Source organism: Vibrio tubiashii (assembly GCF_028551255.1).
Lineage (GTDB): Bacteria > Pseudomonadota > Gammaproteobacteria > Enterobacterales > Vibrionaceae > Vibrio > Vibrio tubiashii_B.
Map to the genome: position 1 here is coordinate 1,960,832 of NZ_CP117029.1, position 230,686 is coordinate 2,191,517.

General features: G+C 45.2%; 205 protein-coding genes, 1 other RNA gene and 1 riboswitch (2 of these 207 cut by a window edge). Of the genes, 79 read left to right on the top strand and 127 right to left on the bottom strand.

Going from position 1 to position 230,686, the window contains the following annotated elements; translation table 11 throughout:
• The 7 genes from trhO to LYZ37_RS08940 form a co-directional block, all read left to right on the top strand.
• A protein-coding gene (gene trhO / locus LYZ37_RS08910; protein ID WP_272785226.1) for an oxygen-dependent tRNA uridine(34) hydroxylase TrhO crosses the window boundary here: on the top strand, window positions 1–421 show its 3' end. The gene continues 557 nt to the left of window position 1, outside the view; only the last 421 of its 978 coding nucleotides appear in the window; its start codon lies beyond the left edge, outside the window; its stop codon occupies window positions 419–421.
• A gap of 105 nt (window positions 422–526) precedes the next feature.
• On the top strand, window positions 527–1,372 hold the full coding sequence (locus LYZ37_RS08915; protein ID WP_272787159.1) for a DMT family transporter: 846 nt from the start codon (window positions 527–529) through the stop codon (window positions 1,370–1,372).
• Window positions 1,373–1,438: 66 nt separating this feature from the next.
• Window positions 1,439–1,987 carry a DinB family protein gene (locus LYZ37_RS08920; protein WP_272785227.1) on the top strand — a complete coding sequence of 183 codons (549 nt, stop codon included), beginning with the start codon at window positions 1,439–1,441 and terminating at the stop codon, window positions 1,985–1,987.
• Window positions 1,988–2,034: 47 nt separating this feature from the next.
• A complete protein-coding gene (locus tag LYZ37_RS08925; protein ID WP_272785228.1) occupies window positions 2,035–2,631 on the top strand; it encodes a LysE/ArgO family amino acid transporter in 597 nt (198 codons plus the stop codon).
• Between the two features lie 11 nt (window positions 2,632–2,642).
• Window positions 2,643–2,942: a DUF2834 domain-containing protein gene (locus LYZ37_RS08930; protein WP_272785229.1), complete on the top strand. Its 300-nt coding sequence runs from the start codon at window positions 2,643–2,645 to the stop codon at window positions 2,940–2,942.
• Window positions 2,943–3,020: 78 nt separating this feature from the next.
• On the top strand, window positions 3,021–3,392 hold the full coding sequence (locus LYZ37_RS08935) for a hypothetical protein (protein ID WP_171321273.1): 372 nt from the start codon (window positions 3,021–3,023) through the stop codon (window positions 3,390–3,392).
• An 89-nt stretch (window positions 3,393–3,481) separates the two neighbouring features.
• Window positions 3,482–4,081: a thiol:disulfide interchange protein DsbA/DsbL gene (locus tag LYZ37_RS08940; protein ID WP_272785230.1), complete on the top strand. Its 600-nt coding sequence runs from the start codon at window positions 3,482–3,484 to the stop codon at window positions 4,079–4,081.
• 69 nt (window positions 4,082–4,150) lie between these two features.
• On the opposite strand, the gene LYZ37_RS08945 is transcribed toward LYZ37_RS08940, so the two are convergent.
• From LYZ37_RS08945 to LYZ37_RS08955, 3 genes are all read right to left on the bottom strand, one after another.
• Entirely contained in the window at window positions 4,151–4,849 is a 699-nt protein-coding gene (locus LYZ37_RS08945) for a substrate-binding periplasmic protein (RefSeq protein WP_272785231.1), read from the bottom strand.
• Window positions 4,850–5,041: 192 nt separating this feature from the next.
• Entirely contained in the window at window positions 5,042–6,022 is a 981-nt protein-coding gene (locus tag LYZ37_RS08950; protein WP_272785232.1) for a Gfo/Idh/MocA family protein, read from the bottom strand.
• On the bottom strand, window positions 6,019–6,318 hold the full coding sequence (locus LYZ37_RS08955; RefSeq protein WP_272785233.1) for a putative quinol monooxygenase: 300 nt from the start codon (window positions 6,316–6,318) through the stop codon (window positions 6,019–6,021). The genes LYZ37_RS08950 and LYZ37_RS08955 overlap by 4 nt, the downstream gene beginning before the upstream one ends.
• A gap of 105 nt (window positions 6,319–6,423) precedes the next feature.
• Between LYZ37_RS08955 and LYZ37_RS08960 the strand changes: the two genes are divergently transcribed.
• Both LYZ37_RS08960 and LYZ37_RS08965 read left to right on the top strand, forming a co-directional pair.
• Window positions 6,424–7,290, top strand: coding sequence for a LysR family transcriptional regulator (locus LYZ37_RS08960; RefSeq protein ID WP_272785234.1), 867 nt, complete (start codon window positions 6,424–6,426; stop codon window positions 7,288–7,290).
• A gap of 97 nt (window positions 7,291–7,387) precedes the next feature.
• Window positions 7,388–8,074 (top strand): DNA-3-methyladenine glycosylase I, encoded by a 687-nt coding sequence (locus tag LYZ37_RS08965; protein WP_272787160.1) that lies wholly within the window; start codon window positions 7,388–7,390, stop codon window positions 8,072–8,074.
• 11 nt (window positions 8,075–8,085) lie between these two features.
• On the opposite strand, the gene LYZ37_RS08970 is transcribed toward LYZ37_RS08965, so the two are convergent.
• On the bottom strand, window positions 8,086–8,652 hold the full coding sequence (locus LYZ37_RS08970; RefSeq protein WP_272785236.1) for a GNAT family N-acetyltransferase: 567 nt from the start codon (window positions 8,650–8,652) through the stop codon (window positions 8,086–8,088).
• 82 nt (window positions 8,653–8,734) lie between these two features.
• On the opposite strand from LYZ37_RS08970, the gene LYZ37_RS08975 reads away from it, so the two are divergent.
• The gene (locus LYZ37_RS08975) at window positions 8,735–9,154 is read left to right on the top strand and encodes a BLUF domain-containing protein (protein WP_272785237.1); all 420 of its coding nucleotides are present in this window, start codon (window positions 8,735–8,737) and stop codon (window positions 9,152–9,154) included.
• Here the strand turns inward: LYZ37_RS08975 and LYZ37_RS08980 are convergent.
• The gene (locus LYZ37_RS08980; protein WP_272785238.1) at window positions 9,151–9,633 is read right to left on the bottom strand and encodes a MarR family winged helix-turn-helix transcriptional regulator; all 483 of its coding nucleotides are present in this window, start codon (window positions 9,631–9,633) and stop codon (window positions 9,151–9,153) included. The two genes, LYZ37_RS08975 and LYZ37_RS08980, sit on opposite strands and share 4 nt — an antisense overlap.
• A 111-nt stretch (window positions 9,634–9,744) precedes the next feature.
• Here LYZ37_RS08980 and LYZ37_RS08985 point away from each other — a divergent pair, with 111 nt between their 5' ends.
• Window positions 9,745–10,167, top strand: a complete 423-nt coding sequence (locus tag LYZ37_RS08985) for an organic hydroperoxide resistance protein (protein ID WP_272785239.1) — start codon at window positions 9,745–9,747, stop codon at window positions 10,165–10,167.
• 70 nt (window positions 10,168–10,237) lie between these two features.
• Here LYZ37_RS08985 and metE read toward each other — a convergent pair whose 3' ends face one another.
• Window positions 10,238–12,523 carry a 5-methyltetrahydropteroyltriglutamate--homocysteine S-methyltransferase gene (gene metE, locus LYZ37_RS08990; RefSeq protein WP_272785240.1) on the bottom strand — a complete coding sequence of 762 codons (2,286 nt, stop codon included), beginning with the start codon at window positions 12,521–12,523 and terminating at the stop codon, window positions 10,238–10,240.
• A gap of 279 nt (window positions 12,524–12,802) precedes the next feature.
• Between metE and metR the strand changes: the two genes are divergently transcribed.
• Window positions 12,803–13,714: an HTH-type transcriptional regulator MetR gene (gene metR, locus LYZ37_RS08995; protein ID WP_272785241.1), complete on the top strand. Its 912-nt coding sequence runs from the start codon at window positions 12,803–12,805 to the stop codon at window positions 13,712–13,714.
• A 34-nt stretch (window positions 13,715–13,748) separates the two neighbouring features.
• On the opposite strand, the gene LYZ37_RS09000 is transcribed toward metR, so the two are convergent.
• The 4 genes from LYZ37_RS09000 to LYZ37_RS09015 form a co-directional block, all read right to left on the bottom strand.
• On the bottom strand, window positions 13,749–13,949 hold the full coding sequence (locus tag LYZ37_RS09000) for a DUF4250 domain-containing protein (protein ID WP_272785242.1): 201 nt from the start codon (window positions 13,947–13,949) through the stop codon (window positions 13,749–13,751).
• A gap of 87 nt (window positions 13,950–14,036) precedes the next feature.
• Complete coding sequence (locus LYZ37_RS09005) at window positions 14,037–14,717, bottom strand: hypothetical protein (RefSeq protein WP_272785243.1); 681 nt, start codon at window positions 14,715–14,717, stop codon at window positions 14,037–14,039.
• Window positions 14,718–14,772: 55 nt separating this feature from the next.
• Window positions 14,773–17,247 (bottom strand): EAL domain-containing protein, encoded by a 2,475-nt coding sequence (locus tag LYZ37_RS09010; RefSeq protein WP_272785244.1) that lies wholly within the window; start codon window positions 17,245–17,247, stop codon window positions 14,773–14,775.
• A gap of 53 nt (window positions 17,248–17,300) precedes the next feature.
• Window positions 17,301–19,766: a bifunctional diguanylate cyclase/phosphodiesterase gene (locus tag LYZ37_RS09015; protein WP_272785246.1), complete on the bottom strand. Its 2,466-nt coding sequence runs from the start codon at window positions 19,764–19,766 to the stop codon at window positions 17,301–17,303.
• Window positions 19,767–19,970: 204 nt separating this feature from the next.
• Between LYZ37_RS09015 and LYZ37_RS09020 the strand changes: the two genes are divergently transcribed.
• Window positions 19,971–22,265 (top strand): YgiQ family radical SAM protein, encoded by a 2,295-nt coding sequence (locus LYZ37_RS09020; RefSeq protein WP_272785247.1) that lies wholly within the window; start codon window positions 19,971–19,973, stop codon window positions 22,263–22,265.
• A 27-nt stretch (window positions 22,266–22,292) separates the two neighbouring features.
• On the opposite strand, the gene LYZ37_RS09025 is transcribed toward LYZ37_RS09020, so the two are convergent.
• From LYZ37_RS09025 to LYZ37_RS09080, 12 genes are all read right to left on the bottom strand, one after another.
• Window positions 22,293–23,927: a GGDEF domain-containing phosphodiesterase gene (locus LYZ37_RS09025; RefSeq protein ID WP_272785248.1), complete on the bottom strand. Its 1,635-nt coding sequence runs from the start codon at window positions 23,925–23,927 to the stop codon at window positions 22,293–22,295.
• Window positions 23,924–24,997, bottom strand: a complete 1,074-nt coding sequence (locus tag LYZ37_RS09030; protein ID WP_272785249.1) for a protein-glutamate methylesterase/protein-glutamine glutaminase — start codon at window positions 24,995–24,997, stop codon at window positions 23,924–23,926. The genes LYZ37_RS09025 and LYZ37_RS09030 overlap by 4 nt, the downstream gene beginning before the upstream one ends.
• Window positions 24,994–25,797, bottom strand: coding sequence for a CheR family methyltransferase (locus LYZ37_RS09035; protein ID WP_272785250.1), 804 nt, complete (start codon window positions 25,795–25,797; stop codon window positions 24,994–24,996). The genes LYZ37_RS09030 and LYZ37_RS09035 overlap by 4 nt, the downstream gene beginning before the upstream one ends.
• A 1-nt stretch (window position 25,798) precedes the next feature.
• Complete coding sequence (locus LYZ37_RS09040; protein ID WP_272785251.1) at window positions 25,799–26,320, bottom strand: chemotaxis protein CheW; 522 nt, start codon at window positions 26,318–26,320, stop codon at window positions 25,799–25,801.
• Window positions 26,313–26,795, bottom strand: coding sequence for a chemotaxis protein CheW (locus LYZ37_RS09045; protein WP_272785252.1), 483 nt, complete (start codon window positions 26,793–26,795; stop codon window positions 26,313–26,315). The genes LYZ37_RS09040 and LYZ37_RS09045 overlap by 8 nt, the downstream gene beginning before the upstream one ends.
• Before the next feature lie 12 nt (window positions 26,796–26,807).
• Window positions 26,808–28,787, bottom strand: a complete 1,980-nt coding sequence (locus tag LYZ37_RS09050) for a methyl-accepting chemotaxis protein (protein ID WP_272785253.1) — start codon at window positions 28,785–28,787, stop codon at window positions 26,808–26,810.
• A 59-nt stretch (window positions 28,788–28,846) separates the two neighbouring features.
• Window positions 28,847–30,937, bottom strand: coding sequence for a chemotaxis protein CheA (locus LYZ37_RS09055; RefSeq protein ID WP_272785254.1), 2,091 nt, complete (start codon window positions 30,935–30,937; stop codon window positions 28,847–28,849).
• Window positions 30,930–31,214, bottom strand: a complete 285-nt coding sequence (locus LYZ37_RS09060; protein ID WP_272785255.1) for an STAS domain-containing protein — start codon at window positions 31,212–31,214, stop codon at window positions 30,930–30,932. The genes LYZ37_RS09055 and LYZ37_RS09060 overlap by 8 nt, the downstream gene beginning before the upstream one ends.
• Before the next feature lie 8 nt (window positions 31,215–31,222).
• On the bottom strand, window positions 31,223–31,588 hold the full coding sequence (locus LYZ37_RS09065) for a response regulator (RefSeq protein ID WP_069666663.1): 366 nt from the start codon (window positions 31,586–31,588) through the stop codon (window positions 31,223–31,225).
• Window positions 31,589–31,597: 9 nt separating this feature from the next.
• Window positions 31,598–32,161 (bottom strand): hypothetical protein, encoded by a 564-nt coding sequence (locus LYZ37_RS09070; protein WP_272785256.1) that lies wholly within the window; start codon window positions 32,159–32,161, stop codon window positions 31,598–31,600.
• 122 nt (window positions 32,162–32,283) lie between these two features.
• A complete protein-coding gene (gene serC / locus LYZ37_RS09075; protein ID WP_272785257.1) occupies window positions 32,284–33,366 on the bottom strand; it encodes a 3-phosphoserine/phosphohydroxythreonine transaminase in 1,083 nt (360 codons plus the stop codon).
• Window positions 33,367–33,489: 123 nt separating this feature from the next.
• On the bottom strand, window positions 33,490–34,755 hold the full coding sequence (locus LYZ37_RS09080) for a DUF945 family protein (RefSeq protein WP_272785258.1): 1,266 nt from the start codon (window positions 34,753–34,755) through the stop codon (window positions 33,490–33,492).
• Between the two features lie 173 nt (window positions 34,756–34,928).
• Here LYZ37_RS09080 and LYZ37_RS09085 point away from each other — a divergent pair, with 173 nt between their 5' ends.
• From LYZ37_RS09085 to LYZ37_RS09095, 3 genes are all read left to right on the top strand, one after another.
• Window positions 34,929–36,878, top strand: a complete 1,950-nt coding sequence (locus LYZ37_RS09085; protein WP_272785259.1) for an ATP-binding protein — start codon at window positions 34,929–34,931, stop codon at window positions 36,876–36,878.
• Window positions 36,879–37,376 (top strand): response regulator, encoded by a 498-nt coding sequence (locus LYZ37_RS09090; protein WP_004749037.1) that lies wholly within the window; start codon window positions 36,879–36,881, stop codon window positions 37,374–37,376.
• Window positions 37,377–37,542: 166 nt separating this feature from the next.
• Window positions 37,543–38,109 (top strand): hypothetical protein, encoded by a 567-nt coding sequence (locus tag LYZ37_RS09095; RefSeq protein WP_272785260.1) that lies wholly within the window; start codon window positions 37,543–37,545, stop codon window positions 38,107–38,109.
• A 107-nt stretch (window positions 38,110–38,216) separates the two neighbouring features.
• On the opposite strand, the gene LYZ37_RS09100 is transcribed toward LYZ37_RS09095, so the two are convergent.
• Window positions 38,217–38,804 (bottom strand): TfoX/Sxy family DNA transformation protein, encoded by a 588-nt coding sequence (locus tag LYZ37_RS09100; protein ID WP_239825523.1) that lies wholly within the window; start codon window positions 38,802–38,804, stop codon window positions 38,217–38,219.
• 355 nt (window positions 38,805–39,159) lie between these two features.
• Between LYZ37_RS09100 and LYZ37_RS09105 the strand changes: the two genes are divergently transcribed.
• From LYZ37_RS09105 to LYZ37_RS09125, 5 genes are all read left to right on the top strand, one after another.
• Window positions 39,160–40,080, top strand: a complete 921-nt coding sequence (locus LYZ37_RS09105) for an HDOD domain-containing protein (RefSeq protein ID WP_272785261.1) — start codon at window positions 39,160–39,162, stop codon at window positions 40,078–40,080.
• A 38-nt stretch (window positions 40,081–40,118) separates the two neighbouring features.
• Window positions 40,119–41,024 carry a lysine exporter LysO family protein gene (locus tag LYZ37_RS09110; RefSeq protein WP_272785262.1) on the top strand — a complete coding sequence of 302 codons (906 nt, stop codon included), beginning with the start codon at window positions 40,119–40,121 and terminating at the stop codon, window positions 41,022–41,024.
• A 116-nt stretch (window positions 41,025–41,140) separates the two neighbouring features.
• Window positions 41,141–41,653: a hypothetical protein gene (locus LYZ37_RS09115; RefSeq protein ID WP_171801820.1), complete on the top strand. Its 513-nt coding sequence runs from the start codon at window positions 41,141–41,143 to the stop codon at window positions 41,651–41,653.
• 142 nt (window positions 41,654–41,795) lie between these two features.
• Window positions 41,796–43,442 (top strand): pyridoxal-dependent aspartate 1-decarboxylase PanP, encoded by a 1,647-nt coding sequence (gene panP, locus LYZ37_RS09120; RefSeq protein ID WP_272785264.1) that lies wholly within the window; start codon window positions 41,796–41,798, stop codon window positions 43,440–43,442.
• A 294-nt stretch (window positions 43,443–43,736) separates the two neighbouring features.
• Window positions 43,737–44,591 (top strand): MurR/RpiR family transcriptional regulator, encoded by an 855-nt coding sequence (locus LYZ37_RS09125; RefSeq protein WP_004749005.1) that lies wholly within the window; start codon window positions 43,737–43,739, stop codon window positions 44,589–44,591.
• A gap of 57 nt (window positions 44,592–44,648) precedes the next feature.
• Here LYZ37_RS09125 and LYZ37_RS09130 read toward each other — a convergent pair whose 3' ends face one another.
• Window positions 44,649–45,899, bottom strand: a complete 1,251-nt coding sequence (locus LYZ37_RS09130; RefSeq protein WP_272787161.1) for an iron-containing alcohol dehydrogenase — start codon at window positions 45,897–45,899, stop codon at window positions 44,649–44,651.
• Between the two features lie 267 nt (window positions 45,900–46,166).
• Here LYZ37_RS09130 and LYZ37_RS09135 point away from each other — a divergent pair, with 267 nt between their 5' ends.
• Window positions 46,167–46,433, top strand: coding sequence for a GrxA family glutaredoxin (locus tag LYZ37_RS09135; RefSeq protein WP_171321219.1), 267 nt, complete (start codon window positions 46,167–46,169; stop codon window positions 46,431–46,433).
• A gap of 189 nt (window positions 46,434–46,622) precedes the next feature.
• Window positions 46,623–48,305 carry an aspartate:alanine antiporter gene (locus tag LYZ37_RS09140; protein ID WP_004749305.1) on the top strand — a complete coding sequence of 561 codons (1,683 nt, stop codon included), beginning with the start codon at window positions 46,623–46,625 and terminating at the stop codon, window positions 48,303–48,305.
• A 71-nt stretch (window positions 48,306–48,376) separates the two neighbouring features.
• Here LYZ37_RS09140 and LYZ37_RS09145 read toward each other — a convergent pair whose 3' ends face one another.
• The 4 genes from LYZ37_RS09145 to LYZ37_RS09160 all read right to left on the bottom strand — a co-directional run bounded on the left by LYZ37_RS09145 (window position 48,377) and on the right by LYZ37_RS09160 (window position 51,496).
• Window positions 48,377–49,054 (bottom strand): ABC transporter permease, encoded by a 678-nt coding sequence (locus LYZ37_RS09145; protein WP_272785265.1) that lies wholly within the window; start codon window positions 49,052–49,054, stop codon window positions 48,377–48,379.
• 3 nt (window positions 49,055–49,057) lie between these two features.
• Window positions 49,058–49,798, bottom strand: a complete 741-nt coding sequence (locus tag LYZ37_RS09150) for an ABC transporter permease (protein WP_272785266.1) — start codon at window positions 49,796–49,798, stop codon at window positions 49,058–49,060.
• A gap of 85 nt (window positions 49,799–49,883) precedes the next feature.
• Window positions 49,884–50,654, bottom strand: coding sequence for an ABC transporter substrate-binding protein (locus LYZ37_RS09155; protein WP_272785267.1), 771 nt, complete (start codon window positions 50,652–50,654; stop codon window positions 49,884–49,886).
• Window positions 50,655–50,725: 71 nt separating this feature from the next.
• Window positions 50,726–51,496, bottom strand: coding sequence for an ABC transporter ATP-binding protein (locus LYZ37_RS09160; RefSeq protein WP_272785268.1), 771 nt, complete (start codon window positions 51,494–51,496; stop codon window positions 50,726–50,728).
• Between the two features lie 669 nt (window positions 51,497–52,165).
• Between LYZ37_RS09160 and LYZ37_RS09165 the strand changes: the two genes are divergently transcribed.
• The 3 genes from LYZ37_RS09165 (at window position 52,166) to LYZ37_RS09175 (ending at window position 57,504) form a co-directional block, all read left to right on the top strand.
• A complete protein-coding gene (locus tag LYZ37_RS09165; protein ID WP_004748998.1) occupies window positions 52,166–53,713 on the top strand; it encodes a DUF3360 family protein in 1,548 nt (515 codons plus the stop codon).
• A 324-nt stretch (window positions 53,714–54,037) separates the two neighbouring features.
• Entirely contained in the window at window positions 54,038–56,314 is a 2,277-nt protein-coding gene (gene pflB, locus LYZ37_RS09170; RefSeq protein ID WP_272785269.1) for a formate C-acetyltransferase, read from the top strand.
• Between the two features lie 182 nt (window positions 56,315–56,496).
• The gene (locus tag LYZ37_RS09175) at window positions 56,497–57,504 is read left to right on the top strand and encodes a lipid A deacylase LpxR family protein (RefSeq protein ID WP_272785270.1); all 1,008 of its coding nucleotides are present in this window, start codon (window positions 56,497–56,499) and stop codon (window positions 57,502–57,504) included.
• A 4-nt stretch (window positions 57,505–57,508) separates the two neighbouring features.
• Here LYZ37_RS09175 and LYZ37_RS09180 read toward each other — a convergent pair whose 3' ends face one another.
• Window positions 57,509–59,389, bottom strand: a complete 1,881-nt coding sequence (locus LYZ37_RS09180) for a methyl-accepting chemotaxis protein (protein WP_272785271.1) — start codon at window positions 59,387–59,389, stop codon at window positions 57,509–57,511.
• Window positions 59,390–59,617: 228 nt separating this feature from the next.
• Between LYZ37_RS09180 and pflA the strand changes: the two genes are divergently transcribed.
• From pflA to LYZ37_RS09195, 3 genes are all read left to right on the top strand, one after another.
• On the top strand, window positions 59,618–60,358 hold the full coding sequence (pflA, locus tag LYZ37_RS09185) for a pyruvate formate lyase 1-activating protein (RefSeq protein WP_004743858.1): 741 nt from the start codon (window positions 59,618–59,620) through the stop codon (window positions 60,356–60,358).
• A gap of 71 nt (window positions 60,359–60,429) precedes the next feature.
• The gene (locus LYZ37_RS09190; RefSeq protein ID WP_272785272.1) at window positions 60,430–61,092 is read left to right on the top strand and encodes an energy-coupling factor ABC transporter permease; all 663 of its coding nucleotides are present in this window, start codon (window positions 60,430–60,432) and stop codon (window positions 61,090–61,092) included.
• Window positions 61,093–61,220: 128 nt separating this feature from the next.
• A complete protein-coding gene (locus tag LYZ37_RS09195; RefSeq protein WP_004743860.1) occupies window positions 61,221–61,721 on the top strand; it encodes a YfbU family protein in 501 nt (166 codons plus the stop codon).
• Between the two features lie 54 nt (window positions 61,722–61,775).
• Here LYZ37_RS09195 and LYZ37_RS09200 read toward each other — a convergent pair whose 3' ends face one another.
• Entirely contained in the window at window positions 61,776–62,588 is an 813-nt protein-coding gene (locus LYZ37_RS09200) for a MipA/OmpV family protein (protein WP_420794617.1), read from the bottom strand.
• A gap of 316 nt (window positions 62,589–62,904) precedes the next feature.
• Here LYZ37_RS09200 and LYZ37_RS09205 point away from each other — a divergent pair, with 316 nt between their 5' ends.
• The 3 genes from LYZ37_RS09205 (at window position 62,905) to LYZ37_RS09215 (ending at window position 67,775) form a co-directional block, all read left to right on the top strand.
• Window positions 62,905–64,839 (top strand): PrkA family serine protein kinase, encoded by a 1,935-nt coding sequence (locus LYZ37_RS09205; RefSeq protein WP_272785274.1) that lies wholly within the window; start codon window positions 62,905–62,907, stop codon window positions 64,837–64,839.
• Window positions 64,840–64,955: 116 nt separating this feature from the next.
• On the top strand, window positions 64,956–66,227 hold the full coding sequence (locus LYZ37_RS09210) for a YeaH/YhbH family protein (protein WP_004747028.1): 1,272 nt from the start codon (window positions 64,956–64,958) through the stop codon (window positions 66,225–66,227).
• Between the two features lie 9 nt (window positions 66,228–66,236).
• The gene (locus LYZ37_RS09215; protein ID WP_004747026.1) at window positions 66,237–67,775 is read left to right on the top strand and encodes a SpoVR family protein; all 1,539 of its coding nucleotides are present in this window, start codon (window positions 66,237–66,239) and stop codon (window positions 67,773–67,775) included.
• Window positions 67,776–67,824: 49 nt separating this feature from the next.
• Here the strand turns inward: LYZ37_RS09215 and kdsB are convergent, their stop codons facing one another.
• The 5 genes from kdsB to LYZ37_RS09240 form a co-directional block, all read right to left on the bottom strand.
• Entirely contained in the window at window positions 67,825–68,580 is a 756-nt protein-coding gene (gene kdsB, locus LYZ37_RS09220) for a 3-deoxy-manno-octulosonate cytidylyltransferase (protein ID WP_272785275.1), read from the bottom strand.
• Entirely contained in the window at window positions 68,580–68,759 is a 180-nt protein-coding gene (locus LYZ37_RS09225; RefSeq protein ID WP_004747022.1) for a Trm112 family protein, read from the bottom strand. The genes kdsB and LYZ37_RS09225 overlap by 1 nt, the downstream gene beginning before the upstream one ends.
• A complete protein-coding gene (gene lpxK, locus LYZ37_RS09230; RefSeq protein WP_272785276.1) occupies window positions 68,740–69,750 on the bottom strand; it encodes a tetraacyldisaccharide 4'-kinase in 1,011 nt (336 codons plus the stop codon). Before lpxK ends, LYZ37_RS09225 begins: the two co-directional genes overlap by 20 nt.
• A gap of 270 nt (window positions 69,751–70,020) precedes the next feature.
• Window positions 70,021–71,769 carry a lipid A ABC transporter ATP-binding protein/permease MsbA gene (gene msbA, locus LYZ37_RS09235; RefSeq protein ID WP_239825509.1) on the bottom strand — a complete coding sequence of 583 codons (1,749 nt, stop codon included), beginning with the start codon at window positions 71,767–71,769 and terminating at the stop codon, window positions 70,021–70,023.
• Between the two features lie 33 nt (window positions 71,770–71,802).
• Window positions 71,803–73,968 carry a DNA internalization-related competence protein ComEC/Rec2 gene (locus tag LYZ37_RS09240; RefSeq protein WP_272785277.1) on the bottom strand — a complete coding sequence of 722 codons (2,166 nt, stop codon included), beginning with the start codon at window positions 73,966–73,968 and terminating at the stop codon, window positions 71,803–71,805.
• Window positions 73,969–74,049: 81 nt separating this feature from the next.
• Between LYZ37_RS09240 and LYZ37_RS09245 the strand changes: the two genes are divergently transcribed.
• On the top strand, window positions 74,050–74,580 hold the full coding sequence (locus LYZ37_RS09245; protein ID WP_004747017.1) for a DUF2062 domain-containing protein: 531 nt from the start codon (window positions 74,050–74,052) through the stop codon (window positions 74,578–74,580).
• Window positions 74,581–74,726: 146 nt separating this feature from the next.
• On the opposite strand, the gene LYZ37_RS09250 is transcribed toward LYZ37_RS09245, so the two are convergent.
• The 6 genes from LYZ37_RS09250 to lolC form a co-directional block, all read right to left on the bottom strand.
• Window positions 74,727–75,224 (bottom strand): GDYXXLXY domain-containing protein, encoded by a 498-nt coding sequence (locus LYZ37_RS09250; RefSeq protein ID WP_272785278.1) that lies wholly within the window; start codon window positions 75,222–75,224, stop codon window positions 74,727–74,729.
• Between the two features lie 4 nt (window positions 75,225–75,228).
• Entirely contained in the window at window positions 75,229–76,272 is a 1,044-nt protein-coding gene (locus LYZ37_RS09255; protein ID WP_272785279.1) for a DUF4401 domain-containing protein, read from the bottom strand.
• The gene (locus LYZ37_RS09260) at window positions 76,265–77,233 is read right to left on the bottom strand and encodes a DUF2157 domain-containing protein (protein WP_272785280.1); all 969 of its coding nucleotides are present in this window, start codon (window positions 77,231–77,233) and stop codon (window positions 76,265–76,267) included. The genes LYZ37_RS09255 and LYZ37_RS09260 overlap by 8 nt, the downstream gene beginning before the upstream one ends.
• A gap of 108 nt (window positions 77,234–77,341) precedes the next feature.
• Window positions 77,342–78,586 (bottom strand): lipoprotein-releasing ABC transporter permease subunit LolE, encoded by a 1,245-nt coding sequence (gene lolE, locus LYZ37_RS09265; RefSeq protein WP_239825504.1) that lies wholly within the window; start codon window positions 78,584–78,586, stop codon window positions 77,342–77,344.
• Complete coding sequence (lolD, locus tag LYZ37_RS09270; protein ID WP_004747008.1) at window positions 78,587–79,273, bottom strand: lipoprotein-releasing ABC transporter ATP-binding protein LolD; 687 nt, start codon at window positions 79,271–79,273, stop codon at window positions 78,587–78,589.
• Window positions 79,266–80,474 (bottom strand): lipoprotein-releasing ABC transporter permease subunit LolC, encoded by a 1,209-nt coding sequence (lolC, locus tag LYZ37_RS09275; RefSeq protein ID WP_272785281.1) that lies wholly within the window; start codon window positions 80,472–80,474, stop codon window positions 79,266–79,268. Before lolC ends, lolD begins: the two co-directional genes overlap by 8 nt.
• A gap of 197 nt (window positions 80,475–80,671) precedes the next feature.
• Between lolC and LYZ37_RS09280 the strand changes: the two genes are divergently transcribed.
• Genes LYZ37_RS09280 through LYZ37_RS09295 form a run of 4 tightly spaced genes read left to right on the top strand, consistent with a single transcriptional unit; the run spans window position 80,672 to window position 86,098 of the window.
• Window positions 80,672–81,238 (top strand): PilZ domain-containing protein, encoded by a 567-nt coding sequence (locus LYZ37_RS09280; RefSeq protein ID WP_239854986.1) that lies wholly within the window; start codon window positions 80,672–80,674, stop codon window positions 81,236–81,238.
• A gap of 8 nt (window positions 81,239–81,246) precedes the next feature.
• Entirely contained in the window at window positions 81,247–84,708 is a 3,462-nt protein-coding gene (mfd, locus tag LYZ37_RS09285; RefSeq protein WP_272785283.1) for a transcription-repair coupling factor, read from the top strand.
• Window positions 84,709–84,754: 46 nt separating this feature from the next.
• Window positions 84,755–85,525 carry a peptidoglycan binding protein CsiV gene (locus tag LYZ37_RS09290; RefSeq protein WP_272785284.1) on the top strand — a complete coding sequence of 257 codons (771 nt, stop codon included), beginning with the start codon at window positions 84,755–84,757 and terminating at the stop codon, window positions 85,523–85,525.
• Window positions 85,526–85,558: 33 nt separating this feature from the next.
• Window positions 85,559–86,098: a GNAT family N-acetyltransferase gene (locus LYZ37_RS09295; RefSeq protein WP_272785285.1), complete on the top strand. Its 540-nt coding sequence runs from the start codon at window positions 85,559–85,561 to the stop codon at window positions 86,096–86,098.
• Between the two features lie 57 nt (window positions 86,099–86,155).
• On the opposite strand, the gene LYZ37_RS09300 is transcribed toward LYZ37_RS09295, so the two are convergent.
• The 7 genes from LYZ37_RS09300 to hinT form a co-directional block, all read right to left on the bottom strand.
• Window positions 86,156–87,445: an NAD(P)/FAD-dependent oxidoreductase gene (locus LYZ37_RS09300; protein ID WP_171321194.1), complete on the bottom strand. Its 1,290-nt coding sequence runs from the start codon at window positions 87,443–87,445 to the stop codon at window positions 86,156–86,158.
• Window positions 87,446–87,842: 397 nt separating this feature from the next.
• Window positions 87,843–88,385, bottom strand: a complete 543-nt coding sequence (gene ycfP, locus LYZ37_RS09305; protein ID WP_272785286.1) for an alpha/beta hydrolase YcfP — start codon at window positions 88,383–88,385, stop codon at window positions 87,843–87,845.
• Between the two features lie 100 nt (window positions 88,386–88,485).
• Window positions 88,486–89,340: a phosphotransferase gene (locus LYZ37_RS09310; protein WP_272785287.1), complete on the bottom strand. Its 855-nt coding sequence runs from the start codon at window positions 89,338–89,340 to the stop codon at window positions 88,486–88,488.
• Window positions 89,341–89,371: 31 nt separating this feature from the next.
• Window positions 89,372–89,962, bottom strand: coding sequence for a penicillin-binding protein activator LpoB (lpoB, locus tag LYZ37_RS09315; RefSeq protein WP_272785288.1), 591 nt, complete (start codon window positions 89,960–89,962; stop codon window positions 89,372–89,374).
• Window positions 89,963–90,001: 39 nt separating this feature from the next.
• Window positions 90,002–90,397, bottom strand: coding sequence for a YcfL family protein (locus LYZ37_RS09320; RefSeq protein WP_272785289.1), 396 nt, complete (start codon window positions 90,395–90,397; stop codon window positions 90,002–90,004).
• Window positions 90,394–91,791, bottom strand: a complete 1,398-nt coding sequence (locus tag LYZ37_RS09325) for a COG3014 family protein (protein WP_420794618.1) — start codon at window positions 91,789–91,791, stop codon at window positions 90,394–90,396. The genes LYZ37_RS09320 and LYZ37_RS09325 overlap by 4 nt, the downstream gene beginning before the upstream one ends.
• A 109-nt stretch (window positions 91,792–91,900) precedes the next feature.
• Window positions 91,901–92,251: a purine nucleoside phosphoramidase gene (gene hinT, locus LYZ37_RS09330; RefSeq protein WP_004746983.1), complete on the bottom strand. Its 351-nt coding sequence runs from the start codon at window positions 92,249–92,251 to the stop codon at window positions 91,901–91,903.
• Window positions 92,252–92,475: 224 nt separating this feature from the next.
• Between hinT and LYZ37_RS09335 the strand changes: the two genes are divergently transcribed.
• Both LYZ37_RS09335 and LYZ37_RS09340 read left to right on the top strand, forming a co-directional pair.
• A complete protein-coding gene (locus tag LYZ37_RS09335; RefSeq protein ID WP_272785290.1) occupies window positions 92,476–94,467 on the top strand; it encodes a methyl-accepting chemotaxis protein in 1,992 nt (663 codons plus the stop codon).
• Window positions 94,468–94,610: 143 nt separating this feature from the next.
• On the top strand, window positions 94,611–95,783 hold the full coding sequence (locus tag LYZ37_RS09340) for a DUF1887 family protein (RefSeq protein WP_272785291.1): 1,173 nt from the start codon (window positions 94,611–94,613) through the stop codon (window positions 95,781–95,783).
• Between the two features lie 68 nt (window positions 95,784–95,851).
• On the opposite strand, the gene fadR is transcribed toward LYZ37_RS09340, so the two are convergent.
• Window positions 95,852–96,691 carry a fatty acid metabolism transcriptional regulator FadR gene (gene fadR, locus LYZ37_RS09345; RefSeq protein WP_171321188.1) on the bottom strand — a complete coding sequence of 280 codons (840 nt, stop codon included), beginning with the start codon at window positions 96,689–96,691 and terminating at the stop codon, window positions 95,852–95,854.
• A 675-nt stretch (window positions 96,692–97,366) separates the two neighbouring features.
• Here fadR and nhaB point away from each other — a divergent pair.
• Complete coding sequence (gene nhaB, locus LYZ37_RS09350; protein ID WP_272785293.1) at window positions 97,367–98,956, top strand: Na(+)/H(+) antiporter NhaB; 1,590 nt, start codon at window positions 97,367–97,369, stop codon at window positions 98,954–98,956.
• Window positions 98,957–99,048: 92 nt separating this feature from the next.
• Window positions 99,049–99,567, top strand: a complete 519-nt coding sequence (dsbB, locus tag LYZ37_RS09355) for a disulfide bond formation protein DsbB (RefSeq protein ID WP_272785295.1) — start codon at window positions 99,049–99,051, stop codon at window positions 99,565–99,567.
• A 413-nt stretch (window positions 99,568–99,980) separates the two neighbouring features.
• On the opposite strand, the gene LYZ37_RS09360 is transcribed toward dsbB, so the two are convergent.
• Both LYZ37_RS09360 and lrp read right to left on the bottom strand, forming a co-directional pair.
• The gene (locus LYZ37_RS09360; RefSeq protein WP_272785296.1) at window positions 99,981–102,926 is read right to left on the bottom strand and encodes a DNA translocase FtsK; all 2,946 of its coding nucleotides are present in this window, start codon (window positions 102,924–102,926) and stop codon (window positions 99,981–99,983) included.
• Window positions 102,927–103,109: 183 nt separating this feature from the next.
• The gene (gene lrp / locus LYZ37_RS09365; RefSeq protein WP_004414493.1) at window positions 103,110–103,604 is read right to left on the bottom strand and encodes a leucine-responsive transcriptional regulator Lrp; all 495 of its coding nucleotides are present in this window, start codon (window positions 103,602–103,604) and stop codon (window positions 103,110–103,112) included.
• Between the two features lie 174 nt (window positions 103,605–103,778).
• On the opposite strand from lrp, the gene ald reads away from it, so the two are divergent.
• Complete coding sequence (gene ald / locus LYZ37_RS09370; RefSeq protein ID WP_004747491.1) at window positions 103,779–104,903, top strand: alanine dehydrogenase; 1,125 nt, start codon at window positions 103,779–103,781, stop codon at window positions 104,901–104,903.
• 277 nt (window positions 104,904–105,180) lie between these two features.
• On the opposite strand, the gene yfbV is transcribed toward ald, so the two are convergent.
• Window positions 105,181–105,633: a terminus macrodomain insulation protein YfbV gene (yfbV, locus tag LYZ37_RS09375; protein ID WP_171321185.1), complete on the bottom strand. Its 453-nt coding sequence runs from the start codon at window positions 105,631–105,633 to the stop codon at window positions 105,181–105,183.
• 346 nt (window positions 105,634–105,979) lie between these two features.
• Between yfbV and LYZ37_RS09380 the strand changes: the two genes are divergently transcribed.
• The 3 genes from LYZ37_RS09380 (at window position 105,980) to LYZ37_RS09390 (ending at window position 110,638) form a co-directional block, all read left to right on the top strand.
• The gene (locus LYZ37_RS09380) at window positions 105,980–107,176 is read left to right on the top strand and encodes an acetate kinase (protein WP_171321184.1); all 1,197 of its coding nucleotides are present in this window, start codon (window positions 105,980–105,982) and stop codon (window positions 107,174–107,176) included.
• Window positions 107,177–107,295: 119 nt separating this feature from the next.
• The gene (gene pta / locus LYZ37_RS09385; RefSeq protein ID WP_272785298.1) at window positions 107,296–109,461 is read left to right on the top strand and encodes a phosphate acetyltransferase; all 2,166 of its coding nucleotides are present in this window, start codon (window positions 107,296–107,298) and stop codon (window positions 109,459–109,461) included.
• 139 nt (window positions 109,462–109,600) lie between these two features.
• The gene (locus LYZ37_RS09390; RefSeq protein ID WP_272785300.1) at window positions 109,601–110,638 is read left to right on the top strand and encodes a GGDEF domain-containing protein; all 1,038 of its coding nucleotides are present in this window, start codon (window positions 109,601–109,603) and stop codon (window positions 110,636–110,638) included.
• Here the strand turns inward: LYZ37_RS09390 and LYZ37_RS09395 are convergent.
• The 6 genes from LYZ37_RS09395 to LYZ37_RS09420 form a co-directional block, all read right to left on the bottom strand.
• Window positions 110,603–111,556 carry a glutathione S-transferase family protein gene (locus LYZ37_RS09395; protein ID WP_272785301.1) on the bottom strand — a complete coding sequence of 318 codons (954 nt, stop codon included), beginning with the start codon at window positions 111,554–111,556 and terminating at the stop codon, window positions 110,603–110,605. The genes LYZ37_RS09390 and LYZ37_RS09395 overlap by 36 nt on opposite strands.
• Before the next feature lie 174 nt (window positions 111,557–111,730).
• Window positions 111,731–112,723 (bottom strand): murein tripeptide/oligopeptide ABC transporter ATP binding protein OppF, encoded by a 993-nt coding sequence (oppF, locus tag LYZ37_RS09400; protein WP_004747474.1) that lies wholly within the window; start codon window positions 112,721–112,723, stop codon window positions 111,731–111,733.
• Window positions 112,720–113,691: an ABC transporter ATP-binding protein gene (locus tag LYZ37_RS09405; protein WP_272785302.1), complete on the bottom strand. Its 972-nt coding sequence runs from the start codon at window positions 113,689–113,691 to the stop codon at window positions 112,720–112,722. The genes oppF and LYZ37_RS09405 overlap by 4 nt, the downstream gene beginning before the upstream one ends.
• A 50-nt stretch (window positions 113,692–113,741) precedes the next feature.
• A complete protein-coding gene (oppC, locus tag LYZ37_RS09410; RefSeq protein WP_272785303.1) occupies window positions 113,742–114,644 on the bottom strand; it encodes an oligopeptide ABC transporter permease OppC in 903 nt (300 codons plus the stop codon).
• 15 nt (window positions 114,645–114,659) lie between these two features.
• Entirely contained in the window at window positions 114,660–115,580 is a 921-nt protein-coding gene (oppB, locus tag LYZ37_RS09415; protein WP_171321180.1) for an oligopeptide ABC transporter permease OppB, read from the bottom strand.
• Window positions 115,581–115,715: 135 nt separating this feature from the next.
• The gene (locus LYZ37_RS09420; protein WP_004747466.1) at window positions 115,716–117,386 is read right to left on the bottom strand and encodes an ABC transporter substrate-binding protein; all 1,671 of its coding nucleotides are present in this window, start codon (window positions 117,384–117,386) and stop codon (window positions 115,716–115,718) included.
• Window positions 117,387–118,004: 618 nt separating this feature from the next.
• Between LYZ37_RS09420 and LYZ37_RS09425 the strand changes: the two genes are divergently transcribed.
• The 4 genes from LYZ37_RS09425 to LYZ37_RS09440 all read left to right on the top strand — a co-directional run bounded on the left by LYZ37_RS09425 (window position 118,005) and on the right by LYZ37_RS09440 (window position 123,886).
• The gene (locus tag LYZ37_RS09425; protein ID WP_272785305.1) at window positions 118,005–120,209 is read left to right on the top strand and encodes a lipase; all 2,205 of its coding nucleotides are present in this window, start codon (window positions 118,005–118,007) and stop codon (window positions 120,207–120,209) included.
• A gap of 12 nt (window positions 120,210–120,221) precedes the next feature.
• Window positions 120,222–121,430 carry an outer membrane protein transport protein gene (locus LYZ37_RS09430; RefSeq protein WP_420794629.1) on the top strand — a complete coding sequence of 403 codons (1,209 nt, stop codon included), beginning with the start codon at window positions 120,222–120,224 and terminating at the stop codon, window positions 121,428–121,430.
• Between the two features lie 172 nt (window positions 121,431–121,602).
• Entirely contained in the window at window positions 121,603–123,645 is a 2,043-nt protein-coding gene (locus LYZ37_RS09435; protein ID WP_272785307.1) for an NHL repeat-containing protein, read from the top strand.
• 10 nt (window positions 123,646–123,655) lie between these two features.
• Complete coding sequence (locus LYZ37_RS09440; protein ID WP_272785308.1) at window positions 123,656–123,886, top strand: hypothetical protein; 231 nt, start codon at window positions 123,656–123,658, stop codon at window positions 123,884–123,886.
• 26 nt (window positions 123,887–123,912) lie between these two features.
• On the opposite strand, the gene LYZ37_RS09445 is transcribed toward LYZ37_RS09440, so the two are convergent.
• The 10 genes from LYZ37_RS09445 to LYZ37_RS09490 all read right to left on the bottom strand — a co-directional run bounded on the left by LYZ37_RS09445 (window position 123,913) and on the right by LYZ37_RS09490 (window position 137,022).
• The gene (locus LYZ37_RS09445) at window positions 123,913–124,617 is read right to left on the bottom strand and encodes an ABC transporter ATP-binding protein (protein ID WP_272787163.1); all 705 of its coding nucleotides are present in this window, start codon (window positions 124,615–124,617) and stop codon (window positions 123,913–123,915) included.
• Between the two features lie 19 nt (window positions 124,618–124,636).
• Complete coding sequence (locus LYZ37_RS09450; protein WP_272787164.1) at window positions 124,637–125,920, bottom strand: ABC transporter permease; 1,284 nt, start codon at window positions 125,918–125,920, stop codon at window positions 124,637–124,639.
• A 2-nt stretch (window positions 125,921–125,922) separates the two neighbouring features.
• Complete coding sequence (locus LYZ37_RS09455) at window positions 125,923–127,137, bottom strand: ABC transporter permease (protein ID WP_272785309.1); 1,215 nt, start codon at window positions 127,135–127,137, stop codon at window positions 125,923–125,925.
• Complete coding sequence (locus tag LYZ37_RS09460; protein WP_272785310.1) at window positions 127,134–128,405, bottom strand: TolC family protein; 1,272 nt, start codon at window positions 128,403–128,405, stop codon at window positions 127,134–127,136. Before LYZ37_RS09460 ends, LYZ37_RS09455 begins: the two co-directional genes overlap by 4 nt.
• Entirely contained in the window at window positions 128,398–129,531 is a 1,134-nt protein-coding gene (locus LYZ37_RS09465) for an efflux RND transporter periplasmic adaptor subunit (protein ID WP_272785312.1), read from the bottom strand. The genes LYZ37_RS09460 and LYZ37_RS09465 overlap by 8 nt, the downstream gene beginning before the upstream one ends.
• 180 nt (window positions 129,532–129,711) lie before the next feature.
• Window positions 129,712–130,248, bottom strand: coding sequence for a copper-resistant cuproprotein CopI (gene copI / locus LYZ37_RS09470; protein WP_272785313.1), 537 nt, complete (start codon window positions 130,246–130,248; stop codon window positions 129,712–129,714).
• Between the two features lie 62 nt (window positions 130,249–130,310).
• Complete coding sequence (locus LYZ37_RS09475) at window positions 130,311–133,481, bottom strand: efflux RND transporter permease subunit (RefSeq protein ID WP_272785314.1); 3,171 nt, start codon at window positions 133,479–133,481, stop codon at window positions 130,311–130,313.
• Window positions 133,478–135,190 (bottom strand): efflux RND transporter periplasmic adaptor subunit, encoded by a 1,713-nt coding sequence (locus LYZ37_RS09480; RefSeq protein ID WP_272785315.1) that lies wholly within the window; start codon window positions 135,188–135,190, stop codon window positions 133,478–133,480. Before LYZ37_RS09480 ends, LYZ37_RS09475 begins: the two co-directional genes overlap by 4 nt.
• A 17-nt stretch (window positions 135,191–135,207) precedes the next feature.
• Window positions 135,208–136,557 carry a TolC family protein gene (locus LYZ37_RS09485; protein WP_420794619.1) on the bottom strand — a complete coding sequence of 450 codons (1,350 nt, stop codon included), beginning with the start codon at window positions 136,555–136,557 and terminating at the stop codon, window positions 135,208–135,210.
• Between the two features lie 87 nt (window positions 136,558–136,644).
• Entirely contained in the window at window positions 136,645–137,022 is a 378-nt protein-coding gene (locus LYZ37_RS09490) for a hypothetical protein (RefSeq protein ID WP_272785316.1), read from the bottom strand.
• Window positions 137,023–137,242: 220 nt separating this feature from the next.
• Here LYZ37_RS09490 and LYZ37_RS09495 point away from each other — a divergent pair, with 220 nt between their 5' ends.
• Both LYZ37_RS09495 and LYZ37_RS09500 read left to right on the top strand, forming a co-directional pair.
• Window positions 137,243–138,016, top strand: coding sequence for a substrate-binding periplasmic protein (locus LYZ37_RS09495; RefSeq protein WP_272785317.1), 774 nt, complete (start codon window positions 137,243–137,245; stop codon window positions 138,014–138,016).
• A 72-nt stretch (window positions 138,017–138,088) separates the two neighbouring features.
• Window positions 138,089–139,066 (top strand): DUF6929 family protein, encoded by a 978-nt coding sequence (locus LYZ37_RS09500; RefSeq protein WP_272785318.1) that lies wholly within the window; start codon window positions 138,089–138,091, stop codon window positions 139,064–139,066.
• Window positions 139,067–139,117: 51 nt separating this feature from the next.
• On the opposite strand, the gene LYZ37_RS09505 is transcribed toward LYZ37_RS09500, so the two are convergent.
• The 5 genes from LYZ37_RS09505 to LYZ37_RS09525 form a co-directional block, all read right to left on the bottom strand.
• Entirely contained in the window at window positions 139,118–140,491 is a 1,374-nt protein-coding gene (locus tag LYZ37_RS09505) for a serine hydrolase domain-containing protein (RefSeq protein ID WP_272785319.1), read from the bottom strand.
• Window positions 140,492–140,549: 58 nt separating this feature from the next.
• Window positions 140,550–141,440, bottom strand: a complete 891-nt coding sequence (locus tag LYZ37_RS09510; RefSeq protein ID WP_272785320.1) for a LysR family transcriptional regulator — start codon at window positions 141,438–141,440, stop codon at window positions 140,550–140,552.
• Between the two features lie 181 nt (window positions 141,441–141,621).
• An RNA gene (gene ffs, locus LYZ37_RS09515) (signal recognition particle sRNA small type) lies at window positions 141,622–141,718 on the bottom strand.
• Between the two features lie 127 nt (window positions 141,719–141,845).
• Window positions 141,846–143,855 carry a GGDEF domain-containing protein gene (locus LYZ37_RS09520; RefSeq protein WP_272785321.1) on the bottom strand — a complete coding sequence of 670 codons (2,010 nt, stop codon included), beginning with the start codon at window positions 143,853–143,855 and terminating at the stop codon, window positions 141,846–141,848.
• A gap of 157 nt (window positions 143,856–144,012) precedes the next feature.
• Window positions 144,013–144,753, bottom strand: coding sequence for a hypothetical protein (locus tag LYZ37_RS09525; protein ID WP_272785322.1), 741 nt, complete (start codon window positions 144,751–144,753; stop codon window positions 144,013–144,015).
• A gap of 49 nt (window positions 144,754–144,802) precedes the next feature.
• On the opposite strand from LYZ37_RS09525, the gene LYZ37_RS09530 reads away from it, so the two are divergent.
• Complete coding sequence (locus LYZ37_RS09530) at window positions 144,803–145,105, top strand: DNA base-flipping protein (protein WP_272785323.1); 303 nt, start codon at window positions 144,803–144,805, stop codon at window positions 145,103–145,105.
• A 35-nt stretch (window positions 145,106–145,140) separates the two neighbouring features.
• Here LYZ37_RS09530 and LYZ37_RS09535 read toward each other — a convergent pair whose 3' ends face one another.
• A complete protein-coding gene (locus tag LYZ37_RS09535) occupies window positions 145,141–145,569 on the bottom strand; it encodes a YbaY family lipoprotein (protein WP_272785325.1) in 429 nt (142 codons plus the stop codon).
• A gap of 194 nt (window positions 145,570–145,763) precedes the next feature.
• Here LYZ37_RS09535 and tesB point away from each other — a divergent pair, with 194 nt between their 5' ends.
• Window positions 145,764–146,624, top strand: a complete 861-nt coding sequence (gene tesB / locus LYZ37_RS09540; protein ID WP_004748249.1) for an acyl-CoA thioesterase II — start codon at window positions 145,764–145,766, stop codon at window positions 146,622–146,624.
• 38 nt (window positions 146,625–146,662) lie between these two features.
• On the opposite strand, the gene LYZ37_RS09545 is transcribed toward tesB, so the two are convergent.
• Complete coding sequence (locus tag LYZ37_RS09545; RefSeq protein WP_272785326.1) at window positions 146,663–147,694, bottom strand: YHYH protein; 1,032 nt, start codon at window positions 147,692–147,694, stop codon at window positions 146,663–146,665.
• A gap of 97 nt (window positions 147,695–147,791) precedes the next feature.
• Window positions 147,792–148,259, bottom strand: a complete 468-nt coding sequence (locus LYZ37_RS09550; protein WP_272785327.1) for an Lrp/AsnC family transcriptional regulator — start codon at window positions 148,257–148,259, stop codon at window positions 147,792–147,794.
• A 123-nt stretch (window positions 148,260–148,382) separates the two neighbouring features.
• Here LYZ37_RS09550 and LYZ37_RS09555 point away from each other — a divergent pair, with 123 nt between their 5' ends.
• Entirely contained in the window at window positions 148,383–149,450 is a 1,068-nt protein-coding gene (locus tag LYZ37_RS09555; protein ID WP_272785328.1) for a PLP-dependent cysteine synthase family protein, read from the top strand.
• Window positions 149,451–149,545: 95 nt separating this feature from the next.
• Here the strand turns inward: LYZ37_RS09555 and LYZ37_RS09560 are convergent, their stop codons facing one another.
• Both LYZ37_RS09560 and LYZ37_RS09565 read right to left on the bottom strand, forming a co-directional pair.
• Window positions 149,546–149,866, bottom strand: coding sequence for a DUF1244 domain-containing protein (locus tag LYZ37_RS09560; RefSeq protein ID WP_004748255.1), 321 nt, complete (start codon window positions 149,864–149,866; stop codon window positions 149,546–149,548).
• A 124-nt stretch (window positions 149,867–149,990) separates the two neighbouring features.
• Window positions 149,991–150,875 (bottom strand): Tim44 domain-containing protein, encoded by an 885-nt coding sequence (locus LYZ37_RS09565; RefSeq protein WP_004749324.1) that lies wholly within the window; start codon window positions 150,873–150,875, stop codon window positions 149,991–149,993.
• Window positions 150,876–151,068: 193 nt separating this feature from the next.
• Between LYZ37_RS09565 and LYZ37_RS09570 the strand changes: the two genes are divergently transcribed.
• The 3 genes from LYZ37_RS09570 to LYZ37_RS09580 all read left to right on the top strand — a co-directional run bounded on the left by LYZ37_RS09570 (window position 151,069) and on the right by LYZ37_RS09580 (window position 154,595).
• Window positions 151,069–151,659: a TetR/AcrR family transcriptional regulator gene (locus LYZ37_RS09570; protein ID WP_004748257.1), complete on the top strand. Its 591-nt coding sequence runs from the start codon at window positions 151,069–151,071 to the stop codon at window positions 151,657–151,659.
• Window positions 151,660–151,666: 7 nt separating this feature from the next.
• Window positions 151,667–153,538: an MFS transporter gene (locus LYZ37_RS09575; protein ID WP_272785330.1), complete on the top strand. Its 1,872-nt coding sequence runs from the start codon at window positions 151,667–151,669 to the stop codon at window positions 153,536–153,538.
• A gap of 133 nt (window positions 153,539–153,671) precedes the next feature.
• Window positions 153,672–154,595: a YeiH family protein gene (locus tag LYZ37_RS09580; RefSeq protein ID WP_272785331.1), complete on the top strand. Its 924-nt coding sequence runs from the start codon at window positions 153,672–153,674 to the stop codon at window positions 154,593–154,595.
• On the opposite strand, the gene LYZ37_RS09585 is transcribed toward LYZ37_RS09580, so the two are convergent.
• Together LYZ37_RS09585 and LYZ37_RS09590 are read right to left on the bottom strand one after the other, a co-directional pair.
• Window positions 154,587–154,763, bottom strand: coding sequence for a hypothetical protein (locus LYZ37_RS09585; RefSeq protein ID WP_171321150.1), 177 nt, complete (start codon window positions 154,761–154,763; stop codon window positions 154,587–154,589). The two genes, LYZ37_RS09580 and LYZ37_RS09585, sit on opposite strands and share 9 nt — an antisense overlap.
• 113 nt (window positions 154,764–154,876) lie before the next feature.
• A complete protein-coding gene (locus LYZ37_RS09590) occupies window positions 154,877–155,755 on the bottom strand; it encodes a LysR substrate-binding domain-containing protein (protein ID WP_272785332.1) in 879 nt (292 codons plus the stop codon).
• A 172-nt stretch (window positions 155,756–155,927) separates the two neighbouring features.
• Between LYZ37_RS09590 and nagE the strand changes: the two genes are divergently transcribed.
• Window positions 155,928–157,382 (top strand): N-acetylglucosamine-specific PTS transporter subunit IIBC, encoded by a 1,455-nt coding sequence (nagE, locus tag LYZ37_RS09595; protein WP_272785333.1) that lies wholly within the window; start codon window positions 155,928–155,930, stop codon window positions 157,380–157,382.
• Window positions 157,383–157,491: 109 nt separating this feature from the next.
• Here nagE and menE read toward each other — a convergent pair whose 3' ends face one another.
• From menE to LYZ37_RS09625, 6 genes are all read right to left on the bottom strand, one after another.
• The gene (gene menE, locus LYZ37_RS09600) at window positions 157,492–158,862 is read right to left on the bottom strand and encodes an o-succinylbenzoate--CoA ligase (protein ID WP_272785334.1); all 1,371 of its coding nucleotides are present in this window, start codon (window positions 158,860–158,862) and stop codon (window positions 157,492–157,494) included.
• Window positions 158,862–159,848: an o-succinylbenzoate synthase gene (gene menC / locus LYZ37_RS09605; RefSeq protein WP_171321147.1), complete on the bottom strand. Its 987-nt coding sequence runs from the start codon at window positions 159,846–159,848 to the stop codon at window positions 158,862–158,864. Before menC ends, menE begins: the two co-directional genes overlap by 1 nt.
• 156 nt (window positions 159,849–160,004) lie before the next feature.
• Window positions 160,005–160,871 (bottom strand): 1,4-dihydroxy-2-naphthoyl-CoA synthase, encoded by an 867-nt coding sequence (gene menB, locus LYZ37_RS09610; RefSeq protein WP_004746667.1) that lies wholly within the window; start codon window positions 160,869–160,871, stop codon window positions 160,005–160,007.
• Window positions 160,872–160,908: 37 nt separating this feature from the next.
• Complete coding sequence (gene menH, locus LYZ37_RS09615; protein ID WP_272785335.1) at window positions 160,909–161,688, bottom strand: 2-succinyl-6-hydroxy-2,4-cyclohexadiene-1-carboxylate synthase; 780 nt, start codon at window positions 161,686–161,688, stop codon at window positions 160,909–160,911.
• Entirely contained in the window at window positions 161,678–163,408 is a 1,731-nt protein-coding gene (menD, locus tag LYZ37_RS09620; protein ID WP_272785337.1) for a 2-succinyl-5-enolpyruvyl-6-hydroxy-3-cyclohexene-1-carboxylic-acid synthase, read from the bottom strand. Before menD ends, menH begins: the two co-directional genes overlap by 11 nt.
• Window positions 163,409–164,716, bottom strand: a complete 1,308-nt coding sequence (locus LYZ37_RS09625; protein ID WP_171321143.1) for an isochorismate synthase — start codon at window positions 164,714–164,716, stop codon at window positions 163,409–163,411.
• A 220-nt stretch (window positions 164,717–164,936) separates the two neighbouring features.
• Between LYZ37_RS09625 and LYZ37_RS09630 the strand changes: the two genes are divergently transcribed.
• Window positions 164,937–166,151, top strand: a complete 1,215-nt coding sequence (locus LYZ37_RS09630; protein WP_272785338.1) for a pyridoxal phosphate-dependent aminotransferase — start codon at window positions 164,937–164,939, stop codon at window positions 166,149–166,151.
• Between the two features lie 71 nt (window positions 166,152–166,222).
• On the top strand, window positions 166,223–166,822 hold the full coding sequence (gene yfbR / locus LYZ37_RS09635; RefSeq protein ID WP_272785339.1) for a 5'-deoxynucleotidase: 600 nt from the start codon (window positions 166,223–166,225) through the stop codon (window positions 166,820–166,822).
• Here the strand turns inward: yfbR and LYZ37_RS09640 are convergent.
• Window positions 166,815–167,723: a LysR family transcriptional regulator gene (locus tag LYZ37_RS09640; RefSeq protein WP_272785340.1), complete on the bottom strand. Its 909-nt coding sequence runs from the start codon at window positions 167,721–167,723 to the stop codon at window positions 166,815–166,817. The two genes, yfbR and LYZ37_RS09640, sit on opposite strands and share 8 nt — an antisense overlap.
• 122 nt (window positions 167,724–167,845) lie before the next feature.
• On the opposite strand from LYZ37_RS09640, the gene LYZ37_RS09645 reads away from it, so the two are divergent.
• From LYZ37_RS09645 to LYZ37_RS09655, 3 genes are read left to right on the top strand one after another with little or no spacing between them, the layout of a single operon-like run.
• Window positions 167,846–168,904: an HlyD family secretion protein gene (locus LYZ37_RS09645; RefSeq protein WP_272785341.1), complete on the top strand. Its 1,059-nt coding sequence runs from the start codon at window positions 167,846–167,848 to the stop codon at window positions 168,902–168,904.
• Window positions 168,905–168,906: 2 nt separating this feature from the next.
• Window positions 168,907–170,454: a DHA2 family efflux MFS transporter permease subunit gene (locus LYZ37_RS09650; protein ID WP_272785342.1), complete on the top strand. Its 1,548-nt coding sequence runs from the start codon at window positions 168,907–168,909 to the stop codon at window positions 170,452–170,454.
• A 56-nt stretch (window positions 170,455–170,510) separates the two neighbouring features.
• Window positions 170,511–171,827 (top strand): anti-phage deoxyguanosine triphosphatase, encoded by a 1,317-nt coding sequence (locus tag LYZ37_RS09655; RefSeq protein WP_272785343.1) that lies wholly within the window; start codon window positions 170,511–170,513, stop codon window positions 171,825–171,827.
• Between the two features lie 47 nt (window positions 171,828–171,874).
• Here LYZ37_RS09655 and LYZ37_RS09660 read toward each other — a convergent pair whose 3' ends face one another.
• Both LYZ37_RS09660 and LYZ37_RS09665 read right to left on the bottom strand, forming a co-directional pair.
• The gene (locus LYZ37_RS09660) at window positions 171,875–172,888 is read right to left on the bottom strand and encodes an adenosine deaminase (protein WP_272785344.1); all 1,014 of its coding nucleotides are present in this window, start codon (window positions 172,886–172,888) and stop codon (window positions 171,875–171,877) included.
• 74 nt (window positions 172,889–172,962) lie between these two features.
• A riboswitch (purine riboswitch) is annotated at window positions 172,963–173,062 on the bottom strand.
• A 109-nt stretch (window positions 173,063–173,171) separates the two neighbouring features.
• Window positions 173,172–173,783 carry a tRNA-uridine aminocarboxypropyltransferase gene (locus LYZ37_RS09665; RefSeq protein ID WP_272785345.1) on the bottom strand — a complete coding sequence of 204 codons (612 nt, stop codon included), beginning with the start codon at window positions 173,781–173,783 and terminating at the stop codon, window positions 173,172–173,174.
• A gap of 3 nt (window positions 173,784–173,786) precedes the next feature.
• Here LYZ37_RS09665 and rrtA point away from each other — a divergent pair, with 3 nt between their 5' ends.
• Together rrtA and LYZ37_RS09675 are read left to right on the top strand one after the other, a co-directional pair.
• Window positions 173,787–174,353 carry a rhombosortase gene (gene rrtA / locus LYZ37_RS09670; RefSeq protein ID WP_272785346.1) on the top strand — a complete coding sequence of 189 codons (567 nt, stop codon included), beginning with the start codon at window positions 173,787–173,789 and terminating at the stop codon, window positions 174,351–174,353.
• 106 nt (window positions 174,354–174,459) lie between these two features.
• A complete protein-coding gene (locus LYZ37_RS09675; RefSeq protein WP_272785347.1) occupies window positions 174,460–175,884 on the top strand; it encodes a DEAD/DEAH box helicase in 1,425 nt (474 codons plus the stop codon).
• Between the two features lie 76 nt (window positions 175,885–175,960).
• On the opposite strand, the gene LYZ37_RS09680 is transcribed toward LYZ37_RS09675, so the two are convergent.
• The gene (locus tag LYZ37_RS09680; protein WP_272785348.1) at window positions 175,961–176,905 is read right to left on the bottom strand and encodes an NAD(P)H-dependent oxidoreductase; all 945 of its coding nucleotides are present in this window, start codon (window positions 176,903–176,905) and stop codon (window positions 175,961–175,963) included.
• Between the two features lie 131 nt (window positions 176,906–177,036).
• Here LYZ37_RS09680 and LYZ37_RS09685 point away from each other — a divergent pair, with 131 nt between their 5' ends.
• On the top strand, window positions 177,037–177,933 hold the full coding sequence (locus LYZ37_RS09685) for a LysR family transcriptional regulator (protein ID WP_272785349.1): 897 nt from the start codon (window positions 177,037–177,039) through the stop codon (window positions 177,931–177,933).
• A gap of 70 nt (window positions 177,934–178,003) precedes the next feature.
• On the opposite strand, the gene LYZ37_RS09690 is transcribed toward LYZ37_RS09685, so the two are convergent.
• The 5 genes from LYZ37_RS09690 to LYZ37_RS09710 all read right to left on the bottom strand — a co-directional run bounded on the left by LYZ37_RS09690 (window position 178,004) and on the right by LYZ37_RS09710 (window position 181,379).
• Window positions 178,004–178,645: a transmembrane anchor protein gene (locus LYZ37_RS09690; protein ID WP_272785350.1), complete on the bottom strand. Its 642-nt coding sequence runs from the start codon at window positions 178,643–178,645 to the stop codon at window positions 178,004–178,006.
• Window positions 178,646–178,660: 15 nt separating this feature from the next.
• Window positions 178,661–179,404 (bottom strand): HupE/UreJ family protein, encoded by a 744-nt coding sequence (locus LYZ37_RS09695; RefSeq protein ID WP_272785351.1) that lies wholly within the window; start codon window positions 179,402–179,404, stop codon window positions 178,661–178,663.
• Between the two features lie 52 nt (window positions 179,405–179,456).
• Complete coding sequence (locus tag LYZ37_RS09700; protein WP_272785352.1) at window positions 179,457–179,813, bottom strand: hypothetical protein; 357 nt, start codon at window positions 179,811–179,813, stop codon at window positions 179,457–179,459.
• An 86-nt stretch (window positions 179,814–179,899) separates the two neighbouring features.
• Window positions 179,900–180,250: a DUF3147 family protein gene (locus LYZ37_RS09705; protein ID WP_272785353.1), complete on the bottom strand. Its 351-nt coding sequence runs from the start codon at window positions 180,248–180,250 to the stop codon at window positions 179,900–179,902.
• Window positions 180,251–180,302: 52 nt separating this feature from the next.
• Window positions 180,303–181,379, bottom strand: coding sequence for a nickel/cobalt efflux protein RcnA (locus LYZ37_RS09710; RefSeq protein WP_272785354.1), 1,077 nt, complete (start codon window positions 181,377–181,379; stop codon window positions 180,303–180,305).
• 134 nt (window positions 181,380–181,513) lie between these two features.
• On the opposite strand from LYZ37_RS09710, the gene rcnR reads away from it, so the two are divergent.
• Window positions 181,514–181,786 carry a Ni(II)/Co(II)-binding transcriptional repressor RcnR gene (gene rcnR, locus LYZ37_RS09715; protein ID WP_069666778.1) on the top strand — a complete coding sequence of 91 codons (273 nt, stop codon included), beginning with the start codon at window positions 181,514–181,516 and terminating at the stop codon, window positions 181,784–181,786.
• 71 nt (window positions 181,787–181,857) lie between these two features.
• Here the strand turns inward: rcnR and sohB are convergent, their stop codons facing one another.
• The gene (gene sohB, locus LYZ37_RS09720; RefSeq protein WP_272785355.1) at window positions 181,858–182,919 is read right to left on the bottom strand and encodes a protease SohB; all 1,062 of its coding nucleotides are present in this window, start codon (window positions 182,917–182,919) and stop codon (window positions 181,858–181,860) included.
• Window positions 182,920–183,008: 89 nt separating this feature from the next.
• Here sohB and LYZ37_RS09725 point away from each other — a divergent pair, with 89 nt between their 5' ends.
• On the top strand, window positions 183,009–183,752 hold the full coding sequence (locus LYZ37_RS09725; protein WP_272785356.1) for a YciK family oxidoreductase: 744 nt from the start codon (window positions 183,009–183,011) through the stop codon (window positions 183,750–183,752).
• Window positions 183,753–183,858: 106 nt separating this feature from the next.
• On the opposite strand, the gene LYZ37_RS09730 is transcribed toward LYZ37_RS09725, so the two are convergent.
• Together LYZ37_RS09730 and vapB are read right to left on the bottom strand one after the other, a co-directional pair.
• Entirely contained in the window at window positions 183,859–184,281 is a 423-nt protein-coding gene (locus LYZ37_RS09730; protein WP_272785357.1) for a type II toxin-antitoxin system VapC family toxin, read from the bottom strand.
• Window positions 184,274–184,507, bottom strand: coding sequence for a type II toxin-antitoxin system VapB family antitoxin (gene vapB / locus LYZ37_RS09735; protein WP_272785358.1), 234 nt, complete (start codon window positions 184,505–184,507; stop codon window positions 184,274–184,276). The genes LYZ37_RS09730 and vapB overlap by 8 nt, the downstream gene beginning before the upstream one ends.
• Window positions 184,508–184,717: 210 nt before the next feature.
• On the opposite strand from vapB, the gene imuA reads away from it, so the two are divergent.
• From imuA to LYZ37_RS09750, 3 genes are read left to right on the top strand one after another with little or no spacing between them, the layout of a single operon-like run.
• Window positions 184,718–185,395: a translesion DNA synthesis-associated protein ImuA gene (gene imuA, locus LYZ37_RS09740; protein WP_239825416.1), complete on the top strand. Its 678-nt coding sequence runs from the start codon at window positions 184,718–184,720 to the stop codon at window positions 185,393–185,395.
• Window positions 185,396–185,397: 2 nt separating this feature from the next.
• Entirely contained in the window at window positions 185,398–186,798 is a 1,401-nt protein-coding gene (locus tag LYZ37_RS09745) for a Y-family DNA polymerase (RefSeq protein ID WP_272785359.1), read from the top strand.
• 15 nt (window positions 186,799–186,813) lie between these two features.
• Complete coding sequence (locus LYZ37_RS09750) at window positions 186,814–189,885, top strand: error-prone DNA polymerase (protein WP_272785360.1); 3,072 nt, start codon at window positions 186,814–186,816, stop codon at window positions 189,883–189,885.
• Between the two features lie 281 nt (window positions 189,886–190,166).
• Here LYZ37_RS09750 and LYZ37_RS09755 read toward each other — a convergent pair whose 3' ends face one another.
• Both LYZ37_RS09755 and mlc read right to left on the bottom strand, forming a co-directional pair.
• Window positions 190,167–191,114, bottom strand: a complete 948-nt coding sequence (locus LYZ37_RS09755; RefSeq protein ID WP_272785361.1) for a chemotaxis protein CheV — start codon at window positions 191,112–191,114, stop codon at window positions 190,167–190,169.
• A gap of 132 nt (window positions 191,115–191,246) precedes the next feature.
• Window positions 191,247–192,464 carry a sugar metabolism global transcriptional regulator Mlc gene (mlc, locus tag LYZ37_RS09760; RefSeq protein WP_272785362.1) on the bottom strand — a complete coding sequence of 406 codons (1,218 nt, stop codon included), beginning with the start codon at window positions 192,462–192,464 and terminating at the stop codon, window positions 191,247–191,249.
• 339 nt (window positions 192,465–192,803) lie between these two features.
• Here mlc and pyk point away from each other — a divergent pair, with 339 nt between their 5' ends.
• A complete protein-coding gene (pyk, locus tag LYZ37_RS09765) occupies window positions 192,804–194,246 on the top strand; it encodes a pyruvate kinase (protein WP_069666785.1) in 1,443 nt (480 codons plus the stop codon).
• Window positions 194,247–194,303: 57 nt separating this feature from the next.
• Here pyk and LYZ37_RS09770 read toward each other — a convergent pair whose 3' ends face one another.
• Window positions 194,304–195,452 (bottom strand): patatin-like phospholipase family protein, encoded by a 1,149-nt coding sequence (locus LYZ37_RS09770; RefSeq protein WP_272785363.1) that lies wholly within the window; start codon window positions 195,450–195,452, stop codon window positions 194,304–194,306.
• Between the two features lie 7 nt (window positions 195,453–195,459).
• Window positions 195,460–195,552 (bottom strand): cytochrome bd-I oxidase subunit CydH, encoded by a 93-nt coding sequence (cydH, locus tag LYZ37_RS09775; protein WP_004746619.1) that lies wholly within the window; start codon window positions 195,550–195,552, stop codon window positions 195,460–195,462.
• Between the two features lie 133 nt (window positions 195,553–195,685).
• On the opposite strand from cydH, the gene LYZ37_RS09780 reads away from it, so the two are divergent.
• On the top strand, window positions 195,686–196,279 hold the full coding sequence (locus LYZ37_RS09780; protein ID WP_272785364.1) for an outer membrane beta-barrel protein: 594 nt from the start codon (window positions 195,686–195,688) through the stop codon (window positions 196,277–196,279).
• 43 nt (window positions 196,280–196,322) lie between these two features.
• Here LYZ37_RS09780 and LYZ37_RS09785 read toward each other — a convergent pair whose 3' ends face one another.
• The 15 genes from LYZ37_RS09785 to yceD form a co-directional block, all read right to left on the bottom strand.
• On the bottom strand, window positions 196,323–196,745 hold the full coding sequence (locus LYZ37_RS09785; RefSeq protein ID WP_272785365.1) for a hypothetical protein: 423 nt from the start codon (window positions 196,743–196,745) through the stop codon (window positions 196,323–196,325).
• Between the two features lie 363 nt (window positions 196,746–197,108).
• Complete coding sequence (gene ptsG, locus LYZ37_RS09790) at window positions 197,109–198,539, bottom strand: PTS glucose transporter subunit IIBC (RefSeq protein ID WP_272785366.1); 1,431 nt, start codon at window positions 198,537–198,539, stop codon at window positions 197,109–197,111.
• Window positions 198,540–198,983: 444 nt separating this feature from the next.
• Window positions 198,984–199,751 (bottom strand): TatD family hydrolase, encoded by a 768-nt coding sequence (locus tag LYZ37_RS09795; RefSeq protein ID WP_272785367.1) that lies wholly within the window; start codon window positions 199,749–199,751, stop codon window positions 198,984–198,986.
• Window positions 199,742–200,704: a DNA polymerase III subunit delta' gene (holB, locus tag LYZ37_RS09800; protein ID WP_272785368.1), complete on the bottom strand. Its 963-nt coding sequence runs from the start codon at window positions 200,702–200,704 to the stop codon at window positions 199,742–199,744. Before holB ends, LYZ37_RS09795 begins: the two co-directional genes overlap by 10 nt.
• Before the next feature lies 1 nt (window position 200,705).
• A complete protein-coding gene (gene tmk / locus LYZ37_RS09805; protein ID WP_004746558.1) occupies window positions 200,706–201,335 on the bottom strand; it encodes a dTMP kinase in 630 nt (209 codons plus the stop codon).
• On the bottom strand, window positions 201,332–202,348 hold the full coding sequence (gene mltG / locus LYZ37_RS09810) for an endolytic transglycosylase MltG (RefSeq protein WP_272785369.1): 1,017 nt from the start codon (window positions 202,346–202,348) through the stop codon (window positions 201,332–201,334). The genes tmk and mltG overlap by 4 nt, the downstream gene beginning before the upstream one ends.
• Complete coding sequence (gene pabC / locus LYZ37_RS09815; RefSeq protein ID WP_272785370.1) at window positions 202,345–203,148, bottom strand: aminodeoxychorismate lyase; 804 nt, start codon at window positions 203,146–203,148, stop codon at window positions 202,345–202,347. The genes mltG and pabC overlap by 4 nt, the downstream gene beginning before the upstream one ends.
• Before the next feature lie 116 nt (window positions 203,149–203,264).
• A complete protein-coding gene (gene fabF, locus LYZ37_RS09820) occupies window positions 203,265–204,506 on the bottom strand; it encodes a beta-ketoacyl-ACP synthase II (protein WP_171321111.1) in 1,242 nt (413 codons plus the stop codon).
• A gap of 90 nt (window positions 204,507–204,596) precedes the next feature.
• Complete coding sequence (acpP, locus tag LYZ37_RS09825) at window positions 204,597–204,830, bottom strand: acyl carrier protein (RefSeq protein WP_004406112.1); 234 nt, start codon at window positions 204,828–204,830, stop codon at window positions 204,597–204,599.
• A gap of 306 nt (window positions 204,831–205,136) precedes the next feature.
• Window positions 205,137–205,871 carry a 3-oxoacyl-ACP reductase FabG gene (gene fabG, locus LYZ37_RS09830; protein WP_004746550.1) on the bottom strand — a complete coding sequence of 245 codons (735 nt, stop codon included), beginning with the start codon at window positions 205,869–205,871 and terminating at the stop codon, window positions 205,137–205,139.
• A 27-nt stretch (window positions 205,872–205,898) separates the two neighbouring features.
• A complete protein-coding gene (fabD, locus tag LYZ37_RS09835; RefSeq protein WP_171321110.1) occupies window positions 205,899–206,822 on the bottom strand; it encodes an ACP S-malonyltransferase in 924 nt (307 codons plus the stop codon).
• A gap of 84 nt (window positions 206,823–206,906) precedes the next feature.
• Window positions 206,907–207,887 carry a beta-ketoacyl-ACP synthase III gene (locus LYZ37_RS09840; protein ID WP_004746547.1) on the bottom strand — a complete coding sequence of 327 codons (981 nt, stop codon included), beginning with the start codon at window positions 207,885–207,887 and terminating at the stop codon, window positions 206,907–206,909.
• Window positions 207,888–207,892: 5 nt separating this feature from the next.
• Complete coding sequence (gene plsX / locus LYZ37_RS09845; RefSeq protein WP_272785371.1) at window positions 207,893–208,918, bottom strand: phosphate acyltransferase PlsX; 1,026 nt, start codon at window positions 208,916–208,918, stop codon at window positions 207,893–207,895.
• A 9-nt stretch (window positions 208,919–208,927) separates the two neighbouring features.
• A complete protein-coding gene (gene rpmF, locus LYZ37_RS09850; protein ID WP_004414666.1) occupies window positions 208,928–209,098 on the bottom strand; it encodes a 50S ribosomal protein L32 in 171 nt (56 codons plus the stop codon).
• 30 nt (window positions 209,099–209,128) lie between these two features.
• The gene (gene yceD / locus LYZ37_RS09855; RefSeq protein WP_004746543.1) at window positions 209,129–209,659 is read right to left on the bottom strand and encodes a 23S rRNA accumulation protein YceD; all 531 of its coding nucleotides are present in this window, start codon (window positions 209,657–209,659) and stop codon (window positions 209,129–209,131) included.
• Between the two features lie 148 nt (window positions 209,660–209,807).
• Here yceD and LYZ37_RS09860 point away from each other — a divergent pair, with 148 nt between their 5' ends.
• Window positions 209,808–210,389, top strand: coding sequence for a Maf family protein (locus tag LYZ37_RS09860; protein ID WP_272785372.1), 582 nt, complete (start codon window positions 209,808–209,810; stop codon window positions 210,387–210,389).
• A gap of 349 nt (window positions 210,390–210,738) precedes the next feature.
• Here the strand turns inward: LYZ37_RS09860 and rluC are convergent, their stop codons facing one another.
• On the bottom strand, window positions 210,739–211,683 hold the full coding sequence (gene rluC / locus LYZ37_RS09865) for a 23S rRNA pseudouridine(955/2504/2580) synthase RluC (protein WP_272785373.1): 945 nt from the start codon (window positions 211,681–211,683) through the stop codon (window positions 210,739–210,741).
• A 570-nt stretch (window positions 211,684–212,253) separates the two neighbouring features.
• On the opposite strand from rluC, the gene rne reads away from it, so the two are divergent.
• On the top strand, window positions 212,254–215,205 hold the full coding sequence (gene rne / locus LYZ37_RS09870; RefSeq protein ID WP_272785374.1) for a ribonuclease E: 2,952 nt from the start codon (window positions 212,254–212,256) through the stop codon (window positions 215,203–215,205).
• Window positions 215,206–215,667: 462 nt separating this feature from the next.
• Window positions 215,668–217,227, top strand: coding sequence for a SulP family inorganic anion transporter (locus tag LYZ37_RS09875; protein ID WP_004746536.1), 1,560 nt, complete (start codon window positions 215,668–215,670; stop codon window positions 217,225–217,227).
• A gap of 51 nt (window positions 217,228–217,278) precedes the next feature.
• Here the strand turns inward: LYZ37_RS09875 and rnd are convergent, their stop codons facing one another.
• The 8 genes from rnd to LYZ37_RS09915 form a co-directional block, all read right to left on the bottom strand.
• The gene (gene rnd / locus LYZ37_RS09880; RefSeq protein ID WP_272787166.1) at window positions 217,279–218,394 is read right to left on the bottom strand and encodes a ribonuclease D; all 1,116 of its coding nucleotides are present in this window, start codon (window positions 218,392–218,394) and stop codon (window positions 217,279–217,281) included.
• Between the two features lie 103 nt (window positions 218,395–218,497).
• The gene (fadD, locus tag LYZ37_RS09885; RefSeq protein ID WP_171321103.1) at window positions 218,498–220,186 is read right to left on the bottom strand and encodes a long-chain-fatty-acid--CoA ligase FadD; all 1,689 of its coding nucleotides are present in this window, start codon (window positions 220,184–220,186) and stop codon (window positions 218,498–218,500) included.
• Between the two features lie 112 nt (window positions 220,187–220,298).
• The gene (locus tag LYZ37_RS09890; protein WP_272785375.1) at window positions 220,299–221,153 is read right to left on the bottom strand and encodes an alpha/beta fold hydrolase; all 855 of its coding nucleotides are present in this window, start codon (window positions 221,151–221,153) and stop codon (window positions 220,299–220,301) included.
• A complete protein-coding gene (locus tag LYZ37_RS09895; protein ID WP_272785376.1) occupies window positions 221,153–221,707 on the bottom strand; it encodes a Slp family lipoprotein in 555 nt (184 codons plus the stop codon). The genes LYZ37_RS09890 and LYZ37_RS09895 overlap by 1 nt, the downstream gene beginning before the upstream one ends.
• Before the next feature lie 21 nt (window positions 221,708–221,728).
• Window positions 221,729–222,031 (bottom strand): hypothetical protein, encoded by a 303-nt coding sequence (locus LYZ37_RS09900; RefSeq protein ID WP_004746527.1) that lies wholly within the window; start codon window positions 222,029–222,031, stop codon window positions 221,729–221,731.
• 34 nt (window positions 222,032–222,065) lie between these two features.
• Complete coding sequence (gene tsaB, locus LYZ37_RS09905; protein WP_272785378.1) at window positions 222,066–222,767, bottom strand: tRNA (adenosine(37)-N6)-threonylcarbamoyltransferase complex dimerization subunit type 1 TsaB; 702 nt, start codon at window positions 222,765–222,767, stop codon at window positions 222,066–222,068.
• A gap of 84 nt (window positions 222,768–222,851) precedes the next feature.
• On the bottom strand, window positions 222,852–224,765 hold the full coding sequence (locus LYZ37_RS09910) for an ATP-dependent DNA helicase (RefSeq protein WP_272785379.1): 1,914 nt from the start codon (window positions 224,763–224,765) through the stop codon (window positions 222,852–222,854).
• 91 nt (window positions 224,766–224,856) lie between these two features.
• Window positions 224,857–225,060: a hypothetical protein gene (locus LYZ37_RS09915; protein ID WP_004746521.1), complete on the bottom strand. Its 204-nt coding sequence runs from the start codon at window positions 225,058–225,060 to the stop codon at window positions 224,857–224,859.
• A gap of 197 nt (window positions 225,061–225,257) precedes the next feature.
• Here LYZ37_RS09915 and purU point away from each other — a divergent pair, with 197 nt between their 5' ends.
• Window positions 225,258–226,091, top strand: coding sequence for a formyltetrahydrofolate deformylase (gene purU / locus LYZ37_RS09920; protein WP_171321097.1), 834 nt, complete (start codon window positions 225,258–225,260; stop codon window positions 226,089–226,091).
• A 65-nt stretch (window positions 226,092–226,156) separates the two neighbouring features.
• Here the strand turns inward: purU and LYZ37_RS09925 are convergent, their stop codons facing one another.
• Entirely contained in the window at window positions 226,157–228,169 is a 2,013-nt protein-coding gene (locus LYZ37_RS09925; RefSeq protein WP_272785380.1) for an NADPH-dependent 2,4-dienoyl-CoA reductase, read from the bottom strand.
• A gap of 200 nt (window positions 228,170–228,369) precedes the next feature.
• Here LYZ37_RS09925 and sppA point away from each other — a divergent pair, with 200 nt between their 5' ends.
• Window positions 228,370–230,220 carry a signal peptide peptidase SppA gene (gene sppA / locus LYZ37_RS09930; RefSeq protein ID WP_272785381.1) on the top strand — a complete coding sequence of 617 codons (1,851 nt, stop codon included), beginning with the start codon at window positions 228,370–228,372 and terminating at the stop codon, window positions 230,218–230,220.
• A gap of 156 nt (window positions 230,221–230,376) precedes the next feature.
• Window positions 230,377–230,686, top strand: the start of a protein-coding gene (gene ansA / locus LYZ37_RS09935; protein WP_272785382.1) for an asparaginase. 707 nt of this gene lie beyond the right edge of the window; only the first 310 of its 1,017 coding nucleotides appear in the window; its start codon is at window positions 230,377–230,379; the stop codon falls past the right edge of the window.

Consider the following 230,686-nt stretch of genomic DNA (forward strand, 5'->3'; position numbering starts at 1 on the left):
CACCGCTTATATGAAACAGCAAGGCTTTGATGATGTTTATCACCTTGAGGGTGGTATTCTCAAATATCTAGAGGAAGTGCCAGAAGAAGAGAGCTTATGGCAAGGCGACTGCTACGTGTTTGACAATCGCGTTGCGGTTAATCATCAGCTTGAAAAAAGCGGTTATGAAATGTGTAAAGCTTGCCGCTTACCTATCACAGAAGAAGACATCAATTCAGCGCAATATGAAGAAGGTGTTAGTTGTCCAAAGTGTGCAGACAAGCATACGGATGAGCAAAAGTCACGCTTCCGTGAACGCGAAAAGCAAGTTAAATTAGCCATAGAACGCGGTGAAGTACATGTCGGTGGTGATGCAAAACAGACCATTGCTCAACGTCGACAGGAGAAACTTGATCGCAAAGCAGCGCAAAGAAAAGGTTAAACTTCCGTTTCTATGAGATTGAAGGGAGCTTTTGCTCCCTTTTTGATATCGACTTTTTGCTTCAGGAGGAAGCGTATACTGTTGAGTTTTAGCGCAATCACATGGATGTTTGGCACTATCGTTTCATTTTGCTTGATGGCCATTGGAGCGAGAGAACTTAGTCAGCAGCTAGACACCTTTCAAATCCTCTTTTTTCGCACTGTCATTGCACTGATAATCGTCAGTGTTGTTATTTTGGGAGTTAAGAGGCGCAGTCTATTACGTACCGAGCGCTTAAAGCTGCATTTGGGCCGAAATCTGTTTCACTTTGCAGGGCAATACGGCTGGTTTCTAGGTATTGGCTTGTTGCCACTTGCCGAAGTGTTCGCTTTAGAGTTTACCGTCCCTTTGTGGACTCTGTTGATCGCTTGTCTCTTTTTAGGTGAGCGTCTTACCCGCAACAAACTTTGTGCTGCGTTACTGGGCTTTTGTGGCGTATTGGTTATCGTAAAACCTGGCTTTGATATTGTTTCGCCCGCAGCTTTCATCGTACTTGCAGCGGCATTTTGCTACGCCGTTGCTCATGCCTCAACCAAGTCTTTAGCAAGTAGCGAACACCCGCTTACCATTCTGTTCTTTATGTGTGCAATCCAACTGCCTATTGGTTTTTCCTTCAGTATTGTTAATTGGCACACCCCTCAGGGCATTGAATGGCTGTGGCTGTTGGTGATTGGATTTACCTCCTTGTCTGCCCATTATTGCATGACCAAAGCAATGCAGTGTGCTGAAGTCTCATTTGTTGTCACTATGGACTTTTTGCGCTTGCCAATGATCGCCTTAGTCGGCGTTTTACTTTACTCTGAACCCTTCAAGATTAGTCTGGTGCTTGGCGCAGCCTTGATGTTGTTGGGCAATTTGATCGGTATTTCATCCCCCAAACCGTTACTAAAGAGCCGCAATCAGGCCCAATAAAAAAACAAAAATAGTAAACCCAAGGATTAGGTTTAATGTACTGGATTTGAGCAAGGAAAGAGACAAATGGATTTATCTGCAAATTTTAGAATGCTGGCGCTCTACAACCAGCGTATGAACCAACAGTTACTTGGCATTTGTGAGCAGCTTAGCCCACAGCAGCTTAACCAAGAGACTCACTCCTTTTTTCCATCCGTGATGGCACATTGGAACCATATTTTATTTGGTGACTTAATCATGCTGCAACGTTTGGTCACCAATCAAATCCATCGATTGACTCCAGAGCAAGTTAACGCGCTGCCCATTGCGAAAGCCGTAGACGATACCTTTGTAACAAGCATCGAAGAATTGAAGGCGCTTCGCTCGCTCGTTGACCAGATTTACATCGACATGACGAAGGGTTTTACTGCCGAGACTTGTGCAAAAACGGTGGTTTATATCACCACCGAAGGGGGAGAAATGAGGCGCAATGTCGGTGAGTTTTGCCAACATATCTTCAATCACCAAACGCACCATCGCGGTCAGCTTACCGCGATATTGTCACAACTTGGCTGTGACTTTGGCTGTACCGACTTACCTGTCATAGTGCCAGAAGGCTCCGGCGCATTAGCCTAACGCACAATGTCATAATTTTTCTTCGCTAAAGGACGAACAGAACGAAAATGTCTACTTATCTCGCAGGCTTCTCTCTAGGTTTATCACTTATCTTAGCCATTGGCTCGCAAAACGCTTTTGTGTTGAAACAAGGGCTTAGAAATCAGCACGTATTTGTCATATGTGCAGTATGTGCGATTTCAGATGCTATCTTAATCAGTTTTGGGGTTGCGGGATTTGGCGCGATTGTTAAGCAGTACCCGCAGATAGAGAGTGTCACCCGTTTGGGAGGGGCGATTTTTCTTGCCGTTTACGCTTTTCTTAGCTTTAAATCAGCATTTACCTCTCACCATGGCATGAGCGCAAGTAACGGTAACGACATCTCGCTAATCAAAGCCGTTTCAATCTGTTTGGCCTTCACTTGGCTAAACCCACATGTCTACCTAGATACGGTTGTTCTACTCGGTTCGATATCAACTCAATATCAACCTAATCAGAGTTTATTTGCTTATGGCGCAATCACAGCATCGTTTGTCTTTTTCTTTTCCTTGGGCTTTGGCGCTCGATTCTTAGCCCCACTATTCAAAAAACCAAAAGCTTGGAAAGTACTTGAGTTCTTGGTTGGAGTCATCATGTCAGCGATAGCTCTGTCATTGATTTTATAGGAAGGTTCACAATGTCTCGATTTTATCTTGTACTCACTGTATTGGGGATTGCCGCTCCATACGCAGCGTTTCTACCTTGGCTTTTCACTAATGGCTTAAACCTGCCACTTTTGTTTGAACAGGCGATAGCCAATCCAATTAGCGTCATGGCATGGCTTGACGTGGTTGTTGCAGCGGTGGCCTTGATCGGCTTTATTCTTGTCGATGGAAAACAAAACCAAGTGAAAGGACGCTTTGTGGCGATTGTCGGAACCTTGACTGCCGGTGTTTCATTTGGCTTACCGCTCTATCTCTATTTAAAGCACAAATAAAGGTTAGCTATAAGAATCTCGCAGTGATAACAAAACATTTATCTCAATGATAAATTCCGTTAAGCTGTGGTTACTTCAATGCTATGGATTGCTCAGTTGTTATTTAGTCGTTCGATACTTTCTGTATTTGCCGTAACCTGCCTGCTGCTTATCAGTAGTGCAGCGTTGAGCGTGCAAGCCAGTGAGCAAATTTTCGAGCCGATCTCACCGCAACGACTAAGTAGCGAGAATCAATACCAACTAAGCCCAATTGAATGCCCGAAGTTACAAGACTACAGTGAAGCATCTGCCCATCACTGCTGTGGCTCAAGTTGTCTACTGAAACTGACCAACAGCCAATCCATCTCTACTGAACAAATCTCCCTACCTATCCTCGCGCCATTAGGTTTAGAAGCGATTGGTAAAGCCATCACCCGCTCTCGTACTCTGTTTCGTCCTCCTATTGCTTAATTCCTAACTCTAATTACACCTCTCATTGTGTTGCTCACATTGGGATTGTTAACGCTATTTGATAATCGGAATTTATATAGGAATAAGCGATGAAAAAGCTATTTACTCTTTTCTCTTCTTTGATTTTTGCCTTGTCGGTACAGGCTGCGCAGTTTGAAGAAGGAACACACTACAAGGTATTAGACACAGATAAATCGGCAACACCGAAGGTGACTGAGTTTTTCTCATTTTACTGCCCTCACTGCTACAAGTTTGAACCTGTGGTTGAGAACCTAAAAGCCTCTTTGCCTGACAATGCCAAGCTGGAAAAAGTTCACGTTGCTTTTATGGGCGCAAACATGGCAGTGCCGATGGCAAAGTCTTACGCCACCATGGTTGCTTTAGATGCAGAAGAAACAATGGTTCCAGCTATGTTCAAACAAATCCACGAACTACGTAATGCACCTAAAGATGAGCAAGCGTTACGCCAAATCTTTATTGATAATGGCATTGATGCCGAGAAGTTTGACGCGACTTACAACAGCTTTGTGGTCAACTCTATGCAACGTGGATTCGACAAACAATTCGCAAACAGCACACTTACTGGTGTTCCGGGGGTTGTCGTGAACAACAAGTACATCGTCAAAGCGGATCAAATTCGTTCTTATGAAGAGTACAATCAGTTGGTGAACTACCTTCTGACTCTTTAAGCGTTATCTCTAGATAAGTAAAAGCCAGAGCACCTTGCTCTGGCTTTTTGGTATTCTCCCAACAACTTATCACCGCTTAGTTTGACTAGCTTGTATGGCTTTATTGAGCTTTTCCATGAACTGTGGATGACGGTTAAGAAATGACTTGGAGATGTAAACACCAAACTCTTTCTCTTCCTGTAAGATAACTTTGTATCTGGGGTTGTTTTTGAACCTGTGATTGTAGACTTCTTCCGCCACCAATACGGCGTTCACTTCTTGCTTATCTAACATACTAATTAACGATGTAATACTCTCGGCCGGATGTGCTAAGGTGAAACCCGTTTTCGTTAGCCAACGATTGGTATTGGTGTTTAGTAAGCTAGCGACTGTATACCCTGACTTGGGTTGAGAGGAAAACTCTCCTTGATGAGTGGTCAATACAATCCAGACCCAACGATTGGTCATCACTGACTCAGAGAAAACCGCATATTTGTCGCGCTCATCGTTCTGAGATGCCATAAAGAAACCATCTGAGCGTCCAGTTTTTAACTCAGCCAATGCTCGCCCGTGATTAGAGTTAATTTCAATGGTGTAGTCTACGCCGACTGAGTCCAGTATCGACTTCATTTTATCAAGCCCAGTCCCAGTATGACTGCCTGAGCTGTCAACCGTGGTATAGGGTGGAAAGTCTGGACAGAAGAAGTGCATTTTATACTGCGCGTGTACGTAGCTACTGCCAAAACACAGCCAAGCGAATATCCAAGCGTATAAAGTCCTACTAATCATCAAACCAAGTTATTAAGAATCCATATCTTTAATATAGGCTCATCCGATTGTGTTAACCAATCTAGCAATATGACCTCACTAGCAACTTTTGCTATTGCGGTTGGTCGCTACCAATGAGTAGGCACCGTGATATAGAGACAGAAAAGCCAGAGCAAGTTGCTCTGGCTTTCATGGTTAGCGCACGGGTGCCGATCATTGCTCAGACGCTGCTCGCTCCCAATCGGTCAGCAGTTTCATTATCTGCATCGAGTCATCTGGTGTAGCACTCGGTCTATCGAGTGATTTGCGACCCAATTCCACCGCCTGTCTAATGTTTCTTACCTGATAATAGAACCCATCCCCTTTAGCCGGTACAGTAACTGTCTGCTGCGAGGTTTCATAAACTTCGACACAGTATTGGTTTTCTTCAGTAGGTAGCCAAGGGTTGGTTGTAAGATTGATTGCGCCTTTTGAACCAAGAATGGTGAAGCCATGCTTTAATCCGTGATCTTCTGCTGTGTGCATTTGAGCTGTCACATTTTGACCAAATTTGAAAATGGCACTTGATTCGCAGATGTTGCCATCTTGCTCTTTACGCCCAACGGCTTGAATCTCTGTATTTTCGAAGATACTGTCGCCAAATTGATGTTGCAGGACAAGATGCATCAGTGACACAGGATAACAGCCTAAGTTATACAATGCTCCCTTACTTTCAGGGTTAACAAACTGGCTAATAGCGGCAATGTAAGAGCCTTGGATGCTGCGCACTTCCCCAATTGTGCCCTGCTTTAGCGTCTCTACAATGGATTCAATCAACGGATGATTCAGATACATTAACCCTTCGGCAAAAAACACATCGTGCTCACGAACCGCATCTAATGCGGCATGAGTTTTTTCCATATCGATAGATAGGGATTTCTCGCACAGTATCGCTTTGCCTTTCTGCGCTGCTTTGATGACATAGTCATGGTGAAGATGGTTGGGTAATGCAATGTAAACCACCTCAACGTTACTATCTTCTATCAACTCGTCCATTGAAAGGTACGTTTTGGCAACAGAGTGCTTGCTGGCAAACTCTTCAAGCGTCTGTGGGTTTCGGCCTGCAACCGCATAAAGCTCGCTTTCACTGTCTCCTGCAATCGCTGTTGCCATCACATCAGAGATAAAGCTCGTTCCTAGAATGCCCCACTTCATTGTGCTTCTCCCGCTTTATGGCTGTTAGTTGCACTGACCAACTCTGTCATACCCAGAGCGATAAACGCTTGTGTATGCGGCATAACAAAATGCGCCTCAATCGCTGACTGGTCGTCGTATCGCTCCCACAATATGACACGTCTTGGATCCTTGATATCATACGTTGCTGTCGCCTGTTGGCAGCCTGACTCCGACTCCATATCCGAGCAAAACTGTTCAATTGCTTTCCTTGCCACGGTTAGGTCAACATCAGAGTTTACTCTTAGCTCCGCAGTGACAAAAATTGTTGAATCCATTATTCAGTAAACCTTATTTTCTTCACGTTAAGCTAACCATGTTATTACAGCGCTCAGATTGTTAAACTAGGACAAAGTTTTTTATTTAACAACTCAGAGTGTTTAATGGATAAGCTCATCAGTATGAAGGTTTTTTGCCATGTCGCCGAACAAGGCAACTTTCGCCTTACCGCGGACTATTTTTCTATGTCAGCAACCATGGTCGGCAGACACATAAAACATCTTGAAGGTTTACTTAATACGCCGCTGATTCATCGCACGACAAGAAAGCAAACCTTAACCGACTCAGGAAGAATTTACCTTAAAGAGTGCCAGAGAATACTGGAAGATATCAGCAATACTGAAAGCCTAATCTACGATTTGCAAAACAAACCTAAAGGCACGGTAAAAATCAACGCACCAGTCACCTTTGGGACTCAAGCGCTCGCTCCGATCTTGTCTGACTTTATCATTCAATACCCAGATATCAGTGTTGATTTGGAGCTAGACAACAGTGTTATCGACCCATACAAAAGTGAAGCTGACTTTATTATCAGAATTGGTCAGCTAAAAGACTCCAGTTTGGTAGCAAGATACCTAGGAGAGTATGAGCTTATCTATTGCGCTTCACCCGATTACCTCGCTAGGCATACCAAGATTATTCAGCCTGACGACCTGACTCATCACTCTTGCCTTGGTTTCCGCTATCACGATATTTCAGAGACTCCGAGTACGAAATCGGATACACGGCAACATATCAAGTTGATGGCGAACAACGGAGAGGTACTTCGCCAAGCCGCTTTGAAAGGTGTTGGGGTTGTTATGCAACCTCGCATTTTGCTTGAGCAAGATCTTAAGTCAGGCGCACTTGAGCAAGTACTAGAGAGCTTTCCTCTGCCAACAAAACCGATTCATCTTGTCTATAAAGACAAACAGTTATCGCTAAAAGACCGGACCTTTGCCAACTATCTGCTAAGCGCTTTAAGGCCTTGAAAATGCGCTCTCCAATCCGTTTTTACTACAGACAAATAATAGCTAGAAAGTTAGTATGTTTGCCAAAGTGGTTAAAGATATTATGGAGAGCCTCACTGTGGCACTAGAAAAGTTCGACGACATTTACCAACGCGCAGCAGAGCGCAAAGGTGGGGAAGCAAACCTAGAGTCATTACTATCTAAGCCATTGCCAGTGGATCAGCTGAGTCAGATTTCCAATGATCGCTGGCTATCCGCATTCAGTATGAAGGTGTTTCAAAGTGGCATTTCTTGGAAGGTAGTGAGGAACAAATGGCCTAACTTTGAAGAGGTGTTCTTTGCTTTTAAGATTGAACCACTCTTGATGCTTTCTGACGAACAATGGGACAACAAAGCGTCCGATACTCGAATTATTCGCCATCACGCCAAAGTGAAATCCATTCAAGCCAATGCTCAGATGCTGCACGAAGCTTCTCTACAACATGGTTCATTTTCCAACATGGTTGCCAATTGGCCAACTGAAGACATTACAGGGCTTTGGAGTTATCTCAAGAAGCATGGTAACCGCCTTGGTGGTAATACAGGCCCATACAGTTTGCGCCAAATGGGTGTCGATACCTTTATCCTTTCCGGTGACGTTGAAAGCTATCTACGTAACTACAAAATCATCGAAGGGGGCAAAGACACCAAGCGCTCTCTTGCAGCAGCCAACAGCGCTTTTACTCACTGGCAACAAGAAAGCGGACGTTCACTGACAGAAATCAGCCAAACTATCGCTTTTAGCACAGGTGATAACCGCGTATAGGCCCTTAACAGCTATTGAACTGATTGCCACTGCTCGCGAGTGATTTTAAATAAGCAGTGGCGCTCTAACTCGTGACCTTTCGCTAACTTGGGATGGTCAAAATCTTGCCCTGTATTGCTCATACCAATTTTTTCCATCACCCTTTGTGAAGGTAGGTTTGGCAAAGCAGTAAATGAGTAGACCTGCTCTAGCTTCAATTCCGTGAAAGCAAACTCCAAGGCAGCTTGAGCCGCTTCTGGCGCGTAGCCCTTGCCCCAATGTTTAGAATCTAGTCGCCAACCAATTTCAACAAATGGCGCATTAGGTAAACCACTTTCTTCACTTTGCGCCAGCAGACCAACAAAGCCAATAAACTCTTGGGTACTTTTTAGCTCAGCTGCCCAAAAGCCATAACCATTTTTGTCAATGTAGCTGCGTGCACGGCCTACTTGAGCAATGGTTTCTTCCTTTGTCATAACAGAGGGGAAATAACGCATCACCTGCTCGTTAGCATTTATCAGACAATAAGGTTCAATATCTGAATCTTTCCATTGTCTTAGCCGAAGTCTTTTCGTTTCTAGCACTGTTACTCCTTCCATTAGCGTTGCCTCTACCTAAATATGCACTATGTTTAGTATTGTGTTTGGTAATTTAAATTCATTCAGATAGAAAGGACTCTCTATGTTTTTAACACGACTAATCTATGCGAGTAAGATCTCAGATGGCTTTAATCTAGATACTGTGGAAACTATTGTGCAATCCGCGAGAGAAAATAATCAACCACTCAACGTGACTGGGTTGCTTTGCTTCGATCGCCATTTCTTTCTGCAATGCTTAGAAGGCTCACGGACTAATGTGAACCATATTTACCAACGAATATTAAACGATAAACGTCATTCCGATATCATCATGCTAGATTACCGTGAGATAAGCGCGCGTGAGTTTAGTAGCTGGTCTATGGGATATATACCATCTACTAGCCTTACCGCTCCGATTAACTTGAGATACTCAGGTGATAGCGAGTTCAATCCCTATGAGATGTCCGGTGAAAGTGCCTATCGTTTAATGTTGGAACTGAAAGAAACATTACCATCAGTTTAGCTGGATCGGGTCTGAATTTCGTTTCCCAAAGTTAGAATGACTTTTTCGCATAACTTCTTGAGCATGATTAACTCATCAAGATCAAGCTGAATCTTACATTTCATCTCAGCGGGGATGGCAAGGGCTTTCGCTTTAAGCGCTCTGCCCTCTTCGCTGAGTTTTAGCACCCTCACCCTTTCATCTAGTTCGCTTCTTCCTCTCACGACAAAGCCTTTTGCTTCAAGCCGCTTCAATAAAGGGGTTAAAGTGCCTGAATCGAGGTGTAATCGTGCACCGATATCCTTAACGCTAATCCCATCACTTTCCCACAGCACCATCATGACAAGGTACTGGGAGTATGTGAGGTCTAGGGCATCTAATAACGGGCGATAGGTTCGAATCACCGCATTGGAGGCGCTGTAGAGCGGAAAACAAACCTGATTCTCTAACAATAAACTCTCTTCTTCAGTTAGCTGTTTGTCGCTATCGCAGTAACTCATTCCACCACCCTCTTAAATTAAATTGCGCACAATATACTTGCATTCAAACTTTGTTTCGATCTAATATTGCAAACAATTAAATTGCGCACAATCAAAAATAAGGATGCAAACATGACAACACTGTACAAAACTCAAGCAACAGCACTAGCAGGCAGAAATGGTTTGGTTAAAACAGACGATGGCTTACTTGAACTAGAGCTCGCTTATCCAAAAGAAATGGGTGGTACTGGCGCTGCTACCAACCCAGAGCAACTGTTTGCCGCAGGTTACTCAGCCTGTTTTTCAAATGCTATTTTGCATGTCGCCCGCGAAGGTAAAGTGGCTTTAAAAGCAGCACCTGTGACAGCAGAGGTTGGGATTGGTCCGAACGAACAAGGCGGTTTTGCTCTAACGGTGAGTCTAGCTGCACCAATCGAGCTACCTCAAGAACAAGCGCTTGAGCTCGTTCGCGTTGCGCACCAAGTGTGCCCTTACTCAAACGCAGTACGCGGTAACATCGACGTAGAAGTCACGGTAAATGGCCAAGCAATCTGATTGGTGTTGATTGGTATAGACGAAAATGCCGACTCAAGAGGGTCGGCATTTGTTGTTTTACAGCTCTAGATTACGCTTGGTAGCTTTTACGCAGTTCTTTAGCGGCTAACACCATATTGGCTAATGACGCTTCCGTTTCTGCCCAGTTGCGTGTTTTCAGTCCACAATCTGGGTTTACCCATAAGCGCTGCGCCGGGATCTTCTCTGCCGCTTTATTGAGTAGGCCTTCAATCCATTCTTTAGTTGGAATGTTTGGTGAGTGAATGTCATAGACACCTGGGCCAATCTCATTTGGATAGTTGAAGTCTTCAAATGCCTTGAGCAGTTCCATGTTTGAACGCGATGTTTCGATGGTAATCACGTCTGCATCTAGTGCGGCGACAGATTCAATGATTTCATTAAACTCTGAGTAACACATGTGAGTGTGGATTTGAGTTTCTGGTTTGGCACTTGCCGCTGAAATCTTAAACGCGTCCACTGCCCATTCTAAGTACTCTTTATGGTCGCGCTTCTTAAGTGGCAAACCTTCACGAATCGCTGGCTCATCAATTTGGATGATGTTAATGCCCGCATCTTGTAAGTCTGATACTTCATCACGCAGTGCGAGTGCAAGTTGATCCGCGATTTGCTTGCGAGTGATGTCCTCACGTGGGAATGTCCAACAAAGAATCGTCACTGGCCCCGTTAGCATGCCTTTCATCTGTTTCGAGGTTAAAGACTGCGCATAGGTAGACCACTCCACCGTCATCGGTTTTTCTCGTTCAATATCTGCAACCACAATAGCAGGCTTAACGCAGCGTGAACCATAGCTCTGTACCCAACCAAATTTGGTGGTTTGGAAACCCGCTAAGTTTTCTGCAAAGTATTCCACCATATCGTTACGTTCAGCTTCACCGTGAACTAAGACATCCAGATCTAACGCTTCTTGGCGTTTAACTGCATCTGCAATATGGCCTTTTAACGCTTGATCGTATTCAGCTTGTGACAATTTACCTGTGCGATAAGCGCTGCGCTGAACACGAATCTCGCTCGTTTGTGGGAAAGAGCCAATGGTCGTGGTTGGAAACAGTGGCAGCCCCAATACTTCACTTTGGTGTGCTGCACGCTCTGCATAGGGAGCACTACGCTCTGCCAAAGACTTAGTAATACTATTTAAACGCGCTTGAACTTGTGGCTTATTAACATGAGTGGCGGTTTTACGTGCTTGGATCGGTGCACTGTAGGTATCGCAAGCAAGAATGGCTTCTTGGCTACCATCTAGCGCCTTACCCAGTAGCGCCACTTCCGTTACTTTCTGCTTAGCAAAAGCAAACCAACTGCGCACTTCTTCCGTCAAAGCAGGTTCTAACTCTAGATCCACCGGACTGTGCAATAGTGAACACGAGCTCGCTACCCATAGCTTGTCACCGAGCTTGTCTTTAAGTGGTTGCAGTAACGCCAGTTGAGCGCTCAAATCTGCACGCCAAACGTTGCGCCCATTAACCACACCGGCAGACAGCACCCAATGTTCAGGCAGTTTTTCGACCACAGCATCTAGTTGTTCAGGCGCTGCCGACAAATCAATATGTAAGCCATCAACCGCTAGCTCGACAACTTTATCAAGCGTATCGCTAACCGAATCAAAATATGTGGTAAGCAGAACCTTCACATCACTGCGAATCACTTGGTAGGCGAGCTTAAACGCGTCTTGCCAAGGCTTATTCAGCTCAAGAGAGAGAATCGGTTCATCAATCTGTACCCACTCGACACCTTGTTTCGCTAGCTTAGCTAAGATTGCCTGATAAGCCGTTAACAGACGAGGTAGCAAGGAGAGGCGGTCAAATCCCTCTTCAACTTCCTTACCAAGATACAGATAGCTTAGCGGGCCAAGTAATACCGGTTTGACTTTATGACCGGCTCTTACTGCTTCGTTAACTTCTTCAAACAGTTGTGGCCAGCTTACCTCAAAAGTATCATCCTGACTGAACTCAGGGACAATATAGTGGTAGTTAGTGTTAAACCACTTCGTCATGTCTGACGCCGCATGGCCGCTACAACCACATCCTGCTTGAGATTGACCACGACCCACTTTGAACAAGGTATCAAGGTCAGGGAAGCCTTCACGATGTCGCTTTGGAACGTGCCCTATTAGTAAGGTGGTGGTAAGCACATGATCATACCAAGCAAAATCACCTGCAGTTACAAACTCTAACCCAGCTTCAGATTGCGTATTCCAGTTGTTGTTACGTAGCTCAGCGCCCACGGCTTTCAGCTCAGCTTGGTCAATTTCTCCACGCCAGTATTTCTCTAGTGCAAATTTGAGTTCGCGTTTTTCACCAATGCGAGGGTAACCTAGTATATGCGTTGTCGTTGTCATCTTGCCGATCCTTGTCATTCTTAATTTTGTAATTTAATCATTCTGTGCAGAACACCTTTAAGATGTCTGGATGGCTAAACTATCTCGTCAAACCCGGATTCGAACAACCTCCAAATATTCAACTTGTTTATTAGAAAATTTCATAATCCAAATGTTCAGTATCAACGATTTAATCAACAAATTTAGTTAACATCATAGACGTCTAGATGTTTACACTCCTACTAAAACAGGGTAGGTTATAAATATTCATGCTGTTCACACATCATCTGAGGGAAATTCATGATTGAGCTCAAGCATCTGAAAACATTGACTACTTTGCGTGATACTGGATCGCTAACCGCAACCGCAACCACGCTACATTTAACCCAGTCAGCCTTGTCACATCAGCTCAAAGATCTGGAAGCGAGAATTGGTGGGCAGCTATTTTTGCGTAAAACTCGTCCGGTAAAATTCACTTCTGAAGGTGAGATCTTTCTAAAATTGGCTGATGATGTGTTGCCGAAAATTGCCAAAGCAGAAAATGAAATTGCGAGCTTGAAAGAGGATGTCAACGGTCGACTGCACATGGCGATTGAATGCCATTCGTGTTTCCAGTGGCTGATGCCTGCACTTAAGGAGTATCAGGTGGCTTGGCCTAGCGTCACACTCGATTTCTCATCTGGTTTTGGGTTTGAACCTTTGCCTGCTCTAATGGCTGGAGAGCTTGATTTGGTTATCACTTCAGATATTCAACCTCGTTCAGAAGTGCACTATGAACCCCTGTTTGATTTTGAAATGCGTTTGGTCACGTCGACCTCTCACCCTTTAGCGGACAAAGAGTGTATTGAGCCAGAAGATCTCGCAGAGCAAGCCATGCTGTCCTACCCAGTACAAAAGTCTCGCTTAGATGTCGTCAAACACTTCTTGCAACCTGCGGGTATTGAGCCTGCAAAATGGAAACAAGCAGACAATACCTTAATGCTGATTCAGATGGTGTCTGCCGGTCTTGGCGTGGCTGCATTACCCAACTGGGCAATCAGTGAGTTTTCAAGGCAAGGCTTGATTACTAGTATTCCTCTCGGCAACGGCTTATGGCGACGTTTGTTTGCCGCAACACGCAACACAGATAAAAGTAAACGCTACTTGCAGGCGTTTTTTAACACCGCGAGAATTCAGTCTCAGAGCCACTTGGATGGAATAAAAACGGTATAGCGGATCAAAAAAGAGGCTAAGCGCCTCTTTTCGTTTATCTGTCATAAGATTTGAATTGATTAGTTAAAGGGTCGTATTGATAACCGAGCACATCAAGCTTACCAATCACCGCTTCAACATCCATCTCGTACATAGAGACTAACTCTTCAAAAGAATCACACTCTAAGCGTAGCTTTTCATTCACGATTCCCAATAGAATTACGCTATCTAAGCGTCCTACATTGCTGAGATCCATCACCGCCTCCTTTAACGCCATTGCTCTTTCAAGAGTAGACGCAATTTCGCGCTTTTGAAGTGAACTAGCTCTAAACTTTATCCAAATTTACAGAGCAAAAATCGCCTGATTAGATGTCGCCGCAATCAGCATAAACGCTAGCGCAATGCCAAGCTGCATCTTGTTGATTTCTTTAGCTGTTAGCATATGCCAACACCAGACAAGTACCGAGCTAATCATCAAAGCAAAACCAACTAGCAAAGGCTGAACGATTGCGGTTAAAGTTTCATCATCTAGACCATTTGCTTTGAGTAATATCGCAAGGCTCATTAGCATTGCAGAAACAACGCCAGAAACAGGGAGAATACGGTGAAAAGCCTGCAAACGCGTACGTGCGATAGTCAGTAGCAAATGAGCAAGTAAGGCACCCAAAAGGCTGATCAGCACCAACACACTTAACCCACCAGCCAAAGACGCCTGCGAGCTAATCTCAATACCAACATAAGCAAGTGCTAAACCATTGGCCAAATACATCACCCAGATCGGCCCTTGATCTCGTGTTTTTTTGGTTTGCACTTGGGAATAGAAATAGGCGATAGCAAAGACAATCATCATCGCTTCAATACGTAGTGACGCCACAGCAAGCCACATAATCGCGATAGGCGGAAGGACTTTATGAATGCGGCCTCTTTGCCCCGGGCAGATGTCACCTTTGACGAGAATTAGAGTAAGAATGAGCTGCGCACCCAGTAACATCGGCGCGAACACCGTAAGTAATTGCTGAACCATAGTGTCATTGATTTGAATTGATTATTGGTTGCGGATAATAGCAGATTGAGTAATTTTAGCCATTGGCGAAATGATCCAAGATATCTTGGTTGGTGACAATGCCTAGGTACTCCCCAGAGTCATTTACAACCAGCCAAGGGGGTTTGATCCCTGACTTAATGATTTCATTGATTTTGGACACTTTAGAGTGAAGCGATACACTGAATACGTTGGTGCGCATCACTTGATTGAGTCGTTTACGACTGATCGACTGATCTTTGCTCGTTTCTAATTTAGTCCCTAATGTGGGTGACAAATGGTAATTCAGCTCTTCTCTACCCACGATGCCAACACACACTTTCCGGTCAACGATCGGAATCACCTCAAGTCGGTATTGCTCCGAGTCGAACAAGGCTTTCGCTTTATCAATTGTATCATCGGGGGCAAGTGTCGGGATATGGACTTGAGTAATGCTTAATATCCCCACTTGTCTTGCGTGCCCTGCACTAGACAAAAAGCTTTCCAATTTTTCATAGTATCCCCAGGCACTTTCTAACTCTTCAAAAGGCAGAGGTTTAGCAAAGTAATAGCCTTGAATGTAATCGACACCTAGACCACAAACCACCTCTAATTCATTACGGGTTTCGACCCCCTCTGCAACGACTTGAACGTTCAAGGTATGAGCGAGTTGAGTGATCATTTTAACAATATAATACTTGTGCGAGCCCTCTTTAAGATCCTTGACGAACTCACGGTCAATTTTGAGGATGTCGAAGTTACAATCACTCAAGTAGGCAAATGAGCTATAGCCCGTACCAAAATCATCAATAGCAACGCTAACCCCCCTACGCCGAATATTGCGAATCAAACTTGATTGACGTGATTCACTGTCAAAATACGCGCTTTCAGTTAATTCGATGGTGACGGTCTCTGGGCTAGAAGCATATTGATGCACCAAAGAGTCGGCACTTTGCAGTACTTCATCGACTTCAAGCTTAGTATTTAATGAGCGATTGATGGTCACCCCCAAATTACGACCAAAACGCTCTTGAATTTTCTTCAGATCTTGCAAGGCTTTTTTACCTACGCACCAGTCCAAATCTGACACCAAATCCAAATCCTCGGCAATCATCACCATTTCTTGGGTATTGAGAATTTTTCCATTTTGATCTTTAAAGCGACTTAATGCCTCAAACTTCACGATGTCCCAGTTTTTCACATCGACAATGGGCTGATAATAGACTTCAACGGTTTGAGATTTAATTTGCTTTTCAGCCCACTCCTCTAGCTCTTTTCGGCGTAATACTTCCTTATGCAGTGCGCCATGATAAAAGGTAATTTGACCTCGTTGCGCGCTAGATTGCTCAAGCATCGCCTGCACTGCATGGGAAACTAATTTCTTAGGACTGTGAGTATCGTGCCCCAGTACTGAGACGCCAACTCGGCCGTTTATGATCGCATTGTGGATGGTTTTTCCTGCATCGTGATTTAACGTCGCAAAAAAGCGCCGAATAGTTTGATGAATGAGCCGAATTTGCGATGGACCCACTACCTTGTCACATTCCAAACACGCTACGAAATGGTTGCTACCAAGATAGCCAACAAACTTGGCGACTTTGTTCTTATTCAGGTGCTCAGAGAGCATAGATTTCAACTCAAAGTCATCTACCTGAGAGAAGTTAGGGTGAAACGCGACCACCATACTGATGTTAGGCTCCGCAGCATCCATCCACTGATTGGCTATAGTGCGAGTAAATTGCTTCTCGGTTGGCAATTGAGTGAGCAGCTCTACGCCACCGAGTTCCACATCCGCGATTCGGTAAAGATTGTTTGAGAGGTCAAGATAGACGCCAACATAGAAGGTCCCTTCTACTAACTCTATCTTTTGTAGTGTTAAATCTTGAGGGTAGGTTTGACCTCGGGCACTTTGGATAAGCACGACGCCAGACCAACTGCCCTTTTGCTCTGTTTGCTGCCAAATTTTGTGATAAAACCCATCACTGTGTTTTTCGGAATTAAGTAGGTCCATCGGCTGATTGACCAACTGTTGATTGGAGTAATGGGTATGGGTAAGAAAGTAGTCGTTGCATGCGACGATCTTACGTGAACTATCAGCAAGCACTACCCCGTGATGAGGATTATTAAATAGCTGCTCAAACAAAGCACTCAGCGTAGAAGTTGTGGCATGAACAAATAGTAGCGGTGTGATGCTCCCTGTGACTGTGTAACGATCTTGTCCTTGGAAGATCAGCTCGACGTAGCAGCACTGGTCATCACTCAGTTGTAAACAACAGCAAAAACGCTGTTTAGAACGAAGTCTCCCCGCCTCCGCTAACAGGGCAAGCAGTTCGGTTTGATCGTGATAACTCATACAAGGCAGTAAAGCATTGCCCGTTAACGATGGAAGTTCCGAATTTAAAATCTGCCCGCACAAGGCTTCATCGATAGTGAGTTGGTGATGCTCTAAGTCCCATACCCAATCCAGTGTCTTTGCGACACCTGAATCGCCACAGCTTGATGAACGCTGAGCGGAACCTAACTCCCTATACATAGGATCATCCTTTAGTTTAGTAATCCCTAGTATTAAAGTTAGAACAAGATCCCTTAAGTGACAGAATTATTATTAGCCAAATACTCCATCACAGATTTTGAGCTCACAATGCCTTTGAACAACCCCTGCTCATCAACGAGTATCCAAGGGAATGGTGTTACTTGCGCTACTAAGCGAGTGATCTCAGATTGTGGCGTATCCCAAGCCACCTTTGTTTTAACGGGCAACATCAGCCTATTTGCCGGTTTGTGCCAATAAGCATTCTCTTTATTCGATTCGAGATCGGTTCCCATATTGGGCGTTAAGTGAAGATTCATATTAGCTCTATCTATATAGCCAACACACACCTTGTCTTCTACCACGGGTAAGTAGTCGTTGAATCCATCTGCGAAGTACTGATAGACCAAAGATAGGGGTTCACCCGCGTCTACGTGATGGCTATGCTCGACAAGATGGACCATTGAATCGGCTTTCACTTGCGAAATAGTCGTTCGTAACTGGCAATAGTCAGTTACCTGTTTTAACTCTTTCAATGGCATCGGTTTAGAGAAGTAGTAACCTTGAATATAGTCCACTCCTAAGCTTGCCAAGATATGCAGCTCTTGCTCAGTTTCCACACCTTCGGCGATCACCTCTAAATCAAGGCGCTTGGCGAGTAAAATTAACGCCTGAACAATAAAGTACTGCCGTGACTCAAAAGTGATGTTCTGAATAAAAGCTCTGTCTATTTTGAGAATGTCGAAGTAACACTCTTTGAGATAACGAAAAGATGCGCTCCCTGTTCCAAAGTCATCAACCGCTATCTTAACGCCTGCCTCTCTCAGTAAAGACAGCACTTGTTTGTTTTTCTTGTCACTCTCAAAATAAGCACTCTCAGTAAACTCCAATGTGATAGACTCTGGGCTTACCCCTTCCTTATCGAGCACCATTGCAGCTCTTTGTAGGATTTGGTCGAGTTCAGTCGATGTTTTTAGTGAACGATTGACCGAAAGCTTAACGTGGTAACCAAACAGCCTTTGTAACTCTGCTAACTGCTCTAAAGCACTAAGTAACACTAAGTCATCAAGCTGAACAACTCTGTCTAACTCTTCGACCACACCGACTAACTCTTGGGTTGTCGCTTCAAGGCCTTCTTTTGCTGGAAATCGGCACAGCGCCTCAAACTTGTCGATTCTATTTCTCTGTAGATCTACGATAGGTTGAAAATAGACATCAATTGCGCCACTTTCTAAACTTTCAACAACGTACTCTTCTAATGCCTTTTTCCTTTCAATTTGATTGTGAATATGGCGGTCATAAAAATTGATGCGGCGCGACTGACCTGAATGCAGTTCGAGTAACGCTTGATAGGCATGAGAAACCAACTGATTGGGATTAGTAGCATCGACATCAAGTACAGACACGCCAGAAATCCCCTCTTTCAACGCAGTTGCGACGGGCGCTTGTGCGTGCTTGAAGCTATGGAACAACTTGGTGATAGAGCGACCTATATTTGTCACCACCTGCGTCGATTGCTGAAAACTGTAAGCTAGAGTGACAACAAAGCAATCGTGGCCAATGTATCCGCTACACAGTACTTTGGTATTGTCTTTTAAGTAGCTCGCGAACTGACGCTTAACCTCCTGAATAGAACCTTTAGGAAAATTGGGTTGCATCGCTAACACCACCACACCTTGCCCAATTTCGGTGTGTCGGCACACTTCTGCAAGGTGGGTTATAAACGTCTCTTTACTCGGCAGTTGCGTTAAAAGGTCAATGCCGCCAGATTCAATATCCTCAATTCGGTCTAACGCCCCAGATAAGTCCGACGAAAAACCCACGTAATAATTGCTGCCATTGCCAGGATTGACTTTATGTATTGTTAAGTCTTGTGGAAATACGGAGCCGTCTGAGCGTCGAGAAAGAATGGTGCCATTCCAGTAGCCAAAGTTGCTGAGTCTCTGCCACAGTTGTTGATAGTAGGCTTGGCTGTGCTTATCTGCATTAAAGATTTGTGTTTTGAGACCGACCAACTCATTTCTTAGATAGCCTGTCAAAGATTCAAAATGATGGTTGCAAGCTAATATTCGTGTCTCAGAGTCCGTCACTATAATTCCGTGATGAGGGTTTTCAAACACCGAATAGAACACTTCCGCTGCTTCATGGCGCGAAGCGATGTTTAAGCAAGGAGAAAGCGTACCTTTAAGCTCATATGCGCTGACTCGCTCAATCACTATCTCGACATAGACAAATAAGCTGACTGAGTTAAGCAAACAACAATGAGTGTAAGTGCGCTCTCCTGAGTCTAAAGCAGCTTGAAAGGCGTTCTTAACGACCTTTCGTTGGGACTTTGGCAACAAATCAAATAATGCTTTTGCTGTTAGGGAATTTGACGGGTCACCTACCAATAAACTCTTGGCTTCATCATCGCATTCCAGTACATGGGTTTTGAGGTTCAAATACCAATCGTAAACCGCATATTTAGGCTTGCGTTCGGGTGGTATTTTTTGCTCAGTCCCAGAGTCTAATGTTGTCGCCATAATAACCAACTAAATCCATAACAATAATATGCATATTATAGGTGATTGAGCACATTATATTCGTTATTCATGTAACACTTTAGTTGATCTTTGATGGAGCAGTATTACGTCTATTTTTTGACTAAGATAGCCTTATTCATATTGAGGTAGATAGTCATCGTCCAAGTCGCTATAATTCGCGCTCCCTGGAACAGAGAACAAAATATGTACAGCAATATCACTCCTATTCATGAGCACAAAAAATATTGGGCAGAATGCTACGGCACTGCGCCATTTCTACCAACAAATCGTAAAGAAATGGATGCTTTAGGATGGGATAGCTGTGACATTATTATCGTAACCGGTGACGCTTATGTTGATCACCCGAGCTTTGGTATGGCGATTATCGGCCGCCTACTCGAAGCACAAGGGTTTCGTGTTGGCATCATCTCTCAACCAGAATGGAACAACAAAGACGCGTTTACGGCGCTCGGCAAACCTAATTTGTTCTTTGGTATTACTGCAGGCAACATGGATTCAATGATCAACCGCTACACCGCGGATAGAAAGTTACGCCATGATGATGCTTACACACCGAATAATGAAGGGGGCAAACGACCAGATCGTGCAACTTTAGTTTATTCACAGCGTTGTCGTGAAGCCTACAAAGGCATCCCTATTGTCTTGGGTGGTATTGAAGCAAGCCTTCGTCGCCTCGCGCATTATGATTACTGGTCAGATAAAGTACGTCGCTCTGTTCTCTTCGATGCAAAAGCCGATATCCTTCTGTTTGGTAACGCCGAGCGAGCACTTGTTGAAGTTGCCCATCGCTTAGCGGATGGCGAAGATATTGCCTCGCTTACCAATATTCGTGGTACAGCGGTGAATCTCCCCGCGGCTCCAGAAGGCTACAACGTAATTGATTCTTCTCGCATAGAAAAACCGCGCAAAGAAGCGTTTGTTCCGCCAAACCCTTACGCGGTTGAAGAGCAATGTGACACAAAAGCCAAAGCAGAAGAGACTGAAGCGAAACCCATTACCATTCGCCCATCACGTCATGATGCAGCAACAACCGCGGTACGGATTCCACCATTTGAAAAGCTAAACAACGACCGTATCCTTTACGCGCACGCCAGTCGAATCATGCACCTAGAGACCAACCCATACTCTGGTCGAGCTCTTATTCAACGTCACGGCGATCGCGAACTGTGGGTCAACCAAGCGCCAATTCCACTATCAACTGAAGAGATGGACTACGTATTTGGTTTGCCTTATGCACGTGTGCCTCACCCTATGTATGGCAAGGCGAAGATCCCTGCTTACGACATGATTAAAACCTCAGTTAACATCATGCGTGGCTGTTTTGGTGGCTGTTCATTCTGTTCGATCACTGAACACGAAGGTCGCATCATCCAAAACCGTTCGAAAGAATCGATTTTGACTGAGCTTGAAGAGATTCGTGACAAGGTACCTGGCTTCACCGGCACCATTTCCGATCTTGGCGGCCCAACCGCAAACATGTATCGCCTTGGCTGTAGCGATCCAAAAGCAGAAGCAAACTGTCGACGCCCATCGTGTGTCTTCCCAGGTATCTGTAACAAACTCAATACCGACCACAAGCACACCATCGATCTGTATCGAGAAGCGCGTAAAGTGGATGGCATCAAGAAAGTCATGATCGCTTCGGGCGTGCGATACGATTTAGCGATTGAATCTCCAGAGTACGTTAAAGAGTTGGTGACTCACCACGTTGGCGGCTACTTGAAGATTGCTCCAGAGCATACTGAAAAAGGCCCACTGGATCTGATGATGAAGCCGGGCATGGGCACCTATGATCGCTTCAAAGAGATGTTTGAGAAGTACAGTGCCGAAGCGGGTAAAAAGCAGTACCTAATTCCTTACTTTATCTCTGCGCACCCGGGCACTGAAGATGAAGACATGCTGAACTTGGCACTATGGCTCAAGAAGAACAACTTTGAGTGTGACCAGGTACAGAACTTCTACCCATCACCAATGTGTAATGCGACCTCTATGTATTACTCAGAGACTAACCCTCTCAAACGAGTGAAGTACAAGAAGCGTGAAGAAGTGCCTGTGGCTAAAGGTGAGCGTCAACGCAGACTGCACAAAGCCTTACTGCGTTACCATGATCCAGCTAACTGGCCGCTAATTCGTGAAGCGCTGATTAACATGGGTAAAAAGCACCTTATTGGTGATAAGACAAGCTGCTTAGTGCCTGCTGAAGATGTCGATGCTAAAACCCCAGCTCAACGCCGTAAGTCTGGTCGTCATGGCTCACAACGTTTTGCGACCAAGCATACCAAGAGCCAACCTGGGTTTGAAAAAATGCATGGCGATAACAAAGGTAAAGGCAAAAACGGCAACGCCAAAGGAAGTAACGGCGGACAAGCCTCTCGTGGTGGAAAACCCAATGGCAAACCTACCAACAGTCGCGGCGGCAAGCCAACAGGCAATGGCTCAGGCAAGCCACCAGCGGCACGCAAACCTAAACGCCGTTAACGCCTAATGACTTATCAAAAATCGCAGCTAATCCGCTGCGATTTTTTTTCTCCCTTCAACCAAGTAAGCCATGAACTCTTGAGCCGGTAGCGGCTTACTAAAGTAGTAACCTTGGATATACTCCACCTGTTTGGCTTTGGCATAAATCAGTTGTTCAAGCGTCTCTACTCCTTCTGCAACCACTGGTTTGTTCATATTGGTTGCTAAAGATGCGATGGAGTTGAACACGGTTTGCAATTTAGAGTCTTCGACTACATTAGTCACAAACGCGCGGTCAATCTTAATCTCATCAAAGCTCAATCGACACAAATAGCTCAAACTGGAAAAACCGGTACCAAAATCATCTATAGAGACTCTAAAGCCGAGTTTTTGCAACCTCTCTAGCGTTTGGTTAACGTAGTTAAAATTATCGATCAAAGCCGACTCGGTCAGCTCCAGTTTTATCTGTGATGGGTAGAGATGGTTATCGGTGATTGCCTTAACTAACTTGTCAGTAAACTCGACATCGAGGATTTCTACTACGCTGATATTTAGCGCAAACAGCAGCTCCATGGTATCTATGCCTTGCTGCTCCAAATTGCTGACTAATTTGCCGAGTTGAACAATATTAAACTGAGTAAGTGTGCCTATATCGCCAATCCTTTCCGCAATGGGAATAAACTCTTCTGGTGAAACAAACTGACCGTTCGGAACCCAACGGATTAAGCACTCAGCCCCAGCGACGTCTTCTGTCTCAGCATCATGAATCGGTTGAAACACAACGTGAAAATCTTGCTCTAATTGGCCTTTGTTTAAGGCAGCGCGAAACTCCATTTCTAGATGGTTCTGGTGCTCGATTTGTTTGGCTAACTCTTCTTGAAACTCGGCTAAACGTACTCGCTCAGTCAAGACATCCAGTATCGCCATCTCCGCTTTATTTAAGCTCTGTTCGTGCGAGTCCCCCTGTTTCTCCACGTAGTAGCCCAGCGCAACGTTGCTGAAGAAATGACGTTGATTGAAGTGGAACGGTTCATTAAGCAGAGCATAAAAACGCTCAATGTTAAACGGAGTATCTGGCGGGATAAAAATGTTAAAGCTATCGGTAGAATGCTTACTGCAAATTGCACTGTCTATTTCGCTGACCACTCGTGCCAATATTTCCATGAAGACGAGGTTCGCCACTGCTGCACCCCATATTTCATTGATCCGCTGATAGTTGCAAATCCGCACGCAGCATACAGTGCCTTGTTGAAACTCTTGGTTAATGCGCGACAAAAATGCTTCTCGATAAAGTAATCCCGTATGAGGGTCTAACATCGACAACTGATTGTTCAGTCGCCTAGCCGCCACCAACTCTCCGACATCAATCAGGTACAGAATGAAGTAATCTTTGTAACGAATCAGATAGAGTTTCGCCCACTCGATGTTTTTGTCTGGATAACTTAACCCGACTTCAAGTTCATACTCTTGACCCGAAGCCACAACGTCAATAAGTTGCTGCTTTAGCGCCACGGGATTAAATGCTTCATCGATGAAACTGACATTGGCATCAAATAACGAGCTACCTTGAGTCACACGAAACAGCTCGGCGGCTTGTTTGGAAAGCTGTAAAACGTTTAATCTTTCATCCACAATTACGTAGGCGATACGCATTGCTTCTATATGATCATTTAAGTTCTTCATCGTTTCTCCAAACATTTCTGTACCTGATAAGGCAATAGCTCTAGGGCGTAGCTAGCACTAACACCGCCTCTATCAATCGCTTCTTTAGGCATACCGTAAACTAAGCAGCTCGCTTCATTCTGGGCAAACGTCTTTGCTCCCGTCTTATACATTTCGAGCATGCCTTGGGCACCATCATCGCCCATACCAGTCAAAATAACCCCAATCGCATTTTCCCCCGCTTCTTGAGCCGCCGAGCGGAACAAGACATCGACCGATGGTTTATGTCTAGAGACCAAGGGCCCCTGTTTTAATTCTAGGTAATATTGCTGATTTCGACATTTGAGTACCGTGTGAATCGAGCCCGGCGCGATGTAGACCCAGCCTCTTTGCAATTGCATGCCATCTTCTGCCTCTACAACATGCTGTGAAACTTCATGATTGAGCCTTAATGCAAACGCTTGGGTAAACTTTTCCGGCATATGCTGCACGATGACTATCGGTGCGGTATCCGCAGGGGTCAAAGAAAGAAAGTGTCGAATCGCCTCAGTGCCCCCTGTCGAGGCTCCTACTAATATAACCTTGTCTTTTGACTTAACCGGATGCGTAAGTGAGGGCTTCAAAACCACATCAGCGCTGTTTTTCAATCGGTAGCTTTTTTCACCTAAATATTTGAGTGGTTTAACTTTAAGTTTTGCCGCCTGTTTTAGAGCACATAGAATCGCATCGACTTCTTTTGAATGAAGATAGTCAGTCAATTGAGATTGAGGTTTATTGATCACTTCAATCGCCCCAGACGATAATGCCTCTAAACTCAGTTGTGGATCCGCTTCTGTTTTTGCCGAGCAGATAATGGTAGGTGTTGGTCGCGTCGACATAATTTGACGCAGAAATACAATGCCATCCATTTTAGGCATGGCGATGTCGAGGAGGATGACATCCGGCCAACATTTTTCCATTTTTCGATAGGCGATAATCGGGTCCGGTGCAACACCTACGACCTTAAGCTGCGGATCTCTGTCGATTACCTCTCCGAGCACTTGGCGCATCACGGCGGAGTCATCGACAATAAAAACGCCTACCTTATTCATGCTGCCACCTTGCGATAAACGCAATTCTCGACCATCTTCATTTTTGGATGCGCCCTAATCACGTTTTCACTGTGACCTAAAAACAGATATCCGCCATCCGACAAATGCTCAATCACGTTATCGATAATGGTTTTTTGCCGCGCGACATCAAAATAGATCAGTACATTACGTAAAAAAATGGCATCAAAGCTCGATTTTGTTTTGGGAGTGAGGAGGTTTTCGCAAGCAAAGTGGCAGTATCGGCGCAACGCTTGGCTAATGGTGAATGTTCCTTGAAATGCCCCCACCCCTTTCAAACAGTATTGGCGACAATAATCATTGGGAATTTGTTCCGCGAGAACCATGTCATACTGGCATTTTACCGCGTGCTCGATCGCAACCTCTGACACATCTGAACCAAACACCGACCACTTCGACGAGCCAAGCCGTTGTTCCAATACCATAGCTAGACTGTAAGCTTCTTCTCCTGTAGAGCAAGCCGCACTCCAAACTTTAAAAGGCTTTGCCCTGCGATAGCCTACTAGCAATTTCGCTAGCTGATCGTATTGCACCGACTCTCGAAAGAAGCGCGTTTCATGAGTGGTTAATCGATCGATAAAGCAATCAAGTTCTTCTTGATGCTCCTGTGACATTAATACTTTTAAGTAATCATCAAACGTCTCACTGTGTGTGGCTTTTAATCGAGATGTTAATCGGCTTTCGACCATGACACGCTTGTGCTCACCGAGATGAATGCCAGTGTAGTGCTCCATGATTGACTGGATTGAGCGAAACTGAACAGCGCTAATGGTCGCATTCATATTACGACTCCCACTGGGCTAATAAAGCATTTTGGCTATTGAGCATAAGGCGGTTGATCTGCTGAGGGTCAAGCAGTTGGGACATCTCTAAAATGGGCATCGTATCCCCAACAACTTTCACCATACCTTCGATAAACTCAGTCGGAATATGGGTGCCAAACGAAGGTTTGTCATATAAAGCGTCTTCATGAGCAACCTTGATTGACCGCACACGACTCACCACCAAACCAATGGTTATGCGCTCCTTAGTTTTAGTTTGTTGGGATTCATAGAGAATGATGCAGCTGTACTTGTCGTATCGGTTATCCGATGGAAAACCAAGGCGACTTGCCGCATCAATCACAGGCACCACGCTACCACGAACATTAATCACGCCGCTGATTTCTTTATTGCACATGGGAACTTGAGTAATACGCGTGTATTCAATGACTTCTTTTACTGAATCAATCGGTATTGCCACCACGACTTGATTCACATCGACAAGCAGCAGCTCTCTACCACTTTGTTTATGCAGCTCATTCATGTGTCTGCTCCATCTGCGATTCATGCACAACACAGTGCCACTGACTTTCAGACAGCAGTTCATCGACATCAAGAATCGTTAGCATCCGCTGTTCAAGCTTGGCAACGCCTTTGATTAAGGTCGAATCAAGTCGCCCACCCAGATTCGGCACTGTCTCCAATTCAGCCAATGAGATATCAACGACTTGCCTGACCAAATCCACTTTATTGGCAATAACAAAGCTCTCACCACCACGATGTACTTCGGTGACGATGACACAGGTTTTACTCGAAACCTGATGGGTTTCTTCGTTTAAACACGCGGCGATATCAAACACCACAACCAACTTACCCCTTAAATTCATCACACCGAGAACCTTATCTGGCGCACTCGCAAGCGGCTCCACGACAGGGTATTCCATGATTTCCCGGATTCGTTCAATCGGATAAGCGAAGTACTTATTCGCAATCTTAAATTCGAGGTATTTCTCCTTCATACCTGCACCGCCTTACTCATCAAAAGGCACAAAGCCATCTTCTTTTTTAGGCGGAGTCGGATGGCTAGGTTTACGTCGCACACTGTGTCGCTGTTCACTCGATTGCGTCAGCTTAAAGAAACTCACCGTACTGCGAATCTCATTGGTTTGTTCCTGTACCATAACGGCCGTTGAGGCAAGCTCTTCCGAAGCAGAGGCATTCTGCTGAGCGATTTCATCCAGCTGAGAAACGGTGCGATTGATTTCCGCCACACTGGTGCTTTGCTCTGTGGATGCCGCGGTGATTTCTTGCACCAAATCGGCGGTTTTCTGAATATTAGGCACCATGCGATTGAGCATGTCTCCGGCATGTTGGGCAACTTTCACGCTGCTATCTGCCAACGAGCTTATCTCTTGGGCCGCAATTTGACTGCGTTCAGCGAGCTTGCGCACTTCATCAGCGACCACGGCAAAACCTTTACCATGCTCTCCTGCGCGCGCCGCCTCGATGGCAGCATTTAGCGCAAGTAAGTTGGTTTTGTAGGCGATGTCTTCAATGATGCCGATTTTCTCCGCGATAGCTGTCATGGCATTCACGGTGTCGTTCACCGCTTTGCCCCCCTCGTTTGCCTCAGAACTCGATTGAGTGGCAATGCCATTGGTCACCTTAGAATTTTCGGTATTCATTGAAATCGATGAACTCATTTGATCGAGTGACGCACTGGTCTCTTCGACACTAGAGGCGAGTTGGCTGGAAGTGGTGCTGAGCATTTGCGAGGTGGTAGAGACTTCATTGGTACTATGGGCGATAGCTTCTACCGAACGTTGGATATCCAGCATAATGTTTTGCAACTTATCTAAGAAACCATTAAAGCTGGTGGCCGTTTCACCAATCTCATCGCTGCCAAAGTCTGGAATTCGCCGAGTCAGATCCCCTTCACCAGAACGCAGGTCTTCTGCGGCTTCAGACAGAGCTTTAATCGGCAGCACAATCCCTTTGATAAGGAACATAGCAGTGACGAATGCGAGCAACACCGCAACCGCTAACAGCGCCCAAACAAGCGTGATACTGTCACGAGCGGCAATAACCAACTCATCGAGTGAGTCGGTACTCTGCTTGCTCGCCTTATAGCTAATATCATCAAGTATCTTCTCTAACTTGCTGAACACTTCATGCTCTAACTTATCGATTTGCTGCGCCGCTTCGAGTTTGTCTCGCGGGCGATAGGTTGCGAAGATATCTTTACCTCCGTTATAGAGTTCAAGATACATCTGCTCGACTAGGCCTAAGCTTTTGATCTCTTCTGGCTTTCTTTCAATCGGTTTAATTTCATTGAGATACTGAGCAAAATTGCGCGCTTCTTTCTCAAACGCATTGACCGCACCGATTTCGCCACGCATATAGCCGTTCAACGCGGACATCATGTCCCCTTCTTCATCGATCAATTCAAGGTAGTAACGCACACCAGGGAGATCATCATTGAGCACTTCTTGCAAATCTTGCGTTCGACCTGCATCAGCCACTTCTTCTTCCTTGAGCGTATCGAGCATACTCTCTAGTGGCTCAGCAAACTCACTGATCAAGTAGTTGTATTTCTCTACCGCTTGTGTCTCTAAGGTCGGGTCAAAACGCTTAAACACTAGATTCTGCATATCTTCGTAATAGCGCCTAGAAAGGTCGTCAATTTGGCGCACAACGACAGGGTCCATGGATTTGAGCTGTTTGAGGCTTTCGAAAAAGGTGACAAACTCAGTGTAGTTGTCATGAAAGTCTTCCTTCTCTTCCGACTCACCAGTTATGAACTCCAAGACATTCGAGTTCATATCGCCTAGCTCATCAAGCATACTCAATGAAAGAATCACCTTGGGAATCTCTTCCTTCCCGACATCAATGGCATAGGATTCGATTGTCCGGTTCTTAAGTTGTACCGAGACCGCAATCACAAGCAATAAAAAGCCCATAGTACACATGGCGACAATGATTTTGCTCCTGATCGATAGCTTACCAATCATGCTGCTCTCCCTAAGCTGGTCTGTTGCAATCAACATCCAACCTTTCGCTGTTAGCGCTGTTAGTTAAAGCGCTCTACATTTACTCGCTCCCTCGGGCTTAATGCCGTTTGAACCAGTGCAAAAATGTCCAATATGATTGCGACTTCACCACTGCCTAAAATCGTCGCACCGCTGACTCCGCGTAGACCTTCAAACAGTGGTCCTAGTGATTTCACCACGGTTTGAAACTCACCACTTAAACTGTCTACGACCAAGCCCGCTCTCATTGAGCCAAGTTGAACTACAATTAAGGCCTCTTGTTCCGGCGTGCTATGCGCCTCGACGCCAAACCACTCTGACAGTCTTAAAAATGGCAGCACCTCATCGCGAAGATGAATAAAACGCCGCTGACTATCTTGTTCATCTTGCATCACTTCTTTTAGCTCAAGGCACTCGACAACATTGTCCAGCGGAATCACATATTCGCCTCCCGCAACTTTGAACATAAAACCGTCGACTATAGATAGTGTTAGAGGCAAACGAATTACGAACCGGCTTCCTTTGTCGCTCTGACTATTCACCTCTATATTGCCTCTTAGCAGTTCAATGTTGCGCTTTACCACGTCCATGCCCACACCTCGACCTGATAGGTCGGTCACCTGCTCGCTAGTAGAAAAACCAGGTTCAAAAATCAGCTTCCATAACTCACGTTTTGTCACCGTGTCATGTTCGCTGACGAGGCCAGAACGTTTTGCTTGCTCTAAGACTTTGTTTTCATCGATGCCTTTACCATCATCAACCACCTCAATCACAATTGAACCTGAGTCGTGATACGCATTGAGCCGTATCGTCCCTACTGGCGCTTTACCCGCTGAAATGCGCTCTGCGGCAGATTCCATTCCATGATCGATAGCATTGCGTACAAGGTGTGTGAGTGGATCGCTGAGTTTCTCAACGAAGGTTTTATCAAGCTCAGTATCAGCACCACTGACCACTAATTCGACCTGCTTACCTAGCTCTTGGGCGGTATCGCGAACAATGCGTTTGAATTTACTGAAGGTATCTCCGATTTGAACCATTCGTAGCTGAAGGGAACTGTCACGAATGCTTTCAACCAAACGCTCTAATAGCGCCATTGACTCCACCAAAGGTTCACTGCCGGTTTGGTGAGCTAGCAAATTAGTGCGGGCCCCCATAATCACCATCTCGCCCACAAGATCGATCAGCTTATCGAGCTTATCCGCTTCCACCCTAAGGGTTTTGGCGGTTTTGATTCTTGGTTGAAATTTTGATTGAGGCGTGTGGAATGAAAGAGACTGGAAGCGCTCGAACTCTTGCTGGGTTAATACACCCATGGCAGTAAACATTTCGGCGAGATGTCTGCTCTCTTCGGGTAAGCACTCAATCAAGGCAAAGTAGTCTTCGGCCGGACTATCTGGTGGCAGAACGGTAATATCCGCATCACGCTGAACAAATTCAAATGCCTCCATAATCTGTGCATTTGAGGTACTGGCCCGATAGCGAAGTTCAAAGCCGAGATAACATTTTTCCGGGTTAAACTGGCTGTCTGGACTTTCAATCACTTTGTCTAACTCAACCGTCATCAGCTCAACATGTTCGAGTTGGCCTTTGGTTGAGAGAAATTGAATAAAGCGAATCGGGTCTAACCCATCTTGAAACACCCCTTGGTGAGGGCGAAACGAAATGTGCCAAATCCCCTCGTGATGTTCTTCCTCGGTGGGCGGCGTTTTTTCCACCTTAGTGGCATCAGCAGCGCTTGGCATGGCGGATTCGATAATATAAGGCAGTAAACGCTGGGCAACCGACTCCGCATTGGGTAAAGGTGAATTCTCGTTGAGAGCAATGATTTGCTTTCTAACAACATCGTTACTCTCGATCAATACCTCGATCAATTCATCATCAACCGGGGTGACTTGTTGCCTAACTTGGTCGAGCAGCGATTCTATTACATGGGTCAGAGTAGTCACTTCGTCTAAGCCAAATAACCCTGCACTGCCCTTGATGGTATGAACACCGCGAAACAGCTCATCTATCCACTCCGCAAAATTGTCTTTCAATAACCCTTTATCCAGCAGTGCCTGCTCAATATCATCGGTCAGTTCAAGTGATTCATTGATGAATACCCGCATCGCGCGTTCTAGATCAGACATATTGATTTCGCTCACGAAAGCCTGAGTCGCAGACAAGTTCAAACAGTTTGCTCATTTCCTCGCTTGGCTGACGAACGGCGTGTATCGAAATCGGTTGATGGCTACAACGGAGAAACCAAATCAGTAACTGAAATCCAGCACTGTCTATCTCTACAACATTAGCGCCATCTAACACCACGTTGTCTGACTCATTGACCAAGCTACGTAGCTCACGGTAGGTCTCCTCTACTTCGTAGATGGTCAACTCACTCGGCAATACATAAACTTGCTCAGACATATCCGCCTCTACGATAACAACTTGGATACGGCTTCGAGCATCTGCTCTGGGCGAAATGGCTTAACCATCCACGCTTTTGCCCCGGCCTTTTGACTTTCATCCATCAAATACTGTTGGCTTTCCGTCGTCAGCATGATCACCGGAGTAAATTTATACTTGGGTAAGGTCTTGACCTTTTTGACAAAGTCGATGCCATTCATATTGGGCATATTGACATCACTGATAATCAAATGAACCTTGCTCCCGTCGAGCATTTCGATCCCTTGCACGCCATCTTTTGCCTCTATGACCCGATATCCAGCACCGCTCAATGCGATGTTAACAACCTGTCTGAGCGACTCGGAGTCATCTACGACCATTATTGTTTTTTGCATTGCCCCATCCTAAAAATATGTCACTTTCCCCTCATCTTGAGGGGATTTGTCGTTTTCAATACGAGTCTTTTGTTCTATTTGATTTAAACTCTCTAAGACTTCTTGCTCGCTCCAACCTAACTTATATGCTTCTCTTAACGCTGCTTCGATGACCTCTACACTTTCAATGGTGCCGTTTTGCTGTTGTTTGAGTCGATCTCCAAACTGCAATAGCACCAAAAGATCATTAAGCAGCTCTTGGTGTTTTGAGGTCACTTGGCTAGCCGTATCTTCTTGCGTGGTTGTATCTTTTAGCTGCTCTATTTTGGTTGTCATCTGATGTAGAGCTTGCTGAGAAAAACTGGCTGAGTTACCGATTTGGCGGCGCACGAGTGGTAAAATGTTCTGCTCTAACGAAAGTAGGACTTTTTCAGGTTGCAGCGCATTGATGTGCTTGATGCCAACCATTAGTAGCATCAAGAGTAAAACGATAAGACTGGCTGCAAGCATTGACGCAACGCTAATGCCAACAAGAAGTGCTTGAATAAGAAAAATGGCAGCACCGAGTCCAATAAAAAGTGGTGGTTTCGCCAAGTTATCGACCCATTTATTAACAACCTAGTTAATAGCCTAGTCCAAAATCATTAGGTGGTCGTAATTTAGTCATAAAAAAGGCCCAACCTATTCAGTTGAGCCTTTGAAGAAAGAAGTGTCGATTAAGCGTGTTGAGCTTCGAACTCTTGCATAAATTCAACCAAGGCTTGTACCCCTTCAAGTGGCACAGCGTTGTAGATTGAAGCACGCATACCACCTACTGCACGGTGCCCTTTCAGAGCAACCAGTCCACGCTGCTCAGCCTGTTCTAAGAACAATGCATCCAGTTCAGGTTTTGCAAGCTGAAACGGCACGTTCATTCGTGAGCGGTTTACGTCGTGAACATTGTTGATGTAGAAGTCTGAACCATCAATTTGGTTGTAAAGCAACGACGCTTTCTCTTTGTTGATCTTCTCCATTTCGGCAACACCGCCCTGCTCTTTTAACCACTTAAAGACAAGGCCAGAGAGATACCAAGCAAAGGTTGGCGGCGTATTAAACATAGAGTCTTTCTCTGCCAAAACTTTGTAGTTCATAAAGCTAGGAACTAAGTCATTAGCTAACTCAAGCAAATCGTCACGAACGATCGCAATGCACAGTCCGGCAGGGCCGATGTTTTTCTGCGCACCTGCATAGATAACGCCATACTTAGACACGTCGATTTCGCGCGACAGAATGTTTGAAGACATATCCGCGATAATAGGTTTGTCTGTTTGAGGAAGTTCGCTAATTTCAACGCCGTCGATGGTTTCATTAGGGCAGAAATGAACATAAGCGGCATCTGAAGCTACTTTCCACTCACTTGCAGGGACAACGGACGTTTTGCCTTCACGCTCTGTTTTGGCATCGAACACGTCGACTTCACAGTACTTATTCGCTTCTTTAACCGCGCTTTCAGCCCAATAGCCTGCGTCTATGTACGTTGCTTTTTTCGATGAGCCCAATAGGTTCAGTGGCACTGCGGCAAACTGAGCACGCGCTCCGCCTTGGCAGAACAACACTTTGTAGTTGTCTGGGATATTAAGAAGATCACGGAGATCTTGCTCTGCTTCTTCAGCAACTTTGATGAACTCTTTACTTCGATGGCTAATTTCCATTACAGAAGTGCCTAAGCCATTCCATTCGACGAATTCTTGTTGTGCTTTTTCCATCACTGCTTTAGGTAGGCCCGCCGGACCTGCGCTAAAGTTATAAACCTTGCTCATCTAGTCTTTCCTTGCGCATGCTTTTAAGAGATTACTCGATTAATAGCATGTTTTATTGAGGATAAAAAGCAAGAAAAGAGGTCTTTAGACCTCTTTTCTTGGTTAAGTCAGTAAATATAGTAATTAAGGCTGCATTAGCGCGGGTAAAAGTAGCGCCATTAGAGGGATCTGTTGCCCATTGCCAAACACCAAATTACCTTCTTTTAGCTCTGCTTGAATCTGATAGCCTTTATCCGTTTCCTGAACCAGCTCCATCGCCATAGCTTCGTCGACACCCTGCTTAATAAATGGGTATTGAGTCACGAGTCCACTTGAGAAGAAAGTATCGAGATCACCCGTTAACGCTGGCAAAATCATCGCCGGGTTTTGAGTCACATTGTCAGTGCCTTGCGGAACAGTGATCTTCCACTTAGATTCGAACTCACTCTCTTCACCTAGCTTGACCGCCATTTTATTCATAGCGAAGTAGAAACCTTTAGAAAATAAGCTTTCTACGTAAGGTATTGCTGCTTCGATATCCGCGTTGGTCGGCATCGGATTATTTTGGTATAGGTTCATCAAATGCTCAAAAGCAACACTGTCTAAATCACCAAAAGAGAGATCGATAGAGACGCTATCTACGTTGCCGTCTTCCATAACCAGTTTATTCATATCGACGATATGCTGGCTGCTTACGGTCTTTGCCATCTCGTCAAATGAACTTAAGAAGGTGTACTTGCTGTCACTTAAAGAGAACAGTGGTGATTGATCAACATTCAACACAGACGTCTCTGCCAGATGGAATGTCTGTTCACCAATCCAGAAGCTATTCATCTTCTTGCCTTGACCTTGTCCTGTTAGGCCAGACAACAGCATCTTCTCACCCGAATTGAAATCAATCTCAACCGAAGGAATATCAAGATCATAGGTAACATCACCCAATACGCTGACGTGCCCTTTCAATGTAGAAGGAGTGACAGAGACAATCGCGCCGTCAGGCCCTTCAGTAACTTGATTCCAATTCGCCAAACTAAGCACGTAATCGGTGTTGCCGTTTAGCTGAGTGACGGTACTGAGTGTAAGAGGTAAGTCTGGTGCATTTTCCATCACGGATTCAGCCGAAAGGCTAAATAAACCATGACTAACACTACTGTTCACAATCACTTCGGATGGTAAGCCGTCAATCGCAAGCTGCTCTGCAAGTACAGGGTCAACAATGGTGTAGCGAGTTTTAACCGTTGAGGAGAGGTATCCACGGTCGTATTCAACAATCTCCGCTTGTAGAGAGTCATTGGATAGATGTGCAACGCCGTCTTGAATAACGGTCTGTCCTATCTGTCCGACAGCGAGTGGCCAACATAACGCAAGCGAAATAGCACCACCAATGGCGCCAAGTTTTTTCAAATCCATGGTAATAACGTCTTATATTGTGATTTCATTAAGTCTACACCAAAAAACATTGAGTTAAATCAGAGTATTGGCTTTCTCTGTAAATCATACGTAAATCTCGTACTTAGCTCCCAATACTCTTGTGCCGTCCTTGGTAGAGTAGAAATTGTCGATGTTTAAATTGTAGCCTAGTCGTGAACCCATTCTCTGTAATCTGTTTAGATAACAATCCAATAAGCGTAGAACAGCTTAGGCGAGAGTTAAGCCCGCTCTCTGCCAAGTTCGACCTTCATACCGCAGATAGCATCGAAGATGCGCACGCTGCGCTAGAGTATTGTTTTGAGCAAAAACAAACCGTTGCCTTAGTCATCGCGAGTCATCATGAGAATTTCAATGGTGCCGACTTTCTGGTTCAACTCGACAGAAATACCCATACACAAAGCGCCCGTAAAGTGCTGATAAGTTGCGGTCAAGACATTCAAGCCATTTTGTCTGCGGTTAACGAAGGCCGTTTAGACCACTGCCTAACCAAGCCTTTGCAAGACAATCTAGTGCATAAAACAGCGCAAAAAGAGCTCACTACTTTCATCCTCGAAAATGATAAAGAGAACTTGCTGTCCTATAGCCAAGTGCTCGACCAACACCGATTGCTTCGGGCTCATATTGAACAAAAAATGCGAAGTTATCGTGAAGGATTTATTTCTGATCATCACAGTCTGTCTGACCAAGAACTTGTTGAGAAAGTCACCTCTGCATTGCTCGATTTTTTTGCGCAAGAAGATGAAACCCAAGCTTGTCGCACCTACTCCCCAGAGCATTTGCTTACTATCGAAGGTGAAGAAAACCAGTTTCTTTGGTTTATTACTAAAGGCGAAGTGGCTCTGTATAAGAAAGACGATGTCGGCATGCAACGTGAGGTGGTAAGACATACTCAAGGCAACATTGTTGGTGGTATGTCGTTTGTGACAGGTGAGCCCTCTTTTTCTACTGCGGTTACGCTTTCGCAAACTGAGGTGATTAAGCTAGACCGCGAAGTCTTCTCCAAAGTCATGCACTCCAATATGACGTTGCTGCCTCTTTTCACTAACTTACTGCTGAGACATTTTAACCGCCGCCTCCAACGCAGCATTAATACCAAGCTAGAGCTGCAAAAAACCCTTGAATCTCTTGAGTCTGCTCATCAACAGCTGATTGAACGAGAAAAAATGGCTATGCTTGGTCAACTCGTCGCTGGAGTTGCCCATGAGCTGAATAACCCAATTGCCGCCATCTTAAGAGGCACAGAGACGCTGACTAACAAAATCCAACAGCTAGTTGATGATCGTTCTATCGAGGAAGTCGGTATGGATGGCATCTCAGTGCTGAAAGAAGGCCTCAACCAGAGACCTCGTTCAACAGCGAAAGAGCGCGAACTCACTAAGATACTAGATGAACAGATACAAGATCGTCGCGTTGCGAAGAAGTTGGTTAAGCTAGGACTTGAAAGCGACAAAAAATGGTTAGAGCTCGCGACAAATCAGCCGCAGCAAGCGCAGCAAACGCTTGAGCGCTTAGAAGACTACCATTTAGCGGGTGCGACACTGCGCTCGATTAACGTCTGCGCCGGACGAATTGCCGATATGGTAAAAAGCCTCAAAGGCTATGCGCGACCTGATGACGAAAAACTTCATCTGGTCGATATTCACGAAGGCATTGAAGATACCTTGGTCATTTTTGAAAACCGCCTAAAGTTTCATACGGTTGAACGTCTTTATGAGGACATCCCTCAAATACAGTGCCAACCTATCGCCTTGCAGCAGGTGTGGACCAACTTAATTTCCAATGCCATTGATGCTTTCCCAGACAAAGGCGAGCTTAAAGTCCAAACTCTAAAACTGTCCCGCTGTGGGCGTGATTGGGTGGTGGTCTCTTTTACCGATAATGGTTGCGGTATTGCACCTGCCACTCAACAGCAAATGTTTACCCTTAACTTTACCACCAAGAAAGAAGGCAACTTTGGTTTAGGTATTGGCCTTTCCGTGTGTCAACAAATTGTCCACCAGCATGGAGGGCGGATTGAGGTTGATTCTGTGGTTGGTCAATTTACTAAGATGTCAGTTTGGTTGCCCTTTTGCCAAGTACCACCGATCGTCAAGGAGCTCTAAATGAACAAATACCTTATTTTATGTGTCGATGATGAGCGAGAAGTGCTAGACAGCGTAATGCAAGATCTTGATTGTTTTGAAGAGCACTTCATTGTTGAAGCCGCGGAGTCCGTCCAAGAAGCGAAGGAACTCATCGCAGAGTCTGAACGCGAAGACGTAAAATTGGCGCTGATCCTGTGCGACCACATTATGCCCGAGCAAACTGGTATTCAGTTTTTGATCGAACTGAATCAAGATGAATCGACAAAGCCCACGAGAAAACTCCTTCTTACCGGACAAGCAGGATTAGAAGACACAGTGGAAGCAGTTAATCATTCAAGCCTAGACTTCTATATTGCAAAGCCTTGGCAAGGTGATGAGCTTCGCCAAGTGTTAAAAAACCAACTCACCACTTATATGATCGAACACGAGCCGGACTTAATGCCTTGGGCATCGGCTTTAGAAACCGAGCGAGTATTTGAAGCCATGGCTAAAAATCGACTCTATTACGGTGAGTAAATGACCATATATGGCATATGAATTGCTTAAATCAATAATTAACGACAAAACAATGACATTTTTATAGTGACTATTGCTATGATGCATTATCATGTCGTAACTAATGTCATGGCGCTGATGTCGCTTAAGACCAAGGAAATTAACGAGATATAGGTTTATCGTCCATATGCGTAAAACAATCTTAGCTGCAGCCCTTGTGCTTGCATCTGGTCAAACAATTGCTCAAACCGACCCTAACAGCCCTTCTGTAATGAGCAACTTCAATTATGACTACGTAGAAGCTCGAATCGGTGCTAGCCCGGTCACTTTTGGTGCCGCAATGAGTAAGTCTATCCACCCTAATGCACACGTTGTCGGTCGCATCGATTCTGAATTCGAAGGCGATTACGACGCAGCGGCAGGTTTTGGTTTCCACGCGCCAATCAACAACTGGGCAGATTTCACTGGTGAGATGCTTGTTCGTTTGGTTGATACCGGCAATGAAAGCCGTTTCGGTTTAAGTGGTGGTACAGAAACAGGCATGGAACTGAACCTTGGCGTTCGTCAGTGGCTAGGTCCTCAGCTAGAGGTTGGCGGGAAAGGAAGCTACATTTCTATCGACAACAACAAGAAATGGGCAGGCTCAGCTTACGCGCGCTTCCATTCAACTGAACTATTCTCGCTGGGTGCTGAAGCTCGTATCAACGATTTCTACGGCGACCAACTAATGTTCACAACTCGCTTTAAATTCTAATCGAGTCCAATATCGAAAAAACCGAGGTAAATACCTCGGTTTTTTATTGCAAATCCTTTTGCACTTGAGCAGTTCGCTTCTTAAATCAACTCCGAAGCGATGAGAGATTAGTGGCAACTCGCCAATAGTTGGCGTTTACGTGGTTCTTGAATGAGCTTCCAATGAATCCCTTCGATTGCACCAGCGAATTTCCACAGCAGCTTTACATCTACATCACTGCCATATGCTTGCTTCACTCTTGAGAAGACCGCAGGTGCGCCAAGTTCTAAAAAGGTATCTACATCCTCTACCCCTGCCTTTTTCACCATACGCTCTAAGGTCAGTTGCATATTCGGCAGATCACGCAAGCGTCGGTTCGCCGATGAACGCTTGAACTCACGCTGCGATACGGAAAAATTTATAGATTGTTCTACTAGCTCACTCAGTCGCTGATGTTGGCTCGAAAAAAGCTGGGTTATATCGTAATAATTTACCGTCGCTGTGGTCTGTTTCTTAACATGACGGTATTTCTCACAACCTAGCTGGTTAAGCGTTTCATCTAATGCTTCTCCACCTCTGATGAATATTTTGTCGGCACTGAGTAGTGCGAACATAGCTTCGTCTCTAAACAACCCGGTACCACCAAACATAGATCGTTTTTGAAAGTCGCCAAACTTTTGTACGTATTGAATAAATTGTTGCTCTGTCATATCCATTGATCCTTAATCAAATACCCCGATTAGTTATGATCACCAGATAGCAGCAGTAATAAGCGAAAAAATTAAAACTCAACCAAACTATGGTGTTAGTTATTGTTTAGTTTGATTGATAACAAGTACTAAGAATGATAGTTAACGAAACAAAATAAGTCTGTGCATTTGTCACACCAATGACACTCAATCAATCTCATATCGTGAACATTATCACAAGTTAATATATTAACTTAATTGCAAACTCGCTGGAATAACGAGATAAAATGCTGCGCGAATTATCAATAACTGAGATCAATTGTTTGCTAATATACAGTGTAAGACGTTACACTGTCAGGAGTAGCATAACCTTATAGTGTATATGAACCACTTATCTTTCTATTGGCTGCCTGAAAACGGCGAGCTATTACTCAAAGGTATTGAATCTGAGTTTTCAACCTTGATTGAACACTCAATCAAGTCACGTACTATCTCTCTTCCTCCGATTTCTGACGTAGTACTAAAGATTCAACAACTTTGTACCCAAGACACCACAACGGTTTCTGATGTCGCTGATAGCTTACTCGAAGATCCTGGCCTTGCTGCCATCGTCATTCGCGTGGCCAACTCGGTTATTTTTAATCGTCGTAACATCACTTGTACCGATCTGGTTACCGCAGTCTCTCGACTCGGCATTCTAAGAGTACGTGACATAGTCACTGCCCAAGCAATCGAGCAGCTCAAACACTCTGTTAATCTGAGCCAATCGTGTAATCAAGTATTGGTTCAAAGTGCAACCAATTCTCGCGAGTTAGCTGCCACTATGGTGTTGGTCGTACGCGGCTTTAAAGAATCTGGCTCACCAAGTTACAGCCATTTGGAAACCGACAAAGCGCTCCTGACAGGCTTACTCGCGGATATTGGTCTGTTCTGTATTGTCAATGAGTACCACAACTATTTAGAGCAGGGTAATTACCTCAATGAAGAAATTGCCTTCCAAATTTTCGATCGTCAGTGCTCAAACGCAAGTAAGCTCGTGCTAGAGAGCTGGGGATTTGATAACGACTTCCTCGCCGTCGCTTGTAACCAGGTGATAGATAAAACAGATGTGCCAGTGAGTTATCTTGACGTCGCGCGCATCGCCAATCATATCCTGATGTTCCGTCGCCAAGATGAGCAGATCACTGAACATACGGTTGAATTTGACATTACAGGCGCAGATATACTGTACAAACTCAGTAATTTAAGTGATATTGAGTTCAATGCACAGATAGATGAACTTATAAGCGCGAGTGGTCTGTAAATCCACGTAGGAGATTCAGGCCCTAGACAGGAAGTACCATGTTTTCAGGGATGTTATTTATCTTTGCCCCACTTGTTGTGGGGTATTTCATTTCTATATCCAAAAAAGCTCTACTCGACACAATAAACTCAACCACATCCAATCTCATTTACGTGATTTTGGCTTTGATGGGCTTGAGCTTAGCAGCGCTGGATAATCTGGGTCAGAACCTACAACTGATCCTCAAAACAACCGCTGTCTTTTTTATTTGTTTGAGTTTAGCCAACCTAGCCGTTTTGCCTTTCATTGATAAATGGCTACCAATCAAAACCGATGCCAGCAATACCAAATTACCATTGTCAGAAATGGCGATGGAGTCAGCCAAGCTGATCCTAGTCGTCGGTGGCGGTCTCATTGTTGGGCTATTGGTGCCCTTTGATCTAAGCTGGGTCGATACGGCTAGTGAATGGATTTTGTTTCTGCTGCTATTTTTTATTGGTATCCAACTACGCAATAGTGGCCTCACGCTGCGTCAGATTCTGCTCAACAAGCATGGTATGGTCATTGCCGTTGTTATCATCGCAAGCTCACTAATCGGGGGCGTTATCTCTGCGCTTATCTTAGATATCAATGTATTCCGTGGCTTAGCAATGGCTTCTGGCTTCGGTTGGTATTCATTAGCCGGAATCTTGATGGGTGATGCTTTCGGCCCTGTGTATGGCGGCGCCTCTTTTATGATCGAGCTACTGAGAGAGCTGGTTGCATTGGTACTTATCCCTCTCTTTATCCGTACTAAACCTTGTACATCTATCGGTTATGCGGGCGCAACGGCGATGGACTTTACCCTTCCGGTAATCCAAACCACAGGCGGGGTGCGATGTGTCCCTATTGCCATTGTTAGCGGTTTCATATTGAGCTTACTCGTTCCTGTTTTAATGTTGTTCTTTGTCTCTCTTGCAGGCTAGATCGCAGGAATTGTCATTCAAAAGCTCTATATTATGCGCTTACAAGCCCAATAAATTTAGCGAACGCTAAATTAGATAATTAGAAACTATAAGAATTAGCTTTAAAAGGAATCACTATGAAACGCACTATCGTTGCAATGCTGCTAGCCGCAACCTCAACCTTTGCGGCCGCTGCTGACAATGCTTGCCTATCAAAAAAATACGACGCTTACATCGATGCCTCACTACACTGGTACGAAGATTTGTCGACGCTAACTTCAGAGCAATATCCAGAACTTGAAGAAGTCAGCAAGTGGTTCCTTGAAGGACGTAAAAACCATTTCGAACTAAATCGTGCAGCGGTTCACTACTACCTAGAGCAAGACCCAGCAAAAGTTGCGACTAACCAAGCGGTTGAAGCTTGGCTACAGCTTGAACAGAAAGACATAAAGGTACTTGCCTCACGTAGCGACGAGCTTGGTCAACTGGCAAAAGTCACTTTTGGCGATCGCCAAGCTAAACCGCATGAGAAGAATTACGAACTTCGCTCTGCATTTGCAGATCTTCTCAGCCATCCGACTAAGATCGACGCAGCATTAAAACGCTATAACGCATCGATCAAAGAAGTTGAAGCGATTAACTGCAAGTAATCACAAGGCTTGTAGGGGCATTAACTTTTCGACCAACTTCTGCCCGGTAAAATCTAAGATTCGATAATTAAGACGGGACTTTGTTCCCGTTTTCGTTTAGATTGTCCCGCTGCAATAAAAATGATTAGAGCAATGTAGCTGTATGACATCGGAACATAAAACGGCTGACGTGAGTTTCGAGAGTTTACTCCGAATCTTCACCGTCCCAGAAGGACCAGACTCAACGCTAACCAAGATCGAAGAGAAGCTGTCGCGCAACTTGAATAAGTTTTTGCGCGAGCACATCGTGGCAGAAGAAAAACCGCTGCGCGATATCGAAAAAGACTTCTCACATGCGTCGATTCCAGAGCAACCTGAATTCGTATCAGATCATACGCAGCATCTGCTTGATACATTAGTCTCCCATTCTGTTCATACCTCTGCGCCAAGCTTTATTGGTCATATGACTTCGGCACTGCCTTACTTCTTAATGCCGTTGTCGAAAATCATGATTGCGCTAAACCAAAACTTGGTGAAGATAGAGACATCTAAAGCATTCACACCTCTTGAACGTCAAGTTTTAGGCATGTTGCATCGCTTAATCTACGGCGAAAATGACTCGTTTTACAACCAATGGATGCACAGTGCCAACCACTCATTAGGCGCATTTTGCTCTGGCGGCACCATCGCCAACATCACTGCGCTTTGGGTTGCTCGAAACAATGCACTGAAAGCCACCGGCGAGTTCAAAGGTGTAGAAAAAGAAGGCTTATTCAAAGCAATGAAGCACTACGGCTATGAAGGATTAGCCGTACTGGTCTCAGAGCGTGGTCACTATTCGCTAAAAAAAGCAGCCGATGTGCTAGGCATTGGTCAAGAAGGCTTAGTGGCAGTCAAAACAGACAACAACAACCGAATTTGTCCGCAATCTTTACAACAGCGTATCACTGAGCTCAAAGCACAAAACATCAAGCCATTTGCTGTGATTGGTGTGGCGGGCACGACGGAAACAGGCAGCATCGACCCACTGAAAGAAATCGCTCAGATTTGCCAAAAGGAAGATTGTCACTTCCACGTTGATGCGGCATGGGGTGGTGCGACTTTAATGTCAAATAACTATCGCCACCTACTCGATGGTGTTGAGCTGGCAGATTCTGTCACTATCGATGCGCATAAGCAGCTCTATATCCCAATGGGCGCAGGCATGGTGCTGTTCAAGCAGCCTGATGCGATGAAGTCCATTGAGCATCATGCTCAGTATATCCTGCGTAAAGGCTCAAAAGATCTAGGTAGCCATACTCTTGAAGGCTCTCGTTCAGGAATGGCTATGTTGGTGTACGCGGCAATGCACATCATTAGTCGCCCGGGCTACGAACTACTCATTGATCAAAGTATCGAGAAAGCGAAGTTCTTTGCTAACCACATAGAGCAACAACCAGACTTTGAACTAGTCTCCGAACCAGAACTTTGCCTACTGACTTATCGCTATCTACCTGAAAACATTCGTATCGCACTCGAACGCTCAACAGGTAAGCAGACGCAAGAACTCAACGAATTGCTAAACGAGCTAACTAAGTTTATCCAGAAACGCCAGCGCGAAACGGGCAAATCTTTTGTCTCTCGTACGCGCTTAAACCCAGAAAAGTGGGAGCGTTTGAATACGATTGTCTTTCGCGTGGTGTTGGCTAACCCATTGACTGGCTGCGATATTCTAAGTGCCGTGCTTGAAGAGCAAAGAGAAATTGCTAAGCAAGCCCCTAAGCTCATGGCAAGAATTGAAAGCTTAGCAGAACGTATCCTTGCTGCTTAGGCTGAAACTGAAATTTTATTTCTAGAAAAGTGTAATTTCTCTATCAAGACAAGCCACAAAGATGAATTTTCCAACCACAGAATCGGTAATTCTGTAGTTTAGACAAAATTTTGTTTGAGGCTTGTCATATAATAGCCAATTGCCTTGTAGAAAAGTTGCCGTAAACCTTTTGCTTAGGTTTATACTGGTTCCATGGCGCTGGATTGCACTTACCTTTTTGGGTAACACTTTGTTCCCCATCACTAAATATTCGGGTATATCCAGTGAGTTGTTCTCTATACCCTCGTGAACACTATGAACACATTAGAAAAAATTCAAAAAAACCTAGAAAACTTTAGCAAGTCTGAGCGTAAAGTTGCCGAAGTCATCATGGCATCGCCACAAACTGCTATCCATTCTAGTATTGCTACACTGGCAAAAATGGCTGATGTAAGTGAGCCAACTGTTAACCGCTTCTGTCGTCGTTTGGATACCAAAGGTTTTCCAGACTTTAAACTTCATCTTGCTCAAAGCTTGGCTAACGGTACTCCTTACGTTAACCGAAATGTTGAAGAAGATGATGGCCCTGATGCATACACGCATAAGATTTTCGAATCTACGATGGCATGTTTGGATGTCGCTAAGAACAGCTTAGATCCAATGCAGGTTAATCGTGCCGTCGATTTGCTTACTCAAGCTAAGCGCATCTCATTTTTTGGTTTAGGTGCTTCATCTGCTGTCGCGAAAGATGCGCAAAACAAGTTCATTCGCTTTAATATCCCAATTACTTGCTTTGAAGACATCGTCATGCAGCGTATGAGCTGTATTAACTGTACTGACAACGATGTGATTGTACTGATTTCTCACACTGGTCGAACTAAGAGCCAAGTCGAGATTGCCAATCTAGCACGTGAAAACGGTGCAACGGTTATCGCGATCACCGCTAAAGACTCGCCGCTAGATAAAGCAAGTTCGTTGTCTATCTCACTCGATGTGCCAGAAGATACTGACGTTTATATGCCGATGGCGAGCCGTGTTGTTCAAATGACGGTTATCGACGTTCTAGCAACAGGCTTCACTCTACGCCGAGGGACAGGATTTAGAGAGAACCTGAAGCGTGTTAAAGACGTCTTGAAAGACTCTCGTTACGACAAGCTTTCCCAATTCTAATAAAACGGAGCACTCAGTGCTCCGTTTTTGCATTTGCGACCTGTTCATCAAGCACGCTCAACCGTCTTGATAACTGCCTTGATCTTTCTTGTCGCCCAGAGAGACCACTCTCGCATTTGATTCTTGCTTACGACTTTCAACGGTATTGCAGCTTTCTTGACACTGACAAACTTGGCGTAAGATATAAGTTAAACGTTCTTTGGTCAGAGGCAGTGGGTTACCTTTTATAGCGACAGACTTAAGCGCGTCATCAGCAACTTCTTCGAAAGAGGTCGTACATATGCCGAAACTATCAAGTTTGGGCAATGCCAGTTTCTCTAACATCATATTGACCCACAAGATCGCATCATCACGGCAAGCGTTAACCCTTCCAGTTAAGATTTGAGCTACTTTTGAATATCGGTGCAGCACATCTCCTCTTCCGGCCTGTTTGGCTGCTTTGATGTTTTCAGTCATCACAAACGGAGCGAGTCGGCCTGTAATGACACTATGCGGAGCATCAAGCTTGCCACCCAAAGCTGACGCTAGCCCGTGGGCTGCGCCCAATTTCGCATTGGTTATAGCCATACCACCCAGCATGGCTGCAAAAGAAATGTCAGCTCTCGCCTTGTAGTCATCTTGCAAACACGCGGGCAGTATCGATTGACTTAGCCTGCGTAATCCCTCTTCACAAATCATGTCGGTTAACGGGTTGGGATCGCCACACACATACGCCTCCATTAAATGGGTGAACGCATCCATGGCTCCGCGTCCAGACGTTAACTTATCCGTTCCATAAGTTAGTGTGGGATCAATGATCGCCACATCGGCAAGCATATCAGGGCTACGCAGACTGACCTTGACTTGGTCTTGTCCCGAACGCAGCACAGCATTGCGCGTAACTTCAGAACCCGTGCTTGCGGTAGTTGGAATAGCAATAAATGGAATTGGCTTTGACTTAAGCGGTACGTTTCGCCCCACTACCTCAACATAATCATAGACATCGCCTTGATTTGGGATAACTGCAGCCAGCGCTTTGCCCATATCGAGAACACTTCCTCCACCCATCGCGATGACCATATCAGGTTTAAATTTGCGCCCCACTAAAGCCGTTTCTTCGATCATGGTAATGTTAGGCTCACCATTGATTGCGACGTGTTGATAGCGCATATTTTGCTGTTTAATGTAATGGAGGATTGGGGAGGCGCGGTCGGTATTTTTACCAGTAACAAGAAGGACACTGTAACCATACTGGTTGATAACGGATAACGAGGATTGTAATGCACCTTCCCCAAAAATGATTCGGGTCGAGGTCATAAACTGGAACATACTCAACACACTCCCTGTGACAACCGAGTAATAAGCTTGCACTGAATCAAATGAAATAAACATGACGTAGTGCAACTTGTCAGCAAACGCCTTTATTTTTATAGGGCTTTCTCGACTTGCCGCACACACTAAAGGCATTATTGACAAGGTGAAAGGATACTTTTTGTTCAATAGGATTTACCTATCAAAACAAGAGGCAAATGACTCTTTATTTCCGCCCATGATTCGGGCATAGTTGCACTTAACAAAATACAGGAGAAAGAGAATATGTTCGTAGTTATCTTTGGTCGCCCAGCTTGTCCTTACTGTGTTCGTGCAAAAGAGCACGCTGAAACACTAAAAGCTAAACGCGATGATTTCAACTACCGCTACGTAGACATTCACGCAGAAGGAATTTCTAAAGCGGACCTAGAGAAAACGGTAGGTAAGCCTGTAGAAACTGTTCCTCAGATTTTCATCGATCAAGACCACATCGGTGGCTGTGATGACTTCGAAGCTTACGCAAAAGAGCATCTAGGTCTATTTGACGAGTAATCGCCCAGATTCTACAAGAGCCGCTTATCAATAAGCGGCTTTTTTGTGTCTGAATTTAAACCAACTTACTCATTTCATTGCCTAAGTCAGCTAATAGTAAATTATAAAAATTTTCACTTATCTTTTTGCAATATTCAGATACAATTCGCACACTTAACCTATTCCCCGGCACCAAGACAAGAATTGCCCGTGAACATTGACGTCGTACACTTGCTCGAACAAAACCCTATTCTTCTCATCTTCGTTGTACTAGCGATCGGCCTAGGCATCGGCAAAATTCGCTTTGGCAACTTGCAGTTAGGCAACTCCATTGGCGTGTTAATCACCTCGCTCGTGATGGGTCACCTTGGTTTTAGCTTTAATGCCGAAGCTTTGACTATCGGCTTTATGCTGTTTATCTACTGCGTTGGTATCGAAGCAGGTCCAAACTTCTTCGGTATTTTTTTCCGTGATGGTAAACATTACTTCATCTTAAGCTTAGTCGTGCTCTCTACTGCCCTGTGTATTACCTACTATGCAAGCCACTATATGGGCCTCGATTTTGGTTTATCTGCCGGTATGATGGCCGGAGCGTTAACCTCAACGCCCGTACTGGTAGGTGCGCAAGATGCTCTCAATTCCGGGCTTGCCACTACACCACGTAATATGGATTTTAACCAAGTCATCGAAAACTTGTCGGTAGGTTATGCGATGGCCTACTTGATTGGCCTGATCAGTATGATTATGTTTGCCAAGCTTCTGCCTAAACTGCAAAAGCAAAACCTATCAGACTCCGCACAGCAAATCGCACAAGAGCGAGGACTGGGTAGCTCAGGACAACGCAAAGTTTACTTACCAATCATTCGCGCGTACCGAGTCGGACAAGAGCTCATCGATTGGATTGACGGCAAAAACTTACGCGAGCTTGGTATTTACCGACAAACAGGGTGCTATATCGAGCGAATTCGACGTAATGGTATTCTAGCCCACCCAGACGGTGACGCGATTTTGCAGCAAGGAGACGAAATTGCCCTGGTTGGCTTCCCGGATAGCCACGCACGTCTAGATCCAAGCTTCCGCAACGGTAAAGAGGTTTTCGACCGTAACCTTCTTGACCTGCGTATTGTTGAAGAAGAGATCGTCGTAAAGAGTGACTCAATTGCGGGTAAACGTCTGTCAGATCTTAACCTTTCTGAATATGGCTGTTTCCTGAACCGCGTGGTCCGCGCTCAAATCGAAATGCCAATGGATCTGGACATTGTTCTCGCTAAAGGAGACATACTTCAGGTCAGTGGTGAAAAGAGCCGCGTTCATGGTCTTGCTGAAAAAATTGGTTTCATTTCAATCCATAGCCAAATGGCAGACTTGCTGGCGTTTTGTAGCTTCTTCATCCTTGGCATTATGTTTGGTTTGATCACCATGACATTCGGTCAAGTCTCCTTTGGACTCGGTAATGCGGTAGGCCTTTTACTTTCCGGTATTACACTGGGCTTTTTACGTGCCAACCACCCTACCTTTGGTTATGTACCTCAGGGGGCGCTAAACATGGTCAAAGACCTTGGCTTAATGTTCTTTATGGTAGGAATTGGACTGAGTGCAGGTGGCAAAATGTTTGAGCACCTCTCTCAGGTTGGCTTACAGGTGATTGGACTCTCTTTCGTGATCAGTGTGGTCCCCGTTGTCGTTGCCTACTTAGTCGGAGCCTATCTACTAAAGATGAACCGAGCTCTGCTGTTTGGTGCAATTATTGGCGCACGCACCTGCGCACCGGCCATGGACATCGTTAACGACTACGCTAAGTCTACCATTCCTGCATTGGGTTATGCGGGTACTTATGCGATAGCCAATATCCTGATGACGCTTGCTGGTACCGTACTCATTATCTTGAGCTAACCTCTGAATCTCAGCGAATAAAAAAGGCTTCCGATTGGAAGCCTTTTCTGTGTTTGTCATATTGAGCTCTATTAGCTCAGCGGTCTGAGGTAAGCTAAGAAACGTTTTTCTGCAAACTTGAAGCAAGCAAGAATGATGAAAGTCAGTGCCATATAGAACAGGCCTGCAGTCAAAAACGATTCAAATGGCGCGTAGTAGCGTGAGTTTACTAGGCGAGCAGCACCTGTCAGGTCAACAATAGTTACTATACCTGCTACAGCACTACCGTGAAGCATAAAGATAACTTCGTTACTGTAAGCTGGAAGTGCACGGCGCAATGCGCTTGGCAAAATAATGCGTCGATAGGTTTTAAACGTACTCATACCATAGGCTTTCGCAGCTTCCACTTCGCCTTTCGGAAGACCATTGATTGCACCGCGAATGATTTCGGCTGTATAAGCTGCGGTGTTTAATACGAACGCGACTAAAGCGCAAAACCATGCATGCTCCCAAAGGGTGTCTTTGACTGGGAAGAATTGATCCATACCATAGTAGATAAGATACAACTGAACTAGCAGCGGGGTTCCACGAAAAAAGTAGATAAATGCCCAACTAGGCCCATTAAGCAAATAGTTATGGCTATTGCGTGCGATACCAAGAGGAATTGCTACAAACAGCCCAATAATTAGTGCAAGGGTAACTAGCCATGCTGTAGTCCAAAGACCATCCAGATAAATCGGCAAGCTTTCTATGATCAAAGAAAAGTCCATTCTTTACCTCGCATGAATACTGAATTTGCGCTCTACCATTTTCAGGAACCCTGTCGAGACACTGGTAAAGAATAAGAAAATAAGCGCGACCGCCATATAAAAAGTAAAAGGCATCTTGGTCGTACCCGCAGCAAGCGAACTCATACGCACCATATCTTCAAGACCAATAATTGAAACAAGTGCGGTTGTTTTGAGCAAAACTAGCCAGTTGTTACCAAAGCCTGGTAACGCGTGACGAATCATCTGTGGAAGAAGTATGCGCCTAAACGCTAATAGAGAGCTCATTCCATAAGCCTTTGCCGCTTCAAGTTCTCCACGGTCGACCGCCATGATTGCGCCACGGAAAGTCTCTGCCATATAAGCGCCAAAGATAAAGCCAATGGTAAGAACACCGGCAATAAATGGACTGACGTCGATATAGTCTGGTAAGTAAGAGGTCCACTCATGATTTGGGTCGCTGGAAGCAAACCATTCGTTGAGCCATTCATTGATGGAATAAAGGCTATTGTTAAGAAGAATTTGTCCACCAAAGAATATTAGCATCATCAGAACTAAGTCTGGAATGCCACGAATCACCGTTGTATATAAAGTCGCAATTGCTCTAGCCCAACGGTAGGGAGCCATTTTAGCAAGCGCTCCAAGCATACCTAAAATCATTGCCACCAACAGTGACAATAATGCAACCTCAATGGTCACAACGGCCCCTTTTAAAATAGAGGCTTCATATCCTTGTAAATCCAGCATAGGTACGTTCCTGATCCCTAAACTTTATAAAAAGGCCGCTAGTCATACTCCTAGGAACAAAAACTAACGGCCATTAACTAAACGATTACTGACCGTAAACGTCGTAGTTGAAGTACTTAGCAGCGATGTCTTGGTAAACACCTTTCTCGCGTAGAGAGATGATTGCTGCATCTAGCTTTTTAGTAAGGTCTTTATCTTGTTTGCGAACAGCAATTCCCATACCTTCACCGAACCATTTCGCATCAGTTAGAGCAGGGCCAACGAATTCGTATGCTTCACCGCCAGCTTTATTTAGTACGCCTTCTTCAAGCGCTGACGCATCACCCAGTACCGCAACAACGCGACCGTTAGCAAGGTCTAAGTAAGCTTCATCAAAAGAGCCGTAACGTACGATTTCTACTTTGTCACCGTAGTTGTCAGTCAGATACTTGTCGTGAGTTGTTGCACGTTGTACCGCGATTTTTTGACCATCTAGGTTATCAAAATCAAGCCCAGCGCCTTTCTTCGCAATGAATTTATTTGGGATCTGAGCATATTTGCCAGTGAAATCCACTTTCTTCTTACGCTCTTCAGTAATAGACATTGCAGCGATGATTGCATCGTATTTACGCGCAAGCAGTGAAGGGATAATACCGTCCCAATCTTGAGGAACAATTTTACATTTGACCTGCATTTCAGTACAAAGCGCGTTCGCCATGTCTACATCAAAGCCTTTTAGAGAACCATCAGCCTCTGTCCAGCTAAACGGAGGGTAAGCACCTTCAATACCGAAGCGAACTGTTTTCCATTCTTTCGCTTGCGCTACGCCAGATACCGCAGTCGCTGCCAGTGTTGCTGCTAATAACCACTTTTTCATTTCCATACTCCTGTGATTGTGATTCTTATTTTTTAACTTAGTTGTTGGTTGTGTTTGCCGCTAAGCGGCGATTAATAAATTGATGAGATAAACTGCTGCAGACGTTCTGAGTCCGGATTGGTAAAGAGTTTAGCTGGATCGCCTTGTTCTTCCACTAAACCTTGATGTAAGAACATCACATGGTTCGATACGTCACGTGCGAAGGCCATTTCGTGAGTCACCACCAACATAGTTCGACCTTCTTCAGCCAAGTCACGCATAACGCCAAGCACTTCACCAACGAGCTCTGGGTCAAGTGCTGATGTTGGTTCATCAAACAGCATGACTTCAGGGTCTACCGCTAACGCACGAGCGATAGCAGCGCGTTGCTGCTGACCACCCGACAAGTGACCTGGGTAATAATCTTTACGCTCGTACAAACCCACTTTCTTTAATAGGAGTTCTGCGTTTTCAATCGCTTGAGCTTTCGGTACACCCAATACATGTACAGGTGCCTCAATGACATTTTCGAGCACTGTCATGTGTGACCAGAGGTTGAATCCTTGGAAAACCATAGCAAGACGCGAACGGATGCGTTGAACTTGCTTTTCATTGGCAGGAACCGCCTCACCTTGGCGATTGTTTTTCATTTGAATTAACTCACCGTTAACCCAAATTTCGCCTTCAGTTGGTGTTTCAAGAAGGTTTATACATCTAAGAAAGGTACTTTTACCGGAACCTGATGAACCGATAATAGAGATGACGTCCCCTTTATGAGCTTCTAACGAGATGCCCTTTAAAACTTCATTTTGTCCGAATGTTTTGTGCAGTTCTTTTATGTCCAGCGCTGGTACATCTTTCATGCGCTTTTACTCCCTGTATTTATTATGACCAATTGCATCGGCTAAATGCTTTTGGCTGACTGCTGGGTTCCACCCACATTGCGATACAAACTAGCACTACCCCGCCCAACTTGCAACAAATTATTAACCTGCAAATCAGCAATATCTAGCCACTTTATATGACTAATAATGCATTCAATAGTCAAATAAGCTCCAAAATTCGCATAAAACACTTCCTCTACCAAACAATAAACCAAATCTATTAATTAACATTTTTATAAAAACAAGATCTATCTCAACAAACCATCTTAAGTTTGATATTGGTCGCGATTTAACTCCTTGTTATCCGCTAATAAAACTCACATTATGAAACTAAATTTCAATCAAAACTGCTACTGTCTCGCCTACTCGCCAATGTTGTGTAGTTTTCTTTCACAACCTTTCATAAAGTGATCTAAATCAATCACTCTTAAGGGTTAGCACGTTAAACTCGCGTCAAAGATAAAAGCCTCAATAGTCGTACTTTTTGTCTTTAAATCCTCTATGCTATAGCACATCAAGTGCACGCTACATGAGGTAGACCAGGAATCAAGGCAGGAAGCTATGCCAGGTTTTGCTGGGTGACCGTCACAGAACAATAATCGGGTCACTCATTGAAGAATCATTAACTTTTTAGAATATGAGGAATCTATGTCAGACGCAGTCAATAAACCGCACTCTGATTCGGATATCGAAAATAAGAGCTATCAAGAGCTGCATCGTCCAGCTTCTGAGTTTGAAAGCCGTTCAGACTATCTAGACCACGAACTACAAATCATGAAGCCACGTCGCTTTGGTTTGAACCTTCCTGGTCGCGACTTCCGTTTCGAGCTTGAAGACCTAGTTCCAGCACTTGCAGGTACTATCGGTATTATCGCGATGTACTCTGCGGTAATGATGTCTTGGGCTGAGGGGCTTACTGCCGCTTGGGACCATATCAACCTAGGTAAAGAATTTGCGATTGAAGTCGCGCGTGTAGAGATGCTTATCCCTGCGCTGCTATTCTGTGTTCTTGCCTCTGGTTTCATTAACCCGAAAGCAAACCTCGCCGGTAACCACGGCCCAATGATCCCTCTTATCGGCACGATCGCTCTAGCCGGTGCTCACCCTCTTGCATTGGCAATCCTAATCGGTATCTTCGGCCTGCTACTTAGCTTCCTTAAAGGCGGTTCTAAGCTAGTTAACTTGACCTCACAAGGAACCGCGGGCGGCTTGCTTATCTTCCTTGGTTTAACCGGTACTATGAGCCAAATTAACTCCATCCAGTCATGGGCAGTCGGCTTACAGTCAGACACTGTTGTTGCTGGCAGCATGGGTTACGTTGGCCTTATTGTTCTAGCCGTCACTATTGCACTTTACGCTTACCTAGCGAAAGTGAACAAGCGTTGGCTAGCCATCCCAGTGTGTGCCTTTACTGGTCTAGTGATTGCTCTCGTTCTCGGCGCAGGGTTCGACATCAAGTTCGTGACTGAAACAGGTCTACCGAACCTAAACCCTGTTTACTGGTGGGGCAGCACTGAAGAAGGTTGGATGCTAGGTCTACCAAACGTAGAACACTTTATCGCGTCTCTTCCATTTGCGATTCTTGCGGTAGCAATGTGGTCTCCTGACTTCTTAGGTCACCGTATCTTCCAAGAGCTGAACTACCCTAAAAAGACTGAAAAAGTACTAATGGACGTTGATGACACAATGACGATGTGTTCAATCCGTCAGATGGTTGGTACAGCAGTTGGTGGTGGTAACATCACGTCATCTTGGGGTACATACATGATCCCAGCGGCGATCGCGAAACGTCCTATCCCAGCGGGTGCTATCCTTCTTGGTCTATTGGTTATGATCATCGCGATCCTTGGCTTCCCAATGGATATCGCTGTATGGCCACCAGTAATGCGCGTTGCTCTACTGGTTGGTGTATCGCTTCCTCTGCTTGAAGCTGGTATGCAAATGGTGAAAGACTCAAAAGATTCACAAGCGGCGGGGATCTGTATCTTCGGCTCTGCAGTTGTGAACCCAGTTCTTGCTTGGGCACTGACTATGCTACTGGACAACAACGGCCTGATTGGTGATAAAGAGCGCGCATCACGTCTATCGTTTGTCGACAAAATCGTGATTCCAGTTGGCGTACTTGTTATCTGTCTAGTGGCAATGCTAGCGGTAGGCATGCTTGAAGGCCAATACGGCATCCCTGCATTCCTATAATCAACACCTAGTTGAGAGTCGATAGCGGCTCTCAACTTTTTTTTAATATCTGTATCAATACTAAAAAAAACTTTAGATAAAGGGCGATTTATTGATTTAGTTTAAGGTTTGCAAAATTTTTTTAGTTTATCCTTGAAACCAAGTTGATAGATCACCATATAAAAAGTAGTGACAATATTTATAGTTTTATGTCCTTTCAGTGATCGATTTTAAAGACTATACATATTGTTATTCATAAGAGTGTACCGCCCCATGATTGGGAGTCTGACTCGCTCAACGGATCAGATAGGTACGTGTTTTTTCTACTAAAAAGGTAGGTATGTCATGGCAGAGCAATTTGCTAAAGCTTGGGAAGGTTTTGCTGAAGGTGATTGGCAAAACACAGTTAACGTTCGCGACTTCATTCAGAAGAACTACACTCCGTACGAAGGCGACGAATCTTTCCTAGTTTCTGAAGGTACTGAAGCGACAAACACGCTTTGGGCTAAAGTAATGGAAGGCATCAAGCAGGAGAACTCTACTCACGCACCTGTTGATTTCGATACTTCTGTTATCTCTACCATCACTTCTCATGATGCTGGTTACATCAACAAAGATCTTGAGACTATCGTAGGTCTACAAACTGAAGCTCCGCTTAAGCGTGCAATCATGCCAAACGGCGGCGTACGTATGATCGAAGGTTCTTGTAAAGCATACGGCCGTACTCTAGATCCTCAAGTTTCTAAGATCTACTCTGAGTACCGTAAAACACACAACCAAGGTGTTTTCGATATTTACTCTCCTGATATCCTAAAATGTCGTAAGTCTGGTGTTCTGACTGGTCTTCCAGATGCATACGGCCGTGGTCGTATCATCGGTGACTACCGTCGCGTAGCATTATACGGTGTAGACTTCCTAATGAAGGACAAAGTTGCTCAGTTCCACTCTACTCAAGAGAAACTAGAAGCTGGCGACGATCTACAAATGACTATGCAACTGCGTGAAGAGCTTCAAGAGCAACACCGCGCACTAGGTCAAATGAAAGAAATGGCTGCGTCTTACGGCTTCGACATTTCTGGTCCTGCGACTACTGCACAAGAAGCAATCCAGTGGACTTACTTCGGTTACCTAGCAGCTGTTAAATCTCAAAACGGCGCGGCTATGTCTCTAGGTCGTACTTCTACTTTCCTAGACGTATACGTTGAGCGTGACATCGCAGCTGGCATCATCACTGAAGAACAAGCTCAGGAAATGATCGACCACTTCGTAATGAAGCTACGTATGGTTCGCTTCCTACGTACTCCTGAGTACGATGAGCTATTCTCTGGCGACCCAATCTGGGCAACAGAATCTATGGGTGGTATGGGTGTTGACGGTCGTACTCTTGTTACACGTACGAACTTCCGTTTCCTAAACACGCTATACACTATGGGTCCTTCTCCAGAGCCAAACATCACTGTTCTTTGGTCTGAGCAGCTACCTGACGGCTTCAAAAAGTTCTGTGCGAAAGTATCTATCGATACTTCTTCAATCCAGTACGAAAACGACGACCTAATGCGTCCAGACTTCGACAACGATGACTACGCTATCGCTTGTTGTGTATCTCCAATGGTTATCGGTAAGCACATGCAGTTCTTCGGCGCTCGTGCAAACCTAGCTAAGACTCTACTTTACGTTATCAACGGCGGTGTAGATGAGAAGCTTAAGATCCAAGTTGGTCCTAAGACTGAAGCTATGACTGACGAAGTTCTAGACTTCGACAAAGTTTGGGCTGGTCTAGACAACTTCATGGATTGGCTAGCTAAGCAATACGTGACTGCGCTAAACGCAATCCACTACTCTCACGACAAGTACAGCTACGAAGCAGCGCTTATGGCTCTACACGACCGTGACGTACGTCGTACAATGGCTTGTGGTATCGCTGGTCTATCTGTTGCAGCTGACTCTCTATCTGCAATCAAGTACGGTACAGTTAAGCCAATCCGTGACGAAGACGGCATCGCGATCGACTTCGACATCTCTGGCGACTACCCGAAATTTGGTAACAACGACGCTCGTGTTGATGACATGGCTTGTGAACTTGTTACTATCTTCATGAACAAGATCCGTAAGCTTAAGACTTACCGTGATGCAGTACCTACACAGTCTATCCTTACTATCACTTCAAACGTGGTATACGGTAAGAAGACAGGTACTACGCCAGACGGTCGTAAAGCAGGTGCTCCATTCGCTCCAGGTGCAAACCCAATGCACGGCCGCGATGAGAAAGGTGCGGTAGCATCTCTAACATCTGTAGGTAAACTACCGTTTGCTGATGCAAAAGATGGTATCTCTTACACCTTCTCTATCGTGCCAAATGCACTAGGTAAAGAAGAGAACTCACAGCGCGCTAACCTAGCAGGTCTAATGGATGGTTACTTCCACCACGAGACTGGCATCGAAGGTGGTCAACACCTAAACGTGAACGTTCTAAACCGCGAAACTCTAGAAGACGCAGTTAAGAACCCTGAGAAATACCCTCAGCTTACAATCCGTGTATCTGGTTACGCTGTACGCTTTAACTCTCTAACTGCAGAGCAGCAAAAAGACGTAATCGCACGTACATTCACTGAGTCTCTATAATCTCAGATTAATGAATGATTGAAAAAGCCCCGCTTGACGCGGGGCTTTATTTTTTCTATCAATCATTTACTGCGTATTCAGAGATACGGTGCACATTTCACTTCACTGGTATACTTATTGCTAACGTTTAATTCAATTAATCCTGTACTATCAGAACTCTAATTGAGCTAAGCAACAAGCCTATGAAGTTAAATCGAACTCTAATTCTGCCTCTATTGCTAGTCTCTACGACGGGCCTAGCTTCAGAAAAATCGACCGTTTCTTTCTCTCTCGACAACGATGGCATTTTCGGTGTCGACCAAGACTACACCAACGGCCTGTTTCTCAGCTACACCACTGGTGCTATTGCGCCCTACCCAATTTTCGAGCCTCTCAGCCTCTCGTTTTGGGGCGGAGCTTCATTGGACAAATTTGAGTTTGTACTTGGCCATAAGATGTATACACCGTCAGACATTGAGTCGACGACACCTATGGTAAATGACAGGCCTTACGCAGGTTTTCTTCATACCGAATTCAACTACATCAGTTTACACCCACAGCAAGCACAACGCTTTAATCTGACTCTGGGTGTAACCGGTGATAAAGCGCTATCAGAAGATGCGCAAAAGTTAGTGCATTCCATCACTAAGTCTGATGAACCGAATGGTTGGGCATTTCAGGTTGACGATAGCTTCGCTGGCAGTGTGGGTTACCTTACTCACTTTAATCTATGGCGTCAGCGCTCTATTGCTAACACTGACTGGGAGATCTCTAACGTCTCAGAAATCAACGCAGGTAACTTCCGAAGTGATGTTTCTACTGGCTTTATGTTCCGCTGGGGTTCAGATTTGGGTGGAAATATGGGCGCGGCTAATATTGATAACGAAAATCCGTTTCGAGCCGGCATGCTTGGGGGCTCTCAAGGCGGTTGGTTTGTCTTTACCGGTATTGAAGCTCGCTACCGCTTCAATGATATTACCGTTGAAGGTGATCGCTCTGGCGTGAGGGATTACGCGATTGCTAAAGGCGAAGACCCAAGTCGCTACGATGTAACGTTAGAACACAATCAAGCAACCGCAGTAGCTGGTTTTGCTTGGTACAACCAAAGCTTTGGCGCAACATTAACCGCTACCGTGAAAACGCCAGACTACAAAGAAGCAAAAGAAAGCATGTATGGCACCGGTGGCATTGCCTTATACGCTTTCTTCTAAAGCCTTAAATTGTGAACTTCTGGCAGTCTTGATTCAAGCTGCCAGACCTTTCCTCAACCACTCCACTAACACTTCGTAGTTGTTCATTGTTCTGCTCTAACTCTTTCATAGCCGAAGAAATTTGCGTCATATTATCTGCCATTGACTGACTGGTCGTCGCAAGTTCTTTGATTGAAGAAAAAATGACTTCAGTTTGATGCGATGCTTCATCTGCTTTTTCAGTAATCAACCTAAGCGCATCCATTGCCTCTTGACCACGAGCCCGCCCTGTTGCCATTGAAGATTCAGATTGACCAATATATTGAATCACTTCAGCACTTTCTTTCTTCATGGTGTCTATAGTGCCAGAAATTTCCGTTACTGCATCGACGGTACGAACGGCTAGGCTGCGAACCTCATCTGCCACCACGGCAAAACCTCGCCCTTGCTCCCCTGCCCTTGCCGCCTCAATAGCTGCATTCAACGCCAGTAAGTTAGTTTGTTCAGCAATACCATTAATAATTTCCATTACAGAGTCGACCTTCGAAGAGGCTTCTTCCAGCAATTGAATGTGTCCCGCTGCAGACGTTAATATCGTCCCGACTTCTTCAAGCGACCCAATCGCAGCGCCAATAACTTTGGCTCCCTCTTCAGCCGCGTCTGTTGAAGAACGCGATATTTCAGAAACAAACTCCAACGAGCTGGATACCTCTTGAGTCGTGACACTCACCTCTTCCGTGGCAGATGCCAACAGCTGAGTCTGCCCTAATACCTCTGATTGATGGTGAGCCAACATATCTAGGCCTTGGTTTAATTCAGCGGCATTACCCGACAACGCTTGACTACTGTCTTGTACACCACGAACTAGCCCACCCAGATTTTCACAGCTTTCGTTAATGCTGCTGGCTAATTGATTAAATTCATCGTTAGGGTTTTTGGTCAACGCCATTCGTTGAGATAAGTCACCACTCGATACCCCGTGCAACACCTGTCGAGTTCTCGCCAGCGATTTAGCCAAAGATGTGCTTTGCATAACGAAAATAGCGACGGTAAAGACAGCTAACAATACACAAGCCACCAGCACAGACCACAAGGTTTGCTCTGAAGTGTTTTCGGCTGATGATTGGTACTGCTGAGAAATCGAACCGAGTTCATCAGTAATAGAGGCGATTAACTGTGTCAACTGTGCTTTAGAAGTCAGCAATTGCTGCTCAACGCTACCTAACTGCTGCGATAATTCACTGACCCTGACAAAGGTAGATTTATATTGTTCGATTTCCTTTTCATATAGCTCCAGCATCGCATAAACATTAGACATACTTTCAAAGCTGCCCATAGCGCGATTAAACAATTTCAAATTCTCTTCATTCGGTTGGAGCAAATAATTTTGTTGAGACTTCACCATTGCCTGAAAATCGGAGTTAAGCGTCACCATTCCGGTCTCTTCGATTTTCTTTTCAATCGTATCTGCCAATTGTTTTAGTTCACCAAGTTTTCCTTCATCAATGGTGAAACCAAGTTCTTGTTTCAAATTTAGCCACGGGTTAGCCGCAGACTCAAAATCATTCACATTTCGGGTAAGTTTGTCTGCTTGCTGGGTCAGTTCAAGCTTGGAGAGAAATTCAGCATCTTTATTAACAGCAGCGACTATTGCCGAGATCTCTTGTGTTGCCGTTGAAACTTGAGATCCACTTAAATTATCCAAGTTACTGCTCAGCGTAAGAATCTTACTCTGCGTTTGGTAGATAGACATTGACCCCGTAGATATATCACTACTCAAATGATACTGGTCGCTCATTTGGGTCAATCTTGATGAAGTAAATCCAGCTAAAGCGACAAAGCCTAATGCTAATACAACCAAAAATAGCATCACCTTTTGCTTTTGCGAAAGTGCAAGCATATCCATAAATAATCCCTTAACATCAGTGGTATGCGTTAATACTTGCCTAGCCAACAATTATCTTTTTATTATTAAAATTCTTATATTTGCAACAATTTTATAACATACATTTTAGTCCAAGTACGCTTTTTTTTCTTATTTCGCAAAATGTTGTTTCTCGGAATCTCTAACCCTATTTAAACCCCACTTTTTGTAATAAAATAACAGGCAAATTACTAAATACGAGATGAGCACATGTCAACAACTGGTCGTATTCATTCTTTCGAGTCCTGTGGGACAGTAGACGGACCTGGTATTCGTTTTATTGTCTTTTTGCAAGGTTGCTTAATGCGTTGTATGTACTGTCATAATCGCGACACATGGGATACTCACGGTGGTAAGGAAGTGACCGTTGAAGAAATCATTAATGAAGCAAAATCTTATCGTCACTTTATGAATGCTTCAGGTGGTGGTGTGACGTGTTCCGGTGGTGAAGCCATGCTTCAACCTGAGTTTGTCCGCGACTTTTTCCGCGCAGCCCATGCTGAAGGTATTCACACTTGCCTGGATACCAACGGCTATATTCGTAAACACACTGACGTCATTGACGAGGTGCTTGAAGCGACGGACTTAGTCATGCTTGATCTTAAGCATATGAAAGATGAGATCCATCATGACTTTATCGGCGTCTCGAATAAAAGAACGTTAGACTTTGCTCGTTACCTACATAAGATTGGGCAAAAAACTTGGATTCGCTATGTCGTCGTTCCTGGTTATACGGATGATGAAGAAGCGGCACATATGCTAGGTGACTTCATTAAAGACATGGACAACATTGAAAAGATTGAGCTTCTCCCTTATCACAAGCTTGGCGCTCATAAATGGGAAGCTCTAGGTATCGAGTATCCACTAGAAGGGACTAACCCACCTTCAAAAGAAACCATGGACAATATCGTATCAATTCTTGAGCAGTATCACTCAAACGTTAAATACTGATACCACTTAACGTCTAATTCGTAAAAAATACCAACCCACTTCAACTCGGTTGGTATTTTTTTGAGGTTTAAATGGAGTTAAACGAACTACTAGCGCTTTTCATTATACTCATTGCTCTGCTCTTTGTGTGGCGTGATGTTAAAGAAGTATTCCTACCGAAATTAGTCAATGAACGTACGTTTCAGCACATTACCTTTGCAATCACATTTGCTTTGTTCGTACTCTGGTCAGCAGATGCTGGGGTAAAAGAAGGGTTATCAATCCACTTTCTCGGCATAACGGCGCTGACTTTGATGTATGGTTGGCAAAGTGCTTTTGCCCTCTCTATTGTCGTTGCTTTGCTCATGGCGTTATTTGGCGAGATGACCTTCTACGCGCTACCCGAATACTTACTCTTCTCCTGCTTAATTCCGATACTTATCAGCTATAGCGTGTTCCTAGTGAGTTATCGCTATCTACCAAGAAATATATTTGTGTTTATTTTCGTTGCGGGTTTTCTCAATGGCGGCCTAACAGGGACTTTTCACCTAGTCATCAACTCAGGATATTTTCTTATCGTTAGCGATTACGACTGGCAAACGATTTTTGATAACTACCTAGTGTTTACTCCTCTACTCGCTTTCCCTGAAGGACTCCTTAATGGGATGACAGCAGCGGTATTAACTGTGTTCAAACCAGAATTATTGCGAGTATTTTCCGATCGCGACTACATTTACAATCACTATCACAAATAGTAACCAAATTTGTTGTCCAATCTTTGTGCTTTTCATATTAAATATGTGTTGAGATCATGTTTCACCCTGCAAAGAACAGATAACCTAAGCACATTAAAAATGTATTAGATTATTTTAGTGAGGCCACCATGGAAATGACTAACGCTCAACGTTTGATCCTTTCGAATCAGTATTACCTAATGTCGCAACTTGACCAAGAAAATGCGGCAAAATACCAACGCCTACAAACCATTGTAGAGCGCGGCTATGAACTGCAAATGCGCGAACTCAACAAAGACTTTGGTTGTTTAGTCGAAGCGGAATGCCGCGAGATCATCGACATCATGGAAATGTACCATGCGATGCAAGAGTCAAACAAAATGCTCTCTGAGCAAGAACAAGGTGAAGTTGACCAACGCCGTTTAACCTTCCTAGGATTCGATATTGCTTCTGAAGCGCAACTTGTTAACTACGTACGCTTCCTTGTTGACTCTGAAGGTTTATACCCGCAATTTAGCAAAGGCGAACACCACTTCAACGCCCAAATGCCAATGCTAGAAAAATATCGCCGTATGTTAAATACATGGCGTAACTGCCCTCGCCAGTACCACTTGTGTGCTAACGAGTTAAAGCAGATTTTTAACGCCTAGTTGATATATGAAAAAGAAACCGCCGACGAGGCGGTTTTTTTAATATTCATCCCGTTAAAATACGTAGGCGACACCTAAATTGGCTGAAGTCGTTACGCCGCTTTCAATTAACGGACTGTTTTCGATACCACCTTCAATATTGGTGTATCGCACTCCTCCGGTAACGCGTATTTTAGGTGTGATATGCATGTAACCAGACGCCCCAATGAAGAACAGCCCGTCCCAGTCTGCATCGAATTCGTCGAAGTTAGAGCGCGCCGCTTCTTCAGAGCTCACTCCGTATAAATGGTTGTTCAATCGCTCACTGTTGTATGCAAAGCCCATTGAAGGTGTGATACCCCAGCCGTTTCTGCGAATCGGTAACCGCCATACCGCCTCTGCATAAATACCGCTATGACGATGTAAGATGTCACTGCCCGCCGTCGCTTCAAACAAACCAACTAAAGTGATTACTTGGTAGCTTACCCCACCTAACACAGTCGCTTGTCGCTCATCCATCAATCTAATATCAGGGTTAGTTGAATCTTCAGGTTTTAACGTACGAGGATCATATGCAGCCCTAAAGATAATGTTTTGCGGTGAACCAATTGGGTATAAGCGATATCCGGCAGTAAAGCCACGCAAGAATAGATGCTCACCTTCATAGCCAACAAGGGGAATAATGGTTTCATTCGATGGCGTGTCTTTATAGACTGCCGGCGAGTATGAAGCAGCGGCACCAATTGACCACTGGGAGATTTTTGCCGTAGCCTGTGGGGCAACCAATAAGATCGCTGCGGGAAGTAACCTTTGCCAGAGAGATTTCAAAACAACACCTAATACATAACTGGAGTGAATAACGGCGCAATTATATGGAACGTCATACATTTACGCAATAACTCATATTCAAAGCAATAATTACACCAACCTCTAATAACAACCTGCTTGTATCGCTTAAATCAAGTGAGCGATCAATTTGCATAAGCACACAGTCACACAGTGAGCTCAATAATAACCACCACAAATATCTGATTCTGCACGTTACAATTGAGTGTGGTCTGACAACTAGCTCTTGGTCACAAATTGTAATTAAACACATATTTTTTAAGCAAAATTCTAAAAACCAACTAATCTTAAGTAAGAAAGGATTTGCTTTTCTATGCGGGTTTATTGTCAGTTTGACAGGTTCAGAGGGGAATTCATTATGAGTATTTTCGACCATTTCCAAGCGCGCTACGAAGCCTCAAAGGATGAGGAGTTATCACTGCAAGAGTTTTTAGCTCTATGTAAGGATGACAAAAGCGCTTATGCCAACGCAGCTGAGCGACTATTAATGGCAATTGGCGAGCCAGAGGTCATTGATACAGCGCAAGACCCACAACTGAGTCGTATTTTCTCCAACCGCGTGATTTCTCGATACGACACATTTAAAGACTTCTACGGTATGGAAGATGCCATCGAGCAGATTGTTTCCTACCTCAAACATGCGGCTCAAGGGCTTGAAGAACGCAAGCAGATTCTTTATCTACTTGGTCCGGTGGGTGGCGGTAAATCTTCTTTAGCCGAAAAACTAAAAGCGTTGATGCAACAAGTTCCAATTTATGTGCTTTCCGCTAACGGTGAACGCAGCCCTGTTAACGATCACCCATTCTGTCTGTTTGATGTCAATGAAGATGGTGATCTACTTAAACAAGAGTATGGCATTGAGAAACGCTACCTACGCTCGATTATGTCTCCGTGGGCAGCAAAACGACTCCATGAATTTGGTGGCGACATCTCGAAATTCAAAGTAGTCAAAGTTAGACCTTCTATTCTAGACCAACTAGCGATAGCTAAAACTGAGCCAGGTGATGAAAACAACCAAGACATTTCGTCTTTGGTCGGTAAAGTTGATATTCGACAGCTAGAGCACTTCTCACAAGACGATCCAGATGCTTACAGCTACTCGGGCGCACTATGTCGAGCAAACCAAGGTTTGATGGAATTCGTAGAGATGTTTAAAGCGCCAATCAAGGTGCTTCACCCGCTACTTACTGCAACCCAAGAAGGCAACTACAATGGTACGGAAGGCCTATCAGCCCTACCATTTGATGGCATGATTCTCGCTCACTCGAACGAATCAGAGTGGCAAACATTCCGCAACAACAAAAACAACGAGGCATTCCTCGACCGTGTCTACATAGTCAAAGTGCCATACTGTCTACGCGTTGCGGAAGAAGTAAAGATCTACCAAAAACTGCTCGACCATTCAGAGCTATCGAAAGCGCCATGTTCACCAAGCACGCTAGAGCTGCTTTCACAGTTCAGCATTCTATCTCGACTTAAAGAGCCAGAGAACTCATCGATCTTCTCCAAGATGAGAGTCTACGATGGTGAAACGCTCAAAGACACAGATCCTAAAGCGAAGAGCTATCAAGAGTATCGTGACTTTGCGGGCGTCGATGAAGGCATGTCAGGTCTTTCAACCCGTTTCGCGTTCAAGATTCTATCGCGGGTATTTAACTTCGATCAAACAGAAGTCGCGGCAAACCCTGTTCACCTTTTCTATGTTATCGAGCAGCAGATCGAACGTGAGCAATTCCCTCAAGAAACGGCAGAGAAGTATCTAGAGTTCTTGAAAGGCTACTTAGTACCACGTTACGTCGAGTTTATCGGTAAAGAGATCCAGACCGCCTACTTAGAGTCCTATTCAGAGTACGGTCAGAACATCTTTGACCGTTATGTAACCTATGCAGATTTCTGGATTCAAGACCAAGAATACCGCGATCCAGAAACTGGTCAGCTATTCGACCGCTCTGCATTAAACAATGAACTAGAAAAAATCGAAAAAACAGCCGGTATAAGCAACCCGAAAGATTTCCGTAATGAAATCGTCAACTTTGTGCTTCGTGCTCGCGCCAACAACAATGGTACCAACCCAGTTTGGACAAGCTACGAAAAACTGCGCACTGTGATTGAGAAGAAAATGTTCTCAAATACAGAAGAGTTGCTACCAGTTATCTCCTTCAACACTAAAACCTCTTCTGAAGATCAGAAGAAACACGATGACTTCGTCGCTCGTATGATGGAAAAAGGCTACACAGAGAAACAAGTACGCTTGCTATCTGAATGGTATCTACGCGTTCGTAAATCTTCGTAATAGCAGTGTTTTAGCCCATGAAATCCCTACCAGAGTATAACGCTCTGGTAGGAGATTGGATTAATAAGTGTCTGTCGACATGTAGCGGCAGGTGCATAAGAGATAAGGGGTGACTCATGGCGCAATTTATTGACCGACGACTGAACGGCAAAAATAAAAGTGCGGTAAACCGTCAGCGCTTTTTACGCCGCCATAAAGAGCAGATTAAAGAATCTGTGGCGGATGCGGTAAATCGCCGTTCAATCACCAACACTGAAACCGGTGAAGACGTATCCATTCCGCATAAAGACATCAAAGAGCCCGTCTTTCATCAAGGTAAAGGTGGCTTAAAAGAGCGTGTCCATCCAGGCAATGACCAGTTCATTACCGGAGACAAAATCGAACGACCTAAAGGCGGTGGACAAGGCGGAGGTTCTGGCGAGGGCGAAGCTAGTGCTGACGGTGAAGGCCAAGACGATTTTGTATTCCAGATTTCTAAAGACGAGTACTTAGACATTCTGTTTGAAGATCTTGAGTTGCCTAATTTAGAAAAAAACCAAATCGCCAAAATTACCGAATGGAAAACCCATCGCGCCGGCTATCAAACCGCTGGTGTGCCAGCAAATATCGCGATAGTCAAATCGCTTCAACAGTCACTTGCGCGTCGAACCGCAATGACGGCAGGCAAAAAGCGCATGTTACGTGAACTCGAAGAAGAGCTCGATCGCGTTAAAATGTCTGAGCCTGCACAAATGCTCGAAGAGAAGCGTCTTCAAGAAGAGATAAAAGCACTGCGTCGTAAGTTAGATACGGTACCGTTCATTGATACCTTCGATTTACGATTCAAGAACTATGAGCGCCGCCCTGTGCCATCTAGCCAAGCGGTTATGTTCTGTCTTATGGATGTGTCTGGTTCTATGGACCAAGCAACCAAAGACATCGCCAAGCGCTTTTACGTGCTTCTTTACTTATTCCTAACTCGCACCTACGAGAACGTAGAAGTGGTGTTTATTCGTCACCATACCCAAGCAAAAGAAGTCGATGAACATGAGTTTTTCTACTCGCAAGAGACAGGGGGAACCATAGTTTCAAGTGCGCTTAAACTAATGAACGAAATTGTTGCAGACCGCTACCCGGTTGGAGAGTGGAATATCTACGCAGCTCAAGCCTCAGATGGTGATAACTGGGCAGACGATTCACCGCGATGCCGTGAGCTTCTCACCAAAAACTTATTGCCAAACTGCCAATACTACTCATACATCGAAATCACTCGCCGCTCTCATCAAACCTTGTGGCATGAGTACGAAAAGCTTGAGGGAGCATTCCCTAACTTTGCGATGAAAAACATTCGCAGCGTTGAGGATATTTTCCCTGTCTTTAGAGAGCTTTTCAAAAAAGAGACTGCTTAGGGAGGCTGTATGACAACGAAAACGAAAAAGCCAACAAAGAGTAAGGCGCTGCCAGATGGACCTGATTGGACATTCGATCTGCTTGACCAATACCACACTGAAATAAAACGCGTCGCTGATCACTATAAGCTTGATGCTTATCCTAACCAAATTGAAGTCATTACTTCTGAGCAAATGATGGACGCCTATTCAAGTATTGGTATGCCTATCAATTACAATCATTGGTCATTTGGTAAAAAGTTTATTCAAACTGAACAAGGCTACAAACATGGTCAAATGGGTTTGGCGTATGAAATCGTCATCAACTCAAATCCATGTATTGCCTACTTAATGGAAGAGAATACCGTTACGATGCAAGCCTTAGTGATGGCCCATGCTTGCTACGGTCACAATTCATTTTTCAAAGGCAACTACTTATTCCAGACTTGGACCGATGCGAGTTCAATCATTGATTATCTATTGTTTGCCAAAAACTACATTGCGGAGTGCGAGCAAAAGTACGGTGTTCAAGAAGTTGAGGACCTACTCGACTCCTGTCATGCGTTAATGAACTTTGGTGTCGACCGCTATAAACGACCAGAGAAAATCTCGATTGCTGAAGAAAAATCTCGTCAAGAAGAGCGTGAAGCTTACCTTCAGTCGCAGGTTAATGACTTATGGCGCACGGTTCCGAAATCAACGGTAGAGCCTGAAAGCCAGAAAATACGTTTTCCGACCGAACCACAGGAAAATATCCTCTACTTCATTGAAAAACACGCCCCTTTACTTGAATCGTGGCAAAGAGAAATCGTGCGTATCGTACGTAAGATCAGCCAGTACTTCTATCCACAGAAACAAACTCAGGTTATGAACGAAGGTTGGGCAACTTTCTGGCACTACACCATTCTCAATCACTTATATGATGAAGGCTTGGTTACGGATAGATTCATCTTAGAGTTTCTCCACAGTCATACTGGCGTCGTTGCGCAACCGGCCTACAACAGCCCTTACTTCAGCGGTATTAACCCTTACGCATTAGGCTTTGCCATGTTCCGCGATATTCGTCGCATCTGTGAAGAGCCTACTGACGAGGACAAAGAGTGGTTCCCAGACTTAGCTGGAACAGACTGGCTTGAAGCGGTACATTTCGCTATGCAGAACTTCAAAGACGAGAGCTTTATCAGCCAATACTTGTCACCTAAGCTGATGCGTGACTTTAAACTGTTTGCCATCGTCGACGACGACCGTAAAAACTACATCGAGGTGAGTGCTATTCACGACGATAGCGGTTATCGCGCAATCAGAGAAAAACTTGCGGCTCAATATAACTTGAGTAACTTAGAGCCAAACATCCAAGTGTTTAACGTTGACGTGCGTGGCGATCGATCGCTCACGCTACAATACGTGCCACATGACCGTATTCCTCTTGATGAGGGCTATGACGAAGTTCTCAAACACCTTTATCGTTTATGGGGATTTGACGTCATTCTTGAAGAGGTGAAAGACAGCGGTCGCCGAGAGATTCTTGGTACCTGTCCTAAACGAAACGACTATGATGGCAAAATATAAAACTCAACAATGACAAAAGGCCCCGAGGGGCCTTTTTGGTAACTAGAATCTATTGCTGCTTAACGATAATGCTTCGAACCACTTCGAGGTCCTCTGGCGTATCGACACCTGCGGCAGGTGCTTCCTTCGCCACTTCAACATGGATCTTTTCCCCATACCAAAGCACACGTAGCTGCTCTAAACACTCTATCTTTTCAAGCGCTGTTGGCTCCCAGTTGATATAGGTGTTTATAAACCCTGCGCGATAAGCATAAATACCGATATGGCGCATCAGTGGTTGTTTAATGATTTTGGCATCGTCCGCGAAGCTGTCACGATCCCAAGGAATCGTTGCGCGGCTAAAATACATCGCATAACCATCTTTATCCGTCAGCACCTTAACCGCATTCGGGTTAAAGACTTCCGCTTCATCACTGATCTCAACCGCCAACGTGGACATAGGTGCTTGGCTATTCGCCAAGTTCTCTGCAACTTGAGTAATGATAGAGGGTGGAATCAAAGGCTCATCCCCTTGAACATTGACGATGATATGGTCGTCTGGGATAGCCATTCTCTCAACCACTTCAGCAAGGCGCTCAGTGCCTGATTCATGGTTTGGAGAAGTCATACAAACTTGCCCACCAAAAGCTTCAACCACTTGCTCTACTCGGCTATCATCAGTTGCAACGATCACCTTATCAGCCCCCGCTTGGATTGCCTGTTCATAAACCCATTGAATCATAGGCTTACCACAGATATCCGCCAGCGGCTTACCAGGTAAACGGGTTGACTGATAACGCGCGGGGATAACAACCGTAAACGACATTATCTGCCCTCGTCCATACTAACTTTGCGCGCTTCAGGTTCTAGAAGCACCGGAATACCTTCTTTGATCGGATATGCAAGACGGTCTAATTTACACACTAGCTCTTGCTTGTCCTTATCGAACGTTAGTTTTCCCTTACATACTGGACATGCAACAATCTCAAGCAGACGATGATCCATACTGTTCCTTAACCTCTTTAATCTTATTTAAGATGCGCGCTTTATCTGCATCTTCAAACTCAGCACTGACAGGTAAATACCACCAGTTCTCTTTCGCATAATGCGCGCATTTTACCGCGTCTTTCTCTGTCATAATCAAGTGTTCGCCTTTGGCAGCGAGCGCCTCTAAATCAGACAGTTCAAAATCTTTATGATCGGCAAAGCCTTGTTGATTAGAAGGCTTTGCACCTAACTGTTCAAGTGTCTTAAAGAATCGTGGAGGGTGACCGATCCCCGCCATCGCGACGAGATTATCTTTCAGCTCCGTGACACTCGAACGTTGACCCGTTTTCATGTTGACCGCTTGAGTCGGCTTTAACACCATAGCGGCTTCGTTTTGTAACGCTTGACCACCATTGGTAATGATAAAATCTACCTCAGTTAACCTCTCAGTAGATTCGCGTAGCGGGCCCAATGGAATCAGGGACTCACTACCAAAACGTCTCACGCCATCAACCACGACAATCTCGATATCACGCTGTAGTGCATAATGTTGAAGACCATCATCGGTAATAACGATATCAACATCTAGCGGTAGCAAAGCCTTTACAGCTTCACTTCTAACTGGTGAAACGGCTACTGGCGCGCTTGTGCGTTTAAAGATGAGCTTAGGCTCATCACCACAGTGCTTAGTTGACGTTTCATTCTCCACTAGGAGCGGATAATGCGGCGCTTTCGCCCCATAACCGCGTGACACCACCCCAGGCTTATAGCCTAGCGCTTGAAGTTGCTCAACCAACCAAATGACTACTGGCGTCTTACCATTACCACCAGCGGTAATGTTACCCACCACGATGACAGGCACAGGAGCACGATAGCTTACGCTTTTGCCTGTTTGATACTTGTTACGGCGAGAACGACTTACCAATCCAAACAAAATACTGAGCGGCCACAATAGCGGCCACAATAAATATTTTAGTGGATGATTCTCAAACCAGATCTTTTCAATCAAAGTTAGGGCCTGTTGATCTTTTGAGGTTAAATTTTGTTCGAGATAAAAGCGTTTTAATCGCGGCGAGAGGTTTGTAGCCTAGTCATTCTAAGCAAAACACCTCTCAACAAAGAGTAAAACGCTTTTAGCCGAACCCTTCGGGCAGCGTTTGTGGCTCCTTTCTGCTGCGTTATCGGCTTATCAGGTAGAGTAACTACAATTCAAAGCCTCTGCCTTGCAGATAAGAACCCACAAACTGCTGCAAAAATCAGCGCAAAAGGTCAACAGACCCTATGCACCGAATTGAATTCGATGAAGCTGAGCGTAAGCGCCATCTTTCTCAATCAACTCACTGTGATTACCACGTTCAACGATTTCGCCTTCATCCACAACCAAGATTTCATCGGCATTTTCAATCGTAGACAGACGGTGGGCAATGACCAACACAGTTTTGTTCTTTTGCAGTTCATCCAGCGCCGACTGAATTGCCTTTTCCGACTCGGTATCAAGTGCGGATGTCGCCTCATCGAGAATCAGTACAGGTGCATCACGTAATAGTGCGCGTGCAATTGCGATACGCTGACGCTGACCACCAGACAGACTTGCGCCGTTTTCACCAATAACCGTATCTAAGCCATCATCCATCTTCTCAATGAAGTCCATGGCATAAGCTAAACGCGCAGCTTCTTCGATTTGCTCACGACTGTATTGCTCAGTTGCAGCATAAGCAATATTGTTGGCGATTGTGTCGTTAAATAAGTGAACGTTTTGCGACACTAAAGCGAAATGTGAACGTAAATTACTTAAGGTGTAATCACGGATGTCATGCTCATCAAGACAAATATTGCCCGCATCTACATCGTAGAAACGGGTAAATAGGTTAGCAATGGTGCTCTTACCTGAACCGGAACGACCCACAAGCGCAATGGTTTTGCCTTTCGGAATTTTAAAGCTGACATTATTCAGTGCTGGCTTCTCTTTACCTTCATAGGTAAAGGTCACTTCTTTCACTTCAATATCACCACGTACTTTCTCAGTTTGGTACTTACCGTTGTCTTGCTCGGTTTCTAGATCCATCAGAGCAAACAAGGTTTGGCTTGCTGCCATACCACGTTGGAAATCAGAGGTAACATTGGTCAACGCTTTAAGCGGTCGCATTAGAGCAAACATGGCAGAAAACACGACAGTAAACGTGCCCGGTGTAAGCTCAGTGCGGATAGAGTCCACACTTGCTAAGAACAGGACAACAACCAAAGCGATAGACGCGATCACTTGAATCACTGGGTTGGCAATCGCTTGAGCCGCCACCATTTTCATCGATTGCTGACGCATCTGATTGCTCACTGAATCAAAACGCTCGCTCTCGACATGTTGTCCACCGTAGCTCAAAACCACTTTATGGCCTTTTAGCATCTGCTCTGCGGACGAGGTAACATGCCCCATAGTTTCCTGCATGTTTTTAGAGATTTTACGGAAGCGTTTCGATACAAAACCAATCCCCCATGCCACGATTGGAGCAACAACAATCAATACCAGTGATAGCTGCCAACTGTTCCAGAACATAAGGATAAGCAAGCCAATAATACTGGCACCTTCACGCACAATACTCACCAATGCTCGACTCGTTGCCCCCGCAACTTGTTCAGAGTCATAGGTAATGCGAGATAGCAGACCACCAGCAGATTCTTTATCAAAGTAAGAGACTGGCATATGCATAAATTGGTTAAAGATAGAGCGTCTCATCTCCATAACCACGTTGCCGGAAACCCAGCTTAAACAGTATGTTGAAACGAACCCACTCAGGCCTCGCACCACCATCATACCGAAAATAATAAAAGGGAGAATTCTTAGGAAGTTAGATTCTGCATCGCCAAAACCTTCATCAAGCAAGGGTTTGACCAACGACATCATGTAAGTGTCAGCAGCAGCATTAATAATGAGAGCAACAACAGCTACAGCAAGGCCCGCTTTGTACTGTCGAATATAAATCCACAGGCGTTGAAAGGTTTGCCACGTGGTTTCGTCTTGATTCAGAGACATAGAGTTGCTTATTTTTCTTTTACAATATTCCGGCTATTCTACTCCGTTACGCAGCATCTGCCTATACCAAGTCTTACCTTTGCGTTCCCTTAGCGCACTAACCTGATAACTTTGCGGAGAAACATCGAACAACACTTGACCAGAATGCCCGGTATCCAACCATTTCGCCCCTGCTTTTTGGTATCTCTCAACCACATTTTCATCAGGCAACTTCCACCGTCCCCCCTTAGCCAGAGATGCGACTGCGACTTCGGGACTAACCGCTGCAATAAATGCCGGAATTGACGAAGTTTTACTGCCGTGGTGGGGAACGATCAAGATATCTGAATCGAGTTTTTCGCCCTCCCTAACCAAGATCCACTCCGCGATAGATTCAATATCTCCCGCTAACAGCAGCGTTGTTGAGCTCTCTTGGTGTTGGAGTTTAAACACACATGAGTGAGGGTTATAAGCTCTGCTGGTCAATTTGGGCGGCCACAATGACTCGATGGTGATCTTTCCCCATTGCCAAGAACGCCCTATCACACACGGCTCAAAAGAGTCCCCTGACTGACTAGCCAGTATCTTGCTAGGACTCCACTGCTGCTTGATTGCTTGCAAACCTCCCGCATGATCATTGTCAAAGTGACTGATAGCCAGATAGTCTAATTGGGTGATACCCCTTGAGATCATTAATGGCGTCACAACCTGTTCAGCCATACTAGAGGTTTGCCAAGCGGCACCGGTATCGTAAACAAGTGCCCTATTCTGTTGTTGAACCAGGATAGATAAGCCATGACCAACATCCAGCACCACAATTTGCCACAATGGCGACTCCCGCCACTCCACTAAGCTTAAGCCTGTACTAAGCATCAGTAAGGTAGTAACTCGCCTTGATAGCAAGCGACTTATCGTCAACGCAGCTAAGATGCAAAGAAGCCATAACTGTGTTTGTCTCGAAACATCAAACCAAGTCCAGAGAGAATATTCCATCGCCCAACTCACCGGCTTCAAGCTAAGGTCTAACATGTCCCAAGAGAGTTCAAACCAAGGAAACATTAGGTGGCTCGCAAAGGAGAAAAAGATCAGCGGTATGACTAAAACAGCAAACCAAGGAACAAACATTAGGTTGTAGGCAATAGCTCCGAGGCTCACTCCATGAAACAGATACATCACGATGGGCGCCATCAAAACCACCAGAAAAAGCTGCATTTTTACCGCCTGCACAACCAAATTGCCGCGTGTTTTCCCACTGACTTGATATAGAAAAATCACCCCAACCGCGACCATCGACATCCAAAGGCTAGGAGAAATAACAGAAAAAGGATCGAGAAAAAGCAGCAGACTTAAAACCAGCAACCACTTAAACGAGTTAGGGAGCTGACCTGCAAGCGGCATTAAAATACACAACAGCAAACACATAGTGACTGCTCGCTCCGTTGGGATAGAAAAACCAGCGAGCCACGCATAGCCAATCGCAAAGGCTAAACCCAACAAAACAGCCGCGTGCAAAAATAAGACATGGAGCTTAAGTAGGCTAAATCCAATAAACCAACCGATAGCAAATGCAATTCCGACGTGCAGGCCGGATATCGCAATAAGGTGGCTAAGACCGCTATTTTTAAGCAATTCCCAATGTTGCTGAGTAAGCCCTTCACGCATACCAAACATAAGGGCCAATATCATCGCTTGATGTTCGAGTAATTGTGTTTTCTCTTTAACTGATTCAATCAGCCGCGTTCGAAGCGAAGGCTGACTCGTTATAAAGAAGCTTTTCTTTCTATCGACTGAGCCAGTGCCAGCAAGTCCTTGGATAAGTGCATGCTGCTCAGCATCGTACCCAACACCATTCATCAAACCATAAATCGGTTTCACCGAGACACTTGCCGTCACTTGGTCACCCGGATTCAAAGAGATTGGACTGGTTAAACGCAGTTTAGGTTGGCGAAAAGTGGTCAAGGCTTCACCATTGATTGATCTGACTACAACAATACCTTGAAAGCCAAAATTTATTGGTTTAAAAAGGCTGTCAACGTCAGCGATTATGGTAATATCCTGACCAGCTTGAAAAAGTGCTTCTGTTTGATATCGCAATAAGTTGCCGTGCATCAGGATGACAACACACGCTAAAGCTAGTCCCAGACAGCCTCTTGCTCTCCTATACTTGGTTGAAACAACCAGTACAGCCAAAGCTAAAGGCAAATAATCTAATTTCGGCATTATCGGCCAATACGGACTAGTTGTGATCAACAAAGAGAAAGAAATTAGCGTCCAGTAATGTAAGTAGAGAGTCATTTCCCTATGCCAAGAAAATTTATTAAGCGCTTTATGCCTGACCACGAAGTAATTAAACGTCAAAAGGCACTAAAGATTTTTGGCAATGTGCTGTATAACCCAAACCTATGGTGCCTTAACCGTCGCTCCGCGTCTGGTGCCTTCGCCGTCGGTTTATTTATGGCTTTCGTTCCCCTTCCAAGCCAGATGATTATGGCCGCTGGGCTCGCTATCGCCTGCGGTGTTAACCTACCACTCTCTGTTGCACTTGTTTGGGTGAGTAACCCTGTCACCATGCCAGTGCTGTTTTACTTTGCCTACAAAGTTGGTGCTTGGGCAATGCATGTACCTCCTCAGCACTTCCACTTTGAGCTTTCTTGGGAGTTCATTCTGCATCAAATGAGTACAATAGGCCCTCCATTCCTACTCGGCTGCCTAATCTGTGGCGTTTTGTCAGCAATGATCGGGTACTTTGGAATCAGAGCTCTGTGGCGTTATTCTGTAGTACGAAGTTGGCAACAAAGAAAAATCAGAATAGGCAACCTACTCAAGAAGTAAACGCCAACTCGTGCACTTTCGGCTCAGTTAATATCTGCTTGAAAAGTTATGAAACGAGAGTGTGATATGCGAGGTTAACCACCAGAATTAAACCAAAAAGGGAAAAGCCTCTGCTTTTCCCTTTTTACTGGTAACAATGACTTGTTTTATAGCGGGTTAAACTCAGCATCACGTAGGGCTGAGAGTATTAACTCCCCACTCTCTGCGACTCTAAACTCTCCATACTGAGCAGCATTTAACTCGTCAGCTTTCCCTTCTTGAAAGAAATACGCGTTGGTGGCGAATTTAACTTGCCCCGACCTCAGCCTAAACTGCAACGTGATTTCAGAACTAGGCGAACGCTCTGTCGAAGTCGACACAAACTGCGCGACACGATTGCTATCGAGTTCGATGTTCACAAAGCCATCAACCGCCGCTCTGTACCTGTCTCTCATTCCCTTGTCAGCTAATTCACGGATGACATCTTCGCCTAGCTCAAAATTGAGTGTCATGTAATCACCCTGCATCAAAGAACGAGGATCTACTGGGGCTAGCTTGAGTAGAACAATCTGCCCATTCTCCAAAAGCTGCTCTTTTTGATAAATGGACCAATTGACCACAGTTAACGCGAATACAAGCGTAACGATATAGAGAGTTTTTCGCATACGACTAGCCCTTTTCCTGATTTAGCACTTTGTTGAACACTAAGTAGCTAACTAACATGACCAAGGCGACCGACATCAGTACTCCAGATTTAAACATTAATGTCGTTTCCATCATGTAATAGTAGGTTGAGCTATACACGAGCAAGGCTGTCGCACCCACTCCCATCATCACTCGGTTGCTTTGTGCAAAAGCGGCGACGAGTATGAGCAAACTTGCTCCTACACCGGGAGCCATACTTGTTAAAACAGCCATTAAAATGGTGAAGGTGACTGCGAGTCTAGCCACCTTAGAGCGGAGCCGCACTTGGTGATAGTAGAGTAAGTACCCTGCAGAGGCACAGATGCTCAACATATAGGTGATAGGCGCCACCCAAGAAGGCAAAGCAAAAGTGGCGTCAGAGTTTGAAACCAATATACTCTCAACTTCAGTTCTAAAAATCTGAACACACAGTAATACAACGATCGATAGCACCAAGCCGTACTTTATGCCTGATACGAATCGATAGGATGCTGGAAAGCGAAATTCATTCAGTGACAACCAAACCATTGGCAGCAGTAAAACACTACTCAATAGATTGGGCAATCCACAAGAAATCAGCACCCCAGACATAGCGGCACAACAACTTAGGGTAGACCATACTCGATGAGTCATACTTGGCATGATAATCACAAGTACAGCTTGCAAAATAGCAAACGAAAGTAAAATAACTTGTATATGCTCAAGTGGCAGCAAGGCCCAACCATACAGAACTTGCGCCGAAAAGCTTAACGCGAGAGCAAGGTGCTCTAAAAACTCATTATTGCGTGCTGAAAGTATTCGTTGAGCGGCGACAAACAGGATCAAAGCCACGACCGCCGAAGCCACTGCGCTTTGGAAAAATAGAGTAAACGCGCCGAAGAAGATGCCTAGTAAACAGATTCCTCCTAGCCAGCCAGAGATCGCCAGTAATAGTTTGATAGGCCAAGCAAAACCACTTGGTGTCTCATTAAACGTACTTTCAGATACCAGACCCTGATTAATCAGATGATTTTTTAACTGCTTACTCATGGTCTCGCTCCTCCCGCTGAACATTTTTCAGCCAAACTGCAGCGATTAGTCCAGACACAACCACGACCATAGTAAGAATTAAGAAATAAGCCAGGTCATCAATTCCTTGAATGCTTTGTGCTACAAAAGTGACCGTTACCAAAACCACTGATAAGCATCCGCCAGCAAGCATAAATAGATCTAAGGTACGTCTGCGATAAAAATAGTAGACGCTAGCTAGCGAAGCCCCCCAAACCAACATCGGCATAGCAATATCGCTGCTAAAATTAAGTAAAGAAGACCAAACGATATAGGTGATAATGAGACCAGATGCTGTCCCTAGTAGATGCAGCATCCACTTTTTCTGCATCCACGCATGTGACGCGCTCAGAAACTGCCACACGCACAAGGCGCCCGTATTTAACAAAAACAGCGCCCACGAATGACTATCTGCGAAACTGAACAACAAAAATTGATTTGCTGAAAAGGTATTGAAGTAGAGAGCGACTGAGATATTACTTAAAGCAAGCCACAGAACCCAAGCGGGGATAAGCCGTGCGACCACCACCCAAGGTGTAATAATCACTAACCAGCTAGCAAAAAGCTGCCAAGTGTCGGCACCTGTTTGATAAGTTTGGCCAAATAAAGCCAGCAAGGCACCCACCAATAGACACGAAACAATCATCGCCGCATTGGCGACCAACTTGTATCGTTCAGCTTTGATATAGACGACAGCAAATGCAACTAAGCAGATTTCGATAACAGCAAACTTGGCGAATCGGCCTAGATCGGCCCAGTTGTAGGCGAAGAAGAAAATCAAAGACAGACTGAAAGCTAAGCCACCCAGCCAAACAAACAATTGATTAAAAAAATGAATCCAAGCTTGGGGAGCAGGCTTTATTTCAGCTAGCTCCTTCGCTCGTTCTATAGTTTCGGAAGTAACGATTCCACGCTCAACAAGATCAACAAGCTCGTTTCTCATTGATTTGATTCCTTTTGCTCTATTGGCATTGTCTCCTCAACCAAAAACTCAGAGGCACTATCTGGCTGAGTAAAGATCAAATTTGAGGCAAACGAATTTGCCTCATCATCACTTAGAGCTTAACACAGCAGCTGGGTTCAACTTACTGGCTCTAGAAGCGGGATACCAAGTAGCAAAAAGGCTCAGAGTGATAGCAGTCAAAGAGACAACAATGACGTCACTAGGATTGACTTGAGATGGAAGGAAATCAACAAAATAAATATCACCAGACAAAAATTTATGTCCAATGAGATTTTCTAACGCGCTAATCATAGGGGTAAGATTTAACGCTATCAAAACGCCAAACACACTACCTGCAACGCTTCCGAGCACACCAGAAAATACCCCTTGCCAAACAAATATCCGTTTGACCAGTCCATCTGTCGCGCCCATCGTGCGTAAAATCGCAATCTCAGCGGCACGATCTTTTACCGCCATCATCAAAGTTGATACGATATTAAAGCTCGCCACACCAATCACCAAAACCATCACCAAGTACATAATGGTTCTAACCAGTTGGATATCACGGTAAAGAAAGCCGTATTTCTGCTGCCAGCTACGCAAGTAAACATAAACATCCAGTGTGTTGCCTACTTCACGAATAATTTGAGTCGCATTAAGTACTTCGGTAACACGCACGGAGACACCACTTACACCTTGGCCCATTTTTGCGTAATTCTGCGCATCTTGAAGCGGTACAAGCGCCAAGTTATGGTCAATCTGGCCATTTAAAGTAAGTAAGCCAGCAACTTTTACGCGCACACGCTTTGGTGCCTGAACTTTTGTCGTGGCACCAGAAGTAGGGATCATCAAAGTTAGAAAGTCGCCTTTTTTGACCTTGAGTAAATCTGCAATCCCTTTACCAAGAATGACTTGTTGTTGCCCCGCTTGAAAACCGTCCCATACCTCAGAGTCAATAAAATCACTTAAGTTGGAGACCTTGCTTTCAAGCTGCGAATCGATACCTCGTACTTCTAGGGCTTTAAGCTGCGCGCCTTTCTCAGCAAGAGCAGTAAACTTCACATAAGGAGCCGCCGCTTCAATCTTTGGATGTTTCTCACTCTGTGATACAACGTTTTGCCACTCAACCAGTGGTCCTCTTACACCTTCAAACTCACCGTGAGAGATAACCGATAGGACGCGATTATTAAGCTCGCGCTCGAAACCGTTCATCGCAGACAGTCCAATGATGATCATCGCCACTCCCACGGCAATGCCTATGGTTGAAGACATTGAAATGAACGAAACCATTTTATTTCGTTGTTTGGCTCGGCTAAATCGCCCACCAATAAACAGAGACAGGGATGAAAACACTTACGCCCCCTCAATGTTGAGTAGCAAACCGTCTTGCATATGTAGCTGACGATCCATTTTCGCCGCTAATTCGCCATCATGGGTAACAACCAAAAATGCGGTGTCAGACTCTTGATTTAGCTCGCGCATCAGATCATAAATCGCTAATGCCGTCTTATGATCCAGATTACCAGTCGGTTCATCAGCCAAGACTAGAGAGGGATTATTCACCAATGCTCGCGCAATCGCCACACGTTGACGCTCACCACCTGAAAGCTCTGCTGGTCGGTGCTCAATTCGGTGACTCAAACCTACTTTATCTAGCAATGCTTTCGCTGCCGACTTGGCTTGATTCACTTTGACGCCACCAATAAGCAAAGGCATTGCAACGTTTTCTATCGCGCTGAAATCTGACAGGAGGTGGTGAAACTGGTAGACGAAGCCTAGGTGCTGATTGCGCAGCTTAGCTTGACGGTTCGAACTCAGTTTCGATAAATCTTGGCCTAAAAACTCGACATGGCCTTCGGTCGCATCATCCAGAGCACCCAAGATATGCAGCAGCGTACTTTTACCAGAACCTGAGGTACCAATAATCGAGGCTAGCTCGCCCTTCTCAATATCAAAGCTCACACCTTTAAGAACTTGAGTATCAAATGCACCCTCATGATAAGTTTTGCACACGTTGTGACATTGAAGAAGACTACTCATATCTTAAAGCCTCGGCTGGTTTTACTGATGATGCGCGGTATGAAGGGAACAAAGTCGCGACAAGGCTTAGCGCAATAGCCAATACCACAACAACAAAAATTTGAGCAGGGTTGATTAATATTGGCAGCTCACCACCCACCGCGAATAAAGCGATACCCGCACTTTCAAGTAACGAGTTAATATTATTGGCTAGCAAGACACCCAATCCACCACCGATGATGGCACCTATTACGCCACTACTTGCGCCTTGAACAATGAAGATCGAAAGAATCTGCCTGTCGGTCATACCTTGAGTTTTTAAGATCGCGACTTCAGATTGTTTCTCCATCACCACCATAATCAGCGCAGAAATGATATTGAACGCTGCAATGCCCACGATGAGACCGAGCATTAAGCCCATCATGTTCTTTTCCATTCTTACCGCTTGGAAAAGCTCGCCTCTTTGATCGCGCCAATCTTGCCATTGCCAGCCTTCTGGAAGTGGATTTTGGCTCAGTTCGCCAACCACAAATGGGTCATTAAAGAACAAGCGCCACCCTGTCATGGTGTCCGGCTTCAAACGCATCAATTTTCCAGCGTCTGAGATATGCGTGATCATCAGCTGTTTATCAACATCTGAGCCTGTATTGTAGATACCCGCCACAGTAAACAAACGCTGGCTTGGGATTCGACCCAGTGGCGTAAACTGACTCGCACTAGTGACCATCAAGCGGACTTTATCACCGACCGATACGTCCATTGAACGGGCGAGCGAATGACCAATAAACAACTGGTACTCACCCGCTTGTAAGTTAGATAAGTGACCCGCAATTAAATGACGCTCAATAGGGTCATGTTCTGAAGGCTTAATACCAATCAGTAAGCCGGCGTTAAGTTGACTTGGGCTTTGGATCACGGCTTCACTCTGCACGATTGGCTCTGGATGCCCAGCAGAAGAAAGTTGCGCGATAAATTCAGGAGCACGTTCTGTTTTCGCCGTTTTACCGTCGACTTGAGAAACGATGGCTTGAGGAAGAACGCCAAGAATACGCCCTTTAAGCTGCGCTTCAAATCCATTCATAACGGAAAGCACAGTCACAAGCGACATTACACCGATCGTAATGCCCGCTGTCGACATATAAGAGACAAAGCGGCTAAACCTATCACCGGAGCGACCTCGTAAGTAGCGCAAACCGATGAAGGTTGAGACTGGATGAAACATAGTAGAAACCAATGTTAGGGTTTGATGACCTCAGGGTCTGTTGACTCTGCTAATGGTGCTTACTCTACCGATTAAATCCCTTGGCGTGTAGTGTTTAATTGCCAATTAGTGGTTAAAATATGTAATAAACAAAGGGATAGCTTGATTACTTGTCAGCTATAACGATAATCAAAGTTATCAAGTAAAAGGAATCAAGCATGGCCGATCAAGAATTCTTTACCGTCAACCACACAATGACAGTCAATGTCGAAGCTTTGGCTGAGGGTGTGGGTTTCCCAAGTTATGAAAAATTCGAAGGGGAAATCCCAGCACCTTTCATTGTTGCTAGCGAGTTTAGCAATCTTGATTTATTGAATGACAGCGCGCGTAATGAATTGAAAAATAGTGACTTTAAGCATGTAATTCAACTGCTAGATACACAAAACTCAAAGCTCAACCTACTGTTGACCTTTATGCTATCTCAGCAAGATGACCCATCTATGCGTCATAAAACTCACTCGTTTGGCGCCAGTCAATTTACCTACATTTCTGATGCGGCAGTGAGTCTTGATTCCAAAGTTCGTGTAAAATTATTCTTAGAGCACCCTGCCGCAGCAATCTATTGTTACGGCCACATATCGCAAGTAGAGGTGACCGAGGACACTCATCTCGTCACCGTGAAATACGATTTACTGCGTGATCTCGATGAAGATCTCCTTATCAAAGCCGCTCTATTCCAACAACAAAAGCTCCTTCGTCAGCGTTCACTTAATCGCGACAAATAATCAGAACTATGTCTAACACATCATTACTTAATCTGGCGTGCTCGGATCGCGCCGGAGACAAAAAGCAGATTGGCAACCTTAAAGGGGCAAGTTTAGCCCTTGCCATTGCTGAACTCGCACAACAGCACGGCTCACACACTCTACTCGCCGTTCCTGATCCGCAAACCGCGTTAAAACTACAACAAGAGCTAGAGCAGTTTGCCACTCAAGAAGTCGCCTTGTTCCCTGACTGGGAAACCTTGCCATACGATAGCTTTTCTCCCCATCAGGAGATTATTTCAGATCGAATTTTTCGACTCTATCAGCTGCCAACGCAATCGAGCGGAATCACTATCGTTCCGGTGAACACGCTGCTGCAACGCCAGTCCCCGCGCGACTATTTAATGCAGCATACGCTGATGGTGAAAGTGGGCGATCTATTCTCACTGGAAAAGCTGCGCATACAACTTGAAAAGTCGGGTTATCGCCACGTCGACCAAGTGTTTGGTCCAGGTGAATATGCGAGCAGAGGCTCGATTTTAGACCTCTTCCCTATGGGCTCAAACGATCCATTTCGTATCGACTTCTTTGATGATGAAATAGATACGATACGTACTTTTGATCCTGAGAATCAGCGTTCAATCGAAGATAAACAAGAGATACGTTTACTTCCAGCGCATGAATTTCCGACTTCCGAGAGCGCAATTGAAGATTTCCGTATTCGCTGGCGTCAGCGTTTTGAGGCGCGCCGTGAACCTGAATCCGTTTACATGCAAGTCACTAAAGGGACTTGGCCAGCAGGTATTGAATACTGGCAGCCACTGTTTTTTGAACAAACGGAGACTTTGTTTGATTACATCCCAGAAAACACGCAGCTATTAACGGTTGGTCAATTAGAGCCCGCAATAGACACCTTCTTAGATGACGTTGACTATCGCTACGATCAACGCAAAGTCGATCCGCTGCGCCCACTGCTGCCGCCTGAAGAGCTATGGCTTAAAAAGGATGAACTGTTTAGCCAGTTTAAACAGTTACCTCAAGTTCAGCTGTATGTTGAGCCAGTCAGTGAAAAACAGGGTCGTTGCAATCCTAATATCTCTTCCTTGCCAGAGCTTGCGGTACAGCACCAAAACAAAGAACCAATGGCCGCTCTGCGCCAATTTAGCGAAACCTTTACTGGTCAGATAGTCTTCTCGGTTGAGTCAGAAGGTCGCCGTGAGGCTTTGCTTGAACTACTCCAGCGCATTAAGTTAAAACCGCAAGAAAGCGACGACTTACAACAAGCACTGAGTAGTGGTAACAAGTTCAGTCTGATCCTTGGTGCCGCTGAGCATGGTTTCGTATTCGGTGACGAGCAAGTTGCACTCATCTGTGAAAGTGATTTACTCGGTGACCGAGTCATTCAGCGCCGACGCAAAGACCGCAAAACCACCAATAGCGATGCGGTCATTCGTAACCTAGCGGAATTGCAACCAGGCCAGCCAGTAGTGCATATCGACCACGGTATCGGTAGATACATAGGGCTACAAACCCTAGAAGCTGGTGGTATGACGACAGAGTACGTCACGCTTGAGTACCAGAACGATGCCAAACTCTACGTGCCCGTTGCTTCTCTCAACCTTATCAGCCGCTATTCCGGTGGTGCAGAAGAAAGCGCGCCACTGCATAAACTTGGCGGTGAAGCTTGGGCTAAAGCAAGACGTAAAGCCGCTGAGAAGGTGCGTGATGTCGCGGCTGAACTTTTAGATGTCTACGCTAAACGCGAACTTAAGCCGGGTTACAAGTTTGAGTTAGACCGTGGCCAATACGCGACCTTCAAAGCAGGCTTCCCATTTGAAGAGACCGATGACCAATCCATGGCGATCAACGCCGTCATGTCTGACATGTGTCAGGCTAAAGCGATGGATCGCTTGGTATGTGGTGATGTTGGCTTTGGTAAAACAGAAGTCGCAATGCGTGCAGCATTTGTTGCTACCGACAATAGTAAGCAAGTTGCCGTTCTTGTCCCAACCACCTTACTTGCCCAGCAGCACTTTGAGAACTTCCGTGACCGCTTTGCTAACTTACCAATTCGCGTCGAGGTCTTGTCTCGCTTCAAAACAGCCAAAGAGCAGAAGCAGGTGCTGCAAGATATTGAAGAAGGTAAAGTGGACCTAGTTGTCGGCACCCACAAGCTTCTATCAAACGACATTAAGTTCAAAGATCTTGGTCTGCTGATAGTTGATGAAGAACATCGCTTTGGCGTACGTCAGAAAGAGAAGATGAAAGCGATGCGTGCCGATGTCGATATCTTAACCCTGACCGCAACTCCTATTCCTCGTACCCTAAATATGGCCATGAGTGGCATGCGTGATCTGTCAATTATCGCGACACCACCAGCGAGGCGTCTCGCCATCAAAACCTTTGTCAGACAGAGCGATGACGCAGTAGTGCGAGAGGCTGTGCTGCGTGAGATTATGCGTGGTGGTCAGGTTTACTTCTTACATAACCAAGTTGAAACCATAGAAAAAGTCGCTGCCGATCTAGAGAAGTTGATTCCTGAAGCCCGCGTAACCGTCGCACACGGCCAAATGCGCGAGAGAGAACTCGAACGCATTATGAATGACTTTTACCACCAGCGCTTTAACTTGCTAGTGTGTACCACCATCATAGAAACGGGTATCGATGTACCAACAGCCAACACCATTATTATGGATAGAGCAGATAATCTTGGTTTGGCTCAGCTTCACCAGCTTCGTGGTCGTGTCGGTCGTTCGCATCACCAAGCCTATGCTTATTTAATGACACCCCATCCAAAAGCGATGACCAAAGACGCCGTTAAACGTCTTGATGCGATTGCTTCATTGGAAGATCTCGGTGCAGGCTTTACCTTAGCGACCCACGATTTGGAAATTCGTGGTGCCGGTGAACTGCTTGGTGACGAGCAAAGTGGCCAAATTCAGTCGGTTGGCTTTACTCTATATATGGAGATGCTAGAGCAAGCAGTTGAAGCGCTGAAAGAAGGCAAAGAGCCTTCACTCGACGAGCTACTTCGAGAGCAAACTGAAGTCGAAATGCGCTTGCCTGCCCTACTGCCGGATGATTACATCCCAGACATCAACACTAGGCTCTCGATGTACAAGCAAATTGCGAGTGTGACCAGTGAAGATGAGTTAGGTGAACTTAAGATTGAGCTGATAGACCGTTTTGGTTTATTGCCTGATGCCACTAAGAGCCTACTCTCAGTAGCCAAGTTGAAACTGCAAGCAGCGGCGCTGAAAGTGAAGAAGATTGAAGCTCACGACAAAGGTGGCTTTATCGAATTCTATCCAGATGCTGACATTAACCCTATGTATTTGGTTAAACTATTGCAATCTCAGCCACAAAAATTCGCAATGGATGGACCCACTAAGTTCAAGTTTACGATACCATTAGTGGATAGACGTAAACGCATCCAGTTTGTTAGTGACATGTTGGGTGAATTCCAGCAAAATTTATTGCCAAAAGCGTAAAGCCAAAATCAAATGGAGGTGCCTCGCACCTCACTATGGAGTTGTAATGAAGAAACTGATCCCGCTGCTGCTCATGCTTGTTGCAATGCCTTCTATGGCGCAGCGTCAATTCGATATCGAAGTGATCATTTTTAAACGTGCCGTCGATGCCGAGCAAACTACCGAGTCTTGGCCAACCAACGTCACTCAAGTGGATCTAGAAAGAGCCGGCTCTTTTGCTGATGCTAGTTACCGCGCAAAGAAAGGTGTCGAAATGCTGCCCGCTTCTGAGTACGCCCTGAATGGCGAAGTTCAAAAGCTCAATCAGCATGCAGGCTTTCAAGTATTAATGCATAAAGCTTGGCGCCAAGGTGATCAAGGTCGTTTTGGTGCGCCTATCTTCCACGTCCAAGCAGGTCGCGATTATTCAGGCAAGTTTAATCCTGACGGCTCTATGATTGAGGAAAGCCAAAGCCAAGTCATTGAAGGTATTACCGAAGAAAGCATTCCAAAGCCTTTGTATCAACTTGATGGCAAACTGCAAATCTATGTTGAGCACTATTTGTATGCCGATGTCGAGCTTGACCTTAAAGCACCAAGTGTAAAAGAAGTGACTTTACAAGAGCATCAACCAGAGCTGTCGCCAACAGAAGAAATCGCGGATAATCAAGTAGTTCAAGTCGGCTTAATGGAAGATGTAACACCGACTGTACATAAGGTTGAGTTCTTAAAAAGCTATCGATTCGACCAAAAACGCCGCATGCGCAGCACGGAAACGCACTTCCTCGATCACCCTTTAATGGGCGTGATCATCCAAGTCCGTCGAGTAAATCAATAATCGAGAGAGCCCTCAAACGAGGGCTTTTTATTTATGAGTCCAGATTATCAAATCATCACCCGAGATTTAGTCCTGAGGCTAATCACCAGTGAAGAAAGTGAGTCTCTACAGGGCTGTGTGATTGACTCGCCTAGCCTTCACCGCTGGATTGATTGGTGCAATGCCGATTTCTCTTTAGATGACGCCGAACGATTTATCCTAGCTACTCGCTTAAACTGGGTGAAATCTGAAGCCTATGGCTTTGGTGTGTTTTGTCGTTCGAGTGACAAGTTACTTGGCATGGTCGCGATTAATGAGCTCTACCACACCTTTAACATGGCGAGTATTGGCTATTGGATTGCCGATGAACATCAAGGTCAGGGGTTGGGTGTAAAAGCGGTCAATGCTTTAATCGAGTTTTGCTTCGCCCAACTTAAATTAACGCGAGTAGAAGTGGTCTGCGACCCAGATAACCTGCCTAGCCAAAAGCTGATAGAGTCTTGTGGTGGTCTGTTAGAAGCCAAAGCGCGCAATCGCTTTATCTTCAACGGTAAACCGAAAACAGGCCTTATATACTCAGTCATACCTGATTAATCTAGCCCAAACCAAAAAAAGAGCGCCGAAGCGCTCTTTTTAGTATTTGTTCATTGATTAATGAAGTTTAAGGTTTGGTCTTAACACTCGGTTGATACGTCCCATTAGGATGATCAAACCTGTCTTGAACACGCCATGAAGCGCCATCTGGTGCAAGCGGTACAAAGAGATATACACGACACGTGCGATACGCCCTTCTACCATCATAGAGCCTTTGGTTAAGTTACCCATTAAGCTACCCACGGTTGAGAAGCGACTTAATGACACCAATGAGCCTTTATCCTTGTAGATGTAAGGCTTCATTTCACGACCATTTAGCTTAGCTACGATGTTAGCGAAAGCACGACTCGACATCTGGTGCGCTGCTTGAGCACGCGGTGGAACAAAAGAACCATCCGCTTGAGTACACTGAGCTAAATCACCAATAACGAAGATATCGTCATCGCGCGTGGTTTGCAGCGTATCTTTAACCACAAGCTGATTGATACGGTTGGTTTCTAGACCCGCAATATCTTTGATAAAGTCAGGCGCTTTAATACCCGCAGCCCAAACCATAATCTGAGCTGGGATCTTGTCACCATCTTTAGTCACTAGGCCATCTTCATCAGCTTGAGTCACCATAGTCGCAGTGCGAACGTTCACCCCTAGCTTAGTCAGTTCCTGATGCGCAGCTCCAGAAATGCGTGGTGGAAGCGCAGGCAAAATACGCTCGCCCGCTTCGATAAGGTTGACGTTAAGTTTACTTGAGTCAAGGTCACCGAAACCGTAAGTACGCAGCTCTTTTACCGCATTGTGCAGTTCTGCCGACAGCTCTACACCTGTTGCACCCGCACCAACAATCGCAATATCCACTGTGCCATTACCGTTTTTGGCATGCAGCTTAAGGAACTCGTTGTTCATTTGAGTACGGAAGCGATGCGCTTGTTCTGGGCTATCTAAGAAAATACAGTTGTCGCGAACGCCAGGAGTATTGAAATCGTTAGAAGTAGAGCCAATTGCCATGACTAGAATGTCATACTCAAGCTCGCGGCTAGGCATCAACAGCTCATCGTTATCATCTTTCAGCTCACGCAGTTTAATCACTTTACGCTCGCGATCGATATCTTCTAGGCTGCCCATTTGAAAATCAAAGTGGTGGTTTTTGGCATGTGCGCGGTAGCTAAGTGCATCCACACCCTCATCAAGAGAGCCCGTCGCAACTTCATGCAGAAGGGGTTTCCATAAGTGGCTCGCCTTGCGGTCAACTAAAGTGACTTTAGCACGACCTTTGCGGCCAAGTGTACGACCTAGTTTGGTGACAAGCTCCAGTCCGCCTGCACCGCCGCCTACTACGATAATTCGTGTCACAGCAACTTCCTCAAAAAATAAAATAAAACTGAATCAAGCCGAAAGTCGACTCGATGGAATTCTGTATTTTTGGTCTAGGGGCGACTTTTCTTCGCACACAGTCTAGACATAGAGGGCCAACAAATATGACACGCTTATTGGATAAAAGAGCCGAATCACTCAACGCTACAGGTTTGACGTAGCTCACTATTGGGCAAGTTTTTTACTCGCTCTCAATTTTTTTTGATATTTATCAAAAAATTTGTAGTGAGTTCATTATATAGAGCAAAACATGACACGCAACTAAAGATTCGCGTGATCCCACTAAATTTTGTAAGGATTAGCGTTGATTGAACAATAAAAAAGCGACAGAGCCTACTCTGTCGCCTAGATATTAGAAATCGATAAAAACTAGCGATTAGTTTGCGTCTTTAAACGCCTTCATGGTTTGCAGATGTTGAGAGATTTTTTTGAACTTATGCGTCTGAGTTTCATCCCAGATAATGTCGTAGTAGCCCTCTAACTCTGAGGCCGTTTTACTGTTGTCGTGGATCTCATCTTCTTTCGACAAAATCACCAGACAATTCTCTTTGTTCTTGGTTCTAAACTCTGAAACACACTTAGTCGCGATATCTTCATACTCTTCAGGTCGATCGATACGCCCTTGCATGGTTAATTCTGGGTGCAAGTTAGGGTTGAAAATAACCTGTTTAATACCGCATAAGAAACCAATTCTCTCTGACCAATAACCACCAAGACCGACACCACAAATGATAGGGTTCTTATCACCTGACTGCTCTATCACTTTGTGCACTTCTTTTAGCAAATGCTGCATATCGTGCTTTGGATGGAGAGTACTGTAGTTAATGAAACGTACATCATCATCAATAAACTGAAGTTGAAGTACTTTTTCATGGTTGCCTGGGCTGGTCGAATCAAAACCGTGTAAATAGATAATCATTGTAAATCCCTCGATCCTTGTAATTTTAATCTACCATGAAAAATAAGGTTTAAAAGCTCACCGAGTGACTTTAAGCGCCCTGAACTATCAAACAGTGATCTTAGCTACAAATTGTTTCTTGCAGTTTATGAGCTTGGGTCAAATATTGTTCATCTCCCCATAACTGATGGGCCAGTAAGTACCAAAGCATGGCCATCATCATTGCGCGTGGTTGCCAAGCCATTACCCCTTCAACCCAATCATCTACGCCTTCCACGCCTCTTAACTGACAATAACGGTAGACAGCTTCTAATGGCTTTTCGCCGCAGACATCAATGGAAAGCGTCAGATCTAAGCGAGGATCCGCCATCGCAGCGTACTCCCAATCGATAACCTTGTTACCAGCTTCAGTTTTGACCATGTTGTAGCCCGCTAAGTCAAAGTGACACAAGGTTTGGCCGACATCCGCTAAGCTCGGAGAAGATCGCCACTGATTGTAAATCGATACAAAAGGTTCAACTTTGTGCTCATCGTCGAGCAGCATCCAATAATGGTCAACACGTGCAGTGAAATTGAAAGGCGCGACAGGAACACGTTGAGTGTCCATATCATGAATCGAGATCATGGTCTTGAGTAGTGAGTCGAATGGTAGCCCTTGTGTGAGTGACTCCCCTTCAACCCAAGTGACTAACAGCCCTTGGTCATTGATGTGAACGGCTTGCGGAGATAAACCGCTAGATTCAATTGCAGTGAGGATTTGATACTCTTGAAAGCGAGAGATGGAGAAAGCTTTAGTGATGTTGGTTGTTGGCCTCCAGACAAATGATTGACCATCTGAAGTGACTACTTTCCAACAACGATTGGTCAGTCCCCCTGTTAGCGTTTGAGCATAGTCAGGGGGAATCGAAAAGAAGTGCTCTAGTGACAATAATGATCGGTCGAGTTGGCATGCTTCACTCCACGACATTCGCGCCATAGTACACTCCTTTTGTTACATAAAGCTTAGCTTATAGGCCTAAAAAGCTTTTTGATTCTTGCTTACGGATCTCGGTCTCATCTGCCCACTCAATCAGGCCAGTTTCTAGATCCATCAGACGCATGGTCATTTTGTAGTATACGTCTTTGTCGCTACCAGCATTCTTGTTAATGCTTGATAGGTTACCGTAAAGCATGTATTGAGCACCAACCATCTTACCAAACTGAATTGCAGTGCTTTGGTTCACTAGCTCATCGTTGTTTTGGAAGTTTAGTTGTTCGCGCACTGATTCAACACGATCCATATCTACAAAACGGAACTTACCAGAATTCAGCATCTTAGTGCTGATAGAGTCGGTGATTGACTCAGTATCGATATGTTCGCTTGTCTTGTTCTTGATACGTTCAACAAAAACGATCGGACGTGAATCACGTGTGATGGCAGCAACAGAGCCCGACATCATCATGCTGTCGACCATTTCACCGGCAATTTTTTGCAAGTCTGTTGAACCAAAATCAATTGTTGTTGTTTCCACAGCTTGAGCGTCGCCATAGCTTACTTGGTTAGAACAGCCACCAAGCACTACAGCCAAACCAAGTAATGCAATTACACTTTTTTTCATTGTCGGTTCCTTAGGATATCCTTTAGTTACTTCTTTAAATTAGTTGTCTAGTTCGCGGATTTGAACGCGGAATTGGCGTCCATTTGGATTGATAGAAATCTCTGAGATAGAAATCTCTTCAGCCCCGCGAAGAATGGTTTGACGCCATGGGCTAAGCTTGTTGTTCACCTCTAGCCCCTGATCGTCATACCAATAGAAACGGTATTGAATGTGCTGGTCACCTTTGGTTTGATTTGCCAAACGCACTATGCCTCGTGCGCGACCATCTACATCAATCGTTGAAATATCTTCGATGCTCACACGTCCTGCTAGCACGTTATCCCCAAACAGAACCGTTTGAGAGGCACCATCGATACGCAGCCCAGCCGTGTTGCTGTTGCTCGCACATCCCATTAAGGTCAATGCTGCCGCGATTGAAATAAGCCATTTTTTCATCGTATATTTCCTAGTTGTTTATGCCAAATGGTTGCATTGTTACCTTGGCGCGAAAGCCAAACAAGCGTTGTACGACCAGACTCAACATTGAATGTATGAGTTTGACCAGCAACCCGTACTGATTGTTCCCCTGGTTCAACGACAGAACTTGCGCTGTAAATCTCACCAGGTAACGTTATCCAACTGCGTGTATCCGGTTGCTCCGTCAGCGTGTTCCACACGTTAAACAGCGCATTACCTAAGTCGTCAGGGTTGTCTTTGGTTGCCTCTCGACGCAATTCCTCTTTAGCCCACACTCGCAAAGCTTGGCGAATGATGATAGAGGGCATTCGCTCGGTCAGATTCTGCTTAGCCATCAGATTAACGTCTGTGAGCAAGCTACCCGACACACTGCTGTCATTAAGTATTACAGGGCTAAATTTTTCCGCTGGTACGTTTTCGTAATAGGGCAGAGAAACGGTATAGAGACCACGGTTACTGCCTCGCGAGATCGGAAGTGTTTGTGTCCACCCGTTCATCGCATCGACCACACCACGTTCATCAATAACAATTACCCGACCTTTATTCGCATCTAGGTAGCTGGCTTTGCCGTAACGCTTTTCAAGCTTAACCAAGTCTTCGCGCATACCTAAACGTTTAGCCACACGCTTAGTTCCATCAATCACCTGCTGGTTATCCGGCATCACGGCTAACGCACGACGATAGTCAACATATGCGCCGTTGAGATCGTTGTCTGCTTCATACAGCAGTGCAGACAAATAGAGTAAGTAGCCACTTTGCACCGCTTGCAGTTTTTTACCTGCATCTGGATAGTTAGCAAGAATACTACCCAAGTTTGGTGATACACCTTGAGCCTGCATTTGGCTTTGAGCTGATTCAAGCTCACTTTCTCTTTCTTTGCGCGCACGCTCTTGTACTTGATTAGCCCGGCGCATTTCGATAATTGCACCTTCTAGGTCATTCTTTTTAAGATAGTTAAGACCTAAATAAAGATGTAAAAAACCCAGTTCGTAATCAGCAGGTTGATACGTTTTCAAGTTATCGTTAACTGCAAGTGCACTTAAACTCATTGCTGTTTCTGATACCGAGATCGTTGCTTGATCTTGCTGTACTCTAACCGCTCGGTCACTGACTTCAAACGCGCCCTTACTTTCAGGGTATTGTTGGTTGAGCAGATAAACTCTGCCTTTTTCCATATTATCGAGAATGTCGCCTGCTATCTCCTCAGGTAACAACTCTTCAGCTTCGTAATAGCGGCCATTCTTAACGGTTTGGTGCAACTCACTGTTTTGCGCACTGTAATGACTAAAAAGATTGCCTACAGATAAATTGGCACAAGCGGAAAGAGCCAAGCTACTTGCTAAAGCAAACATGAGTCGAATGTGTTTATGCACTTTCTACCCCAATTTTTGTATTATTTGACACGATGACATGTCTCACATTTTAAAAAATTTAACGTTCGACATCAAACCTTTTAGAAAGTTCCATTAATATCAAAAATTTTTAGCTCATTAGCATAGGGCCAAGTGGACGACCACCCACTAAGTGCATATGAATATGGTAAACCTCTTGTCCACCATGAGAGTTACAGTTCATGATCAAACGGTAACCATCCTCATCAATACCTTCTTCTTTTGCCAGTTTGCGTGCCACAGTAAACATACGCCCCATGACGAGTTCATCTTCTTCTTCGATGTCATTAACAGTTGGAATCAGTTTATTTGGGATGATCAAAATGTGACTTGGAGCACGCGGATTGATGTCACGGAATGCGGTAACTAAATCGTCTTGGTAGACAACATCTGCTGGGATTTCTTTGCGAATGATTTTGCTGAAAATGGTTTCTTCTGCCATGAAGGGCTCCATTGGGATATTTATTATTGATTGAGTTGAAACGAGTATGCGTCAAGCTTCGCAAAATCACAATAAAAAACGCTGTTCAGTTCACTTATTCGACAATCAGTTATTAGTCGCTCACTAAATTTGTATTGTGCGTCAAAAAATGTGTGTCTCGGTATCAATACAATGGCTTTCTTTTTGTTAATTTTTTAAGACTTTACATTTACAGGGAGAGATCTATGAAGGGCTCAGTGATTAGGCGCATGTACGCTGGGTTTGCATTGATCATTATTATGTTCATCGTTACGACGTTGATGATGATGCGAGGAATGCAACAAATCCACCAAAACTTCGAAGGTGTCTCTAACACCTCACTGCCACTAGTTTCTCAATCAAACCAAACTAGCGTTGCTTTGTTGTCTGCTGACAAACTTTTTAAAGACTTTTTGACAACTCAAAGTTTTGAACGCATGGATCAACTTTCAGAGCAATTCGCTCAAATGAAAGAAGCATACAACCAACAGCTATCGACGCTAGAACAAGTAAGCATTGGCCAAACTGAACTGGAACAGTCAATTGTCCAACTCAAGGAAATGGAACAGAGTTACTTTGCTGAAGCGGAACAAGCGATGGGTAATTATCGCGCTATGTTTATCGCGCAAGAGGAAGTACAAAAGTCTACTCGCCGTTTCCAACGCCTGCACTCTGAGTTAAGTGTTGGCATGAAAGAGTACGTTGATGACCAAAGCAGTATTTCAGTTAAAGTGATGGCAAAAAGCTACTTTATTAAGTTAAAGGACGCCGAGCTCACCACATCAGATGCCCTAGCGAGTAGCGATACCGAATTGGTAACTCAAGCGGTAGCGAAAAATAAGAAAGCCGTGACCCACCTTAACTACGCTTACCGCGGTCTAACAACTCAAATGCCTGAAATCAAAAAAGCATTCGACGACTCTGTACAGCAATTTACTCGTGATGTCGGTAAGAAAGGCGGCGTACTTGACCAGCACAGTGCTTACCTACTCGCTAAAGATGCCCTCTACGCCAACATCGCAAGTCTAACCCAGCAAGTTGATGCAACGATGGCAGTGCTCAATTCATTCAGTGAAGTGGCGAAACAAGGCTTGAATGCGTCACTACAAGAAGCGGGGGACGTTTACGAGCAAGGCGTGGTTCGTTCAATCACTATAGGCGCGATCGTTATCTTGATGGCCGTTGCGATTGGTTATCACATTGCTCACAGCGTACGTAACCCACTCACTCGCATTCTGGGCACCCTTGAGTCTCTTACGGAAGGTGATATGACCAAGCGTATCGAGATTCGCTACAACAATGAGTTCAGTCGAGTTAGCAACCACATCAACTCGCTCGCAGATAATCTTCATGGTATTTTGGTTAAACTCAATGACGCATCCGATGATCTGACTCAAACCGCAACAACCAATCAGCAAACCTCTTCGCAAGCGCAATCACAGCTGAGCCAGCAACGTGAGCAAACGGCGAATGTTGCCACCGCAATGACTGAAATGGCGCACTCTGTTCAAGAAGTAGCGCAAAGCGCTCAAAGCTCGCAGCAGATGGTTGAGCAAGTGGAAAAAGCCTCAGAGTCTGGTCGCCATATCATGGGCACCAACATCACTACCATCAATCAACTTGAAACGCGCCTTACCCAGTCAGTTGATGCAGTGAAAGATCTGCAAGCAATGAGTAGCCAAATCGGTAGTATCCTTGACGTTATCCGTAATATTGCCGAACAAACCAACCTATTGGCACTTAATGCCGCTATCGAAGCGGCTCGTGCGGGTGAACAAGGGCGCGGTTTTGCGGTGGTGGCTGATGAAGTTCGCGTATTGGCTCAACGCACTACAGAATCAACCTCTGAAATTGAAAATATGATCAGTAATCTTCAAAGCAGCTCAACGTCAGCCAATAAGGTGATTCAAAGCTGTATGGATGATATGGAGCTTTCAGTAGAACAAGCGTCTAACGCCAATAGTGCTATGGAAGAGATCCAAGGACTTATTATGGAGATTAGCCAAATGAGTGGCCATATCTCTCAAGCGGCGGCGGAACAGAGTGAAACGACGGGCGATATTGCTCGCAACATTGAAGAGATCAACCTGATTGCCGACTCAAGCTATCAAGCTATGGCACAAATAGCCCAGACCAGTGACAACCTTTCCTCGTTGGCGAATCAACAAGGTGAGTTGGTCCATAGGTTTAAGCTTTAGAAAGTCAGAACATTGTAATTTATTGAGATTGGGCGGCTATTTTTTATAGCCGCCCTTGTTTTTTATATCCCATGTCATTATATGGTTTATAGGCTTGCCCACTTTTCTTTCACTCTCTCGCAAGCCAAACATGAGGAAAAACTATGGCTGTTCATGTTGGCATCATCGATCAAGACCCGATTCGCTTGGTCACTCCACTTCTTGATAATCGCACCGTAAGCGATCATATCGTCTTCATTGGAGTCCCTGCTCAAGAAGATATGTATTTGCGTCTTCACAGCGTCTTGAGCAAAAGAAACATCACCTCGGAGTTTTTTGAAATTCCTAACGTTGCGAATCCGTCAAAGATAAAACAGGCCGTTTCGATTCTTGCGCAGGACTTAAAAGCAAGAGGTGAAGAAGTTAAGCTAAATGCGAGCTGTGGACTTCGCCACCGTCTGTTATCAGTCTACGAGATTTTCCGCACCTATCACTGGCCTATTTTCGTTGTTGAACCTAATAGTGACCGTCTATGTTGGCTTTACCCTGACGGCAAAGAAGATACGCAGGTTCAAGACAGAATTACCATTGATGATTACCTCACCGTGTTCGGTGCGCGTGGTGAATTTAGCGACCAAGAGTTACCCCCTCAACTAGATCAAAAACTGTATGAGCTTGGCGAACGTTGGGCAAGCAATGCGTTAGAGTTAGGCCCAGGTCTCGCGACACTCAACTATCTTGCAACCACTTGCCGTAAAGAACAGCGTCTCGATGTTGAGCTTTCGGAAAAGCAGCAGGGTTATCGCGAGCTAAACATGCTACTTAGTGATTTGGTTGAAGCAGAAATAGCGACCTATCACGGCGGCGTATTAACCTTCGCCAACGAAGATGCGCGCCGTTTCTCAAACGGTGAATGGCTTGAAACACTCGTTCACAGCACTGTTCGTCAGATCCAACAAGATATGCCGACCATTCAAGACCGCTCCCTCAATGTCCAAGTTTACCGTCAGCTTGGAGAGCGCGAAGTGCGTAACGAACTCGATGTTGCTTCGGTCGTTAACAATAAACTTCACATCATCGAATGTAAGACCAAAGGAATGCGCGATGATGGTGACGATACCTTATATAAACTTGAATCGCTTCGTGACTTACTTGGTGGCTTACAAGCTCGTGCCATGCTGGTTAGCTTCCGTCCTCTTCGCCACAATGACATCACTCGCGCTGAAGACTTAGGCTTGGCGCTTATAGGCCCAGATGAGCTTAAGGACCTTAAATCGCACTTGGCGACTTGGTTCACCGAAGCAGGCGGACGAGATGAAGCATGCGCTGACTGCTAAGAGTAACCTTTGAACAATAAAAAACCGCCAGTTGGCGGTTTTTTTAATGCGTTCTTTACAAGATGAATTTAGCTGTCATCTTCTGTAAAGTTGGTTGGCAGAGTCGTCTTCATCTGATTCCAAATCTGCGCACTCTCCATACCATAGTGGCGAACGACAATCAAAATTTGGTCACGATTACCAGTTTCACACACTTCAAGCAAGTCTCGGTAGAACTGCAGTGCGAGGTCACGAGCTTGAGGGTTCGAGAAGTAGTAGCTACCAACGCGATCGTACAGTTTCTTCAGACCATTAAAGATCAAACCATAAATTTGGTTACCTGAATGGAATGCTAAGCGTTGAAAAAGCATGTAGTCGTAGAAATTGAATGTTTTCGCAACCAGAACGGCTTGGCGCTTTAACTCATCTTTCTCGCCATCATCTTTAACGTGCTGACGAATCTTTTCCGCATACGGCGACGACTCCATGAAGACATCCCAAGACTCGGCGTTAATCAGAGCCTCACATGAGCTGATCACACTAGAAATGGTTTTCTCAGAGTTTTCTTTATTGGCTTTAAACGCATAGCGCATAAAGATAGGGCTGATGTTTGTACGTGCTGCAAGCAAATCTTCAACAATTGAAGTCGCATTATCTGCGTCCAACGTCATTAACGTATCTAGAATATGAAGACCAGATGTTTCCATAAACTGGTTAACACGCGTTGGTTTACCATGTTGAATCGTTAACCACCCATCACGGGCTAAACGTTGGAGTACTTCTCGTAGAGTGGTACGCGTTACGCCAATTAGTTCAGAGAGCTCACGTTCTGCTGGTAAAATAGAACCAGGTGGGAATCGCCCTTTCCAAATACTTTCAATTATGTATTTCTCTGCGAATCCTGCTGGGCTCTTTGCCTTAATGACCATTTATATCTTATCCAAACTTGTATTTTTATGGGTCTAATAGAACTCATCATACCACTAGTTTTTCTATATCGGAAACCACCACACAGTAAACGTGCGGCAAACCCACAATAGAGCATTAACTCTAACGCTATGCAGATTTTATTGAATCATATTGGGATATGAAATAGGCTTATTTTCATATTTAACAAATCAAAAACATCCCTCAGAGCCCACCACATGGTATTTCAGCCGCAAAATTTAAGTTTGTAAATTTACATAATTAAACTGTCATTTCCATTCAATATAATTACATATTCTTTCTTATTCTATGCTTTCGTCGTTTTGCTTGCATTAACCATTGTTTTTCACAACTCTCGTGATATGTTTACGCCACTTTGATCGCGTTTTTAAACAAAAGTAAGCGAATAGAATACTCAAACCAATTTTCTCGTTGACTAAATTGCTTTGAAGAGTACAGTGGCGACCAAAGTAAAGGAGTGCTTGTCTTTCTCAGGGAGTGACTTGGCAAGACCACATGATCGTGAACGGAATGTTGTTTTTCTAAGTCACTGTTGAATCGGGTTTGTTTTCTACCTACGGGTATATTTCCACTGGTCAGAAATTCTCAGTTTTCCGATTAAATGGATCCAAGCACGTGCAGTGTCTATTCATAACAACATTAAGAGTATCTAAATCATGCCGATGTCACTCGGAAATGCATTTATTAAGAATTTTCTTGGTAAGGCCCCAGATTGGTACAAAGTTGCCATCATTTCATTTTTAATTATTAACCCAATTGTTTTCTTCTTTGTCGATCCATTCGTTGCAGGTTGGCTGCTAGTCGCAGAGTTTATCTTCACCCTCGCAATGGCACTTAAGTGTTACCCTCTTCAGCCAGGTGGTTTACTTGCCATAGAAGCTATCGCCATCGGCATGACCAGCCCAGAACAAGTTAAACACGAACTTGTCGCAAACATCGAAGTACTGCTTCTATTGGTGTTTATGGTTGCAGGCATCTACTTCATGAAGCAGTTGCTGTTATTTATCTTCACCAAGATACTGCTAGGTATTCGCTCTAAGAGCATGCTTTCTCTTGCATTCTGTTTTGCAGCGGCCTTCCTATCGGCTTTCTTAGATGCATTAACGGTTATTGCGGTTGTTATCAGCGTTGCGGTTGGCTTCTACGCGATTTACCACAAAGTTGCTTCTGGCCAAGGCCCTAACTCTTCGCACGACCATACCCAAGATGATCATTTATCTGAACTTACCCGTGATGACTTAGAAGACTACCGTGCTTTCCTACGTTCACTACTAATGCACGCTGGTGTGGGTACGGCGCTCGGTGGTGTTATGACCATGGTTGGTGAGCCGCAAAACCTCATCATTGCAGACCAAGCAGGTTGGCAGTTTGGTGAGTTTATCATTCGTATGCTACCCGTTACCGCGCCTGTGTTTGTTTGCGGTTTGATTACCTGTGTACTAGTCGAGAAACTAAAAGTCTTTGGCTACGGCGCTCGCCTTCCTGATAATGTTCGTCAAATCCTAGTAGACTTCGACCGTGAAGAGCGTAAAACACGTACTAAGCAAGATGTTGCTAAGCTTTGGGTTCAAGGCTTTATTGCAGTATGGCTGATTGTAGGCCTAGCACTTCACCTTGCAGCCGTCGGTCTAATTGGTCTTTCTGTTATCATCTTAGCGACAGCGTTTACTGGTGTAATCGAAGAGCACTCAATGGGTAAAGCGTTTGAAGAAGCGCTACCATTTACCGCACTTCTCGCCGTGTTCTTTGCTGTTGTAGCCGTCATCATCGACCAACAGCTATTCAAGCCTGTTATCGACGCTGTGCTACACGTAGAAGACAAAGGTACTCAGCTAGCACTCTTCTATGTGGCAAACGGCGTACTTTCGATGGTTTCCGATAACGTGTTCGTAGGTACGGTATACATTAACGAAGTGAAAACGGCACTGATTGAAGGCGTTATCACTCGTGACCAGTTCGACCTACTTGCGGTTGCTATCAACACGGGTACTAACCTACCTTCAGTTGCAACGCCAAATGGTCAAGCTGCATTCCTATTCTTATTGACCTCTGCCCTAGCACCACTTATCCGTCTATCTTACGGCCGCATGGTGATTATGGCGCTGCCTTATACAATCGTGCTGGCTCTTGTTGGTCTTGCTGGCATCGTGTTCTTTGTCGAGCCTATGACCGCTTGGTTCTATGACGCGGGTTGGATTTCAGCCCATGTCGGAGAGTTAACTCCAGCTGTTTCTAGCGGACACTAATCTAAATTATTTAAAAGTTTTAGTTGATACCGAAACTTTTACACGATAAAAAGCTCTGATTACTCAGAGCTTTTTTATTACAGGATATCTGTGTGAACATTCTTTCCACTCTAAAAACGTTTTCTCAAGGGCGACTGTCTTGGTTGTTGCTCCTTATCTCAATCATTTTCTTCGAAGCATGTGCCCTGTTTTTCCAACACGTTATGATGCTTTCACCTTGTGTGATGTGTATTTATGAGCGAGTCGCCATGTTTGGCGTTGGCGGCGCTGCATTAATTGGTTTAATCGCTCCTCATAATCCCGTATTTCGTTGGCTTGGCTTTGCCGCTTGGGGCGCAAGCGCCTATCAAGGCCTGATGCTTTCGCTAGAGCATGTTGATTACCAATTCAACCCTTCACCTTTTAAGACTTGTGACTTGTTCGTTACCTTCCCAGACTGGGCACCTCTAAATCAATGGGCACCTTGGCTATTTGAAGCGTTCGGTGATTGTGGCAAGGTCGTGTGGCAGTTCTTAGGTCTTTCAATGCCACAGTGGTTAGTGATCATTTTCTCTGCATACCTAATCGCACTGGTACCTTTTGTCATCGCGCAGTTTGTGAAGAGCAAATAGCGAGAGGCGGAAACGCGCAAAAATGAAGGGCTGACATATGATGTCAGCCCTTTTTGGTTTGGAATAAGGCAGGAACGCTTCGCTAAGGAAAACGGATGCGGGAACGGACTTTGTCCTATGGAAAAATAGAGAATGCTAGAAAGGCTGACACAACATCAACCTTTAGCTTAAACACGTGTCATCCTCAAGAGGGAGGGACGACTGAGTTGGGGATCTCCCAAAGTAAGCTAAGAGACCATAGAGATTCCCTACTCCCTCCTTCGTCGGTCTATGGAATGACGGCCTATCTCTTAGAGGCATTCCAATCTCGATTCTGAGCACCCTGCTTTGTCTTATCTCGCAGGGCTAATCCCGTCCTCGCATCTCGGAGCGAAGCGTTCCATAGGGCACAGCTAGGTCCAAACGGCTTTGCCTTAATTCATCTCACGCCCAGGAGCTGGCGCCAATACTTCGCGGTTACCGTTATGACCTGGAGCACTCACAATGCCTTGAGCTTCTAGTTGCTCAACGATACGTGCAGCTCGGTTGTAGCCTATCTTAAAACGACGTTGTACCCCTGATACCGAGCCACGGCGAGACTGCACAACATGCTCAACAACTTGGTCAAATAGCGGGTCCATCTCTTCCTCACCTTCCGGCTTCTCACCTGGTAAGAGTGCTTCAGGGCCTTGGTCACCATTGGTGATTTCGTCGATATAGTTTGGTTTACCGCGTGCTTTCCAGTTGTTGACTACGGCATGTACATCATCATCCGAAGCAAATGCGCCATGCACACGAACAGTATGGCTAGAACCCGGTGGGAGATAGAGCATATCACCCATACCCAGTAGCGATTCGGCTCCGCCTTGGTCAAGGATGGTGCGCGAGTCCGTCTTAGTTGATACGGTAAACGCAACACGGGTCGGGATATTCGCTTTAATCAAACCAGTAATAACATCAACAGATGGGCGCTGAGTTGCAAGGATCAAGTGAATACCCGCTGCACGTGCTTTCTGCGCTAGACGAGCAATCAGTTCCTCGACTTTCTTACCGACCACCATCATTAAGTCGGCAAACTCGTCGACAATCACAACAATGTAAGGCAACTTCTCAAGCAGAGGAGGATGTTCATCCATGCTGTCACCTGCTTGCCATAATGGGTCGTGAATTGGATGACCAGCCTCAGCCGCCATCTTAAGCTTATCGTTAAAGCCTTTAATGTTACGAACACCTAGAGCAGACATCAGCTTGTAGCGACGTTCCATCTCACCAACACACCAACGCAGTGCATTCGACGCGTCTTTCATGTCAGTAACCACTTCAGAGAGTAGATGTGGAATACCTTCGTACACTGATAGCTCTAGCATTTTCGGGTCAATCATGATGAAGCGAACATCTTCAGGCGTTGCCTTGTAGAGCATACTCAAGATCATCACGTTTACACCCACTGACTTACCCGAGCCCGTTGTACCCGCAACAAGCACGTGTGGCATCTTAGACAAATCAGCGACCACAGCTTCACCAGCGATATCTTGGCCAAGGACAACCGTCGTTGGCGATTTGGCTTCAATAAACTGTTGGCTACCAACAACATCAGAGAAGAACACCGTTTGTCTGCTCATGTTTGGTAGCTCAAGCCCGACATAAGGTTTGCCCGGTATGACTTCAACGACACGAACCGCCATAGCTGAAAGTGAGCGCGCTAAATCCATCGATAGACCGGATATGCGGCTCACTTTAACGCCAGGTGCGAGATCGAGTTCAAATCTTGTTATTACTGGCCCCGGGAAGATATCAACCACTGTTGCTTTAATCTTATAGTCGGCCAGTTTCGCTTCAACCAAGCGAGCAATATTTTCTAACGCTTCTCGGTCGATAAAGTTCTCACGCTTTTCAGGGTGGTACAGCAACTCAAGAGTTGGCATCGGTTCAACAGGCTTTGGCAGATTCGCTTCTTGTTGTACCAAGAATGGGTTTTGCTGAGCGGCGACTTTGGCTTGCGCTTCTGCAACCATATTGTGTAATGCCGCCGCGTCTTCATCCTCAGATAACGTCGACTCTACCTCTTCGGTCACAGTTGCACTTTCTTCAGCAACATCAAATGATGAAATCACCGGTTCTTGATAGTCATCTTCAGGTTCAATATCCGATGAAATCTGTTCCAGTTCAGAAGGATTAATCCTTGGTTGGACGATTTCTTCTTCAGTCACCTCTTCAATCCAAGGCAAGTCATTAGAGTCAACCTCGGTGACGGCTTCTGTAGGAACTTGTTCTGGCTGGTTCGGAGCAGGTGGTTCACTGGCAACAACCTCTTCAACTTGCGGCTGAGCAAAAACATCTTCTGGCTGTTGAGGTTGTGCAACTTGAGGAAGCTCATCACCGTTCATAGCGGCGCGTTCTAGATCTTCAATAGTCGCGCCAAGATGCTTACTACGCTCAAAATCTGGCTCAACAGACTCTTCAACCACATTATTAGGGACTTCGCTTGCATAAACGGGCTCAGGGGAAATATCAGCCACTTCTTCTGTCGTTGGTTGAGCGATTGCGTTGGCCGCTAGCGCTGAGGTAGCCGCTGCTTCAGGCATATGAATGTTGTAACGACGTCGTTCTACGTTGGTTTCTTCTATTTGCTCTACAGATTCGTTAGCTTCGAGCTTTTGTTCACTGATGACTGGCGTCGTTTCGGTTTCATACTCATAGTCGTTGAGTTCAGCTTCTAGCGTTTCATCTTCTCGTCCACGTACTTTGTTGATAAGACCAGTGAACAAACCAATAGCGCTTTCACCTAACCAATCGACGATGGATAACCAAGAGATACCTGTCAGAAGCGTGAAGCCCGCTCCCCACAAGAAAAGAAATACAAGCGTAGAGCCAAGTACGTTTAGTGTCGGTAGCGCAAGGCTAGTCAGAACATCGCCAATCACGCCACCCGAAGAGAAATACCAGATGTCATCGAAGTTGATATCCGCTAAGCCACAGCTGGTTAAAATAAGAATCGTAAGCCCGAGTAAACGCGTTCCCCAGAGCATAAAGTCGATTGGATCATCTTCATCGCGGTTACGCAGCATTGCCCAAGCCGTGCCAGTCACCACGAAAGGAATCACATACGCTAATGAGCCAAAGGTAAAAAAGAGTGTATCTGCTAGCCAAGCCCCAACGAGACCTCCAGCGTTATTTATCTCCCCACCCCAAGCGGTTTGAGACCATGATGGATCGGCAGCGCTAAATGTAAACAGTGCAACCGATAGCAAAATTGAGGCAAGAACGATGACGATCAAACTGCATTCTTGAAGGCGCTGAGGACCGCTCAGTCGGGACGGTTGAGTTTCCTCTCCCGTCTTAATGATCGTTTCTACTTTATTTTTGGTCTCTTTGAACATAACCAACTTTATCTTTATAAAACACCAATCGATTCAGAAATCATCCTGATTGGTCGGAAAAAAATAGTCCGAGCAGCTATGCTACTCGGACTATCGATTTAACCATATCAAGGGACAAAACCCAATTGCTTAAAGTCAGAATATGGAAAGCTATTAAGACTTTAAGCCAAACTCATGCTTGAATTAGCGAGTTTTGATAACCAACTGGTTCGTTTGTTTCACTTCTTCCATAACCACGTAAGTACGTGTGTCATTTACCCCTGGTAAACGTAGAAGTGTATCACCCAACAGCTTTCGGTAAGCACTCATGTCAGATACACGAGTCTTAAGCAGGTAGTCAAAATCACCAGATACTAAATGACACTCCTGAATGTCATCAAGTTTCTGAACTGCTGTGTTGAACTGTTCAAACACATCTGGCGCACCACGGTTAAGTGTGATTTCTACGAATACCAAAAGCGATGCGTCTAGGTATTGCGGGTTTAGCAATGCTGTATAGCCCGTAATATAACCTTGACGCTCTAGGCGACGCACACGTTCCAAACACGGAGTTGGAGAAAGACCCACTCGTTTTGAAAGCTCTACATTCGAAATACGACCATCTTTCTGCAACTCATTAAGAATGTTGCGGTCGATGCGATCTAGATCCTTGGACGGCTTTTTATTGTTGTCTGCCATTTTTTATTCCACCTTATTACTTCCTTGCAAAAAAATATACTACAACTTTTTAATATTCAGTATCAAATTTTATCCAATCATATCTATACTAGATATTAATTCGACAGAATTACCCTACACACAGTTAATACAACTAATATAGTTTATACAACCAATATAAAATGAGGAGTCAGGATGATCATTGGCGTACCTAAGGAAATCAAAAACCACGAATACCGTGTTGGCATGATCCCAGCGAGCGTTCGCGAGCTAGTGTCTCAAGGTCACCAAGTTTTTGTTGAAACTAATGCCGGTTCAGGCATCGGTTTTTCAGACGATGATTACATCGCTGTAGGCGCATCCATTCTTCCTACCGCTGCTGACGTTTTCGCGCAAGCAGAAATGATTGTAAAGGTTAAAGAACCTCAAGCTGTCGAGCGAGCTATGCTTCGAGAAGGGCAAATTTTATTTACTTATTTGCACCTAGCACCAGATTTTCCACAAACTGAAGAGCTAATCAAGAGCAAAGCTGTCTGTATAGCATATGAGACTGTAACAGATAATATGGGTCGCTTGCCACTACTTGCTCCAATGTCTGAGGTAGCAGGTCGCATGTCTATTCAAGCAGGTGCACAAACTTTAGAGAAATCTCACGGTGGTCGTGGTCTTCTACTAGGTGGTGTACCAGGCGTTGAACCAGCGAAAGTTGTCGTTGTTGGCGGCGGTGTTGTTGGTGCTAACGCAGCTCGTATGGCTGTTGGTCTTCGCGCAGACGTAACTATCCTTGATCGCAACGTTGATACACTACGTCGTCTTGACGAAGAGTTCCAAGGTCGTGCAAAAGTGGTTTACTCTACAGAAGATGCTATTGAGAAGCATGTTCTAGAAGCTGACCTAGTCATCGGTGCAGTTCTAATCCCAGGCGCTGCAGCACCTAAACTAGTAACAAAAGAGCACATCGCTAAGATGAAGCCAGGTGCAGCAGTCGTAGACGTTGCAATCGACCAAGGTGGCTGTTTTGAAACTTCACACGCAACAACACACGCAGATCCTACTTACATCGTTGATGACGTAGTTCACTACTGTGTTGCTAACATGCCAGGCGCTGTTGCTCGTACTTCTACGTTCGCACTAAACAACGCTACGCTACCTTACATCGTTAAACTAGCGAACAAAGGCTACCGTGAAGCACTTCTAGCAGATAACGGCTTCCTAGAAGGTCTAAACGTAATCCACGGTAAAGTAACGTGTAAAGAAGTAGCAGAAAGCTTCGATCTAGAATACGTAGACCCAGCTGATGCTATCGCAATGTTCAACTAATGTTGAATAGTATTAAATAAGAGAAAACGCTCACTTCGGTGGGCGTTTTTTTGTTTTGGAGAACTGGAGAACTGGAGAACTGGAGAACTGGAGAACTGGAGAACTGGAGAACTGGAGAACTGGAGAACTGGAGAACTGGAGAACTGGAGAACTGGAGAACTAAAGTTGCCGCGCTATAGCTGAGGAGTCAACTCTAGTTTTCCAAAAGCGAAGCGCTCCCGCTCTCCATAGGGCGTAGCCCGTTCCAAAATCCCGAGGGCGCAGCCCGTCTTCTCTCTTAAAACCAACGCTCCAACGCTGATTTGTCAAGCTGACGAAATGCTCGGTTAAGGATCTGAGCAAGCTCTTTGTAACGAGGGCGTGATTTCATTGGCTCTAGCGCACAGCCGCTTTCAACTATTTTTTGGTAGATTTCGCGATACCAACCGGCAAGTGCAGGTGGAAGTTTCGTGTTGGCACGGTTGCCAAGCCACCACATACCCTGAATAGGCATACTAATAGCAAACAATGCAATGATGACTGCCTGTGGCATAGATTGATAATTGTTGAACGCCATTTGAGTTAAGACACTGATAGCCGCGATCGCTGGCATCACTTTTACACCGAAACGCGTCGCTTTAATGATTCGCTGCTCTGGAAACAGCAAATTAAGCTCTTTACGCATTGGCCAAGTATCCATGTACTTTTGTCCATCTCGTAGACTATGAACTAAACCGGCTTTATTACTCATAGGGCTCTCTCACTCCAGTACAGGGTCCTAAACTAAAATTTAGTTGAAAGATTCAACTAAACGGACAAAAAATTGATGAAAGTTAATATTCTTTCAAATTTTTTTTGTTATCATTGCTTATTATCGTTATCCTTTGCGGACCCACAATCTCATTGTTGCCGTTATTTACAATTTAAGCAACTCTTGAGACCTTTCTGCAGCGGATGCAAGGGTGGTGATTTGGATCATCACTGTCTTTTATACGGAATTCGAAGTTATTTTGACCAAGATTAGTACGCAGCTTCTATAGCATCGTCTATTCTTGTGATTAATTTTTATCCTAACTGATTATTACAGGTAGTCACTCATGTCAAAGCTAGTTTTAGTTTTAAACTGCGGTAGTTCTTCTCTTAAATTTGCTGTTGTTGATGCAGAAAATGGTGATGAGCATCTAACAGGTCTTGCAGAATGTCTGCACCTTCCAGAAGCTCGTATCAAGTGGAAACTTGATGGTAAGCACGAAGCTCAACTAGGCGACGGCGCAGCTCACGAAGAAGCTCTAGCGTTCATGGTAGAAACTATTCTTGCTTCTAAGCCAGAGCTTTCTGAGAACCTAGCAGCAATCGGTCACCGTGTTGTACACGGCGGCGAGAAGTTCACTCAGTCTGCACTAATTACTGACGACGTGCTTAAAGGCATCGAAGACTGTGCAACACTTGCACCTCTTCACAACCCTGCTCACATCATCGGCATCAAAGCAGCACAAAAATCTTTCCCAGCACTGAAAAACGTTGCTGTGTTTGACACTGCTTTCCACCAAACAATGCCTGAAGAGTCTTACCTATACGCTCTTCCATACAACCTGTACAAAGAGCACGGTATCCGTCGTTACGGCATGCACGGTACTTCTCACCTATTCATCACTCGTGAAATTGCTAACATCCTTGGCAAACCAGTTGACGAAGTAAACATCATCAACTGTCACCTAGGTAACGGTGCTTCAGTTTGTGCTGTTAAGAACGGTAAGTCAGTAGATACTTCTATGGGTCTAACTCCACTAGAAGGTCTAGTAATGGGTACTCGTTGTGGTGACATCGATCCTGCGATCATCTTCCACCTACACGACACTCTTGGCTACTCTGTTGAGAAAATCAACAACATGCTGACTAAAGAGTCTGGTCTAGCTGGTCTGACTGAAGTAACTTCTGACTGTCGTTTCGTTGAAGACAACTACGGTGAGAAAGAAGAAGCAACTCGTGCGATGGACGTATTCTGCCACCGCCTAGCGAAATACGTTGCTGGCTACACTGCAACTCTAGAAGGTCGTCTAGACGCGATCGTATTCACTGGTGGTATCGGTGAAAACTCTGGCCCTATCCGTGAAATGGTTCTTAACCGCCTAGGTATCTTCGGTATCGAAGTTGACGGTGAAGCTAACCTGAAAGCTCGTTTCGGCGGCGAAGGTACTATCACGACTGAAAACAGCCGTATCCCAGCAATGGTTATCTCTACTAACGAAGAGCTAGTTATCGCTGAAGACACTGCAGAACTAGCAGGTCTTTAATTGACTTAACCGGCTGACAATCGTCAGCCGGTTTTCTAACTAAGGGGCTTAACTCCTATTCCAAACAGTAAGGAATACGCAGTTAAGCTTTTATCCCAATAGCTATAGGTACTCTACGAATGTCTCGTACTATTATGCTTATCCCTGCAAGTGCTGGTGTTGGTCTTACTAGCGTAAGCATGGGTGTTCTTCGCGCAATGGAGCGCAAAGGCGTTAAAGTTTCTTTTTACAAGCCAATCTGTCAGCCACGTTCTGGCGGCGATCAACCTGATCTAACTTCAACTATCGTTGGCGCGAACAGCGATGTGAAGATCGGCCAACCTATGATGATGTCTGTTGCTGAAAGCCTAATCGGTAACGACAACATGGATGAGCTGCTAGAAACAGTTGTTGAGCGTTACAACCAAATCAACAAAGATGCGGACGTTACGCTAATCGAAGGTCTTGTACCAACTCGTAAACACCCATTTGCTAACCAAGTGAACGCAGAAATTGCTGCAACACTTGGCGCAGAGATTGTTCTTGTAGCGACTCCTGGCACAGATAACCCAGCGCAACTTAAAGAACGTATCGAAGTAGCATGTTCTAACTTCGGCGGCACTAAGAACAAAAACATCTCTGGCGTTATCATCAACAAACTAAACGCTCCTGTTGATGAAGCTGGCCGTACTCGCCCTGACCTATCTGAAATCTTTGACGATGCAGATAGCGCGAAGCAAAACGAAATGAAAGTGATGGAAATCTTCAACACTTCTCCAATTCGTGTACTAGGTTGTGTGCCATGGAGCATCGACCTAATTGCAACGCGTGCAGTCGACATGGCTGAGCACCTAAACGCTGATATTATCAACGCTGGTGACATCAACACGCGCCGTATCAAGAGCATCACATTCTGTGCGCGTTCTCTGCCAAACATGATTGAGCACTTCAAACCAGGCTCTCTACTTGTAACTTCAGCAGACCGTCCAGACGTAATCGTTGCAGCAGCGCTAGCAGCAATGAACGGTGTTGAAATCGGTGCAGTACTTCTAACTGGCGGTTACGACATTCCAGAAGAAATCGCAGGTCTATGTAAGCCAGCATTTGATTCAGGTCTACCGATCTTCAAAGCACAAGGTAACACTTGGCAGACGTCTCTAAACCTACAGAGTTTCTCTATCGAAGTACCTGCAGACGATAAAGAGCGTATCGAGTTCATCAACGAGCACGTTGCTGGCAACATCGATGGCAACTGGATCGAGTCTATGACTGAGGGTACTCAGAAGTCTCGTCGCCTAAGCCCACCAGCATTCCGTTACCAGCTAACTGAGTTCGCTCGTAAAGCAGGTAAGCGTATCGTTCTTCCTGAAGGTGACGAGCCACGTACAGTTAAAGCTGCGGCTATCTGTGCTGAGCGTGGTATCGCGGAGTGTGTGCTTCTAGGTAACCCAGAAGAAATCAAACGTGTTGCAGCGCAGCAAGGCGTTGAGCTAGGCGCTGGCGTAACTATCATCAACTCTGATGAAGTACGTGAAAACTACGTTGCTCGTCTAGTTGAACTGCGTGGCGCGAAAGGCATGACTGAAGTTGTTGCTCGCGAGAAGCTACAAGATTCAGTATTCCTAGGCACAATGATGCTTGAGAACGACGAAGTTGACGGCCTAGTTTCTGGTGCTGTTCACACAACTGCGAACACTATCGTTCCTCCGTTCCAGATCATCAAGACTGCACCTGATGCGTCTATCGTATCTTCTGTATTCTTCATGCTACTACCTGACCAAGTATTGGTTTACGGTGACTGTGCGATCAACCCAGATCCAACTGCTGAGCAGCTAGCTGAAATCGCTATCCAATCTGCAGACTCTGCAGCAGCATTCGGTATCGAACCACGCGTTGCAATGATCTCTTACTCTACGGGTGAATCTGGTAAAGGTGCTGACGTAGATAAAGTACGTGAAGCAACTAAGCTTGCTCAAGAGAAGCGTCCTGACCTAGTGATCGACGGCCCTCTACAGTACGACGCGGCTATCATGGAAAACGTTGCTGCTTCTAAAGCACCAAACTCTCCAGTAGCAGGTAAAGCAACTGTATTCGTATTCCCAGACCTAAACACTGGTAACACGACGTACAAAGCAGTACAACGTTCAGCTGACCTAGTGTCTATCGGTCCAATGCTTCAAGGTATGCGTAAGCCTGTAAACGATCTGTCTCGCGGTGCTCTAGTTGACGACATCGTATACACAGTGGCTCTAACTGCAATCCAAGCAGACCAAGCGGCTCAAGCAGAAGAGAAAGTAGTTAACTAATCTCTACTATCTGAGTAAATCAAACCCTCGCACCTTGCGAGGGTTTTTTATATCTACTGTTTTCCCTATCTCGCTGATATGTCCACCTTTTCATAACTTGTTGCTACACTTTAGGTTCATCGATTGAAAAGGAATTCAAATGGAGCCCAAGCTATTTTCCACTAAAGATACCGTAGAAAAGAGCGTCCTTAAGACCACCAGCTTTTTCCTCGCAATAACTGGCGCTGGCTTCACTATAGTTAACTTTTTTATTTGGGATGTACCAAAGTTTGGCTACATAGATTTCGCGTATACCCTACTCTGCTTATTTATCTATCTGAGAATTCAATTTGGTCACTACAAACCTTGGTATTCGGCTTTATTAATCTGCGGTTTGAGCCTGATTTTGATCTATAGCTTAGCGGTGGCGAAGGGCTACTCGATACTAGTTTTCTGGACGTTTTGTATGCCGCCCGTCTTCCACATTTTATTAAATCGTTATGTCGGTTCAGCGGTCACTTTCGCTTTTTTCCTTATCGTCGTGTCGATATTCCTGTCCTATCCGCCTATCGTTCATTCAACCGCACACACGACGTTTAACTTCGCGATCCCCTATATTTTGATTTGGGCTATCGCCTTTGTGCATGAAGATGTCAGAGCCAAAACCCAGCAAAAACTCAGCGATGCTGCTCTACTTGACCCTTTAACTGGCGCGAGAAATCGATTGTGTATGGAAAATGATTTCTCCCATCATCCTGAGTTTCTGAGTCATCACTACTTACTGCATATTGACCTCGACCATTTTAAACAAGTCAACGACAACTACGGCCATGCGTGTGGGGATGAAGTATTGAAGGCGGTGAGTAAGGCGGTGCTTTCGCAACCTAATGCCCAATTCTTTTATCGAGTGGGTGGTGAGGAGTTTTGTGTTTTGCTGTGCGCAAAGAATGAAGAACAAGCAATGGAGATGAGCGAATCAATTCGACTCGCGCTAAAGCAACTAAAAATCGACTTCAACCATCAAGAGATTCGCATCTCTTTCAGTGCTGGATTAAGAGCTTTGATCGTGATGAACAACAGTATTCTGCTCGATCAAACCATGGCAGAAACGGATCAAGCCCTATACCGAGCAAAGGCACAGGGCAGAGATCAAATCGTGTTATCAAGCACTACCAAGCAAATCTCGGCCGTGGGGTGAAGTTAAATCTAGCTCAGGACCAAGAGGAACAACTTGTGTCGGGTTAATCCCTGTGTGGCTAAAGTAGTAATGGCGTTTAATGTGGTAGAAATCGGTTGTCTCTTTGATACCGGGTACCTGATACAACTCTTTCATATAACCGTTGAGATTAGCGTAATCCGCGATACGTTTCTTATTACATTTAAAATGTCCGACATAAACGGCATCAAAACGGATCAGCGTGGTAAACAAGCGCCAATCGGCTTCAGTAATACTGTCACCAGCAAGGTAGCGGCTTTTCGCTAGATGGGCATCCAATCTGTCTAGCGACTCAAACAGGTGGTTGTAGGCTTCTTCATAGGCATCTTGGGTTGTGGCAAATCCACAGCGGTAAACACCATTGTTAACATGAGGGTAGACATAAGCGTTCCACTCTTCAATGATTTCACGCTTCTCTTGCGGATAATAATCAGCTGTATTACCCGTGAGTTCATTAAACTCAGAGTTAAACATGCGAATGATTTCAGAAGATTCATTGCTGACGATGGTGTTATGTTTCTTATCCCAAAGTACTGGTACCGTTACGCGACCCGTGTAGTCTGGTTTGGCTTGCGTATAAATTTGGTGCATGCGTGTATGACCAAACAAAGGCTCAGGCAACCCCATTTGCCAACCTTCACCCATCATATCAGGACAAACAACCGTGACGTCGATATGCTCTTCAAGACCTTTTAGCTTTCTAAAAATCAGAGTGCGATGAGCCCAAGGACAGGCAAGCGAGACATAAAGATGATAACGTCCTGATTCCGGCTGAAACTGAGCATCAGGTTTGTTTTCTACCCAATTTCTAAACCCGGCATCTTCGCGAATGAACTTACCATTGCTCGATTTGGTGTCGTACCACACGTCATGCCATATGCCTTCAACTAGCTTACCCATTATTGTCTCCTAACCCACATTCTTTGAATAATTTGAGTATAAATAAATACTCAACACAGGTGATTAGAGACAGTTGGCTTAGTTGTTCGAATTATTTGAATAGTAGAAAGGTAGCGATACAAAAAAAGCGCGACCCCGTAAGGATGCCGCGCTTAAGCCCGTCACAGGCTGAAATTATACGCTCACGTGCAAGCAAGACACGGCATGAACGTCGTTACCTTCGATAGCTGGCTTAGTTTGAGCACACGCTTCCGTCGCCTGAGGACAACGCGTACGGAACACACAACCCGAAGGAGGACTGATTGGTGATGGAAGGTCGCCTTCTAGCATCTCGATGTGCTTGTTGCGCTCAAGCTTTGGATCAGGAATTGGTACTGCAGACATAAGCGCGCGAGTGTACGGGTGCTTTGGATCCGCGAACAGGGCTTCGGCTTCACCAAGTTCAACAGCATTACCAAGATACATAACTAGTACTCGGTCAGAGATGTGTTTCACTACCGACAAATCGTGGGCAATGAATACTAGTGATAAGCCAAGTTCTTTCTGTAACTCTTTAAGTAGGTTTACAACCTGAGCTTGGATTGACACGTCTAGTGCCGATACAGGTTCGTCACAAATGATCATCTTAGGCTTTAGAATCAACGCGCGAGCAATACCGATGCGCTGACACTGACCACCTGAGAACTCATGAGGGTAACGGTTGATTACGTTTGGTAGTAGACCTACTTTCGCCATCATCTCTTTAACACGAGTTTTCACTTCATCTTTCGAAAGCTCTGGATAGAAAGTTTCCAATGGCTCAGCAATGATGTCACCGACTGTCATACGCGGGTTTAGCGATGCCAAAGGATCTTGGAAAATCATTTGAATTTCTTTGCGCGTTTCACGGCGCTGGATTTCTTGCATCTTAGTCAGGTCTTGACCAAGCCACATCACGTCGCCGTCAGTCGCTTCAACAAGACCAATGATTGCACGCGCGAAAGTCGATTTACCACAACCAGACTCGCCTACTACGCCTAAGGTTTCACCTTCATATAAACGGACGTTAACGCCGTCTACTGCTTTAAGGTTTGCAGGCTTTGACCAAGGCCAAGCAGATTTTGATGCAATACTAAAGTGAACTTTAAGATCTTTAACATCTAGGATTAGGTTCTTATCTACACTCATTTGCTCCAAGCCTCCCATTCAGAAAAACATGCGCGCTGACGACCTTCACCAAATGGCGTCAAGATTGGCGCTTCTTGCTTACAACGATCCATTACACGGTGGCAACGCTCTTGATAAGGGCAGCCTTGTGGTAGACGAAGTAAGTTAGGCGGGTTGCCTGGAATCGTTGGTAGAATTTCTCCCTCTGTATCCAGACGAGGAATTGCTTTTAGCAGACCTTCAGCGTATGGGTGGCTCGGGTTGTAGAAGATTTCATCGACCGTACCGTACTCCATTGTACGACCAGCGTACATAACTAGTACTTTGTCACATGAACCTGCAACCACGCCAAGGTCATGAGTGATCATGATAATCGCAGTGTTAAACTCCGATTTCAGCTCGTTAAGCAGATCCATGATCTGGGCTTGTACCGTTACGTCTAGCGCTGTTGTCGGCTCATCCGCAATCAAGAGTTTTGGACGACACAACAGAGCCATGGCGATCATCACACGCTGACGCATACCGCCTGAGAACTCGTGTGGGTACATAGTGATACGCTTACGCGCTTCTGGAATTTTGACCGCTTCAAGCATGCGTACAGATTCTTCGAACGCTTCCGCTTTACCCATGCCTTTGTGAAGCATAAGTACTTCCATTAACTGATCACTCACCTTCATGTAAGGGTTAAGCGACGTCATTGGGTCTTGGAAGATCATTGCGATCTGTTCTGCACGTACTTTGTTGAGTGCTTTTTCTGGAAGGTTAAGAATTTCATTACCTTCGAATTTTGCGCTACCTGAGATAATACCGTTCTTTGCCAGTAGTCCCATGATAGCGAATACAGTCTGAGATTTGCCTGAACCAGATTCACCTACGATACCTAGAGTCTCGCCCTGATTCAGAGAAAAATTTAAATCGTTTACTGCGGTGACGATACCATCTTGAGTGGTAAATTCGACACGCAGATCTTTGACATCTAATAAGCTCATCATTGCTTCCTTAATCTTTTTTATAGATTTTGTAATTTATTGCTTTTTGATTATCTGTCTTTTGGATCCAGCGCATCGCGCAGGCCGTCACCGACATAGTTGAAACAGAAGAGAGTCACAACCATGAATATTGCTGGGAATGTAAGCTGCCAGATTGCTACTTCCATTGTCTGTGCACCTTCTTGAAGAAGCGCACCCCAACTTGTCATCGGCTCCTGAACACCAAGACCAAGGAATGATAGGAATGATTCAGTCAAAATCATGCTTGGGATTAGAAGCGTTGAGTAAACCGCTACAATACCCAGTACGTTTGGCACGATGTGACGAGTGATGATTTTCCACTTGCTCACACCACAAACGTGCGCTGCTTCGATGAACTCTTTACTGCGTAAGCTAAGTGTCTGACCACGTACAATACGTGCCATATCTAGCCATGCAATCGCACCGATAGCAACGAAGATAAGAATGATGTTACGACCGAAGAAGGTTACTAGTACGATAACTAGGAACATAAACGGTACTGCGTAAAGGATCTCAAGGATACGCATCATGATTCGGTCTACTTTACCGCCGATGAAGCCAGAAGCTGCACCGTAAAGCGTACCAATCAATACCGCTACAAACGCACCCATTACGCCGACCATCAGAGAGATTCGGCCACCAATTAAGGTACGAACGTAAAGGTCACGACCTAAACTATCAGTACCAAACCAATGCTCTGCGTTTGGACCAACGTGCATCGCGTACCAGTCAGTATCATCGTAAGTGTATGGCGCAATAGTCGGTAAAACGATTACCGCAAGCGTCATTAAGAATAGGATAAACAAGCTCACCATCGCCGCTTTGTTACGCATAAAGCGGATACGAGCGTCTTGCCACAGACTGCGACCTTCGATCTCTAAGTTTTCAGAGAACTTTTCAATCGCTTCTAGGTTTTCTTTTTTCGTTAACATAACCAAACGTCCCTGTTAGTAGCGAATTTTCGGGTCAATCATTGCAAGTAGGATATCTACAATCGCATTGAATAGAATGAATAGGAAACCAATCAAGATGGTTACACCCATTACTAGCGAGTAGTCACGGTTAAATGCAGCGTTAACGAATAGCTTACCAATACCTGGTAGACCGAAGATGGTTTCGATAACAACTGAACCTGTGATGATACCTACGAACGCAGGGCCCATGTATGAAACAACAGGAAGAAGCGCTGGTTTAAGTGCGTGCTTGATGATGATGTAACGGTAACTTAGACCTTTCGCACGAGCGGTACGAATAAAGTTACTGTTTAATGTTTCGATCATCGAACCACGAGTGATACGTGCAAAAGTCGCGACGTAGAGTAGTGACATACCAATCACTGGCAGTACTAGGTATTTCAAACTACCGTCATGCCAACCACCCGCTGGGAATAGGTTCCAATGCAGCGAGAAGAGATAGATCAGTGCCGGTGCCAATACAAACGATGGCATTACAACACCTAACATGGCGGTGGACATTATGGTGTAGTCAACCCAGGTATTTTGCTTTAAGGCAGCAATCGTACCAACCGTGACCCCCATGATGACCGTAAAGATAAACGCGATAAAACCAACTTTTGCCGATACTGGTAGTGCAACAGAAATCAGTTCGTTTACAGAGTAATCTAGGTACTTAAATGAAGGACCAAAATCACCTTGAATAACGTTTGTTAGATAAGTCGTGTATTGCTCAAATACTGGCTTATCAAGCCCGTATTTAGCTTCGATGTTCGCCATAACTTCTGGCGGTAATGGACGCTCGCTTGAGAATGGGTTACCCGGTGCGAAGCGCATAAGAAAGAAAGATACGGTGATCAAAACCAACATGGTTGGGATCGCCTCAAATATCCTTTTCGCGATGAATTTAAGCATAAACTCACTCTTTCAGTCTGTGACAATTAAAAATTAAGAATCAATCAAATTTCTACGAATTTAGATTGTATAAAGGCACTGCATGTAATTTCTCACATGCAGGCCAATATTTTTATAGTTCTATCAGTTCAAGATTTACTTGATGATGTATAGATCTTTAGAGTAGATCTTCTCTTCTGGGTTGTTTGCTGGGAAGCCACCAACCTTAGGAGACAGTAGACGTGATTTCACGTACTGGTAGATAGGTGCGATAGGCATGTCTTTCGCTAGTAGCTTCTCAGCTTCTAGGTACAGCGCTTGACGCTCTTCTTCTGACTGAGCAGCAATCGCTTTAGTCATGATCTCGTCGTAAGCTTTGCTGTCGTAGTGAATACCGCCAGTCGTGTTGTTACTCTTCATTAGAGTTAGGAATGAAGATGCTTCGTTGTAGTCACCACACCAACCGGCACGTGCCACTTCGAAGTCGCCTGAATCTTTAGTAGATAGGTAAGTTTTCCACTCTTGGTTTTCTAGAGTAACGTCTAGGCCAAGTGTCTTCTTCCACATAGAACCTAGTGCTACAGCAACTTTCTTGTGGTTCTCAGATGTGTTGTAAAGAAGGTTAAACTTAAGTGGGTTGTCTGAACCGAAACCTGCTTCTTCTAGAAGACGAGCCGCTTCTGCATCACGCTCTGCTTGAGTCATTTGACCGTAAGCAGGCATTTCTGGGTTGAATCCAGCTGTGATTTCAGGCGTTAGGAAGTAAGCTGGTTTTTGACCTTGTGCTAGGATAGCGTCAGTAACGATGTTACGGTCGATTGCGTAAGAGATCGCCTTACGTACACGAACGTCATCAAATGGCGCTTTCTTAGTGTTGAAGATGTAGTAGTAAGTACATAGGTTACCTGTAACCGATACTTCTTCTGGATGCTCTTTCTTAAGACGCTTGAAGTGCTCAACAGGTAGTTCGTAAGAGATATCGATTTCGCCTGCTAAAAAACGGTTCATTTCCGCTACCTGGTTCTCGATAGGTAGGAAAGTTACTTTGTTTAGCTTGGTGTTTGCGTTGTCCCAGTACTGTTCGTTACGCTTAAGTACTAGGCGCTCGTTAACAACCCAGTTGTCGACAACGAATGCACCGTTACCAACGAAGTTTTCTGGCTTAGTCCACTGGTCACCGAACTTCTCAACTGTCGCTTTATGAACAGGTTTCACTGTTGTGTGACCCATCATCATTACGAAGTAAGGAACAGCTGCGTCTAGTTCAACAACTAGAGTATGGTCATCAACGGCTTTAACACCTAGCTCGCTCTTGTCTTTCTTGCCTGCGATGATGTCTTTCGCGTTCGCCATCTTGGTGTATTCCATGTACCAAGAGTATGGAGAAGCCGTATTTGGATCAACTGCGCGCTGGAAGCTGTATACGAAATCGCCAGCAGTTACAGGATCGCCGTTAGACCACTTTGCGTCTTTACGTAGGTGGAAAGTGAACGTTTTGTTGTCTGTTGTTTCCCAAGACTCTGCAACACCAGGGATAGTGTTACCGTCAGCATCTTGGTTCACTAGGCCTTCTAGAAGATCACGAATTACGTGAGACTCTGGTACACCTTGAGATTTGTGCGGGTCGATTGTCGCAACTTCAGTGCCGTTACCACGAACAATTTCTTGTACGTCAGCAAGTTCTGTTTTTTGAGAGTCTGATTTAGCTTCAGGAGCAGGTGCTGGCTGTGCAGCTTGCTTTTCTTCTGGTTTGTCGCCACAACCAGTTAAAGCTAAAGAAAGGCCCGCGCCTATAAATAGAGCGCGTGTGATTTTGTTCTTATACATGCGTAAAACTCCAAGTTTTTCATTTGCATCCATGACTTCTTTGTACAGTACTAGAACGGACAGTGATTTAGATCTGTTTAGCTCAAATTTTAAGCATAAAAACCTAAAACCGTACAAAGATTGCGGCACACAGTATCAATCATTGAAGTAATTTGCCATAAAAATGTAGCAAAAAATCGTATAATTCCACGGTTACTTCAACAAAATGGTAAAAAACACCAGTAAAGACAAAATAGTCAGTTAATTAACTTACATTTCCCTCAACCAGTAGACTGAAGTGCCAAATTATCTAATAAGAAACCATTTTTTAGCATCTTATGCTAGATATTGTGCGGAAAAATTAACAAAAGTAATGTAATCTAGCTAACAGTTAGCTACATTTATCTCCGTAAAAACAACGTTCTGTGAACTTAGTCACTCAGGTGCACTTAAAAAGCGATCGTCTCCCCAAAACAAAGCATACCCACAACAGATTTCTACCCAAAAACTCATTGAGACACACTATCTAAATCACCATTCCCACAAGCCTTTAGATTTTTTTAGTGTTAAACATTTGTAAATAACTCCTTGTTCGCTCGATATATCAGGTCAATTTGAGCAACTAAACGGGTATCTCCTATGAGAGGATTTCATTCTCTATCTTTAGCTATTTCGGCTATCACACTACTTAGTGGATGTGGGAGCGAGGAAAGCACTTCTGATAATATCGCTGTAGAAGTACCTTTTTCGTTGAGTAGCATTCCTATGCCGAATGACGGTTATGGATATGATGCTGACGGGACCATCTCTTTGCCGGGTGAACCTTCTTCACCCAATGCATATTCAACCAACGCTGAATATGACGCTTATTACCAAAATTTCGAGACCAGTTTCGCTGCTGTCGACGGCTGGGGCTTATGTGTCGAACCGATTGAGATTCCGCTTAGCAGTGTCGGTTCTGAACAGGTTATTGCACTTGATCCGCAAAGCATTATCACAGAATCAAACAGCGCAACTGATACTGTGATGTTGTTTAAAGAAGGCGATCCAACGCCTCTCGACATCAAGGTTACTAACGATGGTCGAAGTCTCTCTATTCAATGTGGAGAAGCTCTAAATCTCGATACGCCAACTCGATATCACCTGATTGTGACTAACGGGGTGACAACGGAAACTGGCCTGCCTCTAAGTGCGAGCAGCGAATTTACTCGCCTAATGAACAGCTCCAATGAAGAGTTGAGTGATTCTGAGCTAGTCGTAAAACGAGACTCAATTGACCCCGCTGTGACCCATTACCGCTCGCTGGCGAGCGCGGGTATTGCCTATGCCGCAACCTTTACTACCCAAGATGCTTACTCTCCTCTTGATGAGATGATTGAAGGCAACAAGAATGCCAAACTTGAGCTAGTACTTGGTAGCCTAAACACTAAACATAATGATTTTGACGAAGCAGAAGGGATTCTTACAGTCACTCAGTATCTCCCGTTTGACCAACAAACTGCCGACAACGACCCCTCTGGCTGTGTGCTAGACGAATATGACCCAATAAATGCTTGCCAAGCTATGTACCGTTGGATTGAGCCAGCAGATACCACTAACGGTCACCATCTAACTCGAAACAACCCTACGCCTAAGATACATGATGCAACTAAGGAATTACCGGTAAATATCTATCTACCAAAACCAAAGCACACGCCTTCTTCAGACACTACCGCCGAATGGATGATGAAGAATAATAAAGCAGTAATTTTTGTTCATGGATTAGGTGGAGATAAATCTTCCACTAGCTTGATGGCAGCAGACTACACCAATAAAGGCTATGTAGTATTTGCAATTGATATGCCCTATCACGGCTCACAGATCGTGAAAGATAACAATGGTAATGAGATTAGCGCAAATGCCAATAGAGCCTTCTTTATCAATATAACTTCTCCCCTAACTTTGAGAAGCAACCTTCACCAAGCGGTCACTGATTTTACTGGGTTACGTTACGCATTAAATTTTGGAAATCCTCAAGCTCAGCGCGAAGTTAGCCTAATCGGCCAATCTCTGGGGGGAATTGTCTCTGTGATGATTTCTGAAATGACTCAAGGTAGAGATGATTTACAACTCAAAACGGCAAATTTTGTTGTCCCTGGGCAGGGGTTGGTTAACTTAACGCTTAACTCATTGCTTTTAGGCCCTGAGATGGAGCGAGCAATCAAAGACTCACCTGATATTCAGCGTGCTATCGCCGAGACCTTGGTTCCCAACCTTTGCTACGAAGGGGTAAGTAACGAAGATTGCATTAATGCACTTAACGACCATTCATCAAGCTTTCCAGACAGCATCGCAATGCTAGAGGAAGAGATCTATGCAGCAGTGCTGCCATTGCTTAAAAAAGGTGTTCAAAGAACGATTGATAGTGCCGACCCAGCAGGCAAAGTCCACCGTCAGGTTTCAGAGCAACAACCTACACTGCTGCTTGAAGCGTTCGGTACCTGTAAAAACGACTGTGAAGTAGGTGTCGACTATATCCCGGACTCTGTCGTACCAAACTCAGCGCCAAACAATCAATTGACCGGAACTGAACCACTTATCCGCGCTCTCAAGCTCGACCCTATTCTTGATGACGTTCCAGTTTCTGAAATCCGGGGGGTAGTAAGAGCAACCAAAGGTGGACATGGCACCTACCTGTTTCCTTATGAAGGGCCAGTCAACGAAGAAGGCGTCCCTGAACAAGAAATCACTATTGAAGGCATGCAAGCAATGACCGCTCAGCAACTTGCCATTTCAAGCATGGTTATCGATCAGCGTGTCAGGCTTAGAAATGACTATTTTGTCGACAGCAGTGACTTCAACTAATTGGTAGGATTTATTATGAAAAAGTACATTATTCTCGCGGCTGGTCTTGTCTCTATCTCGCAAGTCCACGCCGCAGGCTTTCAACTTAATGCTCAGTCGGCGACGGGTTTAGGTCGTGCATTCGCTGGAGACGCGATTATTGCAGACAACGCTGCTGTGATATCAAAAAACGCGGCGGCGATGAGCTTAATCGACCAACCGATGATATCAGTGGGCGCAGTCAATATTGCTAGCCAAGTTGAGTTTAGTGATATGCGTTACACGACGCCAAACACAATCACTCAATCGCTCGATGACACGACTCTCGACAACAATACCTTATTACCTAACGCCAATATGGTGTTTCCGTTAGAAGGAACCCCTTGGACGCTTGGCGCTACCATCCATTCAAACTTTGGTACCGACGTCGAATTTGAACAGGAGTTTGACGCGCCTATCTTTGGGGGCAAAACCTACTTAAGTAGCATCAATGCGGGCTTTTCTGCCAGCTACCAAATTGATGACGCATGGTCGGTGGGTGGCGGTCTAGACATCATCTATGGAGAGGGCGATATCGCGCGCAAGCACAACAACGCGCCATTGCTTACTATTGATGCCGACGGATTTGGTTTAGGGTTTAATCTAGGTGTGGCTTATGTCCTCGATGAGAACAACCGCTTTGGTTTATCTTATCGCTACAGCCCTGAGCTAACTGCGAACGGCCATGTAGATCAGATGGGGCAAGGAGTCACAGACTCAATTAACATCCCACTGCCCGATATCATTGAGTTTTCCGGTTATCACCGACTTAATCCTAAATGGGCAGCGCACTACAGCTTGCAGTATGTCGCTTGGTCTGAATTTGATAGCTTAACCTCGGAAAGTTATTCAGCGTCAATTAAAGACTACCAATGGCAAGATGCCGGACATGTTTCAGTCGGTGTTACTCACTATCTGAATCGCTCTATCGAGCTAAGAGCGGGCTATATGTATGACTTGTCACCCGTTGATCAAATCAATTCTCTGTCGATTCCTGATACTGACAGACATTGGTTTACCTTTGGTGGTACTTATACAGCAACCGAAAACCTCAGCGTCGATTTAGCGTTAGGTTACTTAACAGGTGAACAAACCACGATTGATGAATCACAGGTTCTTGCTAACCCAGAACCTTTCAATGTTGTTTCTACCGTCAACACTAGCGCTTGGTTAGCAGGTCTTCAGCTTAACTACGCTTTCTAAATTTCTCAACGTAAAGAAACGGTTTTCTGAGTCAGAAGGCCGTTTATTATCAATCAGTTCCTAACCTCGCGCACAATTCTAAATGTAACAATGACACTTCGTGGAACTGTCATTTAAGCCTGCTACATTTATACATCTAATTACATATAAATTAACGTCATAAAGGCTTATTATGGGAATCGCATATCACACCTATATTGGTAAGCAGATAACGCATTTACCTAACCTCCCCTGTCGTGCGGCAGGCAATGTTTCGCTCAATACCCCTGTTGGCAACTGTGTTGACCAATTTGGTCGAATATGGTTGGCGGATACCGCACACAATCGAGTTCTCGTCTTCGATAGAAAGATGGACAAGTTGTTAGCTAGCTTTGGCAGTGTTGGTAATGGCAGCCAGCAGTTCAATATGCCCTTTCGCCTGTTACCCCATCCAGATAAACCTTGGATTTACGTCAGCGACATTGCCAACAAACGTATCCATATCCTTGAATACGATCACGCGCTCAACATCCACTCAATCAGCAACTTTGGCAGCGGTGATCCCATCAACTTACAAGGTCCAAACGGATTAGCTTTCTTTCAGGGTAAGCTGTGTGTCGCTGATGAGTTTTACGAAGGTGAAAAAGGTGAAAGCCGGTTAGTGATTTTCAATGAGGAAGGTAAATGGTTAAGAGACATCACAGTCATCGAAGCCAAAGAGCCAGTTCACTTTTTATGGCCTCAGGGACTGAGTTGCGATCTCGACGGTCATCTGTACATTGCGAATACTGGCTTTGCGACTGTAGTTCGCTGTGACTGGGAGGGAAATCCTGTCCCATTCGCGAATGGTAAAACTTATCTAGATGGTATCGATCTCGCTCGCGATGTCTCAATCATTGATAACCGAATCCTTATCCCGGGAGCCAAGCAGTATTCGGTGTCTGTTTACGATATTGATGGCCATTTTTCAGGTAATCTCACCGGCTTCTTTTCACCAATACAAATCACCAAACTTGACCAAAATCGCCTGTTGATCACCGAGCCCATTCTCGCTTCTTTGCAGATTCATCAGATTGACTGGTCAGAATTATCCCCTCAACTGCCTATATCGACATTAGTGGTTGATCAATTGGGCGATGAGCGCGATAAAAAGGGACAGCTGCACTTTGTCACCTCAGTGGCTGGCGATACATCTCCCGTTCCAACAAACAACTCCGAAAGTCGTTACCCTATTATCAGTGAATGGTGGGAAAACCACTTTGAACAGCAAGATAAGTGGCTCAACTCGATCCACCAAATCGATGCGCCTTCATGGGTCTCAATGACCTTAAGTACCCAGATGGAGTGGACGCAAAAATGGCAACAAACCTGGGTACGAATATTCCTTGGCGATAAGTTTGATGACCCAAATCAACTGCTTTGGCTGGTTGACGCCGGTAACTATCAACTGCAAGCGACAGAAAGCACTCAACCCGATGCAGCAAGACCGGGCAGCTTGCCTCTTTTACCCGGATCACTTGGGATCTGTTCTTTAACTCCTTCGTCGCCATTGCTCGGACAGCTCAACCCAGACATACCTTTATTGGTTGTAAGCAATTACATCAGCGGTATTGTGACGATTTATCAATATGATGAGTTAATTGGCGAGCTAGTACCCTTTAGCTATTTTGGAGGTTTGGGTCACCAAGAGTGGCAGTTATTCAAGCCTCAAGGTGTTGCCGTCGATCCAATAAGCCGCGATATCTATATTGCTGATTCTGGCAATAATCGCATTAGTCGTTGGCGACTCAATCAACAAGGAATCGCTGGCTTAGTCACTACCTTTGGTGAAAAAGGCCATGGTGACAATGAATTTTTTACACCAACCGACATCACGATTACACCGGATGGTCAAAAGTACATAACCGATCAAAACAACAATCGCGTGGTGATTTACGATCGTCATGATCAATACGTTGGCAGTTTCGGTCAGCAAGGTTACGGAACGAACAATGACAACTTCCTACTACCGACCAGTATAGACTTTGACCATGGTAAGTTGTTTGTATCTGATTTGGTTAATCGAGCTATCAAGGTCTTTGACCAACAGGGACAATTCATTGATAGTTTTAGTGGCTTTGGTGCCGACCCAAGTAAAGGCCAGTTATGGATGCCATACCTGCTTCACGCACATAATCATACCCTCTACCTACCCGACTGCGCTCTTAATCGAGTTAACGTTTATAAGATTAGCTAAGGAGTTAGTGATGACATCAGTATTCGACAAAGCCAAAGCGAAACGCTTAAAGCAGACAAGTTCAGTCTCTCAGCAAGCAACGGAGGCGAGCGAAAAGCTTGCCAACCAATATCAATGCGTGACCCAGCATTGTTTAGAGCAACCTTCTTCTCATCAGACACGGGAAAAACTGGAACAGTGGCACAAAGCTCATCAAGAGCACGCCAATCACCACATTATGTCTCCGCCTCACGAGAACTAAAAAAGCGAGCCAAATGGCTCGCTTACTCATGCAACTTGTGCAATAGGTTTTCGGTCAGAAATTACTTTGCCATCTTTAATCGTGATAATGCGTTTGGTGCGTTCTGCCAGTGCATTATCGTGTGTCACGATGATGAATGTTCGTCCCTCGGCATGAAGCTGATTAAACAGGGCTTCAATCTCTGCACCCGATTTTGAGTCTAACGCCCCAGTCGGTTCATCGGCGAGAATAATTTGCGGATCATTGACTAAGGCTCTGGCAATCGCCACCCTCTGCTTTTGACCACCTGATAATTGGTTGGGCTTGTGATCAAGGCGATCACCCAGTCCCACTTGTTCAAGCAATTTTGCTGCTCGTCTTCGGCGTTCTTTGGCTTTCACGCCCGAATAAACAAGAGGCAACGCCACATTGTCGAGTGCTGTCGCGTATTCGAGCAAATTAAAGCTCTGAAAAACAAAGCCTATTCTTTGATTGCGAATCCCCGCAAGCTCATTAGCACTTAAGTTCGCCACATTCTGACCCGCTAACTGATAGTCACCTGCTGTCGGCTTATCTAAACAGCCAAGCATATTCATCAGGGTCGATTTACCCGAGCCAGACGGACCTAAAATAGATAGAAACTCACCTTGATTAATAGTCAGCTCTACGCCATCAAGCGCGCGAACTTCCGCTTCTCCGCTCGAATAGTATTTGCAGATATTGTTCAGCTCGACGAGCGCTTGCTGTGACATTTTCTCTCCACAATTGTTATTACTCACTTTGTAACGCCTCCAACGGACTGACTTTCGCTGCTCGATTCGCTGGCAACCAGGCTGAAGCAACGCCAATAATGATTAAGGTCGTGATCACCACCAGCACCACAATCCAAGATAGTTCAGGAACCGGTTTTCCTAGCTGCTCGTAAAACACATTGCCTTCCAAGCTGATTGCACTGAGTGCGGATACCAGCGCATAAGTCACACCAAGACCGAGCACTCCCCCTAGCATCATGGTCATGAGTGACTGCACCAGATAGTGCAAGCGTATCGCGGTCGGGGTTGCTCCAACCGCCATTCTCACTCCGATATCACGGGTCGAGCGTTTCACTGTCGCGTACATAACGTTGGCAATGCCTACCCCCGCTACAGCGAGCGTGACAAAACCAATAATGCCAAGGAAACTCTGCAAACCAATTAGGAACTGCTGCATGCTTTTCTGTTGCAGGAACATATCTTCGATTTGTACAACCTGCTCATCATTGACGCTTGCGCCATGCTTACGTGCTATCACTTGGCGAATCGTCTTTGCCAACGCCTTTCTATCTGCAGTCGCTTTTGGCTCGACATTGATACCTGCAATTTCACCGTTGGCGTGAAAACGCTGCCAAGTTGCCAGTGGAACAAAGCTTGAGTAATTGATTTGGTCGCCCTGCTCAATTTCAGCGCTGTTCTTTTTCAGTACCCCAACAACCGTAAACTCTTCACTGCCAATCTTGACCTTTTTCCCCACCGGATTGACTTGCAGTGTGACTGCCGCGAACCAACTAAAGTCTTCTACAGGATTAAATAGATCAGCCGCTAACGAGTAACCTAAAACCACGACTTTACGCATCTCTTTTTGATCGAGAGGGTTGAGCCAGCGACCACCAGCTAAAGGTTGCAAATTTGTCAGCAAAGCAAATTCCGTCGTCACCGCTAACGGCTCTTGCCATGAGCCTCGATCACCAGCACTAATACGCTCATTCCATCTTGCAGTGGGTACAACCCCTTTCACCTCGGGTAACGCGCGAACCACGTCGGCATCTTGCGCTTTAAGGGTTAGGAACTTTCCTTGATGAAAAGCGCCGTAATCGACAGTAGCCATACCACCAGTCAGATAGATGAGATTACCGTTGCCATTTTGCGCGGTTCTCAATACACCCTGACGGATCCCTTCACCAACAGATAACATCGCTGCGATACAAAGTGTCGCCCATGCGACCGCTAAAATTGTCAGACCCAACCTGAGTTTTTCTGCTGCCATCTCTTGGAAGATTTGTCTCATTGGTAACAGCATCATTAAGCCCTCGCGCTCAAAGCGATAACCGGAGTCAAGCGTGACGCTCTCCTCGCAGGGAAGTATGAGGCTAGCAGAGCCAAAACAAGCGTTACTAACAGTGACCAAGCAATTGAATCTGGCGTAATCACTGGCGAGCCAAGCCAATCAGGTAAAGTTACTGTACTTAACAAAGACACAAGCGCGTAAGAGATGGTTAACCCAAGCCCTGTCCCAACGGCAACTAAGATTAACCCTTCGAGAATGAACTGACCCAATATCGAATTTTGCGTTGCACCAATCGCCAATCGAACCCCTATCTCGCGTGTTCTTTCCGTCACAGATAGGAACATAATGTTAGCCACGCCTAATGCCCCAACGGCCATCGTCATTGCCCCGCTCGCGCCAAGGAAGATCTGAATACCGCGGAAAATCCCAGTAATCAATGCGCCGCCCTCACTGAAGTCGGGCAGATTTATCGCCTCTTTATCGCTCGGGTCAAAATGCAGTTGTTTGGCAAAGAAGGTCACTAAACTTTGCCTGAAAGACGCGCTATCCATACCTTCAATAGGTTTGAGTAACAACATCCACGGTTTAGCATCCCACAAATCGAGATAAGTGGTTTGCGGAACAAAGACCTTGCGGCTATCACCAAAGGAAATCCCCGCATCTTCATCCTTAATAACACCTATGACCAAGAAAGGAATACCGTTGACTTTGACCTGTTCGCCGACCTTGATGTTACCCATTTTGGCAATTTGGTCACCGAGAACAGCCACTCGCGTATGGTTAATGACATCACTCGGCGAGATGTTGCGCGAGCCAGATTCAAGCTTACGCTGCACTAAAGAAAAGTAAGACGGATCTATCCCACTCACAAAACCAGATAACTTCTGCCCTCTAACGTTGGTTACACTGGCGTCCCACTTCGCGTACACCGTTGATGCTTGCGCGACAAAACCCGACTGTTTGAGCATATCGACCTTGTCTTGCTCAATAGTAATTTTTCGTCGTGAGGGCATACCGTGCCAAGGCTTACTGGTACTTGAAGGGAAAGCGATTTGCACGTTGTTAACCATAAACGACAATGACTGAGTTTGATGACGATAGAAGCCTTCACCGAGCGCAATCAAAACAACAACAGAAATCACTCCCCATGCAATGGCAATGATCGCTAAAATGCTTTTTAGCCTATGTGCCATCAAGGTTTGCCATGTTTGCTGTAACAAACTGCTCATGAATCAAAAGCCTGAGAAATCAAAGCCATAGTGCTGTCATCTAACTTACCAGCAGTTTGCAGTAGTCCGACTCTCTGACGCCAGTAGTTATATAGGTTGGTTTGCAGGCTATTCTTTGCATCGAACAGACTGTTGTGCGCATTGATCACTTCCGACACTTCAAGAAGGCCTGCATCATAGAGCTTCTCTTTACTGCGCAGCACCTTAGCTCGTGATTCAACCAGTTCATCCGCCATCAATACCTGACTCCAGTTGATATCAACCTGAGTAAAGCGCTGTATGATGCGTTTCTGGATATCTATTTCTACTCGACGCAAATCTTGTTTGGCACTTAAGATATTAAGCGATGCTTCATCAACTTTAGCGCGCGTCGCCCCATTAAGATCAATCGGCACACTGAGTGTAATCCTGGCATTGAATTCACCGCTTGAGCGTCTATCGTCATCGCTGTAGCCTAGCTTGCCTTTAACCGTCGGGTAATACCCCCCTTGAGCAGAGTCTTTAGCAAATTCACTCGCTTTCACATTCTGCATGGCAACCAATAACTCTGGGCTACTGTCTTTGGCTAGCTTGAGCCACTGTTCTTGAGAATCGACTAACATTGGTGGCTGAACAAGCAAGTCTGTTCGGACTTGGTCTACCTCTTCAGGCATCTGATTGATCAGTGCGGCAAGTTCTGCTTTTTTACTTTGTAACTGAGCTTGAGCCTTGAGAATCGCAGCTTTTTCCGAAACTTGAGTGGCTCTAATTTCTTCCACATCAATGGATTTCACTTTGCCCGCTTTGTATCGTTTCTCGATGATCTTAAGTAACTTAGCCCCTTCTTCTAGTTTGTTTTGCGCCAATACAAGGTCCCCCTGAGCACTGGCCATATCAAGATAACTAGTAAGTAGTTTTTGCGCCAATTCATTGTGTGTTTGAGACAGCTCTAATTGGGCTTTTAGTAAGTTTGCTTCTGCTCGGTCTAAATCTGACCACAAGCTGCTATCCCAAATGGTTTGGGAAAGGTTGGCACCATAGCTGTTGGTCTTGTGTGTCGTTTCGTTCCAATTAGCAGAAGCATCGGCACTTAAAGAAGGCAGTAGCGAACTACGGCTGGATGAAATGCCCGTTTCACCTAACTGAACACCTATCTTGGCTTTTTCGTAATTAGGATCGCTCTGCTTTGCTTGTTGCCATGCCTGTTCAATAGATATCGCGTAACTCGGCAAACTGAGGGTTGTTGCCAGTAACACAACACTGATTTTAGATAGGTGCAACTTAGCCATGGGCAGCCCCCATCATCATGCTGTTATCAATGATCTCTTCATCCAGTTCAACGCCATCGAGCACTTCCACATTTATGCCGTCTGAAAGACCTAATTTCACTTTCTGTTTATGGAAACCTTGCTCCGAGTTATCAGGAATCAGAACATTGGGTGTATCACCCTCAAACTGAAGTACACGCTCTGGTAGCGTCAGTACGTTTTCCGACTTTTTAAGCGTGATTTGTGCGGTTGAAGAGAACCCTGAACGCAGCATTATATCTTGAGGAATTTTCAGTTCACCGACTTCTACCCCGAAGCCATTATCGAAACTCTTGGCCGTAGTCGAACCCGGAGAATTAAGGTTTTCTGACTGGATCGCCACCTTAGTCAGCACACCTTCGATTTCAACTTCAGGGTATGGCGCTACCGTAAGAATCACAGGCATACCCGGTGACAGCTGAGCCGCATCATGCTCACTGACACTGCCTTTGAAAATCAGACTTTTCATGTCTGCCAGTGACATCATCTCGGTCGCAGCTTGGCTAGATTCGGTGGAAATAATTGGCTCACCGACTTCTACTTTTCGATTCAGCACAGTGCCGTCAATCGGAGCATAGATGGTGGAGGTTAAACGAGCATTACCTATTGAAGCCTCACCACTTCGGATCAGCTCAAGGTTTTGGCGTTTCTGTAACACATTGGCTTTAGCTGACTTAACGACCGAACGCGCGGTAACATATTCATCGTAATTACGTGGAATAATATCTTGCTTAACCAAGCTCTCTAAGTTGGCGAGTTTTTGCTTTGCCGACTCAAGGTCCGCTTCGCTACGCATTAATTCGGTTGAGGCATCAGTCAGGGCTTTAGGTGTTGGGTTTGGGCGTACTTTGATCAGAGGCTGTCCCTGTTTTACTTTCTCACCCACTTGCGCGTAGATTTCTCCAACAATCCCATCAATTTGTGACTTTATCGAAACTGAGTGTGCCGGAACGATTTTACCTACCGCAACCGCCTGTTTCTCAATGGTTCCTTTTGCGACTGCCAGCATAGGAAAGGCTTGTGGCTCAGAAGAAGATTGCAGATAAAAATACGCGCCGCCACCTAGCAATGCGACACCGATAGCAGATAAAAGCCAACGTTTAGCCATAGTTTACTTCCAAAAATTGTTTTGCGTAGCCATCTGACTACCTCAAGATTATAAAGTTCCGGTGATAATACAGGATGTAAAATCAAATAATACATATGAAGTTTGTATGAGTTTGTCGTGCTAGATTGACAATAAAAAACGGCCAATTGAAATTGGCCGTTTTTTGCTACGCTAATGGGTCTATAAAGTGGCGCTTTTTACCATGCCAGCTTCAGCGTGTCCCGGAATGTTACAGGCAAATTCCACCTTATTGTCACCATGGAAATGCCAAAGTAACTGTTTGGCTTTGCCTGGTTCTACAGTCACTGTGCTGCCAGAATCATGAGCATGACCCGCCATCGTTTTCATCATCTCGCGGTGTTCGAGCTGCTCTTTTGCTGACCCAATTGAAAACTCATGATCTATCTTGCCTGTATTCATCACCACAAACTGGACCACATCATTAGGCTCAATCTTGACCTCTTTCTTAAAACGAATAGTCATATCATCGCTGAGAACAACGTGGACGACCTTGTCAGGTTTTGCGCCTGTCGCAGGCATACCAACGTCTGACATGCCTTCCATATTCATCATGTTTGAATGATCCATGTTGGAGTGATCCATTGCCATCATCTGACCATGATCCATATCTCCATGATTCATCATCGAATGGTCCATCTGAGCGAAAGCGTATGAACTAACCAAGGCTGTTGTGATCAATGCGAATGTCTTTTTCATCTTTTATATCCTTACGATTAGGTTGTAGGCAGCAACAATGACATTGCCACCTACGATTGAAGTTATTTATTTGCAAGTTGTTGATTTGAAGCCTGTTGTTTGTCATTAGATAGCTTTGAAAGCTCTCTTTGCTTCCACAGCTTGAAGATTGCAGGCAGTACCAGCAGAGTCAGCAATAGCGCTGATGCCATGCCGCCAATCATCGGCGCTGCGATACGTTGCATGACTTCAGAGCCAGTTCCATCGCCGTACATAATTGGCACTAAACCTATAATGACTGTTAGTACTGTCATCATCACCGGACGAACCCTAAGTCCGGCACCTTCACGAATGGCGTCCGTCAAATCATCTTTGTGTAGCGAATGCAGGTTTTGCGCGGCGTCGAGTTTACGTTGGTGCCAAGCTTGATTGAGGTAAACCAGCATGATGACGCCTATCTCTACCGCAACCCCAGCAAGAGCAATAAAACCCACACCAACCGCGATAGAAAAGTTGTACCCTAAGTAGTGCATTAGCCAGAGTCCACCCACCATCGCCAGTGGCAGAGTACACATAATGACCAATACTTCTCCTACTCGGCGGAAGCTGAAGTAAAGCAGCAACATAATAATGGCAATGGTGATTGGCACCACTACGCTCAAGCGCTGCTTAGCACGTTCCATATATTCATATTGACCAGACCAAGTGAGCGAGTAACCCGCAGGTAGCCGGAGCTGTTCACTGACAACGGCCTGCGCTTCGTTAACGTAAGAGCCTAAATCGCGACCATCAATATCAACAAACACCCAGCCGTTTGGACGAGCATTCTCGGTTTTGATCATCGGAGGGCCATCTTCATAACGAATGTCAGCCACATCCGCCAACGCGATGCGCGCACCATTAGGTGTTACTAGTGGGAGGTTTTTCAGTTTCACCACCGAATCACGGTAGTCTTGTGGGTAACGAACATTGATTGGGTAACGCTCTAACCCTTCAATTGTCTCGCCAACATTCATTCCGCCAATCGCCGTAGAGATAACTTGTTGGACATCCTGAATATTGAGTCCATAACGAGCAGCAGAGCGACGCTTAATATCAATCGTCACGTAACGACCACCAGCGACACGCTCAGCGTAGACTGACGCCGTTCCACTGATTTGATTTAGAAGCGGTTCAAGCTCGCCACCGATTTGCTCTATCACCTCAAGGTCAGGCCCAGCGATCTTAATGCCTATCGGTGTCTTAATCCCCGTCGCCAACATGTCGATACGCGTTTTGATCGGCATGACCCATGCATTGGTTAAACCAGGGAATTGAACCAGTTGATCAAACTCTTTACGTAATGACTCCGTTGTTATCCCTTCGCGCCATTGCGCTTTGGGTTTAAGTTGAATCACAGTCTCGATCATGGTCAGCGGCGCCGGGTCAGTGGCAGTTTCTGCCCGACCAATCTTGCCCCATACCGTCTCAACCTCAGGTACAGACTTAATTAACTTGTTGGTCTGTTGTAATAGCTCACGCGCTTTACCAATAGAGATCCCCGGATAGGTGGTCGGCATATACATCAAGTCACCTTCATCTAGAGGCGGAATGAATTCACTGCCGAGTTTGCTCATTGGATAGTAAGCAGAGGCAAGCAGACCTAATGCCAATACAATCATGGCTTTAGGATAAGTTAAGCTTAAGTTGAGTAGCGGACGATAAAGCGCAATGAGCGCCTTGTTTACTGGGTTTTTGCTCTCTGGCAGCACTTTGCCACGAATGAAATAGCCCATCAGTACAGGCACAAGCGTAATCGCTAAGCCTGCTGAAGCCGCCATCGCATAGGTTTTGGTGAACGCAAGTGGTGAGAACATCTTGCCTTCTTGACCTTCTAGCGCAAACACAGGAACAAAGCTCAAGGTAATGATCAGCAGCGAGAAGAACAGTGGTGCCCCCACCTCTTGCGCAGCCTTACCTATTACTTCCCATCGGTTGTTATCATTGAGAGGCGTACGCTCGATGTGCTTATGGACATTTTCGATCATCACGATCGCCCCATCGACCATTGCACCAATCGCAATCGCAATACCGCCCAACGACATGATGTTGGCGTTAATGCCCTGCCAATGCATCACAATGAAGGCTGACAAAATCCCCACAGGTAAGCTCAGCGCAATCACCAGTGACGAGCGGATGTGGAACAGGAACAAGGCACAAACAATCGCAACGACGATGAACTCTTCTGCCAGTTTTTTCCATAAATTCTCTACCGCCGAATCAATCAATGTCGAGCGATCATAGGTCGCTTTAATCTCAACGCCAGGAGGCAAACTTCGCTGAAGTTCTGCGAGTTTGGCTTTGACATTAGTGATCACTTCACTGGCGTTTTCACCAAATCGCATCACGATCACGCCACCAACCGCTTCACCCTCTCCATTAAACTCAGAGATACCTCGGCGCATTTGAGGGCCTAGGTTAATATCTGCGATGTCACCGAGTAGCAAAGGCGTCCCTTTGTCTGTCACTTTAAGTGGTAAGGATTGAATATCTTCAACACTCGATAGGTAACCTGTGGTACGTACCATGTGTTCCGCTTCCGCCACTTCGATGACTGAAGCACCCGTTTCTTGGTTGCCTTGCTGAATCGCCTTATTGACTTGTTGCAGCGTCAGGTTGTAAGCACGAAGTTTGGCCGGATCAATTTGTACTTGATACTGTTTGACCATACCGCCAACAGTCGCAACCTCAGACACGCCATCAACGGTTTGTAACTCATACTTCAAGAACCAATCTTGCAGCGAACGCAGCTCAGCCAGATCATGTTGACCTGCTTTGTCCTGCAGCACATAGCTGTATACCCACCCCACTCCCGTAGCGTCAGGCCCGAGCGTGGGTTTCGCTCCAGAAGGAAGATTGGGCGCCACCTGGCTGAGATACTCCAGCACCCGTGAACGCGCCCAATACATATCTGTATCATCGTTAAAAATGATATAGACGTATGAATCGCCAAAGAATGAATAACCCCGTACCGTTTCTGCACCGGGTACCGCAAGCATGGCAGTTGTCAGTGGGTAGGTGACTTGATCCTCCACCACCTGAGGCGCTTGACCGGGATAGCTGGTTTTGATGATCACCTGAACATCAGAAAGATCGGGGATAGCGTCTACTGGGGTGTTTTTCAGGCTATAAAGGCCGCCCAAGGTTAAAGCTAAAGTCGCGACCAGTACTAAGAAACGATTACTGATCGACCATCGAATAATCGCGCTAATCATACTGGCTCCTCACTCACCGTGATTTGCTTAAGTAGGTAATCCGACCCTTGCTTTTCAACTAGAAACCGAACTTTCTGACCTTCCTCAAACCCAGATAAATCCACTTCATCACCCACCGAAAAGTTCATCTCTCCGGCCTGCCAATCCCACTCCGCGACAGGTAAATGTTGTAAAGTAATCATGCCGAAATCCGCCATTAGCATAGTGATATCTCCGCTTAACCACACCTCATTGGCGACAACACTGTCACCGACTCGGTAATCAACAATTTGATACTGACCTTCCGGTGTCTTTTGCATCTCAAATTCTATGGCTTGACCCGATTTCAGCTCTTGCATGTTGAGCGGCTCAGCTACGGTAAAGTTCATCATCATCCCCGGCCATTGCCACTCAGGAACGGCTTGGTGATTGATGGTCAGCATTCGATGCCCTGCCATTACATCGGCAATTTCACCTTGAGCCCAGACGGTCTCAGCTGGCGGCTCTGTGCCATTAATTCGCGACAGATCGGCAGATTGGCTCGATTCTGAATCCAACATAAAGTGCGCCGATGTCACAACACTTTCCCCTAGGGTCAGTCCTTCAAGTACCTCGACACTCTCGCCTGCTTCTCGACCCACATTGATGCGCGCAGAACGATACTTTCCGTCACCTTCTGCAAGTACTACGCGGGTCATTCCTCCCGAACGAATCACGGCAGATTTAGGGATGGTTAATACCGACTCTTGGGTAACGGGCTGCAGCGCAATATTGGCAAACATATTCGGTTTGAGTTCGCCATTAGGGTTAGGGAATTTCAGACGTACCCGCAAAGTACGCGTGCTCGGGTCAAGAATGGGATAGACATAGTCCACTTCCCCTTGCCATTGACCATCAGGGATAGCGTCAAGTGTCATCGTTGCGATGCTGCCTGCTTGCATCCAATGGGCTTGGCGCTCAAAGACTTCCGCATCAACCCAGACTTCTTCCAGCGGGCCTGCACTGATCACTGCTTGCGCTGGAGATAAGTACCCCCCTTCGCGAATATTCAAGCTCGCGATGACGCCATCCGCCGGCGCTTTAATCTCGATAGATTGAGACGCTTTACCTCGCTTCTTGATTGCTTTAATTTGCGTGCGATCGACCCCTAAGGTCACCAAGCGCTCGGTCGCCCCTGTCACCAAACCACTTCGACCGGTTCGATAAGCGTTGAGTAACTCTTCTTGCGCTTTAATTAGCTCTGGAGAGTAGAGCGTAAATAACACTTCACCCTTCGCGACTTTTTCTCCTACCGCATTGATATTGAGCTTTTCAACCCAGCCGGCAACACGCACATTGGTTTGCCATAAACGACTTTCATCAAACGCAACGTAACCAACGGTTTCAATCCTCGGTGACAAGCGCTGCTTCTCAACCGGCGCGGTTTTCACTCCGAGGTTGTTTTCTACCGATGGGTCTATCGTCACTGTGCCCGGCTTGTTGGCATCTGAAGCCAGATCCTCGGCATAGACAGGGATAAGATCCATGCCCATCGGCGATTTACCCGGTTTATCGCGTTGGTAATTTGGGTCCATCGGTGCCACCCAATACAAGGGCTCATTTGAGTCCTTACTTGGAGCCGCAGCATCCGCCATTTTCATCAACGAGTGACTAGGCAAGAGCTGACTTACACCGAAACCAATACCACCACCAATCAATAGTGCGATCATCGCTACCTTAAATGTTTTCATCATTATTCCTTATTGTTCTACTGAGTGATTTCAGGTAGCGAGACCTGAAACTCGAAAGCGCTAAATAGCGTCGCTAAGTTACTCTTGACGATGTTTAGATCGGTCAATAAGCGTTGCTGTTCTAATTGCAAAGCAAGGTCATCTCTCGTAGCGGCGATCACGTCGCTAAACTGCGCGGTGTTATTTTGATAACCACGTTCGACGGCAAGAATTCTTGCTCGCGCTTGAGGTAGTAAGGTGGTTTGGTAGCGTTCAAGTCGTTGATTTAAATTACGCTCATCAACCAGTAACGCGTTCACTTTGGCATTCATCTGCGCTAGCAAAGTGTCTTTCAGAGACTTAGTCGCCCCAACTTGATACTGCGCGGCGGCTAAGTTTCTGTCTTGTCGATTGCCCGTAAACATCGGAACATCGACTGTCAGATAAGCGCTGACAAGATCAGAGGCAGGTTCGCCCATCATGTTGTTTGCCTGTCGATAGGCATACATCACTTCAACACCAACTTGAGGCGTATAAGCTTGTTCAGCGATGTTGACCTGAGTTTCATTCACTGCAATCGAAGCATCGATCATCTGCACCATTGGATGTCGTTTAAGTAACTCGAAGTGGTCGGTTTGGTTTGCGTTGCTATCTAGCTTATTCGCTAGTCTGGGCCAATCTAGCTGATTGCTCGCTCGCAAATCACTGTGTTGATTGAGCCAGCCAATGCCTAGCCACTCAGAAAATTGAGAGACCAATCGAGTTTGCATTTGGCTGTTGGCTTGCAGTTGCTCATCAAGCTTGCTGACTTGAAGCTGGGCATTGAGTAAGTCTTGAGATTCACTCTTACCAATTGAATAGTTGGTTTGAATAAAGCCCTGTAGCTCGACGAGTAGCTGTTTGTTTTCTTGCAGAATCTGCTCAGCTTGTTGCAAATAACCCAGCTCTAACCACAACTGAGTCATCGCATTGGCAACCTCTAGTTCACGCGATTGCAATTGCAGTGTCACGCCATCTGCTTGTTGGTTCGCTTTCTTACGTTGCAGTTCGAGTGTCGAGCCCCGTTCAAACTGCTGCATCAAACCGACCGAGATGTTGGTCATTGGGTCTTCATCAAACTTAAAGCTTTCGGTTGGCAAACCGCCAAACCCCACCTTCAGTTTTGGGTCCATTAAGGTTGAGTTAGCAATACCCGTTTCTCTCATTGCGAGTGATTGGGCGTAGAGCTGTTTACGATTGGTATCATTATTTAACGCAGTATCAATCATCTGCGCCAGTAAATCGCGAGGTGGCTGCGCTGCTAAATCGGCCTCAGCCAATGCAGCAGTCGGGGCAAACCACAACGCTGCACTTAGCGTAAGTGCCAGACAGGTTGGTTTAGTCTTCACGTAGTAATCCGTTTCTATGTGCCTAAAAAGGCATAAAAGCGCCTCTTCACGAACAAATCGTAAAGAGATGAAGTAATAGAAAACGAGTTACGCTATTGGGGGGCGATACAGGGAGGACGTTTGGTTGATCGGCACACTCCTATCGTCTCGGACAATAAGAGCAAGATGGCTAGAAGTCGAGTGGACTGGCTGATAGTAATTAAGCAAAGCAAAGACTGTCATGCACATCACGTCGCAGCACATGTGCTGACTAGGCTCGGACTCACACTCCTCCATCACCATCGGGGAATGTTCTTCTAGATTGGATTTCATCGGCATATTGCATGCGCTTTGAGAATGATGCATTGAGCTTGCATCCATCATTTCAAAGCTCATTAAAGGCGCGCTACTAGATAGCGTCGAGAACAGCATCGAAAACATGCTGATCGCAACAATCCAGATTTTTTGGCGGACTCTGAACGTCATAACGCACCTAATAATGAACAATCCCATTTATGCTAAACCTTACCCTAGGGGAAGGGTCAATCACTGTTTCGCTATCCAATGACAAAAACTTGGAGCCAAGCCATAACTCTGCGGCTCAAACCGCTTGTAATGAAACAAAACCGTCATATTGAGGTCTCAAACTACTTATTAAGCAAATTGTCATCTAAATTTGTAGGTAGGAATTATCAAGGTAAACACTATGGGTAAGCTTGTCGCGTTACTACTGTTGTTGAGTTACTCATCGTTTTGCAGCGCAGAGGTTGTTAACCGAACCGTTAACCTTGTGGTCGGTGATTGGGAGCCCTACACCAGTAGCCAAGACAATCCCAACTATAAAGTCTCAGAAACGCTAGTTCGCGCCGCCTATGCGACCCAAGGATATCAAGTGAATATCGACTATCACCCTTGGAGTCGCGCCTACCGCTATGCACAAACGGATAAGTACGACGGGACTTTTCCTTGGTTTAAGAACAGTGAAAGGGAAGCCTTATTCCTATTCTCATCACCGTTGTTTGTGCAGAAAGTCGTGTTCTTTTATCACAGAAAAAGCCAATTTGACTGGCAAGAAATGGCTGACCTCAACAAATATCAAATCGGTGCGACTCAAGAATATGAAGTAACGCGTTTAATGCAATCAAACGGGGTAAAGCTTGAGATATCAAACTCTGATGATGTGAATTTTATTAAACTCGGCAAACATCGAATCGACGCCTACCCCGCAGGGCTTGAACGCGGATACTATATGCTTGGCAATTTACTTCCAGCCATGCAAATTAATCAGCTCAAAGTTCATCCCAAACCGATAATCGAAAATGACATGTATGTGATGTTCTCAAAGCAAAACCTCAGCCGCAGCCAGAAACTTAAAGAAGCGCTTCGGTTAGGTATTGAGCAACTGATAAAGTCGGGGGAGTATCAAAAAATCATTGATGTAGAAAAGCAGATTAGAACAGAGTCCTCAGTGCAAAATTAGTCTTTGTCATATTTCTGTCGTAATCTTGGCGTAAAAGACATTGTTTAATATAAAACAATAAAGGCCATCCTTTTGAAATCACTATTTTCTGCCACATTACTTTCACTGATCATTTCCTCACCTCTTCATGCTAAAGGCATGCAGCTTGAAGTGTCTTATCCTATATTAAATAAAGAGTTTCCTTCCGCTTCAGGCGCGGTATTTAGCAATAACAAAGTCTATGCGATTGGGGATGATTCTCCCTACCTCTTTGAATTGGATGCTGATCTAACCATTCAAGACAAGCAGCTCATCAAGCACTACCCTATCGCCAAAAACGGTCGCATCGTAAAGAAGGTTAAGCCTGATTTTGAAGCCATGGATGAAGTGGATTTTTATGGTAAACCTGCGTTCGTGATCTTAGGTTCCGGAAGCAAAGCGCATAAACGTGAATGGGCATTTTTGATCACCCAAGATCAACAAACCAAGATTGAACGTTCTTTACGACCTCTTTACCAGCAGCTCTATAAGCAGAGTGGTTTTAGCGGTAAGCAAAAGCTCAACATTGAAGGGCTTGCAAGTACCGATAAGTACGTTTTCGTACTCAATCGCGGTAACTCAGGCACTAATGTCATTTTCCGTCTACGTCTCGATGAGTTTGTCCAATATCTAGAAGGTCAAACCGATAGCGTCAACGAGATTACCGTTACCCATGTTCAGCTCCCTGTCTATCAGGGTTACGAAGCGACATTATCAGGCGCGGAATATTGGCCTGAGGCTGAGCAACTTGTTTTTACCGCTTCGATAGAAGCCACGGGGGATGCTTACAACGACGGAGATATTTTGGGTAGCTTTGTTGGCACAGTGCCTGTAAATCAACTCGGCGTTCATGGCAGCAAACTTGACCTGATCGAAGCCACCATACCGGTAATGAAAAATGGTCTGCGAGTTATCACAAAGGTGGAAACCGTTGCTATCACTGAAAGTAGTAGCGATAAAATCAAAGGGGTATTGCTGAGTGACAATGATGATGGAACGAGCGAGCTATTTCACTTTAAGTTAACTCGCTAGGAACGATTTTACAAACAAAGCCCCCTGCTTAGGGGGCTCTTTTCAATAATTTTATTTATCTAACTGATTGAAAATATTAAGAATAACTTGCTCGACGTAAAGCAGAACCATAGCCTGACCAGACGGCTCACGATATGCACCTGTCAATGCAATGATGTTACCTGTTTTGTGGTCAAACGCTGAGAACTGACCGTTCACACCAATCATGGTAGAGAACTTGCGCCCACCAAACTCAACGGTGCGCCATTGGTTTTTGTAGAAAGCCGTTGGCATTAATAGATGTTCGTAAGAAATACGACCCCAAGCTTGTTTTACTTCAGCATCGCCATTCTTAACTTGCTCGATGTACTTTTTAGGCAGTACTTGCTCACCTTTAAAGTTCTTGCCGTCGTTAACCATTAAGAAGCTACCAATCGCAAAATCACGTGTGGTCATGTTCGCAGCGCCAGATGCCATAGACTCTTTATTCACACTGGTATACATTGCCATATCGCTGGTAAAGCCACCTTTCTTCCATAGGTACTTTTCGTAAAACTCAGCGAGTGTCATACCACTTGCACGTGAAACTGCCAAACCTAACATTTCCGTGTTGATATCGCGATACTCATAGCCAAAGCCCGGTGGGTTTGCTGGTTTGGCTTGCTTAACGAAAACTTTTGATAGGTACTCGCTAAAAGAATTTATCTCACCATTCGCATCTGGGCGTGGAATTAGCTTGCCATCTTTCTCTACGTGGCCGTTATACCCCATCGCTGACGGCATGGAACTATCCCATGAACCATCTGCACCAGCCGCATAATTTGACCAGTGGTACCCGTCTCGGCTCTTAGGTAGCTTCACGACACCCGCGGTCATATCAGCATAGTAATGAAGAGGAATGTTCGCCCACTCGCTACCTTTCAGTTCAGGTGCATACTTACCGATAGGGTCATTCATACTGAGCAAGCCTTCTTCTTCAGCAATAAATGCAGCCATGCTCGAAAAAGACTTAGTCGAAGACATAATATGGTTCAGCGTATCTTTATTGGTACCATTCCAATAATCTTCAGCGATCACTTCGCCTTTTTTATTCATGATGACGTAGTTTTGGATACTGGCACGATCACGCATCACATCGTACAACGAGATTTTGTGTCCCGGAATCACATCGTCCAACATTACTTTAGCTGGGTCAAAGCTGTTTAACACCTTGATAGGCATCGCTTTATTTGGGTTATTCTCTACCTGAGCCCAGTGATGATAAAGATGCGCATCTGCCATGGTAAACTGGACAAAACGCTTCTCTTCCCAGTTCTCAACACCCGCTCCGTAATGGTTAAGATTTGCTTCCATTTGCGGATTGGGCTCATGGTATGTCACAGCCTGTACTGGAACAGTGATACCGACGCTAGATAGTAGGGTTAGTGCAAGTAGTGTCTTCTTCATGTGAAAGTTCCTTTATTAAGTTGTCCTAATCTTACTTGCGAGCATCGAATAATTTAAATTAGTTACTATTCGATTTTCGAATACTAAATGAATCAATGATGAATTGGCCGACTCTGCCCATATCTCTGTTCGCTGCCCATACTAAGTCTAAGCCTGAGTACATCTTAGTTTGATTAAACTCCGGCTTTATGGAAACAAGTGATCCTAACTCGATACGCTCATCGCTCCAATCTGATGGCAAGATTCCCCACCCCATACCAAGTTCAATAAGATGACTGCACTGAACCAAGTTATCCGCTTGCCAAGTATCTTGCGAAAAAATAGAGGTTTTACTTAACACAGGATGACTGCTGAGTGAGCGGCCGATGATTTGTCGCGCAGCGAGTAACTCTTCATTGGAGACTTCTGATAGATCAGCCAGTGGATAGTCAGGACTACATACGCACTGCCACTCATATTGATGAATGGTGATAAAATTGAGGTACTGAGGGTAAGCATCAGCACCAAAGTGTACACCGAGGTCAATCTCATGATTGAGTAGCGCTTGCTGCAAGGCTATGTGGTCGAGAAGCTGAATTTGTACTTCGGTGTTGGGAAACTTTTCTTCTAATCCAATCAAGACAGAGTCTAAGCAACTTAGTGGTGCCATAGGATCAACACCGATAACTATCTTGGTTTCGACCTCATTGTAAACCGCTTGAGCAAAGCTGTTCATCTTATCTGCCTGCCGCAACAAAAGTTTGGCCTGTTGATAAAGCCTTTCACCCGCCTTGGTTAAAGTGGGCTTACGGGTTTGACGATCAAATAAACTTAGGCCTAACTCATCTTCTAAGTTACTTACCCCAATACTGACTGAACTTTGACTTTTATTGAGCTTTCTCGCCGCGGCTGAAAAAGAGCCGGCTTCTACCGTAGTAACAAAAGCGATAGTTTGTTCCAAATTGATCATTCTATCTCTCACCATAACGCATTGATTGAAAATATTATTTATAACAATAATGCTAATGTCCCCCTATCTGCAATAAAGCAGCAAGGGCAAATATCGAAGAATTGGATGAAACTACGAATAGAAAAGTTGGGTAGGCAGATAGCAAAACGCCGCTAATAAAAGCGGCGTTTTAGATGGGTGGAGGCCCCAGCCACATCCCGGCACACAAGTCACACGCTGCGGCTGCTTCCTTCCGGACCTGACCGAGTTCACGAGCTATTGTTGCGGGAGGACCAGGGCCTCCATAGATTCTGTTTCCTTAGCATCGCTAAGGAGTGAGGGGATTATCAAGCATCCGATGGGGTATTTCAAGTCTAACACCGAATAAAACGCCTCTTTTCGTTTCAACTGCTTAGTCAGTAACCATTAATTGAGATAATGGACGTTTTTACCTTCATTGATGTCTTCGTTAGCACACTGTTTTGACTGCTGTTTATGCTGATACATCGCTTCATCGGCTTCGTTAAGCACTTCTTGTAAGCTCATAAAGGTGCGACGTGGTAACGAAATACCGATAGCGACAGAGATATCAAAGCTAAGTTTGTGCTCCTGTGAGCTAAAAGGCACTACTTTGAGTGTTTCGAGTATGGTACAAACACTTTGCTTATCTATTTTGCCAATTAAGATGAACTCATCGCCACCGATTCGATAACAGCGCCCTTTCCATAGTCGCTCAATATGTTCGGCGACACTTTTCAGCACCATATCCCCTACCTCATGACCATAGGTATCGTTAATCTGTTTAAAGTGGTTCACATCAAGATAGATGACCGTCATATCGGCACTCACACCAGTGCTAAATCGTTGGTGCAGAGAACGGCGATTTTTTAAACGCGTTAAAGGGTCTGTGTTTGACTGACTATGTAGGTACATTGAGACGATCAACATAAAGCCAATCACCATGACAAAAAGGATATGACTTTTACGTGAGAATGCCTGTTCAGCTTGCAGTGTCACGCGCCAATTCGGCTGGTAATCATAGCGCTCAATGGTAAAGCCAATATCGAGCATTTTTATTGCTCGGCTAAACAGAGGCGCAAGCTGGGCACCGACTTCGTTTTTAACAAAGCCAATCGCGACATCTGAGCGGTAAAAGCTGCCTATCAGCTGATCCTCTTCGAGTGGGAGTAAATCTTTTGATTCGCGTAACTTTTTATTGAAGCTTGCTCGGCTAGTTGCCATGTAGTCGATATCGCCGTTTAGTAGAGCAGTGTAAAGTTGCTGGGAGGTCGAGAATGATTTGAGCTCTTTATTAGGCAACAGCTGAGAAAGCAGATCGGCGAAAAAGTCATCTTTTAACACACCGATTTGCTCAACGATCAGCTCCGATACATTACTATAAACATTATCCTTATACCCTTCGCGCTTAATCATCACCACTTCAGGGAAGTAGTAGGGGTCACTAAACTCGGCAATATGTTTTCTTGGCTCCGAAACAATTAGTGGGGCAATGATATCAATCCGCTTGGCAACAAAATCTTGGTACATGCTCTCCCAAGTTTCATCGGCATGACTCACTACTTGGCAGTTAAGCATCAATATTTGACAAGACTGCATAACCACATCGGCGCTGATCCCCGTCACCTGACCATCTTTATGGTAAACCGTGTATTGGCCAACATTCTCTAGCTTAACTTTGTAGGTTCGATTGAGGTTCAAATTGCTATCAATAACAGACTGACGCAAGGCTTGTTGACGCAGTTCAAACTGATATTGCTTCACTGATTCCCTTAAGCGCTTCTGAATTTCCGCGGTATGGATGTAAGCTTCGATAGTCGCAAGTAAATCCCTATGCACATCTTTGGGTGCAATGATTGAAACAGGCTTAATCGACAATTGATTGTTAAGCAGTTGAGCATCATAACCCGCCAGCAACATCGGTTTTAGCTGATTGATCGCATCCACGATGCCATCAACCTTATTCTGTTCAAGGAGTGCTTTAGCGTGATCATGCCCAGTGTATTCAATCTGGGCGATATCTGGATAGTTGACGGAAATCAGGTCACCGTAGATCGTGCCTTGCGGAATACCAATAACCTTTGCAGAAGCCAACGTGGCGTTTTGCAAGCTATAAAGGTAAGTGAACTCAATATTGGTTGGGCTAGAGAAGTCAAAGAACTCTGCGCGCTCTGGGGTATAAGTTACGTTAGCGGCAAAGTCTGCGTGCCCTAATTTAACGGCTTCAAGAATGTCATTGAAGCTCGGGTAATAGACGTATTCGATCTCAATTCCAAAGCGTTCAGAAACCGAATCAAACAGGGTGCGCGTGACAAAGTCATCCGCCTCAATCCCTACTTTATAGGCAACATTGCTCATCGCCACGGGGGCGCAAATAATACTAATGATGAGAAGAGTCGTTCGCCAAATAAGACTCATGTCGCTTCTAAATCCCTTTTGAATAGTTATGATAGGTCAGAAAATTGCCCTATTGATGTAAGCCTTTCCTTGACTGACTAGAGCAGATTTTCGGCAATTCTGACACAACAAGTTTCCTATGCCAAGCTTGCATGTTCAATCAAAAAAAATAGATTTATTATATATCTTGATTCTCTTCGACACTGCGCAAAATGTAGTCCGTCATCCAGGCTGTGCCTAGTAAACAAATCCATACGACAAATACCGGATTCGGTACTTCGATATTGGGTGAAACAACCAAAGCAGCAAAGCCAACCGTCGGCAATGTCCAGCAAAGCAACTTACTCCAACGAAAGGTTTTCAGCTGAGACAAGCTCTCCATCGAAGCCATGATGCCAGTAATGCACAAAGCGATTAATGCCGCATAAGATAGGTCAGCAATCCAAAGAGGAAGAATCAATCCAAGCGCCCACCAACTGTGTTTATTTGATGGTTTCCAATGTGAAGCTGCCCACCAGATTACCGCAACCGATAGAGTTTGAACGAGAGTGACGATAGGCTCTCCTGCTAGCTTATCTCCGGCTTGCGTGACCATAATACCTATCAGTAAGGTCGCAACAATTAAGAAGCTGGTAAGTACCACACCAAGACTACTGCGTCTTGAGAAGGCCACCATTAACAAAGGAAACAAGACCCACAAACTCACTGAAAGTGTGATAGGTTGATGAGGAAGGGTTAGACCATAGGTTGTCATTGCAGCCATTAATACTAAGCCAACAAGACCGCCTTGAGGGAAAATCCATAATGCAGGAATTACCAAGGCTAATACCGGAATATCGCCTTCACTAATGCTGATAGCTCTAGCACAAACTACAGCTAACAGAGTTGTCACTAAGAACTGAAATGTAGAAAATACCATGCCCTCTCCTTATCCATTCCTTGGAAATCTGTACTAGGACACAGTCATTATGGACCAGTTTTTAATGCAAATCTTTGCAGTAATTCACCAAATTCCCTTAGGAAAAGTCAGTACTTACGGCGAGATCGCAAAAATGGCGGGTTATCCCGGTTATGCACGCCATGTAGGAAAAGCCCTAGGGAACTTGCCTGCTGATAGTAAATTGCCTTGGTTTCGTGTGATTAATAGCCAGGGTAGGATTTCACTTAAAGGGGAAGATTTAGTACGCCAACGTGAAGCGCTGATAGCGGAAGGGGTCGAAGTCAGCAATGACGGAAAGGTGAAATTAAACAAATATAGATGGCAACCTTAGCAGCGCTGCCATCGTTTTAACTTAAGTCTGCTTACCTAGTGGCGCACTCCAACAAGACGTAAATTTACCTCTTTGGTCTTCTCTGCATCCGTGATCACAGGGTAAATGGTATCAGAGATAAAACGTAGCTTACCATTCACTTCGATACGAGCACTGACACTATAACGGTGGCGCGGATCAATCTTTGAGGTATGGTAAGCCAAATCAAACTCAAACGGCGATTGCGCGCCATTGGTCTCAAAGCGGTGTTTAGCGATAACCTTAGCAGGAGCGTCAGCCAAAGAGACATCTTGCAAAGTCACGGTAATCAATGAGCCTTTTGGCAATGCAATTCGCTCTCGGTAAGAGACGGTTCCTGTCACGCTTTCGACTTTATTTTGTGATTGAGTTATCTCGGCAGATTGGCAGCCCACCAGTACCAAACCTAGTACTGCTGTAGCGACTAACGCGAATATTTTCTTCATTGAGCACTCTCTTAACTTATTAGATTTTCGAGAATTATAAGTAGACGCTATTTGCTTGTCATTGCAATTCGATGATTATTGACAAGACTTTAACTATGTTGAGTTTTGCCTGACATAGAAATCAAACAACTGTTTTATTTGTCACTAAAGCGGGTAAAATGCCACCTAGATACAAAGAATATAAGGTAGAGAAAATGAGTAAACCTCTAAGTGAATTGCTGGACTTGCTCCAACTTGAAAAGCTAGAAGAGGGCCTGTTTCGAGGTCAAAGTGAAAACTTAGGGCTTCCTCAAGTCTATGGAGGTCAAGTGATAGGCCAAGCCTTATCAGCAGCGCGTTATACCGTTGATGCAGACCGTACTGTTCACTCGTTCCATAGTTACTTCCTCTACCCTGGTGATCCTGAAAAACCGATTATCTATGACGTAGAAAATCTCCGTGATGGGCGCAGTTTCAGCACCCGCCGTGTTAAAGCCATTCAAAATGGTCGCCCAATTTTCTACTTAACCGCGTCTTACCACGGTGAAGCTCCAGGATTTGAGCACCAAAACACCATGCCGGATATTCCGGGGCCTGAAAACTATGCCTCTGAGTCAGAACTAGCGGAACGTATTGCCGACTTTTTACCAGAAAAACTAAAGAAGACCTTCTGTGGTGAAAAGCCAATTGAAATGCGTCCTGTCACTGTCGTTAATCCTCTAAAACCAGAGAAAGTCGAAGCGAAACAGTATCTGTGGATCCGAGCAAACGGCGAAATGCCAGATAATCAATTGATCCATCAGTACTTGCTTGGCTATGCCTCTGATTGGGGTTTCTTAGTCACTGCCCTTCACCCTCATGGCGTCTCTTTAATGACTCCGAAATTCCAAGTCGCCACCATCGATCACTCGATCTGGTTCCACCGTCCATTCAAGATGGACGAATGGTTGTTGTATGTCATTGAAAGCCCAACTGCGAGCAATACGCGTGGTCTGGTGCGTGGTGAGATTTACAATCGCAATGGTGACTTGGTGGCCTCTGCGGTACAAGAAGGCGTCATGCGCTTTACTGAATAATATCATCCTTCCAAGACTAGCCTCCTGACGGAGGCTTTTTAATGCGTGTGCCCGTGCGAACGCTCAATACTAAAACCACTAAAGCTAGTATCAACACTACCTTTGAAGCAATTAATCACCCAAGGGAATGCGTCGGTAACGTAATAACCGTACTGACCATTCACCGTCATGCCGTTACATTCATCGAGGTCTCCCAACCCTGCTGAGTACTCCCAGTCGCCACGAAACTGCCCGTCATAATTGCTGCTCGCAACGTTGCCACCCACAACGGGAGCCGTATAGCTTCCCACATCAACACGCGCCCCCGTTTTTAAGCGGTAACTAGAAGTCGCCTTACGAACCTGACTGGTTGAACTATCTAGGAAACAACTGCCATAAATTGGAAACCCATCAGCGGCAAAGCCAATTACCGGAGAGGCTTCTCCCCCCGCACAATCTTGCACGAACATAGCAACGGGATTGCCGTGGTAGTGATACTCCCCGGTAGGCTGGACATGCGCATTGTGAATATCGGTACCAAAGCCGTTTAGAGACGACATCGGATCGTAGCGCCACGGATTGTTGATTTCACTTTGACCACAACCCGTACGTTCATCCCCCACACCGTAGCAAGCAGCCGCCAACAGATCGACTTTAACGCCGTTAAGCAGCACCGCTTCTGACGTCCCCAAGCTTAACGCGGTAGTAGAACCAGCGAAGCTTGGCGAAGCGGTAAACTCATAGTAGGTCGATTGCTCGGAGACGTTGGTGGCAAATGAAGCCGTCACATCATTGAAGTCATGGTTAGGAATCGCATTCGACTGAATAATGCACTTACTACCGCTCGACGTTATCTGCGTTTGACCGGTGTAAACGAGTGAGCGTTGGATGTCATTCACAGTAGAAAAAAACGTACCCAAATATTGTTGGCAATCACCTGAAAGATTAGTAAATAAAAGGTTAGTGATGTTATTGCCTGATACCGAAGGCGTTGAAGCAGCGCTACTTGAGTCATCTCCGCCATTGCAGCCACTAAGTAGTGTCGCTGCAATGACAAAACTCAAGGCGTTAGTTGATGGTAATGCTGACATTTTATTCATCCTTGTTATGTGTGTTTGTTGTCAGATTAGTCACACTTAACAAGTTTAAAAATGAGCTTTACTTGGCTTTACCCTGCCATACACTTCTTTACGTATGGCATATTGGAAGAGCCGTGGTGTACTTAAGCGGTTCCATGGCAAAGGTAGAGGTCACGTTAGAAATACCTTCGACAGAGTTGACCAGTTTTTTGTAAAAATGATCAAAGCACTGCATATCTTTAACCAATACTTTCATCATGTAATCGTACTCACCCGCCATACGGTAGAACTCCATTACTTCAGGAAACTCTGACGCAGTGGAAACAAACTGGCTATACCACTCGTGAGAATGGTCACTTGTCTTTACTAGCACAAATGCAGTGAATGACAGATCGAGTTTTTCGGGGTTAAGCAAGGCGACTCGCTTTTGAATCACGCCCGCTTCCTCTAGCTTTTTAAGTCGCTTCCAACATGGTGTTGTAGTCAGGTTAACCGCCTCCGCCAGCTCGTTAAGAGACAAGGTCGCATCGTTTTGCAGTAGATCGAGCATCTTGCGGTCAATTTTATCAATATCCATATCCACACACTTCTCAAAGTAGAAATATTTTCTCCAAATAAAGCAAAATGCGATAAAAATAGCAAAGCTTTTCTCCCCATTAATAGGTAAATTAACCTCATAACGATTCTAAGGAGAAACCCTATGTGTACTGACCATAACTGGATTAACAATGCAGTCCGTAAAATCGAAGCTGACTATCAGCGTAGTGCTGATACACACCTTATCAAACTCGATTTACCGAGCGTTGATGGCATCGACATCTACTTAAAAGACGAAAGTACGCATCCGACAGGTTCCCTTAAGCATCGCTTAGCGCGCTCTCTGTTCCTGTATGCCATTTGTAATGGCTGGGTTGGCCCAGAGACAACCATCATTGAGTCATCTTCAGGCAGTACTGCGGTTTCTGAAGCTTACTTTGCTCGCCTACTTGGCTTACCATTTATCGCTGTCATGCCAAAGTGCACTGCACGTAAGAAAATCGAGCAGATCGAATTTTACGGTGGTCAGGCTCACCTTGTAGATCGCTCAGATCAGATCTATGCAGAGTCACACCGCCTAGCTAAAGAGTTAAATGGTCACTATATGGACCAGTTTACCTACGCCGAGCGAGCAACCGACTGGCGCGGCAACAACAACATTGCCAACTCAATTTTCAGTCAGATGGAAATGGAAGATCACTCAGTACCCGCTTGGATCGTGATGAGTCCAGGTACTGGTGGTACCTCAGCAACTATTGGTCGTTTCATTCGTTACCAACAGCACGACACCAAATTGTGCGTAGTCGATCCTGAAAACTCAGTATTCCACGACTACTTCAAAACCGGCGATAAAAATCTAACCGGCAACAATGGAAGCAAAATTGAAGGCATAGGCCGTCCACGCGTAGAGCCAAGCTTTATTCCTGGCGTAGTTGATGAGATGCGCACCATTCCAGACGCAGCATCTGTCGCAACTGCGCACTGGCTAGAGAAAATTCTAGGTCGTAAGGTGGGCGCTTCTACCGGAACAAACCTTTACGGCGTTCTTCAACTGGCTAGCGAAATGAAAGCACGTGGAGAAAAAGGCTCTATCGTTACTCTGCTATGTGATAGCGGTGAGCGTTACTTAGATACTTACTACAACGCAGAATGGGTTAAAGAGAATATTGGAGATACACAGCCATACTCTATCAAACTAGAAGAATTTGAAACGACAGGCCAGATTAGCTAACTTCAGCCATGCCTCTATATCCTTTGGCTAGATATACAAAAACCGCTACTCATTGAGTAGCGGTTTTTTAAATCTAGGGTCTGTGGACCTGACGATTACTTTTTGTTTTGACGCGCTTCGAATGCCGCTAATTGCTCTGGTGTCGCTTTCGGTTGATGGTTTTGCTTCCACTCATCGTAAGTCATGCCGTAAACACGTTCGCGAGCGTCATCAATGTCTAGGTCTAAACCTTGTGTTTCCGCCTCAGCTTTGTACCATTTACTGAAACAGTTACGACAGAAACCTGCCAAAATCATTAGATCGATATTTTGCACATCTTTGTTGTCATCCAGATGTGTAAGCAGACGACGAAACACCGCTGCGTCTAGTTTATCTTGCTCTTCTTGGGATAGATTTTTGTATTTAAATTCAGCCACTTTACTTACCTTCTCATCGTTTCTTCGTTGTTTTTGTTCTAGGATTGTATCAGCCTACTTGGAGTAATCTCAATACAAAAACGCCCGAGCAAAAAGCTCAGGCGTTTTTCAATTTCAATGCTGATTAAGCTTGGATACCAACAATTAACCAAGGTGCGTTTGGTGCAGTTAGATCGCGCTCTAAGTGCCATACGTCGGTAATATCTTCTTCGATACCTTCAACTGCGTCACGGTAACGTCCGCTGAACTGAAGGCTTAGCTGAGCTTTGCTCGCATCGTAATCCGCACGTACAATCTCGGCATCAACATACATCACATCAGTGTGCTGCTCACCTTCAAGCTTAGCGCGCTCTGAGATAAGGTCTTGGTACAAGCTTGGCGAAACGTATTCTTCAATCGTTTCAAGTTGGTTGTGGTTCCAAGCACCTTGCAAAATACGGTAGTGCTCACGAGAACCATTAACGAAAGCCGCTTGGTCGAAACCCGGTGGGTAGTTATGTGGTACATCTGTTTGCGCACCAAAACCGAAACCACCCGTTTGAGCACCGCTATTTTGTGGCTGTTCAAAGTTGTGAACATTAGGTTGCTCAAACTTGGGCGCTGAAGAACCACCAAAAGCCGGTTGTTGGCGATTCTGATTCATGCTGCCCTGCTTAGCGCCAAGCATGCCACGCATTAGTTTAAAGATAACAAATGCAATCAGACCCATGATAAGAATATCCATAAACTGGATACCTTCAAATGCACCACCAAAGAAGGCAGCAAGTAGACCACCTGCTAGTAAACCACCTAGCAAGCCGCCCATCAGACCTTTTTTGCTTGAGCTTTGTGTTTTACCCGCTTGGTCTTTGCCAATAGAGTTTGTGTTTTGCTGTTGCTGCTTAGGCGCTGGCGCCGTTTTGAAGCTCTTGCCGAACGATTTACCGCCGCCAAACTTCTTCGCTTCTGCTACTGGCGTAATCGCAACGGATACCATCAGTAGAGCAACAAGGGAAAAGAGTCGTTTCATATTCTTCCTTTGAGGTTCCTGTAAAGGTTATAAACTTATACTTATTACACTATATTAACTCTAGCAGCCCCATATTCAAACCAAAACGTCTCCGCACATGTATCAGAATATTGCAAATTACCCATGCGGTTGTTGACGATATGGGTAGAGGCTCATTAGAATATTGAACATTGTTCATTTTAGATTACTCACCATGGCCCGAAGAAACGATCATACGCGAGAAGAACTTATCGCGCTTACGCTAAACACTGTTAAAGAATTTTTGGCAAGCAACACTTATCATGAGTTGAGCTTGCGAAAGGTAGCGACAATGATCGGCTATGTGCCAAGTACTCTAGTGAATGTCTTTGGCAGCTATAACCTATTACTACTCCACGCGGTGGCTCAAACGCTAGATGAGCTCTCGGAAGAAGCGAAAGAAGTGGTTTCCCAGTGCCAAGATCCTAAATCAGCACTGTATGAACTCGCATACTGTTATCATGATTTTGCTCAGCGCCACCCACATCGCTGGCAGTTAATCTTTGAGCACAATATGAATGGTGAAACGCTGCCAGAATGGCAAGCCCAGCGCATTGATTCCATGACAGGCATGCTTGAGCAACTATTGCAATTGATTGGACCAGAGCGCAGCCAAGCAGAAGTGCTTCAAGCAAGTCGTGTATTATGGTCTGGTGTTCATGGTATTACGCTGTTAAGTGTCGACGATAAATTCTTCGCTGCTGAACCGATTGATGGAAAAGAGCTGATCGAAAACCTACTCTCTAATTATTTGAGCAACTGGTGATCTGCGAATGTCGAATAGCCAAACCTCCCTGTTAAGACAGAAGCGCTTCCTGCCCTACTTCGTTACTCAGTTTTTTGGTGCCTTTAACGATAATATTTTCAAAAACGTATTATTGCTATTCGTTGCATTTGCAGGTGCTGGAGCACTACCTATATCCAGCAACTTATTCATTAACCTAGCGGCAGGGCTGTTCATTCTTCCCTTTTTCCTTTTCTCTGCCTCTGCTGGTGTTCTTGCCGATAAATACGAAAAATCTTGGTTTATTCGTAAAGTGAAGCTCGCTGAAATTGGCATTATGTGCTTGGGCGCGATCGGCTTTATTACTGAAAGCTACGTGATCTTGCTGATCCTACTGTTTCTTATGGGCACACAATCGGCATTTTTTGGTCCAGTGAAGTATGCCCTTCTTCCTCAGCAGTTAAAGCCTAACGAGTTGGTTCCAGGTAATGCACTTGTCGAAACCGGTACCTTCCTCGCGATCTTGTTGGGTACGCTTGGCGCCGGAGTGATTGCGTCAGCTGAAAACGCCAAGTATGTTGCAGCGGCTTGTGTAGTGCTATTTGCCGTGTTTGGTTACATCTCTAGTCGTTCTATTCCTGAAGCACCTGCTAGTGCTCCGGATCTTAAATTTAAATGGCAACCTGTTAAGCAAACTAAGAAAACCATCGCTATTGCTAAAGCGGATAAAACTATCTTTCGCGCACTGATGGCAATCAGTTGGTTTTGGTTCCTAGGTGCAGCTTACCTGACTCAGTTCCCGAATTTCACTAAGCTCTACCTCAATGGTAGCGAAAGCGCGGTATCTTTCTTACTCGCGCTGTTTTCTGTCGGTATTGCGGTTGGTTCTTTAGCTTGTGACAAACTATCTAACCATAGAATTGAAGTCGGTATTGTGCCGTTAGGTAGCTTGGGCATCACCATTTTTGGTGCGCTGATGGCAACGTCCGTTCCTCAGCAGTTACCTGAGTTTGCAAGCTTTAGCGAATTTGTCATGCACAAACCTTTATGGTCAGTGTTTGCTTACCTGCTTTTACTCGGGGCTTCCGGTGGTATCTTTATTGTTCCCTTGTATGCTCTTATGCAGCAAAGAGCAAAAGTTACTGAGCGAGCGCAGGTTATCGCTGCACTAAACATCTATAACTCGCTTTTTATGGTTGGAAGCGCAGTGTTAGGCATTGTTTGCCTAACCATTATTGAGCTAACCATTCCGCAGCTTTTCTTACTGCTAGCAGTACTTAACCTTTTAGTGGCGGGCTACTTGTTTATACAAGTGCCTATTTTCGTGGTGCGTTTTTTAATGTGGGTTATCACTCATACCATGTATCGAGTCAGCCATAAGAACACGCATAACTTACCAGAGAAAAGTGGCGCCTTACTCGTTTGCAACCACGTGAGTTATATGGATGCCTTGTTGCTCAGCGCAGTATGCCCAAGGTTGATCCGTTTTGTGATGGAAGAAGAGTACGCCAACTTGCCGCCACTAAAACGTTTCTTGCAACGTGCTGGAGTTATCCCTATCTCGGCCAATAACCGCCGCTCGATCGTTAAGGCATTTAATGATGTTGAGCAAGCGCTGTCTGAAGGTCATATCGTGTGTATCTTCCCTGAAGGACGCCTTACTTCAGATGGTGAGATGAGTGAGTTTATGCGCGGGATGGATATCATTATTAAGCGCAGTCCTGTTCCTGTCATTCCAATCGCACTCAAAGGACTTTGGGGTAGTTATTTCAGCCGTCACAAAGGATCTGCATGTAAAGGGCTGCCAACACGTTTTTGGTCGAAAATTGAAATTGAAGTCGGCGAACCGGTTGACCCAGCAAATGCTTCGACTGCCGTTATGCATGATAAAGTAGCGACATTACGAGGCGATTGGCGTTAAACCCAATCATGAAGCTTCGAACATGCGTTAAGTTTTTCTTAACGCATGTTCAATTCATTCAACTCTCTTTATCGTTTTGGGTTCGCTAAAATAGCGCTTTCCTATTTGATCTCCCCCTACCTCAATAAAAATAATGAATAACTTCAACAAGCAACCCCCTTTTTGGCTTGCACTCACGATTTGCTTAACTCCATTTATCACCTCCCCTACCGCTTTGGTGATTGGATTTCTACTCGCTTCGCTTGGTTTAGTTCCAAAACAGTTCAATCTCGCTAAGCTAACCAAAAAGCTACTCGCCTACTCAATCGTTGGCTTAGGGTTTGGGATCCAATTCGAACAAGCATTAGCCGTAACCTCTGATGGCATTGGGCTAATCATCGCGACCATTGTTGGCACGCTGGTTATTGGATGGTGGCTTGCAAGAGCTATAGGGTTAAACAAACAGACGGGACATCTTATTTCTTCAGGAACAGCTATCTGTGGGGGTAGCGCGATTGCCGCGGTGTCTCCAGCAATCAAAGCCAACGACGAGCAAATAGGTTTATCTCTCGCAACAGTTTTTGTGCTTAACTCTATCGCGTTATTTGTTTTCCCCGTGATTGGACATGCACTTAACCTCGATCAACACACTTTTGGTACATGGGCCGCGATTGCTATTCACGACACCTCTTCAGTGGTGGGAGCAGCTTCAGCCTATGGTGAAGAAGCATTAACGACGGCAACGACACTTAAATTAGCACGCGCGCTATGGATCATTCCTGTCGCCTTTGTCAGTGCATTCCTATTTCGCAGTGAGTCGAAAAAAATCACCATCCCTTACTTTATCTTGTTTTACTGCGTGGCTATTGCTGTGAGCGATTTGTTGCCACAATTTGAAGTCATTTATCAAAGCATATTCGATATTGCCAAGCGAGCGCTCGTCGTTTGTTTGTTCTTGATTGGATGCGGAATTTCAGTGGAAAAGCTTAAGTCATCAGGCCCGAAACCTTTGATGTTTGGTGTTACTCTGTGGGTTCTAATCTCAACCACATCTTTAGCTTGGTTGTTATTAGCCTAAGCGGCCGATATCTTTCGCAGCTTGAGCTCGTTTTTTCTGTTTGAAGCTAAATACGATCCCTAACACGAGCAAGAATGCTGAAAGCTCGGCTAACGCTCGTGTAAGACCCTCACTTTGAACGGCAACAATGATCTGTAAGATCACCGCAATAACCAAAATCACTCTCATATCCTTATACCCTAGCTCTTAATTTTCTTGAGATATTATGAGTTAGGGTTATAAGAAAGCTAAATTCAGATTTGGACTATGAAATTGCTAAATTAACTAAGTTGCTTTTTCTATTACAACTGCCCTTCAATCCAATTAATAAAGGTACGAATTTTCGGTCTATCTTCTGTTCCCAATGGGCACAGCAGATCATATCCCTTAGTTGTCGACATGCTTGGGTAAGGTGTCACAAGCTCACCAGATTCAATCAAATCTTTGACAAATTGATATCTCCCCATCCCAACACCAAGATTGTGTAGCGCGCTGATATAACCCATCTCACGATGGCTCACGCAGTAAAACTGATTAAAAATATCAATATCGAGCTGCATATAGTCACGCCACCGCTGCCAAACGTCTGAACCGACTGCATGAATAAAATTAATTCGTTTCAGCGATTCTAAACCATCTTCATACACGCGATGTTTTTTTGCATATTGCGGCGTGCAAACAGGAATGTACTCATCGCCGAACAGGCGCTTGCGATACACATCCTTGGTGTCTTCTGTATCGTAGTAAATGGCGACTTCAATATTGTGCTTATGGAAATCTTCCTGCTCTTGATAGCCCCAAATATTGAGATTGAATTTAGGGTATTTGTTTTTAAAATCAGACAATCTTGGCAGCAACCATCCATTTGCAAAGCCCGTCGAGGTAGCAATGTTCAGCTCCCCCACCATGTCTGTCGACTTTATCTCTTCAATTTCAGAGAAGATACCATGGAGGTTTTTCGACAAGGTGCTGTGAAATCTGGCGCCTTCTTCGGTCAGTTCGAGTTGTCGAGTCCCTCTGACAAACAAGTTAAAGCCCAACTCTTTTTCTAACACTTTGATTCTATGACTAACGGCTCCCTGTGTAAGATGAAGCTGTTTCCCGGTAATGGTAAAGCTTAACGTTTTCGCCGCCATGTCAAAGGTGTGAAGGTTTCTAAGCAACAGCTGTTGGTTTGCCATATTGCGCCTATGGATTAAAAATTTTAATTCATCCTACTACCTGATTCGTTTGTTCGCACCATAAAATAAGTCATAAAATAGTCCCAAATCTATTAAGTGTGACCTAGCGCTAAGAGTGACTCTCACTGTGCTAGCTCATCAAAAAATCAATAATCAAAATCTAGGGGCATAAATGAACATACTCGGATACATGCAAAAAGTCGGTAAGGCACTGATGGTGCCAGTCGCGACCTTACCTGCAGCCGCAATACTGATGGGGATTGGCTACTGGCTCGATCCCGTCGGCTGGGGATCAGAAAATATTCTCGCGGCTTTTCTGATTAAATCAGGCGCAGCCATCATTGATAACATGGCAGTACTGTTTGCTGTCGGTGTTGCCTTTGGTTTAAGTAAAGACAAAAACGGTTCGGCAGCGTTGTCGGGCTTTGTTATGTTCTTGGTCGTGACAACTCTACTGGCACCAGGCTCTGTGGCTCAGTTGATTGGTGTCAGCGCAGACGAAGTACCAGCCGCATTTGGTAAAATCAGTAACCAGTTTATTGGTATTATTATCGGTATTATCTCTGCTGAGATTTACAACCGTTATTCAAGCGTTGAACTCCCTCAAGCTCTCGCTTTCTTTAGTGGCAAACGCTTAGTCCCAATTCTAACTTCTCTTGCTGGTATGGCACTCTCTTTTGCGTTGCTTTACATCTGGCCTGCGGTATATGACGCGTTAATCCAGTTTGGTATTAAACTGGAAAGTATGGGTGCGGTAGGTGCTGGTCTATTTGGCTTCTTCAACCGCCTATTCCTGTCTATCGGTATGCACCATGCACTTTACCCAGTGTTCTGGTTTGACGTCGTCGGCATCAACGATATCCCTAACTTCTTGGGCGGTGCTCAGTCGATCGCTAACGGTACAGGTATTCCTGGTCAAACAGGTATGTACCAAGCGGGCTTCTTCCCAATCATGATGTTTGGCCTTCCGGCGGCTGCTCTGGCTATGTACCACTGCTCTGATGCTAAAAACAAGAACCAAGTGTTTGCGATTATGCTTGCCGCAGCAATGGCATCTTTCTTTACAGGTATCACAGAACCACTAGAGTTCAGCTTTATGTTCCTTGCACCTGTGTTGTTCCTAATCCACGCAGTGCTAACTGGTTTGTCTTTGTACATCGCTGCAACAATGGAATGGATGGCAGGATTCGGCTTCTCGGCAGGTTTTGTTGATTTCGTTCTATCAAGCCAGAACCCGCTAGCAACCAACTGGTACATGCTGATTCTTCAAGGCTTGGTATTCTTCTGCCTATACTACGCCATCTTCCGTTTCGCTATCGTTAAGTTTAACCTTAAGACACCGGGTCGCGGCGAAGATATGGCTAGTGAGTCAAATGAAGACATCGCAGGTCTTGCGAAAGAGTACATTCAGGCTATTGGTGGTGCTGAAAATATCCTAGAAGTGGACAACTGTATTACTCGTCTACGCCTAACAGTAAAAGATTCTGCTGTCGCAGACAGTGAAAAACTTAAGAAGCTTGGTGCGGCAGGGGTAGTTCCTGTTGGCAAAGGCGGTCTGCAAGTTATCGTTGGCCTTGGCAAAGTGGACAAAGTTGCAGAGCAGATGAAAACCATCCTTGCTAACTAATCCAAGGTTTACTGAAAAATAGTTTATAAAGAATTGCGGTGATTTCACCTTCACCGCATCCCCCTGAAGTGCATTTTCGCTTAGTCACCGAGTCTGCACTTCTTTTTGGTTATTGAGCGAGTTGCTCCAACAACCACAGCTTTACCTTCTGTCTTGAGATTTTAATCCCACCCTGTAACAGTTCATCCGGCATAGCATAGTAGGCAACAGGCCATTTGAGTTTGGTTAATGACCCTTTTAGATGCTCTGTTATTGCTAACTCATCAATCTCATCTGCTACCTTGATAATGGCAATAGGTCTGTGACCAAATTCGCTATCTGGTATCGGTACAATGACCGACTGGCTGATAAAAGGAATCTGATTCAGCGCCTGTTCTATCTCTTCACAGTGGATGTTTTCACCGCCGGAGATAAACAGATTGTCAGCACGGCCGATGATCTTCAGTTCTCGCCCAATCATTTCACCGAGATCTTTACTATCAAACCAACCCTGTTCAGTAATTGGCAATAGCTCCCCTTGTACATAGTAACCAGAGGCTAACGTCTCACCGCCAATATAAATTCTTTGCCCTTCCAGACGAAGCTGACGCTTGGGTAACAACTCACCAGCAGTGTATTCGGCGTCAATACGTTTTGCTGTCACGGTTGACGCAGCTTCTGTCATTCCATAACCGAGCCATGTTTCAATACCTAGCTTTTCAGCTTGTTGACTGAGCGCCAAAGGTACATGACTGCCACCGAGTAAGACATGGCTGAGTGACAACTTCACTTCATTGTCGAGAAGCCGCTTAAGTTGAGTCGAAACTAAAGAAGCGTGAGTGACGCCCTGAATATCTTCTGCCAGTTCCCCTTTGCCCATTTTCAAGCTAGCACCACTATGCAGCCAGCGATAGATAATCGCCAGCCCGGAGACATGGTACATAGGGAGGCTCAGTAACCAACTGTCTGCCTGCTTAAACGCAAAGCGCTGCAGCAAACCTTGAGCCGAGGCTAAATGTTGCTTTGAGGTATGAGCAACCGCTTTAGGAGCACCTGTTGAACCTGACGTAAATACAATTGAAGCAAGCGCTTCGCTGCTAAACTTGCTCTGATTAAGCTCAGTCATCGAAGGCTTCAGCACAATATTTTGCAAGCTACGCAGCTCTGGTACATCCGTTGATAGCCACACTTTTGCCTGCTTGGGCTCGGAATATAATGCCGAGAGTTTATGTTTAAACTCTGCTTTTGTTTGCGGCATGGTTATCGCGCAGATTGCTTCTAGCTCTAAACAGGCGAGATAAACCAAAATCAGTTCAACACTATTTTTGCCAACACATGTAAGTACACTTCCAGCGCCAACACCTTGGCTTGCCAACGAGGCTGCCACTTGGTCAACGGCAGTTTCGAGCTCAGCCCAAGTGTAACTTTGGTTGGGGGTATAGAGAGCATATAAAGATGGGCTCGATTGAGCCCATTGACGTAGAGGAGATAACTGACTCATTACGACTGCCAGATTAGAGCCTGCTCAGACAAGCTTGCGACAGGCAGTTCACAACCCGGCCATGGAACTTCTAACTGCTGAGCAAACAGCCCCACGGTATCCAGTCCCGGTACTTCTTCAGGAAGTTGCCAGTGCGCTAACCTTGCTAGCTGAGTTAGACCAAGGCTAGATTCAATGCTAGAACTGACTACTGCTTTAATGCCAAGTGATTTGGCTTTATCAATCAATTCAATACAACGCTCAATCGAACCTATCAGAGTCGGCTTGATCACAATCGCTTTCGCGCCATTAAGGTCTTCTAGCTTGAAGTCATCTTTGCGGATCGCATGTTGCAGCGTTTCATCCCAAGCAATCGCAATGCCTGTATCAATGGCAAAAGAAAAGCTGTCTCCCGGTGCTTGGCATGGCTCTTCGATAAAGGCGATGCGGCCACGCAACGAAGGGGCAATCTTCTTAGCAAATTGCTGCGCTTTTTCAGCCGTCCAAGCTCGGTTAGCATCTAAACGAAGTGTTAAATCTGGAATCGATTCTAAGAAAAGGCTGACCAGCATCCCATCACGAATCGGCTCATACAGACCGACCTTAATCTTGGCTACTTTCTCACCCGTCATGGCATTCAGCTTAGGCAGAAGTTCGTCTGGGTCACCAGAACATAGCGGCGCCGCTTGAAAGCAGCCTTGTTCTGGCAGCTGTTTATTAAGCTCTAACTCGGCCATTGATAAACCAAAGGCGACCGATGGGTAGAGCTCATCAAAATTGAACGCTTGCCCTTGTTGCCACAAAGCCAGCTGCTCGACCAATTGTGAGTAAACATCGTCCATCGTCTCGATGCTAAAACCCGGTAAAGGCGCTATTTCACCTCGACCCAACTCACCATCAAGAACAAGCTCAACGACAAATCCTTCTCTCTGCTTGAGCTTTTGTTCACGCAGTATCACGCCACTGTCCATCGGCAATTCATAGCGATACAGTTTGGCTGATCTCATAGCAATATCCCTTTTTCAATTAATAGATAATAGACAAGTTGTAGATAGGTTTCTAAGCCAGAATGCAGATAGCTAGGAGAAGACGCGGAGTTTATAAGCATAAATGAGCATCTTCGACAACGCTATCGGGATTCTGGCGACGAAAGCTATGACAACTTAGGGATTGCGTGGAAATTTATTAAAGTCAGGACGACGCTTCTCATTAAACGCATTACGACCTTCCTGACCTTCTTCAGTCATGTAGAACATCATAGTTGCATTACCTGCGAGCTCCTGAAGACCTGCTTGACCATCACAGTCTGCATTCAGCGCCGCTTTCAAGCAACGAAGTGCCATTGGGCTGTGTTGTAGGGTTTCACGACACCAGCGAACGGTTTCTTTCTCTAAATCTTCTACTGCGACAACTGTGTTAACTAGCCCCATATCAAGTGCTTCTTGCGCGTCGTAGAAACGACATAGGAACCAAATTTCGCGAGCTTTCTTCTGGCCAACGATACGAGCCATGTATGACGCGCCCCAACCGCCGTCAAATGAACCCACTTTAGGGCCAGTTTGACCAAATTGTGCATTTTCTGCAGCAATCGTTAGGTCACACATCATATGCAGGACGTGACCGCCACCTACTGCCCAACCTGCAACCGATGCGATCACTGGCTTTGGACACGTACGAATTTGACGTTGGAAATCAAGAACGTTTAAGTGGTGAGTACCAGAATCATCTTGGTAGCCGCCGTAGTCGCCACGAATCTTCTGGTCACCGCCAGAACAGAATGCCTTCTCACCTAAGCCGGTAAGGATAATAACGCCAACCCCTTCATCGTAACGTGCATCTGCCAGAGCATTGATCATCTCTTTAACGGTTTGAGGACGAAAAGCGTTACGTACTTGAGGACGAGCGATAGTGATCTTAGCGATACCATCTTCGGATTTGTGGTACTGAATATCTTCATATTCACCTGTGCAGTCATTCCAGTTAACTGGAGCGTATAGTTCTTCTTCTGAGATACCGACTGTTTTTGCCATGGTGATTCCTAGTTTGTTTACTTATTGGCTCAGCATACTAACCAATGGTATTCAGCTGAGTTTTAACAATATTTGCGAAAGCTTGTGGCTGTTCAACATGAGCATTGTGCCCTGCTTTCGCAACTTGGCTAAAAGACAAACCGCTTCGTTTGGCCAACTGACTAAACTTATTGTCTTTTTCGCCACATATATAATGAATTTTGATCCCCGAATCTTTCAGGGCATCGAGTAAATAGTCTTGTTTCGCGAGCGATGTAGCCTCAAGCATATTCGCTACCGATGAGCCTAGATTAGCACTGCGTTTATCTATCAGTTTTTGTCTTTGCGCATGATTTAGCGAACTAAATACTGGTTGTTGATACCAGTCGCTTAATACCTGCTCAATAGGCTCGTTGCGAAATCGATTTGCCCATTGGCTATCGTTTTGCCACCTTTGCTGCTTATCTGAATCGCTTTGCAAACCAAAGTTGCCACCCTCAACAATAAGTGACTGAATATTCAGGTTAGAAAAGTAGCCATTGGCAACACCAGACATCGCAATACGACCGCCCATTGAGTAACCAACCAATACTATAGGCTGATGTGGCGTCACATGGGTAAGAAGAGTGTCAGATATTTGATCGCAGCAGTGCTTAAAATTGCAACAAATTTCTAAAGCGCTGAGTCCATGTCCCGGCAGATCAATGGAAATCGCAGGATAATGAGATAAATAGGCTTGCGTTTCTTTCCAGTCCAAACCAGACCCAAGCAAGCCATGTAGAAAAACGATCACTGGGCGAGTGGAATTGAGGTTTGAACTGGCGAGACTATAAAGCATGAACTTGTTGGATAAACTCTTTCAGTTGAGATGATGCTTGCTCTGGAGGTGTTTGCACTTCAACAACCAATGCACCCTCACCGTTCCATAGGTGGTCATTCACTAAATGGGTGTAGTGCGCTAAGGTTTCTGGCTTGTCGTAACTCAATTTGAACTGCTTCGCGGCACTTTCAAAATCATAGCCATGTGGCATTTGATAGAGTGACTGCTTTTGCTGCTCCGGTACAGGCAGTAAATCAAAGATTGCACCACCATCATTGTTAGTCACAACCACCACAACAGGTGTTTTTTCGTGGGTAAGCAGCGCAAGTGAATTGATATCATAAAGCAGCGATGTATCCCCTATATATACTAGGGTCGGTTGTTGGTTAGCTCTCACTACACCTGATACCGTCGCGATTAGCCCATCGATGCCAGAAGCGCCGCGATTGCTATACACGGTATAATCATCAAGGCCACTAAACATGTCGATCAAGCGTACAAACAAACTATTACCTAGAAAAATCTGAGTCTGTTTAGCTAGAAGATTAACACTTAGCGCAAGTTCAATCTCATCTAGTGAGGAACCTGTATTGAGATGAAGCGCGGCTAGGTTTGCAACCTGCTGAGACACTTCCTTCAACTCATTCGCCCATCCAGATTCCGTATTGCAGAGTGCAGGTATTGTCTCAATAAAGGCCTGCAGCCAAGCTTCAATATCAGCGACATGATGAGCTTGCATCAAATGCGATTGGTTGTTTCTATCGGCACTAGGAGCAAGGTAATGATACTGAGCGTTACGCTGCTCAACCTGATTAGCAAGCCACTGGTTTACGCGCTTCGACACGATTCTTGAACCGATCTGCAATACTAGTTCACATTGATTAAGTGATTCCGAACGCTCGTCATTTTGGAGCCATAAATCGTAATGAGCCCAAGCAGAAGTCACCCCCGATTGAGGATCGCTCAATAACGGCCAACCTAATGTTTCGGCTAACTGCTTTGCTAATCGCGCTTCGCTTAAGGTAACGCTACCAAGAACAATCGCGCCTTTTTTATCAGCGAAATCACTAAAGTGGATCTGTTGTTCAATACCTGCTGACAACTGGCGAGTATAGGTGGTATTGCTCTGCCACCAGCTCGAAACCGTTTCTAAGTAATCTTGATAAATTGATTTATCTTGAGCGCTATATAAGGGCTCAGGAAAAGGACAGTTGATATGCACAGCACACCCTACCTTTGCTTGGCTGTGCATGACGTTATCAACGGAAGTAAGTAACCACTTCAGAGGTGTTGTCAAAGAGGGACTTGGCAACTCAAGCGATGCAGTGACATGCGATGAGAAGATCCCCGATTGATCAATCGCTTGGTTGGCTCCACATCCAACCAACTCGACTGGTCTATCAGCCGTTAACACCACCAGTTTTTCACCAGTGAGCTTAGCTTCTGCAATCGCTGGCAACAAGTTCGCGACAGCTGTCCCGGAAGTGACCACTACAGCAACAGGTTTTCGGCTTGCTTTCGCTAATCCAAGCGCAAGAAAGCCTAAACCGCGTTCATCAAAATGGGTATGCAAAGTCAGGTTAGGATTTTCATCGGCTTCTAAGGTCAATGGCGTTGAACGTGAGCCTGGGGCAACGCAAACCTCACTGACCCCAAAGCGCGATAGCTCTTCCAAAATAGTCTGACACCAAATGCGATTTACCACCGCCTGCTCAATTGAGTATGAACTGCCACTCATCTATGAAGCTACTCCCAATGGAGGGTTATCAGAAATTAAGGACAGTAACGTCGACATTTTTTTATCAAGCTCCTGCCATTCATGTTCAGCAATAGAACCAGGAACAATTCCAGCTCCAGCAAAAAGCTGAACTTGATCGTTAAGCACTAACGCACTGCGGATAGCGACGCAAAACTCCGCCCTTTGATGACTAATAAAACCCATTGAACCTGCATACCAACCACGAGCAAACGGTTCATGCTCTTGAATGAACGCCATGGATTCTTCGCGTGGTAATCCGGCAACGGCAGCGGTTGGCTGTAGAGCGCTAAGCAATTGTACCCCGTTGACACCCTTATTGAGGTGAGCATGAATACTGCGTTTTAAGTGCTGCACTTTACGTAAGCGAACTAACCTTGCTTCTTGCTCTACTTCAACATGCTCAGAATGTGGAGTTAGGCGCTCAATAATATCGTCGACCACATACTGATTTTCGTTAAGGTTCTTAATGTCATTCGACAACCAGTTCGCTAGCTCCATATCTTGACTGGCATTACTACCGCGCCCAATGGTGCCTGCAAGCGCTTCGGTATAAAGCTCCTGACCTTGACGCGCATACAAGCGCTCTGGGGTCGAGCCTAAAAAGCTGTGTTTCTTATCTAATGAGAGCAGAAAGTGAAAGCTGTGATGGTTTTGTAGATAGCTAGCCTTCAGTAGCTGAGATGCGCACAGCGGTCTATCAAGATTCACCTCGGTTTTACGCGCCAAAACCACTTTCTTGAATTCATCGTTTTTGATGCCAGTCAGTACCTTATCTACCAACTGTGACCATTGCTCTTTTTCAGGCGTATGCTGGATGGTTTCTATATGCGAAGAGACTGGCAATATAGGAGAAACCTCAAGCTGCAGCTTATATAAGCTCGCCAAAGTACGATGTTTTTCGGCGTTAAGATTCACCGCGAGTGACCATTGCTGATCAAAACGAATCAGTTCAATTTGCGGTAAGAAGAAAAAAGAGGACATACAACGGCGATTTTTACCTGTATGACCATCAAAGGAGCGGCCTCCCCAAATACGCTGATCGTCGGCGAGAATAGTATAGGCAGGCGCAGGTTCGACAAACGTATGCAGCTGTCCTAACGCTACAACCTCTTCTCTAGTATCACGAGATTGCCAGTAAAACTTTGGAAATAGCGGCTGCGCTTCCAACCAATCTATAAATGCAAAGTCAGGTTTTTCCTCAAGAACTTGAACCAGACGGTTTACACCATCTTCTGCTTCCTTTACGCGTTCAATCAGTTCAGCTACGGCTTGATGAAAGTATGACAAATCAGCCTCGTATGCATGGGGGTTATTATTTCATTATATGTCGCTACTCTATTTATAGACCCTACTCAAATCAAGGTTGAAACCAATGTTTTGCAAAATCCTGTGATAACGGGCGTGCTACAAGGCATTAAATCTTATTATCTAATCAGATTTTTATTCTAAAGAACCTCTTTTTCAGGTACTTTAATAAAGAAATTCAATAATATTTAGGTTTTAATCAATGCAAAATATCGGGATGTCGTCAAAACTCGACAATGTCTGCTATGACATTAGGGGTCCTGTACTCAAACATGCTAAGCGCATGGAGGAAGAGGGGCATAAAATACTGAAATTGAACATCGGTAACCCTGCCCCATTTGGCTTCGACGCCCCTGACGAAATTTTGGTTGATGTAATCCGTAATCTGCCAACTTCGCAAGGTTACTGTGATTCAAAAGGTATCTACTCTGCTCGTAAAGCGGTGGTTCAGCATTACCAACGTAAAGGCATACGCTCTCTTGATGTCGAAGACGTCTATGTAGGTAACGGTGCATCAGAGCTTATTGTTATGGCAATGCAGGCTTTGCTAAACAATGGTGACGAAATGCTCGTCCCTGCGCCTGACTACCCACTCTGGACAGCTTCGGTTGCCTTGTCCGGTGGTAAAGCTGTTCACTATATGTGTGATGAAGAAGCGGATTGGTATCCAGACCTAGATGATATTAAAAGCAAGATCACGCCAAAAACTCGCGGCATTGTTCTGATCAACCCAAACAACCCAACAGGTGCAGTTTACAGTCGTGATTTCTTACTGGAAGTGATTGAAATTGCTCGCCAGCACAAGCTGATCATTTTTGCCGACGAAATTTACGACAAGGTTCTCTATGATGGTGCGACACACACATCGGTAGCGACCTTAACAGAAGATGTGCTAGTCGTGACTTTTAACGGTTTATCAAAAGCTTATCGTGTTTGTGGTTTCCGTGGCGGTTGGATGTTCCTTACAGGGCCTAAGCATCAAGCTCAGGGGTACATCAATGGCCTCGATATGCTTTCATCGATGCGCCTGTGTGCCAATGTGCCGATGCAACATGCTATCCAAACCGCATTAGGTGGCTATCAGAGTATTAACGAACTGATCTTGCCTGGTGGGCGTTTGCTAGAGCAGCGAGACAAAGCTTTTGATCTAATCAATCAAATTCCTGGCGTCTCTTGCGTTAAGCCAAAAGGTGCCATGTACCTGTTCCCGAAAATCGACACCAAGATGTACAACATCAAAGACGATCAAAAGATGGTGCTCGACTTCTTGATTCAAGAGAAAGTACTGCTAGTTCAAGGAACCGGCTTTAACTGGCCGAAACCGGATCACTTCCGCATTGTGACCTTGCCGCATGTCGAAGATTTGGAAATGGCGATTGGTCGTTTTGAACGCTTCTTATCTACTTATAGTCAGTAGTAATTAGCGCTGAACTTTCATATGCTTAAAGGGCACTCATCGAGTGTCCTTTTTTGTTTAGGGAGGAACAAATGCCAAACAGTAATCCAAAGGAAAGTCACTTTTTTGCTCACCTAGCGCGTATGAAGCTGATTCAGCGTTGGCCTTTGATGCGTTCAGTCTCGACGGAAAACATCTCAGAGCATAGTTTGCAGGTCGCATTTGTTGCCCACGCTTTAGCCATGATCAAAAACAAAAAGTTTGGTGGAACGCTAAATCCAGAAAGAATCGCCATCCTTGGTATGTATCACGACACCAGTGAAGTGCTTACTGGTGATTTACCTACCCCCGTCAAATACTACAACCCAGAGATCGCCAAAGAATACAAAAAGATCGAAGCTGCGGCAGAGCAAAAGCTACTCTCTATGTTGCCTGAAGAGTTTCGTGATGATTTCGCGCCCTTTCTAGTCTCTAAGTCTGCGCACATCGAAGATGCCGCCATAGTGAAGCAAGCAGACACCATCTGTGCCTACTTGAAATGTCTAGAGGAACTCAGTGCAGGAAATCATGAATATGCATTAGCCAAGAAGCGTCTTGATATCACTTTGCAAGAGCGCCGTACACCAGAGATGGACTATTTCCTCAATACCTTTGCGCCTAGCTTTGAGCTATCACTCGACGAAATTAGTTAGCTGGCGGATGTTCGTTATGAAAAGCATCCAATAGATAGTCAATGAACACTTTTTCGCGCTTTGGCATTAACTGTCGGTCGGCATAAACCAAGCTAACACTGACTTCCGGCATTATGTAATCAGGTAAAAGCCGAACTAATCGACCACTGTTGAAATGCTCCAAACAGATGAACTCAGGCAACACTGAGATGCCAAGCCCATCAAGACAAGCGTTAAGACATGAAGTAATGGTGTTTACTCTCAATTGATAGGGTAAGTCTATTTGGTAGGACAAACCGTTTTCTAAACCGAGATGCCACTTAGGCAAACGGGCTCCTTTGTTAAACACTTCGACAATCTGGTGAGGCTCTTTCAGATCGAGATGACTATCAATCTGGCCAAATTTTTCCAGATACTCAGGGCTAGCCACCAAAACACGTTTTGAGGAAGCGAGATATCTCGACACTAAGCTTGAGTCTTCTAGCTCACCGATTTGCGCATAAAGGTCAATGCCCTCTGCAATGATGTCTACTTCACGATTCGTCAGCTCCAGATTCAACGTTACATGAGGAAAATCGGCCAAGAATTGGTGGATGTATTTGCTTAGCACTTGCTGACCAAGCTCGACAGGAAACACGACATTGAGCGGCCCTCTGATTAAGTCTTGGTTAGCACTCACTTCCAGCTCTGCCTGATTAAGAAGCTCAAGCATCTGCTGGCTAGATTGATAAAAGCGCTCCCCTTCCGGAGTTAACATTAGGCTACGAGTAGATCGAGTGATCAATCTCACACCTAAGTGTTGTTCTAACTCTCCTAACTTTCGACTTACCGTGGATTTGGTCATATTCAATGCCTCTGCCGCGTGAGTGAAACTTCCGCACTCAACCACTTGTGCAAAAACGGTTATAGCGTTCAAGTCCATTGAATATCCCCTCTGTGTATTAGAACAATTTGTGCAACAGTGTTTTCAGTTTTTCCTATCTTATCAACCAATCCAATTCCTTTACAATTTGTTACATCCTTCTTTCCCCTACGAGAATCATTATGACCGAGAACCATAACGCCCCAACCAAACCTCGCAAACGTAATAAGGCTCCATTAATTGCCACTGCAATTATGCTGTCACTGGGGTTGCTGGGTGGTGGTTACTGGCTTACATATGGTCAATACTTCGAGTCTACCGATAATGCCTATTTGCAAGGTGATATCACCAGTATCAGCCCTAAAGTTTCAGGCTATATCGCGAAGTCTTACATCACTGACAACCAAGCGGTAAAACAGGGTGACCTATTAGTACAAATTGATGACCGCGATTATCAAGCGGCTCTAGAGCAAGCCAAAGCACACCTAACCGTCACCGAAGCAAGTGAGAACAACCTTGTTGCTCAGCAAAAACTGCAACGCAGCCAAATCCACCAAGCTGAAAGCCAAGTTGAGTCAGCGCAAGCAGAATACGATCGCGCCGTTCAGCAAGTGGCACGCTCACGCAGCCTGTTAAAACGCAACTACGCTTCTCAAGATGAAGTAGACAGCATGCTCGCTCAACAAAAAGTCACAATGGCACAACTTGACGAAGCGAAAGCTAGCCTAGATGCCGCAAACGAGCAATTGAATGTCATTGCCAGTGAAATTGAACAAGCACGAGCTTCAGTAACCGAAGCGCAAGCAGGGCTAAAACAAGCTCAGCTAAACTTGGATTACACCAAAGTTTACGCACCAACAGATGGCATCATAGGCAAACGAAGCGTTCGCGAAGGTCTGTTAGTTCAAGCTGGCGCACCATTGATGAGCTTAGTACCGAACAACGCAGTGTGGATTGAAGCCAACTTCAAAGAGACCCAACTGAGCGGCATTCATAAAGGGCAAAAAGTTGAAGTCGAGTTGGATGCTTTTCCTGGCAAGCATCTAGAAGGGGTCGTCGATAGCTTCTCTCCTGCCACTGGTGCGAAGTTCGCTCTACTGCCACCTGAAAATGCGACAGGCAACTTCACCAAAATCGTACAACGTGTCCCCGTCAAAATCACGATTCCTGATGCTAAAGAGCTAAAAGGCCGCTTGCTTCCAGGTTTGTCTGTTATCGCGACCATTGATACGCGAGGCTAATCATGGCGAGTGCTGCAATTAGTCCTACTGTTGAAGAGCAACAAGTGCCGACGCGTCACTGGATAGCCCTATTTGGCGGCCTTATCGGCGCGTTTATGGCGATTCTTGATATTCAAATCACCAACTCTTCACTTAAAGATATTCAAGGTGCACTTTCTGCCACCTTAGATGAGAGTTCTTGGATCTCTACCTCTTATCTCGTGGCAGAAATGATTGCCATTCCGCTCAGCGGTTGGCTATCAAAAGCACTGGGGAAACGCCGTTATCTCACTTGGACAACCGCGATTTTTACCCTTTCGTCCCTGCTGTGTTCTTTCTCATGGAATATGACCTCAATGATCGTATTCCGCGCGATGCAAGGCTTTAGCGGTGGCGCTCTAATCCCTCTTGCCTTTTCATTGGTCGTGCAGCTTTTGCCTCTCAATAAACGTGCGGTAGGTATGGCACTGTTTGGTGTCACTGCCACTTTTGCACCGTCTATTGGCCCAACGTTTGGTGGCTGGTTGACGGAAAATCTCTCTTGGCACTACATCTTTTATATCAACATTCCGCCTGCTTTCTTAGTGATTGCGATGATTCGCTATGGTTTGGATGATGAACCTCTAGAGCTAGCAACACTCAAAAATGCCGACTGGTTTGGTATAGCAACTATGGCACTGGGCTTAGGTTGTCTAGAAGTAGTTCTTGAAGAAGGTAACCGCGAGGAGTGGTTCAGCTCTAGCTTTATCATCACCTTGGCGATCATATCCGCCGTGAGCTTAGTCTATTTTGTGATTAATGAACTGCAGCACAAAAGGCCATTGGTTAACCTACGGCTACTGAGAGACGGGCAATTTGCAATGTCTTGTATCGCTTATCTGATTCTTGGTATGGCGTTACTGGGCTCGATCTATGTCCTACCGATGTACCTCACTCAGATTCAACAATATAACGCGATGGAGATCGGTGAGGTGTTGATGTGGATGGGCTTCCCTCAGCTACTGATTTTTCCGCTGGTGCCAAAGTTAACTCAAATCATTAAGCCCAAATACTTAGTGACGTTTGGCTTTGCCATGTTTGGCTTAAGTTGTTACGTCAACACTCATATGACCGTAGATTTTGGTGGTCAGCAGCTGATTTTATCCATGGTACTACGCGCCATTGGTAGTCCATTTATTATGGTCCCGTTATCTTTAGTCGCAATGAAGAACATCGCCAAGCATGAGACACCTGATGCTTCCACCCTCACTAACGTTATGCGTAATTTGGGTGGTGCTTTCAGTATCGCAGTGATTGCTACTTTGCTTGATAACAAAACGCGCGAACATTTGGCTCATATCAAAGAGTCGCTACCCACTGTCAGTCAGTTAGGTTGGCAAACTCTGCAGCAACAACAGAGCTTCTTTGTTCAAGCAGGCAGTGATAGCGCAACAGCGTTGCAGCAAGCTCAAGCCAGTTTGGTTGCTACAATGCAAAGAGATGCAGCGATTATGGCTTATAACGATGTGTTTCTGATGATGACTGGCTTTCTCGCTGTAGCAGCAATGCTGACTCTAACGATGCGCGACTGATCTTGCAGTCACTAGCGTATACGTGTACGGTAAGAAAAAACAGGGGAGCGCAGCCTATGACGTTTAAAATCAGCGATTTATGGCATGAACGCCACGATGATGAACATAAAATCCGTCGTGATGACCACCGCAGTCCATATCAAAGGGATCGGGCACGCATCCTGCACTCTGCCGCTTTTCGCCGCTTACAAGCAAAAACCCAAGTACATGGTAATAGCTTCGACGACTTTCACCGAACTCGCTTAACTCACTCATTAGAGGCCGCTCAATTGGGCACAGGTATAGTCGCCCAGTTGAAAAAGAAACAACCTGAGTTTAGAGATTTATTACCCAGTGACAGCCTAATCGATTCGTTATGTCTTGCTCACGACATTGGTCACCCACCCTATGGTCACGGCGGCGAAGTGGCTCTCAATTATATGATGCGGGAACATGGCGGCTTTGAAGGCAATGCCCAAACCTTTCGTATCGTGACCAAGTTGGAGCCCTACACTGAACAATTTGGTATGAACCTGGCGCGCCGGACTTTACTTGGCCTGATCAAATACCCTGCGATGATTAGCCAGACTCGCGCCGCAAAGGTTCCAGACAGTGTTTCCCACCAACGTAAGTTAAGAGCGAAAGATTGGTCGCCGGCAAAAGGGCTTTACGACTGCGATAAAACCTTATTTGACTGGGTTGTCGAGCCTTTAAGTGAACAAGATAAATTGCTATTCAGCCAGATGCGTGAAGAGAAAGTCAGTGACACCCAGCATAGCAAAACTCGCTATAAATCGATTGATTGTTCAATCATGGAACTCGCGGACGATATTGCTTACGGAGTGCATGATCTTGAAGATGCGATTGTACTGGGAATGGTTAATCGCCACCAATGGATTGAAGGTGCTTCTAGCCACTTGTCGGAATGCGGTGACCATTGGTTTGAAAAACACATTGCTTCGATCACCGAGATGCTTTTTGCCGGAACTCATTACCAGCGCAAAGATGCGATTGGTGGTATGGTTAACGCGCTGCTGACCAGTATTTCTATTAAACCAATTGATGCCCCGTTCCAGAGCGAACTGTTGGCTTTCAATGCCGTATTAGAACCATCGATGGCAAAAGCACTTGATGTATTGAAGAAGTTTGTCAGTGACTACGTGATACAAGTGCCTCACGTTCAAGTGGTGGAATACAAAGGTCAGCAGATCATTATGGATATTTTCGAAGCACTTAGCGCTGACCCAGAGCGATTATTGCCCATCAATGTACGCCAGAAGTGGTTAGACAAAGAGAGTGAGAGTGCGGGCTTTCGAGTCATTGCTGATTACATATCTTCGATGACAGATGGACACGCACAAAGACTCCACCAGCAACTGTTTTCTTCTCACTAAACGTAAAGGGCAGCGTTATCGCTGCCCTCTTGATTCATACCAGCGAGTTAACTCACCGAACTAATAAATTCGCCCAGCTTTTCTCTTAGTTTTTGCTTCTCTTCATCACTGATGAAACTGGCGGCAATCGCATTGCGGGTAAACTTCGCCAGCTCTTGATTGGTCATTGAGTGTGCTTCGGCGACAGCCAAGAAATTATCTGTCATATAACCACCAAAGTATGCGGGATCATCAGAATTGATCGTCACGCAGATACCACGCCTTAGCAGCTCAACAATATTGTGCTCATGCATCTCTTCAAACACCTTGAGCTTAGTATTGGATAATGGGCATACCGTTAGCGGCATCTGGCTTTGCGCTAAAGCATGCAATAAGTTTTCATCATCTGAGCATCTCACACCATGATCAATACGGCTTACCTTCAATAGCTCTAAGCTGTCATAGATATTGCTTACAGGACCTTCTTCCCCTGCGTGAGCCACCGTTAAGAATCCTTCCTCTATCGCTTTAGCAAATACGCGGGCAAATTTTTCTGGCGGATGACCAAGTTCAGAGGAGTCCAAACCGACACCAACAATCTTGTCTTTATGTTCAAGGGCTTGGAATAAGGTATCAAAGGCACTTTCTTCATCTAAGTGGCGTAGGAAACACATGATGATCTGGCTAGTAATTCCAAGCTGCTCACGACCATCTTCTAGTGCGCGGTGAATACCGCTGATCACGGTCTCAAACGCAATCCCTCTCTCAGTGTGAGTTTGCGGGTCAAAGAATATCTCAGTATGGATGACATTATCTTGCTGACAACGTAACAAGTAAGCCCAAGTCAGATCATAAAAATCTTGCTCATGAATCAGGACATTTGCACCTTGGTAATAGATGTCTAGAAAGGACTGAAGATTGGTAAACTGATACGCGGCTTTCACTTCCTCTGGGGTAGTAAAAGGTAACGCGATATTGTTGCGTTGAGCGAGTTCAAACATCATCTCTGGCTCAAGGGAGCCTTCTATATGCAAATGCAGCTCAACTTTTGGAAGTTGTTGGATAAATTGGGTTTGGTTCATGCTTGTCTCTCCATTCATATCGATTAACAAGCACTTTTCTCTAAATTAGCTTTATGACATACAAAGAGAAAAGCGCCATGCACTTAACTCTTCGTAATCTGAAATTTGAGGTTTCAGGTAGAGACTCCCGCACCTTATCAGCGGGATTATACGAAGTTTCGAATAGCAGTAACTAAACGATTGCGCGGCATTGTACTTGGTTAAAGTACTCATTGACAACATCGCACTTGGATCAAGTGTAGTCGCTTTGTTGGATTTTGCCGCTTATTACCAACTTGTCTGTTCAATCCGCGCGATAGTTTTTTTCAAACACGCCCGGTGGCATTTGCTGAATTTGAAACTCGATCATTTGGTTGAAGGCATCGATTAAAGGTAGGAAATCTGTCTCTGGTTCGAGTAGCGACAAAATGTGGTAGCCCGCCTCAACTGTCGAGAGACTATTATCGCTTGGCGCTTTGCGAATACGGTAATTACCTTGCAAGTCATCAGGTAAGTGAATTAACGGCAGAGCGTGTAAATTGGTTGATAGTTGCCACATCTTATAGGCTTTTTTCCAAGTGCCATCTAACAGGATCACCCTTACCTTTTGCTCGGCAGATAGCTTTGCAGCGACTTGTGTATGGCTCACCGAGCCTTCTCCCGGATAGAGCACAAAGTGATGATAGGACTCGTCGTTCAGCAATTGGTTGAGCTTATCATGAGCAGAGAAGTCTTCCCCTTCAAAGCAATAGCTATTGGCGAGTGACAGCTTGAGTATTCGCGCCGTTCCCATTGGTCTGTTTGTTTCACTGTGGTGTTGTAGGATGACCAACTCGACATTCGATGTTAGGCTTTGTATCCACTCACAGATACAAGCTTTGAGTGACTTTCCACATTGAGAACAGTATCGGGACATAGTGTGCGCTTATTACTTCTGTTAATTGCTATCAGCTTAGTTTGCCTAGGCCTTCAGTTCGAACCTTTCGCTTCCCAAGTTAACTGGCAACGTTATTTTATTCTTGAAGGTCAGTGGTGGCGAATCCTAACAGGAAACTTCACTCATACCAACTTTGCCCATCTAGGGATGAATCTCGCCGGTCTTTGGGTGATCAGTTTTATCTTCAAGCCATCCCCCAAGGCACTCCTTTTTAGCCTGATTATCGTTAGTCTTGCTATCGGCGGGCTGAACTTCCTAAGTAGCATGAATGGTTATGTCGGTCTCTCTGGCGTTCTGCACGGGTTATTCGCTTATTTTGCCCTTCAGGAAGCTTTAAACAACAGAAAAAGTAGCTGGCTGTTGGTCGTTGGCGTACTAGCAAAAGTTGGCTGGGAGATGACAATGGGGGCATCAGCTTCGACGAGTGAGATAATCAACGCGCGCGTGGCAGTGGAGTCTCATCTATTTGGTGCTCTATCTGGTCTCGTCTTGGCGATGACGGTTTTTCTGCTAACAAAAAAAGGCGTACTTTCTTCAACCAAGTCATAATTTGGTTGATGTTCACCGCTAAAGGGCTCAGAATGGCGCCCTTTTTCGTGGCGACATCTTTTGTTGATGTCTTGCCCGATCACACACCACTTACAGAGAACAATATATGGGTTTTACCTCTTTAGGCCTTTCTGCCCCAATCCTCAAAGCTATTGAAGAACAAGGCTATGACAAACCGTCTCCGATTCAGGAGCAAGCAATTCCTGCCGTACTTGCAGGTAAAGATGTTATGGCAGCAGCGCAGACAGGTACAGGTAAAACCGCAGGCTTCACATTACCGATCCTTGAACGTTTGGACAATGGTCAACGCGTGAAAGGCAATCATATTCGTGCCTTAGTATTGACCCCAACACGCGAGCTTGCCGCACAGGTTCAGGAAAACGTGTTTAAATACAGTCGCCACCAAAAACTTACCTCTCAAGTTGTGTTTGGTGGGGTTAAAGTTAACCCACAAATGATGAAACTGCGTAAAGGTTGTGATGTGTTAGTGGCCACTCCAGGTCGCCTACTCGACCTTTACCAACAAAATGCGATTAAGTTCGACCAACTTGAAGTATTGGTACTTGATGAAGCAGACCGCATGTTGGATATGGGCTTTATTCGTGACATCCGTAAGATTCTCAACTTACTGCCTACGAAGCGCCAAAACTTGTTGTTCTCTGCGACTTTCTCACCTGAGATCCGCGAGCTTGCAAAAGGCTTGGTGAACAACCCAGTAGAAGTCTCAGTGAGCAAAGAGAATTCAACTGCAGTCACCATCGAGCAAAGCATCTACCCAGCAGACAAACGCAAGAAAGCGCCAATGCTAGCCAAGCTTATTCAAGATGGTAATTGGCAACAGACACTGGTTTTTTGCCGCACTAAGCATGGCGCGAACCGCTTAGCTTTCTTCCTCAATAAAGAAGGCATTACAGCAGCGCCAATTCACGGCAATAAAAGCCAAGGCGCACGTACTCGCGCATTAGCAGATTTTAAATCAGGCGATATTCGCGTATTGGTTGCTACTGATATTGCCGCACGTGGTATCGATATTCCTCAGCTTCCTCAGGTGGTCAACTTCGAGCTGCCGCATGTCTCTGAAGATTACGTTCACCGTATTGGTCGTACCGGTCGTGCAGGTGAAGTCGGTAAGGCATATTCATTGGTTGAAGCTGCCGAAGCAAGCGAGCTATTTGGTATTGAGCGCCTAATTCAGCAAGTGCTTCCTCGCCTTGAACTAGAAGGTTTCAAACCCGTCAACGAGCTTCCTGAGTCAAAGCTAGATACTCGCCCAATTAAGCCAAAGAAACCTAAGAAGCCGAAAAAGCCTAAGCAACCTAAAGCCGAACATCAGGACGGTCAGTGCTCTGGCGATAACGCTCGCGGTAATAAGCCAGCCAGTAAGAACAAGCGTCACTTTGGTCACAGTAAGCCAAAGGGCGAGAACAAAAATGGCAACGGCCAACGCGGAGAGGGTAAAGCGAAGCCTCGTTCAGGTAACGCGAGTAACAAGCCTCGCCGTCCTGCTAATCGCAAGCCAAAAGCTCAATAACAAAGGCTTTTAGCAATATAGAAAACCCCGCCATTTTGGCGGGGTTTGTTTTTTTCTCATACTGATTGGTATCCAATCAAGACGCTACAGGCTCCACCTTGTAGCTCTCGATACGTGGCAGTCCGTTATCTAAATCCACCTTCCACTCTTCATTCACTAGTACATTAATCGATTCACCCTGAGTAGTTTCAGCAATCAGTCTCACGCGAAGCTCAGCAATATGAGCCTCATCTTGCTGTTTCACCACGATCTGCTCAAGTTGATGGGTACAGTTAGGTTTAAAGGTTTCTCGTAGCATCTTGTACCAGTCATTAAAGCCAGCAATGCCTTGGAACTCCCCTTCTGGTGCGGTGATCACAACATCATTACGCAACATAGGATGGAAAATACCTGAGTTCTCTTCGAGCTTGTCCATTTGCTCAAACCAAGTTCTCACTAGCGCAGTAATTTTCGCTTCAGGTGACTCTAGTAGATGGGAAACCTGCTGAACAATACGATCTGAATGATCGCGTGCTTTCTCTTCAACACCTTCTTGAGTGTTATAAACGCCCGGAATGTAAACCATGCCATTGGTGTAAACAGGCTTTTGATAGTTCATTCCAGCTAGGTAAGCCAGTTGCTGAATTGGGTGAAGTAGCTGCTCAACCGTAAAGTGGTTATAACCTAGTGGATCATAAGACTCTGCCGGACCACCAATCGTGGTTGAGATAATAAAGTCTTTCCCTTTCAGCTTGTCACCTTCAGGACCGTAAGCAAAGTTGAAGCTAAATACATCATCAATCCATTTCTTCATCAATGCTGGCACTGAGTACCAATAGAAAGGAAACTGCAGTATCACAACTTGTGCATCAAGTAAGGCTTTTTGCTCTGCTTCAACATCAATTTGGTAATCGGCGTATAGCGTATCTAATCGACGTACATCAATACTCTCAACATCCTGTGTAAGCTGCTGCAATATAACCTTATTGGTGTAAGAAGATTCTAAGTTTGGGTGACCTGAAATAACGACGACTTTGCTCATAATTCGCTCCTGATAAAACTGGGGAATGCCACGCATTCGATGGAGCTACTTTACTGTTAGTCATTAATTGCTTGTAGACCAGTAAATTTTATTTTTTAATTAGGTAAAACCTAACAAAAGAGTTGAGTGTAATGAAAGGGACCACCTACAACCAACTGCAAGTCTTCCAAGCCATTGTTCAAGAAGGCAGCATCCGCGGAGCAGCACGTAAACTTGAGATGGCTGCCCCTTCTGTAAGCCAGTCTTTAAAACTGTTAGAAAGCAACGTTGGCTTAACTCTTTTTAACCGAACGACACGGAAAATCGAGCTCACCGATGCAGGGCGATTACTTCATGAACGCACTCTCACTGCCATGGAGTCACTGAACTATGCACTAGAAAGTGTTCAAGAACTGACCGAAGAACCTAGTGGTAAGCTCTGCATTACCGTCCCTAAGTTCGTTTACAACACTTACCTGAAAACGATTTTTGCTGACTTCTGTCGTCAGTACCCGCAAATTGAGCTAGAGATATCCATCTCTGATGCCACTCTCGATATTATCAAGGAAGGTATCGATCTAGGGATTCGATTTGGCAGTATCATCGAAGAAGGGATGGTGGCGAAAAAACTCACGGAGCCGATGAAAGAAGCTCTGTTTGCCTCCCCCAAGTACTTAGAAAAACATGGGACACCCAAGTCACTTCAAGATCTCAGTCACCACAAGCTGATCCAATATCGCTTTATTACTTCCAACAAGTACGCCCAGTTAAATCTAATGGAAGACGGCCAACAAATACGTGTAGAAGTTCCTTATGGGCTTGTAGTTAATGACACCGATTTAATGGTGGACGCAGCCAAAGAAGGGCTAGGAATTGGGCGCTTGGTTCTTCCAGCTCTCCAATCCGAACTTGAAACAGGTCAATTGGTGCCTGTACTCGAAGATAAATGGCCCACCTACCCGGGTTTGTATCTTTACTTCAGCCGCAATAGCCAAAAAGTGAAACGTGTTCGTGTACTGATCGATTATTTAGTGGAGAGGTTTGAATAACACTCTGATTACCACTTCTATCAAATCAGAAAAAGCTAGCCCAAGTTTTCTCGGGCTAGCTTACATTAAGTTAAAGCACTCTCTTCATTTGAGAGTAATCTCCTTTAGTCCTTAAAATGACCATGACTGTGTTGTCGGTACGATTTCTAAAGAACCAACCATGATTACCGGTAAAAGCAGCGGTTAACTCACCTTGATCGTTTGGAACTCCGCGACCTTTCTCGTAACTTATTGACTGACCATTACCGTCACCATGTGTATCAAAATTAACAGGGCCACCTTTAGCTGACCAAGTAAATTGAGCTGTTTGACCCTTGTCCATAACCAGTTTGACCTCTGCACCTTGTCCTGGTTTAAGCGACAGCAGGATCTTGTCCTTCCATACCACTTCAGCGGTATCATTGCTGTCTTTGCTTAGCGTCACTGAGTCAACGGTATCTGTAGAAGGTTGCTGTTCAACTTTCTCCACTGTCTTCATGGCTTCAGATCTCGCTTGATCTTCAGCGGCCTCTTGAGCTAATTGGGTCTTGATCTCCCCCATGTCGGTCAAACCTATCACTCGGCCCACTCCCGTCGGGTCAATTGCATATTCTGCAGGAAGAATGACAGTGATAAGAAGTAAAAAGGCACCAACCAAAGCAAGAAGCGTTGAACGAATTAATTGCTTAGCTGTTGGCAGTTCTGCTCGATTTGGCATATCTGAGTTATACATAATGAGTTCCTTATATTATTGAGCGACAACATAGCCCGTTAATTGATATCCAATGAGCATGAAACCTAAGCTCATCATAACGACATTGACTGAGTAAGCTTGACGGACAAAGCTTGTATGCCTGCGCCAAAAGCCCATCACAATCAATATGGTGCCAAGCGCAATTAACTGCCCTACTTCTACACCTATGTTGAACGCCAATAGATTAGGAACTAATCCATCCGGCGAAATATCATATTCAATGATCTTCGAAGAAAGCCCGAACCCGTGGCAGAAGCCAAATATTAAGGTAGCAAGCTTAGTATTGGGCTGAACGCCGAACCAGCGCTGATACGCGCCTAAATTGTCTAAGGCCTTATAAACCACCGACAATCCGATAATGGCATCAATGATGTAGCTGTTAATGCCAATATTGAAGTACACGCCAATCAGCATCGTTGTCGAGTGACCAATAGCGAACAGGCTGACGTACAGCGCGATGTGTTTCATTTTATAAAGAAAGAAAATAACACCTAATAGAAACAGGATATGGTCATACCCCGTCACCATGTGTTTTGCTCCCAAGTACATGAAAGCAATAATATTAGTGCCTGTTATTTCTTGTATGTAGCCTTTGTCACCTTGTGCTACAGCATGAGCCAAGGCATCTGAGCTCAAAATAGTCAGCGAGGCTAAAACGAGATAAAGCGCCCCTTTGCGCAGTGACGCTACCCAATTTACAGGCATAGCAATCACTTCGTCTAAAACGAATAAATTCATATGTAAACCATTGTTTGTTAATTGTTGATTTACCGCTTATCGCGGTGTTTTTTTAAGCAACTAACAAGGCTCTTGGGGGACGCTCTATTTTGAAGGGTCGGTAACTAGGGGTTCCGTCCACGTGCAGGGTGTATGGGGAATCCATTAAATCAGACAGAGATATAACACTACTGCCCTTGATAGAAGCACTATCATAGCTGTGATGGTGATTACTTTTATCATGCTGGAACAAGTGCTCGCTGTCGACTTCATGGTAGTGACCATGTTCGTGAGAGTGAGCGCTTTGCAGTGACTCTACCGCTAGTAAGCCGTGAGATCGAAACTCTCCAATTGCAGACGAGGTCATACATACTGCAACGATAAACAGCATCAGCAAGCTAACCGATTTTATTGTTACTTTAGAGACCATAACCACACAATCAATTGGAGGACAGATAAAAAACCAACATTGTTATATTATAACAATAGGAACATTTCAACAGGCAGTGCTCGTCATCATGTAAGGTCTATTCCAAACTGTCTGACCAAAATAGCGACCAATGCAAAGCAAGCTATTGAGATAACGGCACAAATAGACAAAGAAATCCAAAATGGATAGCGCGTCAGCAGCCAAGGAAAAACCAGAAACATTGGTAATGTAGGCAGCACATACCAGAAGGTGTAGAACGCGTGATTAGAAAGCTTTTGTTGACCTTGCCCTTCTACATACATCCAAATCAGAGCCAATATTGTTACGGTTGGAAGCGCTGCGATCAAAGCTCCAGCCTTATCACTTCTTTTTGCGACCTCGGAAATAAGCACGACAACGCCAGCAGTGAGCGCGTATTTGGTAATAATCCACATCATAAAGTTGCTACCTACAATTAGCCTTAAGACAAACTCGTCGCTACCTGTGAGCTTAGTTCATGAGTGAAGTGTAGCCATGCATTCCCATATACAAACCCACCGCACTGATTAAAACGCCTGATAGATAAGGAGCTCGACGAGCGATATCATTCAAACCACTCCATTTCGATGTCGCCTTGTGTACGCCGATAGCCGCAACAACTCCAACCGCAACTAGAGTCAGCGCTAAGCCAATACTGAATGACACGACTAAGGTTGCGCCTAATGTCATTGCCTTTAGTTGCAAACAGATCAAGAGAACGGTGACCGCTGCTGGGCATGGAATTAATCCACCCGTTAGACCAAACAGAAGTATTTGTCCGTTGGTCACCTCTCTGTCTGCAAAACGTTTTTGAATATCCATTGCATGGGCGCGTTCATGGGCATCTTGGTACTCTTTCTCTTCATGGTTCAAATCCGAGTTTGAGTGAAAGTGCACATCAAAGTCATGGGTGTGATCATGATGTCCAATCATTAGCTTGACCTTCACATCATCCCGCTGTGTCAGAGAAGAGGTCGATTCTAGGTAGCCATCACGCTCAATAAATTCATAGACATCAATAGTTTGCTGACCCACATCAGATGGCACTAATTTTACACCCTCAGCCTTTAATGGCTTACTGTTTAGCGTTTTCAACTGAAATCTCTGGTCAACCCCCTCTCCCACAAGCGATAGCGCCACATGACCATGTCCAGTATCAACCACCTGAGTTTTCCAATCCTGTGAGTGATTGTGAGCGCTATGCCATGCGCGCTCTTCACTCCATGTTCTCCAGAACATCCATAGCCCGGTTGCAACAATGATGACACCTGAGATGAGCTGCATCCAAGGCTCAGCAGCTTCAGCGGTAAACTTCTGGCTGATGTACATACCACCAACAGCGATTAACCACACGACTGCGGTATGAGAAAGTGTTGCAGCTAGCCCAAGCATCACTGCCTGTTTGACCGTCCCTTTCACCGCCACGATAAACGCTGCCATCATGGTTTTCGAATGGCCGGGCTCTAAGCCATGTAAAGCACCAAGTAAGATCGCACTTGGGATAAAAAACCAGCCGTTACCTTGTTGTAAAAGTGCTACAAAATCCATTGCTGTTCTCTATTGTTGTTTCAATCTGGCCGAAATCATACTCCCCCCCAGTACAAAATACTACCCCCTAGTATAATTTAGGTGCTACATTATCGGTTAGAATCTTTACGCCTAACACGTTAAGAAGATATGCCATGTCACACACAGTAAAAGATCAGAAAAAACTTAAGGCCCGAGTAAGTAAGATCCAAGGTCAGGTCAATGGTCTAAAAAAGATGCTAGATGAAGAGCATGAATGTCAGGATGTTTTGCAGCAGATCGCGGCTATTCGTGGTGCCGTAAATGGTTTAATGAGGGAAGTGATTAAAGGGCATTTAATTGAACACGTCGTGCTCGAAGAAGATAAAGATCAACGCGAAACAGATATGGAAATCGTACTCAAGGTTCTCGACTCCTATATCAAATAAGGTTGAGCTTAAGCAGATACAAAAGCGCCCACCAAAATAGTTGGGCGCTCTAGTATTTAGTATGCGGAGAATTAGACAATCGGACGCTGGCCGCGATCAATCAGCTTCATTAATACATTATCTGCCGCTTCACCTGCTAATCCAGCAAGCTTTGAGGTCAGCTTCTTTTTCTCTACGTAGTGAATCGCAAGTACGGTTTTGTCTTTACACGCTTCAACCACAAGATCATCTGAAGTTTTGATCTCATCAACCAAACCTAGACCATGAGCTTGGGTACCAAACCAGTGCTCACCTGTTGCCACTTTATCCAACTCAAGGTCAGGGCGACGCTCACGGATAAAGTCTTTAAACAGGCCATGTGTTTCTTCTAGCTCTTGCTTGAACTTGTCACGCGCTTTGTCCGTGTTCTCACCAAACATGGTTAAAGTACGCTTGTATTCACCCGCTGTGAGCTGCTCATACTCAATATCATACTTTTTCAGCACTTTATTGAAGTTTGGTAGCTGAGCAATCACACCAATGGAGCCAACAATGGCAAAGGGTGCTGACACAATTTTGTCTGCAATACATGCCATCATATAACCACCACTTGCCGCGACTTTATCGACGGCAATGGTCAGTGGCAGATTGGCAGCTTTAATACGATCTAGCTGTGATGAAGCAAGGCCATAACCATGTACCATGCCACCACCAGACTCTAAACGCAGTAGCACTTCGTCACCTTCACGAGCCACAGCTAAGATTGCTGTCACCTCTTCACGTAATGAAGCGACTTCTTTAGCATCAATACTGCCTTTAAAGTCGAGAACAAACAGGTGAGGTTCACGTTTACTATCAAGATCGCCCTCTTTTGAAGCTTTCTTGATCTCTTTCTCGCGAGATTTGTTTTTCTCTTTCTCTTGTTTCTTTTCTGCTTTATCACGCGCTTTAATAAACGCTTCATCATGCAGATGGTGCTCTAACTGCTCAACGGTCTGCTTGTGTTGATCCGTTAAGTTAGTAATTTCCAACTCACCTTTCGCGCTACCGCTTTTACCACCAACGGCTTTAGCAACCACTAAAATCGCTACAATCGCGACCACAACAGTCACAATCTTGGCTAAAAACAGCCCATAGTCCAACAAAAATTCCAATGTGAGCATCCTCTATTGTGCGAATTAGTGTATTGTAACCACCATCTTACGGAATCATAAAGTAAATCATTACAATAAGGATACACATCGTGGAATATGCTGTTTCTTCAGATGCCTTGAAAGGTAAAGTCATACTGGTGACTGGCGCAGGTGCTGGCATTGGTAAGCAAGCTGCTCTCTCTTATGCTGAGCACGGTGCAACAGTGATTTTACTTGGTCGTACAGTGAAAAAACTGGAACAGACTTACGACGAAATTGAAGCGGCGGGATACCCTCAGCCAGCAATCATCCCACTCGATATGAAAGGCGCGACTAAGCAAAACTACCTTGATATGGTTGATACCATTGAAGGACAGTGTGGTCGTTTAGATGGCGTTTTACACAACGCAAGCTTACTTGGTGTGATTAGCCCATTCGACCAAATCGGTGAAGACACTTATGACGATATCATGCAGGTCAACGTCAAGGCTCAGTTCTTGATGACTCAAGCATTGCTGCCTCTACTGCATAAATCAGAAGACGCGCGTATTGTCTTTACTTCATCAACCGTTGGTCACAGTGGTCGTGCCTTCTGGGGCACTTATGCTATGTCGAAGTTTGCCACTGAAGGAATGATGCAGATCCTTGCTGATGAGCTTAGCGATACCACAATCCGCGTCAATGCGATTAACCCTGGTGCGACTCGTACGGGTATGCGTGCTAAAGCTTACCCTGCTGAAGATGCAGACTTGCTCAAAACGCCACAGGATATTATGCCTCTCTACCTTTACCTGATGGCACCAGAAGGTAAAACAGTCAATGGCGAATGTATTGATGCTCAGCCGAAAAAATAGATCCTAATATTTAAACAAACCCAATAAAATTCAACGCCTTGTGTTTTTATGTGTAAACACAAGGCGTTTTTTGTCCATTCGGGCTAATGCCATATATGGCCCCTCTCTAGTGAACCCAATCTTCAAGCTTTAAACCTTCTACGCGCTGAAACTCTCTAGTGTTGTTCGTGACAAGCACACAACCTGCTGCAATGGCATGACCTGCAATAGCGGTATCGTTGCTACCAATCGGTGTCCCCTTAGCCATTAAGTCGCGCTTAACTTCCGTCGTTGCATCAACAGCCGCTTTGTCCCATGGTAAAATCTCATCAACTCGCTTGAGAAAGGCTTCAACAAGCACTTTATGTTTCTGTGAGGCTTTTTTCCCCAGTAGTCCATACTGCATTTCTTGATAGGTAATTGCTGAAATAACGATTCGATGTTGCTTACCGACCACGGCTTGAAGTTTTTTAAGCACTGTAATTGGTTGCTCTCTCATAATGAACGAACAAATACACGTATCGAGCATGTAGTTGATTTTCTTACTCAAAATCGAATCGCCCTTCGTCTGTCATTACATCTTCACGGTTAACCATGAAATCATCATCAGCCTTTTCTTGCTCACCAAAAGAAAGCCAATCCGGGCGAGCAGGACGTAAAGTGATGACGTCCCCCTCTTTGTGAATTTCGAGCTCATTCACTCCATCAAACTCAAAATCCTTTGGCAAGCGCACCGCTTGATTCTTGCCATTTTTAAAAATTGATACTGTTCTCATAACATCCTCTCTTTAGGCATATGGTCAACATATGCTTAATATATATTCAATATAAGACGCATGCTACATATGTCAAGCATATGCATAAACCTTGCAGCGCAATTTCCTATTAAGAAGGCGGTATAAGCAAGCAAAATAACAAACGACTCTGTTTTCCCTTGCCGATAATTAATAATAATTTATACTGTATGTATATACAGGTATTTTGTTATGTATGAATTAATCGAACATCTTAAGCAAAAACAGTGGCTTTGGTCGGGCTCTCAAACACCCGACAGCGGAGACTACTACTCAACTGGACATGATCTTTTGGATCAAAAGCTGGAAGGCGGCTTTCCTAAGCATGGGGTTGTCGAGCTGCAAGGTGCCTCCAGTATTGGTGAATTACGCCTACTTTTACCGCACCTAAAAAACACCAGCCAAGAGAGGTTATCTGTTTTCATTCAGCCTCCTGGTTACCTGTGTGCTGAGCAGCTTAACAATGAAGGTCTAGATAACAATAAAGTCCTACTCATCTACCCACAAAACGATAAAGAGGCACTTTGGGCTGCCGAACAATGTTTACGCAGCGGTGCATGCAGCAATGTATTGCTTTGGCATCCCGAATTAGAAGTTCATCAAGCAAGACGCCTACAGGTTGCCAGTGAACATGGAAACTGCCTGCACTTTATCTTTAAAACAGCCAAAAAAAGTCTTTTTTCACTGCCTGTCAGTTTAAGTATGACACTCCTTCCACACGCGTTGGGAGTAGAAATTACCATCACCAAACGTAAAGGGGGTTGGCCGCAAGGCAGCTTTGTGATTGATATGAGTGCAGCTTGGCCAAGCCTTACGTTACAGCCTAAACCACCAGTAATTATCCCTTTCCCAATACGTCAGCAAGGGTAGTTATGCAAAGCTGGATCTACCTACACTTTCCAACTCTACAACTTGATGCACTTTTCTCAGAGCAGGCATCCTTGCCACTGGCGATTGTTGAATCTAAGCGCTTTAAGATCGTCCAATGTAATGAGATCGCCCGTCAACAAGGGGTACAAACAGGCATGGGGTTAGGCAGCGCTAGTGCGATGTGTCACCAGCTTCAAGTTCACCCTTATGATGAAAAGGTTGAGCAGCAAACTCTGCTTGATATTGCCCAGTGGCTATATATGGTCACCTCAGATATTTGTCTGTTGCCACCACAAGGCGTGTTACTCAAGGCCACCAATATGTTGTCACTCTACGGTGGGCTAGAACCCTATTGGCAGCGCGTTTCACAACATTTAACGCAACTTCAGCTTAACTACTCTTATTCGAGCGGCTTCTCTCCTTTCTCGGCTATCGCCTTAGGAAAAGCCAATGCTGCCCTACTGACTTTAGAGAAAGAGCGACTCATCAAAGTCATCAAACCTTTTCCTCTTAGTGCAACCGAGCTTGATAGCAAGACGGTGGAAAAACTCCAACGGGTTGGCATCACGACACTCAGCGATTTACTCGATATTCCAATCAAAGATCTCGCTCGCCGCTTTGATATTGATTTGGTTAACTATGTGGGCAAATTGATGGGACAGTTCAAGCACCCTATTGATTTCTACCACCCACCAGAGCACTTCGAAAACTATCAAGAGTTGCTCTTTGATATTGAAAACATTCAGTGGCTAGAAAAGCCGCTCGCTAAACTGCTCAACAAGCTGGAATGGTTTCTTACACTACGTAACCAAGTCGGCTATGAGTTAGAACTGGTCTTACACCAAAGAGACAAAGACGATGCTTCGGTGACATTTTACTCTGCCAGTGGCGATTACCTTGCCACACGTTGGATGACGCTCTGCCAGTTAACAATGGAATCATTAAAGCTCGATGCTCCCGTTCAGGGGCTGACGCTGCGTTTGATTCGCAGTGGAGAGCTTGAGTCCACCAGCGCAGATCTATTTAAAGGCTTTCAAGGCGAGCAAACTGAGTTAGAGCTAATTAGCCTACTACAGGCAAAGTTGGGCAAATATAAGGTGCGTAAAGTGGCGCATAGTCACGACCCGCGTCCAGAAAAAGCCACCTTTCTCTGTGACCCTACTTTGCCTATTCCGACTAAGGCAGCAAGCCACAGATTACGACCTAATATCGTTTTGCCTGCGCCAGAGCCTTTACAAGAGAAAGTCTCCATCATGCAAGGCCCTGAGCGCTTCGTAACAGGCTGGTGGGACGGTGATGACATGACTCGCGATTACTTTGTCGCTCGCAGTGACCAAGGGCGCTGGTTATGGATATTTCGTAATCAAGACAAGCACTGGTTCGTCCATGGATTGTTTTGTTAATCCGGAGCGCATGTGATGTCTTACGCTGAGCTTTTTTGTCAAAGTAACTTCTCTTTTCTCACTGGCGCCTCACACGCTGAAGAGCTGATCTTGCAAGCAGACTTCCTGCGTTATCACTCCCTAGCCATCACAGATGAATGCTCGGTTGCAGGTGTGGTACGTGCTTACACGGCAAGTAAGAAGCATGAGCTTAATATTGAGCTTATTGTCGGCAGTATGTTCTGGCTCAACCAAGAGTGCCAAGTCGTGTTGTTGTGCCCAAACCGAGAGGCTTACGCTGAACTCTGCCGTATCATCACCAATGCAAGAAGGCGATCCGAAAAAGGCAGTTACCAACTTTCTGAGTGGGACTTAATGTCCGCCAAGCACTGCCTCATTCTCTGGTTACCTAGCCACACCTCCAGTGACCATAAATGGGGAAACTGGCTTGCTCAGCATCATCAACACAGACTGTGGCTAGGTATTCAGCGCCACCTCAAATCTGATGATAAACAATACCTTGAGCACTGTGAGCAACTCGCTCAAGAGATACAGCTACCGATTAGTGCCTGTGGTGGTGTGCTCATGCATACTGCAACCCGTTTGCCTCTACAACATACGCTGACCGCGATTCAGTCTGGGTGTAGCGTCAATGAATTAGGCGATCAGCGACTAACCAATACAGAAAGAAGCCTGCGTAGTCCGGAAAAGCTCGCCAAACTATTTAAACCTGAATGGCTGCAAGAAAGCGTCAACATCGCCGAGCGCTGCGAATTTAGCTTAGGTGATCTGCAATACGAATACCCTAGCGAGCTAGTTCCCGATGGCTATACTCCCATGAGCTACCTCACTGCCTTGGTCGAATATGGCAAGAAGTTGCGCTTTCCTGAAGGCGTTCCAAGCGATATTCAGGCAACAATCGACAAAGAACTTAAACTGATTGATGAGCTTAACTATCCGTTTTATTTTCTTACCATCCACGACATTGTGATGTTCGCTAAACGTCGCCATATCCTCTACCAAGGGCGCGGGTCTGCGGCTAACTCCGTGGTGTGCTATTGCCTTGAAATCACCTCTGTAGACCCTAGACAGATTTCGGTGCTATTCGAGCGATTTATCAGTGCCGAACGCGATGAGCCGCCCGATATTGATGTCGATTTCGAGCATGAACGCCGTGAAGAAGTCATCCAGTACATTTACCAAAAGTATGGTCGAGAGCGTGCAGCTCTAGCCGCAACCGTGATCTCTTATCGCTTCAAAAGCGCAGTGCGTGATGTGGGCAAAGCGCTAGGTATTGAAGAGAGTCAGCTCGATTACTTTATTAAAAATGTTAATCGTCGTGACCGAGCACTCGGTTGGCAAGCTCAAATCGTCGAACTCGGGCTGCAACCTGATTCTCTCAAAGGCGAGCAGTTCATCAACCTAGTAAACGAGATTCTTGGCTTTCCTCGTCACCTTTCACAGCATGTCGGTGGTTTTATTATTGCTGCTGGGCCTTTGTATGAACTGGTTCCAGTCGAGAATGCGTCAATGCCCGATCGCACCGTTATTCAATGGGATAAGGACGATCTCGAATCTCTTAAGCTGCTTAAAGTCGATGTACTGGCCTTAGGCATGCTCACGGCTATTCGTAAGTGTTTTGATTTAGTGCAGCGACTGCATAACCAAACACTAACGATTGCTGAGATTACCCGCCGCCAAGACGACGCGCAGGTGTATAAGATGATCCAGCGTGCAGACACGGTAGGCGTGTTTCAAATAGAGTCGCGGGCGCAGATTAGCATGCTGCCACGCTTAAAACCCGCCACTTACTATGACTTAGTGATTCAAATCGCCATTGTTCGCCCCGGCCCGATTCAAGGCGACATGGTGCACCCATTCCTGAAGCGGAGAAATGGAGAAGAGGCGGTCGACTACCCTTCAGAAGAGGTTCGTGCCGTACTAGAGCGCACCCTTGGCGTGCCGATTTTCCAAGAACAAGTGATCAAGATTGCCATGGTTGCGGCTGGTTTTAGTGGCGGTGAAGCGGATCAATTGCGCCGAGCGATGGCGGCTTGGAAAAAGAGTGGCGACCTAGTCAAATTCAAAACCAAGCTGGTAGAGGGCATGCTCAGCCGTGGTTATCAATTGGAGTTTGCCGAACGCATCTTTGACCAAATCTTGGGTTTTGGTGAGTATGGCTTTCCAGAAAGTCATTCCGCTTCCTTTGCCGTGCTCGCGTATTGCTCCGCCTGGCTCAAATACTATTACCCTGAAGCCTTTTATACTTCACTGCTCAATAGCCTACCAATGGGCTTTTATAGCGCCTCACAGCTTGTACAGGATGCGCGGCGACATAAGGTCATCGTGTTACCTGTTTGCGTTAATGCTTCCATGTACGACCACCAAGTTGTCCATCAGCAAGGTAAATTGGCGATCCGATTGGGTTTAAGGCAAGTGAAAGGACTCAGTCAACAGAGCGCACAACAACTATTGCACGCCAGAGACAAAGGCCAATTTACCCATGCAGGGCAAATCAAACATATCGGCTTATCCAAGCGAGATGTCGAATTGCTCGCCTCAGCCAATGCCATGCATTCACTTAGCCATAACCGCTATCAGACTCGCTGGGCAATGATGGATTCGCTTTCGGACTTACCTCTGTTTCAAGACATCGAAGAGCCTGAAAGCCAAGTGATTACCACCCCCTCAGAGAGCCAAACATTACTTGAAGATTATGCTGCCACTGGATTGTCACTCGCGAAACACCCCATTACTTTACTCGATGACGCCGGTGAGCTAGGGCGATTTACACGAATGAAAGATTTGGTGCAAAAAGATCACCAATCTTTAGTCACAGTGACGGGGGTAGTAACAGGGAAACAAGCACCGGGCACCGCTGCTGGCGTGACATTTTTCACGCTAGAAGATGATACTGGCAACATCAACGTCGTAGTGTGGAAAGCAACGGCTCGGGCGCAGAAAGAAGCCTATCTCACAGCCAAGATCTTGCAGGTAAAAGGGATTCTGGAAAAAGAAGGCGAAGTCCATCATGTGATTGCTGGAAGACTGATTGATATGACCGATAAACTGCAAGGGCTCAGAAGTAAATCACGGGACTTTCACTAAAACGATAAAAGCAAAAAAGGGAGCACAGGCTCCCTTTTGAATTAACGCTGACAAGTTACAACTCGTCTTCAGCTTCCATACTTCTTTTCTTGTATTCCCTGTACAGTAACATGCATAAGGTCATAACAACCTTAGACGTAAACCATATCATGAATAGAAACAACCCTAAGATTCTGATGAGAAGTTGTATTTAATTGTTCTAGTCATTTTGCGCTGCAAAACAACATGGTCACTATATCACCAACAGAATAAATAATCACGCTCAATAATGTTAGGGAATGTTATCTGGATAAAATATCTCTCAATCGATCTTGAGCCACTTCAACCAAAAGATCTGGCTGGAATTTTGAGATAAAGCGATCACAACCTACTTTCTCCACCATAGCTTCGTTGAAGCTGCCACTCAAAGAGGTGTTAAGTGTAATGTGCAGATCCTTCATTCTCGGATCCGAACGCACTTCGTGAGTCAGCTTATAACCATCCATTTCCGGCATTTCTGCGTCAGTGATCATAAGCAGCAGATCTTCCACCACATTTTTACCTTCATCACACCAAGACTTAAGCAAGTTCAATGCTTCGAGCCCATCTCGACATTCGATGATATTGAGCCCTAACTGAGAAAGCGTACCTTTAACCTGAGAGCGGGCCGTTGAAGAGTCATCCACGATAAGGACGTTACGACCGACCATCTCATTGACTAAGTCGTTGTCTAAAACACCTTCGGAAATTGAAATATCGTAATCAATAATCTGTGCGAGCACTTTCTCGACATCAATAATCTCGACGATTTCAGAGCCTTTACCGTCTTTAATTTGCGTAATTGCAGTGAGATAGTTCGCTCTTCCTGCTGTTTTTGGCGGCGGCTGAATTTCTGTCCAAGCCGTATTAACGATGTTGCGTACCTGCCCCACTAAGAAGCCTTGTACCGTGCGGTTATACTCTGTAATGATGAGATTCTCTTCTTGATTTTCAAGACGAGACGGCGGGAAACCAATCGCGGCACGTAAATCAATCACAGGTACAGACACACCACGCAGTGAAGCCACACCAGTGATGTGATAATGCGAGCCTGGCATTTTAGTCAGTGGCGGTACTTTAATCACTTCACGCACTTTAAATACATTGATGGCGAAGACCTGTCGACTATTCAAACTAAATAACAACAACTCCAAGCGGTTTTCACCAACTAGATTTGTTCGCTGATCGACGGTATTTAATACTCCAGACATACTGTTTCCCAACCAATGTGTATATAACAAAAGTAGTCTATAGACAGACTAAGATAAAAATAAACCCATACATCATTCAAAGATTATATGGGTTTATTTAAAAGATAAAGGAGAGCCACTGCTCAGAAAACGTTATCCTTCAATAACCTTCATCAATAGTAGGCCATCATACAAGGCTTGTTTGATCAGTGCAGCCCCCGGCATAGTGGCTTGCTTGTAGAAACGCGACTCCACCAGCTCTAAGTCTTGATGGTAAACCGGCAAGCATTGCTCTTCAATACAGGTTTGAATCGCAGGATAGAGCACCTCTTTGGCCTGATTAATTGCACCACCGATCAACACCTTTTCAGGGTTAAACAGATTAATCACAATCGCAATGGCCGAACCAAGGTAACCACCCAGTTTTTCAATCACATTGACTGCTAAAGGATCGCCATTCGCCGCCGCTTCACAGATATCTTCTACCGAAATCTCTTCAATTTCAGCCAGTGATGACACCTCTCCCTGAGCAATTCGTTCAGCGACCTCGTTTCGAATCGCTTGCGAACTGGCGACGGTTTCCAAACAACCTCGGTTACCACAGTGGCACTGCTTACCATTCGGATCGATTTGGATATGTCCGAGTTCGCCAATATTACCGTGACGACCTTGCAGAACGCGGCCATCAAGAATAATACCTGCGCCTAAACCATGGTGGATGGAGATAAGTACCGAGTTTTCGTTTTCTTGTGAATGTCCAAATAGGCGCTCTGCTAATGCCCAAGCGCGCGTATCGTTCGCAATAAAGACCGGAAGCCCTGTCGCTTTGTAGATCTCAGGGCCAAGGGGTAGATTCTCGACATTGTAGTGAGGCATTTGCAATACAACCCCACTTTCTGAGTTAACCAAGCCAGGCAGCGTAATCGCAATACTGGTCACACGATCAAGTTGCTCTGAGTAGGTTTGGAAAAACTCATCGATCTCATGCAATAGGCGGGCTAATACATCGTCTTGGTCGACTTCATGAATATCAATCTTGGTATCAATCAGTACATCACCACCAAGTTCGTGCAATGCAATCGTCAGATATCCGCGCCCCAGACGCATTGACAAAAACTGCCAACCTTCGTTATTCACTTGCAGACCGACAGCAGGACGGCCACGGCTGGTCGCTTCCTGAACCGTCGTTTCATGAATAAGGTGTGCCTCAATCAGCTCTCGGGTAATTTTGGTGATACTTGCAGGCGCAAGCTCACTCTGTTTCGAGAGATCGATACGAGAAATAGGGCCTTTTTGATCAATGAGTTTATATACACGGCCAGCATTGACCTGCTTGATATGATCAATATGGCCAGGTTGAGCCATGTACATGGAGTGCTCCGAATATCAACAACCTGGTAATTTTTTTACTTTGCGAAGTAATTGTGAAGAGCTTTGATAGATTGCCGTGACAAGTGTCACGTATAAACATGTTTGTTTGTGTACCTAATCAAATAGCGAAGGATTTATCACAAATCCATTCCTATTTTTTTGCATAAATAAATATGTCTTCCATCACCTTTTCAGAGGCGCATACAAGAATGTCACCTGAATTGTCAGCACAGATGCTACGCCTGTATATACTTAATGCTAATGCATTTAGGAATGGAAACCGAATCATAGCTGTCGCTCCCAATTTATCTAGCGACAACATCAATCAAGGAGATCCGAATGACCTCAATCCAAAGAAGAACAAAAATTGTCTCTACTCTTGGACCTTCTACCGATAAACCTGGTGTACTTGAAGCAATTCTCGAAGCTGGCGTCAACGTGGTAAGAATGAACTTCTCTCACGGAACCGCTGATGATCATAGAGAGCGGGCTACGAGAGTTCGCAACATCGCCGCCAAATTAGGCACTCATGTCGCCATTCTCGGCGACCTTCAAGGCCCGAAAATCCGCGTCTCTACGTTTAAAGAGGGTAAGGTTCAGCTCAGCATTGGCGATATTTTCACCCTAGATAATAAACTCGAAGCGGGTCAAGGCGATAAAGATGCCGTCGGGCTCGACTATAAAGAGCTACCTAACGATGTCTCTGCGGGCGATATTTTATTACTCGATGATGGCCGTGTTCAGCTTCAGGTCATGGGCGTTAATGAGTCGCAAGTAAGGACTAAGGTGATTATTGGTGGGCCGTTGTCGAACAACAAAGGTATCAATAAAAAAGGCGGTGGCCTATCTGCAGAAGCCCTGACCGAAAAAGATAAGAATGATATTAAGCTCGCGGCTGAAATCAAAGTCGACTATCTGGCCGTCTCTTTCCCACGCAATGGCGAAGACATGAAATACGCGCGCAGACTGGCTACAGATGCCGGACTACAAACGCGCTTGGTTGCAAAAGTAGAACGCGCAGAGACCGTAGAAAGCCAAGAGAACATTGACGATATTATTCTTGCCTCAGATTCGGTAATGGTTGCGCGTGGCGACTTGGGGGTAGAAATTGGTGACCCTGAACTTATCGGGGTGCAAAAACAGCTAATTCGCCGTGCTCGCGCCCTCAATCGAACTGTCATTACCGCAACTCAAATGATGGAATCGATGATGGAAAACCCAATGCCGACCCGTGCAGAGGTTATGGATGTGGCCAACGCAGTCTTGGACGGCACCGATGCGGTGATGCTTTCTGGCGAAACCGCAGCAGGTAAATACCCATTGGAAACAGTGCGTTCTATGGCTGAGGTCTGCTTGGGCGCAGAGAAGATGTCGGCCGTGAACCGCTCTGGTTATCGAATGGACTCCGTGTTTGAAACAGGCGAAGAAACCATTGCCATGTCGACCATGTTTGCCGCTAACCACATGCGTGGAGTGAAAGGGATCGTCACTCTTACCGAATCAGGCCGTACAGCGCTAATGATGTCTCGTTTGAGTTCAGGGCTACCTATCTTTGCCTTATCTCGTAATGAGAGCACACTGAACCTCTCAGCGCTTTATAGGGGGGTTTTCCCTGTGTTCTTTGATGACAAATCAGATATTGGATTGGAAACGGCCGAAGCAGCGGTCGCCACACTCAAACAGCGTGGTCTACTTGATGACGGCGATCTGGTGATCATCACTCAAGGGGACGTGATGGACGTCGTCGGCTCAACCAACTGTATGCGTATTCTTGCGGCGTAAACTAATTGTATAGTAGAAAATATTTAAGGGAGCGTTGTGCTCCCTTAATTGTTTTAGTTATTTCAAAGAAAAAGTCGGTTTAGCTATGCACTGGGAAAAGGTTTCGACAAAACGAAAACCAGCATCGAGCCCCATTTGATAATCGTGGAGTAAATCCTCTCTCTCACTCATGAGCGAACTAGAACGTAAAGGTTGATCGGGTTTGATCTGGATGATGAAACAATCATCCGGTGGTGAGTGCAAAAAGTCTTGAGTCAATGAATAAGTTTGATAATGCACCATCAGCATATCTGCTAAACCGGAATCAAACTTATCTCCGAGCAAATGACTCAGACGGTAAATATCATCAGCACCAAACAACCAACGCCCGCCATTTAGGGCTTCTAGGTGTGTTTGTTCGGTTTTTTCCTGCCGAGACTTCTGTACTTGGTCACTAAAGAAAGAACTCCAGTCTTGCTTCCACCGAGTTAACTTTTCTTGCCAGTGATCTTGGATTACATTGAATGAATCACGTAACCACTCGACAGGAGGCTCTTGATTCACCTCAACCGTATCAGTCGCTAAATCCTCTCCCTCGGTACGGATCACTACTATACAACGGGCTTCTTTGCGCCATGCCTCCTGAACTGGAATCGAAGCAGAAACACCGCCATCAACATACTCCCCATGGTCAAACTTAACAGGTTGATCGTACAAGCGGGGAATCGCACAGGTGGCGATCAGTACTTTTTTCCAGTCATCTTGCAGCATAGGAAGGTAATGGTCAGATAGCCTATTAGTATCTGTAACTGCCGCATAAGCCTGACGATTAGCAAGCACTTTCTTACCCATATCAATATCAAGTCGATAGGGGTAATCGCAAATCTTATCGAGCGCCCAGTCCAGTCCCATGTATTTTTTATGTCGTATATAACGAAACAGATGGAAGAACTCTGGATCAGTGGTGAGGTCGAGAATGAAGGACTGCCCTATTCCTCTTTGGCGACAGAGAAACGCGCACAGGTTAAGTGCACCTGCCGAAGTGCCGTAGAAAGAGTGAAATGGGTCAAAATTAGAGAGAAGGAATGCATCAAGCACACCAGACGTAAAAATCCCTCTTTGGCCGCCCCCTTGAGCAACCAATGCATTTTTACCGCCGGTGTACTTTTTTAGTCGTTGAGCATCAAGTTGTACAGCAGCGTTGGTAATAACACCGCAATTCTTCATTGATAGGCTACGCAGTAGTAATTGCTGTAATGCCAAAACCTAGTAAAACTGCGAAGATAACAGCCGTAATCACTAGCGCAAATTTTAGATTGTGTTCCATAGACACCTCCTTATTGTGTAACAAAGTAATAACATCCTTGTGAGGTATCTTCAATTAATACCTATTTTCCGTGCGGAATTATGGCGTTAGCGTCACAATTAGTAGCATATGGTTACCAAATGAAGGATATAAAATGAACACATCGAGACTTATATCTTTAACGTTAGCATTATCTGCCGTTAGCACTACGGCAGCTGCCGAGGTCTATCTCACTCCTTGGGTTGGATACACAGCTGGCGGTAGTGTTGAAAACCAAAATCAACAAGAGCTCGACCTAAAAGGTTCTGAGAGTTTCGCACTGTCAGTTGAAACCGACTTTGATACAGGGCGACTTGGCCTATTCTACTCTACGCAAAGCACAGACGTAGAAAACACCAATGCCAGTAGCACCATACATTACTTACACTTTCAGAGTAGTGTCTATTATCCCATCCAAGATAAGTTTTCTTCTTACTTGGGGATTGGTTTAGGAGGGTCGTATATCGATGCAGATTGGGTCGATAAGGAGCTAGGATTTTCAGCCAGTATCTTTGGCGGCTTTGAATACAAGTTTTCCGATACGGTCGCGCTCAACACTCAACTGCGTTGGTTAGGAACGGTCGTTGACAATGACACCAGCGGGGTCTGTAACTTGCCAACGACTGGCGAGGGTTCGTGTGTTATCAAGTTTAAAACCGATTGGATGAATCAGTTTTCAGCAAACCTAGGTTTAACCGTACGTTTTTGAGTCTCCTCTGCTCAGACCGTTAAACCTACGCCTGTTTCAATACTTAGAACGAGTATTTCACACCAAGTGCGCCACCAATTTGTAGCTCAGGGCCGCCATATAGGTTTAGCTCTGGGTGTACTTGGCCGTACATATTCCAGCCTTTGCTCAAGTTCCAATTCAGCCCAAGAGGGACGCGAGCACCAAACTCTTTACCATCCCACTCACTCCACGCACCGGCGCCAACATACCAAGTCACAGGCGTATTTGCCTCGAAAGAGCCACGTTTAAGAATATAATCAAATGCACCGCCATCATTGCCGGCAATAAAGCGGTACTGATTATCAAGTTCGACAACAACACTAAGCCCTTGGTCCAATGCCATTCCTACCGACAGGTCTGTCGATTTAGGCTCTTCTGCCGCGACAGCAACACCACTCGCTACCGCTATAACTCCAACCAAACCAGAGATTCCATATTTCTTCATGCCAATGCCATCTAATACAAATAAAACAGCGTGCAATTGTCCAGATTTGTAAGAAAAAGATGTCAGAGAAAGGTGAGGATAAAGACAGGATGCGGGATGCGGGATGCGGGATGCGGGATGCGGGATGCGGGATGCGGGATGCGGGATGCGGGATGCGGGATAATTTTGCTCTTCAGGAACAGCGAGTGTCAACAACTTGAGATTAGACACCAACAACCTCCTCTCGGAGGACGAAGTCCGCTCCCAATTCTCGAAGCGCAGCGTTCTGTAGGGCACAGCCCGTTCCATAAGCGAAGCGCTCCCGTTCCAAAAACAAAAAGGAGGCCGAAGCCTCCTTTATCAAATTAGATGAGTCAGTGGGAATTAACCGTGGTTACGGATCCACTCATCCATTTCTGTTTTCAGGTTGTCAGACTTAGTACCGAAGATAGCCTGAACACCACCTGCTACAACTACTACGCCTGCTGCGCCTAGCTGTTTTAGTTTGTCTTGGTCAACAGCTTCTGTATCAGCAACTGCTACACGTAGACGAGTGATACATGCATCTAGACCAGTGATGTTTGCTTTGCCGCCGAATGCTGCAACAAGCTCACCTGCCATGTCTGAACCAGCAGCAACAGTTGCTTCTTCAGATTCATCTTCACGACCAGGAGTCTTAAGATCCATTGCTTTGATAACAGCGCGGAATACTACGTAGTAGATTGCTGCGTAAACAAGACCAGTCACAACCATTAGACCAATTTTCTGAGAGTTACCAGACAGAACTAGGAAGTCGATTAGACCGTGTGAGAACGAAGTACCGTGTACAAAACCTAGAGTGTTAGCAACAACGTATGCAGAACCAGCTAGAAGAGCGTGGATACCGTACAGTACAGGAGCAACGAATAGGAATGAGAACTCGATTGGCTCAGTGATACCTGTTAGGAATGAAGTCAGTGCAGCAGAAGCCATGATACCCATTACTTTCGCGCGGTTCTCTGGTTTAGCAGAGTGAGCGATAGCGATAGCAGCAGCTGGTAGACCGAACATCTTGAACATGTAACCACCCGCTAGCTGACCGAAGCCATTACCAGCAGCACGAGATGCTTCATCAGCAACTAGGTAACAAGTTAGTACGCCGTTTTGAGTTTCGCCTGCAGCGTTAACACAAGTACCTGCTTCGAAGAAGAATGGTACGTTCCATACGTGGTGTAGACCGAATGGAATTAGAGAACGCTCAACGATACCGTAGATACCGAATGCAACTTGTGGGTTCTGGTGAGCAGCCCAATCAGAGAAAGATGCAATCGCGCCGCCAATTGGTGGCCAAACGATAGAAAGAACGATACCAAGACCAATAGCAGTGAAACCAGTGATGATTGGCACAGCACGCTTACCAGCGAAGAAGCCAAGGTATTCTGGAAGTTGGATTTTGAAGAAGCGGTTGAATGCCCAAGCAGCAACACCACCGACAAGGATACCACCTAGTACACCTGTATCGATTTTTTCAACGCCCATAACACCAGCCATAACGCCTAGTGTTGCAGTCATGATGCCGTAACCAACGATAGCCGCAAGACCTGCTACACCGTCGTTGTTAGTAAAGCCAAGTGCAACACCCACTGCAAATAGCAGTGCCATTTGACCGAATACTGAACCACCCGCTTGTTCCATTAGGTTCGAAACGATCTCTGGAATGAAGCTAAGGTCGGCAGCACCTACACCTAGTAAAATACCTGCAACTGGTAGAACCGATACTGGTAGCATCAGAGCTTTACCAACTTTTTGCAGGTTAGCAAAAAGATTCTTAAACATGTTTATGCTCCTGAAAAGTTATAAGAATTATTGGGCTCTAACGGCACACCCCCGTAGCCTTAAATGTTAGCACCCAGAAAAAATGTAACCACTTATGTCACTATATTTTCTGCCTCTAAATATATCTTGTTGGTGATCAATCTTTCTACCGAGTTACGAAATTTAGTTTCAAACTAATAGCTAGATCACAATCAAAAACGAAGTGTGAAATGCATTTCAATCATACAAGCATCTGTTTTTATTGATATTATTAATTCTATCGATTAATTTTGATGGGTAAATAAAATAGATGCAGTTGTTATTTTATGTAACAAAATTACATGGGCACTTTTTATAGCTCTCAACTTCAACATTTTTAGTAAACAACACCCTGAAAGCGTTTGCCTGTGATGCTGATTACAAAAAAAAGGAGCCAAAGCTCCTTTTTTATCCAAAACTCATTTTCTATCTCAAAAAAAGATTTCTGAAGTTTTCGCTGGTCTTTTCTCCAACTTCGCCCAAAGAACGTCCTTTAAGCTGCGCAATATAGGCAGCAACCTCGACAACATACGCAGGTTGGTTCTGTTTCCCGCGGTGCGGCACTGGTGCAAGGTAAGGCGAGTCAGTTTCAATAAGCAATCTTTCAAGCGGCAGTGCTTTCACTACCTCTTTCAGTTCAGTTGCTTGTCTAAAGGTGACAATCCCTGAAATTGAAATATAGAACCCTAGATCCATTGCCGCTTCAGCAAACGCTAAGTCCTCTGTAAAACAATGAATCACGCCACCGCACTGTTCAGCATTACCATTTTTTAGAATATCTAGCGTATCTTGTCGCGCATTGCGCGTGTGGATAATCAGTGGCTTGTTCAACTTAACTGCCAAATCGACTTGTTGCTCAAACCTCAATTTTTGCAGTTCCGCCGTTTCTGGCTGGTAGTGGTAATCGAGGCCTGTTTCGCCAATCGCCACTACTTTCGGATTTGATGCGTACTCGTGTAAGCGATCGAGAGCGAAATCACTCTCCACATCTAGTGGATGGACACCGCAAGAGGCGTAAATGTTGTCATAAGGTTCGATCATTTCCAGCATGTTAGGAAACGAGTCTAGGGTCACGCCGACCGAGAGCAACTCCGTGACATTGGCTGCCTTGGCTTTAGCAACCACATCTTCTATACCTTGGTGAAGCTCTTGATAGTCTAATTTGTCCAGATGACAGTGCGAATCTACAAACATGTTTCCCCATTAAATTTGAAAAGCCAATCTAAAATCAAAAGCTCTGCATTTAGCCCTGTATGTGCCCTTAATTGTTCGGAGAGCTTTACTAGCTCCTGAGCCTGAACATACAAAGATTGGTAACCAACAACCTCAGCTAACTGGGCAGCGCCCGGCGTAAAAAATGGCATCGCCAAACCATAATGCACTTTCTGCGCATCGGTGAGTAAGTACCATAACCAACTTAAGTATTCAGTCGGCTCTGACGCTAACTCTTTAGCAAGCTTAGTCACATCCCCTTGATTCTGACAATGTGCGATAAGCTGCGACTCGATTGAAAGATACTGCGATACTTTATCTTGATTAACGAAATCAAGCGTGGCTAACGGCGCATTACCATTTATATGAGAGGCATAAGCAGGCACTGGCTCATTAGCTTGCTCACTTAACCAACTAGCCACCAATGAAGACTCGGGCGCAGTAAGGTGCCATTGTTGGCATCGGCTAGTAATCGTTGGCAACAAGGCGTTGTTACGGTGGGTAACCAGTAGGAACATACAAGTTACCGAAGGCTCCTCAAGCGTTTTCAGCAAGGCGTTCGCAGCCGATTCGTTCATGGCTTCCGCTGGTTCAATAACAAATAGCCTTAACCCGGAAAGCTGTGAAGATTCCTGAGCGATTCGATTGCACTGGCGGATCTGTTCGACTGAAATAGCCTTACCCTGCTTCTCTGGTTTAACAACATGGAAATCTGGGTGACTTTCAGACTCCATCAATTGGCAACCATGGCAAAAGCCACACGCTTCAGCGGGATAGTTCTGACACATCACCGCTCGGCTAAAATGTTCGACTAAGCGCTCAGAACCCATCCCTTCATCAGAAATCAATAAAGCGGCATTGGAAAACCGATCCGCTTGAAGGTTTGATTGCCACTCTGTCCATAAAGGAGAGAGCCATGGGTATAGCTCATTCATGCTATGCGCTCACCCAATTGGTCACTACAGCAGAGATATCTGCGGCTACTTGCTCAATATTTTGCTCTGCGTTGACCACAACGACGGAGTCATCACTCTCAGCAAGTTCAAGGTAACGCGCACGTGTACGATCGAAAAAGCTCATGTCCATTTTCTCTATGCGATCTAGCTCGCCGCGACCACGAGCACGTTCCAGGCCAACTCGCGGGTCAAGATCAAGATAAATAGTTAAATCAGGCTTAAACTCACCAAGTGTAGTTTGCTTAAGCGCAGTCATGGTTTCACGCGGTATCTGACGCCCGCCACCTTGATAAGCTTGCGAAGACATATCGTGGCGATCACCAACGACCCAGCTACCAGAAGCAAGTGCAGGTTTAATCACGTTCTCAACTAATTGGACTCGCGCTGCATACATCAGCAGCAGCTCTGTCATATCTTGCAGCTCTTCGCCTTCGTGCTCTTGTTTAACCAAAGTACGTAATTGTTCAGCTAAGGCGGTTCCACCTGGCTCACGTGTATTTTGGATGCGCTCAACACCGGCATTTGTTAGCGTTTCAAGTACCGCCTTAATCGCTGTACTTTTACCTGCGCCTTCTAGGCCTTCAATGACGATAAATTTGCCGTTTTTCATTTCTTACTTCTTAATTGCTTTAAATATGCGCGAACTGCTCGGTTGTGTTCAGCCAATGTTTTAGAAAACACATGTCCACCATTACCACTTGCGACAAAGTAAAGGTAATTACTGTCTTCTGGGTTAAGAGCTGCTTGAATTGAAGCTTCCCCCGGCATAGCGATAGGTGTTGGTGGCAAGCCGAAAATTGTATAGGTATTGTATGGTGTTGGCGTACGAAGATCTTTCTTACGAATATTACCATCGTACTTATCCCCCATTCCGTAGATGACGGTTGGGTCGGTTTGTAAACGCATTCGCTTGTTTAAACGATTAACGAATACTGCCGCAACGCGCTCGCGTTCAGACTCTACTGCGGTTTCTTTCTCAATGATGGAAGCTAAGATAAGCGCTTCATAAGAAGATTTTAGTGGCAATTTCTCTTGGCGAGTTGCCCAATGCTCATCAAGCACCATTTGCAGTTTGTCAGCAGCACGCTTCAAAATATCAAGATCAGATGCACCGAAGGTGTAATGATAGGTTTCCGCAAGCAACAGTCCTTCTAACTTTTCGTGTGGCAGTCCGAGTTTTTCTGCGATCTGAGCTTCACTTAATCCGTCTAACTCATGCTCCAAGTAAGGCGCATTGTTGATGATTTTCTGCCACTCTTTAAACGTAGAACCTTCGACGAAGGTTATCGAAAACTGGTGCTCCTTGCCCTGTTTAAATTGCTCTAGCGTCGATTTCAGAGTTGAGCCTGAATCCAGTAGATAAGTTCCGGCGCGTAATTGTGTCAGTTCAGGGTGGAATCGACGAACAAGTTTAACTACATCACTACCAGTGATCATTTCAGACTCGGTAAGCTGTTCGAGGACGCGATTAAAGCTCGTTCCGGAAGCGATGGTAAATATCTGTGACTGCTCGATTTGAAGAGGCTGGTTTACATACTGCTCTACTTGTTTAGCGACATACACATAGCCGCCCGCTGCCAATGCAGCCACTAACAACAAAAAGAGCGTGATTTTTTTAATCACGAGTCGATCATCTCCTGAATTCGTTTAGTTGTTTTTCCAATATCAAACTGGTGTGAATCAATAGCACAAATCGGCGCTGCGCCTAAGATAGAGTTTGTCATAAACACTTCATCAGCGTTAAGCAAATCAGAGAGTTTATACTCCCCTATGTGAGTTTCAATCCCCTCTGCCTGCGCCCATTCCAATACAACGCGTCGCATAACTCCGCTGACACCTGCTTTATCCAAGCTAGGAGTAAACAGTGTTGCCCCCTTTAGCCAAAATAGGTTTGCCATAGTGGTTTCAATCACGTTGTCATCAATATCAAGCGCGATCCCGTCAGCCAACGAATGCTGCTCTAGCTCAGCTTTAAGCAACACTTGCTCAAGACGGTTGTTATGTTTGTGTCCCGCCAGTAAAGGGCTATGACCAAGTCGTCGCTCGCAGACACCCAGTTTTAAGCCTTGCTCACTCCATTGTTCATAGTGAGCAGGATAAATAAAGTCGCTAATAGTAACATTTGGTGAGGCTACATGAGTAGGGCTATATCCCCTTCCTCCCTCACCTCGGCTGATATGCAGTTTTAACCCCGCTTTTCGGTCGTTGCGAACTGCCTGAGCTAGCCAACTTTCAACTTGTGCCCAATCCGGACGAGAGATGAATAGTGCGTCCAAGCAAGCATTCATGCGGTCAACATGCTTCGACCAATGAGCAATGTGCCCCTCTCGCGTCAGCATAGTGGTAAAACAACCGTCACCATATTGAAACGAACGATCTGTCACCGAGATTGACTCACAACAGACACCATTGACTATGAACATGCGAATTCCTTTATATCACCATTGCTTGAGCGCCGAGTTTTGAGAGACCATTAAATAACAAAACGGCTTAATGCCAAAGCATTAAGCCGTTTATTTAGTCTAATTCAGGCGCTTGTTTAGATTTTTTTAAATACTAGTGAGCCGTTAGTACCACCGAAGCCGAATGAGTTACAGATTGCGTAATCCATAGACACCTCTTTAGCAGTATGCGGAACTAGATCGATATCTAAACCTTCTTCAGGGTTGTCTAAGTTGATTGTTGGTGGAACCATTTGGTCAACCAGAGACATCACCGTGATGATCGCTTCTACAGAACCTGCAGCACCAAGCAAGTGACCAGTCATAGACTTAGTTGAAGACACTTTAACTTGCTTAGAACCTTCTTCGCCTAGCGCACGTTTAACGCCTTTAATTTCAGCGACATCACCAGCTGGTGTAGAAGTACCGTGCGCATTCACATAGCCTACTTGAGTACCTGTGATACCTGCATCACGCATTGCCGCTTCCATAGCTAGTGCACCACCTGAACCATCTTCACTTGGAGACGTCATATGGTAAGCATCACCAGACATACCGAAACCGACAAGCTCAGCGTAAATTTTTGCACCGCGAGCTTTTGCGTGTTCGTATTCTTCAAGAACCATCATGCCCGCGCCATCACCAAGAACAAAACCATCACGGTCTTTATCCCATGGACGAGAAGCTTTTTGTGGTTCGTCGTTACGAGTAGAAAGTGCTTTCGCAGCACCAAAGCCTGCCATACCTAGAGGTGTAGATGCTTTCTCTGCACCACCTGCAACCATAGCTTCTGCATCACCGTATGCAATCATACGAGCCGCATGGCCAATGTTATGTAGACCTGTTGTACACGCCGTCGAGATCGCGATGTTTGGACCGCGAAGACCACGCATAATAGATAAGTTACCTGCAACCATGTTTACGATGGTTGATGGAACGAAGAACGGGCTCACTTTACGTGGACCTTTCTCAACAAGCGCTGTATGGCCTGCTTCGATAAGGTCTAGGCCACCAATGCCTGAACCGATTGCAACGCCAACACGAGCAGCGTTTTCTTCGTTAATTTGTAAACCAGAGTCATCTAGAGCTTGGATTCCAGCTGCAATGCCGTATTGGATAAATAGATCCATTTTACGTGCATCTTTTTTAGACATGTATTCAGTACAGTCAAAATCTTTTACTAGACCCGCAAAGCGAGTAGAAAAGTTTTCAGCATCAAAGTGCTCGATATTCACGATACCGCTTTGACCTGCTAGCAGGGCTTTCCAAGATGATTCTACGGTGTTGCCTACCGGTGACAACATACCCATGCCAGTGACAACAACACGACGCTTGGACACGATATTATTCTCCGGAATTGAAATGATTCTATGGAAGGATAGAAGGGTTAAAGAGAACACAGGCGGCCAGAAGGCCGCCTGGGAGAGATATTACTGAGCGCTGTTTACGTAGTCGATTGCAGCTTGAACAGTAGTGATTTTCTCAGCTTCTTCGTCTGGAATCTCAGTGTCAAATTCTTCTTCTAGAGCCATTACTAGTTCAACAGTGTCTAGAGAATCAGCACCTAGATCGTCAACGAATGAAGCTTCGTTCTTAACTTCAGCTTCGTCTACACCTAGCTGTTCAACAATGATTTTCTTTACGCGTTCTTCGATGTTGCTCATTTTTTCTTTTCCTTTACAGATTTCGCCTAATGCGATGATTCAGTAGTTTATTCGAACTACCAAAAGTTGCAAGAGGGACCTTGCTGGTCAAACCACAATTTTAGCGATTTTAACCGAAATTCAATACATTTTTGACTTAAATCATGCACAAATCTTGCGCACGTTCATATCAAGAATCTCAAACTATAGGCCATTTTAATGACAATAAATAGCCAAGTTGGTGACATTAAGTGCAAATTCACTCTACCCGCAGAAATTTGAATGAAATTTAATGAAAAAGTTCACTAATTCTGCAAGGTAAGCGATTTACACCATGTACATGCCGCCATTTACATGCAAAGTTTCACCAGTAATGTATGCCGCTTCAGGAGAAGCAAGGAATACCACTGCCGATGCAATTTCACGTGGATCACCTAAACGACCTGCAGGAACTGCAGAAAGAGTCGATGCACGTTGCTCTTCGTTTAACGCTTTAGTCATGTCTGTTTCGATAAAGCCAGGTGCAACAGTGTTAACAGTTACACCACGAGAAGCAACTTCGCGTGCCATAGATTTAGTGAAACCAATGACGCCCGCTTTTGCTGCAGCGTAGTTTGCTTGACCTGCGTTACCCATAGTACCAACAACAGAACCTACGTTGATGATACGACCAGCGCGTTTCTTCATCATACCGCGAAGCACAGCTTTAGACATACGGAAGATAGGCGTTAGGTTGGTATCAATGATGTCATCCCACTCTGAATCTTTCATACGCATCAGAAGGTTATCACGAGTGATGCCTGCGTTATTTACTAGGATATCAATCGCACCAAACTCATCGTTGATGGTCTTTAGTGTCGCTTCAATCGACTCAACGTCAGTAACGTTAAGTGCTAGACCTTTACCATTTTCACCAAGGTACTCGCTGATTGCAGCCGCGCCGCCTTCAGAAGTCGCAGTACCTATTACTGTCGCGCCACGCTCAACCAATAGTTCAGCAATTGCACGACCAATACCACGGCTTGCGCCAGTGACTAGAGCAATCTTACCTTCTAGGTTCATCATGTTCTTTATTCCTATGTCCTTTAATTACTTAGCAGCTTCTAGAGATGCAGTATCATTCACTGCAGCGCCACTTAGTGTCTTAACAATTCGTTTTGTTAGGCCAGATAGAACCTTACCAGGGCCAAGCTCTAGTAACTTCTCTACGCCTTGCTCGCTCATCAGTTGCACGCTCTCAGTCCAACGAACTGGGCTGTATAGCTGACGAACAAGTGCATCTTTAATTTTCGCAGGATCGGTTTCCGCTGCTACGTCAACGTTGTTGATAACAGGGAACTGAGGTGCGTTGAATTCGATTTCTTCTAGTGCCACTGCTAGCTTGTCTGCTGCAGGTTTCATCAGTGCACAGTGAGAAGGTACAGAAACAGGAAGTGGAAGCGCGCGCTTAGCACCCGCTTCTTTACATAGTGCGCCCGCGCGCTCTACTGCATCTTTACTACCCGCAATCACAACTTGGCCAGGCGAGTTAAAGTTTACTGGTGAAACCACTTCGCCTTGCGCTGCTTCTTCACAAGCTTTTGCGATAGCGTCATCATCAAGACCAATGATCGCGTACATTGCGCCTGTTCCAGCCGGAACCGCTTCTTGCATTAGTTGACCACGTAGTTCAACCAGTTTGATCGCTTGCTTAAAGTCAATCACGCCAGCACATACTAGTGCAGAGTATTCACCTAAGCTGTGACCCGCTAGATTAGCTGGTTGCTCTAGGCCTTGCTCTTGCCATACGCGCCAGATCGCAACAGAAGATGCTAGCAGTGCAGGTTGAGTACGGTGTGTTTGGTTTAGATCTTCTGCAGGACCATTTTGAACTAGAGCCCATAGGTCGTAGCCTAGTGCTTCCGATGCTTCTGCAAATGTTTGTTTAACGACTTCAAATTGTTCGCCAAGTTCAGCAAGCATACCCACAGCTTGTGAGCCCTGACCTGGAAATACGATAGCAAACTTGCTCATTTTCTTTTCCTTAAAACCGTTTCTTTATTTAAAAGAAGAAAGAAAAGATGCCTATCAAGGCATCTTAATTTTGAATTCTATAGCTTAGAACTTAACGAGAGCTGAGCCCCAAGTAAAGCCACCACCAAATGCCTCAAGCAACAATGTTTGACCACGCTTAATTCGCCCATCACGCACCGCTTCATCCAGTGCTGTTGGTACGGTTGCCGCAGAAGTGTTGCCATGGCGATCCAATGTAACGACCACTTGTTCCATCGGCATTGAAAGCTTCTTAGCCGTTGCGGAAATAATACGTAGGTTTGCTTGATGAGGAACTAGCCAGTCTAACTCTGACTTGTCCATATCATTTTCTTTAAGAGTCTCTTTAACTAAGCGAGAAAGCTGAGTAACGGCAACTTTAAATACTTCGTTACCGGCCATATGCAGCCAGCTATTGATATCTTCGCTATGCTCAGATTCGCTTTGTACTTTCTCATGACGGTCTGGGAACTTGAGGCTTAATAGCTCACCAAAACGGCCATCAGAATTGATTGTGGTTGATAAGATACCAGGCTCTTCACTCGCACCAACAACAACGGCACCCGCGGCATCCCCGAAGAGAATAATCGTTGAACGATCGTTAGGGTCACAGGTTTTAGACAAAGCGTCAGCACCGATCACTAGGATATTTTTACAGTGACCTGTTTTGATGTACTGATCGGCAACCGACAAGGCATATACAAACCCTGAACACGCTGCTGCCATATCAAATGCAGGGCAATGCTTAATGCCAAGAAGCGCTTGAACCTGACATGCCGCTGATGGGAAAGCGTGAGAACCACTAGTCGTCGCTACAAGAATCATGTCGATATCGTCTTTATCGATACCTGCCATCTCGATAGCATTCTTCGCCGCTTGGTAGCCCATATCTGCAACTGTTTCGTTTTCAGCTGCAATGCGACGCTCTTTAATACCAGTACGAGTTACAATCCACTCATCACTTGTATCTACCATTTTCTCTAAGTCTGCGTTTGAACGCACCTGAGATGGCAGGTAGCTGCCAGTACCTAAAATTTTGCTATACATGAAGACTAATAATGCCTCTCGAGTAAAACCGCTTCCAAACGATCGCTAATACGGCTTGGTACTTGTCGTTTGACCTCATGTAGTGCCTCACCAATTGCATTGATGACTGCCTCTACATCAGCACTTCCGTGGCTTTTTATGACAATGCCGCGCAATCCTAGCAAACTTGCGCCGTTATACTGGTCGGGGTTCAATGTTTTTAGTTCATTAAATAGTCCGGAAAACAATTTTCTTGCAATCCAACCTTTTATAGATGAGGTCATCATACTCGATTTCAACTTATCGATAAAAAGTTGCGCAGTGCCTTCACATGCTTTTAGACAAACATTGCCCACAAAACCATCACAAACAACGACGTCTGCGGCATCATGGAGTAATTGATTACCTTCAATATAGCCAACAAAGTTCACCGAACGAGTATTTTCCAACATTTCTGCACAACACTTGACGAGGTCATTACCTTTTATTTCTTCAGCGCCTATGTTGAGAATGGCTACTCGGGGTGGCTTACCTAAATACTGCTCTACAAGCGCACTGCCCATTACGGCAAATTGAAACAACGAATCTGCATCACTTGATACATTGGCCCCTAAGTCCAACATCCAAGTTCTACCACCTGAAGCTGTCGGTAAGGCAGAGATAAGCGCAGGGCGTTCGATACCCGGTAACAGCTTCAACTTAAATCGCGATAAGGCCATCAAAGCACCCGTGTTTCCACAGCTAACACATGCATCGGCTTGACTGTCGGCGACAAGATCAATCGACATGCCCATAGAGCTGCCTTGATTGTTACGGAGTGCGAGGGAAGGTTTTTCTGTGTTGGAAATCACTCGGTCTGCGTGCTCAATACTCAAACGAGCATCTGGCTGATAACCAAGAGAAGATAATTGAGATGTGATCGCGTTTTGATCACCAATAAGGATCACTTTTAGCTCTGGGAAATGCGACAGTGCCTGCACGGCGGCAGGCACTGTGACGCGAGGACCGAAATCCCCGCCCATTGCATCAAGTGCAACGGTTATATTTTGCAAAGGTCAACCTTACTTGTTGATAACCTTTTTGCCACGGTAGTAACCTTCAGCAGTTACGTTGTGGCGCAGGTGAGTTTCACCTGAAGTTGCGTCTACAGAAAGTGCAGCTGTAGTTAGGGCATCGTGTGAACGACGCATACCACGCATTGAACGAGATTTCTTGCTCTTTTGTACGGCCATTGACCCTACTCCTATGTAAGTATTAAAGAATTACTTCTTTAAGCTTTTTAAAACGTCAAATGGATTCGGCTTCTTTTCTTCTTCCACAATTTCTTCTGGAAGTTCACCAAACACCATATTATCTGAATCAACGCTACAGTCCGCTTCATCGTGCATTGCTATTTGAGGCAAGTTTAGAATGAACTCGTCTTCAACTAACTGTATTAGGTCTAACTCACCGTACTCGTTCAGATCTACCAAATCGTACTCTTCCGGTGCTTCCTCTTCAGTCTTTTCACCTTTATAAGGTGTATAAGTGAATTGGACCTCGCACTCATGTGCGAAAACCTCATTACAGCGCTGACACTCTAAGTCGACTTCGATGTTAGCTTTACCAGAGATAACAACGAGTCGCTGCTCATCTAAGTCAAATGACAGTGACACTTGGGCGTCGCGTTTAACGCCTTCAACTGATTCATCTAAGCGCTTAAAGAGACTAACTTGAATAATACCTTCAACATCTAGTCGCTTCTGTGCAGCGCGTGACGGATCAATCGTACGCGGTATTTTTACCTTTTGCATAGGGCGCGAATTCTATCTTCCAAATCGTTTATAGTCAAAGAAAAAGGGCAAAAAAATGTACTTTTTTTCCTTATCAGCTTGAGAGCTAGTATAGAAGACATAATATGAATTAAGCTCTCACCAACTCTTGTTTTGATTGTAAAGAAAAATGCCGAATTACCAACTAGTTTTAGCCTCTACATCGCCATATCGTAAACAACTGCTCAATAAACTAGCGATAGAATTTGAGACAGCTACTCCCGATTTCGATGAAACTCCGCTAGAGAATGAAGCGCCTATCGACTTAGTAAGAAGACTCGCCAAAGGCAAAGCAGAGTCTTGCTCAGTGAGTCAGCCAAGTTTAGTTATCGGTAGCGATCAGGTTTGCGTAATCAACGGCAAAATCATCGGCAAACCGCATACTCGCGAAAAGGCGATTGATCAGCTACTTGACCAAAGCGGTCAATCTATTCAGTTTTATACCGGCTTAGCTCTGCACAATACTCATACCGGGCTCACCGACATAAAGGTCGATACCTTCACAGTCCACTTTAGAGCTCTAAGCAAAAAGCAGATCGAAAACTATGTCGATCAAGAGCAGCCTTTTTACTGTGCGGGAAGCTTTAAAAGTGAAGGCTTGGGAATTGCTCTGTTTGAACGATTAGAAGGTAAAGATCCAAACACCTTAGTTGGACTGCCACTGATAGATTTGATTGATATGCTCGCAGTGCAAGGGGTTGAGGTGCTTTAGGGGGATTCGGGATTCGGGATTCGGGATTCGGGATTCGGGATTCGGGATTCGGGATTCGGGATTCGGGATTCGGGATTCGGGAAATTTATGCAGGGTTGGTACATTGTATCAACCCTTTTCATTTCAACAGATTAAACGGTCATCCCCGAGAGGGAGGCACGACCGAGTTGGGGATCTCTTCTTGCGAGTGAGCACCTTTTTAAGATTCCCTACTCGCTCCTTCGTCGCTCTATGGAATGACCAAAAACAAGCTTCTTCTTTCTATCAGGGCGAAGTCCGATCTCGATTCTCGAAACGCAGTGCTCTCGCAGGGCGCAGCCCGCTCCCGTTTCTCAGGCGAAGCCTGACTTTAAAGATTACGCAGCCCCGCCAAGGCTTTCTCTAACTTTGGTTCCATCGGGGCGTTAATTTCCATCCACTCATCATTTGATGGGTGTTGGAACTTAATGTTCGCCGCATGAAGGAATAAGCGGTCTAAGCCAACTTTGCCCGTGTAGGCATCAAAACGTCGGTCGCCATAGCGATCATCCCATGCGATTGGGTGACCCGTATATTGGGTATGAACGCGAATTTGGTGAGTACGACCTGTAATCGGGCTCGCCTGAATCAGCGTTGCATTGGCAAACTTCTCAAGGATTTTAAATCTTGTTTCCGAAGCTTTACCATTAGGATTTACCCGTACAATACTGTTCACTTCGTTCTTAAGTAATGGCGCATTGACCTTTTTACAGCTTGCTTTCCATTCTCCCATCACTAAAGCAAAATAGTACTTCTGTACCGTCTTTTCACGAAACTGTGCTTGCAAGTGACGCAATGCCGAGCGCTTTTTTGCCACCAACAAAATGCCTGACGTGTCTCGGTCAATGCGATGCACTAATTCTAGAAACCTTGCTTGAGGGCGCAGTGCTCGAAGTGCTTCAATCGCTCCAAACTTTAATCCACTACCACCGTGAACAGCCGTTCCTGAAGGTTTATTAAGGATTAACATATGATCGTCTTCATGGATGATCATATTTTCAAGCTCTGAGACTTTATTTAGTTTGGTACTCGGCGCGACTTCTTCAGGCTTCTCTTCAATCGTAACCGGTGGAATTCGGACAAGATCACCGGCCTGGAGCTTATATTCGGCTTTTACGCGCTTTTTGTTCACTCGCACTTCGCCTTTGCGCAAAATACGGTAAACCATGCTTTTAGGGATACTTTTCAATTGGTTGCGTAAGAAATTATCAATACGCTGCCCTGCCATATCGTCGTCAATATCAACGAATTGGACTTTTGTTCTAATTTCACTCATGAAGTTATTCTAACACTCTAAGTTGCGCAGATTCACATTTTCTTCGCAACAAAATGGAAAATTGCTCGATAAGAGTGGATTCAAATTCTGCTACGAATAAAAATCCATCAGTTTTATTACAATTTTCAAAAACATCTCTAATTAAACAAATAAAACAGTTACTTACGAAAAATAAAATCAGCTTTTTTAGCGTTTTATTATAAAGCAGATTGCTGAGTTTAGTGGGTACTGCTATAGTTCACACCTGCAATATATGATTTGGTTGCATTTTATACAAACCACCTCATATTTGAGCAATAAATTGAGTAGCCCGTTAATTTACCAAAATGCAGCACACGGCGTAAGACATTTTCGGGATTAACAAACTTGTCACCCTACTCGTCGCTCATCATGTTGAGTGTTTACCGCCGCCGATGCGGCGCACAAGCTGAACGAGAAAAGTTTGTGAGACTGAAGTGCCCCAGAGCATCCCTCCAGCCGGGAGGCTGCACCGATTAAGCCATGGGATCAGGCACCTTGAAAGCGATCGCAGTGACAAGAAAAACAAAAGAATGACAACGAGATTTATCAATGAAAAGAATGTTAATTAACGCAACTCAAAAAGAAGAGTTGCGTGTTGCTTTGGTTGATGGTCAGCGCTTATATGATTTGGATATCGAAAGCCCTGGACATGAATCTAAAAAAGCAAATATCTACAAAGGACGTATCACACGCATCGAACCAAGCCTAGAAGCGGCTTTTGTTGACTACGGTGCAGAAAGACACGGTTTCCTCCCTCTTAAAGAAATTGCCCGCGAATACTTCCCTGAAGGTTACACCTACCAAGGCCGTCCTAGCATTAAAGAAGTGCTAACTGAAGGCCAAGAAGTAATCGTACAAGTTGAGAAAGAAGAACGTGGTAGTAAGGGCGCAGCTCTAACTACGTTTATTTCTCTTGCGGGTAGTTACCTTGTTCTTATGCCTAACAACCCTCGTGCCGGTGGTATTTCTCGCCGTATCGAAGGCGACGAGCGTACTCAACTTAAGGCAGCTCTAAGCACATTAGAACTACCTCAAGGTATGGGTTTGATCGTACGTACTGCAGGTGTTGGTAAAAGTGCTGAAGAGCTAGAGTGGGATTTAAACGTACTTCTGAACCACTGGGGCGCAATCAAGCAAGCTTCTGACTCAAACGCTGCACCTTTCTTGATTCACCAAGAAAGTAACGTGATTGTTCGTGCAATTCGTGACTACCTACGTCGCGATATTGGCGAAATCCTTATCGACAGCAACACAATTTACGAGCGCGCACTAGACCATATCCGCCTAGTTCGTCCTGATTTTGTAAGCCGTGTTAAGAAATACGATGGTGAAGTGCCGCTGTTTAGCCACTACCAGATTGAAAGTCAGATCGAATCTGCGTTCCAACGCGAAGTTCGTCTGCCTTCTGGTGGTTCTATCGTTATTGACCCAACAGAAGCCCTGACTTCTATCGATATCAACTCTGCCCGTGCAACTAAGGGTGGCGATATTGAGGAAACCGCTTTAAACACCAACCTAGAAGCAGCAGAAGAAATTGCACGTCAACTTCGCCTGCGTGACTTAGGTGGTCTTGTGGTTATTGACTTCATCGATATGACGCCAGTTCGTCACCAACGTGAAGTTGAAAACCGCTTACGTGATTCTGTTCGTATGGATCGCGCTAGAGTACAAATTGGTCGAATTTCTCGTTTTGGCCTGTTAGAAATGTCTCGTCAGCGTCTAAGTCCATCACTGGCAGAAGCAAGTCACCACATCTGTCCACGTTGTAGTGGTACGGGTGTTGTTCGTGACAACGAATCTCTGGCACTTTCTGTACTTCGCCTGATCGAAGAAGAAGCACTGAAAGACAACACAGCTCAAGTTCTTGCAGTTGTGCCTGTACCGATTGCTTCTTACCTACTTAACGAAAAGCGTCGTTCAATCAATCACATTGAGCGTATCCAAGAAGTTAAGATCACGGTTGTGCCAAACTCAGACATGGAAACACCACATTTCGATGTAATTCGTGTCCGTGAAGGTGAAGAATTCGACCTACTTTCTTACCTACTTCCTAAGAAGCTTGAAGCGATGAAGGAAGCGGAAGGTAAAGAGGTAGCAGTTGAAACAGAAGCCAAACCTAAGAAGATTGAAGAGCCTGCTCTAAAAGGCTTTGCGTCTCCAAGCAACTCTGCTCCAGCGCCTGCTAAACCAGCGCCGAAAGCACCAGAGAAGAAGAAAGAATCACAAGAGCCTCAAGAAGGTCTTGTTAGTCGCTTCTTCAAAGCTCTAGGTGGCTTCCTATTTGGTTCTGCCAAAGAAGAAGAGAAGCAAGAAGAGCAAAAACCTAAAGAGCGTAAAGAAGGTAACCGTAACAACCGCAATCGTCGCAACCGTAACGATAACCGCCGTCGTGGCAATCGTGACAACCGCAACGATAACCGTGAAGACAAACGCGATAACAAGCGTAAGAACACACGTGATGAAGCGGCAACAGAAGCGAAACCTAACGAACGTAAGCAGCAGAATCGCAAACCTAAGCAAGATCGCCGCAACAAGCGTGACGAAGCTAAACCGAGCAAGGTAGCTGAAGAAGGTCTTAAGTTAGCGGCTGACGCTCAGCAAGGCGACAAACCTGAAGCACGCAAAGAGCGCGCAGAAGAGAAAGCGGCAAAAGTTAAAGAGCGCCGTCAACGTCGCAAGCTGTCTAAGCAGGTTCGAGTTAAAGACCAAGCTGCAAAAGCTCAAGCTGATGAAGAAGCGAAGCAAGTTGCAGTAGAAGCGAAAGCAGAAGCGGTTGAAGAAAAAGCATTGGATACTGAAGCGGATAACGCTGAAGAGCAGCCGAAGCAACGCCGCAACCGTCGTTCTCCACGTCACCTACGTGCAAGTGGTCAACGTCGCCGTCGTGGTCGTGATCGTCGCCCTAACCCATTCCGCCTACGAAAAGGTGGTGTTGCATCTCCTGAAATGGCGATGGGTAAAGTGATGCCAAGTTACGGTATTACTAAGCCAGCACCTAAGCAGCAATCAAAAGCTGACAAGGTAGAAGCGCCTGTAGAGACGACAGTGACTTCATTGGGTGGTTTTGCATGTCCAGAAATGGCGATGGGTAAAGTAATTGTCCGTCGTGAGCAGCCTATCATTGAAGAGCCTGTACAAGAAACTGTAGTGGCTACTCAACCTGAGCAGGTAGAAGTAGCACAAGCGGCAGTTGCCTCTGAATCTGTTGAAGTGGTTGCTGAAACCGTTGAGCAACCAGTTCAAGCTAAAGCAGAAGTTGAAGCAACTGAGGTTAAACAGCCTGCTGAAGAAGTAAAAGCTGAAACTTCAGACATCGTTGTTGCGCCGAGCTTTAAAGGTCACGCGTCAGCAGCTATGGCAAAAGCGCCTGGTAGCACAGAGATGAAAGAGATCACTGTAATTGCAGCTCCGTTTAAAGCGCAGCGTTACGAATCTCGCGGTGCTGGTAGCCAAGTAGCTCGCAACCAAGCGGGTGCAGCAATGACTAAGCCTCAATTTTAGCCATTCGCTTTTCGAATAGAAACAGCCTCCTCGTGAGGCTGTTTTTTTATGCCTATTACAAATGACACCAACCAGAATAAATATCTGGTCATTCTTGCTGGTTAAAATCGCTAATAGCTGCGTTATAGATTTTGTAGGTAGAGCAACTAGCTATCTGCAATCTATGCCTTGCTCTAAGCGATTTTTCCTGCGCAATTATCTAATCAGCTATTTACCCCGATTGGTATAGCTAGGTAAACAAACCGTTATCACGCTGCTAGGTTTATAGAGATTAATTATTTGTCACAAATATTAGTCAATACCTGTATCAATCTTGAACTTAATCACACTTTTCGGTAGCATGCGCCGACTCGATCTGAATTGTTGAATTTGGTCTTTCTGCTCTTTTACATTGCATTTTTGCCCGGTGGCGACTAAATACAATTCAGAATACTTTTAAACACTTAGCCAAACTGAGCAAATATGTTTGAATTTCCCCAATTTTCTAAACACTCTGTGAAGAACGATGTGTTGTCAGGTTTGACCGTTGCACTCGCTCTCGTCCCTGAAGCCGTCGCTTTTGCCTTCGTTGCTGGCGTTGACCCTATGGTTGGTCTTTACGCTGCATTTATTGTAGGTTTGATTACCTCAATCTTCGGTGGTCGCCCTGGTATGATTTCAGGTGCAACGGGTGCCATGGCTGTTGTTATGGTGTCACTGGTTGCTTCACATGGCGTACAGTACTTGTTTGCCGCAATTATGCTGGCGGGTATCCTGCAGATTGCAGCAGGTATATTCAAACTGGGTAAATTCATCCGTATCGTGCCTCATCCAGTTATGATTGGCTTCGTTAACGGCTTAGCGATCGTTATTTTCCTCGCTCAGTTGGGCCAATTTAAAGCACCGGACTTAACTGGCGCATTAACATGGCTACCAGCAGACCAAATGATGCTAATGCTTGGTCTCGTTGCTTTAACCATGGCAATCATCCACTTTTTGCCTAAGTTCACCACTGCTGTACCGTCATCTCTTGTGGCTATCGTAACTGTCACTGCGCTAGTGGTTGGTTTAGATCTAGAAACTCGTACAGTGGTTGACTTCCTGCGCACTATGTCAGGTGACGAAGCAGCAACACTGGCGGGTTCATTACCGACTTTCTCTATCCCTACCGTTCCACTAACACTTGAAACGCTACAGATCATTCTTCCGTACGCGATTATTCTTGCTGCAATCGGTTTGATTGAGTCTCTATTGACTCTAACGGTGCTTGATGAAATGACTAACACTCGTGGTCAATCGAACCGCGAATGTATCGGTCAGGGCATGGCTAACATGACGTGTTCTGTGTTTGGCGCTATGGGTGGTTGTGCGATGATTGGTCAGTCGATGATCAACGTTAACTCAGGTGGTCGTGGTCGTCTATCTGGTATCGTTGCTGCTGTGGCACTACTGATGTTCATCTTGTTTGCCTCTTCGCTGATCGAAATGATCCCTCTGGCAGCACTAGTAGGCGTCATGTTCATGGTCGTGATTGGTACCTTTGAGTGGGCAACGTTCAAACTGGCTCGCCGCGTACCAAAACAAGATTTCTTCGTTATTGTTCTAGTAACAGTAGTGACGGTTCTTACTGACCTTGCGATTGCGGTATTCGTTGGTGTTATCGCCTCTGCACTTATGTTTGCATGGCAGCACGCTAAGCACATCTACGCAGATACCAGCATCAATGAAGAAGGCTCAAAAGAGTACAAAATTCACGGTCCTGTTTTCTTTGGCTCAGTGGCTAACTTCCTAGAGATCTTCGATGCACACGAAGACCCAAGCGATGTGATTGTCGATTTCGCTGATTCTCGCGTGACTGACCACTCAGCAATTGAAGCAATCGAAACGCTTGCTGAGCGCTACTCAGCTCAAGGTAAGACACTTCACTTGCGTCACCTAAGCCCAGACTGTCGTAAACTACTCGACAAAGCAGGCAGCTTAGTAGAAATTAACGTTAAAGAAGATCCAAGCTACAAGGTAGCGACCGACGTTCTGGCGGGTTAATTAAACCGAATATAAAACGGGCTTCCAATTGGAAGCCCGTTTTTTTGTTTTCTAGAGAAGCTTGTTTAGCTTTTCACCAAACAGTTCTAGTCGCCAGCTTTGCATAACATCGGGTAGCTTGGCGGGATCTCTGTCCTTTTTCCACACCCAACTCATTAGCTGATTAAGTTGCTTCTTAGAGGCTAAAAACTCAGTAGCTAATCCGCTAGCCTGCGAAGCGCGTTTTACTTCATCTTTTAGCACTTTGAATTTCTGTTTGTAACCCGGCATATCCATTAGGCGTTCAATCTTCTCTGGATACTCGTCGACGGGTGTCTTCTTGGCGGATTTTACGATTGAGATAATACGTGCGCTGTGACGCTGTACCGAACGGTAATCCATACCCTCTTGTTCCATTTGGCTATGGTTTTGTATGCCCAGACGCGCAACAGTGAGTAGGTCGTTTTCTTTAAAGATAAAGTTAAGTGCAAGATCTCGACGCAATGCTTCTTTCAAGCGCCATGTAGCCAAAGGCTTAAGAATTGAAAGCTCTTTTGGCTTGAGTTGCCAAGCGCCCTTCACATCAAGATACGCCATCTCTAGGTTGACAGTTTTAATGCGTTTGGAAGCGAGTAAATCACTCTCTTGCTGCGCAGCATCCCACCAGCCAGCTTGAGTAATTTTCTCAAACAGTTGCTCATACAATGGTTGTAAGTAGTACACATCCGCAGCTGCGTATTCTAGCTGTTTGTCTGTGAGTGGTCGCGCCAACCAATCGGTACGAGACTCACTCTTATCTAGCTCAACACCTAAATAGCTTTCCACTAAAGCGGCAAAACCTGTCGATAAACCATGGCCAAGGAAAGCAGCCATAAGTTGGGTGTCGACCATAGGATATGGCAAGCACTCAAAGCTGTTATGGAACACTTCCAAGTCTTCACCGCAGGCATGAAGCACCTTAAGTACGGAGGTATCTTTAAGCAATTCAACAAACGGAGCCATATCTTCTATTACCGTTGGATCGATAAGAGAAAGGTTCTGTCCATCAAAGAGCTGGATAAGGCCAAGCTGCGGATAGTAAGTACGGGTACGGACAAACTCTGTATCCAACATAACAACATCCGCTTGTCGTGCACTTTGACAAACGGTTTCGAGCTGCGCCGTTTGAGTAATAATCTGATAATTCACTAACTTCTCACCATGAGCGATTTCTTGCGGCCATAAAAAATGCCGACTGAGTATAGTCGGCATTCTACCATCAAACACTTAACTGTGCTTAATTCTCATCGAGTTACTTTGACTTAGCAAGGTTTGCGTCATTTTCTTCACGCAATACACGGCGCAGGATCTTACCAACATTGGTCTTTGGTAAGTCATCCTTAAACTCGACGATTTTTGGCACCTTGTAGCCTGTTAAGTGTTCGCGACAGTGAGCAATTATCTCTTCTTTAGTTAGGCTAGGGTCGCGCTTAACCACATAGATCTTAACCAGTTCACCCGACACTTCATGTGGCTGACCGATGGCTGCGACTTCTAGCACTTTACCGTGAAGCGCGACAACATCTTCAATCTCGTTTGGATAAACATTGAAGCCTGAGACAAGAATCATATCTTTCTTACGATCAACAATGTGGATCAAGCCTTCATCGTCAAACTTAACAATATCACCCGTAGATAACCAACCTTCAGCATTGATCACCTCTTTGGTCGCTTCTGGGCGCTGCCAGTAACCTTGCATAACCTGAGGTCCACGTACCTGAAGCTCACCGACTTCAGTATTTGCCACTGGATTGCCTTCATCATCGACAATACGTACCTCAGTCGAAGGAACAGGTAATCCAATCGCCCCTGTATATTCTGTCAGGTCATATGGGTTGACCGTCACCAATGGAGAGCACTCTGTTAGGCCATAACCTTCGAGCAAGTGAACACCCGTAGTTTTCTTCCATTGTTCAGCCACGGCACGTTGCACTGCCATACCGCCACCCACTGCAAGTTTTAGGTTACTAAAATCTAGCTCATGGAAATCTTCATTGTTAACCAACGCATTAAATAGCGTGTTTACACCCGTTATCGCCGTAAATGGGCAACTCTTCAGTTCTTTGACAAAACCAGGAATATCACGTGGGTTAGTAATCAATAAGTTGCGTCCACCTAACTCGAGGAACAACAAACAGTTAACCGTTAATGCAAATACGTGGTAAAGCGGCAGTGCGGTGACAACCACTTCGCGTCCATCCTGTAGGACAGGACCATACATGCCTTTTGCCTGCATGATATTGGCAATCATATTGCTGTGAGTCAGAATCGCGCCTTTTGCTACCCCTGTTGTACCGCCGGTGTATTGCAAGAAGGCAATGTCATCACCAGACATGAAAGGCTTCACATACTGTAGACGACGACCATTGTGAAGCGCTTTACGCATAGAGATTGCGCCAGGTAGGTCATACTTAGGCACCATGCCTTTAACATACTTAACGACAAAATCGACCAAGGTACCTTTTGCACGAGGCAACATCTGCCCGAGACTGGTTAACACCACATGTTTAACCGGCGTGTTATCAACGATTTGCTCAAGCGTATTGGCAAAGTTCGATACGATAACTATCGCTTTTGCACCAGAGTCATTTAACTGATGCTCTAGCTCACGTGGGGTATAAAGCGGATTTACATTAACCGCGATTAAACCTGCGCGTAGCACACCAAACAAGGCAACTGGATATTGCAGCAGGTTCGGCATCATTAGCGCGACGCGATCGCCCTTTTGTAACTTCAGCTCATTTTGCAAGTAAGCCGCAAACGCTCGGCTACGCTCTTCCAGTTTGCGGAACGTCATCACCGAGCCCATGTTCATAAAAGCAGGCTGGTCAGCATACTTTTGAACGGACTGCTCAAACATTTCCACTAATGATGGGTATTGTTCTGGGTTGATATGCTCTGGCACATCTTCTGGATAGCGTGATAACCAAGGTTTATCCACGGTAAAACTCCTCGAAATTAACTGGCTGTCATCTGAGTGAAAAGCTCTATTTTCAACGTCGTCTATTACAGCACAGGCGAAGCCCTTGAGCACGAAAGTCTCAAACACTTGTTTAAATTTTGTTAACTAAACCAAAAATTAGGTTAGATACTCTAGAAGGAGCTTGCAGATGACAGTGATGACCCCCTTCGATCATCTCAAAATGAGTGGAATCTGAAGCATCAAGCTGAAAAGACTGCAAATAAGAAAAGCCTTCGTTGCCAAGAATGACAAGTTGCGGGCAAGTCACTTGTAGGCGAAAAGACTCGGCGTGTTCAAATGACATTCGATAAAGAGACTGGCTTTGCAGCTTTACATCGTGCCGCCATATCCAGCCAGACTGATGAGCTTCAAGCCCACGCAGTATAATTGGAGCAATTAATTCAGATTCTATCTGATTTACCTTTGCTCGCCTCTCTATCGCTTCTTGTTCGGACAACATAACACGAGTTGGCTTTCTACGAATTCTTTGACGACTCAGCACACCTTCCCTTAAACGAGAAACTGTCTCTTGCGCTTTTTCAGCCAAAGGTCCGTATCCTTCTATCTGAACCAAGCCACTGACTTGTTCAGGAAAGGCGGCACTATAGCAACTTGCAATCAAAGCACCAAGAGAATGCCCTACTAGTACCAGTCTGTTTGGTGATAAGTTAGCCAAAAACTGATAAACATCGTCAATATAGTCGTGAAAAGGATAGAAATTACCGGCTTCCTTGTGGCTAGAAAGGCCGTGACCCGGTAAATCGATTGCGCATAAGTGCCAATCCGGATTGAGAGCGTGGAGAGAAGCCATTATGGATTCAAAACTCGCCGCGTTATCTAACCAGCCATGTAAAAAAACGACCGAAAGTTCGGCCGTTTCACTGCATCCATATTCGATGGTTGCGATATGTCCATTAAGGAGCTCGCGTTTTCGTTCGTCGCGCATTACTTCACTTCTTGAATCACTTTGCCCTGTCTGGTTCCATAACGAACATCGCTACAGTAGAGACCGCGACAAGGATAGAGGTAGCTGTCGAAATCATGGACTATGATACGCTCTTCAATACGCCACAAATGAAAGCCACTCGCCTTCATCACTGGGAAGTCATAAGAATAGTCACCAACTTTACCTTGTTCTCGGCCTTGGCTTTTCCCAAGTAACGAGATAAGGCGTCCCTCAGACAAGGTTACCGGATCAGCAAAGCCATCAACATAGGCGACAAAACGACCTTGTGGCTCTTGGTTGATATCTGGTTTGCCCACAGAATTTATAGGCAGATTAACCACTTCTATGCGGGTTTGCTCTTTAAGATTCTTTACATCAGCGATCAATCCGCCAAGTCTTACCTCAGCGTTGGCTTGAGCCTCCGGTTGCCACTCTTGATAACTGGTGACAACATCTGGGTTTTCGGTTTTGAGGTTTTCAGGTAGAGATCTACAAGCGGAAAGCAAAACTGCGCTAGCCAGTGCACACAAAAAGCGAAAAGGTCGTTGAGTCATAACGTCACACAAAGTCTTAATTTAGATATAGATATCGACACCCAGCAGCTGTGAAAGTTCCTCGCGTTTGGCTTGGTTCATCACATCCATATACTCCTCCATCGCTTTACGGCTACGGCCTTCAGGAAGATCATATTGGACTTGCGCTTTATGAATCTCGGATTCATTGACATGACGGATAGAATGCGCCACCGCGTTAGCCACCTTAGTGGGTTGGCTAACCGCAGCTTTATCGCCAGATTTTTTAACCTCGTTCTTCTTATTGGCTTTGTTGGCCCTATTTGGTCCGGGAACCGAAGGAGGTAATCCGTTGATTGATACCATACTTTCCGCTTATGCCTTATTTGTCCTGTCTAAACTACTCTCTACCGGGCAGTTTTTTCCAAGCAACCGTATCACGCAGATAAACTGGGCTTGCCTCTTCCGCATCAACCGTCTTGCCTTTCGCTAGCTCAAATTTCGCCAGTTGAACAATGTCTTCCGCGTCTGGGAATAAAACATCGCTCTTCTCTGTGGTAAATTTTACGCTAGCAAGTTGCTCAGAATACGCATCCCAACCAGTACCCGCAGTTAACCATTGCTGATCATCCGCAGCACTATTGTCCGATACCAATTGTGGAGGGGTTACACATTCAGCATCTACAGCATGCCAAGTGCCATCTTCTTGACGAGTAAAACGTCCCCAGTAAACCTCGCTCATACGCGCGTCAATCGCTGTTGCCACATGGCTTACACCGTGTTTTCGGTATACACCTTGTGCCATTGCTTCCAACGTAGAAACACCGATCATTGGTAAATCTGCACCGAACGCTAAACCTTGTGCAATACCAATGCCAATTCGAACACCCGTAAAGCTGCCCGGGCCGCGACCAAATGCGAGCGCGTCCAACTCAGTAAGGTTAACCCCAGCTTCTTTTAGTACTTCATCCACCATCGGCAGTACTTTTTTGGTGTGGTCTCTAGGTGCAACTTCACTGCGCACGTAAACTTTATCGTCAACTAAAAGAGCAACAGAACAGTTCTCGGTTGCTGTATCTAGAGCAAGGATCTTTACACTCATTGATATCTCTGGTTATTCGTTTGTATTGGTTGTCGGCTTGTGGGCACAAACGGCTCAAGCGAGTCGTTAGCTTGTCACAAACCATCATTGATTATGTTCGAGAAAATCCTGCACCAAAGCTAAGTCTCGGGTACGAGGTATCGGTGGTAAACTCGCCAGGAAAACACCACCGTATTCACGGGTCACTAGTCGATTATCACAGATAATCAGTGCTCCTTTATCGTTCTTATCTCGAATAAGTCGCCCTACCCCCTGCTTCAAAGTGATGACCGCATCCGGAATTTGTACCTGAGAAAACGGGTCACCGCCTTTAAGCTGACAATCTTCGATTCGCGCCTTTAATAGCGGGTCATCGGGGGCAGTAAACGGTAATTTGTCGATGATAACACAGCTCAGCGCGTCACCTCTAACATCTATCCCTTCCCAAAACGCCCCTGTCGCAACGAGCAAAGCATTACCTAGCTCCATAAACTCAGCAAGGGTTTTCTGTTTACTGGTTTCCCCTTGCATCAATACAGGGACAATCAAACGTTCTCTAAATCTTTCTCCCAGCTCTTTCATCATGCTGTGAGACGTACAAAGGAAGAAACATCGGCCTTGGTTTTGCTCAATCACTGGCGTCAGCATATTGACCAGTTTATCCGCCATACCTGGGCTATTGGGCTCTGGGAGGTATCTTGGTACACATAAACGCGCTTGAGTTTGATAGTCAAAAGGGCTTGGTAGTGACATTTGCGCCTGAGGTTTCAAACCTAAACGGGACGTAAAATGGCCGAAGTCATCATTTACAGCAAGCGTCGCCGAAGTAAATATCCAAGCTCCCTGCTTTAACTCGATTTGTTCATGGAACTTATCGGCAACCGTAAGCGGCGTAATGTGTAAGGTGAAATGGCGCGGTGTAGTTTCGTACCAGTAGGAATATCCTGTAATGGAGACATCACACACTCTATCCAGTCGCGCCTTTATGGTATTGGCTCTTTCAAACGCACTATCAAGTAATTGACTACGACCCAGAGCGAGTTTGACAACCTCAATAACAAAATCGAGTGCGTCTTCTAAGCGTCGCAGCTCACGGCCAATAGATGGAGAAGTGACCGCCTCACGCCAGTTGCCACGGAAACCTGGCTCTCCTAATACGATTCTCAAATCCATTGCGGTTTGATATAGCTTTTCTCCCGCTTTTTGCAGTTGACGCATATCTTTCGCTTCCGTGCGGTAAGCAATCTCAATATCTTTGCATAACTCTTGAATCTGGCGGCTAGAGAGCGACTGACCGAAGTACTGGCTGGCGATATCCGGGAGCTGGTGCGCTTCATCAAAGACAAACACTTCGGCTTCAGGAATCAATTCACCAAAGCCGGTTTCTTTAATCGCTAAATCGGCTAGAAACAAGTGATGGTTGACCACAACAACATCGGCATCCATGGCCTTTTTTCTCGCTTTAAGTACAAAGCACTCTTGGTAGCTCGGGCAATCTTTACCTAAGCAGTTGTCGTTGGTTGAGGTAATAGTTGGAATAACCGGACTGTCTTCAGCAATGGCATCACAATCACCAAGATCGCCAGTTTTGGTTTCTGACGACCAACTGCGCACCTTTACCAATTGACTAAGCAAAGTCGGATCCGCACTTTGGTTGTGGCTTTCAACCATCTGACGACTCAAACGATCTAAACAAAGGTAGTTTGCCCGACCTTTCAATAACGCAACCTGACCGTAAAAACCCAATGCATTGGTCATCAAAGGCAAATCACGGTGAAACAGCTGCTCTTGGAGGTTTTTCGAGCCCGTGCTGATAATGGTTTTCTTGCCACTTAACAGAGCTGGCACCAAATAGGCGAAAGTTTTACCTGTCCCTGTTCCGGCTTCAACGACCACCTGACTTTGGCTTTTGATTGCACTTGCCACCGCTTCAGCCATATCGAGCTGAGCTTGACGCGGTTGAAAGCCAGGTATTGCTTTACCTAGCGCTCCCTCAGAGGAGAAAGTCTTTGAAATCATGCACAACAGAGAGTTAATAAAGGGGGAGAGATTATGGCAGTTTTTGCACCAAGGCGCGAATGAGATTTTCGCGCCTAAGCAGCCTCAGAGATTAGCGTTTATTGAGGTAACGGTTTAACCAAGCAGGACCAGAGAATCCGTCTTGTTGGTCATCCATCATGGCACGTGCGGCTTCACTTGGGGAGGCACGGTTTTCCCACATTTCATCTAAGATTTCTTCGTCTAGTTCTTTACCGCCGGTTAAGGCGCTTACTCGTTCAGAATACAATTTACGGGCTAGTAGCTCTTTATCCATACATACCACCTAAAAGACACGCTAAGAGAACAAACACTCTTCAAATAACCTCAGCCAATCGGTTAACTCAGATTAATTGTTGAAACCAACTCGATATTAGTTTAATTGTAGCTTCAATACTGCGGGTGACCTCACCGTTCGGATGCCCGTAAAAAATTCACAATACAAAAAAAATAATTCACGGAAGTTTGAACCTAATGGAAAAGAAAACACTACTGACACACTGCACTGACGCCCCAGGTCTTATTTCAAAGATCACCAACATTTGTTACAAACACCAACTCAATATTATTCACAACAACGAGTTTGTAGATAACACTAGCGGTCACTTCTTTATGCGTACCGAGCTTGAAGGTTACTTCAATGATCAGACCTTTTTAGCCGACCTCGACCAAGCTTTACCAGAGGGTGCTAAGCGTAAATTGATAGGTTCAAATCGCAAACGAGTCGTCATTCTTGTCACCAAAGAAGCGCACTGCTTGGGTGACATCTTAATGAAGAACTACGACGGAAGCTTGGATGTTGAAATCGCAGCTGTCGTGGGTAACTACGATACTTTACAGAGCCTAACTGAGAAATTTGATATCCCTTATCACCACGTTTCTCATGAAGGATTGAATCGTGAAGAGCACGAGAAAAAGATGCTGGAAGTTATCGACCAGTACCAAGCAGATTACTTAGTTCTTGCTAAATACATGCGTGTACTGACTCCTTCTTTTGTCGAAAAGTACCACCACAAGATTATTAATATTCACCATAGTTTCTTGCCCGCTTTCATTGGTGCTAAACCATACCAGCAAGCTTATGAGCGCGGTGTAAAGATCATTGGCGCCACAGCGCACTTTGTGACTAACGATCTCGATGAAGGTCCAATCATCAAGCAAGACGTTATTCCAGTGGATCACAACTTTAGCGCGCAAGATATGGCGCAAGCGGGTCGTGACGTTGAAAAGAACGTATTGAGCAAAGCCCTCAACAAAGTACTCAATGATCACGTCTTTGTTTATGGCAATAAGACCGTAATCCTTTAAGACGCACAGATACGAAAAAGGTCTCTTCGAAAAGAGACCTTTTTTTATGATAATCAGATCGTAAATTACAACTTAACTGCCAGCTCTACACCTTGCTTAATTGCTCGCACCGCATCCAATTCACCTGCGTAATCAGCACCACCTATCACATGAAGTTTCTCGCCTAATAGGTGCCATTGATTTTCAAATGGACGAACCGATTCCTGACCCGCACAAATGATAACCGTATCGGCATCGAGCAATTGTTGCTTGTCATCGACACTGATATGTAAGCCTTGCTGATCTATCTTGTCATAGCTCACGCCGCCTAGTAGGTTCACGCCACGTTTCTCTAAAGTACGTTTATGAATCCAGCCCGTTGTTTTACCCGGCCCTTTACCAACGCGACCTTTACGTCGCTGGAGCACCCACACGGTTTTATCACTCATTGAATCCGGATAAGGATAGAGTCCTCCAGGATGGGAGATTTCTTTATCAATTCCCCACTCATGCAACCAATCATCCAAATTGTGGCCAGCAGGTTCAGTCAACATGGTCGCCACATCCACCCCAATGCCACCAGCGCCGACAATCGCAACCTTGTTACCAACGTAGGTCTTCTCTTTGATAAGCGTCTGGTAGTCGACCACTTTTTCTGGCGTTTCGATACCATCAATTTTAACCTTGCGCGGCTCTACCCCTGATGCCATCACCACTTCATCATATTCAGCAAGAAGGTCGTAATTGGCATCGGTTTCAAGGTGAAGCTTCACCCCTGTCTCATCAATTCTATTGGCAAAGTAGCGAATCGTTTCTCTGAACTCTTCTTTACCCGGAATTTGCATCGCTAGACGGAACTGCCCACCAATTCTGTCATTACGCTCAAACAGGTCAACATGATGCCCTCTTTCAGCTAATGTTGTCGCACACGCCAATCCAGCAGGCCCTGCACCAACAACGGCAATATTCTTTTTCACATCGGTCGGTGTCACCGTTAGTTCTGTTTCTCGACAGGCAAGTGGATTAACTAAGCAACCAGCTCGTTTGCCTTTAAACACATTGTCTAGACACGCTTGGTTACAACCGATACACGTATTAATCATTTGAGAGCGATTTTGCTCAGCTTTAATCACAAAATGAGGGTCAGCAAGGAACGGACGTGCCATAGAAACCATATCGGCATGGCCACTGGCGAGAATATTTTCGGCTTCCTCTGGGGTGTTAATACGGTTACAAGTCACAATAGGCACATTGACATGAGGGCGTACCTTTTCTGTTACCCAAGTAAATGCCCCGCGTGGCACCTGAGTCGCGATAGTTGGAATACGAGCCTCGTGCCAACCAATGCCCGTATTGATAATCGTCACACCGGCATTTTCTAGCTCTTTTGCCAGCATAACCACTTCCTCAAAAGTACTGCCTTCTTCAACCAGATCGAGCATTGAAAGGCGGAAAATGATGATGAACTCTTTTCCTGCTGCTTGGCGTATCGCTTTCACTACTTCGAGAGGGAAACGAATGCGATTTTCATAACTACCGCCCCATTCGTCATAACGTGTATTGGTGCGCTTACAAATGAACTGATTCAGCAAGTAACCTTCTGAGCCCATAACTTCAACGCCATCGTAACCCGCTTGCTGAGCGAGTGCTGCGCTGTTGGCGAATGCATCAATGGTCTTTTTGATTTGACGGGTGCTCATTTCACTTGGCGCAAAACGAGCGATTGGCGCTTTAATCGAAGAGGCACTTTGAGCAAAAGGGTGCATCGCGTATCGGCCAGCATGAAGCAACTGAAGCGCGATTTTACCACCATGTTGATGCACGGCTTCAGTAACAACTTTATGTGCTTTGGCGTGTTTTGCTTTGCTAAACTCAGCACTAAATGGATGTAATCGACCACGTAGATTCGGTGAAAATCCGCCTGTTACAATGAGCCCTACACCACCTTTTGCACGTTCTGCGTAAAAGGCTGCGAGCTTACCCAGCCCTTCTTTATGTTCTTCTAATCCGGTGTGCATAGAACCCATTAACACTCGATTGCGTAGTTGGGTAAATCCTAGATCCAGTGGCTGAAGTAAATTCGGGTACATGGTAGACATCACTTTACTCTTTTATTGTTGTGGTCTGACCACAATATGAAGAGCTTAAATAAAAATCAAACACCCGTTTACATTTTTGTAACACCGATCAATCTTCTGGTTGTTTGGGTATACTAGTTTAAGTAGGATGGAACTTATCTGAACTTAAATGCTCATAGAGCGGATAAGCCTTAATCTGCGGTTTCCGTAGCGGAGAAAAAATGAAAAAAATATTTAAATTCGTTGGCCTGTTTTTTAAAGGGATTTGGAAGCTCATCACTTTCATTCGTCTTGCCCTCGTCAACCTGATCTTTTTAGCGAGTATCGGCGTCATCTATTTCATCTACACTAGTGCAGATACACCAACGCCAACAGTGCCAAAAGAGTCGGCACTTATTCTGAATATCTCAGGACCTATCGTCGAACAGCCAACCTATGTAAACCCTATGGATTCATTAACAGGATCTTTCTTTGGTCAAAGCCTACCTAAAGAAAACGTCTTGTTCGACATTGTAGACACCATTCGTCACGCCAAAGATGACTCCCAAGTGAGTGGTATTGTCTTAGCACTGCGTGATATGCCAGAAACCAACCTGACTAAGCTACGTTACATTGCGAAAGCATTGAATGAGTTTAAAGCCTCTGGCAAGCCTATTTATGCTGTTGGCGATATGTACAACCAAAGCCAATACTATCTCGCAAGCTACGCAGACAAAATCTATCTCGCTCCAGACGGCGCAGTGATGCTCAAAGGCTACAGTGCTTATACTCTGTACTATAAAACCCTGCTAGAAAAACTAGATGTGAATACACATGTCTTCCGAGTCGGTACTTACAAATCCGCTATCGAGCCGTTTGTACGTGACGACATGTCTAAAGAAGCCAAAGCGTCAGCCTCGCGTTGGCTTGGACAGCTTTGGGGCGCATACGTAGATGACGTTGCAACAAATCGCCAGCTCTCCGCTGATGCAATTACGCCAGATATGGATGAGTTCCTAGCGCTGCTCAAAGAAAACCAAGGCGACCTTGCTGCTCTTTCACTCAATGTTGGCTTAGTTGATGAGCTCGCAACACGCCAACAAGTGCGTAAACAGCTAATCGATGTCTTCGGTAGCAATGGAGAAGATAGCTACAACTACGTTGATTATTACGAATATCAATCAACCATGAGCCCAAGCTTTGACTTAGCGGCAGACGATATTGCTGTGGTAGTGGCAAGTGGTTCTATTATGGATGGCTCTCAGCCACGCGGTACGGTTGGTGGTGATACGGTAGCAGCCCTTCTGCGCCAAGCGCGCAACGATGACAAAGTGAAAGCGGTTGTTCTGCGTGTAGACAGCCCGGGCGGTAGTGCATTTGCCTCTGAAGTGATCCGCAATGAAGTTGACGCGCTTAAAGAAGCGGGTAAACCTGTGGTGGTCTCTATGTCGAGCTTAGCCGCCTCTGGGGGTTACTGGATCTCAATGAGTGCTGACAGCATTGTTGCACAGCCAACGACACTGACAGGTTCGATTGGTATCTTTAGTGTTATTACCACCTTTGAAAAAGGGCTTAACAAGCTAGGTATCTACACTGACGGTGTGGGCACATCACCATTCTCTGATGTTGGTGTTACGACAGGGCTTTCAAAAGGTGCTTCGCAAGCCTTCCAAATGGGCATCGAGCATGGCTACAACCGATTTGTCGGCTTGGTGAGTCAAAATCGTGAGATCCCTCTTGATAAAGTGGATGGTGTTGCTCAAGGCCGAGTTTGGACAGGACAAGATGCGTTAGAGCTTGGTTTAGTTGATAAAATTGGCGACTTTGATGATGCTGTGGCGTTAGCCGCTAAAATGGCTGAAGTAGAAAACTACAACTTGTATTGGGTTGAAGAGCCGCTTTCACCAGCACAGCAATTTGTCCAAGACTTTATGAATCAAGTTAGCGCATCATTAGGTATCAATGCCACAGCGTTGCTGCCAGCAGCACTACAACCTGTAGCGACACAAGTGATTCAAGATGCCAATATGCTGCAAAGCTATAACGATCCTAAAGGTCAGTACGCTTTCTGTTTAAACTGTCAGGTTCAGTAGTCATTAACTCTGGTCAGACCTAGATTAGTTTCACAGCGACTACAATGCTGAGTATCAAGATAGGGGGATTCCTGTGCGGGAGCCCCCTTTTTATTGGCTTGGATTAATATATAATCCCACGCTCTGTTCCCCCTACAATTAACTGGTTTCAAAGCAATGGCAAGAAAACATATTTATATCGCCTACACTGGCGGTACCATTGGTATGCAAAAATCCCATGATCACGGTTATGTCCCAGTCGCTGGCTTCATGGAAAAACAACTAGCAAGCATGCCAGAGTTCCACCGTCCAGAAATGCCTGAGTTTACCATTCATGAGTATGACCCACTTATCGACTCATCGGATATGACACCAGCAGATTGGCAGCAAATTGCTGACGACATCCGCGCTAACTATGATAAGTACGACGGTTTTGTCATCTTGCATGGCACCGATACCATGGCTTACACCGCCTCTGCGCTTTCGT

Excerpts from the sequence above, each read along its gene's own strand:
- LYZ37_RS08915 (WP_272787159.1), top strand. The coding sequence starts at position 527 with ATGTTTGGCACTATCGTTTCATTTTGCTTGATGGCCATTGGAGCGAGA.
- LYZ37_RS08920 (WP_272785227.1), top strand. The coding sequence starts at position 1,439 with ATGGATTTATCTGCAAATTTTAGAATGCTGGCGCTCTACAACCAGCGT.
- LYZ37_RS08925 (WP_272785228.1), top strand. The coding sequence starts at position 2,035 with ATGTCTACTTATCTCGCAGGCTTCTCTCTAGGTTTATCACTTATCTTA.
- LYZ37_RS08930 (WP_272785229.1), top strand. The coding sequence starts at position 2,643 with ATGTCTCGATTTTATCTTGTACTCACTGTATTGGGGATTGCCGCTCCA.
- LYZ37_RS08935 (WP_171321273.1), top strand. The coding sequence starts at position 3,021 with ATGCTATGGATTGCTCAGTTGTTATTTAGTCGTTCGATACTTTCTGTA.
- LYZ37_RS08940 (WP_272785230.1), top strand. The coding sequence starts at position 3,482 with ATGAAAAAGCTATTTACTCTTTTCTCTTCTTTGATTTTTGCCTTGTCG.
- LYZ37_RS08945 (WP_272785231.1), bottom strand. The coding sequence starts at position 4,849 with ATGATTAGTAGGACTTTATACGCTTGGATATTCGCTTGGCTGTGTTTT.
- LYZ37_RS08950 (WP_272785232.1), bottom strand. The coding sequence starts at position 6,022 with ATGAAGTGGGGCATTCTAGGAACGAGCTTTATCTCTGATGTGATGGCA.
- LYZ37_RS08955 (WP_272785233.1), bottom strand. The coding sequence starts at position 6,318 with ATGGATTCAACAATTTTTGTCACTGCGGAGCTAAGAGTAAACTCTGAT.
- LYZ37_RS08960 (WP_272785234.1), top strand. The coding sequence starts at position 6,424 with ATGGATAAGCTCATCAGTATGAAGGTTTTTTGCCATGTCGCCGAACAA.
- LYZ37_RS08970 (WP_272785236.1), bottom strand. The coding sequence starts at position 8,652 with ATGGAAGGAGTAACAGTGCTAGAAACGAAAAGACTTCGGCTAAGACAA.
- LYZ37_RS08975 (WP_272785237.1), top strand. The coding sequence starts at position 8,735 with ATGTTTTTAACACGACTAATCTATGCGAGTAAGATCTCAGATGGCTTT.
- LYZ37_RS08980 (WP_272785238.1), bottom strand. The coding sequence starts at position 9,633 with ATGAGTTACTGCGATAGCGACAAACAGCTAACTGAAGAAGAGAGTTTA.
- LYZ37_RS08985 (WP_272785239.1), top strand. The coding sequence starts at position 9,745 with ATGACAACACTGTACAAAACTCAAGCAACAGCACTAGCAGGCAGAAAT.
- metE (WP_272785240.1), bottom strand. The coding sequence starts at position 12,523 with ATGACAACGACAACGCATATACTAGGTTACCCTCGCATTGGTGAAAAA.
- metR (WP_272785241.1), top strand. The coding sequence starts at position 12,803 with ATGATTGAGCTCAAGCATCTGAAAACATTGACTACTTTGCGTGATACT.
- LYZ37_RS09000 (WP_272785242.1), bottom strand. The coding sequence starts at position 13,949 with ATGGATCTCAGCAATGTAGGACGCTTAGATAGCGTAATTCTATTGGGA.
- LYZ37_RS09005 (WP_272785243.1), bottom strand. The coding sequence starts at position 14,717 with ATGGTTCAGCAATTACTTACGGTGTTCGCGCCGATGTTACTGGGTGCG.
- LYZ37_RS09010 (WP_272785244.1), bottom strand. The coding sequence starts at position 17,247 with ATGTATAGGGAGTTAGGTTCCGCTCAGCGTTCATCAAGCTGTGGCGAT.
- LYZ37_RS09015 (WP_272785246.1), bottom strand. The coding sequence starts at position 19,766 with ATGGCGACAACATTAGACTCTGGGACTGAGCAAAAAATACCACCCGAA.
- LYZ37_RS09020 (WP_272785247.1), top strand. The coding sequence starts at position 19,971 with ATGTACAGCAATATCACTCCTATTCATGAGCACAAAAAATATTGGGCA.
- LYZ37_RS09025 (WP_272785248.1), bottom strand. The coding sequence starts at position 23,927 with ATGAAGAACTTAAATGATCATATAGAAGCAATGCGTATCGCCTACGTA.
- LYZ37_RS09030 (WP_272785249.1), bottom strand. The coding sequence starts at position 24,997 with ATGAATAAGGTAGGCGTTTTTATTGTCGATGACTCCGCCGTGATGCGC.
- LYZ37_RS09035 (WP_272785250.1), bottom strand. The coding sequence starts at position 25,797 with ATGAATGCGACCATTAGCGCTGTTCAGTTTCGCTCAATCCAGTCAATC.
- LYZ37_RS09040 (WP_272785251.1), bottom strand. The coding sequence starts at position 26,320 with ATGAATGAGCTGCATAAACAAAGTGGTAGAGAGCTGCTGCTTGTCGAT.
- LYZ37_RS09045 (WP_272785252.1), bottom strand. The coding sequence starts at position 26,795 with ATGAAGGAGAAATACCTCGAATTTAAGATTGCGAATAAGTACTTCGCT.
- LYZ37_RS09050 (WP_272785253.1), bottom strand. The coding sequence starts at position 28,787 with ATGATTGGTAAGCTATCGATCAGGAGCAAAATCATTGTCGCCATGTGT.
- LYZ37_RS09055 (WP_272785254.1), bottom strand. The coding sequence starts at position 30,937 with ATGTCTGATCTAGAACGCGCGATGCGGGTATTCATCAATGAATCACTT.
- LYZ37_RS09060 (WP_272785255.1), bottom strand. The coding sequence starts at position 31,214 with ATGTCTGAGCAAGTTTATGTATTGCCGAGTGAGTTGACCATCTACGAA.
- LYZ37_RS09065 (WP_069666663.1), bottom strand. The coding sequence starts at position 31,588 with ATGCAAAAAACAATAATGGTCGTAGATGACTCCGAGTCGCTCAGACAG.
- serC (WP_272785257.1), bottom strand. The coding sequence starts at position 33,366 with ATGAGCAAGGTTTATAACTTTAGCGCAGGTCCGGCGGGCCTACCTAAA.
- LYZ37_RS09080 (WP_272785258.1), bottom strand. The coding sequence starts at position 34,755 with ATGGATTTGAAAAAACTTGGCGCCATTGGTGGTGCTATTTCGCTTGCG.
- LYZ37_RS09090 (WP_004749037.1), top strand. The coding sequence starts at position 36,879 with ATGAACAAATACCTTATTTTATGTGTCGATGATGAGCGAGAAGTGCTA.
- LYZ37_RS09095 (WP_272785260.1), top strand. The coding sequence starts at position 37,543 with ATGCGTAAAACAATCTTAGCTGCAGCCCTTGTGCTTGCATCTGGTCAA.
- LYZ37_RS09100 (WP_239825523.1), bottom strand. The coding sequence starts at position 38,804 with ATGGATATGACAGAGCAACAATTTATTCAATACGTACAAAAGTTTGGC.
- LYZ37_RS09105 (WP_272785261.1), top strand. The coding sequence starts at position 39,160 with ATGAACCACTTATCTTTCTATTGGCTGCCTGAAAACGGCGAGCTATTA.
- LYZ37_RS09110 (WP_272785262.1), top strand. The coding sequence starts at position 40,119 with ATGTTTTCAGGGATGTTATTTATCTTTGCCCCACTTGTTGTGGGGTAT.
- LYZ37_RS09115 (WP_171801820.1), top strand. The coding sequence starts at position 41,141 with ATGAAACGCACTATCGTTGCAATGCTGCTAGCCGCAACCTCAACCTTT.
- panP (WP_272785264.1), top strand. The coding sequence starts at position 41,796 with ATGACATCGGAACATAAAACGGCTGACGTGAGTTTCGAGAGTTTACTC.
- LYZ37_RS09125 (WP_004749005.1), top strand. The coding sequence starts at position 43,737 with ATGAACACATTAGAAAAAATTCAAAAAAACCTAGAAAACTTTAGCAAG.
- LYZ37_RS09130 (WP_272787161.1), bottom strand. The coding sequence starts at position 45,899 with ATGTTCCAGTTTATGACCTCGACCCGAATCATTTTTGGGGAAGGTGCA.
- LYZ37_RS09135 (WP_171321219.1), top strand. The coding sequence starts at position 46,167 with ATGTTCGTAGTTATCTTTGGTCGCCCAGCTTGTCCTTACTGTGTTCGT.
- LYZ37_RS09145 (WP_272785265.1), bottom strand. The coding sequence starts at position 49,054 with ATGGACTTTTCTTTGATCATAGAAAGCTTGCCGATTTATCTGGATGGT.
- LYZ37_RS09150 (WP_272785266.1), bottom strand. The coding sequence starts at position 49,798 with ATGCTGGATTTACAAGGATATGAAGCCTCTATTTTAAAAGGGGCCGTT.
- LYZ37_RS09155 (WP_272785267.1), bottom strand. The coding sequence starts at position 50,654 with ATGAAAAAGTGGTTATTAGCAGCAACACTGGCAGCGACTGCGGTATCT.
- LYZ37_RS09160 (WP_272785268.1), bottom strand. The coding sequence starts at position 51,496 with ATGAAAGATGTACCAGCGCTGGACATAAAAGAACTGCACAAAACATTC.
- LYZ37_RS09165 (WP_004748998.1), top strand. The coding sequence starts at position 52,166 with ATGTCAGACGCAGTCAATAAACCGCACTCTGATTCGGATATCGAAAAT.
- pflB (WP_272785269.1), top strand. The coding sequence starts at position 54,038 with ATGGCAGAGCAATTTGCTAAAGCTTGGGAAGGTTTTGCTGAAGGTGAT.
- LYZ37_RS09175 (WP_272785270.1), top strand. The coding sequence starts at position 56,497 with ATGAAGTTAAATCGAACTCTAATTCTGCCTCTATTGCTAGTCTCTACG.
- LYZ37_RS09180 (WP_272785271.1), bottom strand. The coding sequence starts at position 59,389 with ATGGATATGCTTGCACTTTCGCAAAAGCAAAAGGTGATGCTATTTTTG.
- pflA (WP_004743858.1), top strand. The coding sequence starts at position 59,618 with ATGTCAACAACTGGTCGTATTCATTCTTTCGAGTCCTGTGGGACAGTA.
- LYZ37_RS09190 (WP_272785272.1), top strand. The coding sequence starts at position 60,430 with ATGGAGTTAAACGAACTACTAGCGCTTTTCATTATACTCATTGCTCTG.
- LYZ37_RS09195 (WP_004743860.1), top strand. The coding sequence starts at position 61,221 with ATGGAAATGACTAACGCTCAACGTTTGATCCTTTCGAATCAGTATTAC.
- LYZ37_RS09200 (WP_420794617.1), bottom strand. The coding sequence starts at position 62,588 with ATGTATGACGTTCCATATAATTGCGCCGTTATTCACTCCAGTTATGTA.
- LYZ37_RS09205 (WP_272785274.1), top strand. The coding sequence starts at position 62,905 with ATGAGTATTTTCGACCATTTCCAAGCGCGCTACGAAGCCTCAAAGGAT.
- LYZ37_RS09210 (WP_004747028.1), top strand. The coding sequence starts at position 64,956 with ATGGCGCAATTTATTGACCGACGACTGAACGGCAAAAATAAAAGTGCG.
- LYZ37_RS09215 (WP_004747026.1), top strand. The coding sequence starts at position 66,237 with ATGACAACGAAAACGAAAAAGCCAACAAAGAGTAAGGCGCTGCCAGAT.
- kdsB (WP_272785275.1), bottom strand. The coding sequence starts at position 68,580 with ATGTCGTTTACGGTTGTTATCCCCGCGCGTTATCAGTCAACCCGTTTA.
- LYZ37_RS09225 (WP_004747022.1), bottom strand. The coding sequence starts at position 68,759 with ATGGATCATCGTCTGCTTGAGATTGTTGCATGTCCAGTATGTAAGGGA.
- msbA (WP_239825509.1), bottom strand. The coding sequence starts at position 71,769 with ATGTCTCTGAATCAAGACGAAACCACGTGGCAAACCTTTCAACGCCTG.
- LYZ37_RS09240 (WP_272785277.1), bottom strand. The coding sequence starts at position 73,968 with ATGCCGAAATTAGATTATTTGCCTTTAGCTTTGGCTGTACTGGTTGTT.
- LYZ37_RS09245 (WP_004747017.1), top strand. The coding sequence starts at position 74,050 with ATGCCAAGAAAATTTATTAAGCGCTTTATGCCTGACCACGAAGTAATT.
- LYZ37_RS09250 (WP_272785278.1), bottom strand. The coding sequence starts at position 75,224 with ATGCGAAAAACTCTCTATATCGTTACGCTTGTATTCGCGTTAACTGTG.
- LYZ37_RS09255 (WP_272785279.1), bottom strand. The coding sequence starts at position 76,272 with ATGAGTAAGCAGTTAAAAAATCATCTGATTAATCAGGGTCTGGTATCT.
- LYZ37_RS09260 (WP_272785280.1), bottom strand. The coding sequence starts at position 77,233 with ATGAGAAACGAGCTTGTTGATCTTGTTGAGCGTGGAATCGTTACTTCC.
- lolD (WP_004747008.1), bottom strand. The coding sequence starts at position 79,273 with ATGAGTAGTCTTCTTCAATGTCACAACGTGTGCAAAACTTATCATGAG.
- lolC (WP_272785281.1), bottom strand. The coding sequence starts at position 80,474 with ATGTTTCATCCAGTCTCAACCTTCATCGGTTTGCGCTACTTACGAGGT.
- LYZ37_RS09280 (WP_239854986.1), top strand. The coding sequence starts at position 80,672 with ATGGCCGATCAAGAATTCTTTACCGTCAACCACACAATGACAGTCAAT.
- mfd (WP_272785283.1), top strand. The coding sequence starts at position 81,247 with ATGTCTAACACATCATTACTTAATCTGGCGTGCTCGGATCGCGCCGGA.
- LYZ37_RS09290 (WP_272785284.1), top strand. The coding sequence starts at position 84,755 with ATGAAGAAACTGATCCCGCTGCTGCTCATGCTTGTTGCAATGCCTTCT.
- LYZ37_RS09295 (WP_272785285.1), top strand. The coding sequence starts at position 85,559 with ATGAGTCCAGATTATCAAATCATCACCCGAGATTTAGTCCTGAGGCTA.
- ycfP (WP_272785286.1), bottom strand. The coding sequence starts at position 88,385 with ATGATTATCTATTTACACGGTTTTGATTCGACCAGCCCAGGCAACCAT.
- LYZ37_RS09310 (WP_272785287.1), bottom strand. The coding sequence starts at position 89,340 with ATGGCGCGAATGTCGTGGAGTGAAGCATGCCAACTCGACCGATCATTA.
- lpoB (WP_272785288.1), bottom strand. The coding sequence starts at position 89,962 with ATGAAAAAAAGTGTAATTGCATTACTTGGTTTGGCTGTAGTGCTTGGT.
- LYZ37_RS09320 (WP_272785289.1), bottom strand. The coding sequence starts at position 90,397 with ATGAAAAAATGGCTTATTTCAATCGCGGCAGCATTGACCTTAATGGGA.
- hinT (WP_004746983.1), bottom strand. The coding sequence starts at position 92,251 with ATGGCAGAAGAAACCATTTTCAGCAAAATCATTCGCAAAGAAATCCCA.
- LYZ37_RS09335 (WP_272785290.1), top strand. The coding sequence starts at position 92,476 with ATGAAGGGCTCAGTGATTAGGCGCATGTACGCTGGGTTTGCATTGATC.
- LYZ37_RS09340 (WP_272785291.1), top strand. The coding sequence starts at position 94,611 with ATGGCTGTTCATGTTGGCATCATCGATCAAGACCCGATTCGCTTGGTC.
- fadR (WP_171321188.1), bottom strand. The coding sequence starts at position 96,691 with ATGGTCATTAAGGCAAAGAGCCCAGCAGGATTCGCAGAGAAATACATA.
- nhaB (WP_272785293.1), top strand. The coding sequence starts at position 97,367 with ATGCCGATGTCACTCGGAAATGCATTTATTAAGAATTTTCTTGGTAAG.
- LYZ37_RS09360 (WP_272785296.1), bottom strand. The coding sequence starts at position 102,926 with ATGTTCAAAGAGACCAAAAATAAAGTAGAAACGATCATTAAGACGGGA.
- lrp (WP_004414493.1), bottom strand. The coding sequence starts at position 103,604 with ATGGCAGACAACAATAAAAAGCCGTCCAAGGATCTAGATCGCATCGAC.
- ald (WP_004747491.1), top strand. The coding sequence starts at position 103,779 with ATGATCATTGGCGTACCTAAGGAAATCAAAAACCACGAATACCGTGTT.
- yfbV (WP_171321185.1), bottom strand. The coding sequence starts at position 105,633 with ATGAGTAATAAAGCCGGTTTAGTTCATAGTCTACGAGATGGACAAAAG.
- LYZ37_RS09380 (WP_171321184.1), top strand. The coding sequence starts at position 105,980 with ATGTCAAAGCTAGTTTTAGTTTTAAACTGCGGTAGTTCTTCTCTTAAA.
- pta (WP_272785298.1), top strand. The coding sequence starts at position 107,296 with ATGTCTCGTACTATTATGCTTATCCCTGCAAGTGCTGGTGTTGGTCTT.
- LYZ37_RS09390 (WP_272785300.1), top strand. The coding sequence starts at position 109,601 with ATGGAGCCCAAGCTATTTTCCACTAAAGATACCGTAGAAAAGAGCGTC.
- LYZ37_RS09395 (WP_272785301.1), bottom strand. The coding sequence starts at position 111,556 with ATGGGTAAGCTAGTTGAAGGCATATGGCATGACGTGTGGTACGACACC.
- oppF (WP_004747474.1), bottom strand. The coding sequence starts at position 112,723 with ATGAGTGTAGATAAGAACCTAATCCTAGATGTTAAAGATCTTAAAGTT.
- LYZ37_RS09405 (WP_272785302.1), bottom strand. The coding sequence starts at position 113,691 with ATGAGCTTATTAGATGTCAAAGATCTGCGTGTCGAATTTACCACTCAA.
- oppC (WP_272785303.1), bottom strand. The coding sequence starts at position 114,644 with ATGTTAACGAAAAAAGAAAACCTAGAAGCGATTGAAAAGTTCTCTGAA.
- oppB (WP_171321180.1), bottom strand. The coding sequence starts at position 115,580 with ATGCTTAAATTCATCGCGAAAAGGATATTTGAGGCGATCCCAACCATG.
- LYZ37_RS09420 (WP_004747466.1), bottom strand. The coding sequence starts at position 117,386 with ATGTATAAGAACAAAATCACACGCGCTCTATTTATAGGCGCGGGCCTT.
- LYZ37_RS09425 (WP_272785305.1), top strand. The coding sequence starts at position 118,005 with ATGAGAGGATTTCATTCTCTATCTTTAGCTATTTCGGCTATCACACTA.
- LYZ37_RS09435 (WP_272785307.1), top strand. The coding sequence starts at position 121,603 with ATGGGAATCGCATATCACACCTATATTGGTAAGCAGATAACGCATTTA.
- LYZ37_RS09440 (WP_272785308.1), top strand. The coding sequence starts at position 123,656 with ATGACATCAGTATTCGACAAAGCCAAAGCGAAACGCTTAAAGCAGACA.
- LYZ37_RS09445 (WP_272787163.1), bottom strand. The coding sequence starts at position 124,617 with ATGTCACAGCAAGCGCTCGTCGAGCTGAACAATATCTGCAAATACTAT.
- LYZ37_RS09450 (WP_272787164.1), bottom strand. The coding sequence starts at position 125,920 with ATGCTGTTACCAATGAGACAAATCTTCCAAGAGATGGCAGCAGAAAAA.
- LYZ37_RS09455 (WP_272785309.1), bottom strand. The coding sequence starts at position 127,137 with ATGAGCAGTTTGTTACAGCAAACATGGCAAACCTTGATGGCACATAGG.
- LYZ37_RS09460 (WP_272785310.1), bottom strand. The coding sequence starts at position 128,405 with ATGGCTAAGTTGCACCTATCTAAAATCAGTGTTGTGTTACTGGCAACA.
- LYZ37_RS09465 (WP_272785312.1), bottom strand. The coding sequence starts at position 129,531 with ATGGCTAAACGTTGGCTTTTATCTGCTATCGGTGTCGCATTGCTAGGT.
- copI (WP_272785313.1), bottom strand. The coding sequence starts at position 130,248 with ATGAAAAAGACATTCGCATTGATCACAACAGCCTTGGTTAGTTCATAC.
- LYZ37_RS09475 (WP_272785314.1), bottom strand. The coding sequence starts at position 133,481 with ATGATTAGCGCGATTATTCGATGGTCGATCAGTAATCGTTTCTTAGTA.
- LYZ37_RS09480 (WP_272785315.1), bottom strand. The coding sequence starts at position 135,190 with ATGAAAACATTTAAGGTAGCGATGATCGCACTATTGATTGGTGGTGGT.
- LYZ37_RS09490 (WP_272785316.1), bottom strand. The coding sequence starts at position 137,022 with ATGACGTTCAGAGTCCGCCAAAAAATCTGGATTGTTGCGATCAGCATG.
- LYZ37_RS09495 (WP_272785317.1), top strand. The coding sequence starts at position 137,243 with ATGGGTAAGCTTGTCGCGTTACTACTGTTGTTGAGTTACTCATCGTTT.
- LYZ37_RS09505 (WP_272785319.1), bottom strand. The coding sequence starts at position 140,491 with ATGAAGAAGACACTACTTGCACTAACCCTACTATCTAGCGTCGGTATC.
- LYZ37_RS09510 (WP_272785320.1), bottom strand. The coding sequence starts at position 141,440 with ATGATCAATTTGGAACAAACTATCGCTTTTGTTACTACGGTAGAAGCC.
- LYZ37_RS09520 (WP_272785321.1), bottom strand. The coding sequence starts at position 143,855 with ATGAGTCTTATTTGGCGAACGACTCTTCTCATCATTAGTATTATTTGC.
- LYZ37_RS09525 (WP_272785322.1), bottom strand. The coding sequence starts at position 144,753 with ATGGTATTTTCTACATTTCAGTTCTTAGTGACAACTCTGTTAGCTGTA.
- LYZ37_RS09530 (WP_272785323.1), top strand. The coding sequence starts at position 144,803 with ATGGACCAGTTTTTAATGCAAATCTTTGCAGTAATTCACCAAATTCCC.
- LYZ37_RS09535 (WP_272785325.1), bottom strand. The coding sequence starts at position 145,569 with ATGAAGAAAATATTCGCGTTAGTCGCTACAGCAGTACTAGGTTTGGTA.
- tesB (WP_004748249.1), top strand. The coding sequence starts at position 145,764 with ATGAGTAAACCTCTAAGTGAATTGCTGGACTTGCTCCAACTTGAAAAG.
- LYZ37_RS09545 (WP_272785326.1), bottom strand. The coding sequence starts at position 147,694 with ATGTCAGCATTACCATCAACTAACGCCTTGAGTTTTGTCATTGCAGCG.
- LYZ37_RS09550 (WP_272785327.1), bottom strand. The coding sequence starts at position 148,259 with ATGGATATTGATAAAATTGACCGCAAGATGCTCGATCTACTGCAAAAC.
- LYZ37_RS09555 (WP_272785328.1), top strand. The coding sequence starts at position 148,383 with ATGTGTACTGACCATAACTGGATTAACAATGCAGTCCGTAAAATCGAA.
- LYZ37_RS09565 (WP_004749324.1), bottom strand. The coding sequence starts at position 150,875 with ATGAAACGACTCTTTTCCCTTGTTGCTCTACTGATGGTATCCGTTGCG.
- LYZ37_RS09570 (WP_004748257.1), top strand. The coding sequence starts at position 151,069 with ATGGCCCGAAGAAACGATCATACGCGAGAAGAACTTATCGCGCTTACG.
- LYZ37_RS09575 (WP_272785330.1), top strand. The coding sequence starts at position 151,667 with ATGTCGAATAGCCAAACCTCCCTGTTAAGACAGAAGCGCTTCCTGCCC.
- LYZ37_RS09580 (WP_272785331.1), top strand. The coding sequence starts at position 153,672 with ATGAATAACTTCAACAAGCAACCCCCTTTTTGGCTTGCACTCACGATT.
- LYZ37_RS09585 (WP_171321150.1), bottom strand. The coding sequence starts at position 154,763 with ATGAGAGTGATTTTGGTTATTGCGGTGATCTTACAGATCATTGTTGCC.
- LYZ37_RS09590 (WP_272785332.1), bottom strand. The coding sequence starts at position 155,755 with ATGGCAAACCAACAGCTGTTGCTTAGAAACCTTCACACCTTTGACATG.
- nagE (WP_272785333.1), top strand. The coding sequence starts at position 155,928 with ATGAACATACTCGGATACATGCAAAAAGTCGGTAAGGCACTGATGGTG.
- menE (WP_272785334.1), bottom strand. The coding sequence starts at position 158,862 with ATGAGTCAGTTATCTCCTCTACGTCAATGGGCTCAATCGAGCCCATCT.
- menC (WP_171321147.1), bottom strand. The coding sequence starts at position 159,848 with ATGAGATCAGCCAAACTGTATCGCTATGAATTGCCGATGGACAGTGGC.
- menB (WP_004746667.1), bottom strand. The coding sequence starts at position 160,871 with ATGGCAAAAACAGTCGGTATCTCAGAAGAAGAACTATACGCTCCAGTT.
- menH (WP_272785335.1), bottom strand. The coding sequence starts at position 161,688 with ATGCTTTATAGTCTCGCCAGTTCAAACCTCAATTCCACTCGCCCAGTG.
- menD (WP_272785337.1), bottom strand. The coding sequence starts at position 163,408 with ATGAGTGGCAGTTCATACTCAATTGAGCAGGCGGTGGTAAATCGCATT.
- LYZ37_RS09630 (WP_272785338.1), top strand. The coding sequence starts at position 164,937 with ATGCAAAATATCGGGATGTCGTCAAAACTCGACAATGTCTGCTATGAC.
- yfbR (WP_272785339.1), top strand. The coding sequence starts at position 166,223 with ATGCCAAACAGTAATCCAAAGGAAAGTCACTTTTTTGCTCACCTAGCG.
- LYZ37_RS09640 (WP_272785340.1), bottom strand. The coding sequence starts at position 167,723 with ATGGACTTGAACGCTATAACCGTTTTTGCACAAGTGGTTGAGTGCGGA.
- LYZ37_RS09645 (WP_272785341.1), top strand. The coding sequence starts at position 167,846 with ATGACCGAGAACCATAACGCCCCAACCAAACCTCGCAAACGTAATAAG.
- LYZ37_RS09650 (WP_272785342.1), top strand. The coding sequence starts at position 168,907 with ATGGCGAGTGCTGCAATTAGTCCTACTGTTGAAGAGCAACAAGTGCCG.
- LYZ37_RS09655 (WP_272785343.1), top strand. The coding sequence starts at position 170,511 with ATGACGTTTAAAATCAGCGATTTATGGCATGAACGCCACGATGATGAA.
- LYZ37_RS09660 (WP_272785344.1), bottom strand. The coding sequence starts at position 172,888 with ATGAACCAAACCCAATTTATCCAACAACTTCCAAAAGTTGAGCTGCAT.
- LYZ37_RS09665 (WP_272785345.1), bottom strand. The coding sequence starts at position 173,783 with ATGTCCCGATACTGTTCTCAATGTGGAAAGTCACTCAAAGCTTGTATC.
- LYZ37_RS09675 (WP_272785347.1), top strand. The coding sequence starts at position 174,460 with ATGGGTTTTACCTCTTTAGGCCTTTCTGCCCCAATCCTCAAAGCTATT.
- LYZ37_RS09680 (WP_272785348.1), bottom strand. The coding sequence starts at position 176,905 with ATGAGCAAAGTCGTCGTTATTTCAGGTCACCCAAACTTAGAATCTTCT.
- LYZ37_RS09685 (WP_272785349.1), top strand. The coding sequence starts at position 177,037 with ATGAAAGGGACCACCTACAACCAACTGCAAGTCTTCCAAGCCATTGTT.
- LYZ37_RS09690 (WP_272785350.1), bottom strand. The coding sequence starts at position 178,645 with ATGTATAACTCAGATATGCCAAATCGAGCAGAACTGCCAACAGCTAAG.
- LYZ37_RS09695 (WP_272785351.1), bottom strand. The coding sequence starts at position 179,404 with ATGAATTTATTCGTTTTAGACGAAGTGATTGCTATGCCTGTAAATTGG.
- LYZ37_RS09700 (WP_272785352.1), bottom strand. The coding sequence starts at position 179,813 with ATGGTCTCTAAAGTAACAATAAAATCGGTTAGCTTGCTGATGCTGTTT.
- LYZ37_RS09705 (WP_272785353.1), bottom strand. The coding sequence starts at position 180,250 with ATGATGTGGATTATTACCAAATACGCGCTCACTGCTGGCGTTGTCGTG.
- LYZ37_RS09710 (WP_272785354.1), bottom strand. The coding sequence starts at position 181,379 with ATGGATTTTGTAGCACTTTTACAACAAGGTAACGGCTGGTTTTTTATC.
- rcnR (WP_069666778.1), top strand. The coding sequence starts at position 181,514 with ATGTCACACACAGTAAAAGATCAGAAAAAACTTAAGGCCCGAGTAAGT.
- vapB (WP_272785358.1), bottom strand. The coding sequence starts at position 184,507 with ATGAGAACAGTATCAATTTTTAAAAATGGCAAGAATCAAGCGGTGCGC.
- imuA (WP_239825416.1), top strand. The coding sequence starts at position 184,718 with ATGTATGAATTAATCGAACATCTTAAGCAAAAACAGTGGCTTTGGTCG.
- LYZ37_RS09745 (WP_272785359.1), top strand. The coding sequence starts at position 185,398 with ATGCAAAGCTGGATCTACCTACACTTTCCAACTCTACAACTTGATGCA.
- LYZ37_RS09750 (WP_272785360.1), top strand. The coding sequence starts at position 186,814 with ATGTCTTACGCTGAGCTTTTTTGTCAAAGTAACTTCTCTTTTCTCACT.
- LYZ37_RS09755 (WP_272785361.1), bottom strand. The coding sequence starts at position 191,114 with ATGTCTGGAGTATTAAATACCGTCGATCAGCGAACAAATCTAGTTGGT.
- mlc (WP_272785362.1), bottom strand. The coding sequence starts at position 192,464 with ATGTACATGGCTCAACCTGGCCATATTGATCATATCAAGCAGGTCAAT.
- pyk (WP_069666785.1), top strand. The coding sequence starts at position 192,804 with ATGACCTCAATCCAAAGAAGAACAAAAATTGTCTCTACTCTTGGACCT.
- LYZ37_RS09770 (WP_272785363.1), bottom strand. The coding sequence starts at position 195,452 with ATGAAGAATTGCGGTGTTATTACCAACGCTGCTGTACAACTTGATGCT.
- cydH (WP_004746619.1), bottom strand. The coding sequence starts at position 195,552 with ATGGAACACAATCTAAAATTTGCGCTAGTGATTACGGCTGTTATCTTC.
- LYZ37_RS09780 (WP_272785364.1), top strand. The coding sequence starts at position 195,686 with ATGAACACATCGAGACTTATATCTTTAACGTTAGCATTATCTGCCGTT.
- LYZ37_RS09785 (WP_272785365.1), bottom strand. The coding sequence starts at position 196,745 with ATGAAGAAATATGGAATCTCTGGTTTGGTTGGAGTTATAGCGGTAGCG.
- ptsG (WP_272785366.1), bottom strand. The coding sequence starts at position 198,539 with ATGTTTAAGAATCTTTTTGCTAACCTGCAAAAAGTTGGTAAAGCTCTG.
- LYZ37_RS09795 (WP_272785367.1), bottom strand. The coding sequence starts at position 199,751 with ATGTTTGTAGATTCGCACTGTCATCTGGACAAATTAGACTATCAAGAG.
- holB (WP_272785368.1), bottom strand. The coding sequence starts at position 200,704 with ATGAATGAGCTATACCCATGGCTCTCTCCTTTATGGACAGAGTGGCAA.
- tmk (WP_004746558.1), bottom strand. The coding sequence starts at position 201,335 with ATGAAAAACGGCAAATTTATCGTCATTGAAGGCCTAGAAGGCGCAGGT.
- pabC (WP_272785370.1), bottom strand. The coding sequence starts at position 203,148 with ATGTTCATAGTCAATGGTGTCTGTTGTGAGTCAATCTCGGTGACAGAT.
- acpP (WP_004406112.1), bottom strand. The coding sequence starts at position 204,830 with ATGAGCAACATCGAAGAACGCGTAAAGAAAATCATTGTTGAACAGCTA.
- fabG (WP_004746550.1), bottom strand. The coding sequence starts at position 205,871 with ATGAACCTAGAAGGTAAGATTGCTCTAGTCACTGGCGCAAGCCGTGGT.
- fabD (WP_171321110.1), bottom strand. The coding sequence starts at position 206,822 with ATGAGCAAGTTTGCTATCGTATTTCCAGGTCAGGGCTCACAAGCTGTG.
- LYZ37_RS09840 (WP_004746547.1), bottom strand. The coding sequence starts at position 207,887 with ATGTATAGCAAAATTTTAGGTACTGGCAGCTACCTGCCATCTCAGGTG.
- rpmF (WP_004414666.1), bottom strand. The coding sequence starts at position 209,098 with ATGGCCGTACAAAAGAGCAAGAAATCTCGTTCAATGCGTGGTATGCGT.
- yceD (WP_004746543.1), bottom strand. The coding sequence starts at position 209,659 with ATGCAAAAGGTAAAAATACCGCGTACGATTGATCCGTCACGCGCTGCA.
- LYZ37_RS09860 (WP_272785372.1), top strand. The coding sequence starts at position 209,808 with ATGCCGAATTACCAACTAGTTTTAGCCTCTACATCGCCATATCGTAAA.
- rluC (WP_272785373.1), bottom strand. The coding sequence starts at position 211,683 with ATGAGTGAAATTAGAACAAAAGTCCAATTCGTTGATATTGACGACGAT.
- rne (WP_272785374.1), top strand. The coding sequence starts at position 212,254 with ATGAAAAGAATGTTAATTAACGCAACTCAAAAAGAAGAGTTGCGTGTT.
- LYZ37_RS09875 (WP_004746536.1), top strand. The coding sequence starts at position 215,668 with ATGTTTGAATTTCCCCAATTTTCTAAACACTCTGTGAAGAACGATGTG.
- LYZ37_RS09890 (WP_272785375.1), bottom strand. The coding sequence starts at position 221,153 with ATGCGCGACGAACGAAAACGCGAGCTCCTTAATGGACATATCGCAACC.
- LYZ37_RS09895 (WP_272785376.1), bottom strand. The coding sequence starts at position 221,707 with ATGACTCAACGACCTTTTCGCTTTTTGTGTGCACTGGCTAGCGCAGTT.
- LYZ37_RS09900 (WP_004746527.1), bottom strand. The coding sequence starts at position 222,031 with ATGGTATCAATCAACGGATTACCTCCTTCGGTTCCCGGACCAAATAGG.
- tsaB (WP_272785378.1), bottom strand. The coding sequence starts at position 222,767 with ATGAGTGTAAAGATCCTTGCTCTAGATACAGCAACCGAGAACTGTTCT.
- LYZ37_RS09910 (WP_272785379.1), bottom strand. The coding sequence starts at position 224,765 with ATGATTTCAAAGACTTTCTCCTCTGAGGGAGCGCTAGGTAAAGCAATA.
- LYZ37_RS09915 (WP_004746521.1), bottom strand. The coding sequence starts at position 225,060 with ATGGATAAAGAGCTACTAGCCCGTAAATTGTATTCTGAACGAGTAAGC.
- purU (WP_171321097.1), top strand. The coding sequence starts at position 225,258 with ATGGAAAAGAAAACACTACTGACACACTGCACTGACGCCCCAGGTCTT.
- LYZ37_RS09925 (WP_272785380.1), bottom strand. The coding sequence starts at position 228,169 with ATGTCTACCATGTACCCGAATTTACTTCAGCCACTGGATCTAGGATTT.
- sppA (WP_272785381.1), top strand. The coding sequence starts at position 228,370 with ATGAAAAAAATATTTAAATTCGTTGGCCTGTTTTTTAAAGGGATTTGG.